Origin of the sequence: Microbacter margulisiae, from assembly GCF_014192515.1 — a bacterium.
Classification (GTDB): Bacteria; Bacteroidota; Bacteroidia; order Bacteroidales; family Paludibacteraceae; genus Microbacter; species Microbacter margulisiae.
Genome location: NZ_JACHYB010000001.1, coordinates 1,730,144 through 1,960,829, shown reverse-complemented (window position 1 = coordinate 1,960,829; position 230,686 = coordinate 1,730,144). Strand labels below are relative to the sequence as shown.

The 230,686-nt window shown below is 40.5% G+C and carries 192 protein-coding genes, 1 tRNA gene and 1 pseudogene (2 of these 194 cut by a window edge); 80 read left to right on the top strand and 114 right to left on the bottom strand.

Annotated elements, in window-relative coordinates; translation table 11 throughout:
- The 5 genes from FHX64_RS07985 to eno form a co-directional block, all read right to left on the bottom strand.
- On the bottom strand, positions 1 to 1,257 hold the 5' portion of the coding sequence (locus FHX64_RS07985) for a MutS-related protein (protein ID WP_183413248.1). 63 nt of this gene lie to the left of the window's left edge; 1,257 of the gene's 1,320 nt are visible here — the first part of the coding sequence; its start codon is at positions 1,255 to 1,257; its stop codon lies off the left edge, out of view.
- Between the two features lie 28 nt (positions 1,258 to 1,285).
- Positions 1,286 to 2,932 (bottom strand): dynamin family protein, encoded by a 1,647-nt coding sequence (locus FHX64_RS07980; protein WP_183413247.1) that lies wholly within the window; start codon positions 2,930 to 2,932, stop codon positions 1,286 to 1,288.
- Positions 2,933 to 3,089: 157 nt separating this feature from the next.
- Positions 3,090 to 3,704 carry an MFS transporter gene (locus tag FHX64_RS14260; RefSeq protein ID WP_221202166.1) on the bottom strand — a complete coding sequence of 205 codons (615 nt, stop codon included), beginning with the start codon at positions 3,702 to 3,704 and terminating at the stop codon, positions 3,090 to 3,092.
- A gap of 20 nt (positions 3,705 to 3,724) precedes the next feature.
- Positions 3,725 to 4,252 (bottom strand): MFS transporter, encoded by a 528-nt coding sequence (locus tag FHX64_RS14255; RefSeq protein WP_221202165.1) that lies wholly within the window; start codon positions 4,250 to 4,252, stop codon positions 3,725 to 3,727.
- Positions 4,253 to 4,267: 15 nt separating this feature from the next.
- Entirely contained in the window at positions 4,268 to 5,548 is a 1,281-nt protein-coding gene (eno, locus tag FHX64_RS07970; protein WP_183413245.1) for a phosphopyruvate hydratase, read from the bottom strand.
- A gap of 424 nt (positions 5,549 to 5,972) precedes the next feature.
- On the opposite strand from eno, the gene FHX64_RS07965 reads away from it, so the two are divergent.
- The 3 genes from FHX64_RS07965 to FHX64_RS07955 are packed head-to-tail and all read left to right on the top strand — an operon-like array spanning position 5,973 to position 7,954.
- A complete protein-coding gene (locus tag FHX64_RS07965) occupies positions 5,973 to 6,404 on the top strand; it encodes a MarR family winged helix-turn-helix transcriptional regulator (RefSeq protein ID WP_183413243.1) in 432 nt (143 codons plus the stop codon).
- A gap of 6 nt (positions 6,405 to 6,410) precedes the next feature.
- Positions 6,411 to 7,619 carry an MFS transporter gene (locus tag FHX64_RS07960; protein ID WP_183413241.1) on the top strand — a complete coding sequence of 403 codons (1,209 nt, stop codon included), beginning with the start codon at positions 6,411 to 6,413 and terminating at the stop codon, positions 7,617 to 7,619.
- A gap of 11 nt (positions 7,620 to 7,630) precedes the next feature.
- Positions 7,631 to 7,954 (top strand): hypothetical protein, encoded by a 324-nt coding sequence (locus FHX64_RS07955; protein ID WP_221202164.1) that lies wholly within the window; start codon positions 7,631 to 7,633, stop codon positions 7,952 to 7,954.
- 245 nt (positions 7,955 to 8,199) lie between these two features.
- Here FHX64_RS07955 and FHX64_RS07950 read toward each other — a convergent pair whose 3' ends face one another.
- Complete coding sequence (locus FHX64_RS07950; RefSeq protein WP_183413240.1) at positions 8,200 to 9,096, bottom strand: helix-turn-helix domain-containing protein; 897 nt, start codon at positions 9,094 to 9,096, stop codon at positions 8,200 to 8,202.
- A gap of 192 nt (positions 9,097 to 9,288) precedes the next feature.
- Between FHX64_RS07950 and FHX64_RS07945 the strand changes: the two genes are divergently transcribed.
- From FHX64_RS07945 to FHX64_RS07925, 5 genes are read left to right on the top strand one after another with little or no spacing between them, the layout of a single operon-like run.
- A complete protein-coding gene (locus FHX64_RS07945) occupies positions 9,289 to 10,437 on the top strand; it encodes an iron-containing alcohol dehydrogenase (protein ID WP_183413238.1) in 1,149 nt (382 codons plus the stop codon).
- A 9-nt stretch (positions 10,438 to 10,446) separates the two neighbouring features.
- The gene (locus FHX64_RS07940) at positions 10,447 to 10,851 is read left to right on the top strand and encodes a cupin domain-containing protein (RefSeq protein ID WP_183413236.1); all 405 of its coding nucleotides are present in this window, start codon (positions 10,447 to 10,449) and stop codon (positions 10,849 to 10,851) included.
- Complete coding sequence (locus FHX64_RS07935) at positions 10,848 to 11,384, top strand: flavodoxin family protein (RefSeq protein WP_183413235.1); 537 nt, start codon at positions 10,848 to 10,850, stop codon at positions 11,382 to 11,384. The genes FHX64_RS07940 and FHX64_RS07935 overlap by 4 nt, the downstream gene beginning before the upstream one ends.
- Positions 11,385 to 11,402: 18 nt before the next feature.
- Positions 11,403 to 12,254, top strand: a complete 852-nt coding sequence (locus FHX64_RS07930; protein ID WP_183413568.1) for an aldo/keto reductase — start codon at positions 11,403 to 11,405, stop codon at positions 12,252 to 12,254.
- 19 nt (positions 12,255 to 12,273) lie between these two features.
- Complete coding sequence (locus tag FHX64_RS07925; protein ID WP_183413233.1) at positions 12,274 to 13,257, top strand: aldo/keto reductase; 984 nt, start codon at positions 12,274 to 12,276, stop codon at positions 13,255 to 13,257.
- A gap of 125 nt (positions 13,258 to 13,382) precedes the next feature.
- Here the strand turns inward: FHX64_RS07925 and FHX64_RS07920 are convergent, their stop codons facing one another.
- Complete coding sequence (locus FHX64_RS07920) at positions 13,383 to 13,964, bottom strand: Crp/Fnr family transcriptional regulator (protein ID WP_183413231.1); 582 nt, start codon at positions 13,962 to 13,964, stop codon at positions 13,383 to 13,385.
- Between the two features lie 221 nt (positions 13,965 to 14,185).
- On the opposite strand from FHX64_RS07920, the gene FHX64_RS07915 reads away from it, so the two are divergent.
- Positions 14,186 to 15,055 carry an SDR family oxidoreductase gene (locus FHX64_RS07915; RefSeq protein ID WP_183413229.1) on the top strand — a complete coding sequence of 290 codons (870 nt, stop codon included), beginning with the start codon at positions 14,186 to 14,188 and terminating at the stop codon, positions 15,053 to 15,055.
- A 46-nt stretch (positions 15,056 to 15,101) separates the two neighbouring features.
- On the opposite strand, the gene FHX64_RS07910 is transcribed toward FHX64_RS07915, so the two are convergent.
- On the bottom strand, positions 15,102 to 16,316 hold the full coding sequence (locus FHX64_RS07910; RefSeq protein WP_183413227.1) for an MFS transporter: 1,215 nt from the start codon (positions 16,314 to 16,316) through the stop codon (positions 15,102 to 15,104).
- Between the two features lie 33 nt (positions 16,317 to 16,349).
- Positions 16,350 to 16,787: a dUTP diphosphatase gene (gene dut, locus FHX64_RS07905; protein WP_183413567.1), complete on the bottom strand. Its 438-nt coding sequence runs from the start codon at positions 16,785 to 16,787 to the stop codon at positions 16,350 to 16,352.
- 357 nt (positions 16,788 to 17,144) lie between these two features.
- On the opposite strand from dut, the gene pheT reads away from it, so the two are divergent.
- Together pheT and FHX64_RS07895 are read left to right on the top strand one after the other, a co-directional pair.
- A complete protein-coding gene (gene pheT / locus FHX64_RS07900; RefSeq protein WP_183413226.1) occupies positions 17,145 to 19,607 on the top strand; it encodes a phenylalanine--tRNA ligase subunit beta in 2,463 nt (820 codons plus the stop codon).
- Between the two features lie 84 nt (positions 19,608 to 19,691).
- Positions 19,692 to 21,383, top strand: coding sequence for a glutamine--tRNA ligase/YqeY domain fusion protein (locus tag FHX64_RS07895; RefSeq protein ID WP_183413224.1), 1,692 nt, complete (start codon positions 19,692 to 19,694; stop codon positions 21,381 to 21,383).
- 81 nt (positions 21,384 to 21,464) lie between these two features.
- Here FHX64_RS07895 and FHX64_RS07890 read toward each other — a convergent pair whose 3' ends face one another.
- From FHX64_RS07890 to FHX64_RS07860, 7 genes and pseudogenes are all read right to left on the bottom strand, one after another.
- Positions 21,465 to 22,658: an exo-beta-N-acetylmuramidase NamZ family protein gene (locus FHX64_RS07890; RefSeq protein ID WP_246392428.1), complete on the bottom strand. Its 1,194-nt coding sequence runs from the start codon at positions 22,656 to 22,658 to the stop codon at positions 21,465 to 21,467.
- Positions 22,659 to 24,138: 1,480 nt separating this feature from the next.
- A pseudogene (locus tag FHX64_RS14410) lies at positions 24,139 to 24,678 on the bottom strand (MFS transporter); the annotation flags it as partial.
- A gap of 24 nt (positions 24,679 to 24,702) precedes the next feature.
- The gene (locus tag FHX64_RS07880; protein WP_183413219.1) at positions 24,703 to 25,692 is read right to left on the bottom strand and encodes a DUF4922 domain-containing protein; all 990 of its coding nucleotides are present in this window, start codon (positions 25,690 to 25,692) and stop codon (positions 24,703 to 24,705) included.
- 46 nt (positions 25,693 to 25,738) lie between these two features.
- Positions 25,739 to 27,199 carry a glycosyltransferase family 2 protein gene (locus FHX64_RS07875; protein WP_183413217.1) on the bottom strand — a complete coding sequence of 487 codons (1,461 nt, stop codon included), beginning with the start codon at positions 27,197 to 27,199 and terminating at the stop codon, positions 25,739 to 25,741.
- An 18-nt stretch (positions 27,200 to 27,217) separates the two neighbouring features.
- Complete coding sequence (gene murQ, locus FHX64_RS07870; RefSeq protein ID WP_183413215.1) at positions 27,218 to 28,033, bottom strand: N-acetylmuramic acid 6-phosphate etherase; 816 nt, start codon at positions 28,031 to 28,033, stop codon at positions 27,218 to 27,220.
- Entirely contained in the window at positions 28,023 to 28,895 is an 873-nt protein-coding gene (locus FHX64_RS07865; protein ID WP_183413212.1) for an ATPase, read from the bottom strand. Before FHX64_RS07865 ends, murQ begins: the two co-directional genes overlap by 11 nt.
- 287 nt (positions 28,896 to 29,182) lie before the next feature.
- The gene (locus FHX64_RS07860; RefSeq protein WP_183413211.1) at positions 29,183 to 30,031 is read right to left on the bottom strand and encodes a hypothetical protein; all 849 of its coding nucleotides are present in this window, start codon (positions 30,029 to 30,031) and stop codon (positions 29,183 to 29,185) included.
- A 661-nt stretch (positions 30,032 to 30,692) separates the two neighbouring features.
- Between FHX64_RS07860 and FHX64_RS07855 the strand changes: the two genes are divergently transcribed.
- A complete protein-coding gene (locus FHX64_RS07855) occupies positions 30,693 to 33,527 on the top strand; it encodes an FAD-binding and (Fe-S)-binding domain-containing protein (RefSeq protein WP_183413210.1) in 2,835 nt (944 codons plus the stop codon).
- Between the two features lies 1 nt (position 33,528).
- Here the strand turns inward: FHX64_RS07855 and FHX64_RS07850 are convergent, their stop codons facing one another.
- Genes FHX64_RS07850 through trmB form a run of 6 tightly spaced genes read right to left on the bottom strand, consistent with a single transcriptional unit; the run spans position 33,529 to position 38,538 of the window.
- On the bottom strand, positions 33,529 to 34,584 hold the full coding sequence (locus tag FHX64_RS07850) for a TerC family protein (protein ID WP_183413209.1): 1,056 nt from the start codon (positions 34,582 to 34,584) through the stop codon (positions 33,529 to 33,531).
- A gap of 45 nt (positions 34,585 to 34,629) precedes the next feature.
- Complete coding sequence (locus tag FHX64_RS07845; protein WP_183413208.1) at positions 34,630 to 34,998, bottom strand: DMT family protein; 369 nt, start codon at positions 34,996 to 34,998, stop codon at positions 34,630 to 34,632.
- 19 nt (positions 34,999 to 35,017) lie between these two features.
- The gene (locus FHX64_RS07840; RefSeq protein ID WP_183413207.1) at positions 35,018 to 36,277 is read right to left on the bottom strand and encodes a T9SS type B sorting domain-containing protein; all 1,260 of its coding nucleotides are present in this window, start codon (positions 36,275 to 36,277) and stop codon (positions 35,018 to 35,020) included.
- 32 nt (positions 36,278 to 36,309) lie between these two features.
- A complete protein-coding gene (locus FHX64_RS07835; protein WP_183413206.1) occupies positions 36,310 to 36,621 on the bottom strand; it encodes a hypothetical protein in 312 nt (103 codons plus the stop codon).
- Between the two features lie 42 nt (positions 36,622 to 36,663).
- A complete protein-coding gene (locus FHX64_RS07830) occupies positions 36,664 to 37,728 on the bottom strand; it encodes an Mrp/NBP35 family ATP-binding protein (protein ID WP_183413205.1) in 1,065 nt (354 codons plus the stop codon).
- A 51-nt stretch (positions 37,729 to 37,779) separates the two neighbouring features.
- The gene (trmB, locus tag FHX64_RS07825; protein WP_183413566.1) at positions 37,780 to 38,538 is read right to left on the bottom strand and encodes a tRNA (guanosine(46)-N7)-methyltransferase TrmB; all 759 of its coding nucleotides are present in this window, start codon (positions 38,536 to 38,538) and stop codon (positions 37,780 to 37,782) included.
- Between the two features lie 236 nt (positions 38,539 to 38,774).
- Here trmB and folE point away from each other — a divergent pair, with 236 nt between their 5' ends.
- The 3 genes from folE to FHX64_RS07810 all read left to right on the top strand — a co-directional run bounded on the left by folE (position 38,775) and on the right by FHX64_RS07810 (position 41,077).
- Positions 38,775 to 39,356 carry a GTP cyclohydrolase I FolE gene (gene folE / locus FHX64_RS07820; protein WP_183413204.1) on the top strand — a complete coding sequence of 194 codons (582 nt, stop codon included), beginning with the start codon at positions 38,775 to 38,777 and terminating at the stop codon, positions 39,354 to 39,356.
- 107 nt (positions 39,357 to 39,463) lie between these two features.
- Positions 39,464 to 40,729 (top strand): phosphoglycerate kinase, encoded by a 1,266-nt coding sequence (locus FHX64_RS07815; protein WP_183413203.1) that lies wholly within the window; start codon positions 39,464 to 39,466, stop codon positions 40,727 to 40,729.
- Between the two features lie 198 nt (positions 40,730 to 40,927).
- Positions 40,928 to 41,077 carry a hypothetical protein gene (locus FHX64_RS07810; RefSeq protein ID WP_183413202.1) on the top strand — a complete coding sequence of 50 codons (150 nt, stop codon included), beginning with the start codon at positions 40,928 to 40,930 and terminating at the stop codon, positions 41,075 to 41,077.
- A gap of 5 nt (positions 41,078 to 41,082) precedes the next feature.
- Here FHX64_RS07810 and FHX64_RS07805 read toward each other — a convergent pair whose 3' ends face one another.
- Together FHX64_RS07805 and ettA are read right to left on the bottom strand one after the other, a co-directional pair.
- On the bottom strand, positions 41,083 to 42,327 hold the full coding sequence (locus tag FHX64_RS07805) for a PLP-dependent transferase (protein WP_183413201.1): 1,245 nt from the start codon (positions 42,325 to 42,327) through the stop codon (positions 41,083 to 41,085).
- 818 nt (positions 42,328 to 43,145) lie between these two features.
- Positions 43,146 to 44,813 carry an energy-dependent translational throttle protein EttA gene (ettA, locus tag FHX64_RS07800; protein ID WP_183413200.1) on the bottom strand — a complete coding sequence of 556 codons (1,668 nt, stop codon included), beginning with the start codon at positions 44,811 to 44,813 and terminating at the stop codon, positions 43,146 to 43,148.
- Positions 44,814 to 45,390: 577 nt separating this feature from the next.
- On the opposite strand from ettA, the gene FHX64_RS07795 reads away from it, so the two are divergent.
- The gene (locus tag FHX64_RS07795; RefSeq protein WP_183412506.1) at positions 45,391 to 46,101 is read left to right on the top strand and encodes a Crp/Fnr family transcriptional regulator; all 711 of its coding nucleotides are present in this window, start codon (positions 45,391 to 45,393) and stop codon (positions 46,099 to 46,101) included.
- Between the two features lie 40 nt (positions 46,102 to 46,141).
- Here the strand turns inward: FHX64_RS07795 and FHX64_RS07790 are convergent, their stop codons facing one another.
- A complete protein-coding gene (locus FHX64_RS07790; protein ID WP_183412505.1) occupies positions 46,142 to 46,294 on the bottom strand; it encodes a hypothetical protein in 153 nt (50 codons plus the stop codon).
- Between the two features lie 792 nt (positions 46,295 to 47,086).
- Here FHX64_RS07790 and FHX64_RS07785 point away from each other — a divergent pair.
- The 8 genes from FHX64_RS07785 (at position 47,087) to FHX64_RS07750 (ending at position 52,919) form a co-directional block, all read left to right on the top strand.
- Positions 47,087 to 47,701, top strand: a complete 615-nt coding sequence (locus FHX64_RS07785; protein ID WP_183413199.1) for a fibronectin type III domain-containing protein — start codon at positions 47,087 to 47,089, stop codon at positions 47,699 to 47,701.
- A gap of 237 nt (positions 47,702 to 47,938) precedes the next feature.
- The gene (locus tag FHX64_RS07780) at positions 47,939 to 48,148 is read left to right on the top strand and encodes a hypothetical protein (protein ID WP_183413198.1); all 210 of its coding nucleotides are present in this window, start codon (positions 47,939 to 47,941) and stop codon (positions 48,146 to 48,148) included.
- A gap of 568 nt (positions 48,149 to 48,716) precedes the next feature.
- Positions 48,717 to 48,944 (top strand): hypothetical protein, encoded by a 228-nt coding sequence (locus tag FHX64_RS07775; RefSeq protein ID WP_183413197.1) that lies wholly within the window; start codon positions 48,717 to 48,719, stop codon positions 48,942 to 48,944.
- Positions 48,945 to 49,293: 349 nt separating this feature from the next.
- On the top strand, positions 49,294 to 49,566 hold the full coding sequence (locus tag FHX64_RS07770; RefSeq protein WP_183413196.1) for a hypothetical protein: 273 nt from the start codon (positions 49,294 to 49,296) through the stop codon (positions 49,564 to 49,566).
- A gap of 3 nt (positions 49,567 to 49,569) precedes the next feature.
- Positions 49,570 to 49,860, top strand: coding sequence for a hypothetical protein (locus tag FHX64_RS07765; protein WP_183413195.1), 291 nt, complete (start codon positions 49,570 to 49,572; stop codon positions 49,858 to 49,860).
- Positions 49,861 to 50,821: 961 nt separating this feature from the next.
- Complete coding sequence (locus tag FHX64_RS07760; protein ID WP_183413194.1) at positions 50,822 to 51,280, top strand: hypothetical protein; 459 nt, start codon at positions 50,822 to 50,824, stop codon at positions 51,278 to 51,280.
- 128 nt (positions 51,281 to 51,408) lie between these two features.
- Positions 51,409 to 52,509, top strand: a complete 1,101-nt coding sequence (locus FHX64_RS07755) for a hypothetical protein (RefSeq protein ID WP_221202163.1) — start codon at positions 51,409 to 51,411, stop codon at positions 52,507 to 52,509.
- Between the two features lie 191 nt (positions 52,510 to 52,700).
- Complete coding sequence (locus FHX64_RS07750) at positions 52,701 to 52,919, top strand: hypothetical protein (RefSeq protein ID WP_183413192.1); 219 nt, start codon at positions 52,701 to 52,703, stop codon at positions 52,917 to 52,919.
- Between the two features lie 93 nt (positions 52,920 to 53,012).
- Here FHX64_RS07750 and murG read toward each other — a convergent pair whose 3' ends face one another.
- From murG to FHX64_RS07700, 10 genes are all read right to left on the bottom strand, one after another.
- Positions 53,013 to 54,119: an undecaprenyldiphospho-muramoylpentapeptide beta-N-acetylglucosaminyltransferase gene (gene murG / locus FHX64_RS07745; RefSeq protein ID WP_183413191.1), complete on the bottom strand. Its 1,107-nt coding sequence runs from the start codon at positions 54,117 to 54,119 to the stop codon at positions 53,013 to 53,015.
- Positions 54,120 to 54,191: 72 nt separating this feature from the next.
- Positions 54,192 to 55,388: an FtsW/RodA/SpoVE family cell cycle protein gene (locus tag FHX64_RS07740; RefSeq protein WP_183413190.1), complete on the bottom strand. Its 1,197-nt coding sequence runs from the start codon at positions 55,386 to 55,388 to the stop codon at positions 54,192 to 54,194.
- A gap of 95 nt (positions 55,389 to 55,483) precedes the next feature.
- The gene (locus FHX64_RS07735; RefSeq protein ID WP_183413189.1) at positions 55,484 to 55,780 is read right to left on the bottom strand and encodes a hypothetical protein; all 297 of its coding nucleotides are present in this window, start codon (positions 55,778 to 55,780) and stop codon (positions 55,484 to 55,486) included.
- 22 nt (positions 55,781 to 55,802) lie between these two features.
- Positions 55,803 to 57,149, bottom strand: a complete 1,347-nt coding sequence (gene murD / locus FHX64_RS07730) for a UDP-N-acetylmuramoyl-L-alanine--D-glutamate ligase (protein ID WP_183413188.1) — start codon at positions 57,147 to 57,149, stop codon at positions 55,803 to 55,805.
- Between the two features lie 14 nt (positions 57,150 to 57,163).
- The gene (mraY, locus tag FHX64_RS07725) at positions 57,164 to 58,426 is read right to left on the bottom strand and encodes a phospho-N-acetylmuramoyl-pentapeptide-transferase (protein WP_183413187.1); all 1,263 of its coding nucleotides are present in this window, start codon (positions 58,424 to 58,426) and stop codon (positions 57,164 to 57,166) included.
- A 35-nt stretch (positions 58,427 to 58,461) separates the two neighbouring features.
- On the bottom strand, positions 58,462 to 59,919 hold the full coding sequence (locus FHX64_RS07720; RefSeq protein WP_183413186.1) for a UDP-N-acetylmuramoyl-L-alanyl-D-glutamate--2,6-diaminopimelate ligase: 1,458 nt from the start codon (positions 59,917 to 59,919) through the stop codon (positions 58,462 to 58,464).
- 45 nt (positions 59,920 to 59,964) lie between these two features.
- Positions 59,965 to 62,103, bottom strand: a complete 2,139-nt coding sequence (locus tag FHX64_RS07715) for a penicillin-binding protein (RefSeq protein ID WP_183413185.1) — start codon at positions 62,101 to 62,103, stop codon at positions 59,965 to 59,967.
- Positions 62,100 to 62,474 (bottom strand): FtsL-like putative cell division protein, encoded by a 375-nt coding sequence (locus tag FHX64_RS07710; RefSeq protein ID WP_183413184.1) that lies wholly within the window; start codon positions 62,472 to 62,474, stop codon positions 62,100 to 62,102. Before FHX64_RS07710 ends, FHX64_RS07715 begins: the two co-directional genes overlap by 4 nt.
- A gap of 4 nt (positions 62,475 to 62,478) precedes the next feature.
- A complete protein-coding gene (gene rsmH, locus FHX64_RS07705) occupies positions 62,479 to 63,387 on the bottom strand; it encodes a 16S rRNA (cytosine(1402)-N(4))-methyltransferase RsmH (protein WP_183413183.1) in 909 nt (302 codons plus the stop codon).
- Between the two features lie 96 nt (positions 63,388 to 63,483).
- Positions 63,484 to 63,951: a division/cell wall cluster transcriptional repressor MraZ gene (locus tag FHX64_RS07700; RefSeq protein WP_183413182.1), complete on the bottom strand. Its 468-nt coding sequence runs from the start codon at positions 63,949 to 63,951 to the stop codon at positions 63,484 to 63,486.
- 334 nt (positions 63,952 to 64,285) lie between these two features.
- Between FHX64_RS07700 and glsB the strand changes: the two genes are divergently transcribed.
- Positions 64,286 to 65,239 (top strand): glycine N(alpha)-acyltransferase GlsB, encoded by a 954-nt coding sequence (gene glsB / locus FHX64_RS07695; protein ID WP_183413181.1) that lies wholly within the window; start codon positions 64,286 to 64,288, stop codon positions 65,237 to 65,239.
- A 20-nt stretch (positions 65,240 to 65,259) separates the two neighbouring features.
- Here the strand turns inward: glsB and FHX64_RS07690 are convergent, their stop codons facing one another.
- From FHX64_RS07690 to FHX64_RS07675, 4 genes are all read right to left on the bottom strand, one after another.
- Positions 65,260 to 65,670: an acyl-CoA thioesterase gene (locus FHX64_RS07690; protein ID WP_183413180.1), complete on the bottom strand. Its 411-nt coding sequence runs from the start codon at positions 65,668 to 65,670 to the stop codon at positions 65,260 to 65,262.
- Between the two features lie 51 nt (positions 65,671 to 65,721).
- A complete protein-coding gene (locus FHX64_RS07685; RefSeq protein WP_183413179.1) occupies positions 65,722 to 66,024 on the bottom strand; it encodes a DUF4491 family protein in 303 nt (100 codons plus the stop codon).
- A 24-nt stretch (positions 66,025 to 66,048) separates the two neighbouring features.
- Positions 66,049 to 66,711, bottom strand: coding sequence for an MBL fold metallo-hydrolase (locus FHX64_RS07680; protein WP_246392346.1), 663 nt, complete (start codon positions 66,709 to 66,711; stop codon positions 66,049 to 66,051).
- A 115-nt stretch (positions 66,712 to 66,826) separates the two neighbouring features.
- Positions 66,827 to 67,882: an endonuclease/exonuclease/phosphatase family protein gene (locus FHX64_RS07675; RefSeq protein WP_183413178.1), complete on the bottom strand. Its 1,056-nt coding sequence runs from the start codon at positions 67,880 to 67,882 to the stop codon at positions 66,827 to 66,829.
- A 404-nt stretch (positions 67,883 to 68,286) separates the two neighbouring features.
- Between FHX64_RS07675 and FHX64_RS07670 the strand changes: the two genes are divergently transcribed.
- Positions 68,287 to 68,724 (top strand): Hsp20/alpha crystallin family protein, encoded by a 438-nt coding sequence (locus FHX64_RS07670; RefSeq protein WP_183413177.1) that lies wholly within the window; start codon positions 68,287 to 68,289, stop codon positions 68,722 to 68,724.
- 183 nt (positions 68,725 to 68,907) lie between these two features.
- Positions 68,908 to 69,354 (top strand): Hsp20/alpha crystallin family protein, encoded by a 447-nt coding sequence (locus FHX64_RS07665; RefSeq protein ID WP_183413176.1) that lies wholly within the window; start codon positions 68,908 to 68,910, stop codon positions 69,352 to 69,354.
- Between the two features lie 130 nt (positions 69,355 to 69,484).
- Here FHX64_RS07665 and FHX64_RS07660 read toward each other — a convergent pair whose 3' ends face one another.
- The 11 genes from FHX64_RS07660 to FHX64_RS07610 all read right to left on the bottom strand — a co-directional run bounded on the left by FHX64_RS07660 (position 69,485) and on the right by FHX64_RS07610 (position 82,554).
- Positions 69,485 to 70,294, bottom strand: coding sequence for an ABC transporter ATP-binding protein (locus tag FHX64_RS07660; protein ID WP_183413175.1), 810 nt, complete (start codon positions 70,292 to 70,294; stop codon positions 69,485 to 69,487).
- A 169-nt stretch (positions 70,295 to 70,463) separates the two neighbouring features.
- The gene (locus FHX64_RS07655; RefSeq protein ID WP_221202162.1) at positions 70,464 to 71,564 is read right to left on the bottom strand and encodes a Fic family protein; all 1,101 of its coding nucleotides are present in this window, start codon (positions 71,562 to 71,564) and stop codon (positions 70,464 to 70,466) included.
- Between the two features lie 762 nt (positions 71,565 to 72,326).
- Positions 72,327 to 73,286 (bottom strand): Fic family protein, encoded by a 960-nt coding sequence (locus FHX64_RS07650; RefSeq protein ID WP_183413174.1) that lies wholly within the window; start codon positions 73,284 to 73,286, stop codon positions 72,327 to 72,329.
- 227 nt (positions 73,287 to 73,513) lie between these two features.
- On the bottom strand, positions 73,514 to 74,020 hold the full coding sequence (locus tag FHX64_RS07645) for a hypothetical protein (RefSeq protein ID WP_183413173.1): 507 nt from the start codon (positions 74,018 to 74,020) through the stop codon (positions 73,514 to 73,516).
- Positions 74,021 to 74,030: 10 nt separating this feature from the next.
- Positions 74,031 to 74,420, bottom strand: coding sequence for a hypothetical protein (locus FHX64_RS07640; protein WP_183413172.1), 390 nt, complete (start codon positions 74,418 to 74,420; stop codon positions 74,031 to 74,033).
- Between the two features lie 159 nt (positions 74,421 to 74,579).
- A complete protein-coding gene (locus FHX64_RS07635) occupies positions 74,580 to 76,058 on the bottom strand; it encodes an IS1182 family transposase (RefSeq protein ID WP_183413171.1) in 1,479 nt (492 codons plus the stop codon).
- A 282-nt stretch (positions 76,059 to 76,340) separates the two neighbouring features.
- On the bottom strand, positions 76,341 to 77,024 hold the full coding sequence (locus FHX64_RS07630) for a methyltransferase family protein (protein WP_183413170.1): 684 nt from the start codon (positions 77,022 to 77,024) through the stop codon (positions 76,341 to 76,343).
- 287 nt (positions 77,025 to 77,311) lie between these two features.
- Positions 77,312 to 79,042 carry a tyrosine-type recombinase/integrase gene (locus FHX64_RS07625; protein WP_221202161.1) on the bottom strand — a complete coding sequence of 577 codons (1,731 nt, stop codon included), beginning with the start codon at positions 79,040 to 79,042 and terminating at the stop codon, positions 77,312 to 77,314.
- A gap of 548 nt (positions 79,043 to 79,590) precedes the next feature.
- Positions 79,591 to 80,586, bottom strand: a complete 996-nt coding sequence (locus FHX64_RS07620; protein ID WP_183413169.1) for a FecCD family ABC transporter permease — start codon at positions 80,584 to 80,586, stop codon at positions 79,591 to 79,593.
- A 9-nt stretch (positions 80,587 to 80,595) separates the two neighbouring features.
- Positions 80,596 to 81,225 carry an O-methyltransferase gene (locus tag FHX64_RS07615; RefSeq protein ID WP_183413168.1) on the bottom strand — a complete coding sequence of 210 codons (630 nt, stop codon included), beginning with the start codon at positions 81,223 to 81,225 and terminating at the stop codon, positions 80,596 to 80,598.
- A 33-nt stretch (positions 81,226 to 81,258) separates the two neighbouring features.
- Positions 81,259 to 82,554 (bottom strand): UDP-N-acetylmuramoyl-tripeptide--D-alanyl-D-alanine ligase, encoded by a 1,296-nt coding sequence (locus tag FHX64_RS07610; RefSeq protein WP_183413167.1) that lies wholly within the window; start codon positions 82,552 to 82,554, stop codon positions 81,259 to 81,261.
- Positions 82,555 to 82,821: 267 nt separating this feature from the next.
- Between FHX64_RS07610 and secDF the strand changes: the two genes are divergently transcribed.
- Entirely contained in the window at positions 82,822 to 85,836 is a 3,015-nt protein-coding gene (gene secDF / locus FHX64_RS07605) for a protein translocase subunit SecDF (protein ID WP_183413166.1), read from the top strand.
- A 739-nt stretch (positions 85,837 to 86,575) separates the two neighbouring features.
- Complete coding sequence (locus tag FHX64_RS07600) at positions 86,576 to 86,944, top strand: hypothetical protein (RefSeq protein WP_183413165.1); 369 nt, start codon at positions 86,576 to 86,578, stop codon at positions 86,942 to 86,944.
- A 276-nt stretch (positions 86,945 to 87,220) separates the two neighbouring features.
- Here the strand turns inward: FHX64_RS07600 and FHX64_RS07595 are convergent, their stop codons facing one another.
- The 7 genes from FHX64_RS07595 to FHX64_RS07565 all read right to left on the bottom strand — a co-directional run bounded on the left by FHX64_RS07595 (position 87,221) and on the right by FHX64_RS07565 (position 97,569).
- Positions 87,221 to 87,535, bottom strand: a complete 315-nt coding sequence (locus tag FHX64_RS07595; RefSeq protein WP_183413164.1) for an isoprenylcysteine carboxylmethyltransferase family protein — start codon at positions 87,533 to 87,535, stop codon at positions 87,221 to 87,223.
- Positions 87,536 to 87,574: 39 nt separating this feature from the next.
- On the bottom strand, positions 87,575 to 88,927 hold the full coding sequence (locus tag FHX64_RS07590) for an alpha-amylase family glycosyl hydrolase (RefSeq protein WP_183413163.1): 1,353 nt from the start codon (positions 88,925 to 88,927) through the stop codon (positions 87,575 to 87,577).
- Positions 88,928 to 88,959: 32 nt separating this feature from the next.
- On the bottom strand, positions 88,960 to 89,679 hold the full coding sequence (locus FHX64_RS07585; protein ID WP_221202160.1) for a GyrI-like domain-containing protein: 720 nt from the start codon (positions 89,677 to 89,679) through the stop codon (positions 88,960 to 88,962).
- A 69-nt stretch (positions 89,680 to 89,748) separates the two neighbouring features.
- Positions 89,749 to 92,067 (bottom strand): outer membrane beta-barrel family protein, encoded by a 2,319-nt coding sequence (locus FHX64_RS07580; protein ID WP_183413162.1) that lies wholly within the window; start codon positions 92,065 to 92,067, stop codon positions 89,749 to 89,751.
- 40 nt (positions 92,068 to 92,107) lie between these two features.
- On the bottom strand, positions 92,108 to 93,007 hold the full coding sequence (locus tag FHX64_RS07575; RefSeq protein WP_183413161.1) for an alpha/beta hydrolase: 900 nt from the start codon (positions 93,005 to 93,007) through the stop codon (positions 92,108 to 92,110).
- A gap of 63 nt (positions 93,008 to 93,070) precedes the next feature.
- Positions 93,071 to 95,542 (bottom strand): outer membrane beta-barrel family protein, encoded by a 2,472-nt coding sequence (locus FHX64_RS07570; protein WP_183413160.1) that lies wholly within the window; start codon positions 95,540 to 95,542, stop codon positions 93,071 to 93,073.
- A 392-nt stretch (positions 95,543 to 95,934) separates the two neighbouring features.
- Entirely contained in the window at positions 95,935 to 97,569 is a 1,635-nt protein-coding gene (locus FHX64_RS07565) for a hypothetical protein (RefSeq protein WP_183413159.1), read from the bottom strand.
- A gap of 530 nt (positions 97,570 to 98,099) precedes the next feature.
- On the opposite strand from FHX64_RS07565, the gene FHX64_RS07560 reads away from it, so the two are divergent.
- Complete coding sequence (locus FHX64_RS07560; RefSeq protein ID WP_183413158.1) at positions 98,100 to 98,909, top strand: hypothetical protein; 810 nt, start codon at positions 98,100 to 98,102, stop codon at positions 98,907 to 98,909.
- A 926-nt stretch (positions 98,910 to 99,835) separates the two neighbouring features.
- On the opposite strand, the gene gltX is transcribed toward FHX64_RS07560, so the two are convergent.
- From gltX to FHX64_RS07545, 3 genes are all read right to left on the bottom strand, one after another.
- On the bottom strand, positions 99,836 to 101,350 hold the full coding sequence (gene gltX / locus FHX64_RS07555) for a glutamate--tRNA ligase (protein WP_221202159.1): 1,515 nt from the start codon (positions 101,348 to 101,350) through the stop codon (positions 99,836 to 99,838).
- A 102-nt stretch (positions 101,351 to 101,452) separates the two neighbouring features.
- Positions 101,453 to 102,436 (bottom strand): 6-phosphofructokinase, encoded by a 984-nt coding sequence (gene pfkA, locus FHX64_RS07550; protein WP_183413157.1) that lies wholly within the window; start codon positions 102,434 to 102,436, stop codon positions 101,453 to 101,455.
- Between the two features lie 4 nt (positions 102,437 to 102,440).
- Positions 102,441 to 103,322: a 4-hydroxy-3-methylbut-2-enyl diphosphate reductase gene (locus FHX64_RS07545; protein WP_183413156.1), complete on the bottom strand. Its 882-nt coding sequence runs from the start codon at positions 103,320 to 103,322 to the stop codon at positions 102,441 to 102,443.
- A gap of 159 nt (positions 103,323 to 103,481) precedes the next feature.
- Between FHX64_RS07545 and sufC the strand changes: the two genes are divergently transcribed.
- Both sufC and sufD read left to right on the top strand, forming a co-directional pair.
- Entirely contained in the window at positions 103,482 to 104,237 is a 756-nt protein-coding gene (gene sufC / locus FHX64_RS07540; RefSeq protein ID WP_183413155.1) for a Fe-S cluster assembly ATPase SufC, read from the top strand.
- A gap of 95 nt (positions 104,238 to 104,332) precedes the next feature.
- A complete protein-coding gene (gene sufD, locus FHX64_RS07535; RefSeq protein ID WP_183413560.1) occupies positions 104,333 to 105,673 on the top strand; it encodes a Fe-S cluster assembly protein SufD in 1,341 nt (446 codons plus the stop codon).
- A gap of 116 nt (positions 105,674 to 105,789) precedes the next feature.
- Here the strand turns inward: sufD and FHX64_RS07530 are convergent, their stop codons facing one another.
- The 4 genes from FHX64_RS07530 to bcp all read right to left on the bottom strand — a co-directional run bounded on the left by FHX64_RS07530 (position 105,790) and on the right by bcp (position 107,966).
- Positions 105,790 to 106,110, bottom strand: coding sequence for a DUF5056 domain-containing protein (locus FHX64_RS07530; RefSeq protein WP_183413154.1), 321 nt, complete (start codon positions 106,108 to 106,110; stop codon positions 105,790 to 105,792).
- A 25-nt stretch (positions 106,111 to 106,135) separates the two neighbouring features.
- Positions 106,136 to 106,660, bottom strand: a complete 525-nt coding sequence (locus FHX64_RS07525) for a sigma-70 family RNA polymerase sigma factor (RefSeq protein WP_183413153.1) — start codon at positions 106,658 to 106,660, stop codon at positions 106,136 to 106,138.
- On the bottom strand, positions 106,653 to 107,288 hold the full coding sequence (locus tag FHX64_RS07520) for a DUF6249 domain-containing protein (RefSeq protein WP_183413152.1): 636 nt from the start codon (positions 107,286 to 107,288) through the stop codon (positions 106,653 to 106,655). Before FHX64_RS07520 ends, FHX64_RS07525 begins: the two co-directional genes overlap by 8 nt.
- Positions 107,289 to 107,510: 222 nt before the next feature.
- Complete coding sequence (bcp, locus tag FHX64_RS07515; RefSeq protein ID WP_183413151.1) at positions 107,511 to 107,966, bottom strand: thioredoxin-dependent thiol peroxidase; 456 nt, start codon at positions 107,964 to 107,966, stop codon at positions 107,511 to 107,513.
- An 837-nt stretch (positions 107,967 to 108,803) separates the two neighbouring features.
- Here bcp and FHX64_RS07510 point away from each other — a divergent pair.
- From FHX64_RS07510 to FHX64_RS07465, 10 genes are all read left to right on the top strand, one after another.
- Entirely contained in the window at positions 108,804 to 109,367 is a 564-nt protein-coding gene (locus FHX64_RS07510) for a hypothetical protein (protein ID WP_183413150.1), read from the top strand.
- Between the two features lie 628 nt (positions 109,368 to 109,995).
- A complete protein-coding gene (locus tag FHX64_RS07505) occupies positions 109,996 to 110,205 on the top strand; it encodes a hypothetical protein (protein ID WP_183413149.1) in 210 nt (69 codons plus the stop codon).
- A 706-nt stretch (positions 110,206 to 110,911) separates the two neighbouring features.
- Positions 110,912 to 111,373: an IS200/IS605 family transposase gene (gene tnpA, locus FHX64_RS07500; protein ID WP_183413559.1), complete on the top strand. Its 462-nt coding sequence runs from the start codon at positions 110,912 to 110,914 to the stop codon at positions 111,371 to 111,373.
- Positions 111,374 to 111,457: 84 nt separating this feature from the next.
- Positions 111,458 to 111,589, top strand: coding sequence for a type I restriction-modification system subunit M N-terminal domain-containing protein (locus FHX64_RS14250; protein ID WP_246392344.1), 132 nt, complete (start codon positions 111,458 to 111,460; stop codon positions 111,587 to 111,589).
- A 660-nt stretch (positions 111,590 to 112,249) separates the two neighbouring features.
- Complete coding sequence (locus tag FHX64_RS07490; protein ID WP_183413147.1) at positions 112,250 to 112,495, top strand: hypothetical protein; 246 nt, start codon at positions 112,250 to 112,252, stop codon at positions 112,493 to 112,495.
- A 75-nt stretch (positions 112,496 to 112,570) separates the two neighbouring features.
- Positions 112,571 to 113,776, top strand: a complete 1,206-nt coding sequence (locus tag FHX64_RS07485) for an exonuclease SbcCD subunit D C-terminal domain-containing protein (RefSeq protein WP_183413146.1) — start codon at positions 112,571 to 112,573, stop codon at positions 113,774 to 113,776.
- 5 nt (positions 113,777 to 113,781) lie between these two features.
- On the top strand, positions 113,782 to 117,441 hold the full coding sequence (locus FHX64_RS07480; protein WP_183413145.1) for an AAA family ATPase: 3,660 nt from the start codon (positions 113,782 to 113,784) through the stop codon (positions 117,439 to 117,441).
- Positions 117,442 to 117,670: 229 nt separating this feature from the next.
- Complete coding sequence (locus tag FHX64_RS07475; RefSeq protein WP_183413144.1) at positions 117,671 to 117,829, top strand: hypothetical protein; 159 nt, start codon at positions 117,671 to 117,673, stop codon at positions 117,827 to 117,829.
- A gap of 227 nt (positions 117,830 to 118,056) precedes the next feature.
- Positions 118,057 to 118,908: a helix-turn-helix domain-containing protein gene (locus FHX64_RS07470; RefSeq protein ID WP_183413143.1), complete on the top strand. Its 852-nt coding sequence runs from the start codon at positions 118,057 to 118,059 to the stop codon at positions 118,906 to 118,908.
- Between the two features lie 28 nt (positions 118,909 to 118,936).
- Positions 118,937 to 121,045 carry an argonaute/piwi family protein gene (locus tag FHX64_RS07465; protein WP_183413142.1) on the top strand — a complete coding sequence of 703 codons (2,109 nt, stop codon included), beginning with the start codon at positions 118,937 to 118,939 and terminating at the stop codon, positions 121,043 to 121,045.
- A 13-nt stretch (positions 121,046 to 121,058) separates the two neighbouring features.
- On the opposite strand, the gene FHX64_RS07460 is transcribed toward FHX64_RS07465, so the two are convergent.
- On the bottom strand, positions 121,059 to 121,247 hold the full coding sequence (locus tag FHX64_RS07460; protein ID WP_183413141.1) for a hypothetical protein: 189 nt from the start codon (positions 121,245 to 121,247) through the stop codon (positions 121,059 to 121,061).
- A gap of 195 nt (positions 121,248 to 121,442) precedes the next feature.
- Here FHX64_RS07460 and FHX64_RS07455 point away from each other — a divergent pair, with 195 nt between their 5' ends.
- Positions 121,443 to 122,087 (top strand): DUF6266 family protein, encoded by a 645-nt coding sequence (locus FHX64_RS07455; protein ID WP_183413140.1) that lies wholly within the window; start codon positions 121,443 to 121,445, stop codon positions 122,085 to 122,087.
- A gap of 151 nt (positions 122,088 to 122,238) precedes the next feature.
- On the opposite strand, the gene FHX64_RS07450 is transcribed toward FHX64_RS07455, so the two are convergent.
- Complete coding sequence (locus FHX64_RS07450) at positions 122,239 to 123,129, bottom strand: AraC family transcriptional regulator (RefSeq protein ID WP_183413139.1); 891 nt, start codon at positions 123,127 to 123,129, stop codon at positions 122,239 to 122,241.
- Between the two features lie 151 nt (positions 123,130 to 123,280).
- Between FHX64_RS07450 and FHX64_RS07445 the strand changes: the two genes are divergently transcribed.
- The 3 genes from FHX64_RS07445 (at position 123,281) to FHX64_RS07435 (ending at position 131,364) form a co-directional block, all read left to right on the top strand.
- Positions 123,281 to 124,678 carry a sugar porter family MFS transporter gene (locus FHX64_RS07445; RefSeq protein ID WP_183413138.1) on the top strand — a complete coding sequence of 466 codons (1,398 nt, stop codon included), beginning with the start codon at positions 123,281 to 123,283 and terminating at the stop codon, positions 124,676 to 124,678.
- A gap of 154 nt (positions 124,679 to 124,832) precedes the next feature.
- A complete protein-coding gene (locus tag FHX64_RS07440; protein ID WP_183413137.1) occupies positions 124,833 to 127,694 on the top strand; it encodes a sugar-binding domain-containing protein in 2,862 nt (953 codons plus the stop codon).
- Positions 127,695 to 128,070: 376 nt separating this feature from the next.
- Complete coding sequence (locus FHX64_RS07435; RefSeq protein WP_183413136.1) at positions 128,071 to 131,364, top strand: DUF5107 domain-containing protein; 3,294 nt, start codon at positions 128,071 to 128,073, stop codon at positions 131,362 to 131,364.
- Positions 131,365 to 131,742: 378 nt separating this feature from the next.
- On the opposite strand, the gene FHX64_RS07430 is transcribed toward FHX64_RS07435, so the two are convergent.
- Both FHX64_RS07430 and FHX64_RS07425 read right to left on the bottom strand, forming a co-directional pair.
- Positions 131,743 to 133,014 (bottom strand): IS256 family transposase, encoded by a 1,272-nt coding sequence (locus tag FHX64_RS07430; protein ID WP_246392280.1) that lies wholly within the window; start codon positions 133,012 to 133,014, stop codon positions 131,743 to 131,745.
- 41 nt (positions 133,015 to 133,055) lie between these two features.
- Positions 133,056 to 133,646, bottom strand: a complete 591-nt coding sequence (locus FHX64_RS07425; protein WP_183413135.1) for a hypothetical protein — start codon at positions 133,644 to 133,646, stop codon at positions 133,056 to 133,058.
- A 338-nt stretch (positions 133,647 to 133,984) separates the two neighbouring features.
- Between FHX64_RS07425 and FHX64_RS07420 the strand changes: the two genes are divergently transcribed.
- The 11 genes from FHX64_RS07420 to FHX64_RS07370 all read left to right on the top strand — a co-directional run bounded on the left by FHX64_RS07420 (position 133,985) and on the right by FHX64_RS07370 (position 157,319).
- Complete coding sequence (locus tag FHX64_RS07420; RefSeq protein WP_183413134.1) at positions 133,985 to 138,181, top strand: hybrid sensor histidine kinase/response regulator transcription factor; 4,197 nt, start codon at positions 133,985 to 133,987, stop codon at positions 138,179 to 138,181.
- A 452-nt stretch (positions 138,182 to 138,633) separates the two neighbouring features.
- Positions 138,634 to 141,660: a SusC/RagA family TonB-linked outer membrane protein gene (locus FHX64_RS07415; protein WP_183413133.1), complete on the top strand. Its 3,027-nt coding sequence runs from the start codon at positions 138,634 to 138,636 to the stop codon at positions 141,658 to 141,660.
- Positions 141,661 to 141,672: 12 nt separating this feature from the next.
- Entirely contained in the window at positions 141,673 to 143,229 is a 1,557-nt protein-coding gene (locus tag FHX64_RS07410) for a RagB/SusD family nutrient uptake outer membrane protein (RefSeq protein WP_183413132.1), read from the top strand.
- Positions 143,230 to 143,401: 172 nt separating this feature from the next.
- Positions 143,402 to 144,880, top strand: a complete 1,479-nt coding sequence (locus tag FHX64_RS07405; RefSeq protein WP_183413131.1) for an RICIN domain-containing protein — start codon at positions 143,402 to 143,404, stop codon at positions 144,878 to 144,880.
- Positions 144,881 to 145,447: 567 nt separating this feature from the next.
- The gene (locus FHX64_RS07400) at positions 145,448 to 146,845 is read left to right on the top strand and encodes a glycoside hydrolase (RefSeq protein ID WP_183413130.1); all 1,398 of its coding nucleotides are present in this window, start codon (positions 145,448 to 145,450) and stop codon (positions 146,843 to 146,845) included.
- Positions 146,846 to 146,995: 150 nt separating this feature from the next.
- Positions 146,996 to 148,822 carry a glycoside hydrolase family 35 protein gene (locus FHX64_RS07395; protein ID WP_221202158.1) on the top strand — a complete coding sequence of 609 codons (1,827 nt, stop codon included), beginning with the start codon at positions 146,996 to 146,998 and terminating at the stop codon, positions 148,820 to 148,822.
- Between the two features lie 269 nt (positions 148,823 to 149,091).
- A complete protein-coding gene (gene lacZ / locus FHX64_RS07390; protein ID WP_183413129.1) occupies positions 149,092 to 152,265 on the top strand; it encodes a beta-galactosidase, LacZ type in 3,174 nt (1,057 codons plus the stop codon).
- 44 nt (positions 152,266 to 152,309) lie between these two features.
- A complete protein-coding gene (locus FHX64_RS07385) occupies positions 152,310 to 153,785 on the top strand; it encodes a right-handed parallel beta-helix repeat-containing protein (RefSeq protein WP_183413128.1) in 1,476 nt (491 codons plus the stop codon).
- 85 nt (positions 153,786 to 153,870) lie between these two features.
- Positions 153,871 to 155,052, top strand: coding sequence for a glycoside hydrolase family 43 protein (locus FHX64_RS07380; RefSeq protein WP_183413127.1), 1,182 nt, complete (start codon positions 153,871 to 153,873; stop codon positions 155,050 to 155,052).
- Positions 155,053 to 155,091: 39 nt separating this feature from the next.
- Positions 155,092 to 156,264, top strand: a complete 1,173-nt coding sequence (locus FHX64_RS07375; RefSeq protein ID WP_183413126.1) for a galactokinase — start codon at positions 155,092 to 155,094, stop codon at positions 156,262 to 156,264.
- A gap of 14 nt (positions 156,265 to 156,278) precedes the next feature.
- On the top strand, positions 156,279 to 157,319 hold the full coding sequence (locus FHX64_RS07370) for an aldose epimerase family protein (RefSeq protein ID WP_246392342.1): 1,041 nt from the start codon (positions 156,279 to 156,281) through the stop codon (positions 157,317 to 157,319).
- Between the two features lie 90 nt (positions 157,320 to 157,409).
- On the opposite strand, the gene FHX64_RS07365 is transcribed toward FHX64_RS07370, so the two are convergent.
- Entirely contained in the window at positions 157,410 to 158,696 is a 1,287-nt protein-coding gene (locus tag FHX64_RS07365; RefSeq protein WP_183413124.1) for a carboxypeptidase-like regulatory domain-containing protein, read from the bottom strand.
- Between the two features lie 345 nt (positions 158,697 to 159,041).
- Here FHX64_RS07365 and FHX64_RS07360 point away from each other — a divergent pair, with 345 nt between their 5' ends.
- The gene (locus tag FHX64_RS07360; protein WP_183413123.1) at positions 159,042 to 161,726 is read left to right on the top strand and encodes a transglutaminase-like domain-containing protein; all 2,685 of its coding nucleotides are present in this window, start codon (positions 159,042 to 159,044) and stop codon (positions 161,724 to 161,726) included.
- A 49-nt stretch (positions 161,727 to 161,775) separates the two neighbouring features.
- Here the strand turns inward: FHX64_RS07360 and FHX64_RS07355 are convergent.
- Positions 161,776 to 161,848: transfer RNA gene (locus FHX64_RS07355), tRNA-Lys, on the bottom strand.
- A gap of 246 nt (positions 161,849 to 162,094) precedes the next feature.
- On the opposite strand from FHX64_RS07355, the gene FHX64_RS07350 reads away from it, so the two are divergent.
- On the top strand, positions 162,095 to 162,859 hold the full coding sequence (locus tag FHX64_RS07350) for an NUDIX hydrolase (RefSeq protein WP_343053495.1): 765 nt from the start codon (positions 162,095 to 162,097) through the stop codon (positions 162,857 to 162,859).
- Here the strand turns inward: FHX64_RS07350 and typA are convergent.
- The 5 genes from typA to FHX64_RS07325 form a co-directional block, all read right to left on the bottom strand.
- Positions 162,849 to 164,648, bottom strand: a complete 1,800-nt coding sequence (gene typA / locus FHX64_RS07345; protein WP_183413122.1) for a translational GTPase TypA — start codon at positions 164,646 to 164,648, stop codon at positions 162,849 to 162,851. The genes FHX64_RS07350 and typA overlap by 11 nt on opposite strands.
- 93 nt (positions 164,649 to 164,741) lie before the next feature.
- Positions 164,742 to 165,494 (bottom strand): MBL fold metallo-hydrolase, encoded by a 753-nt coding sequence (locus tag FHX64_RS07340; RefSeq protein ID WP_183413121.1) that lies wholly within the window; start codon positions 165,492 to 165,494, stop codon positions 164,742 to 164,744.
- 62 nt (positions 165,495 to 165,556) lie between these two features.
- On the bottom strand, positions 165,557 to 166,363 hold the full coding sequence (rnc, locus tag FHX64_RS07335; protein WP_183413120.1) for a ribonuclease III: 807 nt from the start codon (positions 166,361 to 166,363) through the stop codon (positions 165,557 to 165,559).
- Between the two features lie 42 nt (positions 166,364 to 166,405).
- Entirely contained in the window at positions 166,406 to 167,668 is a 1,263-nt protein-coding gene (gene fabF, locus FHX64_RS07330) for a beta-ketoacyl-ACP synthase II (RefSeq protein WP_183413119.1), read from the bottom strand.
- A 14-nt stretch (positions 167,669 to 167,682) separates the two neighbouring features.
- Positions 167,683 to 167,919 (bottom strand): acyl carrier protein, encoded by a 237-nt coding sequence (locus FHX64_RS07325; RefSeq protein ID WP_183413556.1) that lies wholly within the window; start codon positions 167,917 to 167,919, stop codon positions 167,683 to 167,685.
- 151 nt (positions 167,920 to 168,070) lie between these two features.
- Between FHX64_RS07325 and purN the strand changes: the two genes are divergently transcribed.
- Positions 168,071 to 168,643, top strand: a complete 573-nt coding sequence (gene purN / locus FHX64_RS07320) for a phosphoribosylglycinamide formyltransferase (RefSeq protein WP_183413118.1) — start codon at positions 168,071 to 168,073, stop codon at positions 168,641 to 168,643.
- A 9-nt stretch (positions 168,644 to 168,652) separates the two neighbouring features.
- Here the strand turns inward: purN and FHX64_RS07315 are convergent, their stop codons facing one another.
- The 9 genes from FHX64_RS07315 to FHX64_RS07275 all read right to left on the bottom strand — a co-directional run bounded on the left by FHX64_RS07315 (position 168,653) and on the right by FHX64_RS07275 (position 181,548).
- Complete coding sequence (locus FHX64_RS07315) at positions 168,653 to 170,407, bottom strand: OstA-like protein (RefSeq protein ID WP_183413117.1); 1,755 nt, start codon at positions 170,405 to 170,407, stop codon at positions 168,653 to 168,655.
- Positions 170,408 to 170,472: 65 nt separating this feature from the next.
- Positions 170,473 to 171,834 (bottom strand): peptidylprolyl isomerase, encoded by a 1,362-nt coding sequence (locus tag FHX64_RS07310; RefSeq protein WP_183413116.1) that lies wholly within the window; start codon positions 171,832 to 171,834, stop codon positions 170,473 to 170,475.
- A 390-nt stretch (positions 171,835 to 172,224) separates the two neighbouring features.
- Positions 172,225 to 174,231: a peptidylprolyl isomerase gene (locus FHX64_RS07305; RefSeq protein ID WP_183413115.1), complete on the bottom strand. Its 2,007-nt coding sequence runs from the start codon at positions 174,229 to 174,231 to the stop codon at positions 172,225 to 172,227.
- A gap of 202 nt (positions 174,232 to 174,433) precedes the next feature.
- Entirely contained in the window at positions 174,434 to 175,909 is a 1,476-nt protein-coding gene (gene guaB, locus FHX64_RS07300) for an IMP dehydrogenase (protein ID WP_183413114.1), read from the bottom strand.
- A gap of 113 nt (positions 175,910 to 176,022) precedes the next feature.
- Entirely contained in the window at positions 176,023 to 177,573 is a 1,551-nt protein-coding gene (porX, locus tag FHX64_RS07295; RefSeq protein ID WP_221202157.1) for a T9SS response regulator signal transducer PorX, read from the bottom strand.
- Positions 177,574 to 177,634: 61 nt separating this feature from the next.
- Positions 177,635 to 178,399, bottom strand: a complete 765-nt coding sequence (locus tag FHX64_RS07290; RefSeq protein WP_343053494.1) for an RNA methyltransferase — start codon at positions 178,397 to 178,399, stop codon at positions 177,635 to 177,637.
- Positions 178,400 to 178,434: 35 nt separating this feature from the next.
- The gene (locus FHX64_RS07285; protein WP_183413113.1) at positions 178,435 to 179,718 is read right to left on the bottom strand and encodes a murein hydrolase activator EnvC family protein; all 1,284 of its coding nucleotides are present in this window, start codon (positions 179,716 to 179,718) and stop codon (positions 178,435 to 178,437) included.
- 20 nt (positions 179,719 to 179,738) lie between these two features.
- Entirely contained in the window at positions 179,739 to 180,545 is an 807-nt protein-coding gene (lolB1, locus tag FHX64_RS07280; protein ID WP_183413112.1) for a lipoprotein insertase outer membrane protein LolB1, read from the bottom strand.
- Between the two features lie 16 nt (positions 180,546 to 180,561).
- Positions 180,562 to 181,548, bottom strand: a complete 987-nt coding sequence (locus FHX64_RS07275; protein ID WP_183413111.1) for a polyprenyl synthetase family protein — start codon at positions 181,546 to 181,548, stop codon at positions 180,562 to 180,564.
- A 158-nt stretch (positions 181,549 to 181,706) separates the two neighbouring features.
- Between FHX64_RS07275 and FHX64_RS07270 the strand changes: the two genes are divergently transcribed.
- The 5 genes from FHX64_RS07270 to FHX64_RS07250 all read left to right on the top strand — a co-directional run bounded on the left by FHX64_RS07270 (position 181,707) and on the right by FHX64_RS07250 (position 187,519).
- Positions 181,707 to 182,210, top strand: coding sequence for an SPOR domain-containing protein (locus tag FHX64_RS07270; RefSeq protein ID WP_183413110.1), 504 nt, complete (start codon positions 181,707 to 181,709; stop codon positions 182,208 to 182,210).
- Positions 182,211 to 182,406: 196 nt separating this feature from the next.
- On the top strand, positions 182,407 to 183,720 hold the full coding sequence (gene der, locus FHX64_RS07265) for a ribosome biogenesis GTPase Der (RefSeq protein ID WP_183413109.1): 1,314 nt from the start codon (positions 182,407 to 182,409) through the stop codon (positions 183,718 to 183,720).
- 99 nt (positions 183,721 to 183,819) lie between these two features.
- Positions 183,820 to 184,848, top strand: a complete 1,029-nt coding sequence (ruvB, locus tag FHX64_RS07260; protein WP_183413108.1) for a Holliday junction branch migration DNA helicase RuvB — start codon at positions 183,820 to 183,822, stop codon at positions 184,846 to 184,848.
- 65 nt (positions 184,849 to 184,913) lie between these two features.
- On the top strand, positions 184,914 to 186,401 hold the full coding sequence (locus FHX64_RS07255; protein ID WP_183413107.1) for a lipopolysaccharide biosynthesis protein: 1,488 nt from the start codon (positions 184,914 to 184,916) through the stop codon (positions 186,399 to 186,401).
- Entirely contained in the window at positions 186,398 to 187,519 is a 1,122-nt protein-coding gene (locus FHX64_RS07250; RefSeq protein WP_183413106.1) for a glycosyltransferase family 4 protein, read from the top strand. Before FHX64_RS07255 ends, FHX64_RS07250 begins: the two co-directional genes overlap by 4 nt.
- An 18-nt stretch (positions 187,520 to 187,537) precedes the next feature.
- Here FHX64_RS07250 and FHX64_RS07245 read toward each other — a convergent pair whose 3' ends face one another.
- Genes FHX64_RS07245 through FHX64_RS07235 form a run of 3 tightly spaced genes read right to left on the bottom strand, consistent with a single transcriptional unit; the run spans position 187,538 to position 191,179 of the window.
- A complete protein-coding gene (locus FHX64_RS07245; RefSeq protein ID WP_183413105.1) occupies positions 187,538 to 188,527 on the bottom strand; it encodes a M28 family peptidase in 990 nt (329 codons plus the stop codon).
- A 10-nt stretch (positions 188,528 to 188,537) separates the two neighbouring features.
- Positions 188,538 to 190,028, bottom strand: a complete 1,491-nt coding sequence (locus FHX64_RS07240; protein WP_183413104.1) for a DUF3943 domain-containing protein — start codon at positions 190,026 to 190,028, stop codon at positions 188,538 to 188,540.
- Positions 190,028 to 191,179 carry an LA_2272 family surface repeat-containing protein gene (locus FHX64_RS07235; protein WP_183413103.1) on the bottom strand — a complete coding sequence of 384 codons (1,152 nt, stop codon included), beginning with the start codon at positions 191,177 to 191,179 and terminating at the stop codon, positions 190,028 to 190,030. Before FHX64_RS07235 ends, FHX64_RS07240 begins: the two co-directional genes overlap by 1 nt.
- A 189-nt stretch (positions 191,180 to 191,368) precedes the next feature.
- Here FHX64_RS07235 and gldF point away from each other — a divergent pair, with 189 nt between their 5' ends.
- Positions 191,369 to 192,103, top strand: a complete 735-nt coding sequence (gene gldF, locus FHX64_RS07230; protein ID WP_246392338.1) for a gliding motility-associated ABC transporter permease subunit GldF — start codon at positions 191,369 to 191,371, stop codon at positions 192,101 to 192,103.
- Positions 192,104 to 192,159: 56 nt separating this feature from the next.
- Here gldF and nadC read toward each other — a convergent pair whose 3' ends face one another.
- The 7 genes from nadC to kduI all read right to left on the bottom strand — a co-directional run bounded on the left by nadC (position 192,160) and on the right by kduI (position 199,054).
- A complete protein-coding gene (gene nadC, locus FHX64_RS07225) occupies positions 192,160 to 193,002 on the bottom strand; it encodes a carboxylating nicotinate-nucleotide diphosphorylase (protein WP_183413102.1) in 843 nt (280 codons plus the stop codon).
- Between the two features lie 6 nt (positions 193,003 to 193,008).
- A complete protein-coding gene (locus tag FHX64_RS07220; RefSeq protein ID WP_183413101.1) occupies positions 193,009 to 193,401 on the bottom strand; it encodes a DUF4783 domain-containing protein in 393 nt (130 codons plus the stop codon).
- Between the two features lie 93 nt (positions 193,402 to 193,494).
- On the bottom strand, positions 193,495 to 195,531 hold the full coding sequence (ligA, locus tag FHX64_RS07215) for an NAD-dependent DNA ligase LigA (RefSeq protein WP_183413100.1): 2,037 nt from the start codon (positions 195,529 to 195,531) through the stop codon (positions 193,495 to 193,497).
- Positions 195,532 to 195,583: 52 nt separating this feature from the next.
- Positions 195,584 to 196,090 carry a 5-(carboxyamino)imidazole ribonucleotide mutase gene (gene purE, locus FHX64_RS07210; RefSeq protein WP_183413099.1) on the bottom strand — a complete coding sequence of 169 codons (507 nt, stop codon included), beginning with the start codon at positions 196,088 to 196,090 and terminating at the stop codon, positions 195,584 to 195,586.
- Between the two features lie 150 nt (positions 196,091 to 196,240).
- Positions 196,241 to 197,362 carry a DUF4861 domain-containing protein gene (locus FHX64_RS07205; protein ID WP_183413098.1) on the bottom strand — a complete coding sequence of 374 codons (1,122 nt, stop codon included), beginning with the start codon at positions 197,360 to 197,362 and terminating at the stop codon, positions 196,241 to 196,243.
- Between the two features lie 22 nt (positions 197,363 to 197,384).
- Positions 197,385 to 198,164 carry a gluconate 5-dehydrogenase gene (locus FHX64_RS07200; RefSeq protein ID WP_425487966.1) on the bottom strand — a complete coding sequence of 260 codons (780 nt, stop codon included), beginning with the start codon at positions 198,162 to 198,164 and terminating at the stop codon, positions 197,385 to 197,387.
- A gap of 47 nt (positions 198,165 to 198,211) precedes the next feature.
- The gene (gene kduI, locus FHX64_RS07195; RefSeq protein ID WP_183413096.1) at positions 198,212 to 199,054 is read right to left on the bottom strand and encodes a 5-dehydro-4-deoxy-D-glucuronate isomerase; all 843 of its coding nucleotides are present in this window, start codon (positions 199,052 to 199,054) and stop codon (positions 198,212 to 198,214) included.
- 448 nt (positions 199,055 to 199,502) lie between these two features.
- Between kduI and FHX64_RS07190 the strand changes: the two genes are divergently transcribed.
- On the top strand, positions 199,503 to 200,114 hold the full coding sequence (locus FHX64_RS07190; protein WP_425487965.1) for a TetR/AcrR family transcriptional regulator: 612 nt from the start codon (positions 199,503 to 199,505) through the stop codon (positions 200,112 to 200,114).
- Between the two features lie 9 nt (positions 200,115 to 200,123).
- Here FHX64_RS07190 and rlmB read toward each other — a convergent pair whose 3' ends face one another.
- The 5 genes from rlmB to FHX64_RS07165 all read right to left on the bottom strand — a co-directional run bounded on the left by rlmB (position 200,124) and on the right by FHX64_RS07165 (position 204,961).
- Positions 200,124 to 200,858 carry a 23S rRNA (guanosine(2251)-2'-O)-methyltransferase RlmB gene (rlmB, locus tag FHX64_RS07185; RefSeq protein ID WP_246392421.1) on the bottom strand — a complete coding sequence of 245 codons (735 nt, stop codon included), beginning with the start codon at positions 200,856 to 200,858 and terminating at the stop codon, positions 200,124 to 200,126.
- Between the two features lie 113 nt (positions 200,859 to 200,971).
- On the bottom strand, positions 200,972 to 201,886 hold the full coding sequence (locus FHX64_RS07180) for a ribonuclease Z (RefSeq protein WP_183413095.1): 915 nt from the start codon (positions 201,884 to 201,886) through the stop codon (positions 200,972 to 200,974).
- A 65-nt stretch (positions 201,887 to 201,951) separates the two neighbouring features.
- Positions 201,952 to 203,127, bottom strand: coding sequence for an AIR synthase related protein (locus FHX64_RS07175; protein WP_183413094.1), 1,176 nt, complete (start codon positions 203,125 to 203,127; stop codon positions 201,952 to 201,954).
- A 190-nt stretch (positions 203,128 to 203,317) separates the two neighbouring features.
- The gene (locus FHX64_RS07170) at positions 203,318 to 203,935 is read right to left on the bottom strand and encodes a class I SAM-dependent methyltransferase (protein WP_183413093.1); all 618 of its coding nucleotides are present in this window, start codon (positions 203,933 to 203,935) and stop codon (positions 203,318 to 203,320) included.
- Between the two features lie 285 nt (positions 203,936 to 204,220).
- Positions 204,221 to 204,961: a DUF5715 family protein gene (locus FHX64_RS07165; RefSeq protein ID WP_183413092.1), complete on the bottom strand. Its 741-nt coding sequence runs from the start codon at positions 204,959 to 204,961 to the stop codon at positions 204,221 to 204,223.
- 242 nt (positions 204,962 to 205,203) lie between these two features.
- Between FHX64_RS07165 and FHX64_RS07160 the strand changes: the two genes are divergently transcribed.
- Together FHX64_RS07160 and buk are read left to right on the top strand one after the other, a co-directional pair.
- Positions 205,204 to 207,720, top strand: a complete 2,517-nt coding sequence (locus tag FHX64_RS07160) for an ATP-dependent Clp protease ATP-binding subunit (protein WP_183413091.1) — start codon at positions 205,204 to 205,206, stop codon at positions 207,718 to 207,720.
- A gap of 323 nt (positions 207,721 to 208,043) precedes the next feature.
- Complete coding sequence (gene buk, locus FHX64_RS07155) at positions 208,044 to 209,114, top strand: butyrate kinase (protein WP_183413090.1); 1,071 nt, start codon at positions 208,044 to 208,046, stop codon at positions 209,112 to 209,114.
- A gap of 3 nt (positions 209,115 to 209,117) precedes the next feature.
- Here the strand turns inward: buk and FHX64_RS07150 are convergent, their stop codons facing one another.
- The 6 genes from FHX64_RS07150 to FHX64_RS07125 form a co-directional block, all read right to left on the bottom strand.
- Positions 209,118 to 209,861 carry a shikimate dehydrogenase family protein gene (locus FHX64_RS07150; RefSeq protein WP_183413089.1) on the bottom strand — a complete coding sequence of 248 codons (744 nt, stop codon included), beginning with the start codon at positions 209,859 to 209,861 and terminating at the stop codon, positions 209,118 to 209,120.
- An 18-nt stretch (positions 209,862 to 209,879) separates the two neighbouring features.
- Positions 209,880 to 210,494, bottom strand: coding sequence for an L-threonylcarbamoyladenylate synthase (locus tag FHX64_RS07145; protein ID WP_183413088.1), 615 nt, complete (start codon positions 210,492 to 210,494; stop codon positions 209,880 to 209,882).
- A 20-nt stretch (positions 210,495 to 210,514) separates the two neighbouring features.
- On the bottom strand, positions 210,515 to 211,669 hold the full coding sequence (locus tag FHX64_RS07140; RefSeq protein WP_183413087.1) for a glycosyltransferase: 1,155 nt from the start codon (positions 211,667 to 211,669) through the stop codon (positions 210,515 to 210,517).
- Positions 211,670 to 211,696: 27 nt separating this feature from the next.
- Positions 211,697 to 213,400, bottom strand: a complete 1,704-nt coding sequence (mtnA, locus tag FHX64_RS07135) for an S-methyl-5-thioribose-1-phosphate isomerase (protein ID WP_183413086.1) — start codon at positions 213,398 to 213,400, stop codon at positions 211,697 to 211,699.
- Between the two features lie 147 nt (positions 213,401 to 213,547).
- Positions 213,548 to 214,264, bottom strand: a complete 717-nt coding sequence (locus FHX64_RS07130; RefSeq protein ID WP_183413085.1) for an LrgB family protein — start codon at positions 214,262 to 214,264, stop codon at positions 213,548 to 213,550.
- Complete coding sequence (locus FHX64_RS07125) at positions 214,261 to 214,599, bottom strand: CidA/LrgA family protein (protein ID WP_183413084.1); 339 nt, start codon at positions 214,597 to 214,599, stop codon at positions 214,261 to 214,263. The genes FHX64_RS07130 and FHX64_RS07125 overlap by 4 nt, the downstream gene beginning before the upstream one ends.
- A 414-nt stretch (positions 214,600 to 215,013) precedes the next feature.
- Between FHX64_RS07125 and FHX64_RS07120 the strand changes: the two genes are divergently transcribed.
- On the top strand, positions 215,014 to 215,979 hold the full coding sequence (locus tag FHX64_RS07120) for an IS4 family transposase (RefSeq protein WP_183413083.1): 966 nt from the start codon (positions 215,014 to 215,016) through the stop codon (positions 215,977 to 215,979).
- A gap of 220 nt (positions 215,980 to 216,199) precedes the next feature.
- Here the strand turns inward: FHX64_RS07120 and FHX64_RS07115 are convergent, their stop codons facing one another.
- The gene (locus tag FHX64_RS07115) at positions 216,200 to 217,414 is read right to left on the bottom strand and encodes an IS256 family transposase (RefSeq protein ID WP_183412745.1); all 1,215 of its coding nucleotides are present in this window, start codon (positions 217,412 to 217,414) and stop codon (positions 216,200 to 216,202) included.
- A 124-nt stretch (positions 217,415 to 217,538) separates the two neighbouring features.
- Here FHX64_RS07115 and FHX64_RS14330 point away from each other — a divergent pair, with 124 nt between their 5' ends.
- The 3 genes from FHX64_RS14330 (at position 217,539) to FHX64_RS07100 (ending at position 218,625) form a co-directional block, all read left to right on the top strand.
- The gene (locus FHX64_RS14330) at positions 217,539 to 217,736 is read left to right on the top strand and encodes a hypothetical protein (protein ID WP_246392333.1); all 198 of its coding nucleotides are present in this window, start codon (positions 217,539 to 217,541) and stop codon (positions 217,734 to 217,736) included.
- 223 nt (positions 217,737 to 217,959) lie between these two features.
- On the top strand, positions 217,960 to 218,304 hold the full coding sequence (locus FHX64_RS07105) for a hypothetical protein (RefSeq protein WP_183413082.1): 345 nt from the start codon (positions 217,960 to 217,962) through the stop codon (positions 218,302 to 218,304).
- 165 nt (positions 218,305 to 218,469) lie between these two features.
- The gene (locus FHX64_RS07100; RefSeq protein WP_183413081.1) at positions 218,470 to 218,625 is read left to right on the top strand and encodes a hypothetical protein; all 156 of its coding nucleotides are present in this window, start codon (positions 218,470 to 218,472) and stop codon (positions 218,623 to 218,625) included.
- A 136-nt stretch (positions 218,626 to 218,761) separates the two neighbouring features.
- On the opposite strand, the gene FHX64_RS07095 is transcribed toward FHX64_RS07100, so the two are convergent.
- From FHX64_RS07095 to FHX64_RS07080, 4 genes are all read right to left on the bottom strand, one after another.
- Positions 218,762 to 219,700: a PorT family protein gene (locus FHX64_RS07095; protein WP_183413080.1), complete on the bottom strand. Its 939-nt coding sequence runs from the start codon at positions 219,698 to 219,700 to the stop codon at positions 218,762 to 218,764.
- Between the two features lie 148 nt (positions 219,701 to 219,848).
- The gene (locus tag FHX64_RS07090) at positions 219,849 to 220,295 is read right to left on the bottom strand and encodes a DUF6108 family protein (protein ID WP_183413079.1); all 447 of its coding nucleotides are present in this window, start codon (positions 220,293 to 220,295) and stop codon (positions 219,849 to 219,851) included.
- An 89-nt stretch (positions 220,296 to 220,384) separates the two neighbouring features.
- Positions 220,385 to 220,861 carry a hypothetical protein gene (locus FHX64_RS07085; RefSeq protein WP_183413078.1) on the bottom strand — a complete coding sequence of 159 codons (477 nt, stop codon included), beginning with the start codon at positions 220,859 to 220,861 and terminating at the stop codon, positions 220,385 to 220,387.
- A gap of 2 nt (positions 220,862 to 220,863) precedes the next feature.
- Positions 220,864 to 221,361, bottom strand: a complete 498-nt coding sequence (locus tag FHX64_RS07080) for an RNA polymerase sigma factor (RefSeq protein ID WP_183413077.1) — start codon at positions 221,359 to 221,361, stop codon at positions 220,864 to 220,866.
- 288 nt (positions 221,362 to 221,649) lie between these two features.
- On the opposite strand from FHX64_RS07080, the gene FHX64_RS07075 reads away from it, so the two are divergent.
- Both FHX64_RS07075 and FHX64_RS07070 read left to right on the top strand, forming a co-directional pair.
- Positions 221,650 to 222,069, top strand: a complete 420-nt coding sequence (locus tag FHX64_RS07075) for a DUF3788 family protein (protein WP_183413076.1) — start codon at positions 221,650 to 221,652, stop codon at positions 222,067 to 222,069.
- Between the two features lie 69 nt (positions 222,070 to 222,138).
- Entirely contained in the window at positions 222,139 to 222,387 is a 249-nt protein-coding gene (locus tag FHX64_RS07070; RefSeq protein WP_183413075.1) for a hypothetical protein, read from the top strand.
- Positions 222,388 to 222,528: 141 nt separating this feature from the next.
- Here FHX64_RS07070 and FHX64_RS07065 read toward each other — a convergent pair whose 3' ends face one another.
- Positions 222,529 to 223,725: a C1 family peptidase gene (locus FHX64_RS07065; RefSeq protein WP_183413074.1), complete on the bottom strand. Its 1,197-nt coding sequence runs from the start codon at positions 223,723 to 223,725 to the stop codon at positions 222,529 to 222,531.
- Between the two features lie 481 nt (positions 223,726 to 224,206).
- Between FHX64_RS07065 and mce the strand changes: the two genes are divergently transcribed.
- The 5 genes from mce to FHX64_RS07040 all read left to right on the top strand — a co-directional run bounded on the left by mce (position 224,207) and on the right by FHX64_RS07040 (position 227,805).
- Positions 224,207 to 224,614, top strand: coding sequence for a methylmalonyl-CoA epimerase (gene mce, locus FHX64_RS07060; protein WP_183413550.1), 408 nt, complete (start codon positions 224,207 to 224,209; stop codon positions 224,612 to 224,614).
- 81 nt (positions 224,615 to 224,695) lie between these two features.
- On the top strand, positions 224,696 to 226,249 hold the full coding sequence (locus FHX64_RS07055) for an acyl-CoA carboxylase subunit beta (RefSeq protein ID WP_183413073.1): 1,554 nt from the start codon (positions 224,696 to 224,698) through the stop codon (positions 226,247 to 226,249).
- Positions 226,250 to 226,267: 18 nt separating this feature from the next.
- Positions 226,268 to 226,453, top strand: coding sequence for a hypothetical protein (locus FHX64_RS07050; protein WP_183413072.1), 186 nt, complete (start codon positions 226,268 to 226,270; stop codon positions 226,451 to 226,453).
- An 82-nt stretch (positions 226,454 to 226,535) separates the two neighbouring features.
- Positions 226,536 to 226,952 (top strand): biotin/lipoyl-containing protein, encoded by a 417-nt coding sequence (locus FHX64_RS07045; protein WP_183413071.1) that lies wholly within the window; start codon positions 226,536 to 226,538, stop codon positions 226,950 to 226,952.
- Positions 226,953 to 227,121: 169 nt separating this feature from the next.
- Complete coding sequence (locus FHX64_RS07040; RefSeq protein ID WP_183413070.1) at positions 227,122 to 227,805, top strand: phosphatase PAP2 family protein; 684 nt, start codon at positions 227,122 to 227,124, stop codon at positions 227,803 to 227,805.
- A 54-nt stretch (positions 227,806 to 227,859) separates the two neighbouring features.
- On the opposite strand, the gene tig is transcribed toward FHX64_RS07040, so the two are convergent.
- The 3 genes from tig to rpmF all read right to left on the bottom strand — a co-directional run.
- Positions 227,860 to 229,200, bottom strand: coding sequence for a trigger factor (gene tig, locus FHX64_RS07035; protein ID WP_183413069.1), 1,341 nt, complete (start codon positions 229,198 to 229,200; stop codon positions 227,860 to 227,862).
- Between the two features lie 86 nt (positions 229,201 to 229,286).
- Positions 229,287 to 230,306 (bottom strand): beta-ketoacyl-ACP synthase III, encoded by a 1,020-nt coding sequence (locus FHX64_RS07030; RefSeq protein ID WP_183413068.1) that lies wholly within the window; start codon positions 230,304 to 230,306, stop codon positions 229,287 to 229,289.
- Positions 230,307 to 230,578: 272 nt separating this feature from the next.
- Positions 230,579 to 230,686, bottom strand: the 3' portion of a protein-coding gene (gene rpmF, locus FHX64_RS07025) for a 50S ribosomal protein L32 (protein ID WP_183413067.1). The gene runs 78 nt beyond the window's last position; only the last 108 of its 186 coding nucleotides appear in the window; its start codon lies off the right edge, out of view; its stop codon occupies positions 230,579 to 230,581.

Sequence of the window (230,686 nt, the reverse complement as noted above, 5' to 3'; positions counted from 1 at the left end):
TCGCATAGTGCTTACCCCTTCCTGTAAAGTATAAGTGAATGAAGGTTTTCCGTCTTTGATAAATGATTCAAAACAGAGGAATTGAACGTTGGAGAAGGGCATTATTTTCGGACTAATTTCGGTTAGGTGTGACGAAATAATAAACAGATCGTCTTTCCACGGCAATAGTTGTTGCATGATGGTAGTTGAAGCCTCAACTGCATCTTTTATATTGGTTCCCCTGAATAATTCATCGAAGATGGAGAATACCCGTTCTCCGTTGTGTAAAGCGACGGCGAGCTGCCTGATACGTTTTACTTCGCTGAAGAAGTAGCTGTATCCGATCGCGATATTATCGGTAAATGTTATACCGGTGATTAATCTATCAACATAAGCTATCCGTGCTTTTTTTGCCGGAACTCCCATGCCCAGATGGGCAAAATATACAGATAATCCAATTGTTTTCAGAAATGTTGTCTTGCCTGACATGTTGGCTCCGGTGAGAAAAATGAAGTTGCGCTCCTGGTTCATATCTACACAAGCCGGTATGGCATTTTTCAGCAGAGGATGGTACATCGCTTCAACCTGAAACAATGGTTGCCCGGTGTTGATTATTTCCGGAAACTGAAATTTCAACCTGACTGTCGTGACGGCCATGGATAACAAAGCATCCAATTCATAGTATGCATCAATTAACGCCATAAAGGGTTCCTTTAATACGGTACGGAGCGCCCTGTCTGCTTTCAGGCAATGATGAAACGATATGGCTTGCTCCCTGTTGATGTCTTTAATGCTCTGAAATGATGCATCCCCTTCTATCAACTGTAACTGATGCTCTATTTGCTTCAAAATCAAAGGAAGTTCACTTGTGTCTTTCCGTATCATTTGCTGCAACATGGCTGCAAAGCGGATAACTTCCGGCAGACTGCTTTTCAGGAACCGGAATGACGCGATGTCCGATAGGCAGAACTGAACACTCGTGATCCAATGATCATTGGCCACTACCTCAATATTGGAAGTAAAATATTCTTCTATGGCTTTCATCTGTATATCATTGGCAGGCAGATGAAATTGATCATGATTTTCGCTAAAATAACGAATTGCCTCTTGTTGCTCAATCAGTAGTTCATAAGATCCGGGAGGATGCATCAGTTTGTCACGCAAGCGATAACTTCCTCCCGTCGTTTTTGTTTGATTGATTAGATGAAAGACCGGAGTGCCGTCGTCTTCAGTGTGAAGAATTTCCAGATCATACAATGTTTGTGTGTCGATTAACATGCGATGTAAGATAAATCAACCGAAAAAATTACTTTATAGCATTTGTTTCAACGTCTGCCTGCATGGTTTTTAACTTCCCGAGCGATTCTGTCAGTTCTTCGTTGTTCCCGGTTTCGCGGGTCAGGATATTGATAATAATAGTCATCTCAGATTTGATATAGGTAACAGCCTGGGCATGTAATGCGTCGATGGACTGAAATATCTTGGTGGTAACAAAAGAAATATAGCGATGCAGGTTTTTCTCGGCTTCTAATGGTATCTGCTTTTTGAAATGATTGTAAAACAAACGGCTAAAGCCTTTTATGGGCAAAAAGAACAACAATGAATCGAGATGGGAATCGAAGACGCGGTAGATGGAAACATCAGGTTTCTCAACGCCCATAAAATCACATTGCCAGTATGTTTCTGATAAATGAATTCCAAAACTTTCTGTCAGTTTTTCCTCTAGTTGTTGTCGGAATTGCACAGCAGTGTATCGGTAATAATCTAGATACTCCATGACGAGTTGATTAATTTGGTCATAGTACGATTCATCGATTTTCAATAACTCCTTCCGGATGTTTTTTGCCAGCCATTGTTCAAATTGTTTGGAGACATTGAACAGTGTGCCTCTGAAATATTGAAAATCGTGTTCAAAGGTAATTTGCAAATTATGTTCCATTTCCTGCAGGCAGGAAATGATGATTGTTTCCAGTTTTTCGCGTATTTCACCTTTGAATGATGACGTGGAAAGCATCATTTCTTTTTCGTGATGATGGTGGTTACGCTCCATTTCCTGTAGTGTCTTCGTTATCTGATTCTTTTCTGCAAGGCGTTTCAAGGATGCCTGTAGCGCCAGATCGGCATAGACAATGCTTTGTCGGATAGCTGCTTTGAATTTAAAAAGCATAATTTCCTCCCGTTTTTGATCAATCTTATCGTGTAAGGGAGTAATAACTTGTTCTAAGATTGATTTTCTCTGTTGATCGGTTTGCGTAATGGTGGAATATTCCAGTACTTCTATGTCACGTTGTAAGGATTTGCTTACCGAGGCGTTTATGTACTGCCGTATCTCCTGCAATTCTTTTGACCCAAACAAGTCTGTTTTTGTTACTACAATAACCAGGTCGGGACAATAGGTAGCAATTCCTTTTAGCAGAGTGATGTCTTCTTCCGACAAAGGCCGTTCGGCGCTGATAACGGCAATGGCCAATCCTGTGAAAGGCAACCATTCCAGCGTAGTGTCACTATTATGTTTGTAAAAACTTCCCAAGCCGGGTGTATCTACAAAGGAAATATTAGAAAACGGTTCTAACGCAGGATGAAAGACTTCGGCTTGTGCTACTTTTCGTTCATTGTTTGGGTTATGTTTTTCTGTAACGTATGTAGCCAGATGATCCAGAGTTGTGTTCAGTTCGGTGCCATCGATAAATTGGATATGCACGGATGGCTCGTGATCGTAAAGAATCTGCGTTACGATGGCAGTGAGAGGCACAACGCCCACAGGCAATATATCATTTTGCAGGAGACTATTAATTAGAGAGCTTTTGCCGGTTTTGAACTGGCCTAATACGGCTACGTTAATCTTTCTTCGTTTGTCGTTGAGCAATGCTTCCAAAGGACGTGTCAGGTCAGGTGCTCCGGTGAGTACGTTAATCCGTTTGATTTCCGTTAGTAGTATTGTATAATCCTGCATGATAGAATGATTTATAAGTTCTCGCAACCATGTAAAACTTTCACCTCAAGTGAAGGCGTGATTAACCATGCTCTACCAATTTGGTAGTTTCTTCCTTAACTTTCCGGCTTTCTGTAGCTTTTTTTATTTTTTCCTGTGGTTTGGATTATTCAGCTTCTCATCTTGCCAATTTCATTTTGCTCAGTTTAATGAAAAAAGGAAGTGAAAGGAGTTGTATGATCAGCGAAAACAAAACAACGGATGTGATGGAATGATCGTATAACCATCCCATAAGAGCGCTTCCGGCAAACCAGGTCATCCCAAAAATAGCATTGAACAATCCAAATCCGGTCGCTCTTTTGCCTGCCGGGAAAATAGATGCCAGGACAGCATTCACAATTGATTCCATTGCTCCCATGCCGATGCCCCACAGTATCATCCCGATGAGGGCGGTTGTGTTATTCCCCCAAAAGACTAGTGGAGCAAAGAAAGCAGCTATCACAGTGCTGCCAATGAGTGTTTTGATTCCGAATTTGTCAAACAGGTGTCCGAGCACCAAAGCTGAGATTGCGTCCGATCCCATGGCAATAGCATACATGACCGGAATCCATTGAACCGCTATTTGTCCGCTTTTGTCAAAGTGGAATGCAATGAGGGAATAATCTGCAAAGCCGGCGCCAATGAGCGACAAAGCAATAACATACAACCAGAAGAATTGCTTTGAATTCATTTTATGCAACGAAGCCTTGTCAACTTCCTGTTGTTGCGTTACCGGATATTTGATGCGGGCCACAACCAAAACGGTAATGGCAATCAATGCGGGAATAAACAGTATGGCAAAAGATGTGGTGTAGCGGTGGGAGAAGTAATAGGAACACTGATAATGAGTGGTCCCATGACAGCTCCGATCTGATCGAGCGCTTCGTGAACGCCGAACCCTTTCCCATGACCCACCGTTGACGTGACATTCGAAAGAATTGCATCACGCGCAGGCTTCCGAATCGCTTTTCCTGTACGTTCCAGAATCATTAGCAAAGCAGCCATCTCCCAACTTCCGGCTAATGCCAACATTGGCACGGCCAACAGGTTGACGAAATAACCAACAAAAGTAATCGTCCAGTATTGATGTGTTTTATCCGATATCCATCCCGAGAGCAACCGTAATGCGTTTCCAATCAATTCACCAAAGCCGGCAATGATGCCAACGGCTGTTGCGCTTGCTCCCAAGGTTGCTAAAAAAGGGCCGGTAATACTCCGAGCCCCTTCATAAGTCATATCGGCAAACAGGCTGACAATACCGATAAGCACAATAAATATCCACGCTGGCTTGTGTGTGGTCATTGTCCTTTTCTGTTGCTATGCATTTTTAAATGTTTTCTTGCCGGCAAAGCGTGCCATGCTACCCAGTTCCTGTTCAATACGCATCAACTGGTTAAACTTTTCAATTCTTTCTCCGCGGCATCCGCTTCCGGTTTTCAAATGTCCGGCATTGACGGCTACTGTCAGATCGGCGATAAAGCTGTCGACTGTTTCTCCGCTCCGGTGAGATACAAAACAATTGTATCCGTTTCTGAAAGCCAGTTCTATTGTTTCAAGCGTTTCCGAAACAGACCCTATCTGGTTCAGCTTGATCAGGATGGAGTTCCCCACCTGTTGTTCAATCCCTTTTTGCAAAATGGCTTTATTGGTGCAGAAGATATCATCTCCCACCAACTCGATTTTCTGACCAAGTGTCTGGGTTAAGCTTGCCCAGCCTGTCCAGTCATTTTCTGCCAATCCATCTTCCAGCGACACAATTGGATATTGAGTTGCCCAGCTTTCCCATAATTTGATCATCTCATCGCTGCTGAGGAGTTTTCCTGAGCTTTTGAACATTTTATACTTCCCGTCTTCCCACATTTCGCTTGATGCCGGGTCGAGGCATAAGCTTACGTCGTCGCCCGGCTTGTAACCGGCTTTGTGAATGGCTTCGAGGATCACTTCAACGGCTTCTTCGTTTGACTTCAGATCGGGAGCAAAGCCTCCTTCGTCGCCCACGCCGGTGCTGTAACCTTTGGCTTTTAATACTGACTTTAGCGAGTGGAATACTTCAATTCCCATGCGGATCGATTCTGCAAAGGAAGATGCGTTGTGAGGTGCAATCATAAATTCCTGAAAATCCACATTGTTGTCGGCATGTTTCCCGCCGTTGATGATGTTCATACAGGGAACAGGCAAAACAAACGAGTTGACTCCGCCTAAATAGCGATACAATGGAAGCTTTTCACTGGTTGCTTTTGCCCGGGCATAAGCCATTGAAACACCTAAAATGGCATTGGCTCCCAGTTTTGCTTTGTTTGGCGTACCGTCCAGCCCGATCATTAAATAATCCAATTCGCGTTGGCTACGGATGCACTTCCCTTCCAGTTCTTTGGCAATGATTTTATTGACATTTTCCACGGCCTGCAACACGCCTTTGCCGCCATATCTTTTTTTGTCGCCATCCCGAAGCTCGAAAGCTTCACGTTCGCCGGTGGAGGCTCCGCTTGGTACCATTGCGCGCGCGCGCGTCCCATCTTCCAACATGATTTCAACTTCCACTGTGGGGTTTCCTCTCGAATCGAGAATTTCAATCGCTTTTACTTTTTGAATTTTCATACGCTAATCATTTTATTTGTAATAAAACCTGCATGCCTTTGTTATTCACACTCATGAATACAAATAATTCCACATGTACGTTTCATATTAATTTGAAATTTAGAGTTTTAGTTTAAACGCATATTCTGTTTGCACAAAAAATATAACACAAAAATAACATACGAAAGCCCCTTTTGTCTCGTTTTTTGATGATGGAAGGTAATATAAGTCTTTTTTAATAATCATGTAGCCCCCGCAGACAACACTATACCTATTGTTTTAGTGTAGAAGAAGGGATGTGTTTTGATTATCAATGTAATAAGGATCAGAATTTGCAGGATTCCGGAATGTAGTGGTGAAAAATAGATGAAAGGATTTTGATAATAGAAAATAGTAAAGTAACTTTGCAAAGTTATTTTACTAATACACTTTATAATCATCTGCAATGGCTGAAATAAATGATGCTGAATTGGCAACAAAACTACGTGAGTCCGTTTCACGCCTTTTAAAGGTTATGAAACGGGAAATAAAACACGATGAACAGCTTTCGTTGACAGAGCGTTCTTCGTTGTCTTTAATTAGCAGGAGCTTCCGGATCACTCCTTCTGAACTGGCCCGAACAGAACAGGTGACGGGGCAGGCTATGTCACAAATTATCAATAAACTTCTGGAGCTTGGATTGATAGAGAAAATACCTTCAGAAACGGACAAAAGGAAGGTCTTTATTTCAGAAACCACTAAAGGACACGAATTTATTGAATTAAAAAGAACCAAAACCAGTGAGTGGTTGACAAAGGCTATCGCTAAAAAATGTACGGAAGAAGAAAAACGTGTATTGGATCAGGCTTCTGACATCCTGGCAAGACTTGTAGGATAGGACTGTATGAATATTGGTACATTTCGGGCATTCCGTAATCCTAATTACAGGTTATATTTTACAGGGCAATCCATTTCGTTAATCGGAACATGGATGCAGCGGACAGCTGTTTATTGGGTTGTCTTTGATCAGACGAATTCAAACTTTATGTTGGGATTGGTAGTGTTTGCTACACAATTTCCTTCCTTTTTGTTTTCACCATTAGGTGGCATTGCAATCGACCGGTATAATCGGTACCGTTTGACATTACTCACTCAGGCTGCCTTACTAGTGCAAGCCGGACTGCTTGCATCCATGGTGTTGTTTACCCATTATACGGTTTGGGGTATTTTTATCCTTAGCATTGTGCAGGGCATCATTAATGCATTCGATTTACCTGCCAGGCAGTCATTGGTGAATGAAATCATTGATAATAAAGAAAATCTGGCAAATGCTATCGCGCTAAATTCTTCCATGGGGAAGCTTGCCTGGCTGATTGGCCCTGCCGTTTCTGGTATTGTATTGGATAAATTCGGGGCAGGCATTTGTTTTTTGATTAATGCTTTAAGCTATTTGGCGGTGATCACTGCACTGGCATTCATAAAAGTAAGCCCCTATATCCCACAACCCCGTTCCCGCAATGCTTTTGTTGAAATAAAAGAAGGGTTCAGGTATGTCATAAATACTCCTTCGCTGAGAACTACAATTTTATTGCTCGCCTGCGTGAGCCTGTTGGTATTACCTTTTTACACCCTTCTTCCTGCGTTTGCCAAAGTAGTGTTCAGGGGGAATGCTGCTACTTATGGTTACCTGAACAGCATGATTGGAACAGGTTCGTTGACTGGAGCGATCGCTCTGGCTTCATTGAAGAGCAGTAAGCTTATGATGAAAATTTTGTTTGCCAGCCTGCTAATATTGGGCATTGCATTGATAGCCTTCTCGCATCTCACCCTTTTGCCTGTTGCGTTGTTTTTCCTTGCAATTGCCGGTTTTGCCATGATGTTTCAAACAACCGTCAGCCAAACCATTATTCAGCTTGAAGCGTCGGGTGAAATGCTTGGCCGTACACTGAGCTTTTTTATGATGGCTTTCTTCGGACTTCAACCGGTTGGAGGATTACTGATCGGAGCAGTGTCGGAACTTACGGGTGTTGCTAATGCCATCCTCTTTCAGGGCATTTGTGCGGTTATCATAACTATTCTATTCGGCTATTTTCTTAGAAGAAACAAATTATAACTCAATACAACATGGAAATAATTCATTGGAATAATTACCTGGCGGCATTTTTTGCCGGAAGCTTTTTTATGAATGCCATTCCTCACTTAGTGCAAGGACTATCGGGTAACTACTTTCCCACTCCTTTTGCAAAACCTCCGGGAAAAGGGCTTTCTTCTCCCCTGACCAATACTTTATGGGCTTTTGCCAACCTTTTAATTGGATTTCTGCTTTTCAAGGCAAGTAAAGTATCTTCCGACTTCAATCTGTTATTGCTTATTTTCTTTGCCGGCATGATAGCCATCAGTATTTTTTCTGCCATAAACTTTGCCAACAAAGCCGAGAAGCAGAGCTGATGTTTTTATATGCCGTGAGATAAGGATAAGATATAATTTTTTCGTTCCAGCAAATTCCCTGGTTGCCGCGCGATTGTATCGCGTAGCACCGGGGGTTGGAGAATCAAATTACTGAATCACTGATAAAACAGAAGGAAGTTAATTCACCATTTCTACAACCGATTAACTTTAGACCTATTGCTGATTATAGGCTCTTGTTGTTTATTCATTTCTTCAATCGTTAGAAAGCTAACTTTTCTAAGCTTCTAACCAAGATTGCGAAATTCATGGGGTGAATAACCTGTGCTTTTTTTGAACATCCGGGTGAAATGTTGTGGATACTTAAATCCCAACTCGTAGGCTACTTCGCTTACGGAGCGACTGGTATCGAAAATCTTTTCTTTCGCCACGTCGATTAGTTTAAGTTGGATATGTTCCTGTGGGGATTTTCCGGTCTCTTTTTTGATCAGATCACCCAGATAGTTGGCAGAAAGATTGAGTTTGTCAGCGCAATAACTTACTGTTGGAAGACCTAATAACAGAGGTGTTTCGGATTGAAAATAATGATCCAGCAGCTTTTCAAAACGGATCAGAATATCTTTATTGACATTGCTGCGGGTAATAAATTGACGATCATAGAAGCGGACACAATAATTCAGCAGTAGTTCGATATTGGTGACAATCAATGTTTTGCTATGCTTGTCGATAGCATGCTGTAGCTCAAAATCGATCTTATGCAGACAGTCGAGCACAATCTGACGTTCCTGCTCTGAAAGGTGAAGCGCCTCATAGACTTCATACGAAAAGAAAGTGTACTCCTTGATATGTTGTCCAAGGGATGTGCCATGAATCAAATCGGGATGAAACAGTAAAGCCCATCCTTTCGGTTGAATGTATTCTCCACTGTTTTCCACCTCAATTACCTGTCCGGGAGCGATAAAGACTAATGTACCTTCCTGATAGTCGTAATAGTTCCGGCCATATTTGATATCCCCGCACTTTACATCCTTCAGAAACATAGTGTACAGCCCCATGTAACGACGCATCTGTTGTATCTGTTGTGCCTTCGAGAAGTCGATAACTGTTACCAGTGGGTGAAGCGTTTCCAGTCTCATTGCAGTGTTGTATTGTGAAATACTTTCTATTCTTATCAATTCATCCATTGTGATTGGGATTTAATTTGATACAAAGATAAAGCGCATCCCTCAATAACATCTATACACTGGATCTTTATCTGTAAAAATGGTATGAATAACCGTAATGCATATAAATGAAAGGTGAGTTTTCCGAAGTAGTTTTGCAGTGTCGGAAATAATGAAAGAAATTTATTTATCATTCAAATAACATATTGACTTATGTTTGACTTTATTTATTACAATCCAACCCGTATTGAATTCGGGAAAGGAAAAGAAGAAAAAATCGGAAATTACATTTCTGAGTATGGTGTATCAAAAGTATTAATCGTTTACGGTTCTGACCGCATTAAGCAAAATGGCTTATTCGACAAAGTTGCTCAGTCATTGACCGGAAATGGGATCAGTTACGAAGCGTTGGGCGGAGTGCATAGCAATCCACTGCTAAGCAAGGTTTACGAAGGAATTGCAATGGCCAAATCGAAAGGCGTGGACGCTGTGTTGGCTGTCGGTGGTGGTTCGGTGCTCGATTCTTCAAAAGCCATTGCGGCAGGCGCTGTTTACGAAGGCGATGTCTGGGATTTCTTTACGTATAAAGCCTTCCCGAATCAGGCATTAAAGATCTTCGACATCATGACATTAGCTGCTACCGGCAGTGAGATGAACAACTTTGCGGTAGTTACCAATGACAAGACCAAAGAAAAATTCAGCCTTGCAGGAACTGCAACTTTCCCGACTGTTTCGGTCATCAATCCCGGGTTGCAGGCTTCTGTAAACAAAGAATACCTGGCTTATTCAGCCTCCGATATTTTTGCACACAGTCTGGACATGTATTTAACGGCTACCTATCTGCCCGGATTCATCGCCGGACATGTCGAAAATATCCTGAAGACGGTGATGCGTACTACAGAAATTCTGCTGACTGATGCAACCCACTACGAAGCACGTGCCGAGTTTGCATGGGCAGCTACCCAGGCTTTGAACTTTACAACTTTCTGTGGCGTTGCCGGGAATCGTTTCGATACGCACTTTATCGAACATACCCTTTCGGCTGAATATAACATCGCACATGGTGCTGGCCTGTCGATCATCATGCCCGCCTGGATGAAATGGCAAAAGAATAACTTACCCGAACGTTTCGAACAATTTGCCCGGAACATTTTTCATGTGGAAGGAGCTGATACCGGAATCGAAGCATTGAAGGCGTGGTATGTTAAGATTGGTGCTCCCGTTACCCTGAAAGAGGGAAATATTTCGGAGAAAGATATCCCCATGTTAGTTGAAAAGTTATTGCCTGTAGCCGCTATGCGGGGCGCAGAGTCCATTTACACCAGAGAAATGATAACGACGGTATTAGAAAATGCAAAATAATGTACGGCAATGACTACAAATAATCTGTTCCCAAGAGGGCAAAAAGCCCCTGCTTATTTCTCCGGCGATGCTTGGGTAGAAATGCTGATCACAGACGTAGCAACATATGATCTGGTGAGTTATAACGTAACCTTTGCACCGGGCTGCCGTAACTACTGGCACGAACATTCCGAAGGACAACTGCTTTTATGTACATCGGGAGAAGGCTATTATCAGGAGAAAGGAAAGCCTGCACAACGACTGAAAGCCGGTGATGTGGTAGAAATTAAACCCAATGTGTTGCATTGGCACGGAGCAACAGCTACCAGCGAATTTGTGCATGTAGGCATTACCCCTAAAGCCAGTCAAAACCGGGTAACCTGGCACGAACCGGTTAGCGATGAAGAGTACAATAATCTTTTGAACCGGAAATGAAAAAGAACATATTGGTTATCTCAGGCAGTCCGCGTAAAGGAGGCAATTCCGATCTGTTGTGCGATCGCCTGATGGAAGGAGCTCAATCGGTCGGACATCAGACGGAAAAGATTTATATCAGGGATAAGAAGATTAACTATTGTACCGGATGTGGGAATTGCTTCAACAAAAGGCTTTGCTCGCAGAAGGACGACATGGCTGAAGTGCTCGAAAAAATGATTGACGCTAATGTAATCGTGATGGCGACTCCAGTCTATTTTTACACCTTGAATGCACAGATGAAAACCCTCATCGATCGTTGCTGTGCCCGTTATACGGAGATCAATGGAAAAGAATTTTGCTTTATCATGACGGCAGCCGATGGCAATAAGAATTCCCTGGAAAGGACTTTGGAATCGTTTCGGGGATTTACCGATTGTCTGGATGGAGCTATAGAAAAAGGTGTGATTTATGGCACCGGAGTATGGCAAAAAGGAGAAGTGAAAGGAAAAACCGTAATGGAGGAAGCCTACCGGATGGGGGCTTCGTTGTAACCATAAAACATAACAATGATGCAAAACGTAATACTAAACAATGGAATAGAAATGCCGATCCTCGGATTTGGTGTTTACCAAATAACCAATCTGGAAGAATGCGAAAAAAGCGTTTTAGATGCCATAGCAACAGGTTACCGGTTAATTGATACTGCTGCTGCATACCGTAACGAAGAAGCTGTTGGACGGGCAATTAAGCAGAGCGGAGTGCCACGTAAGGAACTATTCATTACTACTAAACTTTGGGTGTCCGATACCGGTTATGAAAAGACAAAAACGGCTTTTGACAAATCATTGCAACGCCTGCAACTGGACTATCTCGATTTATATCTGATTCATCAGCCTTATGGCGACGTACATGGTGCATGGCATGCTATGGAAGAACTGTACAGGGAAGGGAAAATCCGCGCAATTGGCATCAGCAATTTTCAGCCCGACAGGGTGATGGATATGATTGTTTTCAATGAAGTGATACCGGCAGTCAACCAGATTGAAACACATCCGTTTAACCAACAAACTGGGACGCAGAAATTCTTACAGGAAAATCACGTGCAGATTGAATCGTGGGGCCCCTTTGCCGAAGGTCGCAATGAGTTGTTTACGAATGAACAGCTTTATGTTATCGGGAACAAATATGGTAAATCTATTGCTCAGGTGGTGTTAAGATGGTTGATCCAGCGCGGAGTTGTGGTAATTCCAAAATCGGTGCGGAAAGAACGAATCGCGGAGAACTTCAATATTTTTGACTTCGAACTGAGCGTCCGGGATATGGAGGTAATAGCTGGATTGGATACCCGAACCAGCAGCTTCTTCGACCATCGTGATCCGGAAATGGTAAAATGGATGGGAAACAGAAAATTAGAAGAATAACGGTAAAATAGATAGAAGTATGCAAGCAAGAAAATTAGGGAAAAATGGGCCGGAAGTCTCTGCTTTAGGATTAGGTTGCATGGGCATGAGTTTCGGTTATGGCATAGTAGCCGATAAAAAAAAGATGATCAACCTGATTCGCCAAGCGGTGGAGCGTGGCGTCACTTTCTTTGATACAGCCGAAGTGTATGGACCTTATGTCAATGAAGAACTGGTGGGAGAAGCCCTCGAACCTTTCAAAAACAAGGTTGTGATTGCCACAAAGTTTGGGTTTGATGTCGGTGGTATTGCCGGAGGTTTAAACAGTCGGCCCGGACATATACGGGAAGTAGTGGAAGCTTCGTTGAAGCGTTTACGGGTAGATACCATTGATCTGCTTTATCAACACCGTGTCGATCCGAATGTTCCGGTAGAAGATGTGGCCGGTACTGTTGGCGACCTGATAAAAGAAGGAAAGGTAAAATACTTCGGTCTGTCGGAGGCAGGAGTTAAAACAATCCGTCGAGCTCATGCCGTACAACCGGTGACCGCTTTGCAAAGTGAATATTCACTGTTCTGGCGCGAACCGGAAGAGGAAATCATGTCGGTGCTTGAAGAGTTGGGCATTGGATTTGTTCCTTTCAGTCCTCTGGGAAAAGGCTTTCTAACCGGGAAGATTACCACTGAAACAACCTTTGCGGCGAATGATTTTCGGAATACAGTTCCCCGTTTTTCACCCGAAAACCGTCAGGCAAACATGGCCTTAGTCGAACTGGTGACAAAGATAGCAACAGAAAAACAAGCCACTCCGGCACAAATAGCGCTTGCGTGGATTCTGGCTCAAAAACCTTGGATTGTGCCCATTCCGGGAACAACAAAACCGAAGCGCCTCAATGAAAATATCAGTGCTGTGTCGGTAGAGTTAACTTCCGAAGATTTGAAAAATATAGAGGATGCAGCCTCTAAAATCAAGTTACAAGGTGAACGATATGCCGCTGCCAATGCAAAAATGATTGACCGGTAAAAGGAAAGAAGTTATATGTTCAGAAACGGGGGATCAGCTCTCTGTGAATCGTGATCACCTAAATTAATCAGGATCTTCAAAAGTAAAATACGTTTTAAAAGAGTCAGGATGGGTTTAATGCAATGCTATTTGTTTGCCAACCCTTGCCTTACTCGGGTTAATGTCTCTCTCGAAAGTCCGAGGTAAGAGGCGATCATATGCAATGGAACTCGTTTGAAGATGCTCGGATAGGTTTGTATAAAATCAAGGTATTTTTCTTCTGCACTCCCGCTAATACTCATCAATACCCGTTTCTGAATCAGGTTGGCATTGTCGGTCATCATCTTTACCATGAATAGTGCAAAAGGCGGAATCTGTTGTTTCAGGGTCAGTAGGTCTTCCTGATGTATGAGGACGACTTCCGTCGGCTCAGTGGCATCAATATTATACTTTGAAGGTAGTCCGCTAAAATAGCTTTCAGGATCTGTCGTCCACTCGCCTTCATCGGTGAAACGTACAATTATTTCATTGCCATTCTCAGCAATGTTATAATTACGAAGCAACCCTTTCATTACAAAAATCTTATAATGACTGATGTCTCCTTCCTTTAGTAAGATCTCTTTTTTATGCAGCTTTCGCACTATACATTTCGATAATAACAAGCCGGTTTGCTCCTTTGTTATTCCGGGCATCACACGTAGGATATACTGTTCAAATGTTTCGGCCATAATTACATACATTAATGGCAATAAAAGTATCAAATATAGTTGGATTGGCAAAATTGTGTCATTTGTCCTTGTTACAGGCTATCCGGTGTGATAACTTTGTCCAAAAATAATAACGGATGAATCATATGAGACGAACCATAAAATAACTCATGTTCAGATGGATGGTTATTGCGGTGAGTTCCGTATGTGTCTCTAAGTGTAAAAATAAAAACAAACAACGTATGAAAGTATTTGTAACAGGAGCCTCCGGTTATATTGGTTCCGCCATAGTAAACGAATTAATAGCATCAGGGCATGAAGTGCTTGGCCTTGCCCGCTCAGAAGCAGCAGCAAAGTTGATCGAAGAGGTCGGTGCAAAAGTGATTAAAGGAAATCTTGAGGATTTGGATAGTCTGAGAAATGGTGCATTACAGGCAGATGGTGTTATTCATACTGCTTATATCCATGATTTTACGCAGTATCAAAAAGCGGGGGAGACCGATAAAACTGCCATTGAGGCCATGGGAGAAGTTCTGAAAGGTACCAATAAGCCTATTATAGTTGCGTCAGGCATTCCTCCTAAAAATAACGGATATTTAACGGAAATGGATATAGCGCCGGTATCTCCACGTGCTTCCGAATCAGCAGCACTGGCGTTGGCTGAAGCTGACGTCAACGCTTCTGTGGTTCGTTTGCCCCGAAGTGTACACGATAAGCAACCCAAAGGTTTTATTCCTTTCATTGTCAGCCTGGCGCATAAAAACGGAGTTTCCGCTTATGTAGGAGACGGTAGCAATCGTTGGTCGGCTGTGCATCGTTTGGACGCAGCACACTTGTTTTGCCTGGCATTGGAAAAAGCAGAAAAAGGTGCACGATACCATGCGCTCGGCGATGAAGCCATTCCTTTCCGGGAAATCGCTGAAGTGATCGGCAAGGGGTTAAATCTGCCTGTTAAATCCATATCAAAAGAAGAAACAGTACAGTATTTTGATTGGATGAGTGCTTTTGTGGAATGGGATACACCTGCTACCTGTCGTATAACAAAAGAAAAGTTGAACTGGCAGCCAACGCATATCGGTTTGATCGAAGAAATACAGCAGCATTATATTTGAGGCTTTTTCTGCTCTGACTTCTGAACTTATTAAAGTTCTTCCGTCTTTATCCTGATTTTTTGAAGAAGTGCCAGTAGAGCACTGCATTCGCAAATTGAAAGATGGCAGCGAGGAAAATCGGCGCTTCGGTTAAGGAGTAATCAATAAAATATCCGCTTACCGTGGGACCAATGGATGATGTGACTTGCTGTGGCAGGTTGCTTAATGCCGCCATGGAGGCGCGTTCTTCTTCTTTGCTTTGTCCCATGACAAAGGATTGTCGTAGGGGAATCCCAACGGAGACCACCATCATGCGCAGCAGGTAGCAAAGGCCTGCAAAGAAGAATGTCGGCATGAAAGCCATTAAAGCAAGCATAGTCGCTCCAAATACCCTGGAGCCGACTATGGTTTTCACCGTACCGAAAGTTTTGGCAATGCGTGATGCGTAAATAGAAGCGATGGCGCGTGCCACGTTGGCAAGTACATAAATAATGCTGATCATATTGGCTTCAACGCCATAGCGGATAAAAAACCAGTAAACCAATACGGGCCCGTTGAAGAACCCGGCTCCGAGACCGTTCAGCGCATTTGTCAGTGAGAATTTTCCAAGCAATTTCCACGAAAGTGAGAAAGCGCTCTTCCGTTTGTTGCGCTGTTTGTCTTCTTTGATAAACAGAGTGATGACGAAAGTGGTAATGTATAACAGCAGCGCTACATAAATCAACAGGAAGTATCCCTGGCGCCAGTCGCTTTTATACAGGCCGGCAAGGAAGGGTAGGGCAATGGTTAGTCCGTAACCAATGGTGCTGCCGCTTGCACCGAAAAAAGATAGCCGGCCAAAGATCTCATTGCGGTTTTGGGCTGTGGTGTTTTCAGCCACCAATGCTTGTTGTGCAGACCCTATGGCTCCACCACCGCCACCGCCCCGTATGGTTCCGATGGCTACGAAAAACAGAAGCGGTACATAGCTTGTGGTGACTAAAAATCCGGTCAGGCTGATGATGTTCGTTATGGTCAGCAGAAGTATGACGATTTTTTTGCCATACAGATCGGAGTAGAAGCCTACGAATAGGGAAAAAAACAATCCGACAATGACGGACAATGTTAGGGCAAATCCTATCTGAACGCCTGAGAAGCCAAGCTTCGACAGGTATATGGGAAGCATGATCGTTAATGATGCCTGAGCAATACTTCTCAAAAACCTGCCGAGGATCAGCAGAAAGATGTTATCGTTAAACCACGGGCCTTTATCCGCTGATAGACTGTTGAAAATTGATTTCACTGTCCGAATATTTCTGTAATAGGCTGTTGTATCTTAACGTCCGGTATGACCGAAGCCTCCGTCTCCGCGTTCGGTTTCCGATAAGATGTCTACTTCCACCCATTCTGCTTGCTGGTGTTGGGCGATTACCATCTGGCAGATCCTTTCCCCGTCGGCAATGGTGAATGTCTCATGCGAAAGGTTGATCAGGATAACCTGGATCTCACCGCGATAATCGGCATCGATTGTACCAGGAGAATTGAGTACCGTAATGCCGTGTTTGATAGCCAAACCACTGCGGGGACGAATTTGGGCTTCATACCCCTCAGGTAATTCGATAAACAGACCTGTTGGAATCAGTTTGCGTTCAAAAGGAAGCATGGTCACAGGGCCTGTCTCGGCCAGATTAGCCCTCAGGTCAACACCGGCAGAGTAGGCGGTTGAATACTTGGGAAGCGAATGTTTCGATGTGTTGATGATGCGAATTTTCATGTGGGAATAGTTGGCTTTTAGCGTTTTCCTGAATTGTATACCAATGAGTTGTGTATTGTTTTGCAGGTGGTTGATGCCTGCCATCAGGCTTTATGTACAATTTGAGCACGAAGATACTGATTTCTTTACTTTTTGAATCATCTCTTTTGCATTTTCATGTAACCCGTGATATGTAATAACCGGATTCGAAAATGTTAATTAGCTAGTTTGTATTTTGATAATGACATTTACAGTAAAAATTGTACATTTGCAGTTCATTTTTCGACAAGCAAAATTCGTTATCATTCACAAAAATAGTGTGGCTAAGCGAGGCAGGGGAATTGCCGTTTGCCAGAACTGCCCAAGAGTTATTTTACAATGAACATTTCATACAACTGGCTCAAAGAGTATATTGACGTTGATTTAACGCCTGAACAAGTAGGCTATGCATTGACATCTATTGGTTTAGAAACGGGAAGTATTGAACAGATCCAGCCTGTTAAAGGAGGATTGGAAGGTTTGGTTATTGGTAAAGTGCTTACTTGCACCAATCACCCGAATTCTGATCATTTACACCTGACAACGGTTGATGTAGGGGGTGATGAACCTTTGAAGATTGTTTGCGGAGCTGCAAACGTGGCTGCCAATCAAAAAGTTGTCGTGGCAACAATTGGTACGACGCTTTACATGGATGACAAGGCAATTGTGATTAAGCGTTCAAAAATACGTGGAGAAGAGTCATTCGGAATGATATGTGCTGAAGATGAAATCGGTATCGGGACAAGCCATGATGGAATTATCGTACTTCCGGATGATGTGCCTGTCGGTACATTAGCTAAAAACTATTATGCCATAAAAGACGATTATGTTTTGGAAGTTGACCTGACGCCAAACCGTATCGATGCTGCTTCGCATTATGGTGTTGCACGTGATTTATCTGCATACTTGACCATGCAACAATCTTCTGTAAAACTGACAAGACCTTCGGTGAATGCTTTTACGGTTGATAACCATGATTTGCCTGTCGGAGTTACCGTTGAAAATGAAGAGGCTTGCCCCCGTTATTCAGGAATTACACTGAAAGGGATCAAAGTTACACCTTCTCCCGATTGGTTACAGACGAAACTGAAAAATATCGGTGTGCGTCCCATTAACAATGTGGTGGACATCACCAACTATTTGCTACACGAAACGGGCCAGCCGCTGCATGCTTTTGATGCGGATAAGATTACCGGGCAACATATTTATGTAAAAACCTTACCTGAAGGAACGTCTTTTGTTACTTTGGATGGCATTGAACGCAAGCTGGGCAAAGACGACCTGATGATTTGCGACGCCAATGGCGGTATGTGTATTGGTGGTGTTTTCGGCGGCATTGAGAGTGGGGTGACCGATTCGACGACCAACGTGTTTATCGAAAGTGCCTATTTCAACCCTGTTTATATCCGGCAGACAGCACGCCGCCATGGATTGAATACTGATGCTTCGTTCCGTTTCGAGAGGGGTTGTGATCCGAACAATACCCTGTATGTGCTGAAACGTGCCGCCATGTTGGTGAAAGAGCTTGCCGGCGGAACCATTTCAAGCGATATTGTCGATTGTTATGCCAAGCCCATCGCTCCCTTCAAGGTGTCGGTGCATTTCGATAAGATCAATTCGTTGATCGGCAAAGAAATTGACAAAGAAACACTGACAAAGATATTTGGCGCTTTGGAGATTGGGATCACCGAAGAACGCACCGACGGTTTTGAATTGCTGGTTCCGACTTACCGTGTCGATGTGCAGCGCGAGGTGGATGTTATTGAAGAGATCCTGCGTATTTACGGATACAATAATGTGCTGCCGGGCGAAAGCGTGCACTCTTCCATCAGTTACTTTAAACAACCGGATAATCACCAGTTGCAAAACCTGATTTCCGAACAACTGACAGCCAACGGGTTTTACGAGATTATGAATAACTCCCTGACGAAATCGGGATATTATGATACGTTGAAATCATTTCCATCGTCAAAGCTGGTGATGATGATGAATCCACTGAGCTCGGATCTGAACTGCATGCGGCAAACGCTTTTGTTTGGAGGGCTTGAGAGCATTGCATACAACAGCAATCGGAAGAGTGCCGACCTGAAGTTTTATGAATTTGGGAATTGTTATTTTCACGATCCTCAGGCTTCACAGGATAAGGATTTGTTGAATGCCTATTCTGAAGAGATGCATCTTGGCTTGTGGGTGACTGGTAATAAAACCTACCAGAACTGGGTGCGCGGCGAAGAAAAGAGTACCTTCTTTGAACTGAAAGCGTATGTGGAAAACACCCTGCGACGCCTGGGCATTTCAACGCATGCTCTGCAGCAAAAGAACGTGACGGGTTGTGACTGGCTCGACGAAGGAATGGTGTATGAAACGGCCAAAGGCGCTGTCATAGCTGTGCTTGGAACGGTTGCTGCAACCATACGTAAATCTTTTGATATTGATAACGAGGTGTTTGTCGGAGATATATACTGGGATGCCGTATTGGCTGAGATTGCTAAGACGAAAGTGTCTTTTAGCGATTTGCCTAAATTTCCGGAAGTCAAACGCGATTTGGCCCTGTTGATTGACAAGGCGGTACAGTTTGCCGAAATAGAGAAGATTGCTTACGAAACGGAAAAGAAACTGCTCAAGAAAGTGCAGCTCTTTGATGTGTACGAAGGAAAAAATCTACCCGAAGGGAAAAAATCATATGCGGTTAGTTTCATTCTGCAAGATGCTTCTAAAACATTAACTGATAAACAGATTGATGATATTATGCAACGGCTGATCAAAAAGTATGAAGAGACGCTTGGCGCACAATTACGATAACCAATCGATTTGCCAGTAACCATAGATAGAGATTCAAAAACTAAGGAATTTAAACCAATTGATGTCAGAAAGGGGACTTTCATTATGACAGAAATAAATGAACAAGCGACAAAAAGCCTGAATTTTATTGAGGCACTTGTAGAAGAAGATCTTCGTGAAGGAAAAAATGACGGACGGATTCAGACCCGCTTTCCGCCGGAACCGAACGGCTATCTTCACATCGGTCATGCTAAAGCCATTTGCATGGATTTTGGCATTGCAAGGAAATACAATGGCATTTGTAACCTGCGTTTTGATGACACCAATCCGGTGAAAGAAGACGTGGAGTATGTGGATGCCATTATGGAAGATATCCAATGGTTAGGATATCAGTGGAAAAACGTTTACTATGCATCCGATTATTTCCAGCAATTATGGGATTTTGCCGTTGTGTTGATCAAAAAGGGACTGGCATATGTTGATGAACAATCTGCCGAGGCAATTGCAAAGCAAAAAGGTTCGCCAACAGTTCCCGGCACAGAAAGCCCATTCCGCAATCGTCCTGTTGAAGAGAGCCTGGCTCTTTTCGAGAAGATGAACCGTGGTGAGATTCCCCAGGGCACTATGGTTTTACGCGCCAAAATTGATATGGCTTCTTCCAATATGCATTTCCGCGATCCGATTATGTACCGGATCATTACCGATCATCCGCATCATCGCACCGGATATGCCTGGAAAGTATATCCTATGTATGACTTTGCCCATGGACAGTCCGATTATTTCGAAGGAGTGACTCATTCTATTTGTACGCTTGAGTTTGAAGTGCATCGTCCGTTGTATGACTGGTTTATCGATCAATTGAAGACGAGTGATTACCGTCCGCGACAAATGGAATTTAACAGGCTGAATATCACCTATACCGTGATGAGCAAACGCAAAATGTTGCAATTGGTACAGGAAGGATTGGTTGCCGGATGGGACGATCCACGCATGCCGACACTTTGCGGATTGCGCCGTCGTGGTTTTTCTCCGGAAGCTATTCATAATTTTATAGACAAGATAGGCTACACAAAATACGAAGGGATTATTGATGTTTCGTTGCTGGAGCATGCCGCTAGGGAAACATTGAATGTGTCGGCTACACGTGTCAGCGCCGTGTTGGATCCTGTTAAGCTTGTGATCACCAACTATCCTGACGATCAGGAAGAAATGATGGAAATGGTCAATAATCCTGAACTGGAGCTGGCCGGAATTCATGAAGCTCCGTTCTCAAAAGAGTTGTGGATCGAACGGGATGATTTTATGGAAAATGCTCCTAAAAAATATTTCCGCATGACTCCCGGTCAGGAAGTCCGTTTGAAAGCCGCATACATTGTGATGTGTACAGGTTGTAAAAAGGATGAAACCGGTAAGGTGACGGAAGTATATGCTACGTACGATCCTGAGACACGAAGCGGGTTACCGGGCAGCGAACGTAAAGTGAAAGGAACCATTCACTGGGTTTCTGCAAAACATTCCCTTAGCGCTGAGGTGCGTTTGTACGATCGTTTATTTAGTGTTGAGAATCCTTCGGAAGACAAAGACAAGGATTTTCGCGAGCTTCTCAATCCCGATTCATTGAAAGTATTGCAAAACTGTCAGGTTGAACCCTGGCTTGCTATGGCGACGCCTCTTGATCATTTCCAGTTTCAGCGTATTGGCTATTTTACCGTTGATCCTGACTCGGCTCCTGATAAGCTTATCTTCAACAGAACCGTTTCATTAAAAGATAGCTGGACAAAATCAAACCAGGCATAATGATTTGGCCTGTACAACAAAAGGCGGTGGCATTAGTGTCACCGCCTTTTTTAATGTCTGATGAGAAATCTCCGTTGAACATTAATGGTATAAATAATATTTCTTTGCAATTTTTCGAAAAGCATTTTCGTCTTTTCGCCAGTAGGGAATGACATCTGCGGCATCCATTCGTTGAGACATGAGCAACCGGATTTGATCTGATCCGCATACATCGTCAAACATCCTGAAGCGACTGGATGTTGCCTGGTCAAAAAACTGAATATGCGAGCTCATCTTCGAAAGTACCTGCATGACATAAAATTGTATTTCGGTGAGATGGGCTTTGGCATAATCGGTAAAATAGAGTTGTACTCCGGCATAGTGTTGTCCTTTCCCTATGGAATAAAAAGGTTGGAAATCGATAGGACGAAAGAGAACGCCGGGCAAGTGCAAGGCATTCATATTGCGGGCAAATTGCTCTGCATTGATGGAGTCATGGGCAAAAAGCTGAAAGGGGAGTGTATATCCTACGCCAATAGATACAGCACTGAGTTCTCCCAAAATGCCCGATGCTGCATAAAAAGCCGGAGTGATGGCTTCCGGAATATGAGGGGAGCTGGGAACCCAGGGTAATCCGGTTTGTTCAAAAGTCATTTTGCGGTGCCATCCTTTCATTTTTACGACAGTCAGTTGACACGATTTGCCAATCAAATGTTCACCATTGAGCAGTTTAGCCAGCTCTCCGCAAGTCAGGCCGTACACATAGGGAATGTCGAATTGGCTGACAAATGACATGAAAGGTTTTTCCGGCAAATTTCCTTCAATCTTTAATCCTCCTAACGGATCTGGCCGGTCGAGAACCACAAAAGGGATATGATTTTCGGCTGCAGCTTCCATGGCTAATCCCAGCGTGCTGACAAAAGTGTATGAGCGGCATCCGATATCCTGAATGTCGTAAACCAGCACATCAATGTTTCGAAGCATTTCTGTGGTTGGCTTTTTTGTTTTCCCATAAAGAGAATAGACGGGAATGCCTGTTTCGGGATCTTCCGTCGTGGAGACTTTTGCACCTGCATATACGTCACCTCTAACGCCATGTTCCGGGCCAAACAGCGCTACTAATTTGATATTAGGCGCATGATAAAGAATGTCGATTGTTGATTGCAAATGAGAATCAACGCCGGTTGGGTTGGTAATTAGGCCGACTCTTTTTCCGGCTAAAAGACGAAACCCGTCTGCGCGCAATACTTCGATGCCAGTCATCACTTTTGGAGCAGCATTGATATAAATAACCATCAATAATGCGGTAGCCAATATTCCTAATTGTTTCATATGTTTGTTATTTATCTTGATGACTATCTGAAGTTAAAGAAAGATCAGAAGTTAAAGAAGCTGGAAGGTTAATTTAGAATTTCCATAACAGATTGATTTTCAAATGTAATTTTCTTTAGGCTTTTGATTCCTGTTCTTTTTGCCGGACTCCGAATAGCGGGTCTATTTTAAGTAACCCTACAGCAAGATAGGTGGGAAGGATACAGATCATCACCCAGACAAAATAGTGTTTATATCCCAATAGCTCCTGCAGCCATCCCGCGATCATTCCCGGAAGCATCATCCCCAATGCCATGAAAGCGGTGCAGATAGCATAATGCGCCGTACGGTGTTCTCCCTGTGACAGGTAAATCATATAGAGCATGTAGGCTGTAAATCCGAATCCATATCCGAATTGTTCAATAGCTACGGATAAATTGATAAGCCAAAAATTATCCGGTTGGAAATAGGCTAAATATACATACATCAGGTGGGGAAGCGAAATGCTTAATGCCATAGGCCAGAACCAGTATTTCAGCCCTTTTTGCGCGGATAATATTCCCCCGACAATACCTCCTATCGTCAGGGACAAAACACCTACGGTGCCATATACCAGTCCTACTTCACTGGTGGTTAGTCCGAGTCCTCCTATCTCTTTTGAATCCAGTAGAAATGGTGTGGCCATCTTGACTAACATGGATTCGGACAGACGATAGGTGAGCATGAAAAAGATACCGGCAGCTACTCCTTTCTTTTGAAAAAAAGAGGAGAATGTGTAGAAAAATTCTTTCATGATGGATATGGCAGACTGAATGTTTCCACTACCGTGATCCTGCGTGGGACGTGGCAAAACTATCCGGTGGTAAGCAAAAATGAGAAGGAACAGGCCTGCCAATACAAAAAAAGTAATGGTCCATGCCAGGGGAATATTTCCCGAAACTCCCTGAAAAGTGGCAGAACTGGCTTTGGTCAGTTTCGGGTCGGCCTGAATTACCACATAAGCAGGCTTTTGCCAGTTTTGATTGGTGAATACCAACCGTTCTCCATGGGTAATGGTGAAGTTGTTGTCACCTCGTTTCAAAGAAAGATTGAGCGCTACGGTTTTTCCGTTTTCTGGAGCATGTGCCAGTCTGATGGCAAAGATCCCCACATTCCCTTCTTTCCCTTTGGTTATGGTTGCAGTTTTATGCCTTTCTCCAAAATTAGTATGAATCCAGTTTCCCAGAGGAGTGGAAACAGAACGGCTCCACCAGGATGCTTGTATTGCAGCTTTTGTTTTAGCGGATTCAACTTTTACAAAACCGTTTTCTTTGTTTTGTTCTGTTGCCCACGCCGTAAGTTTCTGAGCGCTGTCAGACACTAAGGTTGCCTGATGAAAGGTTAGCGTTGCTGGCGATACCAGAAAATCAGCCTGAGGATTTTGTGAGGCAACGGATAGTGGGCTGTATTGCGATTGAGCAGGCTGATAATTGACATTTAATGACACAGGATGGAGTCCGGTGTACATCTCCAATCCTCCGGCAAGAATAATCAAAGCTCCTTGTCCGGTGATCATGGCAATGCGGTAAAAAGTGTTCCGAATCCCGACATACATTGCCTGATCATGGTCGGAAAGGGCTAACATGTAAAATCCGTCGGCAGCAATATCATGTGTGGCGGAGCTAAAGGCAAGTAGCCAAAAGAAAGCTAATGTTGCCTGAAAGAAGAAGGGAAGCGGAATGGTAAATGCAACTCCGGCTAATCCGGCTCCAATCAATAGTTGCATGGTAACGATCCACCAACGTTTTGTTTTGAGTAAATCCACAACCGGGCTCCATAGTGGTTTTAATACCCATGGCAAATAAAGCCAACTGGTATAAAAAGCTATATCTAAATTAGATATCCCCATCCTTTTGTAAAAAATCACGGCCACGGTCATCACGACTACATAAGGAATTCCTTCTGCAAAATAGAGCGTCGGAATCCATGCCCAGGGTGATTTTTTAAAGAATGAGGCTGCTTTCATGGTTTCATAAAAAATCGCTTGTTGTTATTTCATTGTCTGCAAAGCGTTACAGATGTTATCTGCTTGTTGGCAGTCAATGGAGACTTCCTCAAGGATAGTCAGCATGTTTTGTTCAGTAATTTTGTTGAAATCCACTTTGCGCGGCGTGATGAAGACTCCTCCAAGATCGACTGACGCCGGACTGATTAGCAATTTTGTCTTGTCTTTAGCAAAATAGCAGTCCGGACGGTGTAAATCACGTGGGAAGAGCCATATAATCCATTGTCCTTTCTTCCAACTGCATAACAGGTTTATCATCGGTTCCGGTTGATTTGCATTATGGGGCAAAAGCGCATAGATCCTGTCAAACCACAAACGTAACTGACTGATATCCGCAGATTCCATAGCCAACAGGGTATGGGGATATGTGATATGCCGTAATAAGATGAACTGTGGTTGTTTGATAATTGCTTCGGATAGCTTCCTCCATCGCGACCAATGAGCTTCAATGGGTAAAAAGCCTTTGTTTCCTGCCTGGAAATGGAGGTGGTCAGGGGCAGAAGCTCCACATTGCGGGCCATTATAAAATAATACATAGTCGGGAAGATGCTGCGCTAAAAGCAGCATATCTTCAAAATGTGTGGCAATTTTTTGATCAATATGTTGTACGGATGGAATAGTCAGATGTCTGGGAAAAATCGGGAAAGGATTGACCAGTACTTCATAACGATTGTCGATTAGGATGCCTTGTTGTTCAGCAGGGCGGTTGTGTGCACACAGAAAGCAAGGCCGTTGTTTAATAGACTGAGGATCGACTTTTGCACCGGACGATATAATGCGTGACGGGTTAAACTGTATACGCATGGGAAATCCCCATACATTCATTTCTTTCGACTCAACAGTTGCCAGCGCTTCATAATTTTGCCTTGCAAGATTCCATGTTGACAATTGTTGTCCTATCAACGCATTGACTTTCTTGCGTAAGGAATTTGGAGATTTGTCTGTCAATGAGTGTATTAATGCTTGTTGTTTCATGGTTTTTGTTAATCAGAAAGAATTTTAATTGTCGTGTGCCGGGTTCTTATAGGTTCATTTGTTGCCGTGCTTTGAGTTCCCATGTCCGGATGCGGTCTTTGTAAAGGTTGTGCTGGTTCATTTTTTGCACATCAAGGGCTGCATCGGAGTTGTCTTCCCATCGCCGGCATAAATATAAAACGTCGTAGATTCGTCCGATACGATATTTACGGGAAACAGCCAATCCTAAAGCATAATCTTCCCCGTAGCTGGTGTTAGGCACATGCAGTTGCCGTAGCAGAGAGGTATAGAACGCTCTTGGAGCTCCAAAGCCGTTGATTCGTAATGCATTATTTCTGCCATTTTCTTCAGTCCACTCTTTATGGTCAATAATGCCGGGAGGAATGGTTTGCATAGCGAAATTGGTAATGCAATAACTTCCCACCACCATGCCACATTTCTGTTCATAAAATGCATTGACAATGGCTTGGAGCGTGTTTTCGCTGCTGTAAACATCATCACTATCCAACTGGACGGCAAATTTTCCGCATTGAGGGTGATCAATTCCCATGTTCCAGCATCCGCCGATTCCCAAATCAAACCGGTTGGGAATCAAATGGATTAAACGCGAATCGGAAGCATAGCGCTTGATCACTTCTGTTGTACCATCGGTAGAGTGATTGTCGATAATAATCAGATTGAAACGAAAATCAGTTTTTTGATTGAATACTGACCGGATGGCATCTTCAATCGTTTTTACCCGGTTGTAGACGGGAATAATTACGGACGCTTCTGCAGGAAAAGAGGCCTCATCAAATTGTATTTTTTCAAATTCTGCCGGTAAATAGGCGTTTACTGCCTTTAGGTGGTTGGTGCAGGCTTGCTCCATTTCCAATTGGACAATCCTGTTTTTCGGATCTACATAATCGAAAAGTTTTTCTCCGCTTGCCCGTTTATCGGATTCAATTTCCGAATAGAGGTATTCGTTGATATGCTCAAGACTGTTAGTTTGTGAAATTTTGAGTCTCAGATCGTATAAACCGGCATATTCAAATGTTTCATGCATTTGTTCAACCGCGGCTTTGAATGCCTGTGTGCGGAACAGCAACAGGGAACCAAAATCAAAATCATCGCGCAGGCTTCCTTGTTGATAATCGATCAAAGGATGAGCCTTTTTTTGATTTGCTTCCCATTGGTAAGCGTCTGCGTATAACATGCCTGCCTGGGTATCTTCAGCAATACGAAGCATACGCTCCAGTCCGAGGTATCCAAGTTGCAGGGGCAGGTATTTCAAATATAGTAAGATGTAGTCGGCTTGTGCTGCATTGGCAATTTGTTTCATGGTTGCTGTTGCCGTGGTACGGCTTGTAGTAATTGCCGGATGTCCTTCTATACTAGTTATTTCGGTGGAATGATCCGTAGTTATGAAATGGATCTGACGAATGACAGGGGAGGATTTCATTTCGTTGAGAGTACTTTGTACCTGCTCAAGTGATTCGTAGGGGATGAATGCATCGATAGTAGCCATAGTTTTTAGTTTAGAAGGTTATTTCGTAAAAAACGCATCCAATGCCTTTTTTACTGATCCGTGGAGCAGCAATAAGTTTTTGGCAACGTCGTAGTTCAGATGCGTCTCATCCATAATCATGCGTGTTCCCCTGTCAATAAGTTTTTGATTGTTTAATTGCATGTTTACCATCCTGTTCCCTTTTACGCGACCCAATTGAATCATAGTCGTGGTGGTAATCATGTTTAATACCAGTTTTTGTGCAGTGCCGGCCTTCATACGTGTACTTCCTGTAACAAATTCAGGTTCAACGATGACTTCAATGGCAATATCTGCAAATTGTGAGACCGGAGCGTCCGGGTTGCATGAGATAGAAGCTGTCAGGAGGCCTTCCTGTTGAGCATGCTTTAATGTTCCAATCACATAGGGCGTTGTCCCTGATGCTGCAATGCCAATAATTGTGTCGTTTTTGTTGACATGGTATGGTTGTAGATCCCGCCATCCGCCTTCTTCATCATCTTCAGCCGATTCGACGGCAGTCCGTAATGCTGTGTCGCCACCTGCGATCAATCCAATTACCATGGATGCCGGAACTCCGAAAGTTGGGGGAATTTCTGATGCATCCAGAACGCCTAAACGTCCGCTTGTGCCTGCTCCCATGTAAAAAATCCGTCCTCCCCGTTTCATGCGTTCTACGATGCCTGTGACCAACATTTCTATTTGAGGAAGAACTCGTTCGACAGCTAATGGCACTTTTTTATCTTCATTGTTGATCCCTTTTAGAATCTCGCCAACCGAGACTTTCTCAAGGTGATCATAAAGCGAGCTTTTTTCTGTAATTTTTTCAAATGCCATAACGTGAAGTTTCTAATAAAGCGTGTTTTGCCTGATAGTATGTAATTAATTTGTCCATGGGTGCCTGTAAGATTGCCCCCAGTTCAATGGATAAATCAGAGGCAACATGGCGTAAAACGTGCTGGTAATAATATCCGATGGAGCCCACTATTTCAACTTTATAGTCTTTATAATCGTATTGAAAAACATTTCTTTTGAAGAATTCGGCAAAGCTGTCATACACCAATTGGTAAAGTTCCGGTTCATCCAGATTTTCATGTAAGAAAATGGATAAGGAGGCCAGAAAACGGCTGGGGAAGGGTTTGGTATAAATGTTTTCTACGATTTCCGCTTGTGTCAACTGAAAGCGGTTAAAGAACCGCTCCTGAATGGTAGGTGACAATTGATTTTTTAGACAGTCAGCCACTAATTTTTTTCCAAGGGCTGCACCACTACCTTCATCACCAATAATAAATCCCAAAGGAGACACTTGCTTGACAATGGATGTGCCATCAAAAAAACCTGAGTTTGACCCGGTTCCCAAAATGCAAACGATACCTGGCTGGTCGCCGCATAATGCCTTTGCTGCACCTAACAAATCGCTTTCCACTAAGATTTGACGGAACCGGAAAACCTTTTCGAAAGCATTGGTTATCATCAGCTTTTGTTTTTCAGTTGCGCAACCTGCTCCAAAAAAGTAAATAGCATCAATTTCTTCAACATGTAGTTGTTGAAGCAGTTGTTTGCGTAATTGTGACTCAATTTGTAGCTCAGTCTGAAAAAACGGATTAATACCGGATGTTTTGTAATGCAATGTTTCTGAAGTGTTTTTCAACAGGCTCCAATATGTCTTTGTTGAACCACTATCTGCTATCAAAATCATAGTGTTAGATTATTTGATATCTCCATGATAATCACATGGGGTGCATTTTTGAATTGTTCTTTTGGTATAGCGTTTTTAATGATTGCTTTGTTGGCTCTGTCCTTATGTTTATTCCAGAAAGCATCATTTCGACTACAAAGTTAGAACAATTTCAAGTAATACAAATAGTGGAAACAAATAAATAAATATTTTTATGTGATTTCTTATATATAAACATATATTTATTATAAAGCATTCGATAATATAAAATATGTTTTGTGATTCTGCTGTTTTTTTTGTTGAGGTTGTTATTCTAAATGGATGCTTTGCGTGTGATAATTAACTAACCCAGACATTGGAGATTTTTGAATTTGCCCTATTTTAACGCCAAATTCGGCAGCAACTTCGTGCAAAATATTCGCATAATGAAATGCGACGAGCCCCATGAAATGTACCGGATAGTCCTGATAATCATACTGTAAAATGTTGCGCAAGAAGAAATTTCTGAAATTTTGCTTTACAAGGTCGGAAACATATGGATGATCTAAATGATCATGAAGGAAGAATGAAAAAGTGGCCAGAAACCGGTTTGGGAAGGGCTGTCGGTAAACATGTTCCATAATATCCGAAGGCGTGATACGGTATTTTTCATACATTTCGTCTGCGAGCTCCTGGGGGGCAATGTGTTTCATGCAATCACTTAAGAACATCTTGCCTAATACGGCACCACTACCTTCGTCACCCAGGATATATCCTAACGGAGAGACATTCTTAATAATCTTTTCTCCGTCATAAAAACATGAATTTGAGCCTGTGCCTAATATGCATCCCAATCCTGTCTTCTTTCCGAAAAGAGCACGAACGGCAGCTAATAAATCGCTTTCTACTTCCACCGGAGCACGAAATTGTGTTATCAGCGAAGATTTTATGATTTCTTTTTTTTCATCTGATGAACATCCGGCACCATAAAAATAAATTTGATCAATTTTTCGTTTGAAAAATGCTTCTGGAAGTTGCAGTCGGATGGAGCGACTGATTTCACGCCGGATCTGAAAATAAGGATTTAATCCTTCTGTAAAAGCATGTTCAATTACATAAATGCCTTCAACTAAAACCCATTCCGTCTTGGTTGATCCACTTTCTGCTATTAATTTCATGTTGCTAATGTATTTATTAATGGTCAGATGAAAATATGTGCATATTATAAATACAAACATTAATGAAAAGATCAATAGCGCGTGATCATCAGATAATTAACTGTAAAATCGGATAGATTCGTTTATCGTTGACTCTTTAGCATCAAGGTCTGTCGTTGTCGCATTTTGTTTGTTTAAGTTACGTAATCTTTGTGCCATGCAAAAATAAACATTGAAAATGAGAATTCACACACCAGATGTGTTTTTATTCTTTTTATTTATCTGTTAAATTAATGCTGCGTGTATTGGACTTGTTGTTTTGTGGAATCTAAAAATTTTGGGTAAACGTTGAAGTATGATGTAAAGTGTCATGATATTATAATCAGATTTATTGATAGTTACATGTCGGTTTTGTGAGATGGCTAAAGTAATGTAGTTATGCGGAAATTCTATGTTATATCATGGGTGGTTTTCTGGTATGGAAATATTGTGTCAAATAAAATAATTGTATAAAAGGATATTTTGTGATATGAATAATTATTTTAATTGTTTTGGCGTGCTGTTTTTTTATTTTCTTCCGTTACTTTGCATGTCTGTTTGTGTTGGCTTTCCAGCATCTGCTTTATTGTAGAGAAGGCCTTTTACAGCGACACGCGAGCGAAATTTTAATGCTAAGATATCTATGAAAACTGCAAATTCACGTGAGGTGGCATTTATCCAGAAATCACATCAAATAATTAATTCTAAGCGTATTTATACAGATTACATACATCGACTGGCCTGGGGGACGGATGCCAGTTGTTACCGGCATATTCCGGAAGTAGTTCTTTTTCCAAAGAATGAAGACGAAATGCAGAAACTCCTTCAAACGGTTTATCAGGACAATGTTGCTGTCACTTTTCGTGCAGCGGGAACCAGTTTGTCAGGGCAAACTCTGAGTGACTCCGTGATGATAGTGGCCGGGAAGTTATGGGAAAGCTATAAAATGAATGATAAAGCTGAAACAATTACGATGCAACCAGGTTTGGTTGGAGCGCGTGTTAATGAAATCCTTCAGCCATACGGAAAGAAATTTACGCCCGACCCGGCGTCACTCCAGTCGGCCATGGTAGGTGGCATTGTAATGAATAATGCTTCCGGGATGAACTGCGGGACGCATGCCAATAGTGATAAAATGCTTGTTTCAGCGCGTATTCTTTTTGCGGATGGCTATTTATTGGATACCGGAGATAAGCAAAGTCAAAATCGTTTTCGAAATGAACGGACATCTTTTTTGAAAGAACTGGAAGAGATTCGCCAGACAGTGATCAATAACCAACCCCTGAAAGAGCGCATTCTTCATAAATACAGCATCAAAAATGTGACAGGCCTTAACCTGCTTCCATTAGTGGTTTTTGATGATCCTTTCGATATTATCGCTCATCTTTTGGTGGGATCGGAAGGTACATTGGCGTTCATGTCTGAGGTGACCATGAAAACGGCTGCAATCTTGCCGTTTAGCGCCAGTGCAATGGTCTACTTTAAGAATATCAGGACGGCTTGTCTCGCTGTTCAAGAAATAAAACACACATCGGCTGTGGGAGCTGAACTACTGGATCGAAAAGCGTTACGGTCGGTGGAAGGTAAACCCGGAATGCCTGAACATTTACCCTTGTTTGGGGAAGAAGTGACAGCCTTGCTTATTGAAACAAAGGCAAATACTCACAAAGAGTTAGAAGATAACATTCAGGAGATTTCTCAGGTTCTTGGAGATTTCGATACAGAAATGCCTTTTGAGTTTACGGATGATGCATCAGTCTATAAAACATGGTGGGAGATGCGTTCCGGTATTTTCCCTTCCGTAGGTGGCATGCGTCCTGCTGGTACCACGACAATCATTGAAGATGTGGCTTTCCATTTGGAAGATTTGCCTGAAGCAACAGCGGAATTACAACATATTTTAGTGAAACATGGCTATGCCGATGGGGTGATTTATGGTCATTCACTAGAAGGTAACTTTCATTTTATTATTAATCAACAGTTTGATGATCCCGCTGAAGTTGAGCGGTATGAACATTTGATGAATGATGTTGTCGAACTGGTGACAAATAAATTTGACGGTTCGCTGAAGGCCGAGCATGGAACCGGACGCAATATGGCGCCTTTCGTTGAACGTGAATGGGGCAGTGATGCTTTTGAAGTGATGAAACGGATCAAGAAGCTTTTTGATCCGAAGAATATACTGAATCCGGGCGTCATCTTTAATGATGATCCAACCGTGCATCTCAAGAATTTCAAGTCGTTTACGCCGACAAATCCGCATGTTGATAAATGTATTGAATGTGGCTTTTGCGAGATTAACTGTTTGACTTCAGGATTCACTTTGTCTGCCCGGCAACGAATTGTGATTCAGCGCGAAATATCCAGACTCAGGAAGAGCGTTGAAAATGAAAAGTTACGCCAACAATTGGAACGGGAATATCTATATCCCGGAAATGTAACCTGTGCGGGTGACGGGCTGTGTGCCACCTCTTGCCCGATGGGAATCAATACAGGTGAACTGACACATGACCTGCGGCATAAACAGTTTCCATCAGATAGTATTGGTTGGCAGATTGGTAATTTTACGGCAAATCATTTTGCAGGCGTAAAATCGGGCTTACGTTCGGTGCTTTTTCTGGCCAATACAGCTCATAATGTGCTTGGGAGTAAAGCAATGACATTTGTGGCTAATGAAGCGTATAAACTGGGAACTCCGCTTTGGACTACCGCTATGCCTAAACCGTACAAAATGAAAAGGGAAGAGGCTGTCATTACACAAAATCCGTTGAAGGTAGTTTATTTTCCAAGTTGTATCAATCAAACGATGGGAGTGGCAAAAGGGAATCCTGACCAGACTCCGCTGCCTGATAAGATGGATGGATTGCTGAAAAAAGCGGGGTATGAGGTAATTTATCCTGAAAAAATGGAGTCTTTATGTTGCGGAACGATTTGGGAAAGCAAAGGTATGTTTGATATTGCCGATCGTAAAACATTTGATTTGGAAGAGGCATTACTGAAAGCCAGCGAAAATGGACGATATCCTGTGCTATGCGACCAAAGTCCATGCCTTTACAGAATGCGTGAAAAGATAAAGCGTTTGAAATTGTATGAACCGGTCGAATTTATTGAGACTTTTCTGGTCAATCGTCTTGATTTTCATCCTATAAATGAACCTGTCGCCATTCATACAACCTGTTCCATGACAAAAATGCATTTGGGAAATATGTTGTTTCAATTGGCACATCGTTGCAGCAGCGAGGTTTTGGTTCCCCAGGAAGTGGGTTGTTGCGGATTTGCCGGTGACAAGGGATTTACTCATCCGGAAGTCAACCGGTATGCTCTGCGAAAACTTGCTCCACAACTGGAATCTTCAGATATTAAATATGGCTATTCCAACAGTCGCACCTGTGAGATAGGATTAACTACCAACGGGAAGATTCCGTACATGTCCATTGTGTATCTGGTAGATCAATGCACTACGCCTAAGACGCAATAAACTATGGATGGGTCGTTGCTTTTTTAGGAAAAATGACAGATGCCAGGATGCTGATGCCAAGAATGGCAACGATGATGACTAATGATGCCGATGTGCTTATTGGTAAGTGAAATATACCGTCAAGAAGCATTTTTACGCCAATAAAAGTGAGTAATACCGCCAACCCGATCTTCAGGTAATGGAATAACCCGATTACGTGCGAAACAACAAAGAACAGTGAGCGTAATCCTAAAATAGCGCAGATGTTTGATGTGAAAACAATGAAAGGATCTTTGGTGACGGAAAAGATAGCCGGCACAGAATCAACCGCAAAAATAACATCAGAAAATTCAATGACCAGAACTACTAAAAGCAAAGGAGTGATCATCCAGTTCCCATTTTGTTTTACGAAGAAAGCATCTTTTGCGAATGAAGGGAAGACCCGGAAGTGTTTCGACGAAAATTTTACTACCGGATGGTTTGAGACCTCAATATGTTCTTCTTTGTTGCGTTCAATATACATTTTTATCCCCGAGTAAATCAATAATGCGCCAAAGATCCAAAGAATCCATTCAAATTGTTGAATGAGCGATGCCGTAATATAAATGAAAAGAAAACGCATGATGATTGCTCCCAGAATTCCCCAGAATAATACCCGGTGATAATAGGCTTTGGGTACCCCGAAACTTAGAAACAGCAGGATCATTACAAAAATATTGTCTACGGATAAAGAGTATTCTAAAAGATATCCGGTAAGAAATTGCAGGGAAATGGTTTGACGATAAAGTTCAAGATTGGGTTGAAGTCCTAATGCCGGATTGAGATGCATTTCATGCCCATGTAGCCTGTTGATTTCCTGTAGTCTGCCGAACGTTGTAATGTGGTGAATGGTATCGCCGTCCAGCCGTATAAAAAGGTAGATAGCTCCGGCAAACAGGATCCATACAATGGTCCATAGCAGCGCTTCTTTCATGGAAATCTCATGGCTTTTGCGGTTAAACACACCTAAATCGATGAATAAAAGGGCAATAACCAATACCAGGAATGAGATAAAAAACGTTGTTTCGTGAGTGAGCATTACGATAGTTGAATTTTATCCAATTATAAAACCGGACAAAGTTTTTTATTCTTTGAAAACCAGATAGACAGCCGCTATGAGTAGAATCATTGCCAAAATATGATTCCATCGAATGGTTATTTTGAAAACAATCATTGAAAAACAAACAAACACAATCAGAGTAATAACCTCTTGAATAACTTTTAATTGCATTAAGGAAAAAGGACCTCCGTTTTCCCTGAATCCGATGCGGTTAGCGGGAACCTGCACACAATATTCAAAAAACGCTACTCCCCAACTCATCAAAATCACTGTAAACAATGGAAGAGATTCAAACCATGAATATTCCCTTAGTTTTAATTGTCCATACCAGGCGATGGTCATGAAAATGTTGGATATTGAAAGCATCAAGATCGTCAAAAATCCGTTTGTCATAAATGTAGTGTCCCAAAAATTATTTATCCCCCTTGTTTCGTAACAGGCTTACGCTGCCTTTTAGCTTGTAACGTTTCCCATCTGCACCAGTTGCAGTGATCAGGTAATAATAAACACCAGGGGGTGCGAGTCTTCTTCCTACCCGGCCATCCCATCCTTGTCCCGGATCCGTTGTCTCGAACACTTTTCCTGCCCATGACGAATATAGCAACATGTGAAATTGGGTGATTGACCGGAAGGAGACCCTGAATTGATCATTGATGCCATCTCCATTAGGAGTAAATACATTTGGTACGTCTATAAATGAAGTGCTTACGGTTACTGTGAGTGAATCGCTATACGAACATGTATTTTGTCCGTTGGAGACAATCAACACCACTTTATACGTTCCGGCCTGATTGAAGATATACCGCAGGTTAGTGTCGGTATAGCGCAAATAGGAGCCTGGTGTTTGATTGTCATAAATATACCATTCATAGAATTGGGTAACAGGCGTGTTGGCATTGCTTTCAAAATCGACATTCAGCGGCGCAGATCCTTCCAATGTTCCGGTCTCTCGTCCGGCTTCGTTTAAGGCCGTTCGTTCTACGATAGTTCCTGTCATATGTGATTCGGTGCGTACGGCGGAATATGTTGCAGACGTGATAGCTGGAGCCGTCATGCCGAATTGCGTTGCATATTGATCGCCCGACAAAGTAAACTGGGTATCACAATAAGGAGCGCTGACGGAGACAGTTGTTAATGGAGCTGTCAATGTTTCAGTTTGTGTAATATTGTTCCAGGAGCCATTCGTATAACTTTCATCATTATACGTTAATGTGAATTTACGGGCTAATTGATGGCTTACGCCTAATGAGTCGCGGTAGAGTAATGGTGGAATTGATCCTGAGATTTGCAATGAAAGTTGAGAACAGGGATCATCGTCGTTAACAGGTGAAATATCCGACAATTGAACAGGGTAGTTATGGTAATCAATTACCCAGATATAATACTTTGTCCCGTCGGCATTCAAAATATATCCTGTTTCATCTTCGACGGCGATGGAGGATTGATTGCTTACGAATGATCCGTCAAATTTGGTCCACAGGTAACTGTTGGCGTGGCCTGTGAACACTATCTGATTATCGGAAGTAATCCCATTGAAAAGAAAAAGAGATTGCAATCCCGTTATACTGCTTCCTGTGAGTTCAATGGCACGCCCTTGTCCCGTGACGACAAATTGCGCCCATGTCATGCCATACGTGCATAAAACCACAAAAAGTAATAGGAATCTTTTCATTCAATAGTCTGTTTGTCAGTTAGTCCGAATGCTTATTTTTTGCTCGTCCCGGAAATCTTATCCAGATTGTCATTCAAACGATTGATAGCCTGCGTAAGTTCTTCTATTTTGTGTGTCAGCACATCATCATTCCGGGTTAACCCGTCAATGATCTGTTCGATAGACAATTGTTCTTTTACTCCTTCCAACCCGGTAAGGATTTGTTCGCCTATCTTTTGTGCACGCTCCGGGTCTGTTCCCATTTTGTCCTGAAGGATATCGCTGATTTTGTCAACAACAGTGTCCCGTTCTTGCAAACCGGCAGCAATACCCATTTTCAGCAATAGATTTAATGCGGGTTTCATATGTTTTATTTTTGAATTGAACAATCAGGGCTTTCGCGCTAATCATTTTTTGTTTAATAGGTGATCCACGTTATTGGCTAATGCGGTGAATGCTATAGAAACCGGCGATTCATCATTTAACGCAATTGGTTGTCCTGCATCGCCGCTTTCGCAAACACTCTGCACCAAAGGAATCTGTGCCAGCAGAGGTACTTTCATTTCTTCTGCCAGTCGTTTGCATCCCTCTTTGCCAAAGATGTAATATTTATTATTAGGTAATTCTGCCGGCGTAAACCATGCCATGTTTTCTACTACGCCTAACACAGGCACATCAATATTTTTATTGGTAAACATGTTGACGCCTTTACGTACGTCGGCTAATGCAACTTCCTGTGGCGTTCCAACAACAATAACCCCGGATAGCTTTACGGTTTGCACTACCGTTAAAGGAATATCTCCTGTTCCCGGAGGCATATCCAGAAAAAGATAATCCAGATCGCCCCAACTGGCATCGTTGATTAATTGTTTGATGGCTGTAGTGATCATGGCTCCACGCCAAACCAGTGCATTGGTGCGGTCGACAAAAAATCCGATTGATAAGATTTTCATGCCGTATTGTTCAACCGGGACAATAAGATCTTTGCCATTGATTTTCTCAACAAAAGGTTGGGCATCTTCAACGTTAAACATTTTCGGAACAGAAGGCCCGTAAATATCAGCATCCAGCAAGCCGACCCGGTATCCCAGTTTCATCATGGCAACAGACAGGTTGGCCGCTACAGTGGATTTTCCAACACCGCCTTTGCCTGAGAAAACAGCTACAATGTGTTTTACTCCCTGTAACGGTTTTTCCGGCACCGTATGTTGTACCTCTTTTATTTTTACTGTAATATTTCCTGCAATTTCAACTTCTGCTCCAACGTATGTCAGGATAGCTTGTTCGCAAGCTTTGACGACTGATTTGACAAATGGATCATTTGGTTTTTCAAAGATTAAAGAGAACGATACCTTGTTGCCTTCAATACGAATGTTGTCCTCCACCATGTTTGCCGTTACCACGTCAACTCCTGTGCCGGGATAACGGACATGCACAAGAGCATCTAAAATCAATTTTGGATAAAGTGTCATAGATTCATATGTTATTAAAATATTTACTTTTACAATCGCTTCCTGATGGGATTAAACCCTCAGTTGAAGCTCGCTTCGTTTTTCACGCCCATAACTGCGGTATTCATCCAGGGGAATAAGGATATCCGGTTCTTCCCATTGAACAGGATGTTTCAGCTTGAAGTGCAGGTATTTAATGGTAATGCCCCGCGCCATCCATTGTTGTTCATAATAGGTACGGATTGACAAAACAGGATCGGACGTGGCGATGGGAGCAATATCTTCCAGTTCGTTAATAACCGGCAACCCATTGAGTTTTGCCATTTCCTGGGTGTAAGTGTATAAAAAGGCGCTGTCTGTCTTTAGATGAATATCTCCGTTGGGAACCAGGATTTGCTCATATTGTTGCATCAAACGTGTAGAAGTAAGCCTTTTGTTACGTTTTTTCATTTGTGGATCCGGAAAGGTCAGCCATATCTCGCTAATCTCATTTTGAGCAAAGAAATAGGGGATAAGTTCAATGTGTGTCCGTACAAAAGCTACATTCGTCAGTTGCTTTTGAATAGCTTCCTTAGCGCCTGCCCACAACCGCGCCCCTTTGATATCTACTCCGATAAAGTTCTTTTCAGGGAAACGTTCTGCTAAGCCGACTGTATATTCGCCTCTTCCGCAGCCTAATTCCAACACAATCGGGCGTTCATTGGAAAAGAAAGCGTGCCATTTTCCTTTTTGCTCAAAAACCTTACCCGAAACAAGTTCCGAATAAGGCATTTGAAACACGTGCGGAAATTCTTCTATATCTTTGAATTTTTGCAACTTGTTCTTTCCCATAGCCTTTAATAAATGTGATACAAAGATAGGCATATTTTTGACCTTTTGGAAATCTGTTAAACGGGAGAAAGGGTATGAATGGCAATCAGAATCAAATGAGTCAGGTTACATAAACCGGGTGTTGGTTGTGAAAATGGGGTAGGAGTAACTGAGTCATTCATAAGATGTAGTTCATGGCTGGCCATGTCCGCAATCCCATAAATTTTTCCTACTTTTGCAACTCAAAACGAATCATCATGGAAGTAGTATCCGCTGAAGAAAGTGTCACGGAACAATTGATGGAGCATTACAGTGCGATCCTCAGATTATTGGGAGAAGATGTAAACCGCGAAGGTTTAATACGCACTCCCGAACGTGTTGCTTTGGCCATGCAGTTTATGACGCAGGGCTATACCCAAAACGCAGAAGAAATCCTCTTATCGGCTAAATTTCGCGAAGATTATCGCCAAATGGTTATCGTGAAAGAGATTGAATTTTACTCGATGTGCGAACATCATTTGTTGCCGTTTTTCGGGAAGGCTCATGTCGCCTACATTCCCAATCATTATATTACAGGACTAAGTAAAATTGCACGTGTGGTAGATGTCTTTGCACACCGGTTGCAGGTGCAGGAACGCATGACGACTCAGATTAAAGAGTGTATTCAAAGCACGTTGAATCCGCTTGGCGTGATGGTCGTTATAGAGGCTCAGCATATGTGTATGCAAATGCGCGGCGTCCAGAAACCGGGATCGATTACTACCACATCTGATTTTACGGGTGTGTTTGAAAGCGCCAAGACGCGCGAAGAGTTCATTAACCTCATTCAGCGCAAATAATAAAAAAGATAAAAGTCATTACTTGTGCCTTTTAATGCATCGTAGTATCGCCAGAAAAGCTTATTTTTGAAGAAGCATTCCAATTCATTTTTAAATACATAGTGATTATGCAAACTCTTGACAAATTTAATTTTGCCGGTAAAAAAGCTTTTGTTCGTGTGGATTTTAATGTGCCTTTGAACGATAAGTTTGAGATTACCGATGACACACGTATTCGTGCAGCACTTCCTACATTGAAAAAGATTCTGTCCGATGGCGGAAGTGTGATAATTGGTTCACATCTGGGTCGTCCGAAAAAGAATCCTGATCCTAATTTTTCATTGAAGCATATTGTGGGTCATGTTTCCTCTCTCTTGGGCGTGACAGTTCAGTTTGCCGATGATTGTATGGGTGCAGAAACGGCTGCTAAGGCTGCATCATTAAAATCAGGCGAAGTTTTGATGCTCGAAAACCTTCGTTTCTACGCTGAAGAAGAAGGTAAACCCCGTGGTTTGAAGGATGATGTCTCCGATGAAGAAAAAGCTGCTGCTAAGAAAGCTGTTAAGGCTTCGCAGAAAGAATTTTCCAAAACATTGGCTTCGTATGCCGATTGTTATGTCAACGATGCATTCGGAACAGCTCACCGTGCTCATGCTTCAACTGCTTTGATAGCTGCTTATTTTGATACCGACCACAAAATGTTTGGTTACCTGATGCAAAACGAGGTGGAAGCTGTTGAGAAAGTGCTTAAGACAGCCGTTCATCCGGTAACTGCAATTATTGGCGGTTCTAAGGTTTCTACCAAGATTACGATCATTGAAAACCTGCTTACCAAAGTGGACAATCTTTTGATTGTTGGTGGTATGGCATTTACATTTGCTAAAGCGCAGGGTGGTCATGTTGGTAATTCCTTATGCGAGGATGACATGTTGGATTTAGCCAATGACATATTAGCTAAAGCGAAAGCCAATAATGTGAATCTTGTGTTACCGGTTGATTCGATCATCGCAGATAAATTTGCTGCTGATGCTGCAACTAAAGTTTGCAACAATGATGTCATTCCTGACGGATGGCTTGGTCTTGACTTAGGTCCTGCTGCCGTTAATCAGATGACTGAGGTGATTAAGAACTCAAAAACTATTTTGTGGAATGGCCCTGCAGGTGTTTTCGAAATGGATGCATTTGCCGGTGGTACCAAAGCCATTGCCGAATCTATTGTTGCTGCAACCAAAAGCGGTGCTTTCTCATTGATTGGTGGAGGTGATTCCGTTGCTGCAATCAATAAATTGGGTTTGGCCGGTCAGGTAAGCTATGTTTCTACCGGTGGTGGAGCTTTACTCGAAATGATCGAAGGAAAAGTACTTCCTGGCATCGAAGCCATTCGCGGATATTAATTGTTTTCTTGACATTAAATTTTAAGATAAGTAAATGTGGAAAATAAATAGAATCGTACCCTTTCCTGGTCGAAAAAAGCCAGGGAGGATTTAAATATAAAAAGGGCAGCTATTGTAAAATAGCCGCCCTTTTTTGTGCTCTTATTTTGCCCCTGTGATTTTGGAGGTGGTGTCTAAAATATCAAAAATCATACATTCATGTCAAAAGTCAAAGAACTTGTGCCGGCGACGGGGGAGTATCTCAATGTATGCTTTATTGTCAATGTTGCAGTTACACGTCCCACAGCAAAAGCAAAAACTATCGAATCGATTTACTCAATGAGTTGTTTCTGTTTTGATGATACATAATTGTATTATGCTTTGAGTAACGCTTGCACAAAGTCGGCATATAAATCCTCCACACTTTCCAATCCCACCGAAATGCGGATAGTCTTGTCCGACACATTCATTTCCTTACGCACTTCGGGGGTAAATGTTCCGAAAATGGTACTGGCAGGGTGGATAGCCAGCGTTTTATTGTCAAACAGGTTGGTGGCACGGCGCACCACTTTCAGTTTATTCATAAATTCAAAACAGGCTTCGCGCGAGGCAAGATTGAATGTAAACATAGCTCCGGGGCGGTCGCCAAATTGACTTTTGCTTAACTCATAATATTTATTCGAACACAACCCTGTATAATTGATTGACTCTACTTCCGACAGCTTATCCAGTCTTTCAACCAGCTTGAAGCAAGTGTCCGTAGCTTTTTCATAGCGTAGAGTCAGCGTTTCCAGTCCCAATATTTGCATATAGGCTACTTGCGGGGTCATATATGCACCCAAATTCCGGTGAATTTCCTTGCGTAACTTCGTTGTAAAAGCTATCGTACCAAATTTTTCAGTCATGGTGTGTAATTTTGGAGTCAACAGCCAGTTGAAGTTTCCATAATCCAGAATCAAACCGCCAAGACTCGTTGCACCTCCCGAAATATATTTGGTACTCGACACAATTTCTATGTTGATGCCAAAGTCTTTTGCATTAAAAGAACAAAAGGGAATGATCGTCGTGTCGGCCACTAACGGGACTTCTTTTTGTTTGCAGATTGTCGATAGCGCTTTCAGATCCACCACCTCGAGTTGGGGATTTGTCATAATCTCCAGAAAAACAGCACAGGTATCTTTGTCAATACGTGCTTCTACTTCGTCGGAATTGGTCAGGTCGCAAAAGCGTGTTTCTACACCAAACGCAGCCATCGTTGAAGCAAAAAATGAATAGGTGTTTCCAAATAGGTGTTTTGAAGTAACAATATTACTACCTGTTTTGGCCAAGGTAATAATGGTATTACTGATAGCTGCCATACCCGAATTCAGTGCAGTTACACTCAGCGCGCCCGTGATGGTTTGGATGCGGTTTTCAAAATACTGAACCGTGGGATTGGTTATACGAGAATAGGCATGATCGGCCGATTTACCGGTAAAAGCTGCCTCCATTTCCTCTGCTGTGTCAAATTCGTAAGCAACAGAATTATATACGGGCATGCTCAATGCACCATACACATCGGGCTTACCATAAGGCGTATTCAATAGTTTTCCGTTAAATGATAAATCTTCTTTGTTCATAATGCATTTTTTAGAGGTAAGTAATTTATTGATTTTGGTAACGTTCAATTTTATCTCGTAACTCTTACTCCTTACCTCGTGTATGTTACTTTTTCAATCAGTTCAAAGTAACAATAGTAAATGTGTAAAGTCTCAATAATATATTCAGTTATATACTCAACTTTCGCAAGTAAGGTAACTTACTGATTTATTTAAAAAAGCAGCATATGAATTTTATAAAGTCGCTGAAAATCAGTAATTTCGAGTTGTAAAAGATACACTAATACTTTCAGAGATAAATAGCTTTTTTACTTCAAGTGAAAAAGCAATAGGAACAATCTCCATTTTTATATGTTTATGTTTCTAAAAGTTACCGTATAAAATTCGAATTCCATTTCTGACACTCTGGATCAGGCAACCATTCAGGGACCTTATTTGATTTTATTGGTTTCCCTTAGCAGCAGAAACAATAATCACCCATGTAATTGACCTTATTCCCTTATTTATTGCATACGAGGATAATTTGTTTACAAGAAGTTAAGAGCCTAATATCCAAATACTATTATGTTTTGGATGTAAAAAAAATACGGCTCATTTCATGTGTTTATAATTTGTTTTTAAATGTCACATGGAACTCACACATAAACATTTCTTTGTGTGTCATGCTTTATTTGTCGTGCTCGTTTCATGTAATAAGGGAATAAGGTTTGTCTGATCTTAATATGATCTATTGTACTAAGGTTCGGTTACTTCTAAAATAAGGTTTTCAATCTCAAAAGCCAAACTTAACCGGGTTAATTGAATCGTGCGAAAGTTGAATTATTAATTCTTTACTTTCCCTATACCAACTTACGATAATGTATTCGTTTGGGAGTAATATCGCCCAGGCGCTTCATCTTGTTTTCTTCGTATTCCGAATAAGAACCTTCAAAGAAGACAACTTCCGAGTTTCCTTCAAAAGCCAGGATATGGGTACATATACGGTCTAAGAACCATCGGTCGTGAGACACCACAACAGCACATCCAGCAAAGTCTGTCAGTCCTTCTTCCAGAGCGCGTAATGTGTTGACATCTATGTCATTTGTGGGTTCATCCAACAGCAGCACATTTGCCTCTGATTTTAGTGTTATGGCAAGATGGAGCCTGTTTCTTTCTCCTCCGGAAAGTACGCCGCACAATTTTTCCTGATCTCCTCCGGTAATATTAAACCTTGATAAATAGGCACGTGCATTTACTTCACGTCCTCCGATACGGATCAGTTCCTGTCCTCCCGAGATGGTTTGATAAACCGTTTTCTCCGGATCGATGTCCACGTGGGTTTGATCTGCATAGCCCAAGCGGACGGTCTCACCCATTTCAAACGAACCTTTATCAGGCGTTTCCAATCCCATCATTAACCGGAATAACGTTGTCTTTCCAGCTCCGTTTGGTCCTATAATACCTACGATACCATTTGGAGGCAATGCGAACGACAGGTTATCAAATAACAGCTTTTCTCCGAATGCTTTGCTTATTCCTTTAGCTTCAATGACCTTATTTCCTAACCGTGGCCCGTTGGGAATGAAGATTTCCAGTTTCTCTTCCCGTTCTTTGGTGTCTTCATTCAACAGGCGATCGTAAGCTGATAAACGTGCCTGGCTTTTAGCATGGCGTGCTTTAGGAGCCATCCGCACCCATTCTAGTTCTCTTTCAAGTGTTTTGCGGCGTTTGCTGGCTTGTTTCTCTTCCTGGGCCAGCCGTTGTGTCTTTTGTTCCAGCCATGATGAATAGTTGCCTTTCCATGGAATGCCTTCACCACGATCCAGTTCCAGAATCCATCCTGCCACGTTGTCCAGAAAGTAACGGTCGTGGGTGATGGCGATTACTGTCCCTTCATATTGCTGTAAGTGATGCTCAAGCCATTCAATCGATTCGGCATCCAAATGGTTGGTGGGTTCATCCAGCAGCAGAATGTCGGGTTGTTGCAATAACAACCGGCAAAGCGCTACCCGCCGGAGTTCTCCTCCCGATAAAGTGCTGATGAGGGCATCTTCGTCCGGACAACGTAACGCATCCATGGCACGTTCCAGTTTGTTGTCAATGTTCCAGGCATCTACATGGTCAAGTTTTTCCTGAAGCACACCTTGTCGTGCAATAAGGGCATCGAAATCAGCATCCGGCTCTGCAAACTGAGCATTAATTGCTTCAAATTCATTGAGCAGATCCATGGTTTCCTGCACACCTTCCTGTACAACCTGTTTTACGGTCTTATCAGGGTCTAATCGGGGTTCCTGAGGAAAATATCCAACGGAATAGCCGGGTGAAAAAACGACCTGGCCTTCATAGTTAGTCTCTTCTCCTGCAATGATTTTCATTAGCGTGGATTTTCCTGAACCATTAAGTCCGATGATGCCTATTTTGGCACCATAGAAGAAGGAAAGGTAGATGTTTTTAAGAGTTTGTTTCTGAGGGGTAAACGATTTGCTTACGCCCACCATGGAAAAAATAATCTTTTTGTCGTCACTCATATGGGTTAAATTTCGAATTAAAAGCGTTAGGCGTGAAAGCCCACTGTGATTTGCCTCTGCAAAATTAGCAAATGCTTTTCAAACGCTGAAGCACAAGGCAACTATTGATGATGAACAATAAAAAAATCAGGAAGTTATACCCTCAAACCTTCAATCCTTGTTTAATTTGCCTCCGGCTTTTAAATTTATTTATATGTTACAGACCTCAAAGGTTTTCAAAACCTTTGAGGTCTCTACGCTTCATTCAACTTTACACCTTACACTTTACACTGCTATTTGTCTTTACACCTTAAACTTTCAACCGTAGTTCTCTTTAGACCGCTGTTCGCCTTTGCACCTTTCCACCGCTGTTTATCCCTCAATCCCTCAATCCTTTGATCTTTCAATTTTAAGGGACGTAGCCCTGTGATCTTAATAATAGATTAATAAAACATCTACCATCATAAATGAGTTGAAATGGTTTTAGAAAGGTTTTTCCAAATAATACTTTCGCTATTGTTATTGATTTGTAATTAATTAACCCTTAACCCATTTGTTGATCTTATTACATTTCATAAATTTGTGTTTTGTATTTATCATGTTGACACAATTTCTTGAACATAACCTTCACCTGCAAGAGTGCGCCAATAGCTATCTCTCACCTCAATATGAGCAATTAATCCGCTTGGTACGGGACTTTGAACGCAAAGTACCCAATGTCCTGTCAACCTATTTTATCCCATGCCGGTTTAAGAAGAATGAGTTATTTTTACATGAAGGGAGTTGCGCCCGTTATGTCTGGTTGATAGCCAGTGGGGTAGTATGCAGCTCTGCCAACGGCAGCAACGAGACAACCACTACCGGTTTCTATTTCCCGGGCGATTTTGTCGGTTCATACTTCAGCATGCAGTTAAAGTGCGCTTCGGAACACAATCTGGAAATGGTGCAGGAGGGGCTGCTTTACCGGATAGCGGTCTGTGACCTTAAGCGCCTGCAACAGCAATATCCGGAACTGATGCGTATTGAACAGATTGTCATGGCATGCCACAACTCCTACCGTCACAATCATAACCTTTTGTTGTTGCAAAATGATGCCACCGAACGCTACCGGATAGTGACAGAGCGTTATCCGCAATTACTCTCCTCGGTTTACAAACGCAAAATTGCATCCTACATCGCCATTGAGCCCCCTTCGCTAAGTCGTGTGATAAAGGAGTTTGCCCGGAAACAGATCCATTCGAATGGGCCTATACCCGGTAAAATTATACACTCCATCCTGCTTTGTCTGGGCTTCATCACCGACACATAGCAGGTTGCGTTCCCTTTCCGGCTGTTTTTGCCCCATCCGGTCAACAGATGCATCCATGTCCCTGCGGGAAAAGGACATAAGCACATCCGCGATGGAAAATAGCCCGCCGTAAATCTTCCCCCACACCATTCCCACGCCACATCATTGCCCCATTCACAAAAGCTTTGAAGGATTTCAGGAATTGACTTCCCATGGCAAATAATCTATCGTTTCATTCCCCCTGAGGATATATTATAAAAAAACATAAATAACATCCGGCATCCCGTGGCCTTAACAAATGGTAAAGGTTTTGAGGTGTTGCTGCCTTTCCTTTGCGTCGGGAATCAGACAGGTGATCTGTTTCCTGATGCTCTTTGACACTCTTTTTCTTCCATATCGGGTAAAAAAAACATTTTACAAGGTGAATTTCGCCAATGTAAGCTTACATAGTGACAATGTAAGCTTGCAAAGTAACAATGTAAGCTTACATAGTAACAATGTAAACCTGCAAAGTGACAATGTAAGCTTGCAAAGTAACAATGTAAGCTCACATAGTAACAATGTAAGCCTGCAAAGTGACAATGTAAGCTCACATAGTAACAATGTAAGCTTGCAAAGTAACAATGTAAGCTTACATAGTAACAATGTAAGCTTGCAAAGTGACAATGTAAGGCTGCATAATAACAATGTAAGCTTGCAAAGCACTTTTGTAAAGAAGGGCTGTGGGTCTGTTCAGTAAAGTATGTCAGGAAAGGGCTTTCATTGATATTCTATCCCGGGCCTATTGAATAAACTGTGTCAGCAAAGGGAAGTTAAACGCCTGAAGATGCGATGTGCCCACAATTTATTTATTCATTCCGCAAAAAAATAACAGGGTGTCCGGCTGAGATGCGATAAACCCAAACAACACAGGCAGGGAAGAAAGGAGATAAGGAAAAGAAACTCTATCCGCAGATAGGGCGGTGATTATATGTTCTATTTTTTAATATCTAAATTTTATTATGGTATGAGAAAGCCAAAGTTAGTGCTTAGTTTTGTTCGTTTATCTATTTGGGAAAAGATTGCTTACTACCGCAATGTGGTGGCAAAAATGAAGGATAATACCCTTTTCCCCACACCCGATGTGCCAATCGCTGATGCTGAAAAGAAACTGGATGAATTTGAAACGGCAGCGCAGAAAGCCCGTGACGGGAGCACGGCCGACACGGCCCTGATGCATCAGACAGAGGAAGAAACCGATGCTATCTTCCGGAAACTGGCAGCGTATGTGGAGCGGATTGCCGATGGGGACGAGGCCATTATTTTGCAAGCGGGCTTTACCCTTTCAAAAGATCCTTCTCCCCGTAAACAGCCCATATTGATGGTTGAAGATGGTGCAATGTCCGGATCGGTTCGTTTGCGCCGCAAAGCGGTTACAGGATCCCGTTCGTATATCTGGCAAATAATCGTTGGGGCATTGCCGGCTACCGAAAAAGATTGGGTTACATTAGGTGTTTCCACGCAAGTGGAATATATTGCCGAAAACCTCACCATCGGGACCCGTTATTATTTTCGCTCGGCTGCCGTTACCAAGGACGGAACCTCTGCATTTTGCGAACCGGTGAGCCGTATTGTGCAATGATTGGTGTGAGGCGATTCTTCAACAGGGAGCGTTTCCCATAATTTTACCTGTAACAAAATCCATAGGATTGCACATCGTGAAAGCGTGGCTTCGAGGTCACGCTTTTATGGTATAAAAATTGGTGGTTTAGTAGAAATCAGAACATCAGAAGTAAAAGAAGACACATTCAATGGACAATGAAAACAATCTGCTTAATTATCATGTGTGCCCGGATTTCACATTATAAATGAATGGAAGATGTCACCGCTACGCGGCTGTTTTGATGTGATGGGTATCGTTTTCTACGAAGATGCCAGAGCTACGCTCCTGCTTTATGGCTATATTCATATGTTTACAAAACATCCTTTACCGGTTAAGGGACGTAGTCCTGTAATCTTAATAGGATACAATATTCTATTCCATCACATCGGAGCGTTAGCTCTGACATCTTTAAATCATGACAATTGACAATAAAAGAAAGCCAGAAACTTAGAAGATACATGAATAGCACGAAGCTAAAGAAGATATAGGAAGTTAAGGAAGTTGTAACCCTCAATCACTCAGTCCCTCAATCCTTCAATCTTTCCGGGGATGAGCGAAGCGGGTGGAGTTGGAGCATCAAATAACCGAATTACAAAATAACTGAATGGTAATAAGTTAAAGAAGTTGAGAAACTAAGAAAAAACAAGATAATGATAGAGAAGTCTTCTCTCAAAGTAGATTTTCGCTTTCTTTTTGTTCGCTTTGCCAAAAAAATTCAATGTAGGCGAAAAATAATGCCAAAAATGTTTGGATGTCTAAAAAATAATCGTGAACTTTAAGGCCGTATTATATTAACAATATGGTATGTTACAGGGTTGCTTTGATAGCAATCGGAACAATGTCAGCAGCATGATTTGTGTGATTGGGGGAAAATGTCTGCACTGTGATTTGTGTGATTGAAACAAATGTCTGCACCTTGATTTATATGATTAAAACAAATGTCAGCACCTTGATTTATGTGATTAAATGATGGGGATGATTAAAGAGGAATTTGATGATTCCGACGATAGGGAAAGCAGCTTATGCAAATAACGGATTATTATGTATAACACAAAAAAATCAATGGAATCCTATCATCATAGAAATCACAGTGCCGACACCGATTGAACAAAGGCCGGAGAAAAGAAGATCTTATGGTGGAAATAAAATGGCTGTGGTGAGATTCGTAAGATTGGGGAAAATCCCCGCAGCAGCAAAGCTACCGGGATTTATACCGATATAACAAACAAGGGATTTGAATAAAGAAAAAACCGATTAATAAACTAGGTATTAACGCATAAAACAATATAACAGCGTGCAATATCACGACATGGTTATGAAATGTATGCGAGAGTGTTGTACATACATAGATGTCGGGTTCTGTTCAAAAAAAGAAAAAGACTGCAAGTTTAGATGAAAATATCAAATGAAGCAGTGGAAAATAAAATCACAGGGATATCTTTATGGATTTGTAGTACGTTGAGTGAAAGATTAAAATAAGAATCTAAATCAAAAATATGGAGTAACCAAAGAATCTAGTAAACAGTATGGAGCGGTAGTTTATAAGTAGATAGAAATAAAATTTATTATTTATGGCAAAAGCATATGTGATTAAAACAGACAAGGAGAAAATAGAGACATATTTTGTTATATATTTTCCATATCCATATGATTCAAACGATACTATTGCAGTTATTTATAATGACAAAAATCAAAAAGTAGGTTTTTATATTGAACTTAACAATGTAATTGAAAATACTGTAAAGAATTTTCTGAAATCAAAGGGAAGAATAACCAAGGAAATAAACAATAAACTTGAGGATGATATAAAATCAATACTTCAAAAACTACATAATCTTAAATGAATTATGAAAAAAATATTACAGACAAATAATCGAGAGATTATTGAGCTTTTTGTTGAACATGGCACTTATGTGGATATTGATTCAAAATTGACTACAATCAAATACCACTGTGTATATAGAGTTAAGCCTAATACCACTTATACGAAATTTTGTCCAATTTCATTAGAAAATGATAATTGTGCAATTTTCGACGATGAAGAAAAAGCGCTAAGACATGGTGAAAAGTATATTGCAATGATTTACAATGGAGTTTCTGATTACGTTGAAACTGATCAGGAATTACAAAAAGACTAATCACCCAAATAGTCCAAAAACCACTGCAAGTTAGATTTATTTGACGCTATCTTACAGTGGCTTTTATAGCTTTCTGATAATAGACTAGGTGGTCACAGTATATTGTTTTGTGCTCACTTAGACAGTTGAAATGTATTTAAAGATAAACGCAATGCTCTGTATAGAGTTAATGATTTTAGCTTTGTTCATTTAGATAATCATTTAGGCTATACTTGTTTGGCTGATAAAAAGCACTATATACTAAAACAGACTTTAGTGTTAACATACAATATTATCTGACGGTATATTGAATGACGACTGAAAAACGACTAAAAGGCCAGATTAACAGCTACCTATGTTCCTTGATTGTCTGACGTACAATTATCAGATTTTGCTCCTGCAATTCACTTTGTCACAGTGCCGACACCGATTGAACAAAGGCCGGAGAAAAGAGAAGATCTTATTATGAAAATAAAATGGCTGTATCTTGATTTATAAGATTGAGGGAAAACGTCTGCACCATGATTTATATGATTAAATGATTGAGGGAAAATGTCAGCACCATGATTTATATGATTCAATGATTAGGATGATTAAAAGAAGTGATAAGTGTTTTGACAACAGGGAAAAGCCATTGATGCTGATCGTGGATTATTATGTATAACACACAAAAATCAATGGAATCCTATCATCATAAAAATCACAGTGCCGACACCGATTGAATAAAAGCCGGAGAAAAGAGAATTTTATTATGAAAATAAAATGGCTGCATCTTGATTGATAAGATTGAGAAAAATGCCCCATGTTGATACGGTTTTGTAAACCGTGCCAAACCATAATAATGTTATGAACGGGAATTTTTATGTTGGTTGATATTCTCACAGGTTATAGACTTGATCCAGCATGGGGAAGCATGGATATCACTAGATCGAATATAGGAGATAATGACAAAACTGACATATAATCATCAAATTATATACAGATGAAAAAGATGATTTTGATTATGACTGCCATGATGTCGTTTGTTTGCCTGGCCCAATGTAACAATGCAGATGATGAGCCGGTGAATATGGTGTTGTATGATCAGCCGGCATCGTCCATTCAACAATACATTCAGGGTAACTGGAAATATGTATATTCTCTGGGTGGTCTTCTTGCAAACAACAAGACCTATCCTGCGGACAATTCATATATGAGAATTAACTCCAACCGGATTGTTTTTACCAATGAAGCCCAGGGAACGATAGTAGATACAACGATCGTTTGGAAATACGAACCGACCATCTATGGTTATTCAACATCCACGTTAGGATACACGTCTGCCAAAGGAGGATTTTTCCCTTCGGGATGTATTGTGGAACACATTAAAAATGATACGCTGGTCATTGTGGAAAATTGGTATGACCCCGTGGGATATTATTTTTCGAAAATGAAATCATAATCATTTCTGTCCATCCGTTTCTGTGTTCCGGCAAACAGGATACCATAAAAAACAAATAAATATTCCGATATCGGATTAGAAAAGCCACAATCATAAATTTATAATAGTTTCCATATAATCCACATAGAATGAGACAGTCAATCATATTTGCATTCTTCATGATATGCTTTAGTCAATTATCTGTTGCTCAAAAAATATATCTAACGTATAAAATCCAAACGGCAGATTCTTTGTTTGTATTTCGGGAGAATGTGTTTTCTGATTATTCTATACAAAGCAAAGCTTATTCTTTATTTATGCAACATGTCCCCAATGAAAACATCGTATCCATTGAGGACAATCTTAACCGCAAATTTGTCAAAACAGATTTTGACCATGAAAGCTTTTATTCAAAAGTACTGAATGAGGGACATTACAACTTATATAAATGTATAATTAACGGGAATACCCGTTATTACATTTGTTCTAAGAATGATACCATGATGTTAAATAAAAAAGATTCAGTGAATGATCATGAGATTATACAGGATGATAATTATCGAAACAAATTGGTCATATTGTCAAAGCAGTATCCGGATTTGTGGAAACAGGCAAGAAACACAAGATTCAATGAAGCAGACGTACAGAAATTCATTTCGTATTTAAATGGCAAATACGCTACATATCATCATGCATTTATCAACAATGATAGTTTCCGTTTTCTAAATATTTCGCTAAAAGGTATCGCACAAAACAATCTAAGCAATATTGTATTGGATGTTTTGACGTCTGACTACTTTATCAACACATCTTCAAATTTATCGTTAAAGTACGGCGTAGAGCTTAGCTATTCCAAACAAACTGCATTCTTTCCAAAACTGTTTTCAGGGTTGATGTTCGAGAATGGTTCAACGATGGATAGTATTTATATTTATAAAGACCACTATGAAACTATGAATGCAAAAATTGTAGAACTTCCTGTAATGCTAAATTACGAATTTACAAATTCAACCGTGACCCCTTATTGTTATGTTGGACTGGCTCCGATGCTATATTTCGCAACGATCAGTAGAACTGATTCGAATGAAATACGTCATGAGACTAAATTCACGGTAAATGCTTTTGCAGCACTCGGTATAAAGCTAAAGTTGACAAATGCATGTAATATTATGGCTGAATATAAATGTCATGTCATAAATCAATCCAATTTCTTGCTTGGTGTGGAATATTATCTTAAACTTAAGCATTAGGTTTCGTCTATTCGTACCGGTAGATTGTTGTCCGGCAAACAGAATACCATGAGAAACAAATGAATATTCTGATATCGGATTAGAAAATCAGATGGGACGTACAATGGGAAACATATAAATGATGCGTGTAGGGATGGTGGCGTATACAAACGGGATACGTACAGACGGATCAAACGATAATTCAGGGAAAAATGGAATGGATATCCGAACAAAAGGGGTTGTTATCGGTGGCGACGGGGAATCTGAAATCGGCCATGACAAAATATTGTACTGATCATCAGATCGGTTTTGGTTGGCAGGAGCGTTTCCACGATCACGTTATACGTGATGAGGATGAATACAGCCGTATTGCCAATTATATAGAAAATAATCCGTTGTTGTGGAAAGACGATCAATTGTACACAGCATGATTGTATATCATTATGGAATAACGATATGACAGCTATTCCCGAATAATCATGCAGACGTGATGCATACAAACGGGGATATGTCAGGCGGGCATGTTATGCTGGGATATGTTTGAATATCTCTTCTGCAATACGTTTTGCCGAATTGTGTTGCGCCATGGCTGCACAGTGAGTGGATAGTGTCTTACACCGGTCAGTATCATTCAATAATTTAATGGCCTCATCGACTAAGGACTGGGGAGCATCTGCATCCCGGATCATGATGGCTGCATCTTTATTGACTAATGCCATAGCATTGTGTGTCTGGTGATCTTCGGCTACATTCGGTGATGGCACCAGAATGGATGTTTTGCCTAATAAGCATAACTCTGAAATGGAGCTTGCCCCTGCTCTTGAAATAACGACGTCGGCAATGGCATAGGCGTAATCCATATGTGCAATAAAATCAGTAACGATCATATTTGGAGAAACATTGCCGTCAGTGGCTGCTTTCATTTGCTCAAAATAGTATTTCCCTGTCTGCCAGATGACCTGCACGCCGGCTTGTTGTAGCTTGTCTAACTGTCCTAATATGCTTTGGTTGATGGTGCGGGCGCCCAGACTTCCACCAATGACAAGCAGGGTCTTTTTCGATTTCTCCAGATGAAAATATTGATAAGCTTCATCGGTTTTTTCCGGGTCGAGTTGCAGGTTTTGACGGATCGGATTTCCTGTCAGTATGATTTTGTCTTTTGGGAAAAAACGTTCCATTCCTTCGTATGCCACGCAACAACAAGCTGCTTTACTTGCCAGTAATTTGTTGGTTACACCTGCATATGAGTTTTGTTCCTGTAGAATAGTCGGAATGCCCATTTTGGCTGCCACTTTCAGTGTGGGGCCGCTTGCATAACCCCCGACACCAATCACAGCATCTGGGTTATATTTACGGATTAGCTTCCTGGCTTTCCGCATGGATTTCCATAAAAGAAATAATGTGCTGATGTTTCGCAAGATATTTTTCCGATCGAATCCACGGATGGGTAATCCAATGATTTGATAACCTGCGGCAGGTACTTTTTCCATTTCCATACGGCCTTCAGCTCCGATAAAAAGGACATCACTCTGGGGTTCTCTTTCTTTCAATGCGTTGGCAATAGCAATGGCCGGAAAAATATGACCTCCTGTTCCGCCTCCGCTTATGATGAATCTGTGCACTGCTTTCATTGGTGAATATTTTTGTCCTAAAAAGGAGTTATGGGATACTTAAATGGTCTTTTGAAGATAGAGATGTTCGTTTCAGGATGGATTGTTATTTCCCGCTCCTGCATCGTTGGATGATTTGTTTTTCTTGGCATAACGGCTGACACTTAAAATGATGCCAAAGTAGATGCTGGTCACAATGATGGATGTTCCCCCGCGGCTTACCATAGGAAGCGGTTGTCCTGTTACGGGACCCAGATGTGCTGTAACACCCATGCTGACGAGTGCTTGCAAAACGATCATGAGTGTAAGCCCGATCACCAGCAATGAAGGATAGGCATCATTGCACCTCCATGCGATTTGTCCCGCTCGAAAGAGAAGGAAAAGATACAACGCCATCACGAACAGACCTCCTACCAATCCCAATTCTTCAACGATAATGGCGTAGATGTAATCGGCATAAGCTTGTGGAAGAAAGTTACGTTCCAGACTGTTGCCCGGCATCACACCAAGTAAACCGCCCCGCGCAATGGCGATCTCGCCATGCATGACCTGATAGTTTTGATCGGTAATGACATATTGGTTTTGTTTTCCCTTGGTGTGAACAAAGTTAGTCAGACGTGATTCCCAGGTGTAGAAACGATCCAATCCTTTCCATACTTTCTTTTGGGGCACGATTTGCATGAGCAAAACAAAAAATGAGCCTACCAGTAATAAAATTCCCAGTAATTTACCGATCTTTTTGAAAGGTACCCGTCCGATGATCATCATCAAAATGACAACACTAAACAGGATTAAGGCTGTGGAGAGGTTCTCCAGAAAAATTAACCCACAAACCAATAACGTAGCTCCAACAATGATTTTGAAGTTTTTGTTCATACTTTCAATGGTTTTCCCTTTCGAAATGAGATCGGCAACCACAATGATCAGTGCTATCTTGGCAAGTTCCGAAGGTTGGAACTGAAATCCTCCGATGCCGATCCACCGCTTAGCATCGTTGGCGGAGACACCTTTTGCAATGGCAAACAGTAATGCCAAAATGGAAAATGCAAGTAAGATGTAGGCTAGCTTGTTGATTTTTTTGAAATTGATCATGTGAACAATGATGACAAAACATGCGCCAATGCACAAAAATGCAAAATGCCTCAGGAACGGTGCGGCATGATTGGCGGCACGAAAAGCTAACGAACTGCTTGCACTGTAAAGTTCTACACTTGAGATAGCACAGAGCAAAAAGAAGACAGTCCAGATTACCTTGTCGCCTTGTAAGTATTTATTGAAAAATTCTCTCATTCGTTTGCCATTGTTTTTATTGAAAGTAGTTATCGAGCTGCTGTTATGCTACATAAATAGTGTTTTTTGAGTGGTCGGTTCTGTGATTGCGGGGTTTATCCTGCTTGTTCTTTTTTCTTTGCTTCGTGTTGCTGTACCAGCCAATTGTAATAGTTGTCCTCGTTTTCCATCCACGCCAACCATCCCAATACAAAGCCGCTTGCAAACATGAGAACAATAATAGCCAGAGTTCGGATGAGCGACAGGTAATGATGAATGGCGATTTCAACTCCAAGCAAGAGTATGAATGCACTCACGGCCAACCCTAAACCCGCAAGGCAATAGAACCATATCTTCCGCCTTTGATGCCAGAAGGCCCAGTGATGAATATTTTTTTTCGTATAAAAAAGCATGATTATTAGGTATGATGAATAGTTATAAATTTCGTACTACTGTCTTGAATTGATCTCCACGGTCTTCATAGTTTTTGAACAGATCGAAGCTTGCGCAGCATGGCGAAAGCAGCACCGTGTCTCCTTTGTTTGCTCCTTTGTAGGCAGTCTGCACAGCTTCTTCCATGGATCTTACATCAATCATGGGTTTCCCCATTTTGTCGAAAAAGGTATGGAGTTTGCTGTTGTCCACTCCGAGGAATATCAGGGTATGTGCTTTCTCCTGGACCAATGCTTCTATTTCGGAGTAATCGTTGCCTTTGTCTGTCCCGCCAAGAATAAGGACAACGGGGGTGTCCATGCTTTGAAGGGCATACCAGCAGGAATTGACATTGGTAGCTTTCGAATCATTGATAAAACGGATGCCCCGGACGGAAGCCACATATTCTAAACGATGCGGCACTCCCTGAAAGTTACGGAACGAATCCCTGATCGTTTCTTTTTTTACATCAACAGAAGATGCTGCTAATCCCGCTGCCATGGAATTATACAGATTATGCAATCCCTGTAAAGCGATCTCTTCGCGAGGTATGGCAAATGTGTTTGATGGAGTGTTCATGATGAGTTGATTGTCTTGTAGGTAGGCTTTTTCTCCCTTTTTGTGTTCCAACGCAAAAGGGAATTGCTGCGCATGTATGTTTCGCTTGTCCAGTTCTGCCGTAATGACCGGATCATCATTCCAATAAATGAAAATATCATTCTCAGTCTGGTTTTGGATGATTCGGAATTTTGCGTCAATATATTGCTGGAACTGATAGTTGTAACGATCCAGGTGATCGGGTGTTATGTTTAATAGAATGGCTATGTCGGCCTTGAAATCATACATGTTATCCAATTGAAAACTGCTCAGCTCGATAACATAATAATCGAAATTGCAGGTTGCCACCTGCAGTGCGAAGCTTTGCCCGATGTTACCGGCTAACCCGACATTTAATCCGGCATTCTTCAGGGTATAATAGATGAGGGATGTTGTCGTGGTTTTTCCGTTACTTCCGGTAATGCAGATCATTTTTGCATGGGTATAACGCTTGGCAAATTCAATCTCTGAAATAACAGGAATCCCCTGTTCATGCAGTTGTTGGATGATAGGTGCTTTTTGCGGAATCCCGGGGCTTTTGATTACTTCTTGTGCTTCTAAAATCAACGGAGTGGAATGATGCCCTTCTTCCCACGGAATAGTATATTGCGCTAAAACGGCTTTGTCGTCATCCGAAATGGTTCCATTGTCGGATACAAAGACGGAGAAGTTTTTGGTTTTTGCCAAAACAGCAGCGCCTATTCCGCTAATGCCGGCGCCCAGTACCACAATATCGTATTTTCCCTTGTTCATGTTGAACTGATTTATTATCTCATCTTCAATGTTATGATGGTCAGTGATGCTAAGATTAAGCCCACGATCCAAAAGCGAACCACAATTTTAGATTCCGGTATTGCGGCAATAGGTTTTTGCATGATCGCCTGAATACCACTATTCCCCTGTTTTTGGAAATGATGATGAAGGGGAGCCATCTTAAAGATTCGTTTTCCTTCTCCATATTTTTTCTTGGTAAACTTAAAGTAACTGACCTGCATCATAACGGATATGTTTTCTACTAAGAAGATGCCGCAAAGAATCGGGATAAGCAGCTCTTTATGAATGATCACGGCAAAGACAGCAATGATACCGCCTAAGGTCAGACTTCCTGTATCTCCCATAAACACCTGTGCCGGGAAAGAATTGTACCACAAAAAACCGACGGTTGCTCCGATAAATGCTGCTGCAAATACCACCAATTCTCCTGCGTTGGGTATATACATGATATTCAGGTACGAGGCATAGTTAATATTACTCGACAAATAGGCTAAAATGCCAAGCGTCACTCCAATAATGGCTGATGATCCTGTCGCAAGGCCATCCAGTCCGTCTGTCATATTGGCTCCGTTGGATACTGCGGTCACAATAAAAATGGTGACTAAAATAAATAATACCCAACCCCAGCTTTGTGCATGATCGCCTAAGAAACGAAAAGCATCGGCATAGTCCAGGTTGTGATTCTTGACAAATGGAATGGTAGTTTGAGTGGATTTGAAATCATAATTGCGATAAAGCACAATTTCCTGATTGTCTCCCGTATATTTTACGCCAACATTTTCCCTGATCATGACTGCCGGGCTTAAATACAGCGTCAGGCCCACAATTAAACCGAGTCCTACCTGCCCGACAATTTTGAATTTACCATTTAATCCTTCTTTATTCTTGCGAAACACTTTGATATAGTCGTCCAGGAATCCGATGCATCCCATCCAGATGGTGGCAATAAGCATTAATATGGTGTATATGTTGTCTAATATGCTGAATAATAACATGGGAGCGATGATTGCAAAGATAATGATGACACCTCCCATGGTTGGCGTTCCTTTTTTTGCCAATTGACCCTCCAGACCTATCTCACGGATAGTTTCCCCAATCTGTTTCTTTTGCAGGTAACGGATGATTTTCTTGCCAAAAATGGTTGCAAAAAGCATGGCAAAAATGAAAGCCATCCCTGCCCGGAATGATATATAACTGAAAACACCAGCTCCGGGGAAATGCAATCTATGGAGATAATCGAATAAATAATACAGCATGTTGAATATGGGTTATTGGGTTGTACAAGATGGGTTTATTGTTCTGTTTTGAAAAATTCCAGCAGCACTTCCTTGTCGTCAAAGTGATGCTTTACTCCTTTGATAATTTGATAATCTTCATGTCCCTTTCCTGCTACAAGAATGACATCGCCCGGTTTTGCAAGCATACAGGCGGCGCGTATTGCCTGCTCACGATTAACTAAGGTCAGGGTGTGTCGCTTTTCTGTTGTACTTAATCCAGCTAACATATCGTTGATGATGTCCATCGGTTCTTCATCTCTTGGATTATCGGATGTTATGATGACCTTTGTGCTTGCTGTTACGGCCTCTTTGGCCATCATAGGGCGTTTCCCCTTGTCTCTGTTTCCTCCGCAACCCACTACGGTGATGACTTCATTTTTTCCTTTCACAATGTCATTGATGGTTGAAAGTACGTTGTTCAACGCGTCAGGAGTGTGGGCATAGTCAACAATAGCAGTGTATCCGCTTGGCGATCGCAGTGCTTCGAATCGTCCTGAAACAGGATGTAATGTACTCAACTGTTGTAGCGCTTCAATTTCGGGAATACCTAATAATATGGCTGCTCCGGCTACAGCTAATAAATTGGAAACATTAAACCGTCCGATAAAAGGCACAGAGACTTCATGTTCATTGATTTGCAGGAGCATGCCTTCAAAGCTTTCTTCAATGATTTTTCCCTTAAAATCAGCTATGGTACGTGTGGCATAACTGAATTTTTTTGCTTTTGTGTTTTGAAGCATCACAAATCCGTTTTTATCATCGGCATTGGTTAATGCAAAAGCTTCCGGAGCCAGGTCATCAAAAAAGCGTTTTTTTGCCTTCAGATAATTTTCTACGGTATGATGATAGTCCATATGGTCGCGCGTAAGGTTGGTGAAAATGGCTCCTGCAAATTCCAATCCTGCAATCCTGCGCTGATCGACAGCATGAGAGCTTACTTCCATAAATGCATGCGTACATCCTGATTCAACCATGTCTGCCAATAAAGAATTCAGTTCCAGTGGATCCGGAGTGGTATGTGTCGCTTCTACAGCACGTTCGTTGATATAATTGCAAACTGTGGAGAGCAGCCCTGCCGAAAAACCTTCTTTCAAAAACAATTGATAAAGCAGCGTGGCAATGGTTGTCTTCCCGTTTGTACCGGTGACACCAACTAAGGTTAAGTGTTTTGAGGGTTCTCCAAACCAACAATGGGCAAGTTGCCCCAGTGCTTCTGCACTGTTGCCTGTTTGCAGATAACATACCTCGGCAGAAAGGTTTTCCGGGAGCGTTTCGCATACAACGGCGGTGGCTCCTTTCTCAATAGCAGCGCTGATGAAGGTGTGTCCATCGACCGCTGTTCCCCGCGTAGCAACAAAAAGCGATCCTGACACTATTTTTCTTGAATCGAATTCAAGTCGGGTGATTTCAATGTCTGAATTTCCTATGGTTTGATTTATAGGAATATGTGTTATTAATTCATTGAGATTCATGCTGAAATAGAATTGATTTTATTCGATAAAATATCACATTAAAAATTAATGCAAAGTTAGTACAATGGTCGCTCCTTTTTGCAATGCACTATTGGGTGGTAATGATTGGGATATTACTTTTCCGCATCCAACCAACTGAACATTCAACCCTGCATTTCCCAACAAATAAACGGCATCCTTGGCTCCCATCGAAATAACATTCGGTACTCCATTCTGTGGTATCGCCATTGAATGGATCGTTACATAATTGCTGTCTGCCGTGGCTGTTATCCATGGAAATTGATTCTTGTCACCTAAGAAATTGATTGACATACGTGACAAAACCGTTTTGACGTCATTATAATCGCCACTTTTAATCATGGGTATTTTATCTTCACCCGTGGAAGGTAATGAATTTGGCGTTAGTGTTATTTTACTGGCATTGACCAATAGTGCAATTTCTTTGACAACAGCGCCTGCCATTAGGCCTCCTGAAGCATATCCAATTTTAGGCTTTCTAATAACACAAATAACGGTATATTGAGGATCGGTTGCCGGAAAATAACCACAAAAAGAAACCTGATATTCAACTCCGTCTGTTTTGTAGCCGCTTGCTCCTTTAGAAATTTGTGCAGTACCCGATTTTCCCGCAATTTGTACATAAGGCGATTGAAGATTTGCCCCTGTCCCGTGTTCAACTACTCCAAGCAACATTGATTTTATGATGGACAGTGTTGATGGTTTGCATATCTGATCTTTAATGGTACTTGTGGAGAAAGTTTGGACTACTTTTCCCTTTTTTTCAATGGCTTTCACTAAAAACGGTCTGATCATTTTCCCATTGTTCGCAATGGCATTGTAAAATGTCAATGTGTAAATTGGAGGTATCTGAACTTCATAACCAATTGACATCCACGGAAGCGTTGTTAACGACCAATGGGTGTTTTTTTCGTCGGGATGTTTAATAATAGGTATGCCTGCCCCGGGAATATGAAAATGAATCGGTTGATTTAATTTCATTTCGTATAATTTATCGACAAAAGCAGCAGGATTATTTTTGTAAGCGTTGTAAATAGTGCGGGAAACTCCAATGTTCGATGAATACCAGACTGCCTGGGCTACCGTTATTTTATGGAATCCACCATGATCTTCGTTCCAGTCATGCATCTTAGTCCCAAAAAAATCATAAACACCATTGCCTGTGTTGATGGTGTCATTGGGAGAGATTAGCCCCTGATCAAGTGCTGCCATGATGGAAGCGACTTTAAAGGTAGAGCCGGGTTCTGTTTCGTCAGCAAAGGCTTCATTGCGTGCTTCAGCATAGGTGCTGTCTTTTTGTTGTGTAAGATTGGCTACCGCTTTTATCTCTCCTGTTTTGGTTTCCATCACGATAGCGCAACCTTCTTTGGCATCTGTTTTTATGAGTTCTTTGCGTAGTGCATTTTCTGTAATATCCTGAATATTGGCATTAAGCGTCGTAATGATGTCTGCTCCGTTTTCGGGCGGGACTACCACAACATTTTCCCAACTGCCGGCAATGCGTTGTCGTGAATAGAGGCCTGGCTTTCCCCGCAACAAGGTGTCGAAAGCCAATTCGATACCATTTTTTCCTCCCATACTTTCATCGCCATAAATACCCCCGATGGTTCGCGAACCAATATCTCCGAAGGGCCGGATACGCCGGGCATATACATCTTCGATAAGCCCGCTGCGTAATCTTCCTAAGTTAAATAAAGGGAATTGGAGCACCTCTTTAAGATCTGAATATGAGATTAAATCGGGATAGACAGAAAAACGGGGATCCCTTTTTTTGTAGGCATTGACCAGGGCCATTTTATAGGCCTGTACTGATTTATCTCCGAACTTTGCTGCCAAATGCCTGCATAAGGAATCTACCTTCTCATAAAACAATGATGTTTTGTGATGCCGGAGTGTGTCATGCAAAGCTTGTGTTCGCATATCCATAACAAGGTGATATTCGGGCATAGTGCTCGCAAATAACTGACCATCTTCTGAATAAATGTTTCCTCGTGTGGCCGGGGCAACACGGTCGGGCTGTGTCAGCGAAGCAGCCAGTTTCATCCACATTGGCCGCTGTGTGGTTTGAATGATCACGATCTTGACGATAATAGCGATGAAAATCATCACGATGATAAAATAGACGATCCCAAAACGTATTAATATGTCGCGTCGGTTTTCGTTCATGGTTGGGTGATTTCTATTTCTGGCTGAATAGGTTCTTCCAGATCTAATCCTTTATTTTTTATCATGGTTGCCACTTCCGATTCTCTGCTTAACTGCAACAACGTTGAAGAAGTTGTTAAGGCTTCGTATTTTGCATTTGTCAACTGTTCCTGCAGCTCGTTTATCTTGGCAATCTGAAGTTCGCAATTGTAGCGGTTGTCAATGTAAAATATGGCAATTGCACATATGAAAATGAACAGAAACAATTGTCTGCGGAAAAAAGGAGCTGTTAGGATCTTTCCGCTTAACAAATCACGAAAATTCCAGCTCCAATTCATGGAAGAATCTTGTACAGACTGTTCTTCTGGTTGGTTGTAATCTTCTGTTGCCATGTCGTTAATCTCCTGATTTTTCCGCAACACGTAATTTGGCACTGCGTGAACGCGGATTGTTTGTAATTTCTTCAGTGGATGGAATGATGGGTTTCCCGGTCAAAACCTGAAATGGGGTTTCGACACGACCAAAAAAATCTTTATGTATGATGCCTTCGCAATTGCCGCTTCGCATAAAGTTTTTTACCATACGGTCTTCTAAAGAATGATAGGTAATAATTGCTAAACGGCCTTTGCTTTTAAGCACCGATGGGGTTTGTTCCAAAAATTCCTGTAAGGCTTTCATTTCATGATTGACTTCAATGCGCAGTGCCTGGAAAGCTTTGGCCATCTCTTTCTTTTCCCGTTCAAACCTAAAGGCAGGTTGTATTATTTCCAGAAATTCCTGAATCGTTGTAACGGGTTGTTGCATCCGATGCTTTACGATCAGCGACGCTAATTTTCGGGCATTGCTCAATTCGCCGTAAACAGAAAAAATGAAGGCAAGTTGTTCTTCGGAATAGTTGTTGATAACTATTGCTGCGGTAAGGTCTGCCTGTGGATTCATACGCATATCTAATTCTCCTTCAAATCGGAAGGAAAATCCCCGGTTAGGCGTGTCAAAATGATGAAACGAGACTCCCAGATCTGCTAAAATACCGTCAACCTGAACAATATGATGATATCTTAGAAAATTGGTCAGGAACCTGAAATTGCCATGAATAAAAGTAAAACGGGAATCATCGATACGATTGGCATAGGCCTCTTTATCCTGATCAAACGCCAGCAACTTCCCCTTTTCTCCCAAATGGCGCATGATCTCGCGCGCATGCCCGCCGCCTCCGAAAGTTGCGTCTACATAAATCCCGTCGGGATGAATGCGAAGCCCTTCGATGGTTTCTGTCAAAAGTGCAGGAACATGATAAGCATTCATAGGGTTACGTTATTGATAAAAGATTGGCAAAACCAACCATTTCATGAAAAGATCACTTGCTGTGGTTAGCGTTTTAGATAATAAGTTGTCGTTCAATTAATGCGATTCTTTTTGGGTGGATGCTGACAAAATCGATTGTAGCAAATGGCTGAATTCGGCAGGTGAGTATTTGGCCTTTTCAAATGATTCTTTCGACCATAGCGCAAACGTGTCAAGCATGCCCACAAACAGCACATCGCTTTCAACACCGATCAGATTTAAATATTTCTTCGAAATTAATACACGTCCTTGGGAGTCAATGTCTAGTTCTTCAGCTTCTGCTACATATTGCATTAATAAAAGCTGATGCGTCGGATTCCATTCGTTAAGCTCTTGCTTGAGTAATCTCAGCTTTTCATTCCAAATGGATTCCGGATAGAAAACCAGACTATTGTTGTATGGGTCTTTTCGCATCACTAGTCGCGAATTTTCATTTTCGGCAAGTGCTTTCCGATAATGTGCCGGAATAAAGATTCTGCCCTTTACATCGGCTTTTGCTTCGCTATTTCCTATAAAACCATACATCTTTGTCCTTCATCAATTTGATGTGTAAAGATAAGGCTATTTTTCTTATTCCCCACTATTCCCCACTATAAAAGGATTTTTTATTTTTCAACAGTTTATAAACAGGATTGTCTTGGTTTTATGAAAGATTTCAAATGGTTGTGTCGTTTCTAATATCTAATGAATCAGTATTATAAACGTTTATTTTCTGTCTTAAATGGTTTTGTGGTGTAAAGTGGAGTTTAAAATGAATATCTGATCTTTTTTCTCGTGGAGTCTTACATTGACACCTGGGCTAAAATACGATATTACCAAATATTATTTTTACATTTGCCTCCAATTTATCACTATTCTCATGACTGAAATCATTCCTCCTGTTGATAAAAAATTATTATTAAAAGAGTTGACTCCTGATAAATTGCTTAGGCCTACTAACAAAGCTAATAATCACATTTATGTTGTTACTGCCCATGAAGCTCCCCATGTGATGGATGAGATTGGCCGGTTAAGAGAAATTTCTTTTCGGGAATCAGGGGGTGGAACAGGTAAAGAGAAGGATGTTGATGAATTTGATTTAATGTCGGTGCCTTACCGTCAGTTGATTGTATGGAATCAGGATACCCAGGAAATCATGGGTGGATATCGTTTTTTACATGGAAAAGATGCTTGCTTAGATGAGCATGGTCAACCTATCCTGGTTACTTCGCACATGTTTCATTTCTCCGATACGTTTATTCATGACTATTTGCCGAAATCGATTGATTTAGGCCGTGCTTTTGTTCAGCCGGCGTATCAGTCATCACGCATGGGGGCCAAAAGTCTTTTTGCACTTGATAATTTATGGGATGGGCTTGGCGCTATTTCTATCAGTGAAAAAGTGGATTATCTGATTGGAAAAGTGACTATTTATCCTACATTTGACGAAGAAGCCCGAAATATGATTCTATACTTCATGTACCGCTACTTCCCCGATAAAGATCATTTGTTGTCATTAAAAGAAGAGGACTATCGTCCCGTTGAGACGAAGCATTACGACGATTATTTCTGTGAAAAGACTTTTGAAGAAAACTATCGCAAACTCAACCTGGCTGTCCGCAACAGGGGCGTGAATATTCCCGCTTTAATCAGTGCTTACATTGGCTTGTCTCCTACAATGCGAACTTTCGGAACGGGAATTAACCGTGAATTTGCAAATCTTTTCGATACAGGCATTATGATTACCGTAGCCGATATCTTTGAAGATAAGCGTCGCCGGCATATTGAACCGTATTTGAAATACCTCGCTGAGTTATTTAAACATCCGGTGTAGCTTCTCTCTCTCTACCTGGTTTAGCTTAATGTTTCTGCTTCCTGTACAATGGCATCCAGTTCTGGCGTAAATCCCAGTTTTCCCTGGTTTAGTATTACCGTTTCAGTACGTGCTGATGCAAATAAGGTTTGATTGTCAATACTGAAAAGTGCCTGGTGAAATACATAGCGTACTCCTTCTTTTTTCAGGGAGAGTTTGGATATGAACGGTGTATCAGGTAGTAATGAGTGTTTGAACGAAATCTCCACTTTTACAACTACAGCATCAATACCTTTCTTGTGTAGTTCGGAGAAACTGATGTTCTTCGAAAGCAGAAATTTGTGACGGGTGTGTTCAAAGTAATTCTGATAGACTGCGTTATTTACAATGCCTTGAAGATCACATTCATAATCACGTACTTCAAAGGGTAACTCAAAAATATAGTTTCTCATCCGGGTTATTTGGGGTGTTAGTTACGATACGGGGTTCAATCTTGTTTTTAATCACTGATTTTCTGCTTGTTTCATTCGTTTTGGATTTTGAGGGAAACGTCCGTCTTTTACCCGTTGTTCCTGTTCCTTGATTTCCTTTATGCTCCATAGGCATGAAAATCCAAATACGCCTAAAATGGCGCTTAACAATGTTTGATGTGCCCATAATGAAGCTCCAATGGTAAGGATGCCTACAATCAGAAACGCCCACCGGCTCTTTTGCCCCCAATAATATTCGGCTTTTATAACCAGTGGATGAAATAATCCAATAATAACAAATGAGATAAATCCTATAATGGCTCCGTCTAAATTCATAAGCAAGAGTTTATATTGTATAAGTTATTTTAAAATGATGTCTTGTGGTAGGGCTTTAAGCAAAGCTGCCCGATCGACCGAGAAATAATGATATGGATAGAGATATTTGGGATGTATGCGTTTCGCAGCTTCAATAAACTGTTCGTCACTCATGGTATAAGGCAGGTTTTTGGGCAAAAATGCAATGTCAATTTTCCCCAAATGACTCATTTCCGGAATGTTCTCAGTGTCACCGGCAATGTAAACGCGGAATGTCCCGAAAGCAAGAATATATCCGTTCCCCACACCTTTGGGATGGAACAATTGCCCGTCAGGGCGTTTGTGTTCCATGTTATATGCCGGGACTGCCGTAATTTCAATTCCTTCCCAATGTGTAGATTGCCCATTTGCAAGTACTTCTGCATGAGGGAATGCTATTTTGGCTACAGTCTGCGTGGTAATTACGTGGGTTTTCGGCGTGATTATTTTGTTGTACGCCTGTATATCGAGATGGTCAGAATGTTCGTGCGTGATAAGTAACAAATCGGCTTTTGGAAATTTTGAAAAATCGACTTGATTGTTATTGGTAAATGGATCTGTATAAAGGGTTTTGCCATCAATTTGCAACATAACCGAGGCGTGGATGATATAAGCAATCTTCAGTTCTCCCATCGGTGTTGTATAAGTGTCTGTTCGTATTTGTGCCATAGTTGTAATGGAAATTAGAGAAATTAGCAAAGTAAATAGAGGTTTCATCTCATCATTTTAAAGTGTACTTGTCTGTCTTTGTTTGCAATGCGTCGTTTTTAGCTATGTTCTAAAATTACAGCGGTGTGTTATGGTTACCATCCTGAAAATCAACAAATACAGGTAGGTGGTCACTAAATCCACCGTGATATTTCATGCCAATATACGTACGAAAAGGCTTTTCTCCAAATCCTTTTGTTTCATTTTCGAGTAAAAAAAGGGGTGCAAATACTTTCCCTGATGAAACTGTTGTGTGAATGCCGGAAGTGTCCTGCAATAAGTGGGATGAAACGATGATCTGGTCGAGTACACCCCATTCGCCGTCATGTTTATAAGAACCGGTTTTTTTTGTGGTATGTGTTGTATAAAAAAGGTTGTATAGTTGGTGCGGCCTGATGGAACATGTTTCAGGCAGGGCATTCAACACATACGCTATGCTCCGGTTGTCGGGATAGTCGTTGAAATCGCCTAAAATAATGATGTTGGATTGGGGGTTTGCATTGAATAATGAATCTGTTTTGTGCCTTAATATCGAAGCTACAAAAAGCCGGCTGTTTTCGGATTCCAATTCTCCTCCGTAACGGGAAGGAAAATGATTGACAAAGATATGGAGTGTGTCATTTCCTTGTGTTGTGCCGGTGACGTAGAGAATGTCCCTTGTGTGGTGGTGGGGACTATCCGGGAAACGAATCCGCAAAGGCTCTTCATGTAATGGTTTGAATAATTTTGGCTGGTATAGCAATGCCACATCAATCCCTCTTGGATCGGGCGATTCGAAATGGATGATCCGGTAATGAAGATTACGAAGTGGTGAATGTAGCGTTAAATTTTCGAGTATCTGCTGGTTTTCTATTTCACACAAAGCCACGAGGGCAGGGGGAGTCCATCCTCCCAGTGCCGCGATTACTTTGGCAATGTTATTCCGTTTTGCAAGATAGCGTGAATAGGTCCATCTGCGAATGCCGACAGGAGAGAATTCGGTGGGTTTTACCACTGAATCCCGTTGCGAATCAAAGAAATTTTCAACATTGTAACTCATCACCCGGAAGCGTTGTTTGTCGTTGAATGGTTGCGCAAGAAGGTTGGCACCTATGGTTACACTAAAAATCAGGACAAATAAAAATGACTTCATGTGGTGAACTTGAAAATAACTGGAACGTGGCATTTATAGATGCAAAATTACAATTTTATCCCCATAAGTGATTTTCATACAAAGGCTGGATGAAAAAAATGAATAGATGACTTGCCAGTTGCACAAGGTGTCTTTCTGAGAATCTTTTGTCCTTTGTCTTTCCGTCTGTAATGTATCTGATAATCAATGATTATTTTTCTTTTTAATGACAATATGGCATGTGTAAGTTTATTTATAGGTCAATATGTCACTGTGGGTTAAACGGTGTTTGTTTGTATAAGAATATGATATTTAATTATATAGTATATTTTAACGATTAATCTGGTTGTATTGGCATTTTATTTGAGAGCCGGTACGTGTAGAATCAAATATAGATCAAACTAAAAATAATGGAGGATTAAATTATGTCACTTGTAAGATTTTCAAACAGCTATCCATCAGTGTTCGACACTCTTTTTGCAAACAATTGGTTTGAGGGAGCAAATCGTAATTATGCTACAACCAACACTACACTGCCTTCGGTAAACATTAAAGAAAGCAGCGAAGAGTTTGAAGTGGAAGTTGCTGCCCCTGGTTTCGGGAAGAACGACTTTCATATTGAGTTAAATCATAACCTGCTGACTATCTCGTCAGATAAACAAGGGGAATCTGAAGCAAAAGAAGATAAACAGTTTACCCGAAGAGAATTCAACTATCAGTCTTTCAGCCGTTCCTTTACGTTGCCCAATACGGCAGACAGCGAAAAAATTGAGGCCAAATACGAAAACGGAATTCTGAAGGTGTTGATACCGAAAAAAGAAGAGGCTAAACCAAAACCGGTTCGTATGATAACTATAGCATGAGATAAATAATGCCTGTTGTACGTCTTCCTGTAAGCTAACAGTAAGGAATCATGATGCACAAGTGGCAACACTTATTCCCATGCAAATATGATACAGCAAAATCAACTATGTATCAGAAACTTTGTAATTAGAGAGAGAAATACAACAACACACAACACATCATTAATAAAAAAGGAGGTAACTATGTCACTGATAAGAAGAACTGAAAACTTTCCGGTATGGCCGAATGTTTTGAATGACTTTTTCGACCGTGACTGGTTGGATTGGAACAATCGTAATTTTTCGGATACAAACACTACCTTACCTGCTGTTAACATTGCAGAAACAGCCGATTGTTTTGAGGTGGAACTGGCCGCTCCAGGATTTGATAAGGCTGATTTCAAGATTGAAGTCAATAACAATGTTCTGATTGTTTCGTCAGAGAAGAGGGTGGAAAAAGAAACAAAAGAGAACCAGCAATTTACCAGACGCGAATTCAGTTATCAGTCTTTTAGTCGTTCATTTACATTACCCGAAACGGTAGAGGATGATAAGATTTCTGCCAGATATGACGAGGGTATCCTGAAGGTGAACATTCCTAAAAAGGATGAAGCTAAAACTAAACCAGTTAAAGCGATAGAGATTCAATAATCAGGTCATATAATTTGTCCTGCCATTTGGAAGAGGCTGTTCAGCGTTTTTTGAGCAGCCTCAGTTATTTTAAAACATGTTTAGGCTCTTATTGTTACCCTGTTTGATGGGAACCTCCGAATAAATTGTTTTATTCCGGAACGTTGTGAATGATAAAGCGGCGTGCCATGGCATCAAAGGTAAACAGATCACTTTGAAAAACATGCTGGAAGCTTCCGTTGGCAATCAATTGTTCAGTAGCACCCACCGCCATGCTTTCGTTACTCATTAACCATATCTGATCCGCCAGTTGCATAGCCATTTCCAGTTCATGGGTCGAAAGTAATACAGCTACCTGAAACGCTTTGGCTACTGTTTTCAGTAGAAGTAAAGTAGAAACCCTGTTGGTTAGGTCAAGATGTGATGTGGGTTCATCAAAAAGAAGTACCGGAGTGGCTTGGGCAAGTACTTTGGCTATCATGGCCCGCTGGCGTTCACCATCAGAAAGTGTGTCAAGCGACCATTTTTTTTTCTCCGACAAATGTACTTGTTCAATTGCCTGTTCAATGGTCGTGATATCGTCTGGCGAAAACTTTCCAAACCGGTTGGTATAAGGATAGCGTCCCATGGATACCAGGTCGAAAACGCTCATTTTGTCTACTTCTACGCGATCAGTCAGTGTGAGCGATAAAAGTTTAGCCTTTTCTGGCGTTGAATATGAACATAGATCTTTATCTTGAAGTATTATGCTGCCGGCAAGAGGCTTCTGGAGTCCTGCCAATGTATGGAGTAATGTTGATTTTCCACATCCGTTTGGGCCCACCAGACACACTAGTTCTCCTTTGCGCAACTGTAATTGCAGATGTTCCTGCACCATCAGCGGATGGCCGTGACGGGCATACCCGATAGTAAGGTTTTCGGTATAGAGTTCGATGGAAGAGTCGTGGTTCAAAGCAGACATTGATTCAAAATTATGGGTTATAAACTTAAATACAGGGCCATTGTCATTATCTCCAAAGCAATTCTTATGGCTTTGTGCTTAGGTCATTTGTTTTTACGGTTGGCAAGCTCAATTTCTTCATTTTTTGGGATAGACGTTAGGCGTGTGTTAGTGCTGGGACTTTGTTCAATCAGTTGGTCTTCAATTCATAATTTGTACTTCGACCCCCTTGTTCAGTTTTTGCCAGAATTCCTTTTCCTATTAAATCCTGAATGTCACGTAACGCTGTGTCTTGTGAACATTTTCCGATCTTTGCCCATTTTGTCGTATTTAGCACTCCTTCGAAGTCGTTCATTATCATGTTTAGTATTTTTCGCTGTCTGTCATTTATTGTCACTTTTGAGTTTCGTAGCCAGAATTCGTGTTTATAAATAACTTTTTCAAGTAGTTTCTCCGAACTTTCAATCGAATGTAATAAACAATTCAAGAACCATTCGAGCCAGCTTGTTATGTCTAAACTTCCTTTTTGTGTTTTCTCTAATATGTCATAATACGAACTTCTCTCTTTCCGTATTTGAGTCGACATGCTGTAAAATCGGTACGATTGTTCGTCAGAACGAGCAAGCAACATATCGCTTAATGCGCGAGAAATTCTTCCGTTTCCGTCTTCAAACGGGTGAAGCGTCACAAACCACAAGTGTGCAATCGCAGCCTTTAGAACCGAATCAACATTTTGTTCCAAATTAAACCAATCGAAGAAGATTCGCATTTCATTTTCAAGTTGACTTGCCGGTGGAGCCTGATAATGGACCTTTTCTTTTCCTAATGCTCCAGACATAACTTGCATCGGACCTGTAGAGTCATCTCTCCAATTTCCTGTGATTATTTTATACATTAAATTGTATCCACCCGAAAATAATGCTGCATGCCATGAAAATAATCTGTCTTTGTCAAGTTCTTTGTCGAAATTCCTTGTCGCATCAAGTAGCATTTCTACAACACCATCCACGTTTCTTTCAGAATATACCAATCCTGAGACATCAAGTCCTAAACGTCTGGCAATTGAAGATCGAACCTGTTCGGGATCTAATATTTCACCTTCAATTTCAGTCGATTTAATGATTTCCAGGGTCAGGATTTCAAGATTCGCTTGGTCTCGAAGTTCAAAACCCAAAGCCCCCATTTTTCCAATTAATCTGCCTTGTTTGTTACGGACAAGAGAAAGTAATGGTAAAAGTTTGTCACTATTCCACTCAAAAGTCGGCCAATTTTTATTTTCGTATAGATACATCGTTATTCTCCGCTAAATTTGCGGCTAATATAGGGTTTATTCTCCGCATAACAAAATAATCTACGCAAATAATGCGGATAATAGTCGATTTAATCCCCGCAACTGTCATTTTTTTGCCCTTGCCCCTAACGATCGGGACTATGCGTACTTGCGGTCACCGTTGCACGGGATGTTCCATTTGCGGGAGCGTTGACTGTCGCACCTTTGTCTGAACTACGATTTAATCAGATCAATGATTCAGCAGATTAGATCATTCATCTTTAATTTCAGTTGTTTTTTGGTTATTGTAGAGACAACGCATGCGTTGTTCTCTACTAAACGCCCTATATCTATGGAACAGATAATCACCTGCTGTTTGTTTCCTGTCCAATCCGGGCTTATACATGTAATGCCACAATCCTCTCGTTCTCTCCCTTGTTTGGCGCAACTATTTTACGGTGCCCTAACTATTGAGGTTATCAACTTCCATGCAGTTACAAACTGATTCTATTTCCAGTCCAAGTCTCCGCTACGCTTAGACTTGAACTAACAATCGGAACACTTGCGTCAGTGAAACTTTTATCTATCTTGTAGTCTTTCTTTCTCCTTCAAGCGGAACACTAAAACACACCGCTTTTCCCATAGTTATCTTCCTCTTCTTTACACTCGTTAGTGGATGTCCCTGCTTATCGGGAATTAAGTTCAACCTGCCTTTCATGCTGCGTCGTAGATCCCGATCTTATCGGGAGTCGTTCCGACTGCACGAAAGTCTATGTGTTATGTTTAGTTTTTATATCGATACTTTGTCAAACGTTTCTCTCCAGTTTTTTCAATGACTTCATTATTTACGGCTTCCTTTAAATCTCTACTGGCAGTTGCAGTTGAGATTTCTTTATTATGTCTTAAATAGTCTTGTCTTGTAAATGATTCATTTCCAATAAAGTTTTTAAAAATACTTATTCTGTCGATACTAGTTAATGTTTGGTTTTGGGTCTTCAATAAATCTTCTAAAGCAATATCGATAATTTTAAGCATGAATTCAATAAAACCAGTAGATTTCCCCTGATTATCTGATTTTCCAAGAACATCATAATATTCTTGTTGGCGTTCTTTAATAAGTGATTCTATCGGTAAGTATTCAAAAACTGGAGAATAGTCTTTTAATATCATAGTTTGCCATAATCGTCCCATTCTTCCATTTCCGTCAATAAATGGGTGAATAAATTCAAATTCATAATGAAATACACAACTTTTTATTAGCAATATATCGTTGTCGTTTTTTAGGTAATCAAACAAATCTTTCATTAAAGGAAAAACGATATCTCCTGAAGGTGCTACATGTGTGATATTATTTCCTTTCATAATTCCAACTGCTGTTTTTCGGAATTGTCCAGCATTTTCTATTAATGTGTTCATTAATATTCCATGTGCACGACATAAAGAGTCTATTTCATATGCATTAAATTCATTAAGCTTAGAATAAAGTTCGATAGCATTCTTTACTTCAATAATGTCTTTTGGAGGAGCAAGCACTCTTTTGTTATTAATCAAATCGGTAATCTGCTCAACTGTAAGAGTATTTCCTTCAATTTCAAGTGATGATTGAATTGATTTTATTCTGTTTCGTTTTCGTAATTCAGTAGGTGGTTTAATTAGTTTTGCAGATTTTACTTCGCCTATCTTTTCTGAAATAGAGGAAGTCAATTTTAAAATCTCACTTGTTATTTCATACGGTGGTTTCATGTTCTTTGATTTATGATAGTATCATTTGATAGTATCAAAGATAGACAATTCTACTGAGATTGCAATACTTGATTCATTTTTTAAAATTAAACATAACGTTAAGTATATGCAAAGTAGGCGATTGCGGGCTTCAAACTTATCAAACCGTTAAGATTTTGAAGCGGGCTGAAACCGTTAAATTTACTACTATTTCGCCTATTTTGTATATACATTGTTATGCACAGGTTTTATTCTTCTATTTCGATGAATATTGATATGCAGTCGTGTTTTAGTGATTCAGTCAATAATTGTTTCTGGTCACTCTCTAAGAACTCTATACTTTCAATGATTCTATCGTCTTTTATGTCAACACCAAGACCTCTTAATTCGTCCGCTTCTTTTGTAGGTATTTGATAACCTTTGTTTACTTTGTGATGTGCAGTCCCGTCTAAATTTACTGCATAAATTTCTTGCTTTCCATTAGAAGGAATTACGTGATAGTGTCCTTTTACAGGAGGATTTGTCAATTCCGGGTGCAAATAATATCTGTTATTTGTCTTTTTGAAATTTTTAATACTCTCGTGCTCCAACAAAGAGTTTCCAAAGTCAAACGTTACCTCTATCAAATACGTTTCTTTAGCGTCTACGCCAGTAGGTCTAAGTCCTGCTAGTTCTTGAAACCGTTTTACATATGGTCTGAAGTTTCTGTCCGCAACATCTTCAATGAATTGCTGATAGTTTTTAATTTTTGCCATAGTTTAAAGTTTAATAGTGTCCAACATATTTACCGTCAGCATTCAAAGTAGTTTGGAATACTGCGAATTCTTTTTTGCCTTTTATTTTTTTTGATTTCAAATTGTTTATTAGGTAGCTATCAGCGTCTATTCTGGTGTCAAATTGTGGAGAAACAACATTTTCAGGCATCAATGTTTGACCATTCCAATTGCACTCCCATACAGCATAGAACAAACCAACTGATTTTCTTATTGTCTCCATTCTCGTTTTGTTGTTGGTCAACTCTTCAATATGTCCTGCTATAGTATTTTTGTTCTCATCTTTAGCGGATAGATGACCAATCTCAACAGTCAAATTATTATTTGCTTGCTGAAGCTTCATTATTTCCTGAATCGCTTTTTGAATTTCAATGTCGTTCATTTTGTGTCGTTTTTAAACTTGTGCATAACGCGAGTCTGCGCAAAAACGCCTCTAATTCCCGTTATAGTCAATTTTTATATCATTTCAGGCTTCCATAGCTTTCGTTTGTTGAATGCCATTTTTCAGCCATTGGTTTTCAAATTCATTTTCATTAATTGCTTAAATGGCCTTTAAACAAGCCCATTTCGGGTAAAGCAAAGCCATTATTTCCAGAATGAATTTTTTCAGGGCATTTATCCCTCCGTCAATCTTGGCCAACCGGCTCAGGTTGTAGCCGATAAATACCAAACTTACTTCACCCAATACATTTTTCTTTCCCCGGGTCAGTACGTAATCAAATCCCCGTTGCCGTTTGAGTGTGCCCCACGGATGCTCGGCCAATTGCTGGCGTTGTTTGTAGTAGGCCGGATTCTCCTTTACTCGTTGGTTGTTCTGTTCTACATCCGCAGCAAACTCACTGCGGTCTATATTTCTGCCGTTATTTTTACTTTTGGTACACAAACTATGCATTTCGCACAGGCGACATTTCGCCGGGTTGTTGTATCGTTGAAACTTGTAAGCCGACTTATATCCTTTGCTGCTATGCGTGAGCCAGGTGCCATTGGTTGTAAGTGTTTCTCCTGCCGGACAAGTGTAACAATCTTTTTCAGTGTCGTACACAAAACTTGTTATCGGAAAAATATCCGGATCATTCGAAGTCGGCTCTTTGGGCGACACATAGGTGGTGATTCCGTTTTGTTCACACTGCCTGATCTGTTCCCCTGTATGATAACCTTTGTCTGCCAGTACATCCATTTGCTCCACCTGCAACACTTCTTTGGTGGCAACAGCCACTGTGCCCAATGCATTGGTATCGTTTACTCCTCCTGTATCAAAATGGGCAATGAGCTTGTTTTTGGCATCCACCGAAGCCTGTATATTATATCCCACCACGGTTATTCCCCGTTGTAACACTACCGATTGTGCATCCTGGTCTGTTGTGCTTATCTGGTCTTTGCCTGTTTCTTTGAGTTCGGCTTCGATAGCCTGATATTTCTCCATGCGACTTTGCTGTACGGCTATTTTATCTTTCAGTACTGTTTTTTGTTCCTGCGAATCGGCCTCGTCCAGTGCATCTTCAAATTCTTTTATTCTGCCGTCGATATATTCCAGCTGACGGTCTATCTTTTTCTGATTGTAATTGTGCTTGAGTGAGTTTTGTGCCCTCACTTTAAAGGAATCAATGGCAATGGTTTTTCCTTCCATCAAGCCCAACTCTTTGAGCAGAAAAACAAACTTGCGAAAGATCGCTTTGAAGCTTTCGGCATATTCTTTTCGGAACATACAGATGGTGCGTGCCGAAGGTGTCTGCTCACACAAGAGCCAGCGAACTTCCAGATTCAACCTAGCTTCACGTTCCATCTTACGAGAAGAGCGAATACCATACCTGTAGCCATAGAAATACAACTTCATTAGCACAGCAGGATGATAGGGCGGACGACCTTCTTCCTTCAGCTTTACGTTCCGAAATCCGAAACTCTCCAAATCGATGGTATCTACAAAGTAATCAATTACCCGAACGAAACTGTCGGCTTCTACCATTTGCTCCAAACAGAACATTTGAAGCTGATTTCGTTCTTCGCCTTGTATGTGTTGCATAATTCTGTTGTTGAATGTATTATGCTATAAATTTACAAAATATTGCTCACATACACAAGTAATTAATCACTTTTCTTTTAGTAGTCCTAATCTCTTAGTCAAAAACATCCGCTGATGTTTTTGCGCAGTCTGACGTTGGCAATATGGCCTGAAAGGGAGTGCGGAGAGCATCACTATCAAGATACAATGAAATTGATGCGGGTGATGAACTACGCATACCAGAAATGCCCTTTTTGGCTATATTGCGTGTTAGCAACTGTGCATATTTATAATTTTAAATCATTACCATACATAAGGAATAATCTTATATCGAGTTTTTCCCGAATATTCGAGATAACCCTTCAATTCATTCTTTAATGTTCTATCCTCTAAATTTGTTCTAACAAACAACAGTATAATTAAAACACATATCGGTATGACACTCCATAATGAACCAAAAAGTAATGGAAATCCAAGAGATTCAATTACTGAACTCATATAAGCTGGATGTCGAACTATCTTATATAATCCTGTATCACAAACAATATGTTGTCTATCGGCTTGGATTCTTACTGTACTCGAGAAAAACTTATTCTGTCTTTGAGCAATAAGAAATATTAATTGTCCTAAAGCTGTTAGAAATATTCCTAAAAGATATATGCTCCAATGAAAATTTGGCGACCAATGATAACGGCCAGAATCGAGTCCAGCAACTATACACATCGATATTTTAACAAATAAAATTAACCCCAATATTATCTTATCCCAATCCTTAGTATTTTCTCCAATCTTTGAACGCTCTTTTAATAGTTCAGAATCTATCCTCAAATCAGTGTATTTTAATATCACATACATGATAAGCCCGATCAAAACATAAACCAATCCTTGCCAATAATTTAATCGACCAGCACATACAAATAAGATTACATAGAATAAGAAGTATAAGAAAGAACTAAAAAATAATTTAATAAGATAATTTATTCTCATAATTCTAAAATTTACAGATGTGAATGCCTTTCATTGCATAGTTGCTAACATCTATGTATGCGCTATCCAATTCCTGTATGCGCAACTGAGTTGCGTATATATCCGCCTTATGGGTGCATGTTTGTTGTTGTAATAAATTGAAATATAATTGTTTATTGTAAAGTAGGCGTTTTTTATTTATTGCGTATATTGGAATAAGCATAGTTGATTATTAGATGCTCTTTGTGTTTTATGTAATAAATTTCGCCCGCAAGATAAATATTGTTTTTCTATTGTCCAAATCATATTTACAAAATGGTTAATTTATCCAGGGGACTAACTATCTGGTCGAATCCTTTGGTAGTTATATGCGTATAAATCTCTGTCGTTTTGCTACTTGCGTGTCCAAGTAGATTTTGTATGTATCGTAAATCCGTACCCGCTTCGAGCAGATGCGTCGCAAAACTATGTCGCAATGTATGTACGGTAATATGTTTTTTGATACCGGCTTTTTCTACTGATTTTCGTAATATCTCTTGTATACTTCGCGCTGCATATTGTTCTCCTTTTGCCCCTTCAAATATCCACACTTTAGGTTTATACTGCAAAAAGTACTTACGGAGTATTCCCAATGTTTTATTGCTAAGCAAAGTATATCTGTCTTTTTTGCCTTTCCCCTGTTCAACTCGTATTTGCATACGCTGAGAATCAATGTCCTTTATTTTTAAATTAATTGCTTCTCCTATACGTAAACCTGCCGAATAGATAGTCATCAATATGGCTTTGTGTTTCAGGTTTTCGGTGGCGTTGAGTATGGCGGTTACTTCTTCGGTACTTAGCACTTCTGGCAGGAACTTCTCTTCACGCGGACGGTCAATCAGATACACTTTCCGACTACCACCCAGTATCCGTTCGTAGTAAAATTTAATAGCATTGATGGACTGGTTTTGATACGAGGTGGACACATGCCGTTCGGTTACTAAATAGCGTAAAAAGTCAATAATCATTCGTTCGGTAATATCATCAAAATCAACTTCATCGTAATAATTGATAAATTCTTCAAACATACCCCTGTACACTTCCAGCGTGTTCTTGCTGTAACGCAACTCTCTGAGTTTGTCGATATAGGTTTGCGGACAGTAACGATAGTTTTGTATATCCAATTTCGACTTACGGGGTAGTACCTTCAGTTTTTTTTCTTCATGATAAATAAGGAGCAATGCATTTTGTTCGGCAAGACGTTTTACTTCATCCAAAAACTTTTCGGAATAGGGTATTTCCCAACATCGTTTATCTCCATTCCACTTGCAATAAGGTATTTGCTTTAGTTGCTGACTTAAGTTTTTATTAAAACTGAAATAGAGATTCAATAGCAAGTTTGAGTTATTTATAACTATAAATTCATCTTTGCCACACTTGGGGTTATCGTTGTCGAAAGTGCCAATTGGCTTATGTTCTGTTAGTTTTACATTTCGCTCAGCAAAATAGTTTTTCAATTTATCTGCATTATTCCCAAAGTTCGGAACAGTCCAGTAAAATTGCGTCTTATTCCAGTGTGCATACTTAAACGAACGGATAAATTGTAAATCGGTTTCGTTTTTAGGCATTTTTACTACTATTTGTTTGCCTGATACAGCAATTTCAATGCAGGGCGTAGTTGCAGGTTGAGTCTTGCTATTTCCTAATGCAACATGCGTCTGTATTCTTTTTTTTAAAACAGGAATGAGTATCGGGCTATTTTCGGGTATGTTACGAGTATGCTCATATACAACATCTGGAAATAGTTTTTTCAACTGAGCAAACGCTTCTTTCGTGTAAGGAATATGCCAGGCGTTAAGCGTCCGGCTCCATCGGATGTCTGGTATTAGTTTTAGTTTCGTAATGTACTCTGTATTGTACGGAAAGTCAATGCAGATGCGCATTTCGTTGCGATGAGTAATTTTGAAAGCATTCATTCTTGCTATTCTAACGTAATATCCTCTAATGGATTCAACCGACCATTTGAGATCAATTTTTTCATTACCTCCTATTTGTTCCAAAGGTCAATATTATTTTTTTAATTTCCAACTTTTTTCTGCACATTTTTGCAGAAAACATGATTAAATACAACCTAAGTAATGGAAAATAAAAATGATATCCGCAAAGCGGCCTGCTTATACGTAAAGCCTTTCAAACAAATGAGCCCCTCCGGTGAGCACAAACAAGTGAAGCAGATGGTTAAAATTGTTCTTGTTTGAGCGATTTGAGCCAATGAACGCTAATTTTTTGAGCGAAAGCGGATGCAGTCTTGAAAAGCACGCTTCAGTGAGGGCAGAGACAAAATCTCATTTTGGTTCTGCCGAACATAGTGCTTTCATCGAAGTTAATTTTTTGCTTCCTTTTTGTGTCAAGGCACAAAGCAGGTCGGGATTGAATGGACGGATGCCTCTTGTAAGACAAGTTGTTGTATGTTCCTGATAATCAATTGTTCCATTTTAAAAAATTGCATGTTTGCAGGTGTTGTATAACATGCGAAAATTCAATAGTTGAATAGTGTAGCGTGTAAATTATCACACGCTGAAACACCTGAGAAAATTGAGAAGTTATGTTATGACCGTTGTTTGAGTACCACCCAGATGATTAACGGGGCTCCAAATAACGCGCTGATTGCATTGAGAGGTAGTGGATAGGCGGTTTGCTGAGAGATAATATCGCATATCAGAAGCAAAGCCACCCCGCAAAGAAGCGTCCCCGGTGTGATAATCCGGTGGTTGGAGGTTTGGAACAAGGCTCGGGCCAGATGAGGTACGGCGACACCGATAAAAGCAATAGGCCCGGTGAATGCCGTTGTTGCACCGGCCAGAATGCCTGTGAGGGCAATCATGACGAGCCGGGTCGATCGCACCGACACACCAAGCCCTTGTGCATAATGTTCACCTAATAACATGGCATTCAGCTTTTTTTGCAATGTCAGCGTAATAAGCAGTCCTAGTACAATGATTGGGATCAGGATCTGTAATTGGTACCATGTGACGGCACTCAGGCTGCCAAAAGTCCACACAACAAATAGTTTTACGGCATCAGGATTGCTTAGGTTCTGTAAAATACTTACCACGGCACCTACGATACCCGAAAACATCAGTCCGATAATGAGTAGCGTGACCGTCTGTTTTAACCGGGCAGCTACACCTAAAATTAGCAGTAAGACCAAAAGCGCTCCGGCTACAGCAGCCAGGATAAGTCCCCAACGGCTTTCAATCCATGCGGCAGAAAACCACGAAGCAGCCATGACATAAAGTGCAACGCCCATACTGGCTCCTGAAGTGACGCCAAGAACATCGGGGCCTGCGAGTGGATTTCGGAAAAAAGTCTGCATCAACAAACCTGCGACAGATAAGGCGGCTCCGGTTAAGATAGCTGTTATCGCTTTCGGTAACCTGAACTGCATGATGATATCCGAATATAATCCGTTATGATGAGGATGTAACAAAGCTTCAAAAACCGATTTCATCGGAATGGCTACACTGCCGAAAGCAATATCGCTAATGGCAAGTGTTATGCAGAGTATCGAGAGTACGGTAAATAGGAGTTTGTTACGTGACATGTCTTTCGTTTATTTTTTCATGAGCAGGGTTAGCCCGTCGCGCATGGGGATAATGGCTTTTTCCACGCGGTGATCATGGGCAATATGGTCGTTGAACCGTTGTATTCCAGCCGTTTGTTTATCTCCGGAGTGAGGCTCAGATAGTACTTTGTCTCCCCATAGCGTGTTGTCTGCTAAAATAAAACCGCCTTTTCTTACCAGAGGCAGAACAGCTTCATAATCTTCTGTATATTGCCGTTTGTCTGCATCCATATAAACCAGATCAAATGGCCCTTGCAGTTGTGGAATGATATCCAGTGTATTGCCTATATGCAATCGTATTTTTGCCCCGTCAGACGATTGTACAAAAAAACGCCGGATCATTGCTTCCAGTTCATCGTCTATTTCAATGGTGTGCAGCTCTCCGTCGGGAGGAAGCACACTGGCCATGCACAATGTGGCATATCCCGTGAAGGTGCCCAGTTCGAGAATCCGCTTTGGTTGTAACATGCGGCAAAACATAACCAGCGCTCTGCCCTGTATATGTCCGGTAGCCATACGGGGATTGATCTGAGTCAGATGGGTTTCACGAAAAAGTGTGTTTAGCAATGGATCTTCCGGATCAAGATGTTGCAGAATATAGTTTTCAAGTGCATCCATAGGCTGCAAATAGTTATACTTGGCTCAGTTTTGTTATAAACCGGGAAGGCATTTTTCGAGATGCATGCCATGCGACCCTTTTACCAATAGGGAGAATCCTTGTAATGGATGTTTTTCCAGATATTCCATCAAAGCATCTGTTGAAGGAAATCTGTCGAATGGCGAGTTTGTCCGGGAGAATTGTTCCCCGACCAGTAATACTTTGTCAAACTGTGCTTCTTTTAACATCTCCACGATGGCTTGGTGTTCTGTGGCAGCGTAATCGCCTAACTCAAGCATATCCGCCAGAATTACCCCTTTGGGAGAACCATCTATTTGCTGAAAGTTGCTGATGGAGGCCTTCATACTGCTCGGATTTGCATTATAGGTGTCAATGATGAGCCGGTTGTGAGGGGTTTCCATAAATTGTGACCGATGATTGGTCGGTTCATATGCTTCTAACGCTTCACGGATATGGGACGGTGAAATGCCGAAAAATGTCCCTATACAAATGGCAGCAGCCACGTTTTCAGTGTTGTAATTTCCAATCAGATGCATGTTTATTTCATGAATAGCATTCGCATCCCGTTTCTTCCATGTAATGGAAAGAAAAGGGGAATCCCCGGTGGCTTCTGCCTGTATTAATGCAGAAGTATCCGATTGTGTGCTATATCCAATGATGTGTTCTTTGTCGGCCAGACCCATCAGGATAGGATTATCTGTATGAACAAACAACGAACCTTTGTGGGCCCGGATGTAATCATATAGCTCGCCTTTTGTCCTGATAACTCCTTCAAACGATCCGAATCCTTCAAGATGCGCTTTCCCGATATTGGTAATAACGCCAAAATCGGGCGCTGCAATTTCTGCTAAGGTGCGTATTTCTCCCGGATGATTTGCTCCCATTTCGATCACAGCCATTTGATGCGTCAGTTTGAGCTGTAGCAATGTCAGTGGTACTCCGATGTGATTGTTGAGGTTCCCCTGGGTGAACAGTGTGTTGAATTGTTTATTCAGTACAGCGGCGATTAGTTCTTTCGTGGTTGTCTTTCCGTTTGTTCCTGTAATGGCAATGACAGGAATATTGAGTAGTAGCCGGTGGTAATGCGCTAATTGTTGCAACTGGCGCAGTGCGTTGTCGACCACGATGAATCGTCCGTCGATCGCATAATCCGGATTATCAATTACGGCATACTTGCATCCGTTTTCTAAAGCTTTCAGTGCAAATTGATTCCCGTCGAATGAATCGCCTTTTATGGCGAAGAAGAGCGCTCCTTCTTTGCAACGGCGGCTATCAATGGTAACTTCCGAACAAGAAGTAAAGATTTCGTATAAAGACTCAACAGGCATGGCAATGATTTGTTATGAGTTGGTTCTTCCAATAGTAATGAATCATGGGAAAAGTCATTTAGCGACCATTCTCCCTGGTTCCTGAAGAATGTTGTTGCAAAGGTACGTAAATATTTGGTTGGTATTCGCCGTATTGTGCCGGTTGGCCTGTTTGAAAAATCTTTCCGGGTGCATTTTACTATTATTAAAAAATCGCTATATTTGCAAGCTCAAAATAAAGAGGGGAATTTATTTATCCATTAATATATTACATTAAACTAGTTTCTCATGCAAAACAAAGGATTTGTTCAGGTATTAGCTGTACTGCTTCTTTTGGTCTGCTTCTTCTATTTATCATTTAGCGTTGTCACTAACCATTACAACAAGTTAGCCATTGCTTATGCTGAAAGACCTGGCACCAACCAAGTGGACAGTGCGCTTTACAACAGGTATATCGATTCAATCTCACCCCGAAAAGTGTGGTTTGGATATACATACAAGGAGTGTTTGGACAAGGAGCTCAACTTAGGCCTTGACCTTAAAGGAGGTATGAATGTCGTGCTCGAAGTTTCTCAGGCTGACATTTTACGTTCACTGGCGGTTCCCAATCCTCCTGAAAATTTCAATAAAGCTTTAGCAATGGCTCAAAAAGCAGAAGCTTCGAGCCAGAAAGATTTTCTGACGCTTTTTGAAGAATCGTATTTACAACTCGATCCTAATGCGAAACTATCTACGCTTTTTAGTACTTACGACAAAAGAGATCAGATTCCGTTGAGCGCTACAAATGAGCAGGTCATGGCGGTGCTGAGAAAAGATGTTTCAAGTGCAATTGATAACTCATTTAATGTGTTGCGTTCGCGTATCGACCGTTTTGGCGTTGTACAGCCGGACATTCAAAAACTGGAGAATACAGGACGTATCTTGATTGAATTACCGGGCGTGAAAGATCCGGAACGTGTACGGAGATTGCTTCAGGGTACAGCTAACCTCGAATTCTGGGAAACCTATAATATCCAGGAAATTTATCCTGCATTGGCAAGTGCCAACAACACATTGGTAGACATTTTGTCTTCTGCTTCAAAAAATACAGCTGATACAACGCAGACAGCTAAGGCTTCTACGGCGAAAACAGAGGTTGCTAAACCTGCGGTTCATCAAAGTAAGGAAGATTCTCTGGCTGCTTTGATTAAAGAAAATAGCACAAAAGCATCTCCCGATCAGCAAAATATGGCTGCATTCAAGAAAAAGAACCCGTTGTTCGGTATTTTACTTGATGTCAACCCTCAGGGGAGTGGACCTCGCGTAGGTATTGCCCTGGCTGCGGATACTTCTACCATAGACAATTATTTGAATATGCCTCAGATCAAAGCATTGTTCCCCGCTGATTTGTCATTGAAATGGGGAGTAAAGTCGATTGATCCCAAAGGTCAGTATTTTGAATTAATTGCTTGTAAAAGCACTACGAAAGAAGGCCCCGCTCTGCAAGGGAATGTGGTTACGGATGCAAATGCCGATTATAGCCAATACGGTTCGAACTCCGTGGTTGATATGAAGATGAATTCATCTGGTGCTAATACCTGGGCAATTTTGACCAAACAAAATATAGGTAAATGTGTGGCCATCGTGTTGGATAATTACGTATATTCTTATCCTGTTGTGAATCAGGAAATAACAGGAGGTAACAGTCAGATTTCGGGTCGGTTTACCGTTGAAGAGGCCAAAGACTTGGCCAATGTGTTGAAATCGGGTCGTATGCCTGCTCCTGCACGTATTGTTCAGTCAGATACTGTTGGTCCGTCCCTGGGGGCACAATCCATTCATGATGGTTTGATTTCTTTTGTCATTGCATTCTTGCTCGTGCTTCTCTTTATGGTATTCTACTATGGATGGATTCCGGGTTTGATTGCTGACGGCGCTTTGCTCATTAACGTGATTTTCATCATGGGTATTCTTGCCTCTTTCAGAGCGGTACTTACCCTGCCGGGTATTGCCGGTATTGTGTTAACGTTAGGTATGGCGGTCGATGCAAACGTACTGATTTATGAACGTATTCGTGAGGAAAAAGAAGCCGGTAAAAATCAACGGAAAGCAATTTCCGAAGGATTTAAGAATGCATTCTCTGCAATTTTCGACTCAAATGCTACTTCATTGTTGACAGGTATCATTCTGTTCATTTTTGGTACAGGTCCTATTAAGGGTTTTGCCACAACGTTCATTATCGGTATTTTAACTTCATTCTTTACCGCAGTATTCCTTTCGCATCTTGTGTACGATATCATGTCACAAAGGGAAAATATGAAGGATCTGCCATTTTCAACCCGCCTGACAAAGCATTGGTTGCTACATCCGAATATTAACTTTATCGGTGTCCGTAAAAAATGGTATATTGTATCCGGAGTTATTTTGCTTACTGGCGTTGTTTCTTTGGCAACAAGAGGATTAAGTATGGGTATCGATTTTAGTGGTGGACGCAACTATCAGGTGAAGTTCGATCATCAGGTCAATACGGATCAGGTTCGTAACTTGTTGAAAGGTGCATTTGATGGGAATGTGAGCGTTATCTCCATCGGAACAGATAATCGTCAGGTACGTATCTCTACCAACTATAAGATTGCAGATAACTCTACTACCATTGATGATCAGATTGAAACCATGATTTATAATGGGGTGAAACCGCTTTTGAGTCCATCTGTATCTCGCGATCAATTTGTGAGACATGAAATTATTAGTTCGCAGAAAGTAGGACCGGCAGTGGCCGAAGATATTAAGATTTCGGCTATTTGGGCAGTATTTTTAGCCGTAGTCGGCATTGCTCTTTATATCTTGCTTCGATTCCCCAGCTTTACATTCTCAGTGGGTGCGCTGGCATCATTGATGCATGACGTGTTGTTGGTTGTTGGCTTGTATTCCTTGTTATATAGCATTATGCCATTCTCCCTCGAGATCGACCAATCATTTATAGCGGCCATCCTGACCATTCTCGGGTATTCCATCAACGATACGGTGGTGATCTTCGACCGGATCAGGGAGTATCGAACGCTCTATCCGAAACGGGAGCTTAGCTCGTTGATGAATGAAGCTATGAACCACACGTTACGCCGAACCATTAATACATCGTTAAGTGTGGCATTGGTATTGTTGGCTATCTTCATCTTTGGTGGGGATGTAATCCGTGGATTTGTATTTGCTTTGCTGATTGGTGTGGTAACCGGAACCTATTCGTCTATCCTGGTAGCTTCATCCATTGCTTACGAGATGCAGCTATGGCAGGCTAAGCGGAAGAAACTGAAAGCTGCAAAATAATTGCTGTTTATTATAAATGACACTGCCTTCTGTGCGTTAGCATGGAAGGCAGTTTTTGTATATCCATTGAGTAAATCGGGTTATCTTGACGGAATGAGACTACTTGTCGTGTAAAGATAAAGCCTCGTGTTTTGATAGATATCAACTATCATCTCTTTGGGAATGCAGTGCTCTTTCAATCTGCAAAATCCGATGGTTTTAGAATGCCAATAGTAGACCTAATATCAATAAACATGAAACCATAAATAAGATTCCTATCCCAAGAAGGCATCCATTGATGGGCCGATATGACTGGATATATTCTTGTTCATAATAATCACGTAAATCATCCTGATTTGTCATTTTTCTATTGATTTGTCATTTTTGTGGCAAAACTATATCCACAACAAAGAAATCAAGTGTTGAACTTTTCACTTATAGTATCTGAATTGTTTGCGTTAAATGATAGAATGCCAGATGTCTGTGTTTTTTGTATAAGAAACTTTATCATGAACTTCAATTTTGATCTCCTGATAATCACGAATGGGTACTGAGGTCTCAGGATTGACGCCATATGTTTATGGATAAAAACGAAATCAGGTCGTTTGCCATCTAAGTAACTTGAAATTTTCCATTTATATTTGAGAACTTAGATGATATTGATGTATATTTACACATAAATAAGTTGCAAACATACAACTAATTGACGAAATAAAGAATCAAATGACGAAATATTTTATATGTTTTATGACATATTAATATGATAGGGGAGAGAATTGAACAAATAATTAAAGTGCTTTTCCATGGAAACGTTAGGCAGTTTTCTCTGAAAATAGGCGTTCCAAGCGGTCAAATCGCTAATTACATTAGAGGTAGGTCGAGTATTCCAAGAGCTGATGTAATTGAAAAGATTGTGCTTTCAATTGACGATATTAATGTAGATTGGTTGATTACCGGACGGGGGAATATGTTGAAAAGCGAGCAAAAAAAAGAACAGGCTCAAAGCCAAGTAGAGTGTTATTTGGAGAAAAAATTAAATGAGAAAGAAAAACGTATTGAGGAATTATTAATTGAACTTGGGAAGCAAATGTATGAGAATAAAATGCTGCTTGAAAGAAGTGTAAAGTAGCCATACAGTGTAATCCATATTCAGAAAATGTAAAAATATTGACACATAGAAGCTTGCATGTAAAGCTTTTTTTGTTTCAGGCTGTAACTGATCAAAGGTATTTGATTTGTTACAGTTTTTTATTTCTCCAAACAACCGGAAATAATAAACCGACTTTGGTTTTATACGCGATGTAATTATCTCCAAACCGGTTTTGTAAGTACGACTCTTCTTTTCTGATTAGAATTCTGAATGCAAGATACATAACCAACGGGATAGTCAGTAATAGCCATGATCTCAGTAAAAGCATGATGCCGGAGTGATGTACAGGATCCAGGAGGCATAGATTGGATGGCGGCATATGGCATAAATGCCTGTTGTACACAGAGCATCTTTTTGATAAGCCTTTTTTATAGCAATGAAAGAAAAGAGAAGACCCAGGATTCCGATTGCCAGTAACGTAATGCCGGCTATCGTCAATGCCGGATGAGGGAGTAGCCGGATTGTAAAATCAATGGAAAAGTACTTCTGGCACAGAGCTACGGGTATGGCATATCCTATGGTTATCACCACCAGTTTGGTACCTATGCCTGTGATTGACATTTGCTTCATGGGGATTGGTTTTACTGAGTTTAACAGAAGTGCCGGTTGTTATTGTTTCAGGATAAGGTAGGAATACGGAGATAGTGTTACATGAGTGGAGAGGCTAACTTTAGAGGAATTTTCCGCATTAATCCATACGCTGTTCGTTAATCCTACCGGAAGAGCATAATCTTCCGAAACATTTCTTACATTAACTATTATCGCTATTTCCTCACTGGCATCAATGCGTTTAAACGCAATCACATTGGTATTATAAAAAGGCATGATTCTTCCATCTTTCACAGCGGGAAGCGTGCTACGTATTTGCATTATTTTCTTGTATGCATTATAAATGGCAGGATTGATATTCCAGGTGATGGGTTGCAAGGCTCCATTTACATAAAATGGAATTTTATGGGGATAAGCTACTTCCTGCCCATTGTAGATCAAAGGAACTCCTCTCATGAAGGCCGTTGCCACAAAAGCGGCTAAAGATCCTGCTGGCGAATGATAATAGCCTGCCAGTGAATCGCTGTTATCTTCGTCGTGGTTAATGATAAACCTTAATTTTTGATCTCCTGAAGGCACTAGGCTGTATTCAGCTGAATCCGTTGTAAAGATATCTCCGGCATTTTCTCCCTTGAAAATGGATTTGATCTTGTTTGAAAAGTCCCATGCATAATTCACTTGGAACCCATCAGCAAAATCTGAAGAATTGGTGCCCTCGGCCAGAAAGATTAATTTACGACCTGCTATGCTGTTGAGCGTGTCAATAGCCTGTTGCCAGAAATCAGAGGGAATCATATCAGCAGCATCGCATCTGAATCCATCAATATTAGCCTGCGTAATCCAATATTTCATGGCTTGTATCATCGCCATACGCATATTGGTATTCGCATAATTTAGCTGGGCTACATCTGTCCAGTTTGTACCTGCGGGACTAATAATCTTGCCGTTTGCATCTTGTTTATACCATGACTTGTTTTGAATCCAGGGATTATCCCACGACGTGTGATCGGCAACCCAATCGAGTATGACCGCCATATTTTTTGAATGGGCACTATTGACAAATGCACGCAGGTTGTCAAGCGTTCCATATGTTGTATTTACTTCCGTATAGTTTCTGACACAATAAGGGGAACCGATGCTTTTTAATATTCCTATTGGATAAATTGGCATTAACCAGATGACATTAATATCTGAATTTTTTAGCGAGTCCAGCCTTTGCATAGCTCCGTACAGTGTGCCCTCAGAACTGAAAACAGGTATATTCAGTTCATATACCACCATGTTGTCTATGGAAGGTGTATTTGTAAAGGGCGTATGATTCAAGCCGCCGGAGTCAGGCGCATAATGGCTTTTACTGCATCCGAATAGCAATAATATGGTTGACAGTAACAAAAAACGAAGAACAGATCTCATGCTCGTTTTATTTGTTCATCAAATGGTGTTCCTTATCGCGGTCTTACCGGCTGCCTGATTATCGTCTTTAGTTTTTCTGGAGATGCTTTGCGGATATCGCTAAGATAGATCTCATGGTGTTTCCCGTTGAAACCAACATCCTTTTGTGCCATAAACTCATAAAGCTGCGTAATAGTAGGCTGTTCTGCTGCGTATGGGCCAATATGCATGATTTGTACGCAAGCTCCCTCTTCAAAATACTCAAATCTCATTTTTTGAAGCGCTGGTAAATCTTTCTTTTTTGTTTTTATCTGTTTTATGGCCTCATCCAATAACTCTTTGGTGATAAATTCGGGCTGCATGATCATGGCTGTCCAATGCCACAGTTCTTTATGCTCCATATCAGGTGGCATTCCATTTTCCGTCCACCACAGGCTTTCCAGAGGCAACACACCGTAGTCGGATCCATTCGGAGCTTTTTTAATCATAAATTTCAAGGTATAAGAGACGCTGAATAACGTTTCGATAGCTTCCTGATACGCTGGTGAAGTGTTTGGATTACCTTGTCCATCAATCATCAGGTAGTTCATCCCAGGAATGGTCACGCTGACCGGTGTTATTGCGGGACAGTCGTAAATAGCCTTCAGCTCTTTTTTGAAATCTCTTTTTGCCATGATCGCTGCATTATCTGTTTCATTGCAAAGATAATCATCTATTTCTGTCGATGGTTCTCTAAATGCATTCCCTACGTAATTGCAGAGGAAGAGCGGCATTATGGCATCCTGTTTTTGTAATGACTTGTCAATCTCAGCTTCGCTGTCTTTAGCATCTATTGTGCTCTATTATTTAATCCGTTGCTGTTCTGTTTGATCTGCCGATTTGGAATGATACTGATAGGTTGATTTCCCAATTCTATATGTAATACTTAGTTTCACGTATCGGTTATCATTTCTGGATATGTCAATATTATTGCCATTAAGAACAGATTGTTGCCAGATAGTCGTCTCTTTTAATATATTGTTTACAGATAGGTCGATCAACAAACTATGGTTTAGAAAACTTCGGTTAAGAGAAATTTCGGAGTTGCAAAAATGTCGCTGATAAATAGCATCAGATGAACCATCACTACGATATTGTAGAGCAATATTAAATGTCAAACTATAAGGCAAAGAGAAAATATTAAGCAGATTACCGTAAAAATTAGGAGTATTATTATTTCTCAAGAGTAAATTGTTATTATAGTATAGATAATTATTTGTCCATAAAGTTCCGCTTGCGGAAATACTCCACCATTTGAATAAGCTTTGATCAAACAGTCCATATAAGTAAAAATCGTTTGTGTTCCTACCGTTAATAAACCTTATATCTGTAATTGTAGGGGTATTATGATCTTGATAGACTAAAAAATAGATTGGATGTATGTTATACTCATATCCAACATGTAGTGTAATATTACCAAACAGTTTTGCTGAAACCTCAGCTGAATGCGTTAAGGTGGACTGTAAAGATGGGGTTCCATGCTTGTTCATTAAAGAGTCAATTTGTAGACTTGGATCTAATGCTGAAAAAGAAGGACGAGTTATCCGCTCAGAATATGAGAAGCCGATTGAAAACTTGTTAGATGAGGTGTAATTAATTGCAAAGCTTGGAAAAAAGTTCAGCTTGACACTATCTATATAAACTTGAGTGTTATTTTGTGCCTTTCTGTAGAGGTTTTCTGCTCTTAATCCGACACTTGCGTTCAATTTCTTGGTAAATTTTGCGGTAATAGAACCATAAGCAGAAATATTTTGTTCATTGGTATAATAACTCTGCATCAGACTATTACTTCCTGTCAAATCAGTATGACTATTTGTTGTTATCAGATAATATCTGACTCCTGTTTCTAGTGTAAATATATTATGCATTGGTTTCTCATAATCTACATTTAACGAGTAAATCATTGGAGCATTGGAGTCATCATTTGTATTCCAATAAGGTGTTATATTTTTACTACCTATCAGTGTATTGTAAAAATTCTGTTTATAGATAGTCTTTTGTTTGGTAAAATCAGCTATGACATTCAATGTCTGTCCTATTGTATCCATCAAAAATGTATAAGTTAAGTTCCCATTGAGTTGATATATTCTGTTTGAATTATGTGAATAGGTAGTAAAGTTATTATATAAAGGAGAAGTGAATGTTAGCAATTTTGATTCATCTATATAATAAGGATCATAATAACCATTCCCTTCTATGGTAAGAAATTGTTTTTTTGACAAAGCAAGATCTATGGACAAACGTCCTTCCTGAGATTGAGAATAAACATTTGCTATTTTTGATGTATTCATGAAATTATTTTCAGCTATCGTAGCGTAGCCACTTTCATAGACTTTGGAATTATCCGGTGAGTATCCGTAATAAAAATCTGTCGTAATAATTCCTTTCGTAATTACACCTTCTACAAACTCATCATTGCTGAAGAATCGGGCTTGCCGGAAAGCTTCCCCCAGCCTAAGCTGGTCTTGTTTGTATCTAATAGTCTTGATCAGTACCACGGCATTCCCCTGGGCATCATAGGCAGCAGAGGGATTGTCGATGATTTCGATGGTTTTTATGTCCTGTGGATTGAGCATCTTTACCTCATCCATCGAATGGGTTTCCTTTCCGTCGATGTAGAAAACGGGAATGCCTTTTCCTGCCACAATGATATTACCCTGTGCATCCTTAATCAGTCCAGGAGTCTTCAACAACATATCCATACCATTGATAGTGTTGCCGAGAATGCTTCCTTCCACTGTGACAATCGTTCTGTCTGCCGTGCTTTGAATAACAGGGAGCCGGGCAGTCACAGTCACTTCATTCATTTCTTTTGTCTGCAGGACAACATCCGGCAGTGTATTGATTTCATTTGTCAGTGTAACCGGTTGCAGATAATCTTTGTATCCCATACTGGTGATCTTCAGCAGATAGGACTGGGTTTTCAGGTTATTGAACTGGAATTGCCCGTTGAGGAATGTTCCTCCGGACACTAAGCTTGAATCTTTAGGCGATAATACCTCCACATTGAAATAATCCAAAGGTTGATGGTTATGCTCCATGACCTTGCCAGTAAGCGTTACGCCTGCTTGGATGTATTCTGATACAACCAGGCAGCAAAGTATCCAAAGAATCTGTTTCATTGATCTTGTCTGTTTTGAATCCGTGACCATAGATTGAAGGTTATAGATTTTCCCTGAAAAAGCTAATAGTTTTCTTTTGAAATAAATTCCACGCTATAATTTCGGGAGCTTCAATTCCGCCGTGTCCTGCTTTATTTACAATCCATAACTCACGTACATTGCTTTTGACCTTTGAAAGAATCTCAAGAGAGTTTTTTGGGGGAGTCCGTTTGTCCAATTTCCCGACAATGAGGAAGATCGGTTTGGTAAATGTATTCCAATGTTTACGGGGAGAATATTTATCCATCCCTTTGGGTAAAATTAGCGGACGCGAAGGATCCAGTCTCTTTAATCCGGGAATGATGTGATGGTAATCCGTAAAGAGTCCCCTTACAACGATCGCTTTTATCTCGGGACGTGTTGCTGCAATATAAAATGAGAGGAATGCTCCGGTAGAGAATCCAAATACCCCTATTTTATGGGTGTCAACGGTTGGCAGTTTGACTGTGAAATCAACAATTGCGTTGTAATCGGTAATAAATTGAGGATAGACGAGGTAGTTTGTATTAATTGGAAAATATTGACTTTCTCCAAATCCCCGCCAATCAAATGTAATCACATTAAATCCATTCGTACAATAAAGATGGGCAAGACCAAGTAGTTGCTCCATATTACATGCATCTCCGTTGCAAATAATAATTGTAGGCCGTTTTGCCGTGTCAATCACAAACGGACGGATAAGCGTCCCCTTTTCATAAGCTTTGGCGGAATCTTTTGATAAAGCTTTTTGTGCAGGATAATACCATGCCTTCAGGTTATACCCGTCAGCCGTTTTGACATTGTATTCTTTAAACATTAATCCTTGTATATTAGGCTGCCATGCATAAACAGCATTCGGTAACAGCGCGTATACATCATACACGCATAAAAACAGGAGAATAATAACAATAAGTTTTTTCATACGTTGGTAGTTTTATTTGCAAATGATTATACATTCTTGGATATGATTATTTTGAATCTTACATCATATGGCAGGCATTATCTGATTTCCAATAAATTTCTTTTCTGTCTTAATTTCCATTTCTTCTTTGTTTCTATAACTCCCGAAATGATAGGTCAGCATAATACGTAAAGATTTAGCATCGTATGAACTTGTATATTTTGTGTTTAAATTGGCTGTGGGATTTAGGAGATGATCCACAGGTGGGGCTGTCGCTTCTAGAGTTATGCCAAGGTTATCCTTGAAAAACTTACGTGACAGATCAATGGTGAAAGATTGCGTTGGTTTTTCCAGTTGGTAAATCTGGGATATCCCAGTAGATATGTAGGTATAGTCTGCAAACAATTTCAGTTTATAGGGCAACAGGAGTTGTAAAGAACAATCTACTATCCAATAAGGTTTGAAGTTGACAATGTAGGGATAGTCTTGTATTTTTTGATTATGCCATTCGACGTCAAAAAACAGGTAACTCATTTTGTCCAGATTCAACGGATGCGTAAAAATATCCATTCCTTGTGCAAGGATATTGAAAGGAACAGGGAAGGACGTATAGATGTCGAATTTTTGCATGTGCCTGTAACTTAAATATGTTTGACGGGTAACCAAAGAATTGGGATCGGTAGTGTATGTCAAGATGTTGACATTATGGATATGGGCATAAATGGCTCCAATTTCGAAGTAGTCAAATGCTGTCAAATCACAGGCATAATTGTCGTACAAGGTTGGCTGTAGAAAGGGATTTCCCGATGCTGTATTATAGCTATCGAAGTAGCTGTTATTGTTTGGATCCAATTGCGCGTAAAATGGCATGGCAATTTTTCGTGTATAACTGGCTACAAGATTTACAGCGGGGCTTAGCTTATACAACAGATGAATTGATGGAAAAAGTTTTGTAGTCGTATTTTTCAGGATGGTATCATCAGGAAGACTACTTGTATAATGTATCTCTTCCATTCGCAATCCGGCAGAAGCTTGCAGGTTTCCCCATTTCTTTTGTCCCTCTGCATAAAAGGCCAGATTGGTTTCCTGATAATGAAAATTCAGTTGGCTTGTGTACGCCGGATAGTTGAAAACAGTAACGTTATGATTGCCCAAATTATATTGTCCTAAATCATTTGCTTGGAATGTACTTACTTTACCACCGCTATTCAGTTGGAATTTTAACCGGTCAAAAGGTAATTCGAAGTCATATTTCAAATAGAAATTGTGAATTCTCAAGTGGATGTCATTTATACTGTATAAGGTTGAATCAATCTGATCTTGTATTGATTTTCCGACTGCTTGTTTATTGAACAATAAATAATATCCGGTAATCTGTAGCGATTTTCCCGAAGTGTCGAGGAGGGTTTTGTATTTTGCCACAAATTCGTCGTTTCTGTTTTTCGTGTCATTCCGGTATGTGTTTGTATATGCGATGGCAGGCATTACATTCCGGCTATAAGAGTTGCTAAAGATAGATGGCGTGGTGTTTGTCCTGTTGAGGTTATAATTGAGGATTAAATGAGAAGTTTTGTTGATTTTGAAGTTCAACATGGGTCTGAAATAAAAATTATGTTCCGGAATATCCGATTGATTATGTTGAAAGAAGTAGATCTCCGGTGTAAATGAAGTAAATGTTCGATTGATAAAATCAGAAGTATTTCGTTCCAAATGATCATATCCTGTTTGAACTTGCCAATTCATGTTTCTATTATTCCCGTTGAGCATTAATGAAGGCATATAGGTGCTCTTATGAAATTGATTGATTCCATAGGTAAAATCCAATGTTCCGCTGAAATGCTTAAAATGGGTTGTCCGGGTAATAATATTGATGACAGCTCCATTGGCATTCGCTTCAAAAGATGCCCCGGGGTTTGTTATCAACTCAATTTTATCAATTGTCGTTGCTGGTAAGCTTTGAATATAATTAATCAGATCTTGTCCGGATAAGGTACAGGGTACTTCATCAATATAAATCATGGCATCCTTACCATGTAAATTAATACTACCGGTAGGGGTTAACATGACCCCAGGCAATTTTCTAATCGCTTCTTCCATAGTTCCTGACGCAAGGAGAGGATTTTCTTTTACGAGGTAAGTGGTTTTATCAGCATCTATTTTGACAAATTGTTTTTTATCTCCTACAATGGTTACCTCGTTCAATTCTTTTAGCATCAGTTTTTGTAATAGAACTATCTTTCCCAGGTTGACGATTTGTGTATGAACATCAACAGAGAATGAGAGAGTGTCTTCATTGTAGTTTTGCGAATTGACCAACATTCTGAACTGTCCTGAATCCTTAGGCAGGATAAATTGATTGTTACATTGTGTGGTTGTGTAGGAAAGGTATGTCTTGTATTGATGCCGTATGAATTTTTCGAACGTAATGTGTTTTATGACTGAATCTTTTGAATGCGGAATCTTATAAGCTTCAATATCAACTTTGACCATAAGGTTTTGCGCTTGAATGGGAATAATAGCTAATATCCACCAAAAGAAAATATGCTTTTGTTTCATTGTACATCGTCTATAATGTAGTGATATGCGATTGCTTGTTAAACATTGAGTTATGTCCGACTTATGCTTTGCTGTTCTAAAGTCCGTCAAAGCGGCTCACGCCGCCCTGACGAAAAATGAATGCATGAGAAAATGAAGGATTTATTGTATGTTGTTTGTCGTTATTGCCTTCGGATAAGTAATAATATTTTATCTGAAATGGGATGCATATTCGGTTGGTTAAAGTTATTCCTAAATCTTTTGATTGATAAGGAATTGCGAAAAACGCCAATACCTATTTTGCAAATATTGTGTTTTGGGAAAACCACTGGAAACCAGAAATGTGTGGCTGTGCTCTGGAATAACGGATACCTATCTGCCCGGAATAGCCAAAAAAAGGCTTGTTTTTGGCACTAAAAATTGGCGAGAAAATCGGCAAGATTCATATCATGTGCCAGTCCCAATCGCTTGCGGATGATGGTGCGGCGCATGTTATACGATTTTGCCTGAATGTTGAGGAGGGAGGTTATGACGGATGATTCGAATCCGGCAAGCAACAGACAGCATATTAAGATGTCGCCGGATGTTAGGTTGGAATATTGTTTTCTCAGGCGTTCGGAGATTTGGTTGTAAAGCATGTCGACGTTGGCTGTGATTTCATAATAAAGCTTCGATATCTCCTGCTCTTTTTCATCCAGCATTTTTGCGATATCATTTTTACGAACGCCTCTTGCCTGTGTGAGATCGGCTTGGATATCTTTTCTTTGTTCGTTGATGTTTTTCAGCATAGCTTGCTGAATATCGAGCTGCTTTTTGATGAAGAGATTTTTTTCTTCTCCTTGTTTTGCTAACATTTCTTCTTTGGTGCTCAGAATGCGTTGTTGTTCAAGGAGCCTGTGTTTCTGCCTTCTTTTAAACAAGACGAATGATATGGCGGTAAGGCTGATCACCAATAAAAGCAGTATGATGAAAACATTTTTTTGCCTGCTGTACATCCATAATGATTTGTTTTCTGTTGCATATTGTTGATAATCATATCTTTTTTCCATTCCTGCAAAGCTTTCTTTCAACGCTTGTTGACGCAACGAATCTTTGGCATCGGAATCTTTCTTTGCATAATAAAGAGCAGTTTGGAAATCTTTTTTCTTTTCGTACAGGTTTTGCCACAATTGATAATAGATTGGAGCCATCTCATGCGGATTCGTGCATTTTTTCAGGTATAACATCGCCGAATCCAGCTTGTTGGTTTGCAAATAAACCATTGCCAGATCAATCCATTTGTTATAATCGTACTGATCGGATGTTTGTGCGGCGATTTTCAGATTATGAAGCGCTGCGGCATAGTTGTGCCGGTGATAATAAATCAGTCCGGTGAAACGATAAATAGTGTTGGTAAGTGTTCTTTCGTGGAGAGGATCTGTTGCTTTTTTGGCTAAATTAATGTAATACAGTGCACTGTTGAAGTGATTTTGCAGGTAATAACCATTGGCAATATTGATTAACCCGAGAGCGGAACTGCGCCGGTCTCCTGCTTTTTGAAAAGCCCCGTAGGCCATCCGGTAATAGAACAACATACTATCCGGTTGACCCTGTGCCTGACATTCAATGGCTTTGTCGTTATACACAAATCCCTGTAATTGGAAGTTATTGCTTTTAGCGGCGTAGGATCCCGCTTTCAGTAGTGCAGATGCACATGCTTCGGCATTACCTCCTTTTTTATCGATCCGGGCAAGATATAGCCATGCGTATCCTGCCCGTAGTGGATCCCTGGTGCTGTAATACCGGGTTGCAATGCGAATAAGCGAGTCGGATTGTATACTGATGTTGCATTTGTCATATGCCTGATTCTTTAATAGGGCATAAAGCGCCTGTTCAGGGGCGGGAAGACGCCGTGAATCTGTAATGTGGTTTAATAGTAATAATGCACTGTTGGGATATGATTCCATCAGGCTGTCGGCACGTGAAAGTAATATCTTGTCATGCCTGAAGCTATCGTGGCATGAGGAAAGGAACAGACAGATGACGCAAAAGAAGAGTAAATGGCGCATAACACAAAGAAAAAAGAAACGAAGAAAGTGCCTCTTGAATTCGGGTTATTATGCGTTAAAGATACAAATTAGATTCATACAAAATACTTCTTCTTCAGAAAATATCAACTTTACATTACGCTTTTTAACTTTTTTAGAATGCTAATTATCAATTCATTGCAAATAGTCAATTGTGTACAAACTTGACAGCTATCAATTTTCAGGGAGAATGAATCAAAATACTTTCAATTTTTCGGCGCAAAAAGAGGACAGAACACCCTGAAACTGAACTGGCGAAAGAAGAGGTAGATATTCACGAATACAGAAAATTATGGACACTGCCTTAATGACTCAAAGGATTGATGATGGTAGTTGTTGTTCTAACGCTTTTAGGCTTACCTGGTGGGCATTTGCAACGTTTAAGGGTATAAGCTCATCTTATAAATTAATCCCTGTTGGGCATTCTTAGGAGGAAAATATATTCAACAATATCAATGCCTGACTATGGTATATTACCTTTGCACATTCAATCATGTAATTCCTTAGCGATCATGAGAACCTTCTTTTTATTGTGCTGTTCGGCACTACTTGCAGCTTGTACACAGTATCAGTATATTACTTTGAATAGCAATATTTACAAAGCCGATAACCAGTCTTTTGTATGGGAAAATGACAGTGTAAAAGTGCAATATGTTTTCTCAGGTGCCGACTGTCCGGTTACTATTCAGGTGTACAATAAATCAGCACAGCCAATATATGTTGACTGGAAAAAATCTGCGGTGATATACAGTGACGGTTCTCGTTTGAGTCTCTGGAATGACGAGGTTTATATCAATACTGTGACAACGGGCGCAGCCATCCATTTTCGTAACTACTCATTGTCTGGGTCCGAAACTGGCGGTGTAGCGAACAAAAAAGAACAGGTCAGTTTTATTCCACCCAATTCGTATGTGTCTGTAACGCCGATGTCGATAAGAAGTACATTTATTCTTCCTCTTCCTCAGCAATTGAAGCATAAAGTGCCATTCGGCAGTATGCAAAACTCCCGGGTTGATCAATATAGCTTTGAACCTGGTAATTCTCCGTTTACTTTCAGATGTTTTCTGACTCTCTCTGCTGACGAGGGCTTTTCGCATCCAATATATATAGATCAGCCTTTCTGGGTGTCCAACATTATTCAGACTACGATCTCTCCTTCTGATGTTTATCAGGCAAGTAACATGTTTTATGTTAGCAGGACAACTGTGGTAGGTCATATTATGGGGGGAGTGGGAACGGTAGCTGTCATAGCCGGCGCAGCTTACCTGGATGCTACAACCACACCACCGCCTCCCCATGAATATAGGCACAGATACAGATAACATGCATCAAAAGAGGTTGTCACCTGTGCCCCTGATCAAAGGAATTCACCTTAGCAGTCTAAAGTCAAAGGGTGAACAACACTAAACCGCGGTATAAAAAGAACTGCGGTTGAAAGTGTAAGGTGTAAAGTTGAACGAGCGCCTCGGTCAAAAGTCTAAAGGCTACAACGGTCAAACCTCATATTTTGGGGAAACTCACTGACCTTGCTATCGTATAAGCTTACGAAAGTTACGCAATAAAAATTCAGGAAGTCCATAGTAAAAATTGGACATCAACTTCTTTTTCACTGCTAATCTTCTTCTTTTTAATAATTCAACTTTCGCAAGTAAAATAACTTGCTGATATATAAGAAAATAGCAGCATATAAATTTGGTAAAATCACTGAATGTCAGTAACTTTATATTGTCAAACAAAACCAAAAAAAATATACTGAGACATAAAGATACAATAATACTTTCAGAGAAAAATAGCTTTTTTACTTCAAGTGAAAAAGCAATAGGAACAATGTTCAGTCTCCTTGTTTATGTTTGTTTTTAAAAGCTACCGTATGAAACTTGAATCCCATCTCTGATAATTGGGATCAGGCACCCATTTCGAAACCTTATGTTGAGTGTAGCTTACCCTTAGTAGGGAAACCAATAACCACCCTGGTAATTGACCTTATTCCCTTATTAGATACGATAATAATTTGTTTTTAGAAGGGCGTAACGGACTCACATTCCAACATCATCTTCCCCTTGGATATGAAGAATTCACATACTCGTTTCATATTAATAAGGGAATAAGGTTTGCCTGATCTTCATATGATCTATGCTACTAAGGGTCAGGTATTTCCAAAATAAGGTTTTAAATCTCAATAACCTAAAGCAACCGGATTATTTGGAGCTTGCGAAAGTTAAATTAATAACTTCCTGCTGAGAATGACTTACACGAGTGTTGCCATGGCTTTACGAAGGCGTTGCAGGGTTTCTTCTTTGCCGATAATAGACGTAAGATCGAACAGATGGGGGCCTTTGGAGGCGCCTACCAAAGCGATACGGAAAGGATTCATTACATTCCCGGTTTTATATCCGTTGCTTTGAATCCACGCCATTACATGAGCTTCATCAGCCTGTGCATCAGACCCGAAAGAAGGTAATGACTCAATCAGTTGAACCAGCGCTTCGAGCATCGGCTTTGTTTCGGGTTTCCAATGTTTTTGTACCGACTTTTCGTCATATACTGTTGGAGCTGCAAAGAAATAATCGGTGTTATCCCACAGATCCTGCATGAAGTTAATTCGCTCTCTCATCAGGGAAACCACCTGTGATACCATTTCGTCCGCGGCTTCAATGCCTTTTGATTTCAGTACGGGTTGAAAAGCTGCTACAAGTTCGGATACCGGTTTTTGTTGCAAATAATGGTGATTGAACCATTTTGCTTTTTCGAAATCAAATTTGGCTCCGCTTTTGCTACATCGTTCGAAAGAAAATTGTTCGATCAATTCCTGCATGGTAAAGATTTCCTGATCGGTTTCGGGATGCCATCCCAATAGTGCCAGAAAGTTGATCACAGCTTCGGGATAATAGCCTGCCTCGCGGTATCCGCTGGAAATGTCACCTGTTTTCGGATCTTGCCATTGAAGAGGGAAGACGGGAAATCCCAGACGGTCGCCATCCCGTTTACTCAGCTTTCCGTTGCCTTCGGGTTTGAGCAGCAGTGGAAGATGAGCAAACTGTGGCATGGAATCTTCCCAGCCGAAAGCGCGATAGAGTAAAACATGCAACGGCGCCGATGGTAACCATTCTTCACCCCGGATCACATGCGAAATCTCCATCAGGTGATCATCCACCACATTGGCCAGGTGATAGGTAGGCAGGCCATCGGACGATTTGAACAGTACCTTGTCATCCAGCACCGTCGAGTTGATCACCACTTCACCACGAATCAGGTCGGTTACACGTACCTCTTCATCGGGTTCTATACGTAAACGCACCACGTATTGTTCTCCTGCCTTCAATCGTTGTTCCACTTCCGCTGTGGGCAGAGTGAGCGAGTTGCGCATAAGTCCGCGGGTAGCGGCGTCGTACTGGAAGTTTTTAATCTCATTCCGTTTGGCATCCAGCTCTTCCGGAGTGTCAAAGGCATAATAAGCTTTGCCTTCCTTCAGTAGTAAATCTACATATTGCGTGTAGATTTGCCGGCGTTCGCTTTGTTTATAAGGAGCATAATCTCCGCCTTCCCGCACGCCTTCGTCGGCTTTGATGCCAAGCCACTGTAACGACCCGTTGATATAATCTTCTGCACCGGGAACCAGACGCGCTGAGTCGGTATCTTCGATGCGCAGGAGGAAATCGCCTCCGTGTTGTTTGGCAAAAAGATAGTTGTACAAAGCGGTGCGGACACCTCCGATATGAAGCGGCCCTGTGGGGCTTGGAGCAAAACGTACTCGAACTCTCATTGTGATGATGTTTAAAGGAAAGAACGTGAGAAGCCTGAACGCTTCTCACGTAAGTATAAATTGTGGCGCTCCGCACTGGGAACCGCCGGAAAACTTAAACGGTTAAATCGACAGAATGCGTATGATGTCCATTAATTTCTTATCCACAGGTTTCTCGTCCTTAATGGCTTTGTTGAATGGAACATAAACAATTTCATCGTTGACGATCCCAATCATGACATTGCGCTGGTCGTCGAGCAGGGCATCAATGGCTGCTGCCCCCATGCGGCTTGCCAGGATGCGGTCGTTGGCCGTGGGAGATCCGCCCCGTTGGATATGCCCCAGGATGGTAACGCGGTAGTCATATTCCGGGTATTTTTCCTTCAGCCGGTTGGAAATACCGATAGCGCCACCGGTAATGTCACTTTCGGCTACCAATACGATGCTACTGTTCTTTGACTTACGGAAACCTTGTTCAATCAGTTCATTCAACTGGTCGGTGTTGGTTTCGATTTCAGGAATGATGGCCGCTTCGGCCCCGGAAGCTATCGCTCCGTAGAGGGCTAAAAAGCCGGCATCACGACCCATGACTTCAATAAAGAAGAGGCGTTCGTGCGAACTTGCTGTGTCACGGATTTTATCCACAGCCTGCACAATGGTGTTCAGGGCGGTGTCGTATCCGATGGTATAATCAGTGCCATATAAGTCATTGTCAATGGTGCCGGGGATTCCTACGATAGGAATATCCGGATATTCCTGTGCAAAATAACGCGCTCCGGTGAAAGTTCCGTCTCCTCCGATAACGACCAATGCATCAATTTCTTCTTTCCGCAAGTTCTCGTAGGCGATTCGCATGCCTTCTTCTGTCTTGAATTCCTCGCTTCGGGCTGTTTTAATGATGGTGCCACCCTGCTGGATAATATTGCTGACATCCTGTGTCTGGAATTCCCTGATTTCGCCTCCGATCAACCCTTTGTATCCGCGGCAGATAGCCTTTACCCGGATGCCATGATAAATGGCTTTACGCGTTACAGCGCGTAAAGCGGCATTCATTCCTGGAGCGTCCCCTCCCGAGGTTAATACTCCAATACATTTAATTTGATACATGTTGTTAATTATTAGTTGGTTGCAATGCAATTTCCTTCACGCGTTCCGCAACTTTCTCCATCAACCAGGCTGGTGTTGATGTCGCACCACAAATGCCGACGGATGAAACATTGGCTAAAGCCTGCGGGTGAATATCTTCAATTTTGTATATTAAATGTGAGTTAGGGTTTGCTTTTTGGCACTCTTCAAACAGGGATTTGCCGTTTGAACTCTTCTCCCCACTTACAAACAAGACCACGTCATGATTTTGTGCAAAGATACGAATATTTGGAATTCGATTTGCCACCTGGCGGCAAATTGTATCTACATGTTCAAAAATAACGTTATCGGCAATTTTGTCCTGTATGTTGTTTATAAGCTCATTAAACCCGTTTAATGATTTCGTGGTTTGTGAAAAGAGGTAAATGTTCCGGGTGAAGTCAATTCGTTCCAGATCATCAGGATGTTCCACCACAATAGCGTTGTTTTCGGTTTGCCCCATCAGTCCGATGACTTCGGCATGTCCTTTTTTGCCATAGATGACGATCTGCCACTCCTCTTTCGGATGTGTTTCGTATGCTATTTTAACGCGTTGTTGCAGTTTCAGTACCACCGGACAGGTGGCATCAATAACCTGGATACCTGCTTCTTTGAGTTTCTGATAGGTGGATGGCGGTTCTCCGTGGGCGCGGATCAGGACGCGTGATCCCTTCGCTTTTTCAATCGAATCGGCGTAAAGCGTCGTCATCCCCTTCTGGTGTAAACGTTCCACTTCCAGTTCGTTATGTACTATGTCACCCAGGCAGTAAAGCGGTGACGGATCCTGTAGCTCTTTTTCTGCTTTTTCAATGGCTCTGACGACTCCGAAACAAAAGCCGGAGTGATCGTCTATATCAATTTTAATCATTTCAAAATAGTTGAATGTTTATGTTGCAAAATTAACACCCTATTGTCGGGAATGTATCCATCAACCCCTTAATTATTGACTATCTTTGCATAAGATTCCTTTACGGCAAAGTTGTCCGAATGTGGGGATCTTTTTTCTGAAACTATAAATATATGATATATGCTGACAATTAAGAATTTACATGCATCGATAAATGGAAAGGAGATTTTGCGGGGCATTGACCTGACGGTGAATGCGGGAGAGGTTCATGCCATCATGGGGCCAAACGGTTCGGGTAAAAGTACACTTTCGGCGGTGTTGACAGGAAATCCACTGTTTACGGTTACCGAAGGTGAAGTTTACTTCAATGGCAAGAATCTGTTGGAGATGAAACCCGAAGACCGTTCCCGCGAAGGCATCTTTCTCAGTTTTCAATATCCGGTTGAAATTCCCGGTGTTAGCATGGCTAATTTTATGCGTGCAGCCATCAATGCTCATCGCACTTATCAGGGACTGGAACCTATCTCGGCATCCGATTTCCTGAAGATGATGCGCGAAAAGAAAGAGCTGGTGGAGTTGGATGCGAAACTTACCAACCGTTCGGTGAACGAAGGATTTTCCGGCGGAGAAAAAAAACGGAATGAAATATTCCAAATGGCCATGCTTGAACCTAAACTATCCATTCTTGACGAAACAGACAGTGGACTCGATATCGATGCATTGCGGATTGTGGCCGAAGGGGTGAATAAACTGAAACGCGACGATAACGCCTGCATGGTAATCACGCACTACCAACGGTTGCTGGATTACATTAAGCCTGATATAGTGCACGTTCTTTACAAAGGGAAAATTGTGCGTACTGCCGGCCCGGAACTGGCGCTGGAACTGGAAGAACGTGGCTATGAATGGATCAAGCAGCAGGTGGACGAGGAATAACAATCCGGTTACATGTTTTACAGGGGCTGATGTTTTCTCTTTTTTATCACAGATAAAGAGGAAGCGGGAGCCCGATTAATTCTGAACGTAATATGATGTCAAAAGAAAATACTTATATCGAATTGTATCAACAATACCGGAATGCAATTCACAAGCCCTGCGCTCCACTGCTGAATGCCCCCCGGGATGAAGCCATGGATGCTTTTATCCGGCTGGGATTCCCGACCACTTCGCAGGAAGATTATATGTACACAGACCTGGCTTCGGCATTTGAGGTTGAATATGGATTGAATATTAACCGGCTTTCTATACCGTCCAATCCGGGCGATGTGTTCCGGTGCGATGTGCCGGGTATCACTTCATGGGTTTATTTTGTGGTGAACGATAGTTTTTATCGGATGCCACGTCAACCCAAACTTCCTGAAGAGGTTATTGTGTGCAGTCTCAATGAAGCCGCAGAGAAATATCCGGCCTTATTCGAAAAATATTATAACCGTCTGGCTCCGAATGATGAGGTGGCTTCCGTGGCTTTCAACACTGCCTTTGCCCAGGATGGATTCTTTATGTATGTCCCCGACGGGGTGACGCTTGAAAAGCCTGTGCAACTGGTGGATATCATGCGATCCGATGTCGATTTTATGGCCAATAGCCGTAACCTGATTATCATCGGGGAGGGGGCTAAGGCAAGATTTCTGGAATGTGCCCACACCGTGGATAATGTTCAGTTTCTGAGCAACCGTGTCACTGAAGTTTTTGTGGGCGAAAATGCCACATTTGATTATTATTCGCTTGAAAATACGCACAATAAGACGACTAACATCGCCTCTCTCTATCTTCGCCAGGAGGCCTCATCCAATGTGGTGGTTAATGAAATTGTGCTGCATAACGGGATGACGCGTAACGATGTAAAGATTGATCTGCAGGGTGAAAAGTGTCAGACTTTGTTGTGTGGTATGGCTATTGGTGACAAAGCCGAACATATTGATAACTCCACGTTGCTGGTGCATGCAAAACCCGGCTGCCAGAGCCGCGAACTGTATAAATATGTGCTTGACGATTCATCGGTTGGCGCTTTTGCAGGAAAAATTCTGGTGGCTGAAGGAGCACAAAAGACAGAGGCTTTATTGACCAACCGTAATTTGTGTGTTACGCCTACGGCCAGAATGAAGACAAAACCTCAACTCGAGATCTATGCCGATGATGTGAAATGTTCCCATGGTGCAACCATCGGACAGCTGGACGAGACAGCCATGTTTTACATGCGTTCGCGGGGACTATCCGAGGCAGATGCAAAACTGTTGCTGATGTATGCCTTTATGGCTGACGTGATTGACAATATTCGTATCGACGTGTTGCAGGAACGGATCCGTTACTTGGTCGAAAAACGTTTCCGCGGTGAACTGTCGAAATGCACAGGATGTGTGGTTTGTAAATAAGCGGTTACAATATAACGGATTGCAGAAGGCTGTCTCATTTATGGGACGGCTTTTTTTGTCTTTACCGGGAAGTGGGTACAGCGCCTATGTCAGGATTCCTCAGTGTTTCGGCTGTGTTATCTGTTGAAACTGAGACTGACGGTTGTTTTATGTTCGTGCCACAGGAAAGCAACCAGAAAAACCGCAACTAAAGCTGTACCTGCTACCGGGAATGTCCACCAGGGGGCTTTTTCCATCAGCGTTGCTATCTGTTCTATGCTTCTTTGGTAGCCGTTGATGGCAAAGAAAAGTAACGTGCCGATAGCGGCAAAAATCCATACGAGAGGTGGAGCAGGCTGTCTTGCCGGCAGACGGTTAATCACCTTGCGCGAAAACCCGTTATCAGGGATTTCCTGTTTGTGTTGTTGCAGAAACTGTTGTAATGCTTTGTCGTTCATTGTTTTTCAATTAAAAGGGTTTTGCCTACTGCAATAAGGACGCCAGCTTTGTCTTTCCCGCCGAAACGTATGACTTGAGTGTTCCCAGCGGGCATTGCATCACTTTTGATGCCTGTGAATGACTTAGTCCTTCCATGTAACAAAGCAGAATAGCAGTACGTTCTTCGTGTCTCAGTTTTTCCAAAGCTGCATACAGATCGGCATTTTCTGCCGAGTAATCATTGTCTGTGTGATAATGGCGGTCCACTTCGTCAAGCGAAACTTCATCCTTCCCTTTCTGAGCGCGAATATAGTCATAAAAAACATTGTAGGCAATACGGAACAGCCAGGTTGAAAATCCCGAGAGTCCCTTGAAGGAACTCAGTTGCAGGTAGGCCTTGATAAATGTCTCTTGTGACAGGTCATCGCTGAGCAATGCATCACCCATCGTCAGATTCAGGAAAAAACGTCGGATGGGTGATTGATATTTTCGGACAAGCGGATCGAATGCATTTTTGTTTCCTAACACTGTAACCTGCATGACCCACTTGAGGTCATCAGCATTACTCATTGTTCGTGTTGTTCGCTTTGTTTTTTTTCTCAACAAAATAACTGATGCCGTAAGCAATACCGACCAATCCGGGGATCATACCGAATGCCCAGGGAGAATTGAAGCCCATCAGGTAGAGCATTCCGATCGATAATCCTATTCCCACAGCAAGCCAGACCAATCCTTTCAGCAAATAACTTTTTTGATCTTCCTCCGGACGTTTGAAGAAGTCGGCAGGCAGATCGCGGCCTGACTCAATGGCTTTTTCATAAAGGTCCATCAGGCGTTGTTCCTTTTTCCGCTTGGAGTACATCACAAAGAAGACAATCAGAATAGCTGTAACGAAAGGCATCATGGATATCAGTACAATACCTACGGCACCCAGTGGATTGGCTTCGTTTTCTCCTGATCTGATTTTCTCCAGTTCAAGCAGTTGATCCGGAGAGAGTTTCTGAATCAGTTCCGACTCCTGTTGATCCTTGTTTGTGCCGTAACTGCTGTCGGCAGTAGATGATACAGAATCCTTGTTGGCTGTAGGAGCAACATGCTGGGTGGTGGTAGCCAAAAGCTTGTCTGTTTTTATATCAGCCTTTGTTGTGGCAAATACCCCACACAGCACAAATAGCAATAAAAATCCGATTTTTTTCATAACTGTAAATATTTAGAATGGGTTTGTTACAGGTTAGACGTAGCAGACTTTGCATTTGGATGAGTGAATGTCATTTTTTTTGCAGAAAAATTTTATTGTCATCGAAAACAGCTGTTTTACTGTGGTATGCAAACTCTTATGCCGGCGTCTTCTCCTGTATTTTCCGTTATGTTATGCTCAGATTTATTTGGACCGGAGAAAGCATGATACTGCTTTCCATTTTCATTGCAATGCAACTTCCAGTTGCTGCGAATGTTCTTTGGTATTCACTTTTTCGATTACATGGGTGATGACGCCCTGCTCGTCGAGCACAAAAGTGGTACGCAGTATACCCATATATTTTTTTCCATACAGGCTTTTTTCGCCCCAGGTACCGAATGCTGTAGCCAGTGTTTTCTCTGTGTCGGCCAGTAACGTGAAATTCAACTGGTATTTAGCCATGAATTTCTGATGCGAGGTGGGGCTGTCGGGGCTGACACCGACAATCTGATATCCTTTATCTGCCCAGGCCGAAAGATTCTCGTTCAGGTTGCAGGCTTCTGCGGTGCATCCCGAGGTGTTGTCCTTGGGATAAAAATAGAGAATGGTTTTTTTGCCTTTCAGGCTACTTGTTTGAAACGGATTCCCGTTGTGATCCTGCACCGTGAGGTCAGGAATGTGATCTCCAGTTTGTAACATAATCTTTTTTGTTTATGATTGAAATATAATGATTTGACTTGTTTGCCACTTCAGCCGGTAGTGCCGCAACTGGCCTGCCTAAAGGAATTTTTCCCATTTTGGCGTTGCAAGTTACAAAATAAAAGTACCTTTTCCCAAATAAATTGAAAATATTCTTTGGACGGCATATCTGAAGATGGTGAGAATACCGGAAATCAGGACCGGGAGAAGGGAAGGATGTTACGATGATTTATGTCGAATTTTTACCATACATATTGAGAAAACATGCTTATGCGAAACCATCCTGTTGCGCGTGACTGGTAGTTGTTCAGGCATTACACCATAAGGGCTTCCTTCTGATCTTTAGGCCTCCTTAAAGCCACCTCAAAGCCACCTCAAAGCCTGCTCAAATCTATTTATAGCATATATATAGTATATATATAGCATATATGTAGTATATATATAGCTTCTTTTTAAAAAGGAGTAATATATCTGCTTTATATAAATTATATCTATATTTGTGATGAGTTTTTACTATATTTGAGGTGACTTTGAGATGGCCTTAAGCATAGGTAACAGCAGGAATCAAACAAGACAATTTTAATTATATCGATTATGGCGCGTGTAAAAGGACTGATGCAAATCACAGGTAACATGAAGGGCGTTTCCATGTACACCCGGCGTGGAAGCGAAGAGGTGATAATCCGTACCAAAGGCGGACCGAGTAAATATACCATCAAGACAAGGGAGAGTTGTAAAGCGTTGCGGCAAAACGGAATAGAGTGGACCGGCTGTACAAAGACCGCGAGCGCTATCCGGCGAAGTGTTGAGCCGCTGTTGCGCGTTGCGGATTACAATGTGACGTCGGCGCTGAATGCTTTGTGCAAAAAGATTCAGCAACTTGATACGGAACATGAGCATGGACGGAGAAGTGTGTTGATCAGCCGGCATCATGACATGCTGGCAAATTTTGATTTCAACAGGACAAATCCTTTTGAACGGGTGATCCGCGTGCTTCCGCAATGGACTATTGACCGCGCGAATGTAAGCGCAGTGGTTACCATTCCTGCCTTTGATCCTGCCAAGCATCTGGTGGCACCAAACAAGCTCCCGTTGATGCGCTGGATGGTGACGCTGGGAGTGGCCACCGACATGTTGGTGCCTGAAAACCTTAATGTGTATGATTATGCCCATGATTTGCTACTTGGCTACCGGAGAGAAGTGAGTAGCGAATGGAATCATGTGAAGCGCTCCCTTGCAGAACAGACGCTAACAGTTGACCTGCCTTTGGTATCACCTGTGTTAACAGCCGATGACACCCTTGTGCTGAGCATCGGGGTGGAGTTTGGCAATATCGGGGTGGATGGCTCCGGTGAGGCCGTGAAATATGCAGGCTGTGCCAAAATACTGGGATGCGTGTAATGGCTAAGGAGATAGGGAGGCTTAATAGAAATAGGGATTGTAACCCATTGCATATGGAGAAAGGAAAAGGCGTTTGAAGGGAGGTTGGTGTGTTAGATATGCCTCGTGCCTACGGCACTCTGGTGGGTATGTAGAGGCTTTTTCGCCGGGCTAAAGCCACGACGTTACAAAATAAAAACATGCCTACGGCATTACAAGGCAGATACACAGCACAGGTTAAGTCCCGTAGAGACGATGTATGGCATTGGATTTTAATCCATTGCGTTTGGCGAAGGTTGGTTTCGTAGTGTAATATGTATCGTGCCTACGGCACTCATGCGGAGGTTGCATGGTTGTTATCGCCGGGCTAAAGCCACGACGTTACAAAATAAAAACATGCCTACGGCATTACAAGGCAGATACACAGCACAGGTTAAGTCCCGTAGAGACGATGTATGGCATTGGATTTTAATTCATTGCGTTTGAGGGGGTGGTTTCGTAGTGTAATATGTATCGTGCCTACGGCACTCATGCGGAGGTTGCATGGTTGTTATCGCCGGGCTAAAGCCACGACGTTACAAAATAAAAACATGCCTACGGCATTACAAGGCAGATACACAGCACAGGTTAAGTCCCGTAGAGATGATGTATGGCATTGGATTTTAATTCATTGCGTTTGAGAGGGTGGTTTCGTAGTGTAATATGTATCGTGCCTACGGCACTCATGCGGAGGTTGTATGGTTGTTACCGCCGGGCTAAAGCCACGACGTTACAAAATAAAAACATGCCTACGGCATTACAAGGCAGATACACAGCACAGGCAAGTCCCGTAGGGACGATGTATGGAATTGGATTTTAATTCATTGCGTTTGAAGGGGTGGTTTCGTAGTGTAATATGTATCGTGCCTACGGCACTCATACGGAGGTTGCATGGTTGTTATCGTCGGGCTCAAGCCACGACGTTACAAAATAAAAACATGCCTACGGCATTACAAGGCAGATACACAGCACAGGTTAAGTCCCGTAGAGACGATGTATGGCATTGGATTTTAATCCATTGCGTTTGGCGAAGGTTGGTTTCGTAGTGTAATATGTATCGTGCCTACGGCACTCATGCGGAGGTTGTATGGTTGTTATCGCCGGGCTAAAGCCACGACGTTACAAAATAAAAACATGCCTACGGCATTACAAGGCAGATACACAGCACAGGTTAAGTCCCGTAGAGACGATGTATGGCATTGGATTTTAATCCATTGCGTTTGGCGAAGGTTGGTTTCGTAGTGTAATATGTATCGTGCCTACGGCACTCATGCGGAGGTTGCATGGTTGTTATCGCCGGGCTTAAAGCCACGACGTTACAAAATAAACCGTGCCTAACGGCACTACAAGATGCAACATGCCTAACGGCATTTGGTTTTGAGTATTTGGCAAGTCCCGTAGGGACGAAAAGATATGGTAACTTCGGACTTCAGTCCGTAGTGATAGGAAGAAAAAAACTATAAAAAAGTCCCGTAGGGACGATTCATTTTATAACTACCGGACTTTAGTCCGTGGAAAAAGAGAATATGGCAAACACATATCATCAGGTGTATATACAGGCAGTATTTGCTGTGAAATACAGAGATGCAGTAATCGATAAATCATGGCGAAGCAAATTGCTGGGCGTGATTGGGCAGCTGATCAACGAAACAGGCTGTCAAACCATTATTGTAAATGGCGTCGAAGATCATATACATTGCTTTTTCGGGCTAAAACCATCGGTGCCTATTTCGGAGGTTATGCAAGTGGCAAAAGGAAAATCGTCGAAATATATCAACGACCACCTGTTAACTCCACATCGCTTCGAGTGGCAGGAAGGTTATGGCGCGTTTTCGTACTCACATTCACACATCGATAAGGTGTATCATTATATTGAGAATCAAGAAGAGCATCATCATAAAAGTTCATTTAAAGAAGAATATGAAGGATTATTACAAAAGTTCGAAATTCCTTACGATGAAAGTTATATCTTCGAATCACTTATTTGAAAATACTAAAACCAAGTCCCATAGGGACGATTCAACTAATTATTGTAACGCCGGACTTTAGTCTGGTGATTAAAAAGAAAGCTTATGACAACTTCCTCCATAGTATCCAAAGTCTGGTCATTCTGTAATCCATTACGCGATGTAGGGGTGGGTTATGGCGATTACCTGGAACAACTTACCTATCTGCTGTTTTTGAAAATGGCTGGCGAATGCTGAAAGATGAGTTGAATGAGTTTGTGGTGTGAAAAGTGTTTTACACTTCAATATATAGAAAGCACTATTGAAAGATTATGCTTTTCAGTAATATATCCAGTAAAATACCGATACCTGAAACAGGAGGTATGAGTCACTCTGGCTGTATGATGCTGAGGAAGTTGCAGAACTTATAAAAAGAGTTGTTCTTTCAGTTGTAAAAACAAGATAGGATGTGCTCGAAAGTGTTATATTTGACAATCAGCGATGGGGGAGGATGGATTTTGTATCAAAGATGGCTTGAAAATGTAATAAATAATATGCTGTAACCCTATCAGGTTTTCAAAACCTGTTAGGATTGCAGCATAAAAACATAGAAAAGCAATCCGGAATGAATTGTGGAATCGCTGAAATTGCCTGAGTAAAACCGAAGGTGCATGCAGGATGGAAGATGCCGTAGCTGGTATCGCCGAACTCCGGCGCCTGCATGTGCAGATGGGTGAAGCAGTGCTGGAGGGGTATGACTTCGATTCCACTCAGTCACCGCAGCAGCCAACCATAAAGCTGCGGCACGATTTATATGAGGTAACTATATGTCTGAAAAATAAGGAGATAATTATTTTAGCGAGTTCCATACGCCTTTTTAAACAAATTATTATCATATGAAATCACAAATTCAACTGTTTGAACAAAAGAGAGTTTGTGCCGTGGAATGAAGAAGGTGAATTTTGGGAAACAGCCAGTAGTGTTTTGCTACAGAAAGACTTCGAAAGGAATGAAGCTCTGATTGAAAGCTTTGGCATGGCTTTGGAAAATGAACTCCGGCTCCCGAACGAAGATATTGGCAGTTTCATTCAACCGATTACCAATGATAGGCATAAGAAAAAATGGAGAGGCGAAAGAAAAACGGTAAATGAGAAGAACGCATAAATTATTTATATTCAAGAGAAAAATAGTGTTGGCGTGAGCGTTTCATCCACTCTTGGTGTTAAAAAAGAAAGACCTATGAAAATACTACATACTTCCGATTGGCATTTGGGACATCGGTTTCTTGAGCAATCACAGCAAGAGGAACAAACGTTATTCCTTGACTGGTTGACTGATTATGTTGTGGCAAATCATATTGATATCGTTTTGGTTTCGGGTGACATATTCGATGTGGGCGTACCATCGGCTCAGGCCCAAAAACTTTATTATGATTTTCTGCTGCGGCTTTACAATAGCACTTGCCGCGAAGTGATTATCACAGGTGGTAACCACGATGCGCCCAGCACACTGAATGCTCCTAAGGAATTATTGAATGCCTTTTCAGTCAGAGTAGTTGGGAAGACTACGGATAATCCTACTGATGAGGTGTTTAGGATATCGGTTGATGGCGAAGCAGTCATTGTGGCTGCTATTCCTTATTTGCGCGACCAGGATATCCGTCGGGCTATTGCTGCCGAATCGGCAGAAGAAATGAATAACCGGTATAAAACAGCCCTTATCCGTCATTTTGCCGAAGTGGCTGCATCCTGTGAGTCTGTGAAAACAGACAATGAACCGGTAATAGCGATGGGACACTTATTTGCTATTGGAGGCAAGACATCAGAAAGTGAACAAAGTATCTATGTGGGTAATCTGGGAGATATAGGTGCATCTGATTTTCCTGCCGCTTTTGATTATGTGGCGCTTGGCCATTTACATCGGGCACAACCGGTGGGGGATATTCCCCATATCCGTTATTCCGGCTCTCCTTATGTGCTGAGCTTCAGTGAGGTCGATCAGGTTAAAAAAGTAGTGGAAGTAGAAACGGGAGAAGTAATACAAATCAAAGAAATACCGGTACCGGCATTTCGCAAAATAGTACGGATAGAAGGTTCGGTGGAAAGTTGTAAGACACAATTGCTGATGCTTGACAAAGAAAATAATGCGTTGACACCCTGGGTGGAAGTGATATTAAGCAACGGCAATGAAGCCACAACAGGTTATAAAGAAATAAACGACTTTGCTACGGACATTCAACCTGAGGTGTTGAAAATCACGGTAAACGATGAGCGTAACTATGAAAAACTTAAAAGCTTAGTGGATCATGCGCAACATATAAAAACCTTTACACCACTGGATGTTTTCAGGTTGAAATGCGAGGAGATGCGTGTTGATTTGGAAGAAAAGCCCGAGATGCTCGATGCATTTAATGAGATTCTGCAAATCGTAACTGACAATGATTGAAGACTATGAAAATACTGAAAATAGAACTCCAAAATATCAACTCACTTAAATGTGATACGCCTGTCGTCATTGATTTTGAACATCCCTGTTTTGCAGATGTAGGGTTGTTTGCCATCACCGGACCTACCGGAGCCGGCAAGACCACTTTGCTTGATGCCATTACAATAGCGCTTTACCGTCGTGTCCCGCGATTTGAAAAAGCCGGAAGTAAAGGAGGGTTGGAAGATGTGGTCAGTTATGGCAGCTATACGGCTATGGCCCGGGTTACCTTCGAGGCACAAAATCAACGCTATGAAGCGCAATGGGATATCCGGTTGGCAAGTAACAATGGAAGAAAACTTAACAAGCCGGTAGAAACTGTGCGGTTAAAGAATTTAACTTCAGGAGCGATTGTGGCAGAAACAAAAACGGCCTGTGATGAACAGATAGTAACAATCACGCAATTAAATTATGATCAGTTCTTGCGTTCCGTTATGCTGGCGCAAGGTGAGTTTGCCGCTTTTCTATCGGCCAAAAATGCTGAAAAAGGTTTATTGTTGCAACAAATTGCCGGTGACGAAATCTACAGGAAGATTGGAGAAACGTTGAAAGACCGGATTTTTGAAGAGAAAAAACAATTGGAACAAATCAAAAGTAAAATAAACACGGATGATTTGCTCAGCGACGACACAATAGATGGGTTAAAACAAGAAGAAGAACAATTGAATGATCGTTTGCAGGCCTTTGATACGGATTTAAAAAAGATTGCAGACCTAATCAGGTTATTCGAGCAAATAGAGAAGTTGAAACAACAAAAACAAAATACGGAAGCTGATAAAGTACAACTTGAGCTTGATATAGAGCAAAATACAATCATTTTTCAACAGCTGGAAAAACATGAAGCCGCTGAGCCATTTAAGGCTGTGTTGTCAGAAATCAGGCGGCTTGAACAGGATATTGAAAAAAAGGATCATCGTGTACAAGAAATTGATTCAGAAATAAATACTGTTGAAGTAAAACTACAGGCAGCCACAGAAACAGAAGCAGACTGCAAAGCGAAAATACTTGAAGCTGAGAAAACGAGCTCTGACTGGCAGCCAAATCTGGAAAAAGTAATTGCGTTGGATACTACTATTCATGCTTATAAAGTGAATTTAGCTGACAATGAGAACGCTAAAGCCGCATTATTGGAAGCCAAAAGCGGATTCATGCAATCTGTCGAAGAGAAGGAGAAGAAATTGAAATCGTATGGAACCATTCTCCGAGCGCTGGATCAATATTTTGAACAAACCAAAAACATACCGGCCATCGAAAAACAACTGAGCAACTGGAATACCCAGCTCACACAACGCAAGGGGAATTGGGAAAGAATAGCGGATTGGATTAAAGCCATTGCTAAGGCCAGGGTAGATTTGGCAGGCAATGAAGCCTCGATTGAAACCATCAAAAAAGCGTATTATAAAGAAAAAGTGAGCCATGAAACACTTACCGGTGAGATTAAAACTTTACAGGAGTCATTGGATGCAGATGGCATTGATAAATTGGTAAATCAGAACAACACGCTTACCGGTAAAAAGGAACAGCTGCGCGATTTGATCCAATGGTCGGAAAACTATAGCCGACTTGTGGTTGATAACCATTCGTTTGCGAATCAAAAAACGGATTTAGAACAAAATCAGGGAAAACTTGCAGCGAAAATACAACAACTTGATGCTGACATGGCAATGGCCATGCAATCGGAGAAAGATGCTGAAGAGTTGTATGAAAAGGATCAATATATTGTGAGCCTCGAAGCGGAACGGAAAAGACTAAAATCGGGAGAACCATGCCCTTTATGTGGTTCGTCGACGCATCCATTGATCGACCATTATGCTGAAATAACCATTTCCGACAGCAAAAAAAGATTGGACGAGCGCAGGGAAGCCTTGGAAAAGCTCAAAGACAATAAAAATACGGCTGAGTTGCAACAAGCCCGTATCGTTACAGCGTTGCAGCAGCTATTGGTGCAAATCGTTAAAAACGAAGCAGATCTGAATGAATTGAATAGAAAGTTTTCGGGTGTTACTTTGGAATATAAAATTGAAGATAAACCGTCGATAGAAGCGGCATTAAAGGGAACAGAAAGCGAAATAGCAATTCTTGCCGGAAAGATTTCAGCATCACAGAGGCAACAAAAACTTAAAGATGAAAAACAGATGGAGCTGAAAGTGATTGACGGAAACATAAAAGCATTTGAACTTCAATTGACACAGCTCACGACAACGAATTCGGGCATTGAGAAATCAATTGCTGAGGCTGAAAGGGAATGTGAATCATCGAAACGAACGAATTCAGCGTTGGAAAGAGAATTGATTAGTCAGTTTGCCGATTGTAATCTGCCATTGCCCGAGCCGGAAAATACAACAGATTTTATTCAGCAGCTTGAAAAGAGTGTAAAAGCTTACAACGATAATAGGAAAAAGCAAACCGAAACTGAAAATAATGAGAAGCAATGCAATCTTGAAATTAAACATCTGAACGAGCAAGTAGTGACTAAATCGGATGAAATCAGCACGATAGAAGAAAGAACTGAGAATTTGAAAAAAGAACTGACTTCGATAAAAGAGGCCCGTAATGCTATCCTGCCACCGGGAATGAGTACCGATCAGAAACGGACAGAATTGCAAACTGCGATGAACATGGCCAGACAAGCAAAGGAAGAGGCTTCCACACAACTGAATCGTTTAAATGAGTATAGAACGAAGCTTGCTACTGAAAAAAACAGTATCAACAGGGAACGATCGGAAAACGGAGCGCAACTGAATAATTTATTGACAGTTCTCAATGAAAAAATGAATCAAAGCAGGTTTGCCAATCGGGAAGCAGTGGAAGAAGCATTGCTTGCCGATGATTTGAAAATGGAATATCTGAAAATTCGTAAATCAATAGATGATAGAAAGATAACCATTTCAACCCTTGCGAAAAATGTAGCTGCTGAACTGGATTCTCTCGAAAAAGAAATAAAACCAGAAGAGACATTGGTAATTGCGCTCGATAAACAGGCAGAAATCAATGAACAAAAAGAAAAACTCCAAAAAAGAAAAGGTGAAATTTCCGAAAGTTTCAGGAAAGACAATGAGATCAGGAGTCGTAATGCTCAGGTGGTAAAAGAAATAGCCCAACAGGAGCTGGTTTGCCGTAAATGGACTGACCTGATGACGATACTTGGTGGTTCGCAGGATGCATTTAATACCTATGTGCAGCGCCTTACGCTCAAAAATCTGATTGACTTAGCCAACCTGCATTTGTATAAACTGAACAGGCGTTATTCTCTACAGCTAAATCCGCAATACAAAGCGGGTGAAGAGCTGAACTTTAAATTAGTAGATCATTATCAGGCAGATGAAATGCGCTTGGTAGACACTTCAAGCGGCGGTGAAAAGTTTCTGATTAGCCTTGCTTTAGCACTCGGGTTATCCGACCTGGCAAGCTACAATGTCAGTATTGGTTCGTTGTTTATTGACGAAGGATTCGGGACGTTGGACAGTAACACGCTTGAAACGGTAATTTCAACTCTCGAAACCTTAAAAATACAAGGTAAAATGATTGGAATTATATCACATGTCGATAGTTTAAAGGAGCGCATTCCGGTTCAGATTCAGGTTGTCAGGAAAAGTAATGGAGTAAGTATGGTTGAGATCCATTAAAGATCTTTTCAAACTGTACCGTCGGATTACAAATTACGGGTGTTCGAAAGATTATTAAGTATTCAAAATTAGTAATTTCAGTTGCAATAAAGGAGAAAAAGCAGAAAATATAACTGTTTTGTATCGGAAACGTTGGGATATTAAGGTTTTCTTCCGCTTTGTAAAACAAGAGTTGAACTTTAGCCACTTTGTGTCAACCCATGAAAACGGAATAAAGATTATTCTTTATATGACTTTAATCCTATCCATGTTGCTGTTGATTTACAAACGATTGAATAATATCGGTTATAAAACAGCCAAAAGACGCTTTGGAATTGAGCTGGATGAATTGATGATGGCCTTGATTGTTCGTTTTTGTGGTGGTGATCCATCGCTGGTATTCCGTTAAATCCGTTAAAAAAAAGATTGCAATAAGGATCAATCAAAGAAATATATATCAAAGAACACTTATCACAGCAATATACTAATCTTCCGAACACTCGTAACTACACATCCGACGGTACGGTAAAGTCTGAAATATGTATGATTCAATATGTCGGAAACTTTTCTTTTCTAATATAAAAAGTATGAAATCTTTTTTGTAGTTTTGTAAAAAAGTACAGAAAAGCACATGCTATGCATATTGATTATCGTTTCCCGCTTTTCGATGAACTGATGCAGGGCCGGCTCAATCCCTTGCACAGGGAGAATCATGCCGGACAGAATTATCTGCAGCGACTTCAGGAGCAGGTGACAGTCTCGGAACCGGATAAAGGGTTATACCGTCTCACTTTTATCCGGTGGTCTCATCCGAAGACTGAGTATTATTCCCGATTGTTGGTGGGGGAGACCTATGTCTATTGTAATGAGCTGATAATCTGCTTGCAAGAGGAACAGAATAGTTCGATCAGGGCGTATCTTAGGGATATGATACTTGATAAACATCTGTCCACCTGTTTACAACGGCTCGGCGAGTTTATCCGGTTGCACCAACTGACACTTTCACGTTTGACAAATCCTTCACCGGAGGATACGCCTGACGATCTGGCCAACTGTTATGTTTTTCAGTTGCTGAAGGTGTGCGTCTGTAAAGCCTACCTGGAGGTGCAGGCGAGGCTTGCCGGAGAGGTAAATTATCCGCTGAATGAAACGATGATCTATACCGGCTGGTTGCAGGAGTTACCTCCTGTCCCGATTTTTCTGACGAGACAAGCCGGAACGACGCCGGAAGACCCTGACAGCAAGAAGAAAAAGAAAAAAATGATGCAGCCTGCTGTGGCTGAAAAAAAGCAGAATAATGTGGCAATCCCCGATTATATGACGGTGAAAGAGGCAGCACAGATTCTACGGATGGACGAAAGAACCGTCAGAAGAATGCTGGAAAAAGGAACGATTGCGGGGATGAGAATGCAGAATGTCTGGCGTATTGAGAAAGCATCGTTTTCGCATTTCCTGCAAGAGAAAACAAATCAGGGGAAGCGACCTTAAACCCGTTTTAAATTCCATTTAAATAGCTATGAATTACCTGACCCTGAATGTGCTGAATTTTAAGCATGCCCAACCCCGTCTGACCGTTTACCTGACCAAAGAAGAACAGCCTGATAGTATCTCTTTTTCGGAATATGACTGCAAAGAACTGAATACCATGATAAAAAACGATGGTAGGCTCTATGCTACCCTTACCAGGCAACAGAAGGATCAGGTGGCTGTTACGCGGTGTTTTAACCAGGATCTTTGTAGCGAACGGGAAATTCCATGGTCATTCTCTTTCATGAAACGGTATTATACCTACCGTCTGGTGCACCATTTCCGTGAAATGGGAATTCCAGCTACCCATAATTTTGTGTCTGATACCGATGTGTGGATCAAAGACTACTCTGCCTATCCCGGTTGTGAGGGGTACAGGGTGTTCACGCTACGCGTTCAGGTTTCACATTCCGACGGGCAACCTCAGTTATTGGTAGCTATGGGAGATGTACATTCGGTACATACCTGCCCTGTGACTGATCCCCTGTTTTCGGAGGTACCCGAAAGCGTTATCCGTAAGGTATTGTATCAACAGGCGATTTACCATTATGACCAGCTACCTGTGCAGGCTAAAAGACATTTGGAATCGGTTTATCCCTGCATGAACTTTGAGTTGCTGCACTACCTGAAAATCAATCGTCCGGCGCCTGACAAGAGTAACCGGTACCTGAAATACAGCAGTGAAACCGAAAAGTTCAGGCAACACTACCTGACCGGTGGTCTGCACGCGATTATGCAACCGGAGGAAACATGGTGTAAAACGGAAACTGGCAAGCTGGATCTTACCTCCATGCTTCAGCTTCGGTTTGGTGAGGGAGTGCATGCGGAACCCAAATATGGATTCAAACAATATGGACCGGTAGAGCTGATTGATCGGGAAACGGTGTTTTTCTTTATCATGCACATCGATGATATTCCTTTGGCTTATACCATCAATGATTACCTGAGGGGACAGCAACCTGACTTCAGGGGAGGCCTTCCCCGTTATTTGAAAATAAAATACAACACCGAATCGAGACTGAGCATTGTGTTTCGTGACAGAAACAATCCAATCGGTGAGATAGAGGCTATGCTTAAGAGGAGAGCGCTTGATACGGATGCCAAAAACTATGTTGCTATTTATCTCTCGCCCCATAGCAAGTGGACTACGGATTTGACCCACAAGAATATATACTATCGGGTGAAGGAATTGTTGCTCTCGTACAATATTGTTTCACAAACCATTGAGGTGGAGAAACACTGGTCACCCGATCGTCCGGTTTCCAACGAGGGAGATGCAAAAAAAGCGATAATGACAGGTAATTTCCAGTACAGCCTACCCAATATACTGGTGGCTATCAGCGCCAAATTGGGATATACACCCTGGTGTTTCGAACAACAACCTGCCAAAGAACTGGTCGTAGGGATCAGCGCTTACCGGAGCCGTGATTTGGACCGTAATTATTTGGGAAGCGCTTTTACTTTTACAAACGAAGGGCGGTTTGTGGGATTTGATTGCCTGAAGGATAAACAGGTCAAAGAGTTGGCCGGCTTAATTGCCCTGACCCTGAGAGAGTATTGCCTCAATGCAGGCAAGCCTGAAAGGCTGGTTATTCATTTTTATAAGAGACTTAGCCGTAGGGAACTGCAACCTATAGAGAAGGCATTGTCTGAGCTGGGACTGTCGGTGCCGGTAGTTGTGGTGTCTGTCAATAAAGGTTTTGCCAACGACATCGTGGGGTTTGATCATTCGAGGCAGCATAAGATGCCGCTATCGGGGTTATATATACCTATTTCTCCGTATCAGTACCTTCTGTTTAATAACCAGCAACAAACGGGAGAAGAGGCCATCAACGAACGCGAAGGATATCCTTTCCCGCTGAAGCTGACGCTGCAGAAATATGAACCCGGAATGAATACAGCCATTCCTGTAGGGAAGACGGAAGCCGAAGAGTTGATGGTGCAGGTGTGCCGTTTTAGTCAGTTGTACTGGAAATCAGTGTCACGGCAGTGGATGCCGGTGACACTACGTTATCCCGAGATGCTGGCACAGATAGTGCCTCATTTTAAATACCTCGATATGCCGGAGATGGGGAAAGAGAACTTATGGTTTTTGTAAAGAGCATCAAAAATCAAGCGTCATGAGGCAATTTGATGGCGACTGGAAATGATGAAGTCGAATCTGTTATAAAGTGAATGGCAGTCCGGGATGTCGGGCTGCCATTTTTATTTGGCGGACGGTAGCGGACAATACGGACAATAGCAGCATGAAAAGGAAAATCATGATTTCCCCTGCGGACAACAGGGTATTTTACGGACATTGTCAACGTTTGGCAAAGAGGTTGCATCCAGTCTTTCCGTAGGGCGCTACAGGTTTAATGAAAACTCATTTTATAATTGATCGGTTATGAAAGAAGATTCATTAAAGAACGGTTGGAGGAGATGCCGGCGATCAACGACATTTTCAACAATCAGATTGCACATAATTGAATTATTTACCCATAAAATGAAAAATAATGGGAAAATTAAATCTTGGAATCCTTAGCGGATTCTCTGGTACCGTAGGTACCGTCGTTGGAACAGTGTCCAAAAATGGTAATGACGTGATTCGTGCAAAGACGAAAATCAGACGCACGTCGAATACAGAATCACAAGTAAATCAACGGACAAAATTCACTCTGGTGACCCAATTCTTCCAGCCTGTTAATACGGTGTTGCAGATAGGGCTTAAGAATGCTGCCGGTGAAGGTATGTCGCCTTACAACTATGCATGTAAACAGGCGCTTGAAAAGGCCGTCACGGGAACAGCTCCTGATGTTGTCCTTAATTACGGAGCAGTTGTTGTGAGTGATGGTGGTTTGAATCGAGTCAGTGTTGCCAGTGCGGAGATGGGAACGGGTGTTATTAATTTCCATTGGGAAGATAACAGTTCAACCGGGACAGGCAGTCCTACTGATCGTGCTGTGTTGCTGGTTTACAATGTTGACAAACAGGAGGTCAGCTATTCTTTTGGCATGACCACACGGAGTAACGGAGAGGGTTCTTTACCCCTTCCGTATAACGAGACGGGTGATCATTTGCTGATGTACCTGTTCTTTCAGGCGGAGGATAATCCTTTGCAGGTATCCACCAGCCAGTATTTGGGTAGCGTTACAGTGTGATAGCGCTGTTTTGGAAAGTGCCGGAGGTTTCTTCCGGCGCTTTTTTTATGATGGCATTGCGAAATGATGATTCGGGGAAGCCATTATTACAGACAAATAGAGAGTTTGTGGATAATTTCTACTTATTAGATTAACTGCAAAGTGACAGTAGTCATCCTTTTTTCTTATTGCGGTATTCTGTAGGTGAAATTCCCATGGTTTTGCTAAACACACGACTAAAATATAATGGATCACTAAAACCGATTGTCATGGATATCTGGCTAATTTTCATATCACTAAAATCCAAAAATTGACATGCTTGCTGTATTTTCAACTGAGAAAAGTAATTTAACGGGGCGTATCCTGTTTTTTTCTGAAAGACAGAGGCAAAATGTGAAACTGAGAGGCCAACATAATCCGCTATCTCTTTTAATGATATTTTCTGATATAAATGTTCACGCATAAAATGGATAGTCTCCGTAATCATATCCGTTTGGTTCTGATTAGCAAGAAAATTATCACGATAAGCGCCCAGAAATTTTAATGAACCTAAGAAATGGAAAAGAATAGCTGTGCTGTAGTCGAGGTTATTTTTACTATATCCATTCTTTAGGGTAGTAAAAATCTCCTCAAATAAGTGTAGCCTCTCTTCAATTCTCGAATCTTTTTGAATGGCTATATGAATTGGTGTATCCAGCCCCTCTGAGAAGAATCCTGCTTTTTCGCCGTCGAAATGTAACCAATAAATAGTCCATGGATCTTTTGTGTTGCATCCATATGAATGCGCTTTACCCTTGGGTAAAATAAAGAAATGCTCAGGATTAACTTTTTGTTTTATACCTTCAATTTCAAACCATCCGGATCCGGCAATACAATAAATGAGGACAAATTGATTAGCTTCATCCTGCGTTCTTTTCCTGAAATGGTAATTTGCTTTAGGATAATACCCAATATCGGTAATATATAATAAAGAGCCTAAGGTATCTTTTTTCAATTCTTCTATGATCGTAGGCGGTAATATGATCGCTCTTTCACCTAAGAATCCATTTTTAAGCTTTGCCATCTCCTTCCAAAGTTTAGTGGAACAAAAATAATAACAAAAGTTTTGTGGAGTATATATGATCGTAAAATAATCCATGTAAATAAGCAAATAGTCTATTGGAGAACGTAAAAACAAAGGGTTACTTTGCATCATAAAACACACATTATAATCTATGCAGAAATTCAATAATGCTTACATTCTGGGGATCTCTTTGGTTTCAGCTATGGGAGGACTTCTTTTCGGATACGATTGGGTTGTGATAGGAGGAGCAAAACCATTTTACGAAAGTTTCTTTGAAATTACTTCGTCGGCTGGGCTACAGGCATGGGCTATGAGTTGTGCGTTAATAGGGTGTATTATAGGTGCTGTTTTTTCCGGTGTTATAAGCGAACGATTCGGACGGAAATGGCCGTTAACCCTTTCAGCGTTCCTGTTTACGATAGCATCGATAGGGACAGGCTCAGCGTTTAGTTATACAACATTTGTTATTTTTCGTATTATAGGAGGTGTGGGAATTGGCATTGCCTCCGCGATTTCTCCTATGTATATTGCCGAGGTGGCACCCGCCCGAATGCGGGGTCGTTTTGTGGCGCTTAATCAAATGACTCTTGTAATAGGTATTCTGGCGGCACAAGTAATCAACTTTTTAATAGCAGATAAGGTTCCGGCAGGAGCAAGCAGTGTGTTTATCCAACATTCATGGAATGGCCAGATGGGATGGCGCTGGATGTTTTTTGCTTGTTCAATACCCGCCATTATCTTTTTCCTTCTCACCTTTACAGTTCCTGAAAGCCCCCGTTGGCTTTTAAAAGCTGGTAAAAGTGATAAAGCATTTCCAACGCTTAGTAAAATAGGAGGAGAAGAGTATGCCCGGAAGGAAATTGTAAATATTCGATCGACATTTAACGATATAAACGAAAAAGTAGATTTCAAAGCGCTCCTGCATCCGGGATACAGGTTTGTATTGTTGCTTGGTGTTTTCCTGGCTGTTTTTCAACAATGGTGTGGAATAAATACGGTTTTCAATTATGCCGAAGAGATATTTAGTGCTGCAGGTTATGGCGTCAGTGATACACTTTTCAATATTGTCATCACCGGAAGCGTTAATCTGGTTTTTACGCTTTTAGCCATGTTTACAGTAGATAAATTAGGAAGAAAGAAACTAATGCTTTTAGGTTCTATAGGACTGGCTCTTACTTATATTTTATTGGGAGGTGCCTTCTGGTTCCATCTGAAAGGAATTGCTGTTTTGACATTTGTAGTTATCGCTATTGCCATTTATGCAATGTCGCTTGCACCGATCGTATGGGTTATCTTGTCCGAAATATTTCCCAACCGTATACGTGGTGCAGCAATGGCATTAGCTACGTTTGCCTTGTGGATCGCCTGTTTTATTCTCACGTACACATTCCCTCTTCTGAACAAATCACTGGGAGCGGCTCCAACTTTTTGGATTTATGCCCTGATATGTTTGTTTGGGTTCTTTTTTATTCTGCTGAAATTACCGGAAACAAAGGGGAAAACGCTAGAATCTATTGAAAAAGAGATAACTGAATCAAAGAACAAATAAAAAAACATATCATGAAACGAGCCATAAAATAACTCATGCTCAAGGGAATGAAACGAGTTTACGAGTTCAACGAGACCTTTAAAAACAAACCCTTTCGAGTTAATGTTTTGGTGAACTCCATACATCCTTAATGTAAAAGATAAAAAATAATCGTATGAAATTCTTGAAAATAAGGTATAAATACATAGGAAAGCTGTCATTTATCGCGTTGTTATTGTTGTTTGTTGTCCAGGTTAACCGGATATATGGACAAGAAAATATTAATCTGGCAGGCGTATGGAGATTTGCCACAGATCCTATGGATAAAGGCATTCAGGGCCATTGGTTTAATCATATACTTGCAGATACGATTCTGTTGCCAGGTTCTATGACCACTAATAATAAAGGAGACAATATTACCATCCATACTCCATGGACAGGACAGATTGTAGATAGCAGTTGGTTTACAAAACCAGCGTATGCCCCTTATAGAAAGGCAGGAAACATAAAAATCCCTTTCTGGTTACAACCTGTCAAATACTATAAAGGAGTGGCCTGGTATCAAAAAACAATTATTATCCCTAAGGCATGGAATCATCAAACTATCAAATTATTTTTAGAACGTTGCCATTGGGAAAGCAGAGTCTGGGTTGATGATCATTATATTGGGATGAAAAATAGTTTAGGCACCCCCGATATTTATGATTTAAGCAATTACGCAACCCCTGGTCAACATCTGCTTACCATTCGTATTGACAATAGGGTGAAACAAATTAATGTGGGGCAAAATTCGCATAGCATTTCAGACCACACTCAGGGAAATTGGAATGGCATCGTAGGTAAAATTGATTTACAGGTTCATCCAACTACCTATATCTCGGATGTGCAAGTCTATCCTAATATTCAAAACAAAACAGTACATGTTAAGGTTATCATTGCAAATCATTCCGGAGAAAAAGTAAATACCCGTTTAAGCATAAAAACCCAGGGACTACAACAAGAATTATACAGACAACCCAATGTCAATAAGGAATATTCATGTAGTGGACAAGATACTGTAATCGAGTTGGATTATCCGATGAACAAGCCATTACTTTGGGACGAATTTCATCCAAATCTATACCAAATGAATATTTCGCTTGTGACTAATAATCATATTGATAGAAAAATAATCACTTTTGGAATGCGGGAGTTGAAAACAAAAGGGACACAATTTATCATTAATGGCAGGCCTACCTTTTTACGGGGAACATTAGAATGTGCTGTGTTTCCCAAAACAGGATATCCACCGACGGATACAGCCTCATGGAGTCGGATTTTTCGTATTGCAAAATCATTTGGATTAAATCATTTCCGATTCCATTCCTGGTGTCCTCCCGAAGCAGCCTTTGAAGCTGCTGATCATGCCGGATGCTATTTGCAAATTGAATGTTCTTCCTGGGCTAATCAAGGAGCTACAATAGGTGATGGACTCCCTCTTGATCACTGGATTTATGCTGAAAGCAGGCGAATGGTAAAGGCGTATGGCAATCATCCCTCTTTTTGTTTCTTATTATACGGCAATGAACCGGCAGGGAAAAACATGGTCAACTGGTTAACTGATTTTGTGCGTTATTGGAAAAGCAGGGATCCTCGTAGGCTTTATAGTTCAGGAGCAGGATGGCCTTATGTAAGCGATGCAGATTTTTACAGTACACCTGCTCCTCGCATACAGGCTTGGGGGCAAGAACTAAAGAGTATTATTAATGCTCAACCTCCTCGAAGTAATTATGACTGGGAGGATAAGATTGCCGGAATCAAGATGCCTGTTGTAAGTCATGAAGTGGGACAGTGGTGTGTATATCCCGATTTCAAAGAAATTAAACAATATACAGGTATTTTGAAAGCGAAAAATTTTGAAATATTTCAGGCATCCCTGAAAGCCCATCACATGGCACAGTTAGCCGATAGCTTTTTATTGGCATCAGGCAAATTGCAGGTGCTGTGTTACAAAGCAGATATTGAGGCTGCTTTACGAACGAAAGGATTTGGAGGATTCCAACTGTTGGGATTACAGGATTTTCCCGGACAAGGCACTGCACTTGTAGGGGTATTGAACTCCTTTTGGAGAGAGAAAGGATACATAACCCCCAATGCATTTAAACAGTTTTGTAATTCGACTGTGCCATTAGTACGACTATCTAAAATGATTTATCGTTCAACAGACACACTGGTTGCTCCGGTTGAGATTGCGAACTATGGAGAGCATGTCATGAAAAACGTTATTCCACAATGGAAAATAACAGATAAATCGGGAAAAATTCTTTTCTCCGGTAGTTTGCCTAAAACGACCATCCCTATTGGGAATGGTATTCCTCTGGGGACAATAGATAAACCACTTTCTTCTATCATCAAAGCATGTGAACTGACTCTTTCCGTTTCTGTCGCTCATTTTACAAATCATTGGCATATTTGGGTATATCCAGCGGTATTACCTACAATCCATTCATCAATTTACATCACTCAACAATTAAATAACAAAGCAATCGATATTTTAAATAAAGGAGGCAAGGTGCTATTAACCATAAAAAAAGGAAGTGTTAAGCCCGATAAGGGAGGTGATATTGCAATAGGATTTTCGAGTATTTTTTGGAATACCGCATGGACACACGGACAAGCCCCAACAACCCTTGGAATTTTATGTAATCCCAGAAATCCTGCGTTAGCTGATTTTCCTACGGAATATTATAGTGATTGGGAGTGGTGGGATGCCATGACACATTCGAATGCCATTCTTTTATCTGACTTTTCGCCTAAACTCCAACCCATTGTCCGTGTAATAGATGATTGGTTTACAAATCGCCCCTTGGGATTGCTATTTGAGGCTAAAGTGGGTAAAGGCAGTATTATGGTTTCGGGCATTGATTTACTTACGGATGCCAAAAAACGGCCAGAGGCACAACAGTTACTGTACAGTCTCGAAAGATACATGGCAGGAAATTCTTTTCATCCTAAAACTGCTATCCGGATAGAAAAACTAAAAGCCCTCTTTAATTAAATGAAGTGATTGATTGTGGTCTATACAACACCTATCAACGGACAATTTTTTAAAATGACATGATTAATTATCAAGAACATATAACAAGTTATCTTGCAAGGGGCTTCTGCCCCTTAAACCCCGACCTGCTTTTTGTCTTGAAACAAAAAGTAGGCAAAAAATTCAAGACTGTGCCCGCTTCGCTCAAAAAACCGGCGTTCGTCGGCTCAAATCGTCCAAACTCACTCCTTCGTCGCTCAAACAGGACAATTTTTAACCGCCGCCTCACTTGTTTTTTTGTTCACCGGACAAGGTCGTTCCCTATGCACCAAAGAGAAACCGTATCATTAGGCATCATATAGAGCTTGCGAAAGTTGAGAATATAAATTAATACATTATGGAAGTCAATGTTTGGAATGAAATAGTCACCATACCGACATACGAGATAGGAGAGCCAGAAAAAAATCCCATCTTTCTTGAAAAAAGAGTTTACCAAGGGAGTAGCGGAAGCGTTTATCCCTATCCGGTTATTGAGAAAATTTCAGATGAAAGAGTGGATAAAGAATGGAATGCCGTGTTTCTGGAAAACAAATACCTTAAAATCATGATTCTTCCGGAGCTTGGTGGTCGTGTACAAATGGCCTACGACAAAATAAAACAACGTCATTTTGTCTATTATAATCATGTCATTAAACCGGCATTAGTTGGTCTTACCGGCCCCTGGATTTCAGGAGGAATTGAATTTAACTGGCCACAACATCACCGTCCAAGCACATATCAACCCGTAGATTTTTCAATTGAAGAAAATCCGGATGGAAGTAAAACTGTATGGTGTAGCGAGGTAGAACGTATGTTTCGTACAAAGGGAATGGCAGGTTTTACCTTATATCCTGATACAGCATATATGGAGATTAAAGTCAGATTATATAACCGGACGGCACAACCCCAAACATTTCTATGGTGGGCTAATCCGGCAGTAAAGGTCAATGATCACTACCAGTCTGTTTTCCCACCTGATGTCAATGCTGTTTTTGATCATGGTAAAAGAGATGTTTCCCATTTTCCTATTGCTACCGGAACCTACTATAAAGTTGACTATTCTGCCGGAGTTGATATTTCACGTTACAAAAATATCCCTGTTCCGACTTCTTATATGGCGATTAACTCCAAATACAATTTTGTCGGGGGATACGAAAATGACACAAAAGGTGGGTTGTTGCATGTAGCCAATCATTATATTTCACCGGGCAAAAAGCAGTGGACATGGGGAAATGGTGATTTTGGACAAGCATGGGATAGAAATCTCACTGATGAAGATGGCCCTTATATTGAATTAATGTGTGGAGTATATACCGACAATCAGCCAGATTTTTCGTGGCTTATGCCCTACGAAGAGAAACGCTTTAATCAATATTTTATGCCTTACCGGGATTTAGGTGTTGTGAAGAATGCAACAAAGGAAGCCATGGTAAATCTTGAGATAACAAATGAAGATATTGCTGTTAAACTCTATACTACAGGTAATTATCCAGAGGCCAAAGTTCTGTTGCTCTATCAGGGGGATACAATCTTTGAAGATATAGTTGATTTTTCGCCTGAAATGTCTTATAACAAAACAATACCCGTCCCGCCAGACCTTAAAATTGAAGATTTAGATTTTACGCTGAGCTCAAACCAAGGACGGCTCCTTGTCTCATATCATCCTGCAAAAGAAGAAATACGCCCGATACCTGATGCTGCAAAAGCAGCCAAAGAACCCCACGAAATTAATACAATTGAAGAGCTTTATCTGACGGGGTTACATTTGGAACAATACCGTCATGCAACTTACAATCCTGCCGATTATTACCTTGAAGCTCTCCGTAGAGTGCCGGAAGATGTACGGGCAAATAATGCCATGGGATTATGGCTTCTCCGCAAAGGATGCTTTAAAGAGGCAGAAGCTTATTTTCGGCGTGCTATCAAAACACTGACAAAATTTAATCCTAATCCCTATGACGGCGAACCGTTTTTCAATCTTGGAATTTGCCTGAAGTTTCAATATCGTTATGAAGAGGCTTATGAAGCATTCTATAAATCAATATGGAATGCAGCCTGGCAGGATGCCGGCTATTTCAATTTAGCACAACTGGCATCCATGAAACAGGAGTGGAATGAAGCTTATGATTTGATTTCCGATTCATTAAGTCATAATTGGCATAATCATAAAGCCCGTCATCTTAAAACGGTGATGCTGCGAAAACTTGGAAGGAAGGATGATGCACTACGGCTTATCGAAGAATCGCTTGCTCTCGATGGCTTTAATTTTGGTGTTTTATATGAGAAATACCTTTTGACTGATAATCCGTCGATACTTTCTGAAATGAAAAAGCGGATGCGTAATGATGTGCATCATTATATCGAATTTTCGCTTGATTATGCCCATATGGGATTATTTCATGAAGCCAGTCAATTGATCGAAATGACGATTCCTTTAACGGGGAATGTCTATCCAATGGTATATTATTTCCTGGGATGGTATACTTATCAGGCAGGAAAGGAAGAAGAAGCAATTCATTATTTCGTTCAGGGAAGCATGATGTCTTCCGATTACTGCTTTCCAAACCGTTTAGAGGAAGTACTGGCCCTTCAGTGTGCATCCGGATTGAATTCATCAGATGCAAAAGCTCCATATTACCTGGGTAACTTTTGGTATGCTGCCAGGCAATATGATGAAGCCGTAAAATGTTGGGAAGCTTCTGTAAGGCTTAAGGATTCATTTCCGATTGTGCATCGTAACCTTTCGTTGGCATATTACAATAAAAAAGATAAGCCGCAAGCTGCAGTAGCCGAACTTGAAAAAGCTTTTTCGTTAAGTAGATCCGACGCCCGGATATTGATGGAACTTGATCAGTTATATAAAAAGATTGGAAAGTCATTTGCAGAAAGGCTTGCCTTCCTTGAAAAATATCCATCGATAGTTGATCTACGAGATGATTTATATCTTGAAAGAGTTACGCTTTATAATATGACCGGTAAATTCAAAAAAGCCTTAGATTTGCTCATGAACCGCCATTTTCATCCATGGGAAGGTGGAGAAGGAAAAGTTGTCGGGCAATATCTCTACGCTCATATTGAACTTGCGAAAGAAGCTATGGGAGAAGATAGCTATGATCTCGCTCTTGATCATCTCATCGCAACCGACTCCTATCCTTATAATCTGGGAGAGGGAAAACTCTATGGGACACAAGAGAATGATATAAATTATTGGAAAGGCTGTGTCTATGAGAAAATGGGAGATTCAGGGAATGCTGTTTTGTTTTGGGAAAAAGCTTCTACCGGCTTATCTGAACCATCGGCTGCCATGTTTTATAATGACCAACAACCCGATAAAATATTTTACCAGGGACTTGCTCTTCTTCGCTTAAATAGTGTTGATGAGGCCTATAGTCGCTTCAATAAGCTGAAAGACTACGGGGAAAAGCATATTTTTGACGGCGTTAAGATCGATTATTTTGCTGTTTCTTTGCCTGATTTATTGATTTGGGAAGATGATTTGCAAAAACGAAACAGGGTACATTGTCTCTATCTTTTAGGATTGGGATATCTTGGCTTGGGAGATAAAGAAAACGCACGCCGATTTTTATCCGAAGCATTAACCATAGCCCCGAATCATATTGGTAGTTTGGTTCATTTGAAAATGTGTGATTAGAGTGATTTGATACTGCATCCAACTCATTTGGGTGGCTTTAAGTCATCCCGTGAATGCCATTTATTTTTTTGCATATCGATTGTTTTGAAGCGTTTGCTTCATGTAGGTTATATTGTCGCTTCTTCTCCGAAGCTTTATAAATCTACACTTGTTCCGTCAGAAACAAAAGTAAGGTAGCAGAAAAACAGCGTACATGTAAATTTGAGCTACATATTTTAGTGGAAGTGCAACTGTAAGCGCACTCCCACTAAAAAACTTTGTGGCAGGTAGTGTCCAAAAATTTGTGTAAACGCATTCTTATCTCATTTATTATTATTTTTTCTTTTCGAATCCCCTCTCAAAATTTTTGAGGGGTTTGAAAAGAAAAAACTTCCGTTTTTATTTTATTCTTAAACTAGTGTCACTAATATTTGCTCTATCAGGATATAAAATCATAAACTGATTGGCAATCAATGGCCAGTTGGAAACTTTTGCACTCCAAGATATTGAGGCTTGTTGGATCGCCAGATACACTGCTTTTTTCATTGCCTGATCATCAGGAAACATCAATTTATTTTTGGTGTATTTGCGTATGCTTCGATTTAGATTTTCAATCACATTAGTGGTATAGATAATCTTTCGTATCTCGGCTGGATAGGTAAAATAGGCTGTCAGATTTTCCCAATTTGCAATCCAGGATTTAATGGCATAAGGATATTTCTCTCCCCATTTAGTTTCCAATTCAGCAAAAGCTTCCCCAGCAGCATCTAAGTTTCGGGCCTGATACACTTGTTGAAGATCATGCATAAAACTCCGTTTTTCCTTTGTCCCAATATAGTTCATCGTGTTTCTTATCTGATGAACAATACATAATTGTGTTACTGTTTCCGGAAACACAGCCTGAATAGCCTGGGTTAGCCCTTTCAGATTATCTGAACAGGCAATTAAAATATCTTTCACCCCTCGTTTCTTCAAATCATCCAACACGTTCATCCAAAATGAAGCCGATTCAGTTTCATTGATCCACATACTAATAACTTCTCTATGTCCATTGGTATTTAAACCGATAATCAGATAAACGCTTTTACTTATTATCTTACCTCCTGAACGAACTTTGATACGAATACCATCTAACCAAACAATCAGATAAGTATCATCCAATGGACGGGTTTGCCAGGCTTCTACATCGCTCATTACCTGATCTGTGATATTGGATATGGACGAAGAACTGATAGTGACACCATAAATGTCTTTTATCTGAGCTTCTATGTCACGAGTCGACATGCCTCGTGCATACAAAGAAATCACAACGCTTTCTATCTTGTCTATTACTTTTTGACGCTTGGGCAAAACGATGGGATTAAACTCACCCTGACGATCGCGGGGAACCTCTATAATTATTTCTCCACTACTGCTCTTTACTAACTTGCGGGTTTTTCCATTACGAGAGTTCCCACTGCCATTTCCTTTGACTGAGTGCTTGTCGTAGCCAAGATGTTCGCTCAACTCACTTTCTAACATCTTTTCTACTCCCCGCTTAAATAGCTTATCCATAAAACCATTTATGTCTTGCATGGTCTTGAAACCCTTGAAAAAATCTGTTGGTAACTGGGAGAAAAGTGCCTCATCTTCTGCACTCAATTTTGATAATACTGATTTCTGCTTTTTCATGTCCTTTTTTTTCTGTTATAAAAATAAGCATTTATTTCTATTTACACAGTTTTTTGGACGGTCTCTTGTGGCACACCAATGATTCTTGACATGATGAAGCCGGCAGTCCCTATCCGTATCAGTAATTCCTGTTTTGCGAAAAAGAGATTCATTTTTCTTCCTGAAATAATGAAGGTAGGGATGATAACCTTGAATTTAATGACCATGAAAATGAATTTCATGACCATTACAAGCCTAATTTCCGGTCGTGCAAGGGAAATTATCAGACGTGCAGAAGCAATCACCGCCTGTGTAACCACTTTTGCCAGTCGTGTAACCGCATTTTTCGCTGGTGTAACCCCGTTTTCCAGACGTGCAGGAACAATTTCCAGACGTGCAGAAGCAATCACCGCCTGTGTAACCACTTTTGCCAGTCGTGTAACCGCATTTTCCGCTGGTGTAACCCCGTTTTCCAGACGTGCAGGAACAATTCCCAGACGTGCAGAGGCAAAACCCAGACGTACAGGAATAATTTCCGGCGGCGGATAACCCTTTACAAGTCTTCCTGGGTCAGTCTTCCGGCAGCGTAGCAATGTGACAAAACTGTTTTGGGAAGTGTCGGAAATTTCTTCCGACGCTTTTGGGGGTGACATTGTATTGCCTGATATTCGCATCCATAATTATTGAAAAACGAATCGGATATTGGTCGATATGTGAACAATTTTATAGATTGACGGATCATGCATTTATGGTACACGTCATATAAAAATAAGGGGATAGGGCAACAACACGATTTCTATTTGAATTTATATCACTAAATTTGTCAAATCAAATAGGACGTGTTTTGGATTCTTGTTGATGATATTTATGAGATAATATATTGTGAAATAAAGTTTTATGTACTTTTGTTTATCTCTGTAAAGCACAAAACATATTGTTTGATTTAGTAAATGAATTTTAATACCGAATCTATACGGAAAACACTTTGATTATGAATATAAAGAGGAGCATCTATTTACTATCCTTATTTTTATTCTTCGGTTGTTACATGAATGGACAGCCATCGCCGCCGTTAGTTATTAAGAAAATATCTACTTACCAGGGATTGTCCAACTCTTCCATATCAGCGATTGTGCAGGATAATAACGGGTTTATGTGGTTTGCTACTGAAGACGGATTGAACCGGTATGACGGATATAAGTTTACGGTGTTTCGTCATGATTCGCATGATCCGAATAGCATTTCGGATAATTTTATCTCTGATATTTACAGACAATCAGATTCCAACCAGCTATGGGTAGCTACCAATGTGGGGCTGGATTTATACGATTATAACAACGATCGGTTTATTCACTTTATCCATGATGTTCGGAATCCATTTAGTATTGACAATAATCAGGTTACCAAAATTGCAAAATCCAATGATGGTAATTTATGGATCGGAACATATGGCGGAGGAGTTTCATACTTTGACATGACATCCGAACGCTTTATCCATATTGTAAATGTTCCCGGTAGAGATTCTTTTTTTAATACGGGGAGGGTCATGGCTTTGTTAGAGGATAGTTACGGCATTCTTTGGATTGGCACTCAAAATAAAGGACTTTATGCATATGATGTTAGAAGGCATACGGTTACTTGTTATAAGCAAAGCAAGCAAAATACAAATACACTACCTTCAAATACGGTTAATGTAATTTTTGAAGATCAAAATCATAATATATGGATCGGTACGGACGGAGGGCTTAGCCTTTTTGATAGAAACAGTAAAAAATTTATCACTTTTGTCCATCACCCTAATGATTTGCATAGTCTTATTTCCAATATTGTGAGGACCATTATGCAGAATCGCGAAGGGGTTATCTGGGTTGGTACACAGTCAGGCGGAATCAGTAAGTTTCGTTTCAATGCAAATATGATTAAGCATCCAAATCAGGCTGTTTTTCAGAATATCTATGAATCGGATGATGAAACCGGGTTGTCTTATTCTACCGTTCAGGCTTTGTATCAAGACAAAGATCATAACATATGGATCGGTATCTATAAGGGAGGAATTAATTTTATCAGCGGGATACCCGACCAGTTTTTAAAGTTGGAACAAAACAAGAATAGTGCAAATAGTTTGTCTTATCATAAAGTCTGGGGTATATGCGACGATACTCAGGGAAATATATGGATTGGAACCGATGGTGGAGGAATTAATGAATATAACCCTTCTGCCGGGAAAATCAAGGTATTCAAGCATTCGGATCAAGATCCCCGGTCATTAAGTGATAATGCTGTATTAAGCGCTTTCAAAGACCATGAAGGCAATTTGTGGTTTGGAACCTATCGTGGAGGTTTGAACGAAGATCCTATATCAGGAGGATTTATCCATTACAAAAATATACCGAACGATTCAACCAGCCTTCCGAATAATGATGTGCGTATTATCTATGAAGATGCGCAGCATAATTTATGGATCGGAACCGATGGTGGAGGTTTATCTCTATTTTCTAAGGCAACTCACACGTTTAATAATTCCATAATGCGTAAATGGGGACTATCTGGAACCAGTGTAAGAGCCATGATACAGGATAAAGACGGCAATTACTGGATAGGAACCTATAATAACGGGGTATATTATGTAAATCGAAAATCTGGAAAATTTGTTCATTTTCAATATAATACGGATGCAGGTGTTCTTGCAAGCAATACCATTTTTTCTATTATTCAAGATCAGCAAGGCAGGATATGGATTGGAACCGACGGTGGCGGACTGTTTCTCTATGTTCCATCATTGCATGGATTTATAAATTATGATGAAAAGAATGGGCTGGCAAATGATAATATCAAGGCGCTTCTTGAGGATAAATCAGGGAATATATGGGTAAGTACAAATAAAGGGATTTCCTGTTTTTCGTTAGCCAAGCATTATTTTATTAATTATGATATTCAGGATGGAATTCCAGGGGGAGAATTTGCTGAGGGATCCGCTTTATTGTCACAGGGAATTATGTATTTCGGGAACATGTATGGACTGTGCTATTTTGATCCTGAAAAGGTGGAAAAAATTGTTATACAACCCGTCGTTCATATTGTCGATTTTCAACTATTTAATAAAAGTATGCCTGTGCAATCGGATAAGTTCCCGGATAGCCCGCTATCGAACAATATTATCAATACCCGGGAGATTACATTAAATTACAAACAATCCTTTTTTACGATTGTTTTTTCTGCACTCAATTATCGGTCCCCTGATAAAATTCAATATGCCTATATGATGAAGGGGTTGGATAATGAATGGAATTATACAGGAACCCAGCGTATGGCAACCTATCGGAACCTGAACCCCGGACGCTATGTTTTCATGGTGAAAGCAACCAATATCCCGAAAGATTGGGGAAGCGCCTATACATCTTTGGTAATTCGTGTCCTTCCTCCTTTTTGGGAAACATGGTGGGCCTATCTGATCTATTTCCTGATCCTGGCAGGAATTGCGTTTCGTATCTATAAATATTATCAGCATGAGAATTTGTTGAAGCAGAATCTTTTGTATGAAAAAATCACGAGACAAAAAGAGTATCAGTTGAATCAGGAGAAATTGCGATTCTTTACCAATATCACCCATGAATTTCGTAGCCCATTGACGCTTATTATTGGCCCGCTGGAAGATTTACTGAGCGATTCAAAACTGGCAGCTCCTATCGTCCGTAAGTTGATGCTTATACATAGAAATTCAAATCAATTGCTCAATTTGATTGATAAGCTATTGGAATTCAGAAAGGTTGAGGCAGGCGAAATGAAATTGAGGGTTGTGAAGGATAATATTACTGCTTTACTGAAAGAAGTTTATGTTTCATTTGTACCCCTCTTCGAACACAAGAATATTGAATTTACAATAGAGAGCTGCAGTGATGTGGTTGATTTGTGGTATGATCCTGAAAAACTGGTTATTATTTTGAATAACCTGTTGTCCAATGCTTATAAATATACGCATGCCGGTGGAAAAGTTTCGCTTGAATTGGCTTATGGAACCTTGAATGGTAATGAAGCGGTTTTGATTAAAGTCAGGGATACCGGTATCGGGATTTCCGAAGAACATAAACAAAATGTATTTGATCAATATTACCGCATAGAAGAAGTGAAAGATGCCCAGGGATATGGTATTGGCCTGGCATTAACCCAAAATCTGGTTTCGTTGATGCAAGGTGAGATTTCTGTTGAGAGCGAATTGGGGAAAGGCTCATGCTTTACGGTTACATTGTTACAAGGGAATAGTCAGTTTTCGAGGGAGCAGATCATTAATGACCGGGGGCATTATGTAATCCCGGCAAATCTTCCGCGAAGTATTGAGAATGCGGAGCAAGCAACAGAAATGACGGATCTAATGACGTATGCCGATGCTGAACAATCCGGAGATGGTCAGAAAAAGATCATGCTGATCGTTGAAGATAATGACGAAATTATGTCCTATATCAAGGATATCTTTAAGAAAGAATTCCGGATGTTGGAGGCAACTGATGGAGAAGCGGGACTCAAATTGGCTTTAAAACATGTTCCTGATATTATCATAACCGATATTATTATGCCCAAGATGAATGGGATGGAACTTTGTGCCAAGGTGAAATCGGAGCTGAAGACTTCACATGTGCCAGTCGTGATGCTTACGGCTTTAAATACCCTGCAATATAAAATTGAAGGATATGAAACAGGTGCGGATTCCTATATTACCAAACCCTTCAGTACTGCGCTTCTGACCTCCAGGGTGTATAATCTGATTAAAACGAGAACGCTCCTTGCAGAACATATTGCCAGAAATTTATTGTTTCAACCCGAGGAAGTACAACTTGGATTAAAAGATGAAAAATTTATATCGGATATTATAGAGATCATAGAAAAAAATATTTCGGACGAAAAGTTTGATGCGATATACCTCGCCGGAGAACTTAATATGAGTCATTCGACGTTATACCGGAAACTGAAAGCGTTGACCGGTTTCTCGATTTCAGAATTCATCAGAGGCGTTCGGTTAAAGAGAGCTGCCCAATTGCTCCGTTCACAATCGTACAATGTTTCTGAAGTGGCCTATATGGTCGGCTTCAATGATCTGAAACATTTTCGAACTTCTTTCAAAGAACAATATAAAGTCTCTCCGTCTGATTATATGAAAACCCATACATCCATAGATGATGATGTAAATGATTGATATTCTGAAAAGAATGTCCTTTGTGTTAATTTCGGATAACGATTTTCCCCCTGCTTTTTGACTGATTTCCCCCTGTTTTTACGGCTATATTCATCCTACATTTGCAAAGTGGGATGTGGGGCCTATTGTCCAATATCTCCGTATTTTATTAACAATTTAATTTAATGTCTTATGAAAAACTACACTTCTCTTGTTGTGTCATTCCTTGAGCTTCTTCCTTTAGAAGGTCGCAAAGGGAACAACAATGTAAGATTGGTGGAGAATAGCCCTCCCCAATTCCCCCTAAGAATTATTTATGCCGTTCAAAGGCGTACGACACGTTGGTAGCCCTAATGATTAATAAGGTAAATGTGGAACTGATTGATATGAAGGCTACCTATAAGTTCATAGGAGATCAAAATCTCTATTATGCAAAACAGGGTTGAGATAACAATACTTTAAATTTAGTGAACATGAAATATTTATTGAATATAACGGGCAAAGTTGTTGCAGTGATACTGCTTTTTTTTATTAGCTCCAATGTCTTTGGGCAGGAGTTGAAAATTAGCGGTAAAGTGACAGATGAATCACATGCTCCTATGCCAGGAGTAAATGTGTTGGTACAAGGTACACATACCGGAACAATTACGGATGCAAACGGAGATTTTTCTCTTACATTAAAATCTCCGAATGCAATATTGGACTTTTCTTTTATTGGTTATGTAACACAGCATATAGCCGTACAAAACAGAACTCATATTAATATACAACTTGTGCCTTCAGCAAAAAGTCTTAATGAAGTTGTTGTGGTAGGATATGGAACGCAAAAGAAAGTAAATTTGACCGGAGCTGTCGGAAGTGTTCAAATGAGTGATATGAAAGATAGACCATTGACAAATGCAAGTTTAGCATTGCAGGGCACTATCCCGGGCGTATATGCATTACAAAGTTCAGGACAACCAGGTTCTGATAACGCGGTCATTGATATCCGGGGTGTTGGGTCATTTCAGAATAGTTCTCCTTTAGTGATTATTGATGGTGTTCCTGGAGATTTATCAAGTGTTGATCCTAATGATATCGCTTCAATCTCAGTTTTAAAAGATGCAGCTTCTGCTTCTATTTATGGGAATAGAGCTGCTAATGGCGTAATTTTAATTACAACTAAGCGAGGTGCTGCAGGCAAAATGAAAATTAGTTATAATGCATATTTTGGTACTCAACAAGCAACGCGACTACCTAGTGTTTTAAATTCTGTACAATATGCAACTCTTTATAATGAAGCTTCGGTAAACTCAGGAGGCACTACAATATATTCTGCTTCTGATATTGCAAAATTTGCTGCTCATAATGATCCGCTCTATCCGGATATTAATTATTTTGATGTTTACTATCATAAAGCTAATATGCAAAATCATAGGTTGGATATAAGTGGAGGTACTGATAATGTACATTATGCTTTTATGGTAGGGCATTTAGATCAAAATGGTATTTTAGTTGGAACCAGTTATGAAAAGACAGATTTCCGGTCAAATGTTGATGCCTATTTTTTTAAAGATAAAAGGCTTCGGATCTCGAGTAATATTGCAGGAAGCTTTGGTGTACAGGATCAACCTACTGATTTATGGGATGCTGAATGGTATGCTACCTTAGCTCCGGTACACCCTTTAACAAATGCAAATGGACAATGGATGGCTGTAAATGGTGAACGCAATTATTATGGAGAGGTCAAAGAAGGTAGTACCTCAATAACAAAAAATTATAATTTTAGTGGGCAGTTAGATGCTGAGTATAAAATATATAAAGATTTAAGTGCCCAGGTTACTTATGGCTATAATGCGAATCTATATAATGTAAATGCTTTTCATGCTAATGTGACATTATATAATCCTGATGGAAGCAGTATTCCACTTGCTTCGGACTTGACGGTAACGGATGGTACTAATATTCATACCTTATCAACTGCATTGCTTAAGTATCATAAGAAGATTAACAAGAATGAAGTGAGTGCTTTGGCGGGATATTCCGAAGAAGTATATACTTATGATTGGGAGAGTGGTTATCGATCTAATTTTGTTAATAATACGCAACGAGTATTAAGTCTTGGAGATGCTGCTACCCAAACTAATAATGCAGGAAGCTATGACCTTGCTTTACGTTCATATTTTGGCCGCTTAAATTACAACTATGATGGAAAATATTTGTTTGAGGCTAATATACGAAGAGACGGGTCATCTCGTTTTGCAGTAGGACATCAATGGGGAACATTTCCATCTGTTTCAGGAGGCTGGATAATTTCTAATGAGAAATTTATGAAAAACATAAGCTGGTTGAATATGTTAAAACTGCGTGCTTCCTGGGGGCAACTGGGGAACGAGAATATTGGAGAATATTACAATGGCTATGATGTTTTGTCGTCCGGACAAAATTACTCATTGGGAGGCACTTTAGCTTCCGGAGTGGCTGTTACAAAAATGACCAACAAAAATTTAACGTGGGAAACATCTCAACAAACAGATATTGGCGTTGATATGTCGTTAAATAATGGTATTGATTTGACTGCTGATTTTTTTGATAAAAGAACAAAAAACCTTTTATTGCCACAACCTATTCCTCTTACTCTTGGTGCTTTAAGTGAACCTTATGCCAATGCGGGAGAAGTCCAGAACAGAGGTATTGAGGCATCAGTAACTTATCGGACAACTTTTGGAAACGGTTTTAAATTTCGGGTTACTGCAAATGCTTCTCATATTGTAAATAAGATTCTGAATTTAGATGTGCCTGAACAGTTGACTTCTCCTAAAGCTATCAAAATAGGTGCAGCTATCAATTCTTTTTATGGATATAAAATGGATGGAATTTACCAATTATCTGATTTTAATTATTCTAACGGGGTTTATACGCTAAAACCAGGGGTAGTGTCCGTATCTAATTTTACGGCACAACCAGGAGATATTAAATATAAGGATCTTAATGGAGATGGCATTGTGGATATGAATAATGACAGGGAGGTTATTGGAAAGCAATTTCCCGATTTGACTTATTCGCTCAATCTTAATTTGACGTGGAAAAACTTTGATTTGTTGGCATTTTTTCAAGGAGTTCAGGGAATACAAGGTTATACCTATTATGAAATTGCAACGCCATTTAGCGGATTTGCCAATATGGGCTCGTGGTGGATGAATAGGTGGACACCTACTAATCCTTCTAATACACTTCCGCGGTTAACATTTGATGGGGTACGTAATAACATTCATTCCTCTTTTTATATGGAAAATGCCTCTTATCTACGTCTGAAAAATATTGAACTTGGATATACTATAGATCAAAAATATCTTTCCAAGGTTGGTATAAGTTCTATCAGAATCTATGGAAACATTCAAAATGCTTTTACGATTACAAAGTTTAAAGGTTTTGATCCAGAACAAACCGTTGATCAGACTAGGGCTGAGGCTTTTCCTCAAGTGCGTATTATGACAGTGGGGTTAAGTGTTAACTTTTAAATAATTATAGTGATGAAAAATATATATAAAATCAGCATTTCATTTTTGCTTTTGATCGCCTTATCTGGATGTTCAAAGGATTTCTTGATAAGAACGCCAAAAGATGAATTGTCACCTGCTACATTCTTTCAAAATGAAACCCAATGTAAAATGGCTCTGATGGGCGTTTATAGTGCACTTCAACCGAATGCAACTCCTACTCAATTTTACCAATACGATTTTATGTCGGATAATGGATTATGTGAAGATTCATGGCAAGGTTCAAAGGAAATAGGTGATTGGCTTACAAATTCCTCCAGTTGGGCGCCTTATGCAAAATGGACACAGGACTATAATATTGTTGCCCGGGCAAATCAATTTATCCAGGACATGAATAATGCAACCGTGAGTGATGCAATTAAGAATCAAATGATCGCTGAGGCCAAATTTTTAAGAGGTTATGCTTATTCTGATCTTATTACTTATTTTGGTGATGTCCCGCTGATTACTAAGGTTCAAACTTTGAGTGAAGCCTATGTATCGCGTACCTCTAAAAGTGATGTTTTAACTGCAATCCTTGCTGATTTTGATGCTGCTGCTTCTGTTCTCCCAGTGTCATATGGAAGTTCAGATGTAGGGCGTGCTACTAAAGGGGCTGCATTGGCTTTTAAGGCTAGAATCCTGCTTTATAATGGAGAATGGGCAGATGCGGCTCAGGCGTGTAAAGATGTCATGAATTTAGATGCATATCATTTATATCCTGACTATACAGGACTTTTTTCTGAAGATCACGAAGATAATGAGGAAGTGATTTTTGATATTCAGTATGTTCAGTCTCAACCGCAGCCTTGGCCCTCTTCTGCATTACAGTTCCAAGTTTGGCCAACAGGGAATGCAACATGTGGTTTAATAGATTCATATTATATGACGAATGGATTGCCAATAACGAATTCAAATTCAGGCTATGATCCACAAAATCCTTTTGTAAACCGCGACCTCCGTTTGGCTGCTTCAGTGGTTCTTCCAGGTTCCCAATTTGGATCGAGTGTATTTATTCCTGCTAATAATGCTTCATTTACGGGAGCCCGGGCCCGTAAGTATGCGGATCTTGAAAATTCAAACGCAATAAATATCTGTACCCTGAATACAATTTTAATGCGATATGCTGATATTTTGCTTATGCGAGCAGAAGCTCTCATTGAATCTGGTAACACAGGGCAGGAAGTATATGATTTAATTGATCAGGTAAGAGCGAGGGTTAATATGCCAAAAATAGAAGACGTGGAAGGTACAGGATTGAGCCAAACTCAACTTCGGGCTATATTACGTCATGAAAGAAGGGTTGAATTTTATAATGAAGGGACTCGTTATGCTGATATGCTGAGATGGAAAGATACGTCATTAGTTCATGATGCATATGGATATGATAAAACTCTATTATCAGATCCTTCAAATCCTTCCAAATGGGTATTTAAAGAAATAGATCTTGATAAAAGAACTTTTGATGCGGCAAAAGGATGGTTATGGCCTATACCTGAGGCAGATATAGAAATTAATAAGAATTTACTACCTAACAATCCGGGGTACTAATTTACAGTTCAATTTTCCCTTCTCTATTAAATCAAGGGAAGGGAAAACTTCCCGTTTTAATATTTGTTAGAGATCCTGTTTTTGGGTGATAGTTGGAGTTGTGGATAGAAGGATCTATGATAAAATAATATAGTCTTTGTTGTTTGTAAATAATCACATTAATTTGGTTAGTATGAATAAACACATTCTGCAATTAATATTACTATGTCTGGCAATTTTTTTGACGAGTTGTCAGCAAAATGCTATTGAAGAACTTGATACAATAAGTAATCATCAAACGCATACATCTCAATTAACAAGTTCGAATACAAATACCATAGGGATAAGGGGCATTAACTGGGCTGATCCTAATGGAAACGCTCCAACTTCCAGTGTGGTATTGCCCAGTGGGCTTACTGCATCTTCAACAGTTGCCCAAGCTGCTACAGTCGCTGGCAATATAGCGGATGCCGTACTGGCAAGTGGTGGAACTACTGTTCGTATGCCTATTACTTATACAACAACTAGTAATTCAAGTTATTGGCCTGTTTATCAATCTGCTATTAATGCTATTGTTTCAAAAGGATGTCATGTTATTCTTTGCTATTGGAGTCCTACAGGAGGTGTTGTGACTGATTCGACAGAATGGCATGCGATGTGGACGAGCGTTGATAATGTTTATAAAAACAATTCAATGGTTCTTTATGAGCCAATTAACGAGCCATATTCTTATAGTACATCTAATTTATTAACGCTGTATAGTAACTTTATGGCTATCTATAGTCCATCTTCATATAAATGTATATTCGACGGAACAGGATATGCTGCTGATGTTACAACTATTGGAGGTAGTTCCGCTATCAGCAACCAATACCTTGGTTTGCATTGCTATTGGTGGTTTTGGGGTGCTTATAATGTGTGGTCAGATTATTATAACATAATGTCCAGTAGAGTAGGGTCTTATGCGTCAAGAACTATTGTTACTGAATTAGGGGTTGAGACATTCCGTACGTTTGATTTTTGGTGGCAGTGGCAGACCGGAGCTGAAAATGATGTTGCTTTTTTAACCGGGTCACTTGCATATGCTAAAGACAATTCCATTGGAACAATTGCGTGGTCGGGGGTAAATGATATCGACACTTACCGTTGGTTTAATAAGAATGATACTCTTGTAGAAATAAATCCTGGATGTGCAAATATGTATAGATGGTCATGGGGACTTTCGCCTATATGGCTTGGTGCCAAAGCCAATGGAACATATAAATTGCAAAATCGGGCCACAGGGTTATATCTTGATAGTTATGGTTTAACAACTAGTCCATCTAATGTTTATCAATACACCAGTAGTTCCAGTCTCAATCAGAATTGGGAAATTACGTACGTTGATGGTTATTATACTATTTATAGCATAAGCGGTGGCTTGTGTCTCGATGCAGGTAATAATACGACAGATGGGTCTGCCATTTTGCAAATGACACGTGGCACTCCCGGATCTCAGAGTTATACCCAACAATGGACAATTGCTCTTGCCAGTTCGGGATATTATAAGCTTATTAATCGTGCTACCGGAAAATGTTTAGACACAGGAGGTTTAACTGCTAGTGGGAGTGCTTTACAGCAATGGTATAGTAATTCCAGCTATAACCAACAATGGCAGTTTGTGCAACAATAATATTTTCTTGATCAATGTTAAGTTCGCTTTTTAGTGGATGGTGAGAAGAAAAATTCAAAATTGAAGTATTTAAATAATGAAGTCGTTTTGACTTATAATAAAGGTTGTGTGCATGTTTTAACTTCGCAGTAGTCGCATATTGTCGGATGATGTTTTGATGAATGACTGACTGCGAAAGAATCAAATAATACACAAGATGTTTACTGAACGTTCTAAAAATAAAAGCCAAAATGACTTCATTATATACTTTGATTTTCCCTTTCTTAATCATGCAAGGAAGGGAAAATCTTGTTTAAAACTACAGTAAGTTAGTGATAGATTATTTGTTGTTTAGAATAATGGATTTGCTTAAAGTATTCGTTTTAATATATTAATGAGGCTTGTTAGAATGTGTGATTTTTGTATTGTCAGTTTATTAAGAGTTATCTTTATTACAAAAATAAATCAGCATAATTTTTGTGGTCATGTTTAATTATGGATGCTATATGTTTTGTACAATCCTATAATCTATCTGATCTGATCTATTATTTTGTAAAGTTGTTTGTTTAAGGTTAACTCTATTTTCTCGTGAAATCTTTATTGTCAATAGTTTTTGCAGCATTCGCTTTTCAGCAAATATTCGGATCGCAAGTCATTAAAATCAATCCGGATGTCCGTTATCAGCATTTTGCAGGCTGGGGAGTCTCTTTAATGTGGTGGGCACATGAGGTAGGAGACAACTACACGGATACCCAACTGGATACATTGTGCAACTGGCTGGTAAGTCCCTCAGAATTACATATGAACATCTTTCGTTTTAACATAGGCGGAGGTGATAATCCAACTCATCACCATATGCGGAAGGATGCCCGGATGCCCGGTTATTTAGCAAGTCCGCAAAGCCATTATGACTGGACACAAGACGCCGGACAACGGAAGATACTCTTAAAGATTCATCAGCTCGAGCCAAACGCCATCTACGAAGCTGCAAGCTATTCACCTCCTTACTGGATGACTATCAGCGGGTGTACATCCGGGAATACCAATGGGACAGACAATCTGCAAAGCCATTATTACAAAGCTTTCGCTGATTATCTGGTGGCAGTGGTCAAGCATTACCATGATGCCTATGGGATCCGGTTTAGCACAATTGCTCCAGTGAATGAACCCTATGCCCATTGGTGGAAAGCTTATGGCAGTCAGGAAGGATGTGCTTTTTCTCAAGCCAATCAGGAACGGTTGATTAAAGACCTATATGCTACTTTACAAAAAAAAGGTATGTTGTCCTATTGTGGCATTTCTGCCATGGATGCTAATAGTATAGATTCATGTTTGAAAGGTGTAGAACATTACGCCAAAGACAATATTCTCCCCTTAATCAGTCAGATCAACACACACAGTTACACCGGCAGCAAGCGGGATTCTCTCTATCAGCTTGCCAAACATTATCATATCAGGTTATGGCAATCCGAATCAGGGCCTTTAAATGTTCGTTTGCAAGGCTATGATAACTTTTTACTGATGGCTCAACGCATCGTTACCGATATGCGGGAACTAAAACCCTCAGCATGGTGTGACTGGCAATATATGAGCGGAGGTTTTGGTGATGTATGGGCATTGGTAGGCTACAATGAACATGACAAGACATTCCAACGGACAAAAGGTTATTATTTACGTAAGCAGTTTTCCAAATACATTCTGCCAGGCTATACCTTTATCGGAGATGACGATCCACACTCGATTTGCGCTTTAAGCCCTGACCACAAAAGACTAGTGGTTGTATACGTCCAAGAAAAAACATCAGTACAACATATCACATTAAACCTGTCCCAGTTTCAGTGTGCAGCCATAAAGTCGATTGTAGAAACGACAGAGCAAGAAAACTGCCAGTCCATATCTCTACCAAGTAAACCGGCAGGAACTACATTTGATTATTGGGTAAAACCCCAATCCACCACCACATTTATATTTCAAGTATCAGATTAAATTAATAAATTGCCATTCAAAACGAGGCCATTTAGAAACGATATAATGTTAGATATACAACGGGCTTTTCGATAACCAATAACCAATAAATTAATGCAATAACATCAAAGCATGTTCTGTATGCTTTATGATTATCAAGACAAACCATACATGATGAAAAAGACAACTATTTTTCTAGCCCTCCTTTTTTTAGGAATCAATTTAATACAAGGCTCTTCCGCGCAGCACACCTTTACTTTAGGAGACAACGCGTTTTTACTGGACGGAAAACCTTTTCAGATTATTTCGGGAGAGCTCCACTATACGCGGATTCCGAGGGCGGCATGGCGCAGCCGTATGGAGATGGCCAAAGCCATGGGGTTAAACACCATCAGCACCTATGTCTTCTGGAACGAACAGGAACCGGAGCCGGGACATTTTGATTTCACGGGCAACCGGGATATAGCCGCTTTTGTCCGGATGGCGCAACAAGAAGGCCTGTGGGTTATCATCCGCCCCAGTCCTTACGTATGTGCCGAATGGGAGTTCGGAGGCTATCCCTACTGGTTGCAAAACATCCCCGGCCTGGTTGTCCGCAGCAGGGAACCCCATTACATGCAAGCCTACAAAAGCTACATCAAAGCTGTAGGAGAACAACTGGCACCGCTGCAAATCAACCACGGGGGCAATATCCTGATGGTGCAGGTAGAAAACGAATACGGGAGCTATTCCAATGACACCACCTATCTGGGTATGAACCGGGACTTATTCCGGGAAGCAGGCTTTGACGGTATCCTGTACACCTGCGACCCGGCCAATGCCATGCAGGCAGGACATCTGCCCGGCTTACTGTCCGCCGTGAACGGGCTGGATGACCCGCATAAGGCAAAACAGCTTATCCGTTCCGTTAATAACGGGAAAGGGCCTTATTTCATATCCGAATGGTACCCCGGGTGGTTTGACTGGTGGGGCGCACCCCATCATACGGTAAGCGCATCAGCGTGTGCTGCCAGGTTAAATGCAGTATTGGCAGCGGGCATCTCCATTAATATGTATATGTTTCATGGTGGGACGACCCGTGGGTTTATGAACGGAGCCAATTATAACGACCATTTACCCTATGAGCCGGAGATCAGCAGTTACGACTATGACGCCCCGCTAGATGAAGCAGGCAACCCGACAAAGAAATATGATCTATTCCGGTCGGTCATTCAGAAATATCTTCCAAAGGGAGAAACCTTACCCCCTGTTCCAGCCTCCAAGAAAGCCATTGCCACCCCATGGGTTCGTTTTACAGCAGCCGAAGATCTTATGAATGCATTGCCGGTACCTGTTACAAACCGGTCCCCACTCACCTTCGAGCAACTACACCAGGCATACGGTTTTGTTCTCTATCGTACCACCATGAATGGAGGAAGGAAAGGTATGCTGAAAATAGACCAGTTGAGAGATTACGCCCTGCTGTTCATCAACGGAAAAAAGATTGGAACACTTGACCGGAGGCTGGGACAAGACAGCATGGAAGTAATTCTGCCTAAAGGAAAGGTAAGAATGGATATTCTTGTAGAGAATCTAGGAAGGATTAACTTTGGGCCATACCTGCTACACAATCATAAGGGAATCACGCATCAGGTATTATTCCAGGGGAAAGAGCTGATCGATTGGAAGATGTATCGACTTCCTTTCAGCAGTGAACCAATCATTCAGGCGACCCGTCAATCCCTTGCTCCCGGCCAGCCAGTTTTACGGGAAGGAACACTGATGCTGTCCCGGATAGGAGACACCTATCTGGATATGCAGACATGGGGGAAAGGATGCATATGGATAAACGGGCATAACCTGGGACGCTATTGGTCGGTAGGACCACAGCAAACTGTTTATGTGCCGGTGGAATGGCTACATAAAGGAGCTAACCGAATAGAGGTATTGGAGCTGAATAAACCTGAGCAGACCCGGTTGCGGGGTGTTGATCATCCGATTCTGAATAAACTGCAATGATTCGCTACCTGCTTTGGCGTTTTGCCTGTCTTGTTTGTTATAAGTGAAGACATGTTGGCTGTAATAAATACTCTAAAAGAAAGAGTCGGCTTTATGAAAAGAAAAGCCATAAAACCGAACTTCTTTCTATGTACAAAGTTCCAACAAAGACATGATAAAAAAATCATAGCAGACAGAGCGGGTATCCTTAGGGCAATGTCAGACCCGATTATCTAAAAAAACAACAACAGAACAAGTCAGAATGACTTCATTTCAAATCTAATATACTTATGCATACACGAATAAGAAAACAGAAAAGAGAGAGGCTTAGAGGAATGTTTATAGGGATGCTGTTAAGCACAATCATTCCGGTTTTTGGGCAGACAAGCTATGGAATTCTTCCCGACTGGGAAAATTCTCAGGTAACAGGGATCAATAAAGAACCGCCTTATTACAGTTTTCTTCCTTATTCGGATCAACAAAGTGCCTTGGCCGACAGTACACTTGAAATTCATACGCCGTATTATAAATCCCTTGATGGGATGTGGAAATTTCACTGGTCAAAGAATCCGGCAGAAAGGCCGAAGGATTTTTATAAGGCAACTTATAATGCCCGGCAATGGAAATCCATTCCTGTTCCAAGTCAATGGCAATTAGAAGGATATGGAAGGCCTATCTACCTGAACAATCGTTACCCGTTTCATCCCGATTATCCGGCGCATCCGCCATTGGTCAATGCTGACCATAATCCGGTGGGTTCCTACCTGACCACCTTTACGGTACCCCAGGGTTGGGATGGAAGAGAAGTATTTATTCATTTTGATGGAGTAGAAAGTGCCTTTTACATTTGGGTAAATGGAGAAAAAGTGGGGTATAGTCAGGGAAGAATGACTCCGACAGAGTTTAACCTTACTCCTTTTCTGAGGAAAGGGACGAACCGTTTAGCCGTAGAAGTGTATCAATGGTCTGACGGATCCTATTTGGAAGATCAGGATATGTGGCGCTATAGTGGGATATTCCGCCCTGTATATTTGTACAGCACCCCCAAAGAACATCTGGAAGATTTTTTTGTACGCTCCAGTCTGGATGATCATTATGAAAATGGAATGATGCACATCACAGCAAAAGTAAGAAATTCAAGTGATGAGAATGATCCACCTGCCACAGTGACTGCCTATTTATATAATGAACAAGGGGAACCCGTGGGAAATGGTGCCATAGCAAATGTCAGAACCATTACTGATATTCCTGCCGGAACAGATGGAATTGCAGAATTATATGCTACCATTCCACATCCTGACAAATGGACGGCAGAAACGCCAAACCTCTACACTGTTGTGCTTGTACTGAAAGATGCTCAGGGCAAGGTTCTGGAAGCAGCCCGTACTACGACAGGTTTCCGAAACATAGAAATCAAAGATGGCATGTTACTGGTCAATGGTGTTCCTGTAAAACTTAAAGGAGTTAATATGCAGGATTTTGATCCATATCATGGGCGTGCTGTGGATTTTAAGTGGATTGAGAAAGACATTCGCTTATTGAAGCAAGCTAATATCAATACTGTGCGCATGTCTCATTATCCCCACGATCCCCGGTATTACACACTCTTTGATAAATATGGAATGTATATATTAGACGAAGCTGATTTGGAGTCACATGGGATGCTTGAAAGGGAATTATTGCCAGGAAGCGACCCACTTTGGACAAATGCTTGCGTTGACCGTATGGCCCGTATGATTGCCCGCGATAAAAATCATCCCTCGGTAATTATTTGGTCATTAGGAAATGAAGCAGGTTATGGTGAAAATTTTGCTTTAATGGCAGCCTATGCCCGTACGGTAGATCCTTCCCGTCCGATACATGACGAACAAATGAATAGCGTGGCAGATATGATCAGCCATATGTATCCTACGCCGCAGGCTTTGCAGGGAATGGCGATGGATCCCAACATTCACAAACCGATCTTTATGTGTGAGTATGATCACTCCATGGGAAATTCTACCGGAGGATTGACTGCCTACTGGAATTTGATCTACCATTACAAGAACCTGATTGGAGGATGTATCTGGGATTGGGTCGATCAAGGTTTATACAAAAAAGATGCACATGGAAAAATGTTTTGGGCATATGGAGGTGACTATGGAGATGTTCCCAACGATGGTAATTTTAATATTAATGGATTTGTTAATCCCGACAGAACGCCTCATCCTGCCTACTATGAAATCAAACATGTCTATCAATATGTTACTTTTGCCGCGGAAGACTTGAACAAGGGTCTGATCATGCTGCATAATCAATATTACCACACTTCCCTCGCAGCTTATACGTTACACTGGAGCCTGACACGGAACGGAAAAGAGATTCAGGCGGGAGATGTAGACACACTGACTACTCCGGCCAATGGATGGGTACGCCTGCGATTACCTGTTGAGGCACCTAAACTGCAGGCCGGAAGTGAATACTGGCTTAACCTGAACCTTGTCCTAAAAAATAATACCTTATGGGCAAATAAAGGCTTCACGGTGGCTTGGGATCAATTTAAAATGCCCTGGGCCGTAGCTCCCGCTCCTTCTTTGGGCAAAGCGAATGGAATTCCTTTGAAGATAGATTCTGCCGGTAATACGATTGTCATAAGCGGACAATCCTTCAAAGTTGCTGTTGATAAACAAACCGGTTCGTTGCAAAGCTATGTATGCCAGGGAACGGAATTGCTTGCCGGCCCATTAAACCCAAACTTCTGGAGGGCACCAATCGATAACGACAAAGCAGGTTGGGGCGGAGAACTGAATGCCTGGCAACATGCAGGACAAGACCGTAAAGTGATTTCCCTGGAAATAAAAAAGCATGGTGACCAAGCGATGGAGGTTGTTGCCAGAGGTACCCTTCCTGTAGGAGAATCCACCTGGGAAACATCTTATACGGTATATGAAAATGGGGTTATTAAAGTGGAGGAAACCCTTACTCCCATCGGTCAGGTCCCGCCTTGTATTCCGAAAGTAGGCATGACACTACGCATCCCGAAAACATACAGAACGATGAGTTGGTATGGCCGGGGCCCACAGGAGAATTATGCGGACAGGGAAACAGGTGCAACCGTTGGCATTTATTCGGGATTGGTGGATTCGCTATGGACGAATTATGTACGACCACAGGAAAATGGAAACCGGGATGGTGTCCGCTGGGTACGATTTACGGACAAGGATGGACAAGGCCTAATGGCAACAGGTGCACCGACACTAAACGTGAGTGCATGGCCATACTCGTTGCAGGATCTGGAACAGGCTACCCATATCGACGATCTTCCGGTGAGGGATTATATCACGGTGAATCTCGATTACAAGCAAATGGGAGTAGGTGGCATTGATACCTGGAGCCGTAATGCCAGGGCTTTGCCTCTGTATCGCCTGGTGCCGGATCATCCTTATCATTATGCGTTCTTCCTGTCGTATTATCATGAAAAATAGAAAGATATTCGATTAATGTATCATGTGATCAAACAGAATATTGTATGACAAAAATTCTTTGGATCATCCTGATTTTTGCTGTATTGCCATACTCTTTTTTAGATGCCCGGTCGTTTTATGTAAATCCGGTTATTGGGAATGATGCAAATGAGGGGATATCTGCCAATCTGCCCTGGAAAACCCTGCAAAAGGTTAATGACAGTTCCTTTTTACCGGGAGATTCCGTTCTGTTTGCTTGCGGAACTGTTTTTCACGGGCAATTGAAGATACATGTTCAGGGAGAGAAGAAAAAGATTATTCTGTTTAGTTCTTATGGATCCGGTTCAATGCCTGTCATTGCAGCGGACGGACAATTCGAAGAGGCGGTTCTGTTATACAACTCATCTTATGTAACTGTTAAAAATCTTGAGATTACAAATACCGGCGTTACCAGAAAACCTTTGCGGAAAGGAGTCTATTTGTTTCTTGATAATTATGGTGAAGCTCGCCAAATATCCTTAGATCATCTGTATATACATGATGTAAATGGATCAGACATTAAGGCACTGGGTGGTGGCGCCGGTATTAGTTGGGATAATCGGGGGAACAGGATTAAATCAAGATTTGACGGATTGCTGATTGAAAATTGCAAACTGGTGCGCACCGACCGGAATGGCATTACCGGAGGAGGATATACGCGTCGTGACAATTGGTATCCTAACCTTCATGTTGTAATTCGCGGAAACGAATTATATGACATTGGCGGCGATGGTATTGTCCCTATTGGATGTGACGGAGCTATTGTAGAATATAACCGTTTGATTAAAGGTGGACAACGATTCCCTGAAGGAGATGCCTCTGCGGGAATATGGCCATGGAGTTGCGATAATACGTTGATTCAATATAATGAAGTTGCTTATATGGCCGGGCCCTGGGATAGCCAGGGTTATGACTCGGATTGGAATTGTAAACATTCTGTTTTTCAGTATAATTACAGCCATGATAATCTGGGTGGATTCTTTTTAATCTGTTCGCCCACAAAAGGAAATGAAGCCGGGAATAATGGAACTGTTATACGATACAATATTAGTTATAACGATGGAGGACGCGTAACATGGAAAAGCGCTGGCTTCTCTCCCATTTTTCATATAACGGGGCCTGTGAAGGATATCAAAATTTACCATAATATTGTGATTCGGGACAGAGCTGTGAATTCAAAAGAAGACAAATCCTTAATCACATTCAATACATGGGGCGGCGATTGGCCTTCTCATATTTCCTTTACACATAATTACTTTGTGACTACGGATACTTTTACATGTAAATATGGGGAAGCAACGGCTTATTCTTTTTTGCATAATCATTGGAGAGGTCACTTTACGAACTGTCCAAAAAATGCAAATAGAGACAACATCTCCATTACAAAACCTTTATGGAACCATTGGAATGAGAAGAAAATTGTATCTTTGTTGAGAGATTATGAAGCAGGGAAAGTTACCATAAATTCGCTTTTCTCAATATTGAAATTGAGTGGACGTTAAACGTGTTCCATGGGAAGAGATATAAGAAATATCTTTTTGATAAGAGCGATTGAATTGTAATTATTAAAAATCAAGTTATTACTGTATGAAAAATCGATCAAAACATTACCTCATCCCTGCTGTGATCGTTTTGTCTCTGGTTGTATATGCCGGAGCCATATCAGCAAAATCTGAAAAGGTCAGCAATCAACAAACAGCACAACGTTACGATTCCTTTCGGCCCGGAGCCATCTGGAATGATACCAATGGGAAAGTCATCAATGCCCATGGAGGAGGTATTATATATTATAAAGGCGTATATTACTGGTTTGGAGAACATAAAATAACAGGACCGATAGGTAATACGGCACAAGTAGGCGTACATTGTTACGCATCCAAAGACCTGTATAACTGGAAAGACGAAGGGATCGCCCTGCATGTTTCCGATGATCCCCATTCCGACATTACCAAAGGCTGTATTCTGGAACGACCCAAAGTGATTTACAATAAAAAGACTCGCAAATTTGTGATGTGGTTCCATCTGGAACTCAAAGGAGAAGGATACAGTGCAGCACGCGCGGGCGTAGCGATCAGCGACCGACCGGCAGGGCCTTACACTTTTCTGCGTTCCCTGCGTCCCAATGCAGGTATCTGGCCATTGAATTTCAAGAAGTCATGGGAAACATCCACGCTGCAACCCGATAGCCTGAAAGGATGGACGCCCGCATGGATGAAAGCCGTAGAAGAAGGACTGTTTGTGCGGAGAGACTTTAAGACAGGCCAGATGTTCCGGGATATGACCGCCTTTGTCGATACAGATGGGAAAGCCTATCTCATCTACTCCTCAGAAGAAAACCTGACTTTGCAAATCGCCCAGTTGAATGACGATTACACCGGATTCTCGGGTAAGTATGTCCGTGTTTTTCCCGGAGGGCACAATGAAGGGCCTGCTATTTTCAAAGACAGAGGGAAGTACTATATGGTAACTTCCGGATGTACGGGTTGGGCTCCCAATGCAGCCCGGTCAGGAGTAGCCTCCTCCATCTTCGGCCCATGGAAAGCGTTAGGCAATCCCTGTGTGGGGCAAGACTCAGCCCTGACGTTTCATGGACAAAGCACCTATATCCTACCGGTAGAAGGGAAGAAAAATGCATTCATCTTTATGGCCGATCGCTGGAATCCCCAGAATCCTATTGATGGCCGGTACATCTGGCTCCCGATAGAGATAAAAGAGGATAGACTAGTCATCAAATGGCTGGACAACTGGAGTTTGAACGTATTTCACTAAAACATAGTAGCTAACTATAAATCAATTAATATCCAAATTATGAACACACAAGAATTACAAGAAGCGTTTTTGAAGTTGTATGGGAAACCGGCAGAAGCACTGTATTTTTCACCGGGACGGGTAAACCTTATCGGAGAACACACCGACTATAACGGGGGATTCGTATTCCCATGTGCTTTAAGCTTCGGCACCTATTTGCTGTGTCGTAAAAACGACGATAAAGTAGTCCGTTTTCGTTCGCTGAACCAGAAAGAATATGTCGAAGTAGCCCTTGACAAGCTTCAAACGCCACATCCTAAATCGTGGATCAACTACCCGATGGGTGTGTTTGATCAATTTATCAAACGTGGCTTTTCAATTCCTTTCGGTCTTGACCAGCTGATTTGGGGTGATGTTCCTAATGGAGCTGGTCTCTCTTCTTCCGCTTCACTGGAAGTAGTAACCGGGTATATGCTCAATGATGTTTTCCAAACCCATCTTAACCGGGTGGAAATTGCTAAAATCGGACAAAAAGCCGAAAATGAATTTGTAGGAGTCAATTGCGGCATCATGGATCAGTTTGCCAGCGCCAACGGGGAAAAAGACCATGCTATTTTCCTCGACTGCAACACGCTTGATTTCGAATTAGTTCCGGTAAAACTGGAAGGTGTCAAGGTGTTAATCTCTAATACCCACAGTCCGCACAAACTCGATTCTGGTGCTTATAATCAGCGCGTGGCAGAATGTAAGAAAGCTGTTGAGTTGATCTCCAAAGTACGTCCGATTCAATATTTGGCCGAACTGACCGAAGCAGATTTCAAGGAAGTGGAATCTGCCTTAGCCAGTGATCCTGTTGCCCATAAGCGCGCCCGTCACGTAGTGTCTGAGGTTCAACGCACCACAGATGCCGTTAAATCGCTCAAGGCAGGAGATATCGATAAATTCGGACAGTTAATGAATGCTTCGCATGTCTCATTGCGGGATGATTATGAAGTAACAGGGCTTGAACTCGATACAATGGCAGAAGAGGCATGGAAGATAGATGGTGTTATCGGATCACGGATGACAGGAGGCGGTTTTGGAGGCTGCACGGTTAGTCTGGTGAAAGATGAGGCTATTGATTCGTTTATTGAAAAAGTAGGAGCCGCTTATCAGGCAAAAACCGGATTGAAACCTGACTTCTATGTGGCTGAAATTGGTAATGGCGCTTGCCGTTTGAAATTGGGAGAGTAACATAAATGGCTACAATGATGAACTCAGCTTTTAGTAAAATAATTGACGGGAAAGAAATTGCTTTGTATCAGTTGCAGAATGGGAAAATCCGTATGGCTGTAACGAATTATGGAGCTAAAATTGTCTCTCTTTTTGTTCCGGACAGAGCCGGTAAAGAAGAAGATGTTGTGTTGGGATTTGACAATATTGATGACTATCTGAATAAAGAACCTTTTTTCGGAGCGGTGTGTGGTCGTTTTGCCAACCGGATTAAAAAAGGATATTTTAATCTGGAGGGAAAAGAATATCAGTTGGTTGTCAATAATGGAGCTAACCATCTGCATGGTGGTATCAAAGGATTCAACGATGTTATTTGGCATGTGGAAAAGGTCAATGAGAAACAGATCATGTTATCTTATTTTTCAGCCGATGGGGAAGAGAACTATCCCGGCAACCTTACTGCATTTGTTACGTATGAACTAACGGATAATGACGAGTTGAAAATCCATTATGAGGCCACTACGGATAAAACAACGATTATCAACCTTACTCAGCACTCTTTCTTTAATCTTAAAGGAGCCGGGAACGGCAATATTGAAGATCATGAATTGATGGTCAATGCCGATTATTATACTCCTCTGGATGAGACGCAGGCACCTACGGGGGAAGTTTGCTTCGTGGATAACTCGTTGATGGATTTTCGTCAGCCGGTTACAATCAGTGATCGTATCAATGCTGATTTTAAACAATTTACGTATGGCCGTGGAATAGACAACAATTGGGTCGTTAAAAAACAACAGGCGCATGAGTTGGCATTGGCAGCTTCTTTATACGAACCCCGGAGCGGTCGCCTGATGGAGATGTTTACCACACAGCCTGGCGTGCAGGTCTATTCAGGGAACTGGGTTGAGAACCATACAGGAAAATATGGAAAGAAATACGATGTGCGCTACGCTATTTGCCTGGAAGCACAAGGATTTCCCTGCTCTCCAAACTATGCCCATTTTCCTTCGCCGGTGTTGCATCCAGAAGAAAAGTATGATGAAACCACGATCTATAAATTCACTGTCAAATAGAGGCCGGTAACAGATAAACAGGGAAAACTCCGCCATTGCATGCAGTGACGGAGTTTTGTGCTTTAAATGGTCGGTTCTTAAGATGTGTTTTTATTTTTTCTCTGTTTCTTTTTCTGCCCTGATTTCTTCGCGCTTCAGTTGTTTGGCAATCTTTTTTATGACCTGATCAATCGGTTTCTCTGGCTCTATAACATTGTAGGATTCCCAGAAGTTATCATTTTTGAAATTCGTGACTTTGTCGGAAACGATCTCATTCCATTTCACCCTGTCATGAGGCGGAATGGGTGTTATATTATCCGAATGATCAGTGATGGCCAGTTCGCCTTTTACCGTAAAGTATGAACTGAACCAATGTTTCGGCCATTTGCATTTAAATTTAACTTCCATGGATGCATAATTGTAATACCAACGATGTCGTTCTTCTTTGTAGTTTACCTCATAGTGAGCTGAAACGACATCAACTCTTACTCCATGAGGTTTTTTCAGGATGAATAAATCACTTGCTTCCGGTCGATTTTCTACATTCATGTTAAACTCCATTCGCGTCACAGCTTCGGTTTTTGCATCAATGTAAATCTTCCCCCGGAACATGATTTCTCCGCGTGTTTCGGGACGTTGATCAAAATCCACTACATAATTGAGCCGGTTGTCAATCATTTCCGGCATTCCGTAGGTAAATGTGTAATATGCTCCGATTTCATTCAGGGGTGTACCTCCGATAAAGGGATTTTTCATTACATCGAGTGTCAATGCTGACGTGATGCCACCCTGGAATTTCATAAATAGGGTGTCAATTTGAGAATGATCTACAATACCACGCCCTTTGAGGATGGCTGCCTGATCGGAAGCAAATGAGCTGTATGAAGCTTTGACCAGATTCAATACAGCTTCGCTGATGGCAATGTAGCGATTTCCCTTTTTGATAAACTCACGATAAAAGCCAGTCATTTGTACGGGTTTTTTTCCATAATTTTTAACCGTGTTGGCAAAAGCGCTTTGCACCAGATCGTAAGCATTCCCCGATAGGATTGTGATGTCATTCAGGTTATAGATGGCAGGGTGTAAACGGATGATGTTTTTAGGAGAGCGCGCAACTAATTCACGGATGCCGATTGAAACCGGAATGAATCCTACGTACGAAAAACGTACACTGTCTTGTTGAAATCCATCCGGTATCTTAAGTAAAAATTGTCCGTCGCCATTGGTGACAATACCAATAGGAGTTCCCTTCACCTGCACTGATGCTGCCGCAACCGGATGATGATTGGAGGCATCAATCACTCTCCCCTGAATGGTTGTGTAATTTTGTGCGTTGAGCCACCACGGTATTCCCACAAAACTTAACATCAGTAATCGTAGAAATATATATTTTTTCATAGAATAATGATAAATAATGAGTTGTGTATTTTTTGGTGCCCTTTCCAGAGTAAATTTCATGCTTTATAATTCATTAAAAATCAAAGAAATATACTGGAATTATTTTCAAAGATACAACCAAAAAACATGTTTTGTTCTACTGGTAGCTTTTTCTTTCTGTTGTTATTTATAGACGGATTTTTGTTAAAACTATCTTTAATATCCATATTATAGCAAACAGGATGAATCCGCTTTTTTTGACTGTATATTTGTCATACGCATATTGAAGAGAATGGATTGAGTTTGTATCCGGACAAGTTTTTTATCGAAGTATCTTTTTGTTAGAATGATATTTACTTGTTTGCCATGGAAAAACGATTATTTTGGCTTCTGTTGGTTTGTTCGTTTCAATTGAGTTATGGACAAATTATATTTCCTCCCTCTTTGTCGCTGCAGATCCGTCAGCAAATTTCAGCACAACATCAATTGACAGGGGACAGCGCTAAAATGTGGACTTTCCTGGAATATTATCCGATGTCCCATATGGAGAGGCAACTGATGGCGTATTTATATGCCTTCATGCCTCTGAACGATCTGGTAACCTATTCGCCTTCGTTTTTTTATGCCAACGTGAAACAAACCTTACAGGCAAAGCAAGATATGCCTTGGGGTAATCGAATTCCCGAAAACATTTTTCTTCATTATGTGTTGCCGGTAAGAGTAAACAACGAGCCTCTGGATTCGTTTCGGCTGGTGATGTATCCTGTCCTCAAACAACGTGTTTATGGATTGGATATGGAGCAGGCGGCTTTGGAAATCAATCATTGGTGTCATGAAAAGGTGACTTATCGGTGTACGGATGCCCGTACGGATTCACCCATGAGTTTGCTGTTGCGTGCCTGTGGACGTTGTGGCGAAGAATCGATTTTTACGGTTGCAGCCCTGCGCACTATTGGCATTCCGGCCCGTCAGGTATTTACACCACGTTGGGCGCATACGGATGATAATCATGCTTGGGTGGAGGTATGGATTAATGGGAAATGGCATTATATGGGAGGATGTGAACCCGAACCGTGTCTGGATAGGGCATGGTTTAGCGAGCCGGTAAAACGGGCCATGTTGGTGCAAACCTTTACGTTTGGACCTGATCCTGAAGATTCGTCGGCTATCCGTACCACCGACCGGTTTTCGGAATTGAATCTTACCTATCGGTATGCTCCAGTAAAAAAGGTGATAATTCATGTGACTGATTCTCTTGGGCATCCTGTTGACAGCGCCCGTGTGGAATGGAGGCTTTATAATTATGCCTCATTTTATCCAATTTTGAAGACATATACAGACGTGAACGGGAATTCAACGGCTACTCTTGGAAAAGGAGATATTTTGGTCTGGGTAATCAAAGGAAAACAATTTTGTTTTAAAGAAATGGATATCCGTACCATGGATACTCTTCGGCTCATTCTGTCTCCGAAAATACCTGTTGATACTTATGATTTTGATATGGTTCCCCCTGTATCCATTCATCTTTGCGATACGCTCAGCACTATTATAAAAGAACAAAATGACCGGCGACTTCGAACGGAAGATTCTATCCGTCATGTTTATATGTCTACTTTTAAAGATGACCAATGGGTGACAAATTTTGCAAACCGTTATTTTCTTTCTCCCGATACAGTACGGGATTTATTGGGATGCAGTGAAGGCAACTGGCCTCAAATATCAGCGTATCTTGCTCAAAATGCGTTTGTCTCTCCTGCCTATGTTGTGGCGTTGGCTTCGCAACTATCGGAAAAGGATTTGAGTGATATCACTTCTGTTGTACTTACCGATCATTTGTTGTGGGCGACTAAACCCGAATATCACGATTCATCCATAAGCAATGACGATTTTATACATTATGTACTCTCTCCCCGCATCTCCATAGAGGAGATTACACCCTGGCGTTCTTTTCTGATCCGTCATTTCGGCGATAAAATGGCCCAGGCGTGTCGGAAAGACATCACTCCATTAATTCAATGGATCAGGGATTCAATACGTATTACCAGAACGGCAAATCAAATTTCAAATATGCTGATTGCTCCCGAAAAAGTCTTTACTTACCGTATTGCCGATATGCGTTCGCGGGATCTTTTTTTTGTAGCTGCCTGCCGTTCTTTTGGTATTCCGTCTCGTTTGAATCCGCAAACTCACGAACCTGAATTTCAACATAACGACGAATGGTTTGACGTTGATTTCAATACGGGGAAAGCATCAATCCCTGTATGGGGGAAAATAAAATTACTGGATTGTAAAAACAGAATATCACCTCAATATGACCATAATTTCACCTTAGGAGTGCTCCATGATGGGCATTACCATACACTTCCCTATGAAGGTTTTCAGCGAATCGGTGACTTTCCCGATCCTTTGCCTGTAGATACAGGACGTTATGTGCTTACAACAGGAGTTCGATTGACGGATGGTAGCGTGCTTAGCTCCATGCAATTTTTCAAGGTTTCGAAAGGAGATGAAGTACATTTACCGGTTACCCTGCGGCAATATCCGAATGACATCCATCCTTTGGGTAAAATAGATTTGGGTGCTGTTACTGTTCGTCCGGCAGGGCAAGCTTCTTCCTGCTCATTGGCATCCCTGGTTGCAGGAAAAAAAGAGATTGCCATTGTACTGTTTGATCCTGATCAGGAACCCTCCCGTCATGTCCTGCAAGATCTTGCCATGATGGCTGATCAATTCCATGGTAGGAAAATGATGTTTGTTTACGTTTTTTCTTCTTCTGAAAACATCCAGACAGGGACTCTTTCTTCTTTTTCTTTGCCGACTCCCAATGTCATTGTGATTGATCAGCAAAGAAGCCTTATTGAGGCTCTTAGCGCTTTATTTCCTCAGTTATTATCAAACAAGTTACCCATTGTGGTATTATGCGACGGTGACGGAACCTTATTTTTTAAGTCAGCCGGATATTGTGCAAGCGTGCCCAATCAGCTTTTTAATATTCAACGGCAGTTGCGTAGAGTTTCTTTAACAAAAGAAGACAGAGAAGCATGCCATTAATAATAAATCAAGTAAATAAAAAAGCGATGAATAACATCGCTTTGGGAAGTGACCCCGGAGGGGCTCGAACCCTCGACCCAATGATTAAGAGTCATTTGCTCTACCAACTGAGCTACGGAGTCATTTTAGGAGCGCAAAGGTACAATAAATTTTTTTCCCTATCAACTCTTTTTTCAATTTTTGAAAACGATGACGGCGTATACAACAATGAAATTGGAGAGGAAAGCTTTTGTTCTGCAGAATCACTATGAATGATGAAAAGTTTATGTTAAATAAATTGTTTCTCATGAAATCTTATTTATCTTTGCGCTAAAGCTGATATTGAAGAGTGGTGGTTTGTTTATAAATTGATCTAAATCTTATGTTCTATGAAAGCATCATTAAAAATTACCCTTACTATTTTAGCTACCATTGTCTTGATGGTTTTAGCTTATGGAATTATTAACGCTCTTACTAAGAACCTTCTTGAAGAGAGAATTACAATTACAGTTTTGGTTTTGTCTGTGATTGCTGTGATTGGTGTTTTGACTGTTGTGGCTACTGTGTATGAAGCGAACCATCAGACTAAAAAAGATAAACTTGTGAATGTTGGAGAAGATCAGCATCCACTGGCTCTTTTTCGTTATTGTCCGGTTTGTGGTTCCTCTGATTTTGTTGCTAAACAGGATAATTCCAAGACATGCGAAAATTGTGGGTTTAATTATTACATTAATCCATCAGCTGCAGTAGCTGCACTCATTGTAAACGAAGAGGGAGAATTGTTGGTTGGTCGTAGGGCTCACCATCCCGCTAAAGGAACTTTGGATCTTCCCGGTGGATTTGTTACTTTGAAAGAGAGTGGGGAAGAGGCTGTAAGACGCGAAATAAAGGAAGAACTAAATCTGACTGTAACAAATGCAGAGATGCTTTTTACTATTCCAAACCGGTATCGCTGGTCGGGGATGACCATTCCAACATTGGATCTTTTTTATCGATGTGACGTGGAAGATTTGAACAAATTGAAACCTTTGGATGATGTAGCCGAAACTTTCTTTATTAAGCTCGACTACATTCAACCTGAAGATTTTGGTTTAGCTTCTATCCGAGAAGCTGTACAACATTTTAAAGAAGGATCGGTTCCTTTTATTTCTTAGCAAGACGCTTACGTTCGTTTTCATCCAATACAATCTTACGTAGCCGGATTGATTTTGGAGTTACTTCCACATACTCATCTTCTTTGATGTATTCCAAGGCTTCCTCAAGGCTAAAAATTACCGGAGGTGCGATGCGTGCTTTATCGTCCGAACCGGAAGCCCGCATGTTTGTGAGTTTCTTAGATTTGGTTACATTGACAGTGAGATCGCCTTCTTTACAGTGCTCACCAACAACTTGACCTGCATATACTTCATCTTGTGGCGAAACAAAAAATTTACCTCTGTCCTGAAGTTTATCAAGAGCGTAAGCAAAAACGGTTCCGGTTTCCATTACAATGATGGAGCCATTTGTACGTCGTTCCATATCTCCTTTATAAGGTTGATATTCAAGGAAACGATGTGCAATGATTGCTTCGCCAGCTGAAGCTGTCAGAAGATTGTTTCTCAATCCTATGATTCCGCGTGAGGGAATCGTAAACTCGAGATTAACACGTTCACCCTTACGATCCATGTTGATCATTTCACCTTTACGTGAAGCGACTATTTCAATAATTTTCCCTGAATATTCATCCGGCACATTGATGGTAAGCTGTTCTATCGGTTCGTTTTTAACTGCTGCAATTTCCTTGATAAGTACTTGAGGCTGGCCTACCTGCAATTCGTATCCTTCCCGGCGCATTGTTTCTATAAGAATGGAAAGGTGAAGTACGCCCCGGCCATAAACTACCCATGCATCCTGAGATTCGCTTTTTTCAACGCGTAAAGCTAGATTTTTATCTAATTCCCGCATTAGACGGTCATGAATATGGCGGGAAGTTACGTATTTACCTTCTTTCCCAAAAAACGGGGAGTTATTAATGGTGAACAACATGCTCATCGTTGGTTCGTCAATGGCAATCGGATCGAGTGGATCAGGATTGTCGATATCGGTTATTGTATCTCCAATTTCGAAATTATCAATACCAACAAGAGCACAAATATCACCCGACCCTACAGTATCTACTTTGGTCCGGCCAAGTCCTGTAAACACATCCAGTTCCTTAATTCTTGATTTTACAATACTTCCATCTCGTTTAGCCAGGGCGATCGGCATGCCTTCATTCAAAACGCCACGATGTACACGACCAACAGCAATTCGGCCAACATATGAAGAATAGTCAAGCGATGTGATCAACATCTGTGGTGGGCCTTCCAAATATTTAGGTTCAGGGATATATTCGATAATTGCATCAAAAAGATCATTGATGTCATTTTTTACGACATGAGGATCATTCGACATCCATCCTTGTTTAGCCGAACCAAATAGGGTATGAAAATTTAGCTGATCTTCTGTTGCATCGAGGTTGAACATTAAGTCGAAGACCTCTTCCTGCACTTCTTCCGGACGACAGTTGGGTTTATCGACTTTGTTAATCACAACAATTGGTTTTAGACCTAATTGTATGGCCTTTTGCAAAACAAAACGGGTTTGTGGCATTGGCCCTTCAAAAGCATCAACTAAAAGCAGAACTCCATCGGCCATGTTTAATACCCGTTCTACCTCACCTCCAAAGTCAGCGTGCCCCGGAGTGTCGATAATATTAATCTTATAATTATTATAGGTAACAGAGACATTCTTTGATAGAATGGTAATTCCCCGTTCACGTTCCAGATCGTTATTGTCTAAAATTAATTCACCAACCTGTTCATTCTCACGAAAAAGTTTGGTTGCCAGCAACATCTTGTCTACTAACGTTGTTTTACCGTGATCGACGTGTGCAATAATTGCAATGTTTCGTATTTTTTGCATTTTATCTTTTGTTTCGGGTCATTGCCAAAGCCTTCATTTACGATTCGTCACGAATCCATGTATGATAGACTTCCAGCAACAACAAAATGGATATTAATAAGTTTCAAGTGTTAGTCCGTCGTATGCCAGAAAGACATGATCGGGTAATTGTTTCTGAACATCGGCATGTTTTCCCATATCATGTCCGATATGAGTAAAATAGGTTCGTTTGGGAGCTAGTAGCCGAACAATGGAGAGTGCTTCATCTACCATTAAATGAGAAAAATGAGGTTTAAATCGTAACGTTCCTAGTATCAGAAGATCGAGATCCTGAAGCAATTGAATCGATGCTTCTGGTAACGTTTTTAGATCAGTCAGGTATGCCATTTTCCCAACACGAAATCCTAATGTTGGTAAATTGGCATGCATGACGCGGATTGGTGTACAGTGGATGTTGTCTGCCAGAAAAGGTTCATATTCGTGAATAATATGCATTTTAAAATCAGGCACGCCTGGGTATTTATTAGCTGCAAAAGAATAATGCAAATTGCTTTGTATGATCTTCGCCACACGATTTTCTGCAAAGATATTTACAGTTTGAAATGCCCTTACATCATCCAATCCACTAACATGATCGTAATGTTCATGCGTCAATAGAATGGAATCTAAAGAGCGAATATGATTTGTCAGCATTTGTTGCCTGAAATCCGGTCCGCAGTCAATTAATATGGTTTTCTCTTTTTCACGAATCAACAGGGATGACCGTAATCGATTATCATGAGGATCTGTAGATGTACATACCTCACAATTGCAGCCGATATATGGCACGCCGGTTGAAGTTCCTGTTCCTAAAAAGATAATTTCCATTATTTTAGCGTATTAGCTACATGCGTTCAAATATGATCTCAATGCAATATTATTTACTGCAGCTAATGTATAGCTTCAGATTTATAATTGGCATTCTCTTTGTCAATAGTTTGCTCTTGAGACGTTGAAGAAGGTGCAACAGCGGAATTTAATACTATATCCACAAATTGCTTGTCTTCGTGTAATTTAACCATAGCTATTTTGGCTGCCTGCTGTTGTGATTCTTTTTTGGAATGCCCGATTCCAATACCTCCTAATTGTGAGTTAATCAGTGCTTTGGCCTGAAAGGTTACTTCGTTTTGTCGATTTTGAAATGTCTCCACTACTTCAAAGACAACAGGAACCCGATGGCTTTGTCCCCATTCAATAAGCCGTGATTTAAAATTCACTTCTTTATTTGCCAAATAATTCATATTTAGGGATTTATCGATAATTCGATGTTGTATGAATGCTTTACACCGCGAAAATCCCTGATCTAAATAAATTGCGCCGACTAATGCCTCCAATGCATTCCCAAATACATTATTCCCATGAAGCTGACTGCCTGTAGGAATTTGAATTAATGTTGGAATTCCCATTTCAATAGCAATCTTATTCAACATTTCGCGTTGTACGATTTTAGAACGAATGTTGGTAAGGAAGCCCTCTTCTTTCTCCCTAAAATGATCATAAACAATATCAGAAACAATAGCTGTTATAATGGCATCACCTAAAAATTCCAATCTTTCATTATTGGCCAGATTTCCTTTAGAGTCTCTTGCACCCATTGACTTATGGAGCAATGCCAGTTCATATAATTCAATCTGACGTGGAGTAAATCCGGTGAGGCGATTAAATAACAGATAAGGCTCTTTTCGAGAATTCGTCAAGAGCCTTATTTTTTCAGATATGTGTCGAAAAAAAATCACTGGTTACTTAGCGAATTTTTTTACAATAATACTTGCATTTTGTCCGCCAAAGCCAAACGTGTTGGATAAGGCAGCATTAACCTTTCGTTTTTGTGCTTTATTGAAGGTGAAATTCAATTTGTAATCAATGTTTTCATCTTCATCTCCCTCGTGGAAGTTAATGGTTGGCGGAATAATATCATTAACAATAGCCAAGATGGTAGCAATAGCTTCGATAGCACCAGCGGCACCTAATAAATGGCCTGTCATCGATTTTGTAGCGCTGATATTCAGATCATACGCATGTGCTCCAAAAACATCCAGAATGGCTTTTACTTCTGAAATATCACCTACCGGGGTTGAAGTTCCGTGAACATTGATATAATCAATTTCATCAGAAGACATTTCTGCATCTTCCAGTGCACGCTTCATAACAAGTTTAGCTCCGAGGCCTTCTGGATGTGAAGCGGTCATATGATAAGCATCAGCAGATAAACCTCCACCAACAACTTCACATAAAATATTTGCTCCACGAGCTAAAGCATGATCCAGTTCCTCTAAGATGAGGCATCCTCCGCCTTCTCCCATAACAAAACCATCGCGACTTTTACTGAAAGGTCGTGATGCTCCTTGCGGATCGTCATTACGGGTCGAAATAGCGGTCAAGGCATTAAATCCACCCATTCCGCTTGCTGTAATAGCTGCTTCAGATCCACCTGCAATCATTACTTTAGCTTTTCCCAATCGGATGTTGTAAAAAGCATCAATAATTGCATTTGTTGAAGAGGCACAGGCTGAAACGGTTGAATAGTTTGGTCCATGAAAACCATACATGATAGCAATTTGACCTGCAGCCATGTTAGAGATCATCTTCGGAATGAAGAAAGGATTAAACTTTGGACCGGCATCAATATGCATGAAGTAGTTTCCGACCTCTTGTTCGAAAGTCTGGATACCACCAATTCCTGCGGCATAAATAACCCCGACTTGCTCTTTATCTACGGTATCTAAGTTTAACCCGGAATTGATAATCGCTTCTTTTGCAGAAGCAATCGCCAAAAGAGTATAGCGATCGTTTTTGCGAAGTTCTTTGCGATCCATCAAATTGCTAGGGTCAAAATTTTTTACCTCGCAAGCAAAACGGGTTTTAAATTGAGACGCATCAAATAAAGTAATAGGCCCTGCTCCGCTTACTCCTTTTAGTAAATTGTCCCAGAATTCCGGAACATTATTCCCTATTGGCGTAACGGCACCAAGACCTGTTACTACTACTCTTTTCAATTCCATACAGAGTTGTCGAATTATTTAAGCGCTGCTTCAATATGAGCAATGGCTTCACCTACTGTTGAAATTTTTTCAGCTTGATCATCTGGAATGGTAATGCCAAATGCTTTTTCAAACTCCATGATCAATTCAACGGTGTCCAGTGAATCTGCACCTAGATCATTTGTAAAGCTAGCTTGTGGTGTAACCTCTGATTCGTCAACTCCTAATTTGTCAACGATAATCGCCTTTACTTTGTCTGCAACTTCTGACATAACTTTAAAGATTTTTGGTTGTAAATGAAATTTGTTGTAAATTTGTCGTGCAAAGGAACACAAAATTTCCGGTACTACCATAGTTTTTCTTTTAAAAAATCTTTTTTTCTGCACAAAACCGCTCATAATGTGCATTTCATCCCCGTTTCAAATGATTAAAATTGCTATTTTTGCTTCCGGATCTGGCACAAATGCCGAGAATATTACACGTTATTTTAATAATCAGGAAGCAATAAAAGTCGCGCTAATCGTATCTAACAATTCTAACGCTTATGTTCTGCAACGTGCCTTGCAATTGAATGTACCAACTGAAATTTGCCTCAAGCATGAGCTATTGGATTCACAGTTGGTTTTGTCCCTACTTAAAAAATATGAGGTAGACTGGATTATTTTGGCCGGATTTTTGCTGAAAATTCCCGACTATCTTTTAGAAGCCTATCCTAAACGAATTATCAATATTCATCCTGCTTTACTTCCAAAATTTGGAGGAAAAGGCATGTATGGTCATCATGTTCATCAAGCAGTGGTAGATGCTGGTGCAACAGAGTCTGGAATTACTATTCATTACGTGAATGAACGATATGATGAGGGTGATATCATCTTTCAAGCGAAATGCCGGGTATTTGCTTCAGATACTCCTGATGATGTAGCAGCCAAGATTCATGAGCTTGAGCAAATGCATTTCCCCAAAGTTATTGAGCATGTAATTCTTTCTTCAGTCTAATAAAGATTTTTATTTTCCAGACGAACCCATTGTTACTTTATGCCTTTCGGTATTAGAAGCTTTTGCTGGTGTCCGGAATGTAAAGATATCATTTTCGTCACGAGGTCGTAGATTGGCCTCCCAGATAAAATTTTTCAACGTCATTTGATCCGCCGGCGTTTTATCCGGAGGATACAATATACCGTTTGACGCTGGTGTCAGAAGAATCTTATCAATTTTTTTATTCTTGATAAACATGGTAACAAAACCACTTTGGGTTGTATTCATTCCAATCAATGTACTGTCCTTATTTAAAGGAAAATAAATTGATTCTGCATTACCGCTTACAAAGAGTTTATATAGCTTTCTCTCTTTGAAATAAGCAAACAGTTCTTTGCCTGACAATTGATTATATCGGATAGAATCAAACTTTTGTGCGGCAAAAGCATCTTTCAAAACCTTTACGAAATTGAGTTCTTTATTTTTAAAATGTGCCTCCATTTCATTTCCGGTAAGTTGCTGTTCATCTGACCATACAATTGGATTTCCATATAAGTACATTACCGAATCACGCGCAGAATAGAATAATGAATCACACTGCCCCTGAAAATCACGTCTGAAAAAACGAACGTGATGATATGCTTTAGCCTGGTTATAGATTGAATCTTTGAATGTATATAAGGTGTCGGCATGAAGAAACAATGTATCGGATGGTTCGTATTGTACAAGCTTGGCAGAATCTGTTACGTATCCAAACTTTTTTGTGTCGTTTACATATCCGTAGTTTCCAAACAATCGCATGTTTTGAGTAGTATCCGTCATTACAATATGGTGGAATGCTTGCCCAATCCCTGCCCGTTTGTCATAGAAAATCGTGTCGCCGGTAAGCGTCTTCCCATCTTCGTTTTTTACCACCGATCGGTCGAGTAACTGCGACTGGTCATTATGTGTGTTGTACCAGCCGCTTTTGGAATGAATGATTGTTTTTTCTTTATATATCATTGTGGATGGTCCAACAATATTAGCAATTCCTGTTTGCGTATCGTACCGTAAGGTATCTGATCTCAGTACAAAATTTGGATTGACCAACTTTACATAGGTTTGAAAAATGGCGTAGTGTTGTGAGGGATAATATTGCCCAATTAGGGAAGTCAGTGTGTTTGTTTCGTCAACAATTTTTCCTCCTGTTGTGTAATATCCAACGTTTTTTCCTCTGTCGAATAAAAGGCTATCGGTAGTGAGCACCACTTTTTTATTGACCATTCGCACGTTATATTTCATACGCGCCATTTGGGTATTCCCGTCATAATAAAGCATATCTCCATAAAGGAAAAGTGTGTCACCCTGCACCATTTTTACATTTCCAAATGCATCCAGCGAATTTTCTTGTTGATAAAAATAGGCGCTATCGCAATACATGAAAGTATTTCCTTGCCTGAATTGTACATCACCTCGCAGTACCTGAACATCAGGATTGAAAGTCTGATCGAAAGAGAGTGTTTGAGCATTTTCGAGATATACCAGATTTTTGTCTTTTGGTGAAGGCGTTAAAACCGGTCTGACGACAGGTTGGGGAATCCGTGGTGGTAGTACATCAGGAATTGCAGGAAGAAATCGTTTCGGTAATTCCAACTTAGGGACTTCCAATGTTATCCGAGGTGGAGTTGGAAGCAAAGAAGGAATAAAAGTTGGAGATTGAGCCCACAATTCTGTAAAAAATAAGCATATTGCAAGCAGACTTACAATATACTTATTCAATGTGTTGATACGAAGTCGATTATTCATTTTTTCAATCTTTCCTCGTAAAAAGCAAAAAATCGCAAGGATTACATTTTTCAAATTCCCGGTATTTATTTTTTGATCCACCCTGGGTATTTAAAGTTACAATTTCTCCATCCTGGGGCAATGTAGATGTAAGTATCTTTTTGACGTTTTGCTATCCAATCGCTAATGATATCTCTTTTTTCTTGTGCTTCAAGCATCGCCTTTAGCAGTTGATAATCTTCTGACAGATTAGCTTTGTGGCTTGGAATTTTATTCTTGATCTTGATAATTGCTCCTTCTTCCCGGTTATTTTCAGGATTAATCATCAGGAAAGCATTGGAGACTTCACCAACGCTCAGTTTATTAGCTTGTTTGGCAATTTCAGGCGGGAGCTGTTGTAATTCAAATTTTGAATCACCAGTTGATGAATTCATCATCAACCCATTATTCATAACGGTATTTTTGTCCATTGAAAAATGCATAACAGCTTCGTCAAAAGTCATTTTATTAGTATGTACTAACGTTGCAACACTATCTAATCGGTGCAGAACCGTTTGTTCTTCTTCGGGGGTAATTTGGGGCTTTAATAAGATATGACGCACATCGACGCGATCACCTTGTTTCGCAATCAGCTGAATGATGTGATATCCATATTCAGTTTGTACTACGCGTGATACTTTTTTGGGATTTGTCAGGCTGAATGCAACGTTAGCAAATGCAGGATCTAATTGTGCTCGTCCTAAAAAGCCAAGCTCTCCCCCGTGTTGAGCTGAACCCGGGTCTTCCGAATAAAGCATAGCTAGTGTTGCAAAATCCACTTGTCCCGAATCTACACGATTTGCAAAACTACGAAGCCGAGCCTTAATGCGATCTATCTCAGATTGAGGAATAACCGGATATTGAGTGATAATTTGCGCTTCAACAGTGGCAGGCACAGTCGGAATACTGTCTGGATTTAGCTTCATATAGTATTTTCGTACTGCTTCCGGTGTTACTTCAACATCTCCAATGAGTTTTTGTTGCATCTGTTGCACAATCATTTCATCGCGTACTGTAGTGTGCAATTGGTCACGTATTTGTGGGAGAGTTTTATTAAAGTATTCTTCCAATTTTTCTGTTGATCCGATTTGACTGATAAAATAATTAATTCGCCTATCTACTTCTGCACTGACTGAAGATTCACTGACAGTGACACTATCTATTTTAGCCTGATGCAGAAATAATTTTTGAATTGCTATTTGTTCTGGAATTACACAGTCTGGATCTCCATTAATTTTATCTCCCTGATATTGCATTTGAAGTTTTTGATTTTCAACATCAGAAAGCAGAATTGGTTCATCACCAACTACCCAAATAACCTGATCAATCACATTACTTTGGGCATACCCAAACTGCACAATCAACAGGAGCATAAAAAGAAAAGACAATCTATTGGCTATGTATCTCATTTGAATAAAGTTTGTGTGTTAGAGTCGGAAATAATCGTTTGTTTGTTTGAATTCAATAGGTTATAAAGAGACGGATGTTACATTCATTATATCTCATATTGGTGAAAAACCGGACATTTTTATACTTCATCATAGGCAAATATCTGTCAGTGATTTTCCATGCCAAAGATACATTATTTTGTAGAAACTTTGGGACTCAAATTTTCAGAAGAATGATAAATAATAATTTTGTCTTGCTGCAACCCTTTCTGAGAAGCGTTATTGCATATTTTCAAAAATGCTTTACTCCTTTGTATCTTCACTAAATCTTAGGCGATACTTTATGCTCACTTCAAATCGACGTTTGAAAATCACATTGCAGTTCATACCTACAGCGAATCAAGCAGTAGGTTAGTTTTCTTTGATTGTAGCAAGTACTTTCTGATTGACAACAATAGGGTATTTCTTCCTTAATTTTTTTATCCATTCAGCATCCAGATAGTTTTGATAGTCAGCTGTGACAAGACCTTTTACATCAGCATAACTATCCGGTTGTTTTAAGATTTTGCCTTTATAGAAAACTATTGGGAATGATGAATCCGGATTAAAAAATCCTTCATGAAATATCAATTTATCTACAGCCGGATTATCTCCTTTGGCAAAAATACCTTGATCAATCCTGACAAGGACAGTGTTTTGGTTTAAATGATGTATAATGTAACTAACTACTGAATCACTTGGAGCTTTCTTTAATAAATCCATTGCTTTTCTTTTCACAGCTTCGTTTTTACAATAAAGGATCATCCCCTTGAAGTGAGGCTCTTTCCAAATGTAGTTATTTTTATGTGTATTGAAATAGTTTTTTAGTCCTATAGTGTCTTTTGTCGCTTTATCCCAAACCTCTTTGTTGCTAATGTCAAACAACAAAATTCCATCATGATATTCACGAACCAGATTAGCAAAATCAGGATATTTATGTTCTAACTGGCTGTTTTCATAACTCATTAATTCACTGGATACAAATTGACCCCATCTGTTATTGATAAAGCCAGCGATTGTCGCTTTGGTGTCGTTCGGATGAGCTTCCAAAAATTTGATAAATTCTTGCTGTGTTAACTGAACCCCGGCATAAGATGCAATTGGGGCATTCAATTGTTGTGCAACACGTTTAAATGCAGAATCCTGTATGGCGAATTTTTCAGCAAGTTGTAAAATTTGGGCAAGTGCATTTGGGTCAACTTGAAAGTTATACTCCTTTTTTAATTTGTTGCTAAAAGAATCAGCGATCATTTGTGACCGAACATCATACTGTATTCGACGATCAATTTCTGTCCGTTTTTGGGCAAAAGAAGCTAATGGCCTTTTATCGAGCATTTTCATAATATGCCATCCATATATTGTTTGGAACGGCTTGCTGATTTCTCCTTTGTTCAATGCAAATGCAGTGTCCTCAAAGGATTTTACCATAAATCCGGTTCCAAACCAGGGCAGTATTCCTCCATTGACAGCAGAGCCTCGATCTTGTGAAAACCTACGTGCTAATGTGGCGAAATCAGCTCCTTTTTGCAGTAACGTATAAATGCTGTCAATACGATGCTTTGCTGCTGCCATCACAGAATCTGGAGAACCTTTTTGAGCAAAGATCATGATATGAGCAACATGTACTTCGCCTCGGGAAGGCCGGATTCCATTGACTTTGATTAAGTGATATCCGTATAACGTTCTGACTGGCATACTGACACTATCCAGTGGGGTGTGATAAGCTGCACATTCAAAAGGATATATGGTCATAAATCCGGTTATATATCCAAGATGACCGCCATTCTCAGCGACTGAAGGATCCTGAGATACTTCTCTGGCAACGGTTTCAAAATTTTCCGGAGGTAAAATTTTCTCCTGAATTTTCTTGCCAAAGAGACTTTTTTTTACGACTTTTTCAATGCGATTTTTTGTGACACGCTTACGAATAGCCATAATTTCATTATATGCCTTCAGTGTGTCAGCGGGAGAAGCATTTGGTGCCACGCGAATTAAAATATGATCTACATCAATCTCTTTTTTTAATCGGTTGTATGCTTGTCTCTCTAATTTGTTTCGCAGCACAGTATCCGTCAGATAAGGAGGCGTTAATTGTTGACGATATCCTAAAAATTCATCCCTGAAAGCTTTTGTTGTATCCATTCCTTCAGCTTCGGCCTCAATTACTTTCAGTTTGAAGTTTTCAAATAACTCGAGATAATCATTTAAGGATCTTTTGTCCAGAACATTATCCGCATTATTTTTATTATAAAGATAGACAAATTCTGATCGGTGAATGGGAGTTCCATTGATAGTCATCAAAACCGGATCTTTGTCATTCTGAGCAAAGAGAGTTGTGGTGAATAAAAAAAAGGCAATAATGAACCGACTTGTTTTCATATGAAATAGCATTAAAACGGACAAATTAAGCAAAGCTTGAAAAGTTTGAAGGAATTATTATAACGTAAATCCTTAACAAATAGTATATCAACATCACTTTCCGAAGGTATTTTCAGAAAATAGAAATTCACAAATTATTGGCTTAATAATCAGATTTTAAACGAAATACGCATTGTAGGATGATTATATTTCCTGTTGGTTTTTATTCCCCACGACTGTAATTTGGAGCTTCACGGGTAATAGTCACATCGTGTGGATGGCTTTCGTTGACGCCTGCAGTCGATATACGCGTGAATTTTGCGTGATGTAATTGTTCAATTGTTGCCGTTCCACAGTATCCCATGCCGGCACGCAAACCGCCAATTAATTGATATATAACTTCATATAAAGAACCTTTGTAAGGGACTCTGGCTGCAATGCCTTCAGGAACAAGTTTCTTAATATCATCTTCTACATCTTGGAAATAGCGATCTTTTGAGCCTTTTTCCATAGCTTCTAATGATCCCATTCCGCGATACGATTTGAATTTTCGACCGTTGAAAATGATGGTCTCGCCCGGAGATTCCTCCACACCGGCAAATAATGATCCTGCCATAATACATGCAGCTCCTGCAGCTAAAGCCTTGACAATATCACCCGAATAGCGAATGCCTCCATCAGCGATTACCGGAACATCAGTTCCGATCAGAGCTTTAGCCACGTCGTAAATCGCTGAAAGCTGCGGAACTCCGACGCCGGCAATAATACGGGTGGTACAAATAGAACCAGGCCCGATTCCAACTTTAACGGCGTCAGCACCTGCTTCAACTAGCATTCTGGCAGCTTCGGCAGTGGCAATATTGCCTACTACAATATCAATATGAGGAAAATTTTGTTTTACAGTTTTCAATGTTTCGATAACACCTTTTGAATGGCCATGAGCTGTGTCTATTACAATGGCATCGACATCAGCATCCGCTAATGCCTGAACTCTCTCCATTGTGTCATATGTGACACCTACGCCTGCAGCAACTCTTAATCGTCCACGTGCATCTTTGCATGCAAACGGTTTATCTTTTGCCTTGGTAATGTCTTTGTAAGTGACTAGTCCTACTAATTTGCCATCTTTATCGACAACCGGGAGTTTTTCAATTTTATATTTTTGTAAAATTTCTGTAGCTGCGTCCAGATTTGTTGTGACGGCAGTTGTGATCAGGTTTTCTTTGGTCATCACCTCATCAATGGTCTTTCTCAAATCTGTTTCAAACCTTAAATCTCTGTTTGTTACAATTCCGAGCAGATGTTTCTGTCCATCAACCACAGGAATTCCACCAATTTTGTATTCACTCATCAAGTCTAATGCATCAGCCACTGTTGATCCTGAAGTAATGGTTACAGGGTCATAGATCATGCCATTTTCGGCACGTTTAACTGCATATACTTGTTTCGCCTGTTCTGTTATGGACATATTTTTATGAATCACCCCAATGCCGCCCTCGCGTGCAATAGCGATTGCCATTTTCGATTCAGTGACGGTATCCATCGAGGCTGAAACGATAGGGATTTTCAGTTCAATGTGTTTGGAAAAACGAGTTGTGAGGTTTACATTACGAGGCAAAATTTCTGAATATGCCGGTACAAGGAGAACGTCATCAAAAGTCAGTCCATCCATAACGACTTTATCTGCAATAAATGACATGGAAAAATAGTTTGAAAATTATTGCATGCAAATTTACAAATAGTTTTTGGTGGCACAAAGTCGATTGAATGCCCTTACTCTGGCTTTTTGAAATGATAGATAAAAGTTCTTTTTTATTTTTTTGGAGACATTGTAACAAAAGGAATCAACATTTCCTGCAAGGAAATTCCTCCATGCTGGAATGTATTTTTGTAATAGTTGACGTAATAGTTGTAGTTGTTAGGGTAAGCGAAAAAATCTTCCTTTGTGCTATAAATATAGGTCGAACTTACATTAGAAGAGGGCAATCCGAATGTTGCAGGATGTAGCATTTCAAAAACTTCTTTTGGATTGTAGTTCAGATTTTTCCCCATTTTATACCTTAGATTGACGCTAGTGTTGCGATCTCCTACCACTTTAATCGGATTGTTGACCTGAATCGTACCATGATCAGTCGTAACGATGACTTTATAATTGCTTCCGGCCAATGCTTTGAATAATTCGTAGGTTGAAGAATGCCGGAACCAAGATAAGGTAAGGGAGCGATAGGCATCTTCGCTATGTGCCAACTCGCGGATCATTTTTGATTCTGTACGAGCATGAGATAGCATGTCAACAAAATTTAATACTGCAACGTTTAGTTGATTGTTAGTTAACTGAGATAAGTGATCGACTAGTTTTTGGCCAGCATCTGTATCGAAGATTTTATGAAATGAAAAAGAGTAATTTTTTCTGAACCGGTGTAGCTGTGTTTTCAAAAGCTCTTCTTCATTCATGTTTTTGCTTTCTTCTTCTTCTTCAGCAATCCATAAATCAGGAAACATTTGTTCAATTTGCAGCGGCATTAATCCTGCAAAAATAGCATTTCGTGCATATTGCGTGGCTGTTGGCAAGATGCTATAGTAAATCTCTTCCGAATCAAAAATATAAAATTCACTCAGAATCTCTTTGATCAGACGCCATTGATCGAAGCGGAAGTTATCAATTAGAATAAGAAAGACTTTGTCCCCGTTGTCAAGCAGAGGAAAAATGCGTTTCTTGAACAAATCCGGGCTTATTAGCGGACGGCTTTCGGGGTCATCAAACCATTTTTGATAATTCCGTTTTATGAACTTTGCAAAGGCCGAATTTGCTTCTGCTTTCTGCATGAGCAGTAATTCGTCCATTTCATTTTCAGCTTCCGATAACTCTAATTCCCAATAAACCAATCTTTTGTATACATAAATCCAATCTTCATACGTCAATGAATCATTGATTTGCATACCGATCTTGTTGAAATCGGAACGATATCCAGATGTGGTTAGTTCATTGATAATTTCTTTTTTATGAAGATTCTTTTTTAAAGCTAACAAGATCTGACTTGGATTAATTGGTTTGATTAAATAATCGGCAATTTTATTTCCTATTGCCATATCCATCAGATTTTCAGCTTCGTTTTTAGTGATCATAACGACTGGCACAGATGGACTAAGTTCCTTAATTTCTACCAATGTTTCGAGACCATTTTTGCCAGGCATATTTTCATCCAGAAAGATGATATCAAAATGTTGTAGATGGCATGCTTCAATGGCGTCTTGTCCGTTTGTTGCCGTGTAAACTTCATATCCTCGTTCTTCTAAAAAAATAACATAAGGGCGAAGCAAATCTATTTCGTCGTCAACCCATAAAATCTTGTCTTTATTCATTATGATATTCTTTTAAGTGATGATAAGTCAGTCAGCCTGATTGTCTCCCGTTCTTGTATTTTCAAAGTGTTGACCGCCTGAATTCCGCGCATATGATGGCAGCCGCTGTTGCTACATTCAACGATTCTGCAGTTGCTGCTCCTTCTGGAAAGGATGGAATTTTCAATGCATTCGGAACGCACTTGGCTACTGAAGCAGAGATTCCATTACCTTCATTTCCTAAAACAATTAGCGCATCTTGGGGCAACGATACATGAAACAACGAGTCTCCTTCGAGAAATGTTCCATATATTGGTAATTGGTTGATATTCTTTTTAATGAATTCCTCTAAATAAACATATGAAACGCTGACTCTTCCCAAAGACCCCATAGTTGCTTGTACTGTTTTCGGATTGAAGGCATCGGCGCTATCCGGAGAACAAAATATATGCTTGATACCGAACCAATCCGCAATGCGAATAATTGTTCCCAGATTGCCTGGGTTCTGGATTCCATCAAGAGCAAGGTAAAGGCCGGAAGTTAAGAATGGGATTTCTTTTTTATTTACTGGCTTTTCAAAAACAGCTATCATTCCTTGCGGCGTTTTCTGTAGTGAAGCTCGCTCTATAGCTTTGTGTGCAGCCTGAATAGTTTCAGTCCGGCTGTCTATGTTCAGAGGATGTGATTGCCATTGCTCTTCGGTAGTCAATAGTAGCTTACAAAAGAAATATGGTAATAATTCCTGAATTGTTTTATATCCTTCAGCTACAAATAATAACTGTTCGTCGCGTTGCTTTTTTTGTGATAAAGTATGAATCCATTTTAGGGTAGCTGCTGAAATCATCATAAATTATGCTTTACAATGTTGTGAACGCTCATGAATTAATGAGCCAACCATAATTCGGGATTTAATGGCGTTTTATCTTTCCATATCATCAAATATAGTTCTGTTTTTCCACCATTTTCATCGTCAGTGTATATCCTGCCAATTTTTTGTTTTGCAGAAACATGCTGCCCTTCTCTTACATAAATTGTTGTCAGGTTCGCATACACTGTCCGATAATTTCCATGTTTTATAATAATGGCATTGTTACTCCCCGGAAGTGAAAAACGTTCCGTTACCACACCTTCAAAAATGGCTCTAGCATCTGCATTGCGTTGCGTCTGAATGTAAATTCCTTTGTTGTTTGTTGTAACATGCTGTAAAATAGGGTGTTGTTGTATCCCGAAATGTTGACTAATAAATCCTTTTTCGACAGGCCAAGGTAACCGCCCTTTATTTGCAGCAAAACTGCCGGCGATAAGCTGCTCTTCTTTTGTCATATAATCGATAGATTGTCCCTGTGTTCGTGTTGGAGTCTGTTTTCGGACAATGCCGGTTTTGGAAGCCTCTGCTTTTTTTCTGGCTGCAGCAGCAGCTTCCGCCCGTTTACGTTCTTCTGCACGACGAATTTCTTCTGCAATAAGTTGTTCTATTTTTGCATTCAAAGCATTCGCAATTCTCTGTTGTCTAGTTAATTGTGAACGTAAGTTCCTCTCCTGACCTTTTAGTGAATAGTACGTTTGGTTTGCTTTTTGTTGTTCTGTTTTTAATTTCTGACTTTCACTTTCTTTTTGCTGACGCAATGATTCTTTTGCATCACGGGTCTGAGTTAGCAGTTGTTGCTGGAAAGCCACTTTTTTCTCTACGGAAATGATTTCTTCTGCCTGTCTTTTTCGATAATCACTAAACTCCTTTAAATACCGCATACGTCGATAGGCCTGAGCTATAGATTGGGACGAGAAAAGAAATAACAATTCGGAATAGGTATCCTGACGCATTTGGCTCTCTTGAAGCAACCGGGCATAATCCTTTTTGAGATTATTCAGGTGCAGTTCCAGTGTGTTTTGTTCATTTTGCAGAGTGTCAATGGTTTGATCCAAGACTGATATTTCCTGATTTAGGTTTACTATAAGTTTTTGTCTCAGTCCTATGTTTTTACGAATAATAACGAGTCTGTTGATAGTTGAATTTGCAGATTGTTGTGTCTTGCTCAACATTTTATTTGTCATCGAAATGGATTCCAACATTCTCTTTCGTTGTAATTCTAATTCTTTGATACTTTGAGAAAATAAAGGCAATCCGACAACTGAAAAGATTAGAACAAACACGAAAAATCGTTTCATAAGACGCGAAAAATTGAAAATTAGAATGGCAAGATTTGATCTAAAGAAACTCTTTGATAATGAGATGTGTTCAAAGGTCGTGAATGAATTCCTGTGTTTACGTTGACATTTTGGTATGTTAAGGTCATTTCAGCGTGTCGGTTGTTGGACGACACTGACATCGCGCAACTGGTTGGAACCAATTGTTCTCCTATCTTGACAAATTGTGCATAGATGCACTGAAATATTGCCTGGCTGTCATTTTTTGTAATCAGTGTTTGGACTAATTGATTTGCTTGCGAAATGGCATATTCAATTTTTAACTCATTGCGGGACGTCATCCATTTTGCTACGCTATCTTGAGGCTGAGAGTTTACCTCTGGTGTTGTCGTATTTTTCAATAAATTGTCTGTCAGAATAGCTTGTATGTCACTAAAATGGATGGGAATTCCAAACTTCTTTGTGAAAAATTCGTATGAAGTAGTGAACACCATATGGTTTCCACGATCGATCAGGGAAATTGAATCAGGAGTCAGTTCTGCCCGATACATCTCAATTCCCAAAAGAGGTTGTATTGAAAGTGATATAAGACTGTCTTTTACGATTCGCAAAGAGGCTGGAACTGTAATATTCCGGTCGTTCATTGTGAGTGAGACTTTACATTTTCCGATGTTCCATGTATCAAACTGTGGAATTTCAGGAGAAAATGTCTTAATTTTAGCTTGGTTGGATATTGTCGAATGTGTAGCCGCTAATTTCTTGGTTGAACTACATGATATTAAATTCATGGTCACCAATCCGACCGCAATTATATAAATCCAAAATGGTCTGGAATATACTTTGTTCATATTAAATAGATTATGGTTAGTACGTGCGGTCAGAAACAAATTGCAATGTCGCCAGTAGGGAAGCTTTTTCTTTTGATTCTTCAAATATGGATAAAGCATCTAAGGCTTTTTGGTGGAAAAGATCCATTTGTTCTTCCGCATAACGTATTCCTCCATTTGATCTCGCAAATTTTTGAATAGTAGGTATTAATGACTCATTGTGTTCTAAAAAGACTTTTCGGATATTATTCATCATTGCATTGCTCTCATCTTCAGAGACCTGAGAAAGAGCATGAAGCAATGGCAGGGTAATTTTTCCTTCTTTTAAATCGTTGCCTGTTGGCTTACCAATCTCAGCGCTATCGAAATAATCGAAAATATCATCTTTGATTTGGAATATTAAGCCGATATTTTGTCCAAATTCTTTCATGGCAAGTACTTGCGTTTTTGGAGCGTTGGCTCCTAGAGCTCCTATTTGGCAACATGCAGCAAATAATTGCGCTGTTTTGTTGTTAATCACATCAAAATAATTGGCTTCACTCCATTGATTCTCAACGGTAATTGTGCTGTCTTGTTGGAGCAACTCTCCAACTGCTAGTTGTTTGCCAACGGAAGCCAGAATTCTCCATATTTGAGGGTGATTGATCGTTGTTGATACTAAAAAGCTGCTTGCGAGTAAATAATCGCCCGACAAAATGGCTGCTTTATTGCCCCAACGTGAGTGTACTGACGGTTTCCCGCGGCGTTGTTCTGCTTCATCAATTACGTCATCGTGCAAAAGGCTGGCGGTATGCATTAATTCAAGTGCTACGCCAGCCTGGATAGTTGTGTCTGTAATGCCCCCGCATATCTGACTACATAAGAGCGTTAAGAGCGGGCGTACCTGTTTCCCTACGTTGTTAAGCACGTAAACGTAAACTTCTTTAAGAGTATGGTTGTCAGACTCAAACGCATCTGCAAAAGCGGATTCGAATTGTTGGAATTCAGCTAAGACAGGTTGTTTAATGGCTGCTATGTCATTCATTGAAATGGTTTTACTTAAAGGCACAAAGTTATAAAAATTATCCGCATAAGGTTTTCCATTGGATGGTTTTGACTGAATTTTCTACGACATTGATAGGCTTTTGGTTGAAAATGTGTACCTTTGTAACGATTTTTTGTTGTCTATGTCATTGAATTTATATGAGTAAGCTTGCTTTTCAAAGGATTTTGCCGGTCATCTTGCTTTTTTGCTTGTTTGGACAACCGGTTATGCCTCAACAGTTATTGTCGGTGCTTGCTTCGCCTGATACTCTGACTCATGCAAAGGTAATCATCTATCAATCAAAAAAAATCACTGACTTAGTATTCAAAGATAAAATGCCTGAAGGATCGCAAACGCCGGAAGTCATAGCTTCGTATGTTCCGTCTAAACAAGTACCTGGTTTTCGAGTACAGGTTTTTTCCAGTAGTATGCCAAGAACTGCTAAAAATAAGGCGTTTTCGATGCAAGATGCTGTTTTGGAAGCTATGCCAAATACGCCGGTTTATGTGATTTTTAATTCACCTTTTTGGAAAGTGCGGGTAGGAAACTGTAAAACCAGAAATGAAGCTAAGTCCTTAGAAGAAGAAATATCAAAAGCATTACCTCAGGTGCAGCAAGATTTATACATTGTTCGCGATTCAATTTTTCTAAATAGTAAGTAGTGTCGGTTAACAAATAATCTTGTCCTGCAATAATTATCAATACAGAAGTTTGTATATGATATTCGATTTGAATAGAAGAAAGAATATTCTTTCGGATAGTCTCATTAATGAAAAGATAATTTCTGCTTGATACAAAGAATCCAATTAAAATTTTTATTTGCCTGACACATTCAAATGTCGGCCCAAAACCAATCTCATGAGCAATTTAGTAGCTATAGTAGGACGTCCAAATGTGGGGAAATCTACATTATTCAATCGTTTAACAAAATCCCGCCGCGCCATTGTCACTGAAGAGGCTGGTACTACGAGGGATAGACAATATGGAAAAGTAGAATGGAACGGACGTGAATTTTCATTAATTGATACTGGAGGCTGGGTTCAAACTTCAACTGATGTTTTTGAAGAAGAAATTAAACGTCAGGTGCTTATCGCAATGGAAGAAGCTGATTTGCTGCTTTTCATGGTGGATATATTAAGTGGAATTACAGATCTTGATATGGAAATTGCCAATATGTTGCGACGGGTTTCGAAGCCTCTTATTCTGGTCTCAAATAAAGCAGACAATTTTGAATTGAATCCTCAGGCTGCTGAATTTTACAAATTTGGGTTGGGTGAACCTTTTGTTATCTCTGCTGTTAATGGAACCGGTACAGGTGATTTGTTGGATGAAATTATGTCTCAATTGCATGATCAACAGGCAGAAATAGTAGAGGAAAATATCCCCCGTTTTGCTGTGGTTGGTCGTCCCAACGCTGGAAAATCTTCTTTAGTCAATGTGTTGATGGGAGAGGAACGTACTTTAGTGACAGATATTCCCGGCACTACACGTGATTCGATTTATTCCCGTTATAACAAATTTGAACATGATTTTTATCTGGTTGATACGGCCGGCATCCGCAAAAAGAGCAAAGTGGTAGAAGACCTTGAGTATTATTCGGTTGTGAGGGCCATTCGGGCTATTGAAAATTCTGACGTTTGTATTCTCATGATTGATGCCACTCGTGGTATAGAAAGCCAGGATCTGAATATTTTTTCATTGATTCAGAAAAATAAAAAAGGGATGGTGGCTTGCGTCAACAAATGGGATTTGATAGAAGACAAGTCATCGAAGGATATTAAACAAATTGAGTCGTCAATACGCGAACGATTATCGCCTTTTGTGGATTTTCCGATTATTTTTACTTCAGCGATTACGAAACAGCGTATCTTTAAAGTAATAGAGACGGCAGATGCTGTGTATCACAACAAAACACGTAGGGTTTCGACTCACGATCTGAATGATTTCTTTTTGCCTTTAATTGAAAATTATCCACCTCCTGCGTTGAAAGGGAAATATATTAAAATTAAATATGTAACTCAACTTCCTGATACACAGGTGCCAACCTTTGTGTTTTTTGCCAATTTACCACAATACGTCAAAGACCCCTATCTGCGTTTCCTGGAAAATAAGCTTCGGTCTAAATGGAATTTCTCCGGTACTCCGGTTCAACTATTCATGCGACAGAAATAGTACGTTTTGCTGTAAATGATCATACATAGGAATGTATAAAATATTGAGCCTACTCTAATGATTGGTTGCAAATGGTTATCTTTGTAACTCGAATCTGACATGCCGATGGATACATTTGATATTCGAAGTTCACAGCTTCATAACGAGACTGATAAAGAGTATGAAAATGCTTTGCGTCCGCTTTCGTTTAATGATTTCAATGGTCAGCGTAAGATTATTGAAAATTTGTCCATTTTCGTGCAGGCTGCCCGTTTGCGTGGCGAATCTCTTGATCATGTTCTGCTACATGGCCCCCCCGGGTTAGGTAAAACCACCCTTTCAAACATTATTGCAAACGAACTTGGGGTTGGTTTGAAAATGACTTCTGGCCCGGTGCTCGATAAACCTGGTGATTTGGCTGGGTTACTTACTTCTTTGGAACCCAATGAGGTTTTGTTTATCGATGAGATACACCGTCTTAGCCCTATTGTTGAAGAGTATCTATATTCAGCAATGGAGGATTATCGGATTGATATTATGATTGATAAAGGGCCAAGTGCCCGATCAATCCAGTTGGCTCTTAATCCATTTACATTAGTTGGAGCAACTACACGGAGCGGCTTATTGACCAGTCCGTTGCGGGCGCGTTTTGGCATTAATTTTCATTTAGAGTATTATGATGATGGTGTCCTGATTAAAATTATCCAGCGTTCGGCAGCAATTCTACGTGTGACCTGTTCTCATGAAGCGGCTGCTGAAATAGCTTCCCGCAGTCGCGGAACTCCTCGTATTGCCAACGCTCTGCTGCGTCGCGTCCGGGATTTTGCGCAGGTAAAGGGTGATGGTGCCATTGATCATTCCATAGCCTGTTATGCGCTTGAAGCTTTGAATATTGATCAATATGGATTGGATGAAATTGATAATAAAATTCTTTTGACTATCATAGATAAATTTCAGGGAGGCCCGGTTGGACTTTCCACCATTGCAACTGCATTAAGTGAAGATCAGGGTACAATCGAGGAAGTCTATGAACCTTTTCTGATCAAGGAAGGTTTCTTGAAAAGGACTCCACGTGGCAGAGAAGTTACAGAGCTTGCATATCAACATTTGGGACGAACCAGACAGCCTGACCAGCCGTTGCTTTTCTAATGTTCGATTCTCCTGATTTTAGAAATAAGTTATAGCAATCAGAATCAAAATTAAGTAAGTTATTGATGAGTAAATTAGTCAGATTGGCAAAAGACACGGCAATTTATGGCGTAAGTAGTATTGCCGGCAAAGTGTTGAATTGGCTTTTGGTTCCGCTGTATGCTTATGTATTGACCAATACCGCTGATTATGGCATAGTGACTAATTTGTATGGCTGGACGGCTTTATTGCTGGTCGTTTTGACGTATGGTATGGAAACCGGATTTTTCCGATTTGCCAACAAACAGGAAAACAAAGCGGAAGAAGTCTATGGAACTATTCTTTCGAGTGTAGGGTCGACATCATTAGTGTTCGCAATTATAACAGTGATTTTTGCCGCTCCTTTTGCTAACATGTTGGGGTACCATAAACATCCTGAGTTCATTGCTATGTTGGGAGTGGTGGTTGCGATGGATGCTTTTAGCGCTATTCCTTTTGCTTACTTGCGATATAAAAACAGGCCATACATGTTCGCCGGATTAAAAATGGTGATGATCTTTGTCAATATCTTTTTTAATCTTTTCTTTTTGATAGCATGCCCGTGGCTTCAGCACCATCATCCAGGTTCGATCAGTTGGTTTTATCGTTCGGATTATGGAGTAGGATACATTTTTGTAGCTAATCTGATCTCTACAGTTGTTGCTCTACTCTGCTTGTTGCCTTTTGTAATTCATATCAAGTTTCGATTGAATTGGCCTTTATTGAAACAGATTCTGAGTTATTCCTTCCCTCTATTGTTGTTGGGCATAGCAGGCATAATGAATCAAACGATTGATAAAATATTGTTTCCGGTGATCTATCCAAATCATGTAGAAGGCATGAAATTACTGGGTATTTATGGTGCTTGCTCTAAAGTTGCGATGGTGATGATGATGTTTACTCAGGCTTTCCGTTTTGCATACGAGCCATTTGTTTTTGCCCAACACAAGGATAGTAACAGCAAGGCCGCCTATTCAGATGCCATGAAATATTTCATTATCTTTGCTTTAATGCTGGTATTATCCATGACATTTTATCTTGACGTGCTGAAATATATTATTGGCCCGGAATATCGTCAGGGATTGGCAGTTGTTCCTATTGTACTTGGTTCCTATTTGTTTCAGGGAATTTTTTTCAATCTTTCTTTATGGTATAAACTTATTGACAAGACGATTTGGGGAGCGATTTTTTCAGGTATCGGCTTTATAATTACCTTATCTCTAAATATCTTGTTAGTACCTTCAATGTATTATTTTGGTTCAGCTTGGGCTGCATTTTCGGCTTATTTCGTTATTGCAATACTTTCTTATTTTTATGGACAAAAGTATTTTCCAATCGATTATCAACTGAAAGTCATAGGAAAATATTTCCTGCTGGCTGCTGTTTTATTTGTACTGGGCTGGTTTGTGAAGTTTCATTTCATAATAATTACTTTAGCATTTCGGACTGTGTTGCTGGCTATTTTTGTCAGATACGCTGTTAAGCATGACTTCCCTTTGAATAAAATGCCGTATATCAATAAATTTTTTAAATGATGATCATTGGATTTGATGCTAAACGTGCTTTTTGGAATCGACGCGGACTGGGAAACTACAGCCGTGATCTGATTCGTCTGATGCAACAATACTTTCCTGATAATCAGTATGTGTTGTTTACTCCTAAAAGAAAAAATGCTCCCTTTAATCCTGATAGCCAAGGTGCAGTTTCTGTTCAACCTTCTGCTTTGATTGATCGAATGATGCCTTCTTTGTGGAGATCGTTGACAATGAATCGTGATATCAGGCGTCAGCATGTGGATATTTACCATGGATTAAGCCAGGAATTACCTTTTGGGATTCATGCTGCTGCTGTAAAAACAGTAGTGACAATCCATGATGCTATTTTTATTCGGTATCCGGAACTGTATGATTCGGTATACCGTACGGTTTTTACTCAAAAAAATCGTTATAGTTGTCATGTTTCCGATCGTATTGTGGCTATTAGCGAACAGACAAAACACGATTGTATAGAATTTTTTGGTGCTGATGAAGATAAAATTGATGTTGTTTATCAGGGCTGTAGCTCAGTCTTCAGAGATACAGTTACTGCTGATGAAATCAATCAGGTACGTCATAAATATGGGTTACCCAAACAGTTTCTGCTGTCAGTTGGAGCCATTGAACGTAGAAAAAATATGGGTATAATTTTAGATGCCATTTATAAGGGCAATATCGATATGCCTTTGGTAATCGTCGGAGGCAAGACTGCTTATTTTGCTGAATTAGCGAAAAAAATAGCTTCATATTCTCTGCAGAATCGTGTTCTTTTTTTACATCAGGCCGCATTTGCTGATTTTCCTGCTATCTATCATGCCGCCTCTTGTATGATATATCCTTCTTTATTTGAAGGGTTTGGCTTGCCTATCCTTGAAGCATTATGTACTGAACTCCCTGTTATTACATCCAAAGGCGGTTGTTTTGATGAAACAGGGGGAGATGCTGCGTTTTACATTGATCCTTTGAATGTTGATGAGTTGGTTGATGCCATTCAACAGGTTTTATCTGATTCGATATTGCAAAAAGACATGAAAAAAAAAGGCTTGCACCATGCAGAACTGTTCACGGATGAACATGTAGCTCACAATATGATGCAAGTGTACTCCAAATTGGTCTAACTGTATATGTTATTCTCTTTAGGGTCGTTCATTGTACACCACTCCCAAAAGCGTTTCTCCTACCGCTAATAAAGTCGTACGATCGATATTATCCATCGTATCGTGAGTCGTGTGCCAATAGGGTGCAAATCCGGTAGAACTGTTCATATCCTCCTGAATGATGTCAATACATGGAATTCCAGTTAATTGGTTGATAAATAAATGATCATCTGTGATTGCTCCTCCCATCTGATCAACAAAGTAACCTGAAAATCCATATTCCTTAGCTTGATCCCACACTTTTTCTACAATATCGGGTGCGTGATCCATCGAAACTTGTTCTTTGTAGAATTTTGCATTCGGAGCTCCTACCATATCGAGTAAAATTCCGAATTTAGCATGATAATTGGATGGTATAAGGTGTTTTGCCCAATATTGAGTGCCAAGGCACCATGAATTATCGTCTTCTGGCCCTTTATCAAACTCAGGTGTTCCTACATCTTCTGAGTCGAGGAAAATAATGTCAACGCCAACACTAGGCAATTGTTTTCCAAGTTGTCGTGCAACTTCCATTAAAACTCCAACTCCGCTTGCTCCATCATTGGCTCCTAACACAGGTTTGTGATAATTCGCCGGATTTGAGTCATGATCGCAAAAAGGGCGGCTATCCCAGTGGGCACATAACAAAATGCGCGTTTTTGCAGCAGGATTAAAGCTGGCAATGATATTGTCAGAATGTAATATTGTTCCGTCAAACATCTTTAAATCAGCTTTCTGCTGAATTACTTTTGCTCCAAACCGTTCCATTTGTTTGACTAAATAGACTGCACATTTGTCATGTGCTTTTGTATTAGGGACTCGGGGCCCAAAATCTACCTGAGTTTTGACATAGAGATATGCTGAATCTGCATTAAACTGAGGTACACTAACTGTTTGTTGTTGATCGGTTTGCTGGTTTGATTTTGCTGCCGAAGAACAACTAATTAAAAAAATGATGGCTAAAGAGGCGCCAAAAGCAATTAGTTTCATAATTTGGTGTTTAGAATTTATATTGAAGCGTGACCCTGGAGTCAAAAGTTGCATAAGTCATATTAGGATAATAAACATAATGGGCGATACGAATAAAACGACGTTGTTCGATCATTAAACTGAGCGAAGGCGATAACTGTAGATTTAATGTAGGAGTAATAATAAACAGGTTGCTATGTCCTTTGTCTCCTTCGGTGTTTAGATAGTTATTTTGTTCTTCTGTCTGGTGCATGTAATCTACGTTTAGTGGATAACCTTTCCATGTATAGAGATTTAGATTGTAGATTTTGATCCCAAAATCCCCTATTTTTTGCATCGCTAAATTAGCATCTAAATTGATACTAAATCCCTGCCCCATATTATATTCACGGTCAGGAAGCTTTAAATGATCTGTGTATGTGGCTCCTAGCAGTACAAGGCTTGTGAAACTTTTTATCACAAACTGCATTCGGTTGTTTTCTGTATTCAGTTTATAAAGCATTCCCGGTCCAAAAGAGACGGTTTCAGCCACCTGATATGGTTTTATCTCTGAGCCGCTGACAGCAATTGGATCGGAATCGTAAAAATTAAAATGTTGATAAATGCCTATAACAGCATCCTGATTTCTGGGCATGTCAACGTGTTTTCCCCAGATTAGTCCCACTGCATTGGCTGTGTTTAATACAGGTTGTGCTCCTCCGACATTTAGTTCTAAATTAAAAGTAAACCAATCGTACGGTTTATAGTTTGACTCATCAAAAGGGTCACCGTAAACTGTTCGAAGCCCAAATGCTAACCCATAACTTCCCTGAAAGAGGTGACTCCGTTCTGATATAAATCTTCCTCCCCAATTCAGGTATAAATGTACCGGTGGTAATGCCGGAATTGTATTTTGTGGGCGATGCCTTACCCTGAATGCCTCTCCTGAGATAATTCGATTAAATTCTACCATTGGCGTAAAGATAAATCCTGCCAATTCACTCAAGACACGTGCTGACCCTGTTTTGCTATCGTCATAAACCGAGTTTGACAACCTGTAAAGTATTTCACCCAACATGGCTCCTCCGAATGTTGTGGCCAAAAAATCATTTGTCGAAGGTGGTTGATTCTCCATAAAGCATTCCCACATTAAACTACCTCCGGCTGAAAAAGGCAGTGATTGCCAAAAGTTCATTCCATTGGCTCGTGCAGAAGTAAATGATAAACTACCGGAATAAGGATGTAAAAACAGATTGGTGGACATGTTGTCATTATCCCACATGAATCCTGTTTTTAAGTTATTATGCATGGTGGAGAGGTTTATCTTGGCAAAATCCTGTCCTGATAAATAATCGGCGTCCCAAACCACCATGTTCAATCCAAAAGTTTCGGCAGCAGCGAGTATTGGTTTTTTCTTGAGTTTCTGTACTGTGCTTTGAATTGAATCTGCATAATCAGGTAGCTGATAATGTATAGTATCAGCTACCTGAGCATACCCGATGTCAAAACAGGCGCATAATAGAAAAATCAATATTCCCCGCATTATTTTAATGATCTATAATTTAATATGTTGGGAAGAATAATTCCAACTTCGGCTATTGGCTTCATTTGAGTTGTCCGGCTACCAAAGAAATATTTTCTTTTTGTATAACCCCCAGATGCGATAATGGATAGCCATTGATTCAGCGCATATTCAACATTAATTCTTCCTTCGCCGGAAATGCCGCTGTCCCCATGAGAAGTTGAAAAAAACAACAAATAACTAATGCCTAAATCTCCACTTAATGTCAGGCGCCTTACGGTGTGATAAACCCCCAGCCGATAAAAAATAAGACCAGATGAAGCAAAATGGATTGGATCATAAGGTGTGCCAAATCCAATAATGGAATAAGTATAGCGATTCATGAACCTTACTCCGGCATTGTAAGTGGATATATTACTCCAAAAAACAATGGGTCGTATTTGGGTTCGGGGTGATACGGATACTAATCCTATTTTCACGGCATTGGTATCAGCAGAATAATTGATGGCTCCGATTTGTACTCCCTGTAACTTTTTCGTGAAATTCAATAATCCGATCTGAGCACCTTTTAATGACGTTGCCACATTGACTAATCCTCCAATTTGTATTCCTTTTGAATCGTGAAGACTGAAATTCACTAATCCCGCTATTTGTATGGATGACTGGATGGATTGTGCTACGTTAATGCCTGCCGTCATTTGTCCTCCATGAAGAGTGCCACCCACCACATTCATAAATCCAGCAATTTGTAGTCCTTCTAAATCAGTGATTTCTATATTTTGAACATTGGATACTTGTAGGCCTTGAAACATTCCTTTGTTGATACTCATTAAGCCACTTGCAGCAACACCTGAAAAATTATTTCGCTGAATATTGTAAATGCCGGTAAATGTAAATCCTCGAGCTATACTGTCAATCCGTGAATAGATACCTGTTATCTGCACTCCGTTCATTACTCCATAGTTAACTGTGTTTAGGAAATTCACTGATAAACCGCTTAATGAACTTGTTTTTGATTCAGGAATCCCCAATGAAAGCACGGCTGGTTGATGGTATGAAACCGGGAGAGTTGCCAGAGGATCCCAGACTGAAAAATTAATGGCCGTTTTATGAGATTGTCCCCAACTAATGAGAGAAAATGACAATAATAAAGCTGAAATAATTTTTCGCATAAAGCCCTCAATACTTAGATTGCAAAGTTACTGATTTTTCCCGTTGTTCTAAGATTTTGTCCGGTGAACTTTTTATAAACATAAGAGAATCAGTTTTTCAACGATATTTTTTTTATCGGTCTGAGTGAAAATTTTTCAATGGAGTAATCCGGGTAATTAGCTATCTTTGCTATTCAAAAACAGATTGCGATGAATTCAATGGTTGCATTGCTCAGAAAAGAATTTGCTAATTTTTTTAGTTCTGCTATAGGCTACCTCGTTGTAGGTATTTTTCTGATTCTTACAGGATTATTTCTTTGGGTTTTCCCGGGCAATTATAATATACTCGATTCCGGTTACGCACAGGCGGATGGATTATTTTCATTGGCACCCTGGTTGTATCTTTTCCTGATTCCCGCCATTACGATGCGTTTATTTGCTGAAGAAAAGCGCACCGGTACATTGGAGTTGCTGTTCACCCGTCCGATTGCCAAATGGAACATTGTGTTATCCAAATATTTGGCTGGTTTACTTTTGGTGTTGGTTTCTCTCCTGCCAACCCTAGTCTATTTTATATCAGTATATTATATAGCAGATCCTATTGGTAATGTGGATGTTGGCGGTTTCTTTGGTTCTTTTATCGGGCTCTTTTTATTGGCTTCTGTTTACGTTGCTATTGGTATTTTTGCCTCTTCTTTGAGCGATAATCAGATTACAGCCTTCATCTTAGCAGTCACCTTGTCGTTTGGGTTTTATTTCGGCTTTGATTTATTAGCATCTTTGACTTTTTCGGGTGCAAAACAAATTGCTATTGCTGCGCTTGGCATTAATGATCATTATACATCTATGAGCCGTGGTGTGATTGACAGTAGGGATGTGGTTTATTTCCTCAGCGTGGTTAGTGTGTTCCTGATGGCTACGCGTTGGAGGATTCGTGCCAAGTAAAAACATTAGTTGTTAGTTATCCGGCACAACGATCGTTAATTCATAAGAAATATCTGTTACTTTACTGCTTTGAAGCTCATGTCCAAGCCCTTGACGGAATGAGTTAGTGCTCCAACTGAAATGTAATCGACACCACATTCGGCATAAGCGCGTAATGTTTCGAAGACAATGCCTCCGGATGATTCGGTTTCATATTTTCCATTAATCATTTCAACAGCTTTTCGGGTTTGTTCAATAGAAAAATTGTCAAACATGACGCGGTCAATGCCACCTGTGGCAAGCACTTCTTCAATTTCTTGAAAATTACGCACTTCTATTTCTATTTTCAAATCTTTTCCGTTCTTTTTCAAATAATTCTGAGCAGCAAGAATTGCTTTTTGAATACCGCCTGCAAAGTCAACATGATTGTCTTTCAACAAAATCATATCATATAAACCGATACGATGATTAACGCCGCCCCCGATGCGTACTGCTTCTTTTTCCAGAAGCCTTATTCCGGGAGTTGTTTTGCGCGTGTCCAGTACCTTGGTCTTCAGACCTTCCAGTTGTTTTGCATAATGACTGGTTGTGGTTGCAATCCCACTCATACGCTGCATAATGTTGAGCATCAGACGTTCTGTTTGGAGCAAAGATAAAACTTTGCCTTCTACTTCAAAGGCAATATCACCATAGTTGACTTCTACTCCGTCATGGAGAAATGTGTTCATTTTTAACTGACTATCAAAAGTGGCGAAAATCTTTTGGGCTACTTCTACTCCGGCCAGAACCCCTTTTTCTTTAATAATCAACCGTGATTTGCCTTTCGCAGTTTCAGGTATACAGGATAACGAAGTGTGATCCCCATCACCGATGTCTTCTTTTAACCATGCTATAATTTGCTGTTCCAGTGTCTGATCCATTGTTTTTTATTCTATTTTAATTTGATAAATGAGAAAGTTTCCGCTTTCGTTTTTAAGAAATAGATTAATGCGGTATGTAGCTGATGGAGAATGCAGATTACCAATAATAAACATCCGGTTGCCCTTCTCTCCTTCATGCAACGCCTCGAATCCAGAAACCTTTTTTTGTCTGATAAATCTGTTTAGTTGTTCATCTAAGTTATCTTTCCTAAAGTTATTACCATCCGGAAGTGTAAGTTCTGCATCATTAGAGAAAAGATCTGATAGCATTCCTATGTTTTGAGTGTTGAATGCGTTTGAAATTTTTTTAGTGAGATTGTCCGTAGTTTGTGCTTGACAAATAGATACAAAAAAGACTGAAACACAAACCAAGATTAAAAATCGATTCATTCGTTTCATTTTCTTTATGTTTTAGTTTTGGCAAAGGTACTCACTTTTATAACCCAAACACAATTTTTTAGGTAGGAATGTTTCCATTTTAAAGTTTTGGGGTTAAAATAAAGTCCCTTGCGTTTGAACTGGTTTATCACCCTCTGATTCACCAATCATATGCAGAAAATTTGTTTCAGTAATCATTTGTATTCCCAGTGATTTTGCTTTAGTAACTTTGGAAGGACCAGGTTGGTCGCCAGTCAGCAGGAAAGTGGTTTTAGCAGATATTCCACTGGCTTCTTTGCCTCCATGTTGTGCAATCAATGACTTGTATTCATCCCGGCTATGGTAAACAAAAACTCCGCTAATGACGATTGTTTTACCATCTAAAATTGTGCTTTTTAGTACTGTTGTCTGTTCTTGTATGGCAAATTGCAGCCCATATTGTTTCAACAGTTCAACCAATTGTTGATTATTAATGTCAGCAAAATAAGAGACAACACTTTGAGCAATCTTTTCGCCTATTTCATCCACCGACGCCAGGTCGATTGTTGTTGTCCTAGCTAATGCATCAATATTTTTGAATGCGTAGGCTAATGCTTTGGCGACCTTTTCCCCCACATAACGAATGCCAAGAGCAAACAGTACACGTTCAAATGGTACGGATTTTGAATTTTCGATGGCTTTCATGATGTTTTGAACCGATTTTTCTCCTAATCGTTCCAATCGAATCAATTGAGCAGGCTGTAACGTATATAAATCGCTAATATTGTTGATTAATTGCTTTTGAAACAATAAATCCACGGTTTCTGCTCCGATGCCGTCGATATTCATTGCCTTGCGGCTGATAAAATGTTCTATTTTCCCTTTAAGCTGAGGAGCACATGATGTTTCGTTAGGACAATAATATCCGGCTTCTCCTTCCACTCTTACCAGATGGGTGCCGCAGGAGGGACACAGTTGAATAAATTCTATTTCTTTACTTTGATTGTTCTGGTAGGTTACGCTGACAATTTTGGGGATGATTTCTCCTCCTTTTTCAATCAACACCTGATCCCCAACATGTAAATGGAACGAAGTCATCACGTCAGCATTGTGCAATGTTGCTCTTTTTACGGTTGTGCCGGCAAGGAGCACGGGCTCAAGGTTTGCCACGGGAGTTACAACTCCGGTTCTTCCAACCTGAAATTCAATGTTCTGTAATGTTGTAACCGCTTGTTCTGCCTGATATTTAAATGCTACAGCCCACCGTGGATTTTTAGCCGTTGTCCCTAGTAGTTGTTGTTGGCGTAAAGAATTTATTTTTAATACAATACCGTCAGTGGCAAATGGCAATTTGTTTCTTTCTTTTTCCCAGTAATGAATAAAATCAAACACTTCATGCAATGATTTGCATTTCCGGATTGCATCCGATACTTTAAAGCCCCATGATTTTGCTTTCTGCATATTGTCATAATGCTCGTCGGAAGGTAAGTTTTCTCCCAGCATATAATAGAAATATCCGTCTAACAGGCGCTTGGCTACTTCTTTGGGATTCTGTAGTTTTAATGTTCCGGAGGCTGCATTACGTGGATTGGCAAACAGCGGCTCTTCCTGCATTTCGCGTTCCTGATTGATAGTGTCGAACACTTTCCAGGGCAATAAAACTTCCCCACGTATCTCGAAATTTTCTGGATAGTCAGATCCAATCAATTGCAGGGGAATTGACCGGATAGTTTTTATGTTCGTTGTTACATCGTCGCCTGTAACTCCATCTCCACGCGTCGTTGCTCTGATTAATTTACCATCTTCGTAAAGAAGGGAAATTGATACGCCATCAAACTTCAATTCACATACAATTTCGAAGGATTCATTCAAAAGACGAGATGCCCGATCAAAGAAGTCGCTAAGTTCACTTTCGGAATACGTGTTGCCTAAAGAAAGCATCGGATATCGATGGGCAACTTTGACAAATTCTTTGGTTAGATCGCTTCCTACACGATGTGTTGGCGAATTCGGATCATCATATTCGGGATGGGCAAGTTCCAACGCTTCTAATGCTTTCATCTTTTGGTCAAACTCCATATCGCTAATGATGGGGTTTGAAAGCACATAATAGCGATAATTGTGTTCGTGCAGTTCTGTACGAAGCGTTTCGATTTCTTCTTGAACGGACATGGTAATGTCAGAATAATAGATGGAGAGATGCGTTTGTTGCTGAAACGATGGATTAATTTGTTTTGTATTCGTATTGTATCTTTCTGAGCTCTTCGTTCGCTTGTACAATTTTCTTTTTCAGGCTCTCTTTATATGTGGATAGTCTCGTCTTTAAAATCTCATCACTTTGAGCCAAGATTTGAACTGCCAGCAGTGCTGCATTCATGGATGCATTGATACCGACCGTGGCAACGGGGATTCCCGGAGGCATTTGTACAATAGCTAATAACGCATCCATTCCGTCCAGTGATGCATTGATAGGCACTCCGATAACAGGTAGCGTGGTCATTGATGCAATTACGCCAGGAAGATGTGCTGCCATACCTGCAGCTGCAATAATAACTTTGATACCTCGGGCACCCGCCTGAGTGGCAAATTGCTCTACTTCCTTCGGCGTGCGATGTGCTGATAATGCATTCATTTCGAATGGAACTTTAAATTCCTCAAAGATCGACGCCGCTTTTTCCATAATGGGCAAATCTGATGTGCTACCCATGATAATGCTTACTATAGGTTCCATGCCTTTTTGTATTGTGTTGTTAATGAATAAAATATCCTGATTTTTGAATCTGCAATTTGATTCCTACGAATGTACGTCATTTTTTCAGGAAACACAAAAACCGTGAAGCCATTAAGCCACACGGTTTTTTTATTTGTTGTTATTTTTTTGTCAATAAGATACTTGCAGGGGGTTTTTGAGTTCCAGGGTAAATTGTTTGATATAATCAAACCATGCCTGGTTGGAAGGAAATCCCCATCGGCTCCAACCGGCTCCGAAATAGTACGTGAATTGTTGTTGTGGCTGATAAGATTCAATAGCCAGTAAATGATCATCTTGCACTTTTACGGCAGTGATTTGTTCTGGAACCACTACTCCAATATAATCTTGTCCTTCAGGAACGCCGGCATCAGAAGTAGCTGTTTCTGCATAGGCTATATAGCCTGCATTTTGATCTGATTTTATAACTCCTTTGTTCCCATGCAGGGTTATTCCCGTAGCAACCTGAAAGTTGGGAGGCAATGTGCCTTCATATGTAACAATACCTTTGTTTAGCTGCGAACCAGCATCCAGGGAGATGGTGATTGTTTCCTTTAAGTAGGCGTTTCCTACATAAACGGAATCATATGTAAGGGTGAAAACAGTACGTAAAGGCCCATTCTCAAGGACTTTCCAGGTAGAATAATGATTTTGTACCCACAGTTTTGTATTTGTGTAAGGGGCAATCCCTCCTGCTCCCAAAGTATGTGCTACTTTATAACAATCTAATCCTTGTCCATGATCAACATGATATGAAATCCCTTTTGGATCATCTCGATACCGTTTATTGATCACCAGTGAGTCAGTGCTTTTTACCCATACATCCACGCCGTTGCTTGGATTTTCATCAGCTAATGCCGGTCCGTACATGCGGTAAGCAATGCGATCATTCTCCCATGCAAAATCATCTTTTCGTTCCGGGACGTAACGCCCATAGGTTTTAGGTACAAATGATTCCGGTTTACCAATGTGAATGGAATATTGTGTGGTTCCATTCGCCTTGACGGTTGCCGGGAAAATAACATTAATACTGTCCGATTCAACCTGATAGGGAATTTGTTTCCCATTCTGATCCAAAATGATAAATTGTTCATTGCCTTTTAGATTTAAGGTTTGAACAATGTTTTGCAGCGGAACAGACACCAGTTCATTACTCCGATCAATATTGATTGGGTTTTTTACTGTGACTTTCATTGTTTTGCTACAAGATGCAAGCAGCAGCATTGCGCTAAGTAAGAAAGCTAACTTTCTCATAATTGATTGAATTTAGATTGTGTTAATTTGGTTGTTTGCCGATATAAGCTAAGATACCTCCATCTACGTAAAGAACGTGTCCGTTTACAAAATCAGATGCACTGGATGCAAGAAAGACCGCTGGCCCCTGTAAATCTTCTACTGTTCCCCATCGACCAGCCGGAGTACGCCCGATAATGAAACTATTGAACGGATGTCCTTCTTCGCGAAGAGGTGCGGTTTGTGGTGTTTCGATGTATCCCGGTCCAATTCCATTGACCTGAATATTATACATTCCCCATTCGCAGGCCAGATTGCGTGTCAACATTTTTAACCCTCCTTTGGCTGCAGCATAGGCTGAAACAGTTTCACGTCCCAACTCGCTCATCATAGAACAGATATTGATAATTTTACCACTTCCTTTTTTGATCATTCCCGGAGCGACAGCTTTTGACATGATGAAAGGTCCATTCAGGTCAATGTCAATGACCTGACGAAATTCTTTTGCAGTCATTTCAATAGCAGGTATCCGTTTTATAATTCCGGCATTGTTGACCAATATATCAATTATTCCGACTTCCTTTTCAATTCTTGTAATGTATTCATTGACCTGATCTTCGTTAGTAACATCAAAAACATAGCCATGTGCATTGACACCGCTATTTTTATATTCTTCTACCCCTTTAGTTACTAAGTCGGCATTGATGTCATTAAAAACGATGGTAGCACCAGCAGCAGCCATTGCTTTTGCCAATGCCATTCCGATACCATATGAGGCCCCCGTGATCAGGGCAATTTTACCTTCTAAGGAGAATTTATTCAACATGATGTTTTTGTTATTATGGTTAAATACTTGTTTTGCCGAAAATTTCATCGAAGATCAGTTGTCTTGCAAAAGTCTTGATCCCCGTAATCCAGGTTTTCGCCGCCCATTCCCCAAATAAAAGTATAATTTGATGTTGCCGTTCCTGAATGAACCGACCACGAGGGCGAAATTACTGCTTCTTCGTTTTGCATCCAAATATGGCGAGTTTCTGTTGGTTCACCCATGAAATGGCATACGGCATTATTTTCGGGTACTTCAAAATAGAAATAGGCTTCCATGCGTCGCGAATGGATGTGTGCCGGCATTGTATTCCATACACTACCGGTTTTTAACTCCGTCATTCCCATCTGTAACTGACAGGTTGGTAATACCTGATTTACAATTAATTTGTTAATCACTCTGTGATTTGCTTCTTCCATTGAGCCCATTTCCACTACAACCGCATCTGATTTTGTAATTTTTTTATCCGGATAATTTGTATGTGCAGGAGCGGAATTAAAGTAAAATTTTGCAGGTTGGGTAGAATTTATACTTTCAAAAACGACATTTCTGTCTCCCATGCCAATATATAATGCTTCTTTGTAATCCATGTCATATGCTATTCCTTCGACTATAATCCGGCCCTTGCCTCCCACGTTGATAACTCCAAGCTCCCGCCGTGAAAGAAAGAAAGGCATTTTCAGCGGGTCAATTGCTTCCAGTGATAATTTTTCATCCACTGGCATTGCGCCTCCCACAATCAGCCGGTCATATAGCGTATAGACCATTGTTACTTCATTGCCTACAAAGATAGGGCTAATTAGGTGTTCTTTTCTTAATCTTTGGGTGTCATAATGTTTGACATCTTCAGGATGTGCAGCTTGGCGAACTTCATAAGTTGTTTTCATTGCTAAAATAAATTGAGGGTTCTATCCCATCCTGGAAGTAGTTTGCCTTTGGACGAATGTAAAATAGAACTCAAGAGTTTGAAATTTAGTGCTGTAGATGTTTTTTGTTTTGAGGTGTAACCATACTGATGATAATTGGTTATCCAATGCAAAGATAGACTGAATCTTTTGAAAATCTTCATGTGAAAGAGATTCTTTTAAATATAGTTTAAATAACTCTCTCATTTTTATGCTTTGCTATATGCTTTTTCAGCTTGCATTGCTCTAAGTTGTGCTTATTAACTTACGATTTACGATTTTATAGGTAATTGCATGAGATGTATCTAGTTTATATTTGAATTTTTGCATATTTAATATAAATAATATTTTTTCATGAATAAGAATTGCACGAAATAAGTATATTTGTGCAACGTTTATAATCTTATTACTTATGGCCTCATTAGCTTCAATTACAGGACAAAAAACGCGAGAAATGCTTGTGGATGTAGCACGTATGTTATTCGCGAAATGGGGGAAAGATAATACTACGATGAATGATATTGCCAATGCTTCCAGCAAAGGACGTCGTACGCTTTATTCTTATTTTCAGAGTAAAGATGAGATTTACTCTGCTGTCATTGAACATGAATTAAGCTTATTAGACGAAAAATTACAGGAAGTTGTATTGCGCGATTTACCTGCCGATCAAAAGCTAGCAGAATACATTTTTACCCGTTTGGATGCTGTTAAAGAGTCAATTACACGAAATGGGTCGCTTAAAGCAGATTTTTTCCGTAATATTCAGGAAGTAGAACGCGTACGGCGTCGTTTTGACGTAAAGGACATACAATTGTTGCAACAGATTTTTGAAGAAGGAAAGCAAACGGGGTATTTCAACTTACACAATACTGAATTATCGGCTCAAATCTTTCACTATGCTTTAAGAGGGATTGAAGCTCCATATGTCAGCGATAAGATGAGCGAACGCATGAAGTATAATAAACGGTTTATTATCAATGCCTTCATGCGCGGCATATTGGTAAAGAAAGATCATCAACATCCTTCTTTGGCAACGGTATAATAATTTTCTTTATTGCCTCATAACGGGTTGCCGTTGCCTGACAGCTTCATAAAGTAAAATGCCTGCTGCTACAGATACATTTAGCGATCCGATATTACCAAGAATAGGAATAGCTACCGTCTCATCACACATCTTGGCTATTTCCGCCGAAATACCGGTATCTTCAGCTCCCATTACAAAAACAACCGGATCATTATAATCAACTTGATTGTAAGATTTGTGAGCTTTTTCAGTAGCTCCTATAATTCTCAGACCTGAATTTTTTAGATATTGGATGATGTCTGTCAATTGATTTTCCCTACAGATAGGAAGGTGATGCAATGCGCCAGCAGATGTTTTGACAGCGTCTCCATTTGCAGCTGCACTCCCTCTTGTAGGAACAACGATTGCATGCACTCCGGCACATTCACATGTACGAACTATTGCACCAAAATTTCGAACATCTGTAATGCCATCCAAAACTACGATAAATGGATTTTTCCCTTGTTCATAAAGTGTAGGGATGATATCGTTAATATGTTGGTATTCAATTGAAGCAGTGAAAGCAATCACCCCTTGATGGTTTTTTTGAGTTAAATGATTGAGTTTTTCAATCGGAACCCGCTGAATTGGAATGTTTTTTCCTGACAAAGCAGTAAAAAGCTCATTAGCAAGCTCTCCCTGCAGCTCTTTTCTGATCAGAATTTTGTCTATATCCTTGCCTGCTTCGATAGCTTCGAGTACAGCACGAATTCCAAAAATCATATCTTTTTGAGAGGGTTGTGGAGGATAAAAACGCGTATCTCCTTTTTTTTGATGGATTAACGGATTGTGTTTCCTTTGTAAAGGATTTTGATTCATATTGGCTTCTTTTTTATTCATATTTGTATATTTAGCCCGTCATAGGCTAACTGAGTATTAGGAAAAATAGACTTTGCTTCTTGCAAAAGGTCTTCAATCTGAGCATAACGAGCAGAGTAATGTCCGATAATCAATTGTCTTACATGTGCATCACGTGCAATTTCAGCAGCCTGAAAAGCGGATGAATGTCCCGTAGTTTTAGCTCGTAAAATATCAGCATGCAAAAAAGTAGCTTCATGATAAAGCACATCCGCTCCTTCAATCCATGGAGTAATACGTTTGCTGTACGCTGTATCAGAACAATATGCATATTTTTTAGGTGGAAGGGATGTTCGCGTTAGCTGTGTGTTCGGGATCACAATTCCATCTTCTGTTATAAAATCTGCTCCATGTTGTATATGGGGAATTTCTCTAAGTGGAATGTGATATAAGTCGATCATTTCCCGTATAATATGGTTTGGTTTTTCTTTTTCCTCAAACAAAAAACCCGACGTTGGAACTCGGTGTTTCAATGGAATTGAAGTGACCCGCAATGATCGATCTTCATAAATTAAAGCATGTTTTCTCGGATCAAATGATTCAAAAACAACCTTATAATTCATGTCGGTACAGTAATAATCTATTTGCGGTTGAAGTAGTTTTTCCAAATCAGGATGCGCATGGATCACCAAATCTGCTGTTCTTCCTGTCATCCCAAGCGAAGAAATGAGCCCAATCAATCCAAATACGTGATCACCATGTAAATGCGAAATAAAGATATGATTTAGCCGGGTAGCTTTAAGCTTTAATTGCCTCATTCTGATTTGCGCTCCTTCGCCGCAATCAATCATGAACATTTTTTCTCTAAAATGAACGATTTGAGAGGTTTGAAATCGATCAATTACGGGTAGTGCAGAATTGCAGCCCAGAATGGTCACGTTCATTGATTCCATATGGCAAGATCAAAATCACATTCCGATTACACTGTATAATGAACAAAACTGTTCAGACAGAATGTTTATTGTTTCTTGGTGTATTCAAAAACACCTTTATCACTTCGTATGGTTACATGCGCATGATCAGAGGCTTTTACTCGACCAATAATTTGTGCATCTACATTATATTTTTCAGAAATAATGATAATTTCTTCTGCCCACTCAGGAGAAACATATAGTTCCATCCGATGCCCCATATTGAAAACCTGAAACATCTCTTTCCATTCGCTTTTCGATTCAGACTGAATCATTTCAAATAAAGGTGGCAACGGAAACAGATGGTCTTTGATAACATGCAGATTATCGATAAAGTGGAGCACCTTAGTTTGCCCTCCTCCCGAACAATGAATCATCCCATGGATATGAGAACGGTATTTTTTCAAAATATCACGAATGATAGGAGCATAAGTTCTTGTTGGCGAAAGCACCAATTTTCCGGCATCAAGTCCTAGATCAGCAATACTGTCGGTTAATTTTTTTGAGCCGGTATAGGCTAATCCTGTAGGAATAGTATTATCGTAACTTTCCGGATATTTTTCAGCAAGATAATAGGCAAATAAATCATGGCGTGCGGAGGTCAGTCCATTACTTCCCATGCCACTGTTATAGCCATCCTCATAAGATGCTTTCCCACTGGATGATAAACCGACCACTACATCTCCGTCCTGAATGCGATGATTTGACACAACTTCATCCCGCCGCATACGTGCTACAACCGTACTATCAACAATAATTGTACGTACTAAGTCGCCTACATCGGCTGTTTCTCCTCCTGTCAGATATGCATTGATTCCAAGCTTTCTCAAAGATTCCAGATAAGATTCAGTCCCGTTAATAATTTCTCCGATAACTTCCCCCGGGATCAATTGCTTATTGCGGCCAATAGTTGACGACACCAAAATATTATCTGTAGCACCAACACACAACAAGTCGTCAATGTTCATTATCAATGCATCCTGAGCAATACCCTTCCAAACTGAGATATCTCCTGTCTCACGCCAATAAAGATATGCCAGTGAGGACTTTGTGCCTGCACCATCTGCATGCATAATATTACAGTAGTTTGAATCACCACCCAAGATATCGGGAATGATTTTGCAAAATGCCTTAGGGAAAATACCTTTATCCAAATGCCTGATGGCTTTGTGTACTTCTTCTTTGGTTGCCGAAGCACCACGTAAATTGTATTTATCGCTCATATTATGAGTTGTTAAGAGAATAAACAAACCTGAGTTCAAAGATACTCTTTTTCTGGTCATTAAACGAGCATAGATATCTTTTTAATACAAACTCCTGTAATATAGATTATTCACTCCTAATACATAAACAGGATGAACATCTTACCAAGCAGCTATTTAGCTTTAATGTTAATGAGTATTGGTCCGCATATCATTTTTGGGCAATCAAGAGGAAAATAGGGAATTCTTTGACAGATCCATTGTCCAGTAATCTTTTTACTGTAAAACACCATTCGTGCTGACAGTTTTTAAATTGGGCTTGTTGTACTTGCTGGCAAAGCTGTTCTGTATCAATCCCATTGTGAAAAGCAGGGATGCCACCTGCGTGAAAAGATCCATCTTCAGGATACAAATCGGCAATAACAATGTAGCCTTTAGAATGAAGCATGCCATAAAAACGCTGTAACACTAATGGTATATCTTTCACATGATGCATAGCCATTTGTGTAAAAATCAGATCAACAGATTCACCATTGTAAGGTGATGCCTCCAAATCACATAATAGTGTTGCAAAATTTTGCACCCCTGTTTCTTCTATTTTTTCGTTGATTACCTGCAACATCTCAGGTGTATTATCCATAAGGATTATCTTTTTCAAATTATCCTTTAACAAAAAACTCAAGATTCCGGTACCAGCGCCAAATTCAAGTGCGACCATATCTGGATGCAAAGCAATATGTTGCTTTAATAAATTTGCAATAGCCTGAGAACGTTCCCAATGGACAGGTCGGTTATCCCATGTAGATGCTGCCTGATTAAATGTATTCATATATATCGATTGTTATTGTTATTATGCAAATATATGGTTTGCGGATTTCAAAGTCAAATCTACCGCTGTCATTTAATTCCTTTTTACTGAACCATGCTTTCATGAGATTGCAAAAAAGCAACTATGAACACAGTCTTCGTCTCTCAGAATTTATGCTAAAGGAAACACTATAATTCTGAGATTATGGGAGAGATTTTACACATCTCAAACAGCACAAAGCAGAATTTTCTATATTCTCGAAATTACACAAATAACGGTCAAAAAATAAGAAAAGCCCGGATTATTTTACTTTCTTTTTACCGGAAGATTTGGCTTGCATACGACCACAGTCATATGATAGCAACTTTGATGTATCTCCCGTTTAATTAGAAAACGGCATTGAGCACGCATAGCCTGAAGAGTTTGAGTAAAAATGCCACGCACTTTAGCTGAAAAAATTGGATTATCACCATCAAAGAACTGTTTGTAGGTGATGTCAAAGGTAGTACCATAACAATGAGCTGATTCATTGGTTGCATTACGATTATACCGTTTAAGCTGGTCCTGGCTTTCGTCGGTACGAAGCATAGATGTAATCATAAACCGATATGCCTTAAGATGTTTTTCCTTCAATCGTTTTTGAAATTCCATACCAATGTCTCTTAAAAGATTCACGGCTTCGGGGACTAAATAGGGATGTGAATGGTGCAAAACATCAACTTTGAAATAACGGCAATCCTGAACATAAATCAGTATATTATTTGAAGTTAAAGAGTCGATAGCAGACTGAAAAGCACTGTCGGTTTCAAACGGATGTTTTAATCCTCCAATTTTTGCATGTTCCAACTGAACGTCATTCAGATCATCTAACCTATCTGTCGAGTCAATCGGTATGGCTGCATCTTTACAAAAATCACATTTGCACGTATGTACCCGAAACATGGAGGGCTTAAACAATGGCCGGAGAAAATGAACAGAAACGATAACAACAATCAGAGAGATGGCAAATAAAAAAAGAAGGCGTAAGTGTGTGATGCGTTTTGTCATATTTTGTTCATTCTATATTTGCAAAAGTAATGCTCTTTTTTTGGATGAAAAAGGCTTTCTGCCATTTTAGCATGGATTATAAGCGTGGCACGCGGTTTGATAAAAGCTAAGTAGTTGTTGTATAAGCTATGCAATACGGACAATGAAACCTGAGATCTTATTTAAGTGTTAAATAGACATAACTAAAGGTTGAACGAAAAACTATCATGTATTTTTGTATTGAATTAAGAAAGGAACTTATAATGGAAAATCGCTTTTCAGAAAAATTGCGAGACGTGTTGAGCTATAGTCGCGAAGAAGCCGAACGTTTGGGGAACAATTTTATTGGTCCTGAACATCTTATGCTTGGGCTTTTACGCGAAGGGGATGGAAAAGCCATTGAGCTTCTACATTCTTTAAACGCTGATTTAACATCATTGAAACGACATATTGAAGATCAGGTACGTTCCGATAATCATGTTATTACAAAAGATTTAACTGTCCCCCGGGAGACAGAACGTATTTTGAAAATTCTCTATTTAGAAGCACGCTCACTTAATGTTGAAGTTGCTGATACGGAACACTTGCTATTGGCAATACTAAAAGAAAAAGATAATCTTCCTGCTCAGTTACTGAACAGCGAAGACGTGAACTATGATGTGGTACGCCTTTATCTTGAAGAAAAAAAGGATATAACAATGGGTGCAGATTTTCAGAATGAGGAAGATGACGAAGAAGCATTGAAATCTGCTTCTTCCAAGGGTTCTTCAAAATCCACCGCAACCAAACCTGCGTCGGACACCCCGGTACTGAACAATTTTGGGACAGATTTAACCAAGGCAGCCGAAGAAGGATCTTTAGATAATGTTGTTGGCCGTCAACAGGAAATTGAACGGGTAGCACAGATTCTAAGTCGCCGAAAGAAAAATAATCCGGTGCTCATCGGCGATCCGGGTGTGGGAAAATCAGCCATTGTCGAAGGTCTCGCTTTGCGCATTGTGCAAAGGAAGGTACCGCGGAGTCTTTACGATAAACGTATTGTTGCTCTTGATATGGCTTCTATCGTTGCAGGCACAAAATATCGCGGACAATTTGAGGAACGCCTAATTGCAATTCTGAATGAGTTGAAGAAAAATCCCCAAGTGATTTTATTCATTGATGAAGTTCATACAATTGTTGGAGCCGGAGGAGCTGCCGGATCGTTAGATGCAGCTAACATTTTAAAGCCAGCACTTTCCCGTGGCGAAATTCAGTGCATTGGAGCCACCACGTTGGATGAATACAGGCAAAGTGTTGAAAAAGATGGCGCATTGGAACGTCGTTTTCAAAAGATTGTGGTTGAACCGACTTCAGTAGACGAAACATTAGAAATTCTGGAAAATATCAAAAACCGGTATGAAGATCATCACCGTGTTACATATACTCCCGAGGCCATTGCCGCCTGTGTTAAACTCGCGGAACGCTATATTACCGATCGTGCGTTTCCCGATAAGGCCATTGATGCAATGGATGAAGCCGGAGCGAGGGTACATATCGCTAATGTTATAGTTCCCAAAGAGATCGAAAATCTCGAAAAGGAACTATTGGAAGCAAAGCAAAACAAACAAAAAGCAGTCGAACAACAAAGTTATGAGATGGCTGCCGAATTTCGGGATGCTGAAAAGAAATGTTATGCACGTCTTGAAGAAGCAAAATTGCGGTGGGAAGAAGAGACCAAAGAACAACGAGAAATTGTAGATGCTGACAAAGTGGCAGAGACCGTTGCAATGATGACCGGAATCCCGGTACATCGGATTGCACAGGTTGAGAACGAAAGACTGATCAGCATGCAGACCAGTATTACAAAACGAGTAATCGGGCAGGGAGAGGCAGTTGAGAAAGTGGTAAAAGCAATCCAACGAAACCGTGTCGGTTTGAAAAATCCGAATAAGCCTATTGGAACATTTATATTTTTGGGCCCTACCGGAGTCGGTAAAACACATTTAGCAAAATCATTAGCTGAATTTATGTTTGGCACCCAAGATGCGGTAATTCGTGTAGATATGAGTGAATACATGGATAAATATACAGTATCAAGGTTGATTGGAGCGCCTCCGGGATATGTTGGATATGAAGAAGGAGGCCAGTTGACTGAAAAGGTACGTCGTAAGCCTTATTCCATTGTGCTGTTGGATGAGATTGAAAAGGCACATCCTGATATTTTCAATATTCTTTTGCAGGTTTTTGATGAAGGTCACCTAACTGATGGACTGGGACGCCGTATCGATTTTAAAAATACTATTATTATCATGACCTCTAATGCCGGTACCCGCCAGTTAAAGGAATTTGGTAAAGGTATTGGTTTTGTTATGGAGAGCAATGAACTATCTGACTCCGAACGTTCCAGAAATGTTATTCAGAAAGCACTGACAAGAACGTTCTCTCCTGAATTTCTGAATCGCGTTGATGATGTAATCATGTTCAACCAATTGAGTAAAGATTCGATTATGAAGATTATTGACTTGGAACTGGAAGGATTATATCAGCGCGTCAAAAACTTGGGATATCATTTGCAATTAACAGATGAAGCAAAAGCATTTGTTGCTGACAAGGGCTATGATGTACAATTTGGTGCTCGTCCATTGAAAAGGGCTATTCAAAAGTATGTTGAAGATGAAATGGTGGATTTGATCATGCGGACGCAATTATTGCCAGATTCAGTGGTAACTATGCAACTAAACAAAGAAGAGCAAAAGCTGGATTCGACGATTGAGAATCCAACAACTTCCACAGTCAAGTAAAAACAAATAGCATTTTGAATATTAGACCGTCATAATCTAAACATTATGGCGGTTTTTTTGTGCTAATTGGGAAAGAAACATTCTGAAGTTTGTGCTTTGTAATATGAAGAATCATCCTAAGTCAACTACGAAGTAACCTGTCAATAATTTGTTAAAAGAGCACAGAAATTTGTTTGCTATATAATCAGCCACCAAACAGAAAGCAAAGCAGGAGGTATATTGTTTGAAAACTTATGTTATCTTTGTTTCTGAACGCTCTTTTTCAACAAGATGCGAAGTGAAATAAATAATGTTTGTTTTCTTACAAAATATCATATTTTCCTATGGCTTTTTTTGTTTTATCTATTAATCCGGGATCTACCTCAACGAAGGTTGCTCTATACGAGGACGAAAAATTGCTTTTTTCACGCAATGTAGACCATAGCGCTGAAGAATTACGTCCATTTAAAAGAATCATTGATCAGTTTTATTTTAGGAAGCTTATTGTCTTGCGTATCCTGGCAGAAGAAAAAGTTGATCTGAACAAACTTGATGCCATTGTAGGACGTGGAGGCATGGTAAAACCTATTGAAGCAGGTGTTTATGAAATGAATCCGCTTCTTCATCATGATCTGGCGAAAGGTATCCAGGGAGAACACGCCTGTAGTCTAGGAGGCTTGTTAGCTGAAGCTTTAATCGAATCCAATCCTCATGCACGGGCTTTTATAGCCGATCCTGTTGTTGTTGACGAAATGCAACCTGTGGCTCGTTTGTCAGGTCATCCGCTATTCCCACGTAAGTCATTATTCCATGCTTTGAATCAACGTGCTATCGGAAGATTACATGCACAGAAGATCGGGAAAAAATACGAAGACCTTACCCTTGTTATTGCCCACTTGGGTGGAGGTGTGACTGTTGGTGCACACCGACATGGAAAAGTAGTGGATGTCAACAATGGCATTGACGGAGATGGCCCTTTTTCGGCCAACCGATCGGGGACATTGCCTGCGGCAGCTGTGGCCAGGCTTTGTTTCAGTGAAGATTATACACTGCCTGAAGTTCTTAAGATGATCAGTAGCCAGGGGGGATTACTTGCTCATTTGGGAACCAGTGACTTGCGTGAGGTTGAACAGCGTATCGAAACAGGTGATGAATATGCAAAACTGGTACACGAGGCTTTAGTGTACAATATTGCAAAGGAGATTGGCGCCATGTCCACTGTCTTATATGGGAAAGTAGATGCCATTCTGTTGACAGGCGGCATTGCCCATAGTCAACAAGTCATAGATTCACTGATGTCTAAGATTTCATTTATTGCACCGGTATATGTGTATCCTGGCGAGGATGAAATGTGGGCATTGGCCATGAATGGGTTGGAAATGCTGCGTGGAGCCCCGTGCAAAGTATACGAATGAAACTTATCTTGTTTTATTCCAGATATTCCATGCTTCAATAGCTTGTTTTTCCAGCATCTCGAAGCCATTCTTGATAGCGGCTCCCTGCTCAGCTCCTTTTTCTAAAAAGCGGGTTAAGGGTGGGTTATAGACCAGATCGAACAAAAGGTGCTGATCTCCAATCCACTGGTATGGAATATCAGGGAATTCATCATTGTGAGGGAAAGTGCCGACCGGTGATGCATTTACAATAACGGTATGTGATTCCATGATGGGTTTGGTCAGTTGTGCATACGCCAATTGTCCGGGCTTTGCTTTCCTTGATACGAACCGGGCTTTGATGCCTAGTTGTGTTAGTCCATAATAAACAGCTTTCGATGCTCCGCCTGTTCCTAAGATTAATGCCTGGGCGTGATGCGCTTTCAGTAAGGGTCGTATGGATTCCATAAAGCCAACAACATCAGAATTATCTCCAATCAGAGAAATGAGGCCATTGTGCCGTTCTATGCGGATAACATTGACCGCGCCTATCGCTGCCGCCCGTGGCTCTAATGATGTCAGATACGAAATGACCTGTTCTTTATAAGGAATGGTGACATTGAGGCCGACAAGGTTATCATCCTGAATGATTTTATTGAGTTGTTCAATCGTGCTTATTTCGTATTTTTCATATTGTGCATCAATCTTTTCCCGTTCAAACTTTTCAGTAAAATATTGTTTTGAAAAAGAGTGTCCCAATGGGTAGCCAATTATGCCATAATGTTTCATATCTCTCTGATTGAATTTCTATAAATCTGTTTTCCCTTTTCCCTGCCGGATGATAACCGGAGTATTATCCGTGCAATCGATAATTGTAGATGGAATGATACCACCAATGCCTCCGTCGATAATGGCGTCTACCTGATTGGCAAACTTCTCATCTATCAATTCAGGATCCGTAAGATATTCTTCTTCTATCTCTTCTTCGGGTTCATGTAACGACGCCGACAGGATTGGATTGCCTAATGACTCAATTAATGTCCGTGCAATAAGATTGTCCGGGATACGTATTCCAACCGTATTTCGTTCGCGGAAAAGTTTGGGAAGCCGGTTGCTTCTATTGAGAATAAAGGTGTACGGGCCTGGTAATAGCCGTTTCATCAATTTGAATGTGTCGTTGTCCACTTTGGCAAATTCGCTCAATTGACTCATACTCGAACAGATAAACGAAAGGTGGGCTTTACCCGGCTCTATACCGCGGTATTTGTAAATACGTTCGATGGCGCGAGCATGGAAAATATCACAACCAAGGGCATATACCGTGTCTGTGGGGTAAATGATCACTCCGCCATCACGAAGGATGGAAGCTGCTGCATCAACCGCTTTGGGCTGAGGGTTGTCGGGATGAATTTTTATGATCATTACTATAAGATTTAAGCCATTTATCCCAATTGTTTAAAGAGCGATTCAAATTGCTCCATCAATGCTTCCCAGGTAAAGTCTTTACGTTTTTCCTGTATCGCTTTAGTAAATCGCTTCGTTCCGTCAGTTACGTAAAACTGTTCGATTGACGCAGCTAAAGCTTCAGCTGTAGCATCGGTCACATAGCCGACTTTGTCATGTGGCACGATTTCTGCCAAACCGCCAACGTTGGTGACAATCATTGGCACTTCAAACTGGTATGCAATTTGGGTCACACCACTTTGCGTGGCATTTTTATAAGGTTGTACCACCACGTCAGCCAAAGAGAAATAGTATTTTACATCTTCGTCTTTTACAAAATAGTCGTGTATGAGAAAGTCGTCTGAGACACCCAGTTGCTGCATTTGGGTAATATATTTCTCTTTGTTATTGTAATATTCTCCGGCGACAATCACTTTCTTGTTATGTGTCAATTCTTTTTCTTTCAGTATTTTCCAGGCATCAATCAGCAGGTCGAGACCTTTGTAATCGCGGATAATGCCAAAGAACAACAAATAATTGGTTTCCGGTGCAAGGTGAAGGTATTGGCAGGCCTGTTGTTTGGTGACTTTTTCTCCGTAATTGGCATAAAGCGGATGAGGCGAAAAACGGGTCGGCAAACTTGGAGCAAATGCCAATAGTTCGTTTCTTACCTGTTGAGACATGTATATGCCCCCATCAATCGCTCCCAGAAAATAACGGGTCAGCCATGTGTCAAAAAAATGAGACTCATGTGGGACAACATTATCAAGCAGCGGGATAATTTTTGTGTGTTTGTTGCGTCTGGCCAAATAACAGATCGTCCCCAGGCAAGGCGACATAAAAGGAGTCCAGTAACGGACAATGATAAGGTCGGGACGTTCTTTACGCAGACGCATTCCTGTTGCGATCCAGTTAAAGGGATTGACTGAATTTACTGAACGCCTGATATCAATATCTTCCGGTTGAGGCGATGCCGAATATTGTGTTTTTCCCGGGAAAAGCAAGGAAGGATATTGCACTGTAAAGGTTTCAATCTTCGCCTTTTTGCCTGCACGGGAAAATGTGCGGATCAACATTTCATTGAATGAAGCCAAGCCTCCGCGATAAGGATAAGCTGTGCCGACCAATGTAACTGTAAGTGGCAAAGAGTTCATATGTTGATGATTTTGAATATTTGTGTGTTATGTATTTATTATATGATCCAGTAAGATACGGTTTGCTTCTTCCAATGTTTTCCCAAAAGTGATAATTCCTTCTTCATGACCTCCCATGACCAGTATCTTTTCCTGAGCGACATTCGTTTCACGAAACAAACGTTTAATCTCCTCTGCCATCTCGGGAGTGCCGTAAGTAACACCGGGAGCGGTGGTAGGAACTTTATCCGTCAAACTTTGCCAGGTAGGCATATGATGAATATGGATCACCGCATTTGTATCGGGAGATGATTCATAAATGACAGCATGGGAAAGCGATTCGGACGAAGCCTTTAACGGGCCAGTGCATGTCAGACTATTCTGTTTAAGGTTGTAATCTACCACTACTGCATAATGTTCCTCGTTCGAAGCCGGATATTGTCCTGTAGCGGAACCTGTAATGATAAATGCCTTGCCAGAACGGATGCTAATGTTTCCAAAGCCAACGCCATTGGGATAGACACCTATAAGTCTTTTAGAATAAAGAAGATCACGATATGTAATAATCTCTTTCAATTGATCAGCCGGTACAGGCGCCGTCTTAATCCAATGACAGTAGAATTTGATATAGCCTTCCTGAATATCGTTCTTTCTTTCGGGAAAGAGTGACAAGATGCTCTCTTTATTCGCTTTGCAAATGCCTCTTTCCGTTATTAATCCTGTGACAAGCCGTGCCGGAGTGACATCAAATCCGAAATTGGTTGCGTTGCTTTCAGCAGGTGTAAGCAATATCTTCTTAATTTCACCATCACAAAGACCTTCCATATATTTCACCTCTTCTGCTCCCCGTTCTTCAATCGGGATTTCCTTTATGCCATCTTTGATATTCCAGTCGAAAGAAGAAGAAGGCAGTGCAACATAAAACGGGATATGATTGTCAAAGGCTGCCAGGGCTTTGAGGTATGTGCCTATTTTGTTGGCAACATCGCCGGTATAGGTTGTCCTGTCAGTGCCTACAATTACAATGTCCACCATGCCATGCTGCATCAGATGCCCGCCGACGTTATCCGGAATGATGGTGTGTGGAACTTTATGCTGACCCAATTCCCATGCCGTTAAGCTGGAGCCCTGGTTACGGGGTCGTGTTTCGTCCACCCACACATGCACATCGATACCTTTTTCGAAAGCGGCATAAACAGGAGCCGTAGCTGAACCATAATCGACAAAAGCCAGCCAACCGGCATTACAATGGGTTAAGATATGAACAGTTTTGCCTTGTTTCTGCTTGCTGATCGCTTCGATCAAAGCAAGGCCATATTCCCCGATTTGTTTACAAGATGTTACGTCCGAAGAGGCTATTTTGTTTGCCGTATCAAACGCCACATGAATCTTTTGTTCAGGTGTTTCAGCTTCTTTCATAGCTTCCAATTGCTTGTCGACTGCCCATGCCAGGTTGACGGCTGTTGGACGGGTAGCCTTTAACTTATTGCTGGCAATAGAAATATATTCATCAAAACCATCGTCTTGTGGAGCGTACAATGCAGCCAGATACATACCGTAGCCTGCTGCAGCACCTATCAAACCTGCTCCACGAACATGCATATCACGAATGGCAACTGCGACTGCATCCACTGTCCGCAAATCTTCTATGACAAATTTATGTGGAAGAAATCGTTGGTCAATGGCTTGAATAACCCGGGGATCTGTTTCATTAACCCAAATAGTCCTGTAATGTTTCCCGTTGACATTCATTGCTATATACTGGTAAGTACACTTTTTGCGTGGTTTTTACAATGAGTTCGCTATCACAGAGTAATAACAGAACTGAAGAAAAATCATACAAACTTAAGGAAAAATCTCCGGTTTACAGCGGCAGCAGATAAAATGATACTGATTCGTTCAAGGCAATGGAAGAGGATGAATAAGATTAACAATGAAATTGATTATAGGGACTAAGATAGCTGTAGTTACTCCCATTAAACCGATTGCCAATCCGCTGACAGCGCCTTCCACAGCTCCTAATTCCATTGCCCGGGCTGTTCCGACGGCGTGTGCGCCTGAGCCCAGGGCAAGTCCCCTGGCCAGCTTACTTTCGATACCCAGTATTCGGAGAAGGGAAGGGCCGATAATGCCGCCAAAGATACCCACAACAATCACTACGACAGAGGTAAGCGACGGAATACCGCCTGCATGTTCCGATACGGTGATGGCAATGGGCGTTGTGATGGATTTAGGTTCAAGGGATGCAATGATTCGAAAGTTGGCTCCCATTAACCAGGCTATAAGTGAAACACTGCCAATGCCAACAAGCGCCCCGACAACAATTGAGGCAAACATGATTTTTACATTTCCGCGAATATGAATCAATTGTTCATAAAGCAAAAATCCCAGTGCTACCACCGACAGACCCAGCATGAAATTAATAATAGAAGTAGCTTCTGAAAACTCCGCATAACTCACTCCAATCAATTTGATACTGGTAATAATCACTACAATTGAGGTGAGCAATGGATGCAACAACATCCATTTCGTGCGCCTATACAGCCAGACAGCACCGATGTACACGCCTAAGGTAAAGGCCAACAGGAAAAGTTCGGAATGCAACAGAGCGATCATGAGTGTCGTTTTTCAAGTTTTTGAGCCAGCCAGCCTACGACGGAAATCACCAGAATGGTACTGATCGCAGCCGCCACAACAATGGCCACAATATATTTGCCAATGAGCACATAAGAAGTCATCAACCCGACTCCAACCGGAATAAAGAAGAGCATCATGTTGTCTAACAAAAAGCGGGATGCTTCATGTATGTGTACCGGTTTGACTATTTTCAATACCAGTGCGACAAACAGCAGCAACATACCTAATACACTGCCCGGGATAAAGTTGCCGATCAACAGGGACAACAGGTCTCCGGCCAGATAAAATAACAATAGAATAAGAATTCCTGCCATGGGTTCTTTTTTTTAAAAACTTTTGCCGGTAAAGAAATAAGGAAATCAGATTAACGTACAATGAAGCAAAAAGGTGCTATGCAATAAACTACTTTTATTCAAGACTTTGTATTCTGCGTTGCATTGCATTCAGGAGTAGTTTAACCCTCTTTTTTGAAGCTGCAAAGATAGTAATTTTTATTGTAAGGATTTATTACTACGAGTGTTCGGAAGATTATTAAGTATTCAAAATTAGTAATTTCAGTTGCAATAAAGGGGGAAAAACAGACTGTTTTATCTCTGGAATTTCAAAAACGGAAAATAACCCTGATTTATCAACATAATTCACTGTAAGTTGTTGATAAATAATATGTATAACATCGTTTTTGACATATAATTATTTGGTATTTTTGCATCGAAATTAAACGAGTTTAGATGCACCCAAATAAGTCAATTAAAAACATAACAGTAAAAGAACTGTTGAGTGTTATCCCTGATGAGAAAATAAGTACGTTGGCCGCCAATACCCACGTGGATTATTGCACAAAGGTTTTGTATGGACGTTCCATGTTTTACATGATCCTCTATTCCTTATTAGAGTCTGATCGTACCAGTTTGCGTACAATGGAGGATATCTTTAATAGCGTAAAATTTAAATTTTTATTCAATCTGGATCAAAGCAAAACCGTCCGTTATAGTTCTATCTCGGAGCGATTATCAATAATGGACGTTAGCTTCTTTGAAAAACTGTTCGAGCATTTTTATAATCAGCTTAGTCAATTATATTCTCAGCAAGAACTTGATAAATATAATCTTGTCCGGGTTGATTCAACAATGGTTGCTGAAACTTCATCCCGTCTGTCACAAGGAATGAGAGTTGGTAAAATCGGGAACAAGAAAGTTACAAAAAAACAAGCCAAGTTTACAGTTGCATTTGAGGGCATACTTCCCTGTAATGTGGAACTGTTTTTAGATCAAAGTCAACTCAATGAATGCCTTACTATTCCACAGGTTATAAAAGATCATGCACACAAATACAAGCAACAGGTTTATGTATTTGACCGTGGAGTCAATAAACGAAGTGTTTTCGATGAACTCCAAAGTGATACTATTGATTTTGTTACCCGTTTGAATCCAGGTGCTTCGTATCAAAGTGTAGAAGTTCTTGAACAAGGCGACAGATTAATCGGAGATTTGAAATTACTTAAAGATGAAATCGTTTATCTGTATACTCGGGTCAATAATAGAAAAACCAGAGAATTGACCAGGGAAACCTTCAGACTGATAACTACCGAAAACAAGGATGGAGAAACCCTCTTGTTTCTGACCAATCTGAAAGGGGAAACAGCTGAGAATATAACTGCTTTATACCGCAAACGCTGGGATATTGAGGTAGCGTAAAATAAACTGTGTCAGTTTCAATTCTTATCAAATTTCAGATACTCAATTAATCCGATTTTTTATAATGGATAATGAAGATCCTGAGTTTTGTTGGGCAAAAACGGTTAGGGGTCGACCCCCTAATCGTTTTTTATTACAATGGCACAAAGTTTCACCATCGTTTTGTTGGGTGGAAGCAAAACTAAGAAAAATGCCTGGATATTTGTTTGATGTTGTGATTTTATTCAAATAAATTAAACCTTTCAGGAAATTTAATCGCCAGTTGTTGTGCAGTTAACCCCCAGTTTGACAGAGGCATAGTCCATTTTTTCCGGATATTGCGATAGGCCAAATACACCAATTTTTCCAATGCTGTATCATTGGTAAAAACACCTTTGTTTTTGGTAACTTTCCTTATCTGACGGTGATAGCCTTCTACGGTATTGGTGGTATATATGATTCTTCGGATAGCATCAGAAAACTCAAAATAAGCGGTTAGTTTTTCCCAATTATCACGCCATGATTTAATGACAATTGGATAATCCTTTCCCCACTTTGAATCAAGATTATCGAGTTCGATTGCTGCCTGCTCTTTGCTTACTGCTTGATAAACAAGCTTCAAATCTTTCATGAACGTTTTCTGATTTTTACTTGCAACATATTTAATTGAATTGCGGATTTGATGCACCACACAAGTTTGAACTACTGTGTGTGGAAATACGCTTTTTATAGCATCTGAAAAGCCACTAAGATTGTCCGTAGAGGCTATTAGAATGTCATTTACTCCTCTTGATTGAAGATCGGTGAGCACCGATAACCAAAAGTTAGCTCCTTCGCTTTTGGAAATATACATGCCAAGCAAATCTTTGTAACCGTTACGGTCAACACCCAATACGTTGTATATGGCTCGTGTTACAGGGCGATTCTTTTCGTCCATCACTTTGTAGTGAATGGCATCCATCCAAACAATTGGATAAACACTATCCAATGACCTGCTACGCCAGGACTGAATCTCTGGCAGAACCCGGTCTGTTATGGAACTGATTGTGTCAGCAGAAACCCTGTTTCCAAGGTTTTCCTCCATCCAATCGCTTATTTCCCGAGTACTGTTCCCCAAGGCATAAAGACCAATTATACGGTCTGCAACACCTTCTGCAAGTATTGTTTCACGTTTCTTTATAAACTCAGGTTCAAAACTGGAATGGCGGTCACGGGGTGTATGAACGGTGACTTCACCCAATTGGGTTTGAACTTGTTTGGACATACGTCCATTGCGCCGATTGCCTAAACTACGCTCATCTTCATCTAAATGAGCATCCATTTCTCCCTCTAAAGCTGCATTTAGAATATTTTCTAACAAGGGCGCAAAGGCACCATCTTTGCCTAAAAGGGGTTTGCCAGATTTTATCTGTTCTAAAACTTTGGCTTGAAAAGCCTTGTAATCAAATTCTTCCATAAAAATAAACTGTATTGTAAAGTTATAAAATTATTTTATTCTTTACTGACACAGTTTAATTTACAGTCTCGATATTGAAGTATTCTTCCGTTTTATAAAACAAGAATTGAACTTCAGCCACTTTATGTCAACCAATGAAAACGGAATAAAGATTATTCTCTATATGACTTTAATTCTATCCATGTTGTTGTTGATTTACAAGCGATTGAATAATGTCGGTTATAAAACAGCCAAAAGACGATTTGGCATTGAACTGGATGAATTGATTATAGCCTTGATTGTCCGTTTTTGTGGCGGTGATCCATCGCTGGTATTCCGTTAAAAAAAGACTGCAATCAGTATCAATCAAAAAAATATATATCAAAGAACGCTTATCACAGCAATATATCAATCTTCCGAACACTCGTAATTTATTACCCGTTGTGTAAATGCCTTTGCCAGAGTTATATTTATGAATCATCTTTCTCATTCTCTTTCGTGATATAACGAAAGGATCAAAACACACAATACATTCATTGATATATCTTTATAACATATTCAAGATATTGGCTATCTTAAGCCTGGAACTTTTATTACCCCCGGTATCTTCTCTTTTTACCGGGGTAATTATTTCTTTTACCGGGGTATCGTTTCTTATTACCTTGGTAACGTATTTTATTACCGGGATATCGTTTCTTGTTACCTCGGTATCTTCTTTTATTACCGGGGTAACGCCTTCTATTACCCCAGTATCGTTTCTTGTTACCAGGGTAACGTCTTTTATTACCCCGGTATCTATTCTTATTACCTCGGTATCTTTTCTCTTTACCTTGGTAATAATTCCTTTTACCCTGGTAATTTATCTTTTAGCAGGCGCTAAAACTTTTTTAGTAGGGAACTTTTATCTTTAAGCAGGCGATTCTATGAGTCTGTCCAATAAACTGAATCAAGTTCTTTATGAGTTTGCTCTTCATTCGATTCAATTTGGTGTTTAGGCCTCGCTGTGTCTTTTTTTTCAGGAAGCGTTGTATCTTTGGCCTTAAAAATAAATCTATTTGCATTAAGCTATTGGAAGCATGAAGTGGTCGATACAAACTATCCTAATACATGTTTTTGCCTGGACGCTTACGGGGAATAGTTATTTGCCTTCTTTTTCCGATTCCGATGCCAGCTATTCCAATATTGTCGCCGGGTCTTATCATCTTTATGTCAACAATGTGCTGTTGAAATGACCAAACCAACGATTCGTGTATGGGTTGTTCATACATACAGACAATTGCGATTTTCATCTATCCAGCAATCTTATACACAAAAAATGCCGGAATCTGGATTGTCAGGCTCCGGCAAATAATGCCTTCCTGCTTTTTATCAGAAATGAAGTATCAATCCAAGGGAAACTGGCCTGACAGAAGGCCCTTTCCCTGACTGGAACAGATTAGTCGGAGAATATTTTGCATAAACACTGATTGACCCGATTCCAATTTGTCCCATATAGTTGATGCTGATTGGATTGGTATTTAGTCCTCTGGCTTCTACATTATTGACCGTATGGCCGGAAGCATCATTGTAGCAGACCTTGTAGGAAGAAAATGTTTTGATACCTGCCACTACACCAGCCGACAAATAGATAGCATGTGCCCTGCCTTCAAAAGGTTGCCATTCGAGTAAGGCGGGAATCGTCAGATAAGTCACTTTTAGGCGGCTATATTGATAGTTTATTCCTGCCGGAGCCGGAGCAACCTGAGTCACCCCATTGACATCGACCAGATGGGTATTGTCGTCGAGACGGAATGTATACCAACTCATTCCCAATCCGGTAGTCAGTCCGAGATTATTATTGTAGAGCGGAATGATATGTTGAAACAGGTTGATAAACCACTCTGTTGATTGATCGGCTTTCAAAGTGATTCCATCCACATTGGTCATGTGGAACGAGCCGTCGGTTAAATTACTGAATCCAATTCCAAAGCCTGCCCAGTGAGGCTTCATAGCAGAACCGAAATGTTTATGTTTTTTTCCCCCTCCGTTAAGAAACGAAGGTAGCTGGATGCCCAGTTCTTCCATTACCGTCCATTTCTCGTAGCTTTTCCCATTGCTGTAAATTCCTTCATACAGTTTCTTTTCAGGGACTGTATCGGACAGAGTAGTAGCATTGTACACATTGACTTTTATCTGGTCATTCTCTTCTTCTACTTTAATCAACTTATGATTGAAGAGAATGGTTGTGTCGGCTGGAGCCAAATTTGAAGCAAAAACCGAAGATCCTATCACGAGAATCAAAAACGAGAGAAAAATAATCTTTTTCATACGATAGTAATTTTATTTTTTAATGAATACAGGAAACTGTCATAACTGCATTACAGCCTTAGCTTCCTGTTCTTTTTATAATCTCTGAGTTGTGGGTTGCAGCGAAAAGTATATTAGCCTGTCTTGCAACCTTGTTGGTGAATAATGTTTATTGTTTCTTTTTTAGCAGCAAATTGAGTACTTCCCCCGGATCGGTTTTTGACTCGAGATAGATAAGTGTGATCTGTTTTCCAGCGAGTGGGGATTCATTGTATAAAATAATCCGGTTTTCATTCCCTTTAGGAGGTAGCACCAAAAATTCGGAAGTCAACACTCCATTGGCGACTACCTGTTTGATCTTTTTTGCCCCTTTCTGATCCTGATCAAGGCATTGCTTGATAAACGAGGCAGCTGATGGATCATCTTTAATCACAATACTTTTGAAGAATGACAAATCATAATTCTCCAGTGCTTCGCCGGAAAGTTCTACCATCACCACTCCTTTCTTCTTCCCGTAAAGGTCAAATACTTTGCTGATCTGTAGATCTTTTTGTGCAAGAAGATGCAACGGAAAGAACGACATGATCAATAGTAGCAATACATAATAGCGTTTCATCTGTTCTGTTTTTTATATTTGATTAAAACTGACAGGCAAAATCCGGCATGCTAAATCGAAAGATCTTGCTTTGAGTCATGTTGTTTGTTTTAATGATTGCTGCTAAATACAGCAAGCTCCTGATTGATTATTTCATTATTGTTAAGATCCCGTGTTGATGCCTGCACTTCATCGGGGGATGAGGCGATAATCTGAAGCGAGGCCATTGCCTGAGCCTTTATTTCTTTGATGTTGGTGATTTTTTGGCCATTCACATATGCATAATTCAGTTGTACCTGATTGCTGAACAGGAATTTTGCCAGGAAGAAGCCAACCAATAAAGTTGCAGCAACGCTGCTCCATCGGATAAAAGAAACGATTGATGCCTGTTTCTTTGTTTCTGGTCTGGATTCAGCAAAATAGCCTAATATTGCCTGGTCAGCTTCAAAACGCAGAGGCAAATCCTTTTGCGAAAGGAACTGTTGCAGTTGTCTTTCTTCTTCCACGGTAGTAGCGCCTTCATAATATTTCTCCAGTAAATTTTCCGCTTCTATTGTGGTAAGTCCTTTTTTTATCATTTTGTTCATTGCTATCGAGTTAATCGTATATATTCTTCCCTCACCTTTTTGCGTGCCCTTGACAGGTTCATCCTGACGGCTTCAGGTTGTGTTCCTGTAATTTCAGCTATCTCTTCCACTTCATATTCTTCAATGTCTTTCATCCTGATGATGGCCTGTTGTAAGGGCGGTAACCTGTCGATGATTACTCGCAGAATCTGTCCGGTGTTTTTGCGTTCCAGTTCCAAGTACGGATTATCGGGTCCCGCCTGCCTGTAAAGTTCGTCATCAAGAGAGTCTTCATACGTTCGTCCCCTTAGTTTGTCGATACAAAGATTTTTAGTCATTGTTGTTGCAAATGCAGTGGTGCTTTCGTACTGTCCCAATGATTCGCGGATGTGCCACAGTTTAAGGAATACCTCTTGTACAGCATCCTCAGCATCTTGCTTCTCCTCAAGCATTTTCCATGCTATGTGAAACAATCTTTCGCGTAGCGGCAGTATCTCTGCCTTAAACTTTTCGGGACTCATTGTATTTATGACGGAACAGACACGAATTTATAACATCCGTCGTGACATTTTTCTGTAAATTATCTGGTGATGATTGATATTCTGTGAGATAATGAGAAGCAAAACTACAAAAAGGGTTTGAGATTCTCTATAAAAAGAGTGAAGGTAGGTGATATGCCGGATTGTATTTTTTTGATAAAAAATGTTTATAAAAAGATGTTTTTATTAGAAAATAACTGTGTGTTTGTGGAGAAATAAAAAATAAGATATTGCGTCTTTTTGAATAAGTCACTCTAAAGAAGATCTCCGATGAGTAAAGGATTTTTTGTTGATAAAAACGTGAAACCTGATGATACCGATCTCAAAGATGTGCTTGGCGAGGTTGGGTCACAATGGAATTTTCTGCTTCATCATCTAACAACCAACCTGTATTTGAAAGGAGATTTTAAATTTTACGGAGTAAATTATGGTTGGGCGCTACGTTTTACTAAAAATGGGAAATCCATTATTGCATTGTACCCTGATAAAAACAGATTTACGGTTCAGATTATTCTGAACGGGCATCAGGTTGAATATGCATTGATGCAAGATATCAGCAAACAGACAAGTAATCTAATCCGGGATACAGAGTTGATTCATGAAGGGAAATGGATTTATTTGTCTGTCAATAAATCAACTGATTTACGAGATATAGAGAAGCTGATCGATATACGTCTCAGAGTGGAATAATTCGATTCAGAGCCACAAATTCTTTGGGTAAAATTCAATTAGGTATGATAACGTTTAAAATTTGAAAGTATGGAACAGGCTAAAATTGATCTTTTTATTGCTACTATGCGTGATAAATTTCCGTCAACTGCACAAGCGGTTCTTTATTCCCAGCTTGAGAGTCTGGATGATAATAAATTTCTTCTGCTGCATTCGTTGAATTATAAACATCCGATCATTCTCTTTGTGATCTCAATTTGTTTTGGTTCCTCTGGCATTGATCGTTTTATGCTGGGTGAAACGGGTTTGGTATTTGGACGATTATTGATTGGTTTATGATTATTGGTAGAACCAAAGACCAAAATTTTAAGTTGTTTATGCAATATGCTACGTAAACAACTTCTAATTAATGCATTTATCTAAAATACAAGGCACCAATCCTCAATTGACGATTGGTGCCTTGTCCTTATGATAAAGGGTTTAGAATCCAAGTTTTTGACGGATTGGTTCCGGTACGGCAGCCTTGTTGATGGCAATGTCGATGGTTTTATAACGAACATATGCTTCCGAAACATACCAGATACCTTTGTATTTATTTTGTGTACCCCATGAATTTTTGACCATATAGTATTTGTTCCCATTCTGATCTTTGGCAATGCCGAAAATCTGCATACCATGGTCGTCTGTGGTTTCATAGTTATCAAATGCTTTTTGACGCATAGCTTGTGTGATAACTTTTTCAGGGACAGGTTTGGTAATTGTGTATACCAAATTTGCACGTTCTTTCGGGGTCATCCCGATCCATTTTGCTTCGTCTGTTCCAGCAGGGCACACATTAGGGTTTACATCAGGAACAATTCCGATGCCCTGACGGGTGAATCCTCGTTCGCTTACATCGGCAGCCCAGCCGACTGTGTATCCATGATTGATGGCATAATCGATGGTTGCCATCAAACTGTCAAGCGGAACGTTATAGGATTTAGCCCAACGCCAGTTGTCTTCAATTTCGAGTGCAAACGGATGATAAAACGGATGATGCGTAAACGATGTTATGGAAACATAATCGTCCATGTTCAAACCTAACGATGCAGCAAAAGATTTTGGTGTATATCGAACTCCTTTGTAAATGAATGTGTCGGGGATAGCGCCGAGATAGGCGGTTAAAATTCCTTTGAATCCATTGAACCATGCTGTAGAAAGGTGTTTGTTCGGATTTGCTATAATTGCATTCACATAAGCCAATGTTGTTGCATCCAATTCGCCATGGTTATTTAGTGTGTCTCCATAATCAAGACCTTCCATAATAGATGCTGGAACAATGCCATCTTTTTTGATAATGTCGAATACATCCCAGAATTCCCCACCGGGGCCAAAATTAAGCTTACCATGCATTCTGACGTATTTAATCGCTTTTTCCTGGTATTCATGATCAACGATAAACATTTCAGAGAGGTCATAAGCTGGTTTCCCCATACGTAACAATTCTGATTCAAGAAAACCTAACCCGGAATAGTCCCAGCAGGTACCTGAGTTGGCTTGGTTTTTGACAGATGTAATCGGATTGGCTTTAACGGTGGTGAATACAAAACCTTCTTCTGTCGGAGCTTTCTTTTTTTCGTGCGCCATCATCGTACCCACGATAAGGGTTAATACGATGAGTAAAGTCATTTTTTTCATAAACGGGTTGTTTTAATTAAAAATAAAAATTTGGATGATTGCTATGTTGTTTTGTCTTAATTGATTGATTTATTTTGCTTTGTATTATGTGATTTTGTTGGATGTCTTCTAAGGACCGACAAAGATAAAATTTCCTTTTTGAAAAACTGGCATATCCCTCTTTTTGCCACTGTTAAGAAAGTGTTTAATTGGCTTTAGGAATTGGTAAAAAGAACTTGTCCAATTGTTACTTTAAGCCTATATGGAACAGATAACCAACTTGATATGTTTTTTTATCCAAGTAAAATAAAAAAAAGCACTTATGGTTAGGCAATGTATAATTATTCCTGTAACTTTGCACACAAGGAACAATTAAAGAAATTATTCCGTAAATGTAATTCAATTAATCGGTTAGTAATGAAATGAGCAATCGATCATTCTCCAATATTGAATGAACTACGATGTAAATTTCACAAAACCTTGTCGTAAAAAAAATTACCACATGAAGCCATCACACATTGAGCACATTGGCATTGCCGTCAAAGATCTTGACGTTGCCATTCCGTACTACGAAAAGTTGTTGGGCAGCAAATGTTATGCTGTTGAAGAGGTCGTTGATCAGAAAGTAAAAACTGCTTTCTTCAAAATTGGTCAAACGAAGATTGAACTATTAGCTGCTACTGATCCTGAAGGGCCAGTAGGGAAATTTATTGAAAAAAAGGGGGAAGGCATTCATCACATTGCTTTTGCAGTTAAAGGTCTTCAGGAGCAATTAAATGTTTTAGCAGAGGACGGGATACAACTTATTGACAAATCACCGCGAAAAGGGGCTGAAGGCTTGAACATTGCTTTTTTGCATCCAAAATCTACATTAGGTGTTTTGACAGAATTATGTGAACAACCAAAATAAGGAAGTGACACATCAGACAATAAAGGAGAGTCGTTCTCCGTTTTATTAAGAATCTCATTTCTAATCAAAAATTTATTTCTTATGAGCAATCAACTCAATAAAGTACAAGAACTCATCGATTTGCGTGCGAAAGCACGTCTGGGTGGTGGTCAAAAGCGAATTGATTCACAACATAAAAAGGGAAAATACACTGCACGTGAGCGTATTGCCATGTTGCTTGACGAAGGTAGTTTCGAAGAATTTGACATGTTTTTGCAACACCGTTGCACCAACTTTGGCATGGAAAAAGAAAGCTATCTTGGCGATGGTGTTGTAACCGGAAGCGGAACTATCGAAGGTCGTTTGGTGTATGTTTTTGCACAAGACTTTACAGTATTTGGAGGATCTTTGTCTGAAACTATGGCTTTGAAAATTTGCAAAGTCATGGATCAGGCTATGAAAATGGGTGCTCCTGTTATTGGTATTAATGATTCAGGTGGTGCTCGTATTCAGGAAGGTGTCAATGCGTTAGCAGGTTACGGGGAAATTTTTGAACGTAATATTCTAGCTTCGGGTGTTGTGCCTCAAATTTCGGCAATTTTTGGCCCTTCTGCCGGCGGTGCTGTTTATTCACCTGCTTTGACTGACTTTACGATTATGGCTAAAGGGTCAAGCTACATGTTCCTAACTGGGCCTAAAGTTGTAAAAACCGTAACTGGAGAGGATGTTTCACAAGAACAACTGGGGGGTGCCAGCGTGCATGCCTCAAAATCTGGCGTAGCACACTTCGCTATTGACACTGAAGAAGATGGCATTTCTTTGATCCGTCATTTACTGAGCTTTATTCCTCAAAATAACATGGAAGAAGCTCCCCTGAAAGCATGTGAAGATCCTATTGATCGTTTAGAAGATGCTTTGAATGAAGTAATTCCAGATAATCCTAATAAACCATACGACATGTATGAGGTGATCGGAAGTATCATTGATAATGGAGAGTTTTTGGAAGTACATCGTGATTATGCACAAAATATTATTGTTGGATTTGCGCGCTTCAATGGCATGTCTGTCGGAATTGTAGCTAATCAACCAAAAGTTTTGGCAGGAGTTCTTGATTCAAATGCTTCACGCAAGGCAGCCCGTTTTGTTCGTTTCTGTGATGCATTTAATATTCCTTTGGTAACATTGGTTGATGTACCTGGATTTTTACCTGGAACTGGTCAAGAATATAATGGTGTTATTGTACATGGAGCTAAGCTGTTATATGCTTATGGTGAGGCCACTGTACCAAAAGTTACAGTAACCTTGCGCAAAGCGTATGGTGGCGCATATATTGTAATGAGTTCAAAACATTTGCGTAGTGATATCAACTATGCGTGGCCTTCTGCTGAAATTGCTGTAATGGGTGCTTCCGGTGCTATTGAAGTTCTTTACGCAAAAGAAGCTGCTAATGCAGAAGACCCTGCAGCATTCGTAGCTCAAAAGGAACAGGAATACCGCGATGCTTTCTCAAATCCATATAATGCTGCACGTTATGGTTATGTTGATGACGTGATTGAACCGCGTAATACTCGTTTCCGTGTTATTCGGGCATTACAACAATTGGCTACGAAAAGACAAATAAATCCAGCGAAAAAACATGGTAATCTTCCATTATAATTTCTAAAATTGAGGATTATGAAAAAAGAAGAAGTAGACAAAACTGCTTTGGCTGCCATTGGATTGGCTTTACACGAAATGGCAGAGGAAGTACATGATGTTGAAAGCAATGTGCTTACTATTCAGTACAACAACTTTGGTTATTCTCCATGGAGTTCTAAAGTCCTGTTGATGCGTCAACCCATATTTGTAAAAAAACGTTGATTAACTTTGTCCTCGATATTTGTTTGGAATAATAATGAAGAACAATCGAACCAGGTGAAATCACTTAAAAAATTATTTTTGCATGAAAGAATATTCTTATAAAATTAATGGAGAGGAATATAAAGTCAACATTATCAGTGTTGAAGATTCCGTTGCTTCGGTCGAAGTAAATGGTGTTGCTTATCAGGTTGAAATGGAGAAACCGGTTAAAGCAGCTCCTCAAGCTATTGTACGTCCTGTCGTAGCTGCTGCTTCACAGGTAGCTCATGTACCGGCTGGAGAAGTTGCTGGTGCTATTAAATCGCCACTACCAGGAGTCATTCTTGATATTGCTGTCAAAGTAGGAGATGCAGTGAAGGCAGGTCAGAAAGTTATGGTACTTGAAGCTATGAAAATGGAAAACGTTATTAATGCTGACCGTGATGGTAAAGTGGTGGAGATTAAAGTAGCTAAAGGCGACTCTGTACTTGAAGGCGTTGATCTGATGGTTATCGGATAAATGTTATGTAACATTCATTGTATGTTTTGCATAAAAACATGTAACAAAAAAAAGAGGAAGATAGCTTCCTCTTTTTTTTGTTACATTTGCAGCGATGCTTTTCTGAATCTTGTATGTTACAGATCAGGGAGTATCTCTTTTTTATTCAGAAGATTCAAATTAAAAACGCATGCAGGCAACTTCTCTTAGTGCTTTAATCAATTGGGATAGACATCTTTTATTAACCATCAACGGCTGGCACAGTCAATGGGCTGATTCTTTTTTTTGGCTCATCTCTAGCCGTTTATTTCCTGTGGTTTTGTCGCTTTTACTGATTTTTTATTTGTGGAAAAATAATGGCATAAAAGCGTTAGTTTATATCGTTTTCCTGGCTTTGACGATTGCTTTGGCAGATCAACTTGCCTCGGGTTTAATCAAACCATTGGTGGCAAGATTGAGGCCTACGCATGATCCGGCAATACAATCCATGGTGCATTTGGTTCATAATTACCGTGGAGGATTGTATGGATTTGTCTCCTCGCATGCGGCCAATACTATGGCAGCTTCTTTCTTTGTTACTTTATTGATCAGAAAACGGTTATTGGCTTTTCTCTTTTTTCTCTGGGCAGCAGTGACTTGCTATTCACGCATGTATTTGGGTGTACATTTCCCATTGGATGTGTTAGGCGGTATTGTGGTTGGTTTTTTCTCCGGAGGATTTGTGTATTATTTTATGACTTCTATCGCCCACCATTTTAGAAGGATACAATGGCTTGCTACTCCTGCTCGCATGCCTTTTAAAGACGAATTGGCATTTTTTTTAATTGCAATTGGCTTCAGTCTCATAGTACTCCTTTCCTGCATGTATTATTAAAAAAAGAAGCGACTAATCACAAGTGATTGCCACTTCTTTTTTATAGATTCGGAATTAAATGCGAGGTAATGACTGAAAATTATTAAATGAAATTAGAGTGACATTAAGCGTAACCATCTCTTTAATGGCCGCTGCAACTTTTTCATTCAAAATAGCTTCAAAATACTTTTCTGCTTGTCCTTCTTTTTTCAGTGTCTCTTTAGCATATTCAGCCAGTAGATCTTCAGGGAAATTGGTTATCCCATATTGAGCATATTGTGCTTTCAACATCCGTTTTGCATACGATTCCAAATCTTGTTGCTCAACTTTGATTTCATTTTTGACAGCAAGTTGATTTCGGAAAAGTTGCCATTTGAGTACATCCAACATGCCACTGAATTCTTTTTCAATGATTTCTTCTGTGATATCTTTGTTGGTTTTTAGCAACCATCTTTTCAAAAAGGCTTCAGGGAATGCCACATTAGTTAATTGGTTCAATACATATGCACGTGCGTCGTCCTCAAAACGATAGAGGCTGTTTTCTTCCATAATGACCTGGATGGATTCTTTTTCTTTTTCACGTGCTTCTGTTTCACTTGAGACCACTTCTTTCCCATATACTAAATCAAAAAACTCCTGATCTAACGGATGAGGTTGAAAATGCGAAATTTTTTGAATAGTGAAAATAAAGTCTGATGCAAAGTTTGCAATATTTTCTTTTTCTACATTCAATAGTGTAGCTGCATCTTGTTCATTAACAAAAGCGGTAAGCGGGTTGAATGTGATTACATCGCCGATCTTTTTCCCAATAAATAAAGCCTTCTGCTCTTCTTTTAGAAATGCAGAAGATATATTAGCTTCTTCGACCAAATATTTTTCTGTAGCGCCTGAAATTTCTTCCAGGCTTCCTGTGATTAAATCTTTTTCTTCAACGATTTCACTATCAACATTAGAGCCTAAATTGTTTTGCAGACTTTGAATGTGTTCATCGATCATTTCACCATTTATCTCGATATTGTAATAGGAGATAGAGTCGTTTTTACTAAGTTCCAGGTTAATCTCAGGAGCCACAGCAAAATCGAAAACAAATTCGAATGATTCATCCGTGTCAAAATTGATTGTTCCTTGGTTGGTTTCGTTCGGCAATATTTCTCCCAATAGGTTCAGATTATTTTCGCGAATATAATTATCTAGTGCTTCACTGACAATCTTATTTACTTCCTCAGCCAAAATAGCTTTCCCATACATTTTTTTCAGTAAGCCTACCGGTACCATTCCCGGACGAAATCCGGGAACATTAGCTTTGCGTTTGTACTCTTTTAATGTTTTCTCAACCTTTTCGGCATAATCCGTTGAGGAGATTTGCACATATAGTTGTGCGTTTAATGCATCAGTGTCTTTTCTGACGATATTCATCTGAAAATAATTTTTTAGTTTAAAACAGAGTGGAACTAAATGCTAAACGAATTGGGCAAAAATAGTCCAGATATAAATAGTAACAATTATTTTTTTGTTGGTGTCATTTCTTCTCCATCATACGCCCATATGACATAGGCTGCTCCCCAGGTAAAGCCTCCCCCAAAAGTAGTAAGAATGATTTTATCTCCCTTTTTCAGTTTAGGCTCCCATTCGGCAAGGCATAATGGCAATGTTGCAGCCGTTGTGTTCCCAAATTTTTCTATGTTTACCATCACCTTTTCTTTAGGAACTCCCATTCGGTTAGCCACAGCATCAATAATACGTAAATTAGCCTGATGAGGAACAACCCAAGCAATATCATCGTGAGTCAGGTTATTCCGTTCCATAATTTCAGCTGATACATCAGCCATGCGTGTGACAGCATATTTAAATACTACCTGTCCCTCTTGATAAATATAATGTTGTCGGGCATCAATAGTTTCGTGAGACGCCGGAAATACTGATCCACCAGCTTTTAGGTGTAAGTGAGGATATCCCACACCGTCAGTATATAGTTTTGCATCTATCAATCCTACTTCTTCTTCCGTGGGTTCTAATAAGACTGCTCCTGCACCATCACCAAATAAAGGGCACGTGCTTCTGTCTGTATAATCTACGAAGGAAGACAATTTATCCGCTCCGATTAAAATTACTTTTTTGTATTTTCCGGATTCAATCAAAGCGGCAGCATTTTCTAATCCAAATGTAAACCCTGAGCACGCAGCACTCAGATCAAATGCGTATGCATTTTTAATACCAACCCGTTCTGCAGCTAAAATCGCAGTAGATGGAAAATTGTGATCAGGAGTAACTGTAGCACAGACAATTGCGTCAATTTCTTCAGGCTTTGTATGAGTTTTTTTGAGCAGTTGCTCTATGGCTTTGGCAGCCAGGAAAGAGGTGCCTAATCCTTTTTCTTTCAGGATATGACGCTCTTTGATGCCAATACGTGTCATAATCCACTCATCGGTGGTATCTACCATACGCGAAAGCTCGTCGTTGGTTAGGACATAATCGGGAATGTACATCCCTATTCCTGTGATTTTGGCAAAAATCTTATTCATGAGGAATTTGGTTAGTGATTAATATAATCGTTTTTGAATTCACATAGCTGACTGTTAAAATGTAAATATGCAAACAGTTGCTTGTGTAATGTGCAGATCAGATACTGTAAATGAAACGAGTATGTTGTAAAAACGAATGATATATGTTATCAAACATGCATATTCATTTATTCAAGGCTAATGGAAAAGCTATCGGATAAAAAATGCCCTAAAAACAGCAGGGTTTTAGGGCATTTTTTAATCTGTGTCAGCACAAAAAGCTAACGTAGCCCTTATGCAGTTGCTAATTTTTCGATTGCCAATTTACCACGATAATAACCACAAGCACCACAAACAGTGTGATAAATGTGCATCGCACCACAATTTGGGCAAACGGTTAA

What these genes read in the sequence shown, in the direction of transcription:
- FHX64_RS07075 (WP_183413076.1), top strand. Translation starts at nt 221,650, where the DNA reads ATGAGTAAAGGATTTTTTGTTGATAAAAACGTGAAACCTGATGATACC.
- FHX64_RS07670 (WP_183413177.1), top strand. Translation starts at nt 68,287, where the DNA reads ATGTCACTTGTAAGATTTTCAAACAGCTATCCATCAGTGTTCGACACT.
- FHX64_RS07645 (WP_183413173.1), bottom strand. Translation starts at nt 74,020, where the DNA reads ATGGCAAAAATTAAAAACTATCAGCAATTCATTGAAGATGTTGCGGAC.
- FHX64_RS07480 (WP_183413145.1), top strand. Translation starts at nt 113,782, where the DNA reads ATGAAAATACTGAAAATAGAACTCCAAAATATCAACTCACTTAAATGT.
- FHX64_RS07375 (WP_183413126.1), top strand. Translation starts at nt 155,092, where the DNA reads ATGAACACACAAGAATTACAAGAAGCGTTTTTGAAGTTGTATGGGAAA.
- FHX64_RS07840 (WP_183413207.1), bottom strand. Translation starts at nt 36,277, where the DNA reads ATGAAAAGATTCCTATTACTTTTTGTGGTTTTATGCACGTATGGCATG.
- FHX64_RS07845 (WP_183413208.1), bottom strand. Translation starts at nt 34,998, where the DNA reads ATGACAAACGGATTTTTGACGATCTTGATGCTTTCAATATCCAACATT.
- FHX64_RS07030 (WP_183413068.1), bottom strand. Translation starts at nt 230,306, where the DNA reads ATGAATAAGATTTTTGCCAAAATCACAGGAATAGGGATGTACATTCCC.
- FHX64_RS07600 (WP_183413165.1), top strand. Translation starts at nt 86,576, where the DNA reads ATGATAGGGGAGAGAATTGAACAAATAATTAAAGTGCTTTTCCATGGA.
- mtnA (WP_183413086.1), bottom strand. Translation starts at nt 213,400, where the DNA reads ATGAATGTCAACGGGAAACATTACAGGACTATTTGGGTTAATGAAACA.
- sufC (WP_183413155.1), top strand. Translation starts at nt 103,482, where the DNA reads ATGCTGACAATTAAGAATTTACATGCATCGATAAATGGAAAGGAGATT.
- FHX64_RS07175 (WP_183413094.1), bottom strand. Translation starts at nt 203,127, where the DNA reads ATGAGCGATAAATACAATTTACGTGGTGCTTCGGCAACCAAAGAAGAA.
- FHX64_RS07655 (WP_221202162.1), bottom strand. Translation starts at nt 71,564, where the DNA reads ATGTATCTATACGAAAATAAAAATTGGCCGACTTTTGAGTGGAATAGT.
- FHX64_RS07405 (WP_183413131.1), top strand. Translation starts at nt 143,402, where the DNA reads ATGAATAAACACATTCTGCAATTAATATTACTATGTCTGGCAATTTTT.
- FHX64_RS07485 (WP_183413146.1), top strand. Translation starts at nt 112,571, where the DNA reads ATGAAAATACTACATACTTCCGATTGGCATTTGGGACATCGGTTTCTT.
- rsmH (WP_183413183.1), bottom strand. Translation starts at nt 63,387, where the DNA reads ATGAATGCTTATCATGTTCCTGCACTTTTGACAGAAACCATCGAAGGG.
- FHX64_RS07950 (WP_183413240.1), bottom strand. Translation starts at nt 9,096, where the DNA reads ATGGATGAATTGATAAGAATAGAAAGTATTTCACAATACAACACTGCA.
- FHX64_RS07235 (WP_183413103.1), bottom strand. Translation starts at nt 191,179, where the DNA reads ATGCGAAAAATTATTTCAGCTTTATTATTGTCATTTTCTCTCATTAGT.
- FHX64_RS07590 (WP_183413163.1), bottom strand. Translation starts at nt 88,927, where the DNA reads ATGAGATCTGTTCTTCGTTTTTTGTTACTGTCAACCATATTATTGCTA.
- FHX64_RS07850 (WP_183413209.1), bottom strand. Translation starts at nt 34,584, where the DNA reads ATGCTCACTCACGAAACAACGTTTTTTATCTCATTCCTGGTATTGGTT.
- FHX64_RS07680 (WP_246392346.1), bottom strand. Translation starts at nt 66,711, where the DNA reads ATGGCACAAATACGAACAGACACTTATACAACACCGATGGGAGAACTG.
- murD (WP_183413188.1), bottom strand. Translation starts at nt 57,149, where the DNA reads ATGAACAAGGGAAAATACGATATTGTGGTACTGGGCGCCGGCATTAGC.
- FHX64_RS07050 (WP_183413072.1), top strand. Translation starts at nt 226,268, where the DNA reads ATGAAAAAAGAAGAAGTAGACAAAACTGCTTTGGCTGCCATTGGATTG.
- fabF (WP_183413119.1), bottom strand. Translation starts at nt 167,668, where the DNA reads ATGGAATTGAAAAGAGTAGTAGTAACAGGTCTTGGTGCCGTTACGCCA.
- FHX64_RS07755 (WP_221202163.1), top strand. Translation starts at nt 51,409, where the DNA reads ATGAGACAGTCAATCATATTTGCATTCTTCATGATATGCTTTAGTCAA.
- gltX (WP_221202159.1), bottom strand. Translation starts at nt 101,350, where the DNA reads ATGAGAGTTCGAGTACGTTTTGCTCCAAGCCCCACAGGGCCGCTTCAT.
- FHX64_RS07595 (WP_183413164.1), bottom strand. Translation starts at nt 87,535, where the DNA reads ATGAAGCAAATGTCAATCACAGGCATAGGTACCAAACTGGTGGTGATA.
- FHX64_RS07830 (WP_183413205.1), bottom strand. Translation starts at nt 37,728, where the DNA reads ATGACACTTTATCCAAAATTGATTTTAGATGCTCTTGTGCATGTCCGT.
- sufD (WP_183413560.1), top strand. Translation starts at nt 104,333, where the DNA reads ATGTCAAAAGAAAATACTTATATCGAATTGTATCAACAATACCGGAAT.
- FHX64_RS07650 (WP_183413174.1), bottom strand. Translation starts at nt 73,286, where the DNA reads ATGAAACCACCGTATGAAATAACAAGTGAGATTTTAAAATTGACTTCC.
- FHX64_RS07765 (WP_183413195.1), top strand. Translation starts at nt 49,570, where the DNA reads ATGAAAAAAATATTACAGACAAATAATCGAGAGATTATTGAGCTTTTT.
- FHX64_RS07475 (WP_183413144.1), top strand. Translation starts at nt 117,671, where the DNA reads ATGACTTTAATCCTATCCATGTTGCTGTTGATTTACAAACGATTGAAT.
- FHX64_RS07865 (WP_183413212.1), bottom strand. Translation starts at nt 28,895, where the DNA reads ATGATTTTGATAGCAGATAGTGGTTCAACAAAGACATATTGGAGCCTG.
- FHX64_RS07665 (WP_183413176.1), top strand. Translation starts at nt 68,908, where the DNA reads ATGTCACTGATAAGAAGAACTGAAAACTTTCCGGTATGGCCGAATGTT.
- FHX64_RS07305 (WP_183413115.1), bottom strand. Translation starts at nt 174,231, where the DNA reads ATGAAAACAAGTCGGTTCATTATTGCCTTTTTTTTATTCACCACAACT.
- FHX64_RS14250 (WP_246392344.1), top strand. Translation starts at nt 111,458, where the DNA reads ATGACAACTTCCTCCATAGTATCCAAAGTCTGGTCATTCTGTAATCCA.
- FHX64_RS07790 (WP_183412505.1), bottom strand. Translation starts at nt 46,294, where the DNA reads ATGGGAAGTCAATTCCTGAAATCCTTCAAAGCTTTTGTGAATGGGGCA.
- FHX64_RS07895 (WP_183413224.1), top strand. Translation starts at nt 19,692, where the DNA reads ATGACAGAAATAAATGAACAAGCGACAAAAAGCCTGAATTTTATTGAG.
- FHX64_RS07250 (WP_183413106.1), top strand. Translation starts at nt 186,398, where the DNA reads ATGATGATCATTGGATTTGATGCTAAACGTGCTTTTTGGAATCGACGC.
- FHX64_RS07430 (WP_246392280.1), bottom strand. Translation starts at nt 133,014, where the DNA reads ATGAAAAAGCAGAAATCAGTATTATCAAAATTGAGTGCAGAAGATGAG.
- FHX64_RS07955 (WP_221202164.1), top strand. Translation starts at nt 7,631, where the DNA reads ATGGAAATAATTCATTGGAATAATTACCTGGCGGCATTTTTTGCCGGA.
- secDF (WP_183413166.1), top strand. Translation starts at nt 82,822, where the DNA reads ATGCAAAACAAAGGATTTGTTCAGGTATTAGCTGTACTGCTTCTTTTG.
- FHX64_RS07890 (WP_246392428.1), bottom strand. Translation starts at nt 22,658, where the DNA reads ATGGTTATTTATATCAATGCTGCTCCAAAAGTGATGACTGGCATCGAA.
- FHX64_RS07180 (WP_183413095.1), bottom strand. Translation starts at nt 201,886, where the DNA reads ATGGAATCAATGAACGTGACCATTCTGGGCTGCAATTCTGCACTACCC.
- der (WP_183413109.1), top strand. Translation starts at nt 182,407, where the DNA reads ATGAGCAATTTAGTAGCTATAGTAGGACGTCCAAATGTGGGGAAATCT.
- lolB1 (WP_183413112.1), bottom strand. Translation starts at nt 180,545, where the DNA reads ATGAACAAAGTATATTCCAGACCATTTTGGATTTATATAATTGCGGTC.
- lacZ (WP_183413129.1), top strand. Translation starts at nt 149,092, where the DNA reads ATGCATACACGAATAAGAAAACAGAAAAGAGAGAGGCTTAGAGGAATG.
- rlmB (WP_246392421.1), bottom strand. Translation starts at nt 200,858, where the DNA reads ATGATTTTTGGAATTCGTGCTGTACTCGAAGCTATCGAAGCAGGCAAG.
- FHX64_RS07575 (WP_183413161.1), bottom strand. Translation starts at nt 93,007, where the DNA reads ATGAAAAAACTTATTGTTATTATTCTCCTGTTTTTATGCGTGTATGAT.
- FHX64_RS07340 (WP_183413121.1), bottom strand. Translation starts at nt 165,494, where the DNA reads ATGGAAATTATCTTTTTAGGAACAGGAACTTCAACCGGCGTGCCATAT.
- pheT (WP_183413226.1), top strand. Translation starts at nt 17,145, where the DNA reads ATGAACATTTCATACAACTGGCTCAAAGAGTATATTGACGTTGATTTA.
- FHX64_RS07395 (WP_221202158.1), top strand. Translation starts at nt 146,996, where the DNA reads ATGATGAAAAAGACAACTATTTTTCTAGCCCTCCTTTTTTTAGGAATC.
- FHX64_RS07715 (WP_183413185.1), bottom strand. Translation starts at nt 62,103, where the DNA reads ATGAACGAAAACCGACGCGACATATTAATACGTTTTGGGATCGTCTAT.
- FHX64_RS07750 (WP_183413192.1), top strand. Translation starts at nt 52,701, where the DNA reads ATGGAATGGATATCCGAACAAAAGGGGTTGTTATCGGTGGCGACGGGG.
- gldF (WP_246392338.1), top strand. Translation starts at nt 191,369, where the DNA reads ATGAATTCAATGGTTGCATTGCTCAGAAAAGAATTTGCTAATTTTTTT.
- FHX64_RS07700 (WP_183413182.1), bottom strand. Translation starts at nt 63,951, where the DNA reads ATGTATGGTTTTATAGGAAATAGCGAAGCAAAAGCCGATGTAAAGGGC.
- FHX64_RS07855 (WP_183413210.1), top strand. Translation starts at nt 30,693, where the DNA reads ATGAAAACTGCAAATTCACGTGAGGTGGCATTTATCCAGAAATCACAT.
- FHX64_RS07460 (WP_183413141.1), bottom strand. Translation starts at nt 121,247, where the DNA reads ATGTCCGTAAAATACCCTGTTGTCCGCAGGGGAAATCATGATTTTCCT.
- FHX64_RS07435 (WP_183413136.1), top strand. Translation starts at nt 128,071, where the DNA reads ATGGAAGTCAATGTTTGGAATGAAATAGTCACCATACCGACATACGAG.
- FHX64_RS07675 (WP_183413178.1), bottom strand. Translation starts at nt 67,882, where the DNA reads ATGAAGTCATTTTTATTTGTCCTGATTTTTAGTGTAACCATAGGTGCC.
- pfkA (WP_183413157.1), bottom strand. Translation starts at nt 102,436, where the DNA reads ATGTATCAAATTAAATGTATTGGAGTATTAACCTCGGGAGGGGACGCT.
- FHX64_RS07795 (WP_183412506.1), top strand. Translation starts at nt 45,391, where the DNA reads ATGTTGACACAATTTCTTGAACATAACCTTCACCTGCAAGAGTGCGCC.
- mraY (WP_183413187.1), bottom strand. Translation starts at nt 58,426, where the DNA reads ATGCTGTATTATTTATTCGATTATCTCCATAGATTGCATTTCCCCGGA.
- eno (WP_183413245.1), bottom strand. Translation starts at nt 5,548, where the DNA reads ATGAAAATTCAAAAAGTAAAAGCGATTGAAATTCTCGATTCGAGAGGA.
- FHX64_RS07120 (WP_183413083.1), top strand. Translation starts at nt 215,014, where the DNA reads ATGCACCCAAATAAGTCAATTAAAAACATAACAGTAAAAGAACTGTTG.
- FHX64_RS07240 (WP_183413104.1), bottom strand. Translation starts at nt 190,028, where the DNA reads ATGCGGGGAATATTGATTTTTCTATTATGCGCCTGTTTTGACATCGGG.
- FHX64_RS07860 (WP_183413211.1), bottom strand. Translation starts at nt 30,031, where the DNA reads ATGAAATTAATAGCAGAAAGTGGATCAACCAAGACGGAATGGGTTTTA.
- FHX64_RS07385 (WP_183413128.1), top strand. Translation starts at nt 152,310, where the DNA reads ATGACAAAAATTCTTTGGATCATCCTGATTTTTGCTGTATTGCCATAC.
- FHX64_RS07875 (WP_183413217.1), bottom strand. Translation starts at nt 27,199, where the DNA reads ATGGCTACTATCGATGCATTCATCCCCTACGAATCACTTGAGCAGGTA.
- FHX64_RS07710 (WP_183413184.1), bottom strand. Translation starts at nt 62,474, where the DNA reads ATGGCAACAGAAGATTACAACCAACCAGAAGAACAGTCTGTACAAGAT.
- FHX64_RS07145 (WP_183413088.1), bottom strand. Translation starts at nt 210,494, where the DNA reads ATGATCATAAAAATTCATCCCGACAACCCTCAGCCCAAAGCGGTTGAT.
- FHX64_RS07610 (WP_183413167.1), bottom strand. Translation starts at nt 82,554, where the DNA reads ATGCCTGTTGAGTCTTTATACGAAATCTTTACTTCTTGTTCGGAAGTT.
- FHX64_RS07470 (WP_183413143.1), top strand. Translation starts at nt 118,057, where the DNA reads ATGCATATTGATTATCGTTTCCCGCTTTTCGATGAACTGATGCAGGGC.
- murQ (WP_183413215.1), bottom strand. Translation starts at nt 28,033, where the DNA reads ATGGCATTTGAAAAAATTACAGAAAAAAGCTCGCTTTATGATCACCTT.
- FHX64_RS07930 (WP_183413568.1), top strand. Translation starts at nt 11,403, where the DNA reads ATGCAAAACGTAATACTAAACAATGGAATAGAAATGCCGATCCTCGGA.
- FHX64_RS07770 (WP_183413196.1), top strand. Translation starts at nt 49,294, where the DNA reads ATGGCAAAAGCATATGTGATTAAAACAGACAAGGAGAAAATAGAGACA.
- FHX64_RS07915 (WP_183413229.1), top strand. Translation starts at nt 14,186, where the DNA reads ATGAAAGTATTTGTAACAGGAGCCTCCGGTTATATTGGTTCCGCCATA.
- FHX64_RS07815 (WP_183413203.1), top strand. Translation starts at nt 39,464, where the DNA reads ATGCAAACTCTTGACAAATTTAATTTTGCCGGTAAAAAAGCTTTTGTT.
- FHX64_RS07080 (WP_183413077.1), bottom strand. Translation starts at nt 221,361, where the DNA reads ATGAGTCCCGAAAAGTTTAAGGCAGAGATACTGCCGCTACGCGAAAGA.
- FHX64_RS07090 (WP_183413079.1), bottom strand. Translation starts at nt 220,295, where the DNA reads ATGAAACGCTATTATGTATTGCTACTATTGATCATGTCGTTCTTTCCG.
- FHX64_RS07325 (WP_183413556.1), bottom strand. Translation starts at nt 167,919, where the DNA reads ATGTCAGAAGTTGCAGACAAAGTAAAGGCGATTATCGTTGACAAATTA.
- FHX64_RS07285 (WP_183413113.1), bottom strand. Translation starts at nt 179,718, where the DNA reads ATGAAACGATTTTTCGTGTTTGTTCTAATCTTTTCAGTTGTCGGATTG.
- FHX64_RS07425 (WP_183413135.1), bottom strand. Translation starts at nt 133,646, where the DNA reads ATGTCACCCCCAAAAGCGTCGGAAGAAATTTCCGACACTTCCCAAAAC.
- FHX64_RS07165 (WP_183413092.1), bottom strand. Translation starts at nt 204,961, where the DNA reads ATGACAAAACGCATCACACACTTACGCCTTCTTTTTTTATTTGCCATC.
- ettA (WP_183413200.1), bottom strand. Translation starts at nt 44,813, where the DNA reads ATGAGTGACGACAAAAAGATTATTTTTTCCATGGTGGGCGTAAGCAAA.
- typA (WP_183413122.1), bottom strand. Translation starts at nt 164,648, where the DNA reads ATGCAAAAAATACGAAACATTGCAATTATTGCACACGTCGATCACGGT.
- FHX64_RS07940 (WP_183413236.1), top strand. Translation starts at nt 10,447, where the DNA reads ATGACTACAAATAATCTGTTCCCAAGAGGGCAAAAAGCCCCTGCTTAT.
- FHX64_RS07125 (WP_183413084.1), bottom strand. Translation starts at nt 214,599, where the DNA reads ATGGCAGGAATTCTTATTCTATTGTTATTTTATCTGGCCGGAGACCTG.
- FHX64_RS07095 (WP_183413080.1), bottom strand. Translation starts at nt 219,700, where the DNA reads ATGAAAAAGATTATTTTTCTCTCGTTTTTGATTCTCGTGATAGGATCT.
- FHX64_RS07440 (WP_183413137.1), top strand. Translation starts at nt 124,833, where the DNA reads ATGAAATTCTTGAAAATAAGGTATAAATACATAGGAAAGCTGTCATTT.
- FHX64_RS07620 (WP_183413169.1), bottom strand. Translation starts at nt 80,586, where the DNA reads ATGTCACGTAACAAACTCCTATTTACCGTACTCTCGATACTCTGCATA.
- FHX64_RS07520 (WP_183413152.1), bottom strand. Translation starts at nt 107,288, where the DNA reads ATGAAAAAAATCGGATTTTTATTGCTATTTGTGCTGTGTGGGGTATTT.
- mce (WP_183413550.1), top strand. Translation starts at nt 224,207, where the DNA reads ATGAAGCCATCACACATTGAGCACATTGGCATTGCCGTCAAAGATCTT.
- FHX64_RS07055 (WP_183413073.1), top strand. Translation starts at nt 224,696, where the DNA reads ATGAGCAATCAACTCAATAAAGTACAAGAACTCATCGATTTGCGTGCG.
- FHX64_RS07960 (WP_183413241.1), top strand. Translation starts at nt 6,411, where the DNA reads ATGAATATTGGTACATTTCGGGCATTCCGTAATCCTAATTACAGGTTA.
- FHX64_RS07140 (WP_183413087.1), bottom strand. Translation starts at nt 211,669, where the DNA reads ATGAACTCTTTGCCACTTACAGTTACATTGGTCGGCACAGCTTATCCT.
- FHX64_RS07370 (WP_246392342.1), top strand. Translation starts at nt 156,279, where the DNA reads ATGATGAACTCAGCTTTTAGTAAAATAATTGACGGGAAAGAAATTGCT.
- FHX64_RS07315 (WP_183413117.1), bottom strand. Translation starts at nt 170,407, where the DNA reads ATGAATAATCGACTTCGTATCAACACATTGAATAAGTATATTGTAAGT.
- FHX64_RS07925 (WP_183413233.1), top strand. Translation starts at nt 12,274, where the DNA reads ATGCAAGCAAGAAAATTAGGGAAAAATGGGCCGGAAGTCTCTGCTTTA.
- FHX64_RS07365 (WP_183413124.1), bottom strand. Translation starts at nt 158,696, where the DNA reads ATGAAAAAATATATATTTCTACGATTACTGATGTTAAGTTTTGTGGGA.
- FHX64_RS07565 (WP_183413159.1), bottom strand. Translation starts at nt 97,569, where the DNA reads ATGCGCCATTTACTCTTCTTTTGCGTCATCTGTCTGTTCCTTTCCTCA.
- FHX64_RS07945 (WP_183413238.1), top strand. Translation starts at nt 9,289, where the DNA reads ATGTTTGACTTTATTTATTACAATCCAACCCGTATTGAATTCGGGAAA.
- FHX64_RS07785 (WP_183413199.1), top strand. Translation starts at nt 47,087, where the DNA reads ATGAGAAAGCCAAAGTTAGTGCTTAGTTTTGTTCGTTTATCTATTTGG.
- FHX64_RS07245 (WP_183413105.1), bottom strand. Translation starts at nt 188,527, where the DNA reads ATGAAACTAATTGCTTTTGGCGCCTCTTTAGCCATCATTTTTTTAATT.
- purE (WP_183413099.1), bottom strand. Translation starts at nt 196,090, where the DNA reads ATGGAACCTATAGTAAGCATTATCATGGGTAGCACATCAGATTTGCCC.
- FHX64_RS07150 (WP_183413089.1), bottom strand. Translation starts at nt 209,861, where the DNA reads ATGAAACATTATGGCATAATTGGCTACCCATTGGGACACTCTTTTTCA.
- FHX64_RS07270 (WP_183413110.1), top strand. Translation starts at nt 181,707, where the DNA reads ATGAGTAAGCTTGCTTTTCAAAGGATTTTGCCGGTCATCTTGCTTTTT.
- FHX64_RS07810 (WP_183413202.1), top strand. Translation starts at nt 40,928, where the DNA reads ATGTCAAAAGTCAAAGAACTTGTGCCGGCGACGGGGGAGTATCTCAAT.
- FHX64_RS07045 (WP_183413071.1), top strand. Translation starts at nt 226,536, where the DNA reads ATGAAAGAATATTCTTATAAAATTAATGGAGAGGAATATAAAGTCAAC.
- ruvB (WP_183413108.1), top strand. Translation starts at nt 183,820, where the DNA reads ATGCCGATGGATACATTTGATATTCGAAGTTCACAGCTTCATAACGAG.
- FHX64_RS07310 (WP_183413116.1), bottom strand. Translation starts at nt 171,834, where the DNA reads ATGAGATACATAGCCAATAGATTGTCTTTTCTTTTTATGCTCCTGTTG.
- FHX64_RS07570 (WP_183413160.1), bottom strand. Translation starts at nt 95,542, where the DNA reads ATGAAACAAAAGCATATTTTCTTTTGGTGGATATTAGCTATTATTCCC.
- trmB (WP_183413566.1), bottom strand. Translation starts at nt 38,538, where the DNA reads ATGGGAAAGAACAAGTTGCAAAAATTCAAAGATATAGAAGAATTTCCG.
- FHX64_RS07350 (WP_343053495.1), top strand. Translation starts at nt 162,095, where the DNA reads ATGAAAGCATCATTAAAAATTACCCTTACTATTTTAGCTACCATTGTC.
- FHX64_RS07920 (WP_183413231.1), bottom strand. Translation starts at nt 13,964, where the DNA reads ATGGCCGAAACATTTGAACAGTATATCCTACGTGTGATGCCCGGAATA.
- FHX64_RS07505 (WP_183413149.1), top strand. Translation starts at nt 109,996, where the DNA reads ATGGCATTGGATTTTAATTCATTGCGTTTGAGAGGGTGGTTTCGTAGT.
- FHX64_RS07935 (WP_183413235.1), top strand. Translation starts at nt 10,848, where the DNA reads ATGAAAAAGAACATATTGGTTATCTCAGGCAGTCCGCGTAAAGGAGGC.
- FHX64_RS07805 (WP_183413201.1), bottom strand. Translation starts at nt 42,327, where the DNA reads ATGAACAAAGAAGATTTATCATTTAACGGAAAACTATTGAATACGCCT.
- buk (WP_183413090.1), top strand. Translation starts at nt 208,044, where the DNA reads ATGGCTTTTTTTGTTTTATCTATTAATCCGGGATCTACCTCAACGAAG.
- dut (WP_183413567.1), bottom strand. Translation starts at nt 16,787, where the DNA reads ATGAAAATTCGCATCATCAACACATCGAAACATTCGCTTCCCAAGTAT.
- FHX64_RS07465 (WP_183413142.1), top strand. Translation starts at nt 118,937, where the DNA reads ATGAATTACCTGACCCTGAATGTGCTGAATTTTAAGCATGCCCAACCC.
- FHX64_RS07205 (WP_183413098.1), bottom strand. Translation starts at nt 197,362, where the DNA reads ATGAGAAAGTTAGCTTTCTTACTTAGCGCAATGCTGCTGCTTGCATCT.
- porX (WP_221202157.1), bottom strand. Translation starts at nt 177,573, where the DNA reads ATGAATAAAGACAAGATTTTATGGGTTGACGACGAAATAGATTTGCTT.
- FHX64_RS07070 (WP_183413075.1), top strand. Translation starts at nt 222,139, where the DNA reads ATGGAACAGGCTAAAATTGATCTTTTTATTGCTACTATGCGTGATAAA.
- FHX64_RS07545 (WP_183413156.1), bottom strand. Translation starts at nt 103,322, where the DNA reads ATGATTAAAATTGATATAGACGATCACTCCGGCTTTTGTTTCGGAGTC.
- folE (WP_183413204.1), top strand. Translation starts at nt 38,775, where the DNA reads ATGGAAGTAGTATCCGCTGAAGAAAGTGTCACGGAACAATTGATGGAG.
- kduI (WP_183413096.1), bottom strand. Translation starts at nt 199,054, where the DNA reads ATGAAAACAACTTATGAAGTTCGCCAAGCTGCACATCCTGAAGATGTC.
- FHX64_RS07160 (WP_183413091.1), top strand. Translation starts at nt 205,204, where the DNA reads ATGGAAAATCGCTTTTCAGAAAAATTGCGAGACGTGTTGAGCTATAGT.
- FHX64_RS07980 (WP_183413247.1), bottom strand. Translation starts at nt 2,932, where the DNA reads ATGCAGGATTATACAATACTACTAACGGAAATCAAACGGATTAACGTA.
- FHX64_RS07410 (WP_183413132.1), top strand. Translation starts at nt 141,673, where the DNA reads ATGAAAAATATATATAAAATCAGCATTTCATTTTTGCTTTTGATCGCC.
- FHX64_RS07560 (WP_183413158.1), top strand. Translation starts at nt 98,100, where the DNA reads ATGAGAACCTTCTTTTTATTGTGCTGTTCGGCACTACTTGCAGCTTGT.
- FHX64_RS07835 (WP_183413206.1), bottom strand. Translation starts at nt 36,621, where the DNA reads ATGAAACCCGCATTAAATCTATTGCTGAAAATGGGTATTGCTGCCGGT.
- FHX64_RS07615 (WP_183413168.1), bottom strand. Translation starts at nt 81,225, where the DNA reads ATGGATGCACTTGAAAACTATATTCTGCAACATCTTGATCCGGAAGAT.
- FHX64_RS07360 (WP_183413123.1), top strand. Translation starts at nt 159,042, where the DNA reads ATGGAAAAACGATTATTTTGGCTTCTGTTGGTTTGTTCGTTTCAATTG.
- FHX64_RS07965 (WP_183413243.1), top strand. Translation starts at nt 5,973, where the DNA reads ATGGCTGAAATAAATGATGCTGAATTGGCAACAAAACTACGTGAGTCC.
- FHX64_RS07685 (WP_183413179.1), bottom strand. Translation starts at nt 66,024, where the DNA reads ATGAATTTAGACGGAGCCATTATAGGATTTATCTCATTTGTTATTATT.
- FHX64_RS07780 (WP_183413198.1), top strand. Translation starts at nt 47,939, where the DNA reads ATGTCACCGCTACGCGGCTGTTTTGATGTGATGGGTATCGTTTTCTAC.
- tig (WP_183413069.1), bottom strand. Translation starts at nt 229,200, where the DNA reads ATGAATATCGTCAGAAAAGACACTGATGCATTAAACGCACAACTATAT.
- FHX64_RS07290 (WP_343053494.1), bottom strand. Translation starts at nt 178,399, where the DNA reads ATGATGATTTCAGCAGCTACCCTAAAATGGATTCATACTTTATCACAA.
- FHX64_RS07640 (WP_183413172.1), bottom strand. Translation starts at nt 74,420, where the DNA reads ATGAACGACATTGAAATTCAAAAAGCGATTCAGGAAATAATGAAGCTT.
- FHX64_RS14330 (WP_246392333.1), top strand. Translation starts at nt 217,539, where the DNA reads ATGTCAACCAATGAAAACGGAATAAAGATTATTCTCTATATGACTTTA.
- FHX64_RS07880 (WP_183413219.1), bottom strand. Translation starts at nt 25,692, where the DNA reads ATGAAACAACAAGCATTAATACACTCATTGACAGACAAATCTCCAAAT.
- FHX64_RS07380 (WP_183413127.1), top strand. Translation starts at nt 153,871, where the DNA reads ATGAAAAATCGATCAAAACATTACCTCATCCCTGCTGTGATCGTTTTG.
- FHX64_RS07040 (WP_183413070.1), top strand. Translation starts at nt 227,122, where the DNA reads ATGCAGGCAACTTCTCTTAGTGCTTTAATCAATTGGGATAGACATCTT.
- FHX64_RS07580 (WP_183413162.1), bottom strand. Translation starts at nt 92,067, where the DNA reads ATGAAACAGATTCTTTGGATACTTTGCTGCCTGGTTGTATCAGAATAC.
- bcp (WP_183413151.1), bottom strand. Translation starts at nt 107,966, where the DNA reads ATGTTACAAACTGGAGATCACATTCCTGACCTCACGGTGCAGGATCAC.
- FHX64_RS07660 (WP_183413175.1), bottom strand. Translation starts at nt 70,294, where the DNA reads ATGTCTGCTTTGAACCACGACTCTTCCATCGAACTCTATACCGAAAAC.
- FHX64_RS07275 (WP_183413111.1), bottom strand. Translation starts at nt 181,548, where the DNA reads ATGAATGACATAGCAGCCATTAAACAACCTGTCTTAGCTGAATTCCAA.
- FHX64_RS07450 (WP_183413139.1), bottom strand. Translation starts at nt 123,129, where the DNA reads ATGGCAAAGCTTAAAAATGGATTCTTAGGTGAAAGAGCGATCATATTA.
- FHX64_RS07065 (WP_183413074.1), bottom strand. Translation starts at nt 223,725, where the DNA reads ATGAAAAAAATGACTTTACTCATCGTATTAACCCTTATCGTGGGTACG.
- murG (WP_183413191.1), bottom strand. Translation starts at nt 54,119, where the DNA reads ATGAAAGCAGTGCACAGATTCATCATAAGCGGAGGCGGAACAGGAGGT.
- FHX64_RS07100 (WP_183413081.1), top strand. Translation starts at nt 218,470, where the DNA reads ATGAAGTGGTCGATACAAACTATCCTAATACATGTTTTTGCCTGGACG.
- FHX64_RS07690 (WP_183413180.1), bottom strand. Translation starts at nt 65,670, where the DNA reads ATGAGAAACTATATTTTTGAGTTACCCTTTGAAGTACGTGATTATGAA.
- FHX64_RS07220 (WP_183413101.1), bottom strand. Translation starts at nt 193,401, where the DNA reads ATGAAACGAATGAATCGATTTTTAATCTTGGTTTGTGTTTCAGTCTTT.
- FHX64_RS07115 (WP_183412745.1), bottom strand. Translation starts at nt 217,414, where the DNA reads ATGGAAGAATTTGATTACAAGGCTTTTCAAGCCAAAGTTTTAGAACAG.
- FHX64_RS07530 (WP_183413154.1), bottom strand. Translation starts at nt 106,110, where the DNA reads ATGAACGACAAAGCATTACAACAGTTTCTGCAACAACACAAACAGGAA.
- nadC (WP_183413102.1), bottom strand. Translation starts at nt 193,002, where the DNA reads ATGGATCAGACACTGGAACAGCAAATTATAGCATGGTTAAAAGAAGAC.
- ligA (WP_183413100.1), bottom strand. Translation starts at nt 195,531, where the DNA reads ATGTCCGTTCAAGAAGAAATCGAAACGCTTCGTACAGAACTGCACGAA.
- FHX64_RS07130 (WP_183413085.1), bottom strand. Translation starts at nt 214,264, where the DNA reads ATGATCGCTCTGTTGCATTCCGAACTTTTCCTGTTGGCCTTTACCTTA.
- FHX64_RS07630 (WP_183413170.1), bottom strand. Translation starts at nt 77,024, where the DNA reads ATGAGAATAAATTATCTTATTAAATTATTTTTTAGTTCTTTCTTATAC.
- FHX64_RS07720 (WP_183413186.1), bottom strand. Translation starts at nt 59,919, where the DNA reads ATGAATCTCAATGAATTAATAACACATATTCCTATAAATCAAACCATA.
- FHX64_RS07585 (WP_221202160.1), bottom strand. Translation starts at nt 89,679, where the DNA reads ATGCCGCTCTTCCTCTGCAATTACGTAGGGAATGCATTTAGAGAACCA.
- purN (WP_183413118.1), top strand. Translation starts at nt 168,071, where the DNA reads ATGATTAAAATTGCTATTTTTGCTTCCGGATCTGGCACAAATGCCGAG.
- tnpA (WP_183413559.1), top strand. Translation starts at nt 110,912, where the DNA reads ATGGCAAACACATATCATCAGGTGTATATACAGGCAGTATTTGCTGTG.
- FHX64_RS07420 (WP_183413134.1), top strand. Translation starts at nt 133,985, where the DNA reads ATGAATATAAAGAGGAGCATCTATTTACTATCCTTATTTTTATTCTTC.
- FHX64_RS07455 (WP_183413140.1), top strand. Translation starts at nt 121,443, where the DNA reads ATGGGAAAATTAAATCTTGGAATCCTTAGCGGATTCTCTGGTACCGTA.
- FHX64_RS07525 (WP_183413153.1), bottom strand. Translation starts at nt 106,660, where the DNA reads ATGAGTAATGCTGATGACCTCAAGTGGGTCATGCAGGTTACAGTGTTA.
- FHX64_RS07735 (WP_183413189.1), bottom strand. Translation starts at nt 55,780, where the DNA reads ATGCTTTTTTATACGAAAAAAAATATTCATCACTGGGCCTTCTGGCAT.
- glsB (WP_183413181.1), top strand. Translation starts at nt 64,286, where the DNA reads ATGACTGAAATCATTCCTCCTGTTGATAAAAAATTATTATTAAAAGAG.
- FHX64_RS07445 (WP_183413138.1), top strand. Translation starts at nt 123,281, where the DNA reads ATGCAGAAATTCAATAATGCTTACATTCTGGGGATCTCTTTGGTTTCA.
- FHX64_RS07415 (WP_183413133.1), top strand. Translation starts at nt 138,634, where the DNA reads ATGAAATATTTATTGAATATAACGGGCAAAGTTGTTGCAGTGATACTG.
- FHX64_RS07635 (WP_183413171.1), bottom strand. Translation starts at nt 76,058, where the DNA reads ATGCAACACATACAAGGCGAAGAACGAAATCAGCTTCAAATGTTCTGT.
- FHX64_RS07170 (WP_183413093.1), bottom strand. Translation starts at nt 203,935, where the DNA reads ATGAATACATTTAATCAGGCAGCATCTACATGGGATAACCGACCTGTC.
- FHX64_RS07740 (WP_183413190.1), bottom strand. Translation starts at nt 55,388, where the DNA reads ATGAGAGAATTTTTCAATAAATACTTACAAGGCGACAAGGTAATCTGG.
- FHX64_RS07775 (WP_183413197.1), top strand. Translation starts at nt 48,717, where the DNA reads ATGATTCCGACGATAGGGAAAGCAGCTTATGCAAATAACGGATTATTA.
- FHX64_RS07255 (WP_183413107.1), top strand. Translation starts at nt 184,914, where the DNA reads ATGAGTAAATTAGTCAGATTGGCAAAAGACACGGCAATTTATGGCGTA.
- FHX64_RS07085 (WP_183413078.1), bottom strand. Translation starts at nt 220,861, where the DNA reads ATGAACAAAATGATAAAAAAAGGACTTACCACAATAGAAGCGGAAAAT.
- FHX64_RS14255 (WP_221202165.1), bottom strand. Translation starts at nt 4,252, where the DNA reads ATGACCACACACAAGCCAGCGTGGATATTTATTGTGCTTATCGGTATT.
- FHX64_RS07760 (WP_183413194.1), top strand. Translation starts at nt 50,822, where the DNA reads ATGAAAAAGATGATTTTGATTATGACTGCCATGATGTCGTTTGTTTGC.
- guaB (WP_183413114.1), bottom strand. Translation starts at nt 175,909, where the DNA reads ATGTCATTTATTGCAGATAAAGTCGTTATGGATGGACTGACTTTTGAT.